Origin of the sequence: Marinobacter sp. (genome assembly GCF_044799475.1) — a bacterium.
GTDB lineage: Bacteria > Pseudomonadota > Gammaproteobacteria > Pseudomonadales > Oleiphilaceae > Marinobacter.
This window is the reverse complement of the sequence record NZ_CP085217.1, coordinates 740,364-971,049: the sequence shown is the minus strand read 5'-3', so window position 1 is coordinate 971,049 and position 230,686 is coordinate 740,364. Positions and strand designations below refer to the sequence as shown.

The 230,686-nt window shown below is 59.3% G+C and carries 209 protein-coding genes, 1 tRNA gene and 2 riboswitches (1 of these 212 running past the window's edge); of the genes, 118 read left to right on the top strand and 92 right to left on the bottom strand.

What is annotated here, in order from left to right:
* From LG327_RS04465 to LG327_RS04450, 4 genes are all read left to right on the top strand, one after another.
* On the top strand, positions 1-529 hold the 3' portion of the coding sequence (locus tag LG327_RS04465) for a DUF3034 family protein (protein WP_404369219.1). Its footprint begins 296 nt before the window's first position; 529 of the gene's 825 nt are visible here — the last part of the coding sequence; the start codon falls outside the window, past its left edge; it ends in the stop codon at positions 527-529.
* 26 nt (positions 530-555) lie between these two features.
* The gene (locus tag LG327_RS04460) at positions 556-1,008 is read left to right on the top strand and encodes a group 1 truncated hemoglobin (RefSeq protein ID WP_404369216.1); all 453 of its coding nucleotides are present in this window, start codon (positions 556-558) and stop codon (positions 1,006-1,008) included.
* 96 nt (positions 1,009-1,104) lie between these two features.
* Positions 1,105-1,491: a DoxX family protein gene (locus LG327_RS04455; RefSeq protein WP_404366337.1), complete on the top strand. Its 387-nt coding sequence runs from the start codon at positions 1,105-1,107 to the stop codon at positions 1,489-1,491.
* A gap of 131 nt (positions 1,492-1,622) precedes the next feature.
* On the top strand, positions 1,623-1,853 hold the full coding sequence (locus tag LG327_RS04450) for a DUF1653 domain-containing protein (protein WP_404366335.1): 231 nt from the start codon (positions 1,623-1,625) through the stop codon (positions 1,851-1,853).
* 11 nt (positions 1,854-1,864) lie between these two features.
* Here LG327_RS04450 and LG327_RS04445 read toward each other — a convergent pair whose 3' ends face one another.
* The gene (locus LG327_RS04445; protein WP_404366332.1) at positions 1,865-2,131 is read right to left on the bottom strand and encodes a YheV family putative zinc ribbon protein; all 267 of its coding nucleotides are present in this window, start codon (positions 2,129-2,131) and stop codon (positions 1,865-1,867) included.
* A gap of 59 nt (positions 2,132-2,190) precedes the next feature.
* A complete protein-coding gene (prlC, locus tag LG327_RS04440) occupies positions 2,191-4,236 on the bottom strand; it encodes an oligopeptidase A (protein WP_404366329.1) in 2,046 nt (681 codons plus the stop codon).
* Between the two features lie 86 nt (positions 4,237-4,322).
* On the opposite strand from prlC, the gene LG327_RS04435 reads away from it, so the two are divergent.
* Positions 4,323-4,862, top strand: a complete 540-nt coding sequence (locus tag LG327_RS04435; protein ID WP_404366326.1) for a gamma carbonic anhydrase family protein — start codon at positions 4,323-4,325, stop codon at positions 4,860-4,862.
* 190 nt (positions 4,863-5,052) lie between these two features.
* Positions 5,053-5,508, top strand: a complete 456-nt coding sequence (locus tag LG327_RS04430; protein ID WP_404366324.1) for an Hsp20/alpha crystallin family protein — start codon at positions 5,053-5,055, stop codon at positions 5,506-5,508.
* 40 nt (positions 5,509-5,548) lie between these two features.
* Here LG327_RS04430 and LG327_RS04425 read toward each other — a convergent pair whose 3' ends face one another.
* The 8 genes from LG327_RS04425 to LG327_RS04390 form a co-directional block, all read right to left on the bottom strand.
* Positions 5,549-5,869 (bottom strand): PA4642 family protein, encoded by a 321-nt coding sequence (locus tag LG327_RS04425; protein WP_404366321.1) that lies wholly within the window; start codon positions 5,867-5,869, stop codon positions 5,549-5,551.
* A 115-nt stretch (positions 5,870-5,984) separates the two neighbouring features.
* Entirely contained in the window at positions 5,985-6,815 is an 831-nt protein-coding gene (locus LG327_RS04420) for a flagellar motor protein MotB (protein WP_404366319.1), read from the bottom strand.
* A 3-nt stretch (positions 6,816-6,818) separates the two neighbouring features.
* Entirely contained in the window at positions 6,819-7,592 is a 774-nt protein-coding gene (locus tag LG327_RS04415) for a MotA/TolQ/ExbB proton channel family protein (protein WP_404366316.1), read from the bottom strand.
* Positions 7,593-7,702: 110 nt separating this feature from the next.
* On the bottom strand, positions 7,703-8,536 hold the full coding sequence (gene aroE / locus LG327_RS04410) for a shikimate dehydrogenase (RefSeq protein WP_404366313.1): 834 nt from the start codon (positions 8,534-8,536) through the stop codon (positions 7,703-7,705).
* Positions 8,529-9,452, bottom strand: coding sequence for an oxygen-dependent coproporphyrinogen oxidase (gene hemF, locus LG327_RS04405; protein WP_404366310.1), 924 nt, complete (start codon positions 9,450-9,452; stop codon positions 8,529-8,531). The genes aroE and hemF overlap by 8 nt, the downstream gene beginning before the upstream one ends.
* A 22-nt stretch (positions 9,453-9,474) precedes the next feature.
* A complete protein-coding gene (locus LG327_RS04400) occupies positions 9,475-10,050 on the bottom strand; it encodes an L-threonylcarbamoyladenylate synthase (protein ID WP_404366307.1) in 576 nt (191 codons plus the stop codon).
* Positions 10,051-10,078: 28 nt separating this feature from the next.
* Positions 10,079-11,314, bottom strand: coding sequence for a DNA-processing protein DprA (dprA, locus tag LG327_RS04395; protein WP_404366304.1), 1,236 nt, complete (start codon positions 11,312-11,314; stop codon positions 10,079-10,081).
* A 91-nt stretch (positions 11,315-11,405) separates the two neighbouring features.
* Positions 11,406-12,425 (bottom strand): LysM peptidoglycan-binding domain-containing protein, encoded by a 1,020-nt coding sequence (locus tag LG327_RS04390; protein ID WP_404366301.1) that lies wholly within the window; start codon positions 12,423-12,425, stop codon positions 11,406-11,408.
* 312 nt (positions 12,426-12,737) lie between these two features.
* Here LG327_RS04390 and def point away from each other — a divergent pair, with 312 nt between their 5' ends.
* The 8 genes from def to LG327_RS04350 all read left to right on the top strand — a co-directional run bounded on the left by def (position 12,738) and on the right by LG327_RS04350 (position 20,998).
* A complete protein-coding gene (def, locus tag LG327_RS04385; RefSeq protein ID WP_404366298.1) occupies positions 12,738-13,241 on the top strand; it encodes a peptide deformylase in 504 nt (167 codons plus the stop codon).
* Between the two features lie 126 nt (positions 13,242-13,367).
* Positions 13,368-14,303 carry a methionyl-tRNA formyltransferase gene (fmt, locus tag LG327_RS04380; protein ID WP_404366295.1) on the top strand — a complete coding sequence of 312 codons (936 nt, stop codon included), beginning with the start codon at positions 13,368-13,370 and terminating at the stop codon, positions 14,301-14,303.
* Complete coding sequence (rsmB, locus tag LG327_RS04375) at positions 14,304-15,659, top strand: 16S rRNA (cytosine(967)-C(5))-methyltransferase RsmB (protein ID WP_404366292.1); 1,356 nt, start codon at positions 14,304-14,306, stop codon at positions 15,657-15,659.
* 15 nt (positions 15,660-15,674) lie between these two features.
* Positions 15,675-17,048, top strand: a complete 1,374-nt coding sequence (gene trkA, locus LG327_RS04370; protein ID WP_404366289.1) for a Trk system potassium transporter TrkA — start codon at positions 15,675-15,677, stop codon at positions 17,046-17,048.
* Positions 17,049-17,240: 192 nt separating this feature from the next.
* Complete coding sequence (gene glyQ, locus LG327_RS04365; RefSeq protein WP_404366286.1) at positions 17,241-18,206, top strand: glycine--tRNA ligase subunit alpha; 966 nt, start codon at positions 17,241-17,243, stop codon at positions 18,204-18,206.
* Between the two features lie 2 nt (positions 18,207-18,208).
* Positions 18,209-20,296: a glycine--tRNA ligase subunit beta gene (glyS, locus tag LG327_RS04360; RefSeq protein WP_404366283.1), complete on the top strand. Its 2,088-nt coding sequence runs from the start codon at positions 18,209-18,211 to the stop codon at positions 20,294-20,296.
* 3 nt (positions 20,297-20,299) lie between these two features.
* Positions 20,300-20,854: a D-glycero-beta-D-manno-heptose 1,7-bisphosphate 7-phosphatase gene (gmhB, locus tag LG327_RS04355; RefSeq protein WP_404366280.1), complete on the top strand. Its 555-nt coding sequence runs from the start codon at positions 20,300-20,302 to the stop codon at positions 20,852-20,854.
* A gap of 67 nt (positions 20,855-20,921) precedes the next feature.
* Positions 20,922-20,998, top strand: a tRNA-Pro gene (locus LG327_RS04350).
* Between the two features lie 97 nt (positions 20,999-21,095).
* On the opposite strand, the gene ggt is transcribed toward LG327_RS04350, so the two are convergent.
* Entirely contained in the window at positions 21,096-22,874 is a 1,779-nt protein-coding gene (gene ggt, locus LG327_RS04345; RefSeq protein WP_404366277.1) for a gamma-glutamyltransferase, read from the bottom strand.
* A 631-nt stretch (positions 22,875-23,505) separates the two neighbouring features.
* On the opposite strand from ggt, the gene ndhC reads away from it, so the two are divergent.
* From ndhC to LG327_RS04275, 14 genes are all read left to right on the top strand, one after another.
* Positions 23,506-23,937, top strand: a complete 432-nt coding sequence (gene ndhC / locus LG327_RS04340; RefSeq protein WP_404366274.1) for an NADH-quinone oxidoreductase subunit A — start codon at positions 23,506-23,508, stop codon at positions 23,935-23,937.
* A gap of 68 nt (positions 23,938-24,005) precedes the next feature.
* Positions 24,006-24,686, top strand: a complete 681-nt coding sequence (locus LG327_RS04335) for a NuoB/complex I 20 kDa subunit family protein (protein WP_404366271.1) — start codon at positions 24,006-24,008, stop codon at positions 24,684-24,686.
* Between the two features lie 58 nt (positions 24,687-24,744).
* Positions 24,745-26,517 carry an NADH-quinone oxidoreductase subunit C/D gene (gene nuoC / locus LG327_RS04330; RefSeq protein ID WP_404366267.1) on the top strand — a complete coding sequence of 591 codons (1,773 nt, stop codon included), beginning with the start codon at positions 24,745-24,747 and terminating at the stop codon, positions 26,515-26,517.
* On the top strand, positions 26,514-27,035 hold the full coding sequence (nuoE, locus tag LG327_RS04325; protein WP_404366264.1) for an NADH-quinone oxidoreductase subunit NuoE: 522 nt from the start codon (positions 26,514-26,516) through the stop codon (positions 27,033-27,035). Before nuoC ends, nuoE begins: the two co-directional genes overlap by 4 nt.
* Positions 27,032-28,402 carry an NADH-quinone oxidoreductase subunit NuoF gene (nuoF, locus tag LG327_RS04320; protein ID WP_404366261.1) on the top strand — a complete coding sequence of 457 codons (1,371 nt, stop codon included), beginning with the start codon at positions 27,032-27,034 and terminating at the stop codon, positions 28,400-28,402. Before nuoE ends, nuoF begins: the two co-directional genes overlap by 4 nt.
* A gap of 61 nt (positions 28,403-28,463) precedes the next feature.
* On the top strand, positions 28,464-31,223 hold the full coding sequence (nuoG, locus tag LG327_RS04315; protein ID WP_404366258.1) for an NADH-quinone oxidoreductase subunit NuoG: 2,760 nt from the start codon (positions 28,464-28,466) through the stop codon (positions 31,221-31,223).
* Positions 31,220-32,197: an NADH-quinone oxidoreductase subunit NuoH gene (gene nuoH / locus LG327_RS04310; protein ID WP_404366255.1), complete on the top strand. Its 978-nt coding sequence runs from the start codon at positions 31,220-31,222 to the stop codon at positions 32,195-32,197. Before nuoG ends, nuoH begins: the two co-directional genes overlap by 4 nt.
* Before the next feature lie 82 nt (positions 32,198-32,279).
* Positions 32,280-32,774, top strand: a complete 495-nt coding sequence (gene nuoI, locus LG327_RS04305; protein ID WP_404369213.1) for an NADH-quinone oxidoreductase subunit NuoI — start codon at positions 32,280-32,282, stop codon at positions 32,772-32,774.
* 41 nt (positions 32,775-32,815) lie between these two features.
* Entirely contained in the window at positions 32,816-33,361 is a 546-nt protein-coding gene (gene nuoJ / locus LG327_RS04300) for an NADH-quinone oxidoreductase subunit J (protein WP_404366253.1), read from the top strand.
* On the top strand, positions 33,358-33,666 hold the full coding sequence (nuoK, locus tag LG327_RS04295; RefSeq protein ID WP_404366250.1) for an NADH-quinone oxidoreductase subunit NuoK: 309 nt from the start codon (positions 33,358-33,360) through the stop codon (positions 33,664-33,666). The genes nuoJ and nuoK overlap by 4 nt, the downstream gene beginning before the upstream one ends.
* Before the next feature lie 7 nt (positions 33,667-33,673).
* Positions 33,674-35,545, top strand: coding sequence for an NADH-quinone oxidoreductase subunit L (gene nuoL, locus LG327_RS04290; RefSeq protein WP_404366248.1), 1,872 nt, complete (start codon positions 33,674-33,676; stop codon positions 35,543-35,545).
* A gap of 103 nt (positions 35,546-35,648) precedes the next feature.
* Entirely contained in the window at positions 35,649-37,196 is a 1,548-nt protein-coding gene (gene nuoM, locus LG327_RS04285; protein ID WP_404366245.1) for an NADH-quinone oxidoreductase subunit M, read from the top strand.
* Positions 37,193-38,638, top strand: coding sequence for an NADH-quinone oxidoreductase subunit NuoN (gene nuoN, locus LG327_RS04280; RefSeq protein WP_404366242.1), 1,446 nt, complete (start codon positions 37,193-37,195; stop codon positions 38,636-38,638). The genes nuoM and nuoN overlap by 4 nt, the downstream gene beginning before the upstream one ends.
* 122 nt (positions 38,639-38,760) lie before the next feature.
* The gene (locus LG327_RS04275) at positions 38,761-39,507 is read left to right on the top strand and encodes a VC0807 family protein (RefSeq protein WP_404366239.1); all 747 of its coding nucleotides are present in this window, start codon (positions 38,761-38,763) and stop codon (positions 39,505-39,507) included.
* 84 nt (positions 39,508-39,591) lie between these two features.
* Here the strand turns inward: LG327_RS04275 and gyrB are convergent, their stop codons facing one another.
* From gyrB to dnaA, 5 genes are all read right to left on the bottom strand, one after another.
* Positions 39,592-42,006 (bottom strand): DNA topoisomerase (ATP-hydrolyzing) subunit B, encoded by a 2,415-nt coding sequence (gene gyrB, locus LG327_RS04270; protein WP_404366236.1) that lies wholly within the window; start codon positions 42,004-42,006, stop codon positions 39,592-39,594.
* Between the two features lie 23 nt (positions 42,007-42,029).
* On the bottom strand, positions 42,030-43,160 hold the full coding sequence (gene recF / locus LG327_RS04265; RefSeq protein ID WP_404366233.1) for a DNA replication/repair protein RecF: 1,131 nt from the start codon (positions 43,158-43,160) through the stop codon (positions 42,030-42,032).
* 196 nt (positions 43,161-43,356) lie between these two features.
* Positions 43,357-44,628: an ABC1 kinase family protein gene (locus LG327_RS04260; RefSeq protein ID WP_404369209.1), complete on the bottom strand. Its 1,272-nt coding sequence runs from the start codon at positions 44,626-44,628 to the stop codon at positions 43,357-43,359.
* Positions 44,629-44,722: 94 nt separating this feature from the next.
* A complete protein-coding gene (gene dnaN / locus LG327_RS04255; protein ID WP_404366230.1) occupies positions 44,723-45,826 on the bottom strand; it encodes a DNA polymerase III subunit beta in 1,104 nt (367 codons plus the stop codon).
* A gap of 53 nt (positions 45,827-45,879) precedes the next feature.
* Positions 45,880-47,316 (bottom strand): chromosomal replication initiator protein DnaA, encoded by a 1,437-nt coding sequence (gene dnaA, locus LG327_RS04250; protein WP_404366227.1) that lies wholly within the window; start codon positions 47,314-47,316, stop codon positions 45,880-45,882.
* A gap of 645 nt (positions 47,317-47,961) precedes the next feature.
* Between dnaA and rpmH the strand changes: the two genes are divergently transcribed.
* The 9 genes from rpmH (at position 47,962) to LG327_RS04205 (ending at position 57,828) form a co-directional block, all read left to right on the top strand.
* The gene (rpmH, locus tag LG327_RS04245; RefSeq protein WP_404366224.1) at positions 47,962-48,096 is read left to right on the top strand and encodes a 50S ribosomal protein L34; all 135 of its coding nucleotides are present in this window, start codon (positions 47,962-47,964) and stop codon (positions 48,094-48,096) included.
* A 14-nt stretch (positions 48,097-48,110) separates the two neighbouring features.
* A complete protein-coding gene (rnpA, locus tag LG327_RS04240; protein WP_404366221.1) occupies positions 48,111-48,479 on the top strand; it encodes a ribonuclease P protein component in 369 nt (122 codons plus the stop codon).
* 34 nt (positions 48,480-48,513) lie between these two features.
* A complete protein-coding gene (gene yidD / locus LG327_RS04235; RefSeq protein ID WP_404366218.1) occupies positions 48,514-48,816 on the top strand; it encodes a membrane protein insertion efficiency factor YidD in 303 nt (100 codons plus the stop codon).
* A 4-nt stretch (positions 48,817-48,820) separates the two neighbouring features.
* Positions 48,821-50,539, top strand: a complete 1,719-nt coding sequence (yidC, locus tag LG327_RS04230; RefSeq protein WP_404366215.1) for a membrane protein insertase YidC — start codon at positions 48,821-48,823, stop codon at positions 50,537-50,539.
* 83 nt (positions 50,540-50,622) lie between these two features.
* On the top strand, positions 50,623-51,990 hold the full coding sequence (mnmE, locus tag LG327_RS04225; RefSeq protein WP_404366213.1) for a tRNA uridine-5-carboxymethylaminomethyl(34) synthesis GTPase MnmE: 1,368 nt from the start codon (positions 50,623-50,625) through the stop codon (positions 51,988-51,990).
* 218 nt (positions 51,991-52,208) lie between these two features.
* Positions 52,209-52,847, top strand: coding sequence for a TetR/AcrR family transcriptional regulator (locus tag LG327_RS04220; RefSeq protein ID WP_404366209.1), 639 nt, complete (start codon positions 52,209-52,211; stop codon positions 52,845-52,847).
* Positions 52,831-54,204: an efflux RND transporter periplasmic adaptor subunit gene (locus tag LG327_RS04215; RefSeq protein WP_404366206.1), complete on the top strand. Its 1,374-nt coding sequence runs from the start codon at positions 52,831-52,833 to the stop codon at positions 54,202-54,204. The genes LG327_RS04220 and LG327_RS04215 overlap by 17 nt, the downstream gene beginning before the upstream one ends.
* Positions 54,201-57,308, top strand: a complete 3,108-nt coding sequence (locus tag LG327_RS04210; RefSeq protein WP_404366203.1) for an efflux RND transporter permease subunit — start codon at positions 54,201-54,203, stop codon at positions 57,306-57,308. The genes LG327_RS04215 and LG327_RS04210 overlap by 4 nt, the downstream gene beginning before the upstream one ends.
* Before the next feature lie 49 nt (positions 57,309-57,357).
* The gene (locus tag LG327_RS04205) at positions 57,358-57,828 is read left to right on the top strand and encodes a hypothetical protein (RefSeq protein WP_404366200.1); all 471 of its coding nucleotides are present in this window, start codon (positions 57,358-57,360) and stop codon (positions 57,826-57,828) included.
* 107 nt (positions 57,829-57,935) lie between these two features.
* On the opposite strand, the gene thpD is transcribed toward LG327_RS04205, so the two are convergent.
* The gene (gene thpD / locus LG327_RS04200; RefSeq protein ID WP_404366198.1) at positions 57,936-58,871 is read right to left on the bottom strand and encodes an ectoine hydroxylase; all 936 of its coding nucleotides are present in this window, start codon (positions 58,869-58,871) and stop codon (positions 57,936-57,938) included.
* Positions 58,872-59,012: 141 nt separating this feature from the next.
* Positions 59,013-60,830 carry an acyl-CoA dehydrogenase C-terminal domain-containing protein gene (locus LG327_RS04195; protein ID WP_404366195.1) on the bottom strand — a complete coding sequence of 606 codons (1,818 nt, stop codon included), beginning with the start codon at positions 60,828-60,830 and terminating at the stop codon, positions 59,013-59,015.
* Between the two features lie 250 nt (positions 60,831-61,080).
* Here LG327_RS04195 and LG327_RS04190 point away from each other — a divergent pair, with 250 nt between their 5' ends.
* The 21 genes from LG327_RS04190 (at position 61,081) to nhaB (ending at position 86,514) form a co-directional block, all read left to right on the top strand.
* The gene (locus LG327_RS04190; protein ID WP_404366192.1) at positions 61,081-61,644 is read left to right on the top strand and encodes a DUF3833 domain-containing protein; all 564 of its coding nucleotides are present in this window, start codon (positions 61,081-61,083) and stop codon (positions 61,642-61,644) included.
* A 54-nt stretch (positions 61,645-61,698) separates the two neighbouring features.
* A complete protein-coding gene (locus tag LG327_RS04185) occupies positions 61,699-62,802 on the top strand; it encodes an efflux RND transporter periplasmic adaptor subunit (protein WP_404366189.1) in 1,104 nt (367 codons plus the stop codon).
* On the top strand, positions 62,799-65,909 hold the full coding sequence (locus LG327_RS04180) for an efflux RND transporter permease subunit (protein ID WP_404366187.1): 3,111 nt from the start codon (positions 62,799-62,801) through the stop codon (positions 65,907-65,909). Before LG327_RS04185 ends, LG327_RS04180 begins: the two co-directional genes overlap by 4 nt.
* A gap of 202 nt (positions 65,910-66,111) precedes the next feature.
* Positions 66,112-67,989 (top strand): MFS transporter, encoded by a 1,878-nt coding sequence (locus LG327_RS04175; protein ID WP_404366184.1) that lies wholly within the window; start codon positions 66,112-66,114, stop codon positions 67,987-67,989.
* 344 nt (positions 67,990-68,333) lie between these two features.
* Positions 68,334-70,220 carry a tRNA uridine-5-carboxymethylaminomethyl(34) synthesis enzyme MnmG gene (mnmG, locus tag LG327_RS04170; protein WP_404366181.1) on the top strand — a complete coding sequence of 629 codons (1,887 nt, stop codon included), beginning with the start codon at positions 68,334-68,336 and terminating at the stop codon, positions 70,218-70,220.
* 7 nt (positions 70,221-70,227) lie between these two features.
* Positions 70,228-70,875: a 16S rRNA (guanine(527)-N(7))-methyltransferase RsmG gene (rsmG, locus tag LG327_RS04165; RefSeq protein ID WP_404366178.1), complete on the top strand. Its 648-nt coding sequence runs from the start codon at positions 70,228-70,230 to the stop codon at positions 70,873-70,875.
* 2 nt (positions 70,876-70,877) lie between these two features.
* Positions 70,878-71,672 (top strand): ParA family protein, encoded by a 795-nt coding sequence (locus tag LG327_RS04160; RefSeq protein ID WP_404366176.1) that lies wholly within the window; start codon positions 70,878-70,880, stop codon positions 71,670-71,672.
* Between the two features lie 53 nt (positions 71,673-71,725).
* Positions 71,726-72,601 carry a ParB/RepB/Spo0J family partition protein gene (locus LG327_RS04155; RefSeq protein ID WP_404366173.1) on the top strand — a complete coding sequence of 292 codons (876 nt, stop codon included), beginning with the start codon at positions 71,726-71,728 and terminating at the stop codon, positions 72,599-72,601.
* Positions 72,602-72,709: 108 nt separating this feature from the next.
* On the top strand, positions 72,710-73,102 hold the full coding sequence (locus LG327_RS04150) for an ATP synthase subunit I (RefSeq protein WP_404366171.1): 393 nt from the start codon (positions 72,710-72,712) through the stop codon (positions 73,100-73,102).
* Between the two features lie 16 nt (positions 73,103-73,118).
* Entirely contained in the window at positions 73,119-73,982 is an 864-nt protein-coding gene (gene atpB, locus LG327_RS04145; RefSeq protein ID WP_404366168.1) for a F0F1 ATP synthase subunit A, read from the top strand.
* A gap of 42 nt (positions 73,983-74,024) precedes the next feature.
* Entirely contained in the window at positions 74,025-74,252 is a 228-nt protein-coding gene (atpE, locus tag LG327_RS04140) for a F0F1 ATP synthase subunit C (protein WP_166252863.1), read from the top strand.
* Between the two features lie 80 nt (positions 74,253-74,332).
* Positions 74,333-74,803 (top strand): F0F1 ATP synthase subunit B, encoded by a 471-nt coding sequence (locus LG327_RS04135; RefSeq protein WP_404366164.1) that lies wholly within the window; start codon positions 74,333-74,335, stop codon positions 74,801-74,803.
* A 12-nt stretch (positions 74,804-74,815) separates the two neighbouring features.
* Entirely contained in the window at positions 74,816-75,352 is a 537-nt protein-coding gene (locus tag LG327_RS04130) for a F0F1 ATP synthase subunit delta (protein ID WP_404366161.1), read from the top strand.
* A gap of 28 nt (positions 75,353-75,380) precedes the next feature.
* On the top strand, positions 75,381-76,925 hold the full coding sequence (gene atpA / locus LG327_RS04125) for a F0F1 ATP synthase subunit alpha (protein ID WP_404366158.1): 1,545 nt from the start codon (positions 75,381-75,383) through the stop codon (positions 76,923-76,925).
* 69 nt (positions 76,926-76,994) lie between these two features.
* Positions 76,995-77,855 (top strand): F0F1 ATP synthase subunit gamma, encoded by an 861-nt coding sequence (gene atpG / locus LG327_RS04120; protein ID WP_404366155.1) that lies wholly within the window; start codon positions 76,995-76,997, stop codon positions 77,853-77,855.
* A 56-nt stretch (positions 77,856-77,911) separates the two neighbouring features.
* On the top strand, positions 77,912-79,303 hold the full coding sequence (gene atpD / locus LG327_RS04115; protein WP_404366152.1) for a F0F1 ATP synthase subunit beta: 1,392 nt from the start codon (positions 77,912-77,914) through the stop codon (positions 79,301-79,303).
* 38 nt (positions 79,304-79,341) lie between these two features.
* Positions 79,342-79,764, top strand: coding sequence for a F0F1 ATP synthase subunit epsilon (locus LG327_RS04110; RefSeq protein WP_404366149.1), 423 nt, complete (start codon positions 79,342-79,344; stop codon positions 79,762-79,764).
* A 163-nt stretch (positions 79,765-79,927) separates the two neighbouring features.
* On the top strand, positions 79,928-81,295 hold the full coding sequence (gene glmU / locus LG327_RS04105) for a bifunctional UDP-N-acetylglucosamine diphosphorylase/glucosamine-1-phosphate N-acetyltransferase GlmU (protein WP_404366146.1): 1,368 nt from the start codon (positions 79,928-79,930) through the stop codon (positions 81,293-81,295).
* Positions 81,296-81,336: 41 nt separating this feature from the next.
* On the top strand, positions 81,337-83,169 hold the full coding sequence (gene glmS, locus LG327_RS04100; RefSeq protein ID WP_404366143.1) for a glutamine--fructose-6-phosphate transaminase (isomerizing): 1,833 nt from the start codon (positions 81,337-81,339) through the stop codon (positions 83,167-83,169).
* Positions 83,170-83,335: 166 nt separating this feature from the next.
* Positions 83,336-83,434: riboswitch (glycine riboswitch) on the top strand.
* Between the two features lie 174 nt (positions 83,435-83,608).
* Positions 83,609-84,853: a D-amino acid dehydrogenase gene (locus LG327_RS04095; protein ID WP_404369206.1), complete on the top strand. Its 1,245-nt coding sequence runs from the start codon at positions 83,609-83,611 to the stop codon at positions 84,851-84,853.
* 155 nt (positions 84,854-85,008) lie between these two features.
* Positions 85,009-86,514: a sodium/proton antiporter NhaB gene (gene nhaB, locus LG327_RS04090; RefSeq protein ID WP_404366140.1), complete on the top strand. Its 1,506-nt coding sequence runs from the start codon at positions 85,009-85,011 to the stop codon at positions 86,512-86,514.
* On the opposite strand, the gene LG327_RS04085 is transcribed toward nhaB, so the two are convergent.
* On the bottom strand, positions 86,460-86,780 hold the full coding sequence (locus tag LG327_RS04085; RefSeq protein ID WP_404366136.1) for a hypothetical protein: 321 nt from the start codon (positions 86,778-86,780) through the stop codon (positions 86,460-86,462). The genes nhaB and LG327_RS04085 overlap by 55 nt on opposite strands.
* Positions 86,777-87,688, bottom strand: a complete 912-nt coding sequence (locus LG327_RS04080) for an esterase/lipase family protein (RefSeq protein ID WP_404366133.1) — start codon at positions 87,686-87,688, stop codon at positions 86,777-86,779. Before LG327_RS04080 ends, LG327_RS04085 begins: the two co-directional genes overlap by 4 nt.
* 199 nt (positions 87,689-87,887) lie before the next feature.
* On the opposite strand from LG327_RS04080, the gene LG327_RS04075 reads away from it, so the two are divergent.
* Complete coding sequence (locus LG327_RS04075) at positions 87,888-88,742, top strand: substrate-binding periplasmic protein (protein ID WP_404366130.1); 855 nt, start codon at positions 87,888-87,890, stop codon at positions 88,740-88,742.
* 31 nt (positions 88,743-88,773) lie between these two features.
* Here LG327_RS04075 and LG327_RS04070 read toward each other — a convergent pair whose 3' ends face one another.
* Complete coding sequence (locus LG327_RS04070; RefSeq protein ID WP_404366127.1) at positions 88,774-89,487, bottom strand: DUF3047 domain-containing protein; 714 nt, start codon at positions 89,485-89,487, stop codon at positions 88,774-88,776.
* 118 nt (positions 89,488-89,605) lie between these two features.
* Positions 89,606-89,801: riboswitch (cobalamin riboswitch) on the top strand.
* Between the two features lie 290 nt (positions 89,802-90,091).
* On the opposite strand from LG327_RS04070, the gene LG327_RS04065 reads away from it, so the two are divergent.
* Together LG327_RS04065 and LG327_RS04060 are read left to right on the top strand one after the other, a co-directional pair.
* Positions 90,092-92,845 (top strand): ribonucleoside-diphosphate reductase subunit alpha, encoded by a 2,754-nt coding sequence (locus LG327_RS04065; RefSeq protein WP_404366124.1) that lies wholly within the window; start codon positions 90,092-90,094, stop codon positions 92,843-92,845.
* A gap of 187 nt (positions 92,846-93,032) precedes the next feature.
* Positions 93,033-94,085, top strand: coding sequence for a ribonucleotide-diphosphate reductase subunit beta (locus LG327_RS04060; RefSeq protein WP_404366121.1), 1,053 nt, complete (start codon positions 93,033-93,035; stop codon positions 94,083-94,085).
* Positions 94,086-94,156: 71 nt separating this feature from the next.
* Here LG327_RS04060 and LG327_RS04055 read toward each other — a convergent pair whose 3' ends face one another.
* Complete coding sequence (locus tag LG327_RS04055) at positions 94,157-95,092, bottom strand: mechanosensitive ion channel family protein (RefSeq protein ID WP_404366118.1); 936 nt, start codon at positions 95,090-95,092, stop codon at positions 94,157-94,159.
* Positions 95,093-95,651: 559 nt separating this feature from the next.
* Positions 95,652-96,530 (bottom strand): glutathione-dependent disulfide-bond oxidoreductase, encoded by an 879-nt coding sequence (yghU, locus tag LG327_RS04050; RefSeq protein WP_404366116.1) that lies wholly within the window; start codon positions 96,528-96,530, stop codon positions 95,652-95,654.
* Positions 96,531-96,724: 194 nt separating this feature from the next.
* Between yghU and LG327_RS04045 the strand changes: the two genes are divergently transcribed.
* The 3 genes from LG327_RS04045 to LG327_RS04035 all read left to right on the top strand — a co-directional run bounded on the left by LG327_RS04045 (position 96,725) and on the right by LG327_RS04035 (position 100,013).
* A complete protein-coding gene (locus LG327_RS04045; RefSeq protein ID WP_404366113.1) occupies positions 96,725-97,621 on the top strand; it encodes a DMT family transporter in 897 nt (298 codons plus the stop codon).
* A 110-nt stretch (positions 97,622-97,731) separates the two neighbouring features.
* Entirely contained in the window at positions 97,732-97,935 is a 204-nt protein-coding gene (locus LG327_RS04040) for a hypothetical protein (RefSeq protein ID WP_404366110.1), read from the top strand.
* A 110-nt stretch (positions 97,936-98,045) separates the two neighbouring features.
* Complete coding sequence (locus tag LG327_RS04035; protein WP_404366107.1) at positions 98,046-100,013, top strand: hypothetical protein; 1,968 nt, start codon at positions 98,046-98,048, stop codon at positions 100,011-100,013.
* A 9-nt stretch (positions 100,014-100,022) separates the two neighbouring features.
* On the opposite strand, the gene LG327_RS04030 is transcribed toward LG327_RS04035, so the two are convergent.
* The 3 genes from LG327_RS04030 to LG327_RS04020 form a co-directional block, all read right to left on the bottom strand.
* Positions 100,023-100,427 carry an Rrf2 family transcriptional regulator gene (locus tag LG327_RS04030; protein ID WP_404366104.1) on the bottom strand — a complete coding sequence of 135 codons (405 nt, stop codon included), beginning with the start codon at positions 100,425-100,427 and terminating at the stop codon, positions 100,023-100,025.
* A gap of 193 nt (positions 100,428-100,620) precedes the next feature.
* Positions 100,621-101,352 (bottom strand): MBL fold metallo-hydrolase, encoded by a 732-nt coding sequence (locus LG327_RS04025; protein WP_404366101.1) that lies wholly within the window; start codon positions 101,350-101,352, stop codon positions 100,621-100,623.
* Between the two features lie 105 nt (positions 101,353-101,457).
* Complete coding sequence (locus LG327_RS04020; RefSeq protein WP_404366098.1) at positions 101,458-102,111, bottom strand: sterol desaturase family protein; 654 nt, start codon at positions 102,109-102,111, stop codon at positions 101,458-101,460.
* 178 nt (positions 102,112-102,289) lie between these two features.
* Here LG327_RS04020 and LG327_RS04015 point away from each other — a divergent pair, with 178 nt between their 5' ends.
* From LG327_RS04015 to LG327_RS03995, 5 genes are all read left to right on the top strand, one after another.
* Positions 102,290-104,293 (top strand): hypothetical protein, encoded by a 2,004-nt coding sequence (locus LG327_RS04015; RefSeq protein WP_404366095.1) that lies wholly within the window; start codon positions 102,290-102,292, stop codon positions 104,291-104,293.
* A 39-nt stretch (positions 104,294-104,332) separates the two neighbouring features.
* Complete coding sequence (locus LG327_RS04010; protein WP_404366092.1) at positions 104,333-105,388, top strand: mechanosensitive ion channel family protein; 1,056 nt, start codon at positions 104,333-104,335, stop codon at positions 105,386-105,388.
* Positions 105,389-105,468: 80 nt separating this feature from the next.
* Positions 105,469-106,164 carry a VWA domain-containing protein gene (locus tag LG327_RS04005; RefSeq protein WP_404366090.1) on the top strand — a complete coding sequence of 232 codons (696 nt, stop codon included), beginning with the start codon at positions 105,469-105,471 and terminating at the stop codon, positions 106,162-106,164.
* Positions 106,165-106,219: 55 nt separating this feature from the next.
* A complete protein-coding gene (locus LG327_RS04000; protein ID WP_404366088.1) occupies positions 106,220-106,939 on the top strand; it encodes a DnaJ domain-containing protein in 720 nt (239 codons plus the stop codon).
* A 44-nt stretch (positions 106,940-106,983) separates the two neighbouring features.
* A complete protein-coding gene (locus LG327_RS03995) occupies positions 106,984-107,571 on the top strand; it encodes a lysostaphin resistance A-like protein (protein ID WP_404366085.1) in 588 nt (195 codons plus the stop codon).
* 4 nt (positions 107,572-107,575) lie between these two features.
* On the opposite strand, the gene LG327_RS03990 is transcribed toward LG327_RS03995, so the two are convergent.
* Positions 107,576-107,980 (bottom strand): putative toxin-antitoxin system toxin component, PIN family, encoded by a 405-nt coding sequence (locus LG327_RS03990; RefSeq protein ID WP_404366082.1) that lies wholly within the window; start codon positions 107,978-107,980, stop codon positions 107,576-107,578.
* 152 nt (positions 107,981-108,132) lie between these two features.
* On the opposite strand from LG327_RS03990, the gene LG327_RS03985 reads away from it, so the two are divergent.
* From LG327_RS03985 to LG327_RS03975, 3 genes are all read left to right on the top strand, one after another.
* A complete protein-coding gene (locus LG327_RS03985) occupies positions 108,133-109,485 on the top strand; it encodes a TrpB-like pyridoxal phosphate-dependent enzyme (RefSeq protein ID WP_404366079.1) in 1,353 nt (450 codons plus the stop codon).
* Between the two features lie 120 nt (positions 109,486-109,605).
* Positions 109,606-109,830 carry an acetyltransferase gene (locus LG327_RS03980; protein ID WP_404366077.1) on the top strand — a complete coding sequence of 75 codons (225 nt, stop codon included), beginning with the start codon at positions 109,606-109,608 and terminating at the stop codon, positions 109,828-109,830.
* Positions 109,827-110,117, top strand: coding sequence for a YkgJ family cysteine cluster protein (locus LG327_RS03975; protein ID WP_404366074.1), 291 nt, complete (start codon positions 109,827-109,829; stop codon positions 110,115-110,117). Before LG327_RS03980 ends, LG327_RS03975 begins: the two co-directional genes overlap by 4 nt.
* A 25-nt stretch (positions 110,118-110,142) precedes the next feature.
* Here the strand turns inward: LG327_RS03975 and LG327_RS03970 are convergent, their stop codons facing one another.
* Complete coding sequence (locus LG327_RS03970; RefSeq protein WP_404366071.1) at positions 110,143-111,822, bottom strand: AMP-binding protein; 1,680 nt, start codon at positions 111,820-111,822, stop codon at positions 110,143-110,145.
* Between the two features lie 195 nt (positions 111,823-112,017).
* On the opposite strand from LG327_RS03970, the gene LG327_RS03965 reads away from it, so the two are divergent.
* Both LG327_RS03965 and LG327_RS03960 read left to right on the top strand, forming a co-directional pair.
* Positions 112,018-112,524 (top strand): hypothetical protein, encoded by a 507-nt coding sequence (locus LG327_RS03965; protein WP_404366068.1) that lies wholly within the window; start codon positions 112,018-112,020, stop codon positions 112,522-112,524.
* 32 nt (positions 112,525-112,556) lie between these two features.
* Complete coding sequence (locus LG327_RS03960; protein ID WP_404366064.1) at positions 112,557-113,774, top strand: serine hydrolase domain-containing protein; 1,218 nt, start codon at positions 112,557-112,559, stop codon at positions 113,772-113,774.
* Positions 113,775-113,794: 20 nt separating this feature from the next.
* Here the strand turns inward: LG327_RS03960 and LG327_RS03955 are convergent, their stop codons facing one another.
* The gene (locus LG327_RS03955) at positions 113,795-114,424 is read right to left on the bottom strand and encodes a LysE family translocator (RefSeq protein WP_404366061.1); all 630 of its coding nucleotides are present in this window, start codon (positions 114,422-114,424) and stop codon (positions 113,795-113,797) included.
* Positions 114,425-114,534: 110 nt separating this feature from the next.
* On the opposite strand from LG327_RS03955, the gene mgtE reads away from it, so the two are divergent.
* On the top strand, positions 114,535-115,806 hold the full coding sequence (mgtE, locus tag LG327_RS03950) for a magnesium transporter (RefSeq protein WP_404366058.1): 1,272 nt from the start codon (positions 114,535-114,537) through the stop codon (positions 115,804-115,806).
* Between the two features lie 51 nt (positions 115,807-115,857).
* On the opposite strand, the gene LG327_RS03945 is transcribed toward mgtE, so the two are convergent.
* Together LG327_RS03945 and LG327_RS03940 are read right to left on the bottom strand one after the other, a co-directional pair.
* A complete protein-coding gene (locus LG327_RS03945; RefSeq protein ID WP_404366055.1) occupies positions 115,858-116,697 on the bottom strand; it encodes a DHH family phosphoesterase in 840 nt (279 codons plus the stop codon).
* Positions 116,694-117,089: a glutaredoxin family protein gene (locus tag LG327_RS03940; protein WP_404366052.1), complete on the bottom strand. Its 396-nt coding sequence runs from the start codon at positions 117,087-117,089 to the stop codon at positions 116,694-116,696. Before LG327_RS03940 ends, LG327_RS03945 begins: the two co-directional genes overlap by 4 nt.
* Before the next feature lie 255 nt (positions 117,090-117,344).
* Here LG327_RS03940 and LG327_RS03935 point away from each other — a divergent pair, with 255 nt between their 5' ends.
* The 5 genes from LG327_RS03935 to LG327_RS03915 all read left to right on the top strand — a co-directional run bounded on the left by LG327_RS03935 (position 117,345) and on the right by LG327_RS03915 (position 122,372).
* Positions 117,345-118,019, top strand: a complete 675-nt coding sequence (locus LG327_RS03935; RefSeq protein WP_404366049.1) for a spermidine synthase — start codon at positions 117,345-117,347, stop codon at positions 118,017-118,019.
* A 38-nt stretch (positions 118,020-118,057) separates the two neighbouring features.
* Positions 118,058-119,701, top strand: coding sequence for a murein L,D-transpeptidase (locus tag LG327_RS03930; protein ID WP_404366046.1), 1,644 nt, complete (start codon positions 118,058-118,060; stop codon positions 119,699-119,701).
* Positions 119,702-119,767: 66 nt separating this feature from the next.
* The gene (locus LG327_RS03925; protein WP_404366043.1) at positions 119,768-120,238 is read left to right on the top strand and encodes an ATPase, T2SS/T4P/T4SS family; all 471 of its coding nucleotides are present in this window, start codon (positions 119,768-119,770) and stop codon (positions 120,236-120,238) included.
* A complete protein-coding gene (locus LG327_RS03920) occupies positions 120,211-120,720 on the top strand; it encodes an ATPase, T2SS/T4P/T4SS family (RefSeq protein ID WP_404366040.1) in 510 nt (169 codons plus the stop codon). The genes LG327_RS03925 and LG327_RS03920 overlap by 28 nt, the downstream gene beginning before the upstream one ends.
* A gap of 350 nt (positions 120,721-121,070) precedes the next feature.
* On the top strand, positions 121,071-122,372 hold the full coding sequence (locus LG327_RS03915) for a DEAD/DEAH box helicase (RefSeq protein WP_404366037.1): 1,302 nt from the start codon (positions 121,071-121,073) through the stop codon (positions 122,370-122,372).
* 202 nt (positions 122,373-122,574) lie between these two features.
* Here LG327_RS03915 and LG327_RS03910 read toward each other — a convergent pair whose 3' ends face one another.
* Complete coding sequence (locus LG327_RS03910; RefSeq protein ID WP_404366034.1) at positions 122,575-122,907, bottom strand: DMT family transporter; 333 nt, start codon at positions 122,905-122,907, stop codon at positions 122,575-122,577.
* A 347-nt stretch (positions 122,908-123,254) separates the two neighbouring features.
* On the opposite strand from LG327_RS03910, the gene LG327_RS03905 reads away from it, so the two are divergent.
* A complete protein-coding gene (locus LG327_RS03905; protein ID WP_404366031.1) occupies positions 123,255-123,524 on the top strand; it encodes a hypothetical protein in 270 nt (89 codons plus the stop codon).
* 99 nt (positions 123,525-123,623) lie between these two features.
* Here the strand turns inward: LG327_RS03905 and LG327_RS03900 are convergent, their stop codons facing one another.
* Complete coding sequence (locus LG327_RS03900; RefSeq protein WP_404366028.1) at positions 123,624-124,103, bottom strand: winged helix-turn-helix transcriptional regulator; 480 nt, start codon at positions 124,101-124,103, stop codon at positions 123,624-123,626.
* A gap of 132 nt (positions 124,104-124,235) precedes the next feature.
* On the opposite strand from LG327_RS03900, the gene LG327_RS03895 reads away from it, so the two are divergent.
* Together LG327_RS03895 and LG327_RS03890 are read left to right on the top strand one after the other, a co-directional pair.
* Complete coding sequence (locus LG327_RS03895; RefSeq protein WP_404366025.1) at positions 124,236-125,348, top strand: NADH:flavin oxidoreductase; 1,113 nt, start codon at positions 124,236-124,238, stop codon at positions 125,346-125,348.
* A gap of 149 nt (positions 125,349-125,497) precedes the next feature.
* Positions 125,498-126,763: an MFS transporter gene (locus tag LG327_RS03890; protein ID WP_404366022.1), complete on the top strand. Its 1,266-nt coding sequence runs from the start codon at positions 125,498-125,500 to the stop codon at positions 126,761-126,763.
* Between the two features lie 27 nt (positions 126,764-126,790).
* Here the strand turns inward: LG327_RS03890 and rlmF are convergent, their stop codons facing one another.
* Entirely contained in the window at positions 126,791-127,819 is a 1,029-nt protein-coding gene (rlmF, locus tag LG327_RS03885; protein WP_404366019.1) for a 23S rRNA (adenine(1618)-N(6))-methyltransferase RlmF, read from the bottom strand.
* 151 nt (positions 127,820-127,970) lie between these two features.
* On the opposite strand from rlmF, the gene bamE reads away from it, so the two are divergent.
* Positions 127,971-128,282, top strand: a complete 312-nt coding sequence (gene bamE, locus LG327_RS03880) for an outer membrane protein assembly factor BamE (protein ID WP_404366015.1) — start codon at positions 127,971-127,973, stop codon at positions 128,280-128,282.
* Positions 128,283-128,385: 103 nt separating this feature from the next.
* Here bamE and LG327_RS03875 read toward each other — a convergent pair whose 3' ends face one another.
* The 5 genes from LG327_RS03875 to LG327_RS03855 form a co-directional block, all read right to left on the bottom strand.
* The gene (locus LG327_RS03875; protein WP_404366012.1) at positions 128,386-129,159 is read right to left on the bottom strand and encodes an SDR family oxidoreductase; all 774 of its coding nucleotides are present in this window, start codon (positions 129,157-129,159) and stop codon (positions 128,386-128,388) included.
* Between the two features lie 13 nt (positions 129,160-129,172).
* Positions 129,173-130,321: an acyl-CoA dehydrogenase family protein gene (locus LG327_RS03870; protein WP_404366009.1), complete on the bottom strand. Its 1,149-nt coding sequence runs from the start codon at positions 130,319-130,321 to the stop codon at positions 129,173-129,175.
* A 19-nt stretch (positions 130,322-130,340) separates the two neighbouring features.
* The gene (locus LG327_RS03865; RefSeq protein WP_404366006.1) at positions 130,341-131,528 is read right to left on the bottom strand and encodes an acyl-CoA dehydrogenase family protein; all 1,188 of its coding nucleotides are present in this window, start codon (positions 131,526-131,528) and stop codon (positions 130,341-130,343) included.
* 173 nt (positions 131,529-131,701) lie between these two features.
* Positions 131,702-132,886 carry an acetyl-CoA C-acyltransferase gene (locus LG327_RS03860; RefSeq protein ID WP_404366003.1) on the bottom strand — a complete coding sequence of 395 codons (1,185 nt, stop codon included), beginning with the start codon at positions 132,884-132,886 and terminating at the stop codon, positions 131,702-131,704.
* 58 nt (positions 132,887-132,944) lie between these two features.
* A complete protein-coding gene (locus LG327_RS03855) occupies positions 132,945-135,047 on the bottom strand; it encodes a 3-hydroxyacyl-CoA dehydrogenase NAD-binding domain-containing protein (protein ID WP_404366000.1) in 2,103 nt (700 codons plus the stop codon).
* Between the two features lie 226 nt (positions 135,048-135,273).
* Between LG327_RS03855 and LG327_RS03850 the strand changes: the two genes are divergently transcribed.
* The 3 genes from LG327_RS03850 (at position 135,274) to LG327_RS03840 (ending at position 137,474) form a co-directional block, all read left to right on the top strand.
* Positions 135,274-135,888 (top strand): TetR/AcrR family transcriptional regulator, encoded by a 615-nt coding sequence (locus LG327_RS03850; RefSeq protein ID WP_404365998.1) that lies wholly within the window; start codon positions 135,274-135,276, stop codon positions 135,886-135,888.
* A gap of 78 nt (positions 135,889-135,966) precedes the next feature.
* Positions 135,967-136,557: an exopolysaccharide biosynthesis protein gene (locus tag LG327_RS03845; RefSeq protein ID WP_404365995.1), complete on the top strand. Its 591-nt coding sequence runs from the start codon at positions 135,967-135,969 to the stop codon at positions 136,555-136,557.
* Between the two features lie 68 nt (positions 136,558-136,625).
* Positions 136,626-137,474: a hypothetical protein gene (locus tag LG327_RS03840; protein WP_404365993.1), complete on the top strand. Its 849-nt coding sequence runs from the start codon at positions 136,626-136,628 to the stop codon at positions 137,472-137,474.
* Between the two features lie 45 nt (positions 137,475-137,519).
* Here the strand turns inward: LG327_RS03840 and LG327_RS03835 are convergent, their stop codons facing one another.
* Positions 137,520-138,401, bottom strand: a complete 882-nt coding sequence (locus LG327_RS03835) for an alpha/beta fold hydrolase (RefSeq protein WP_404365990.1) — start codon at positions 138,399-138,401, stop codon at positions 137,520-137,522.
* 119 nt (positions 138,402-138,520) lie between these two features.
* On the opposite strand from LG327_RS03835, the gene LG327_RS03830 reads away from it, so the two are divergent.
* Together LG327_RS03830 and LG327_RS03825 are read left to right on the top strand one after the other, a co-directional pair.
* On the top strand, positions 138,521-139,150 hold the full coding sequence (locus LG327_RS03830; protein ID WP_404365987.1) for a MarC family protein: 630 nt from the start codon (positions 138,521-138,523) through the stop codon (positions 139,148-139,150).
* A 12-nt stretch (positions 139,151-139,162) separates the two neighbouring features.
* Positions 139,163-139,756, top strand: a complete 594-nt coding sequence (locus LG327_RS03825) for an exopolysaccharide biosynthesis protein (RefSeq protein WP_404365985.1) — start codon at positions 139,163-139,165, stop codon at positions 139,754-139,756.
* 19 nt (positions 139,757-139,775) lie between these two features.
* Here LG327_RS03825 and LG327_RS03820 read toward each other — a convergent pair whose 3' ends face one another.
* On the bottom strand, positions 139,776-142,289 hold the full coding sequence (locus tag LG327_RS03820) for an acyl-CoA dehydrogenase (RefSeq protein WP_404365982.1): 2,514 nt from the start codon (positions 142,287-142,289) through the stop codon (positions 139,776-139,778).
* Between the two features lie 167 nt (positions 142,290-142,456).
* A complete protein-coding gene (locus LG327_RS03815) occupies positions 142,457-143,341 on the bottom strand; it encodes an alpha/beta fold hydrolase (RefSeq protein ID WP_404365980.1) in 885 nt (294 codons plus the stop codon).
* Between the two features lie 129 nt (positions 143,342-143,470).
* Here LG327_RS03815 and LG327_RS03810 point away from each other — a divergent pair, with 129 nt between their 5' ends.
* The 5 genes from LG327_RS03810 to LG327_RS03790 all read left to right on the top strand — a co-directional run bounded on the left by LG327_RS03810 (position 143,471) and on the right by LG327_RS03790 (position 149,277).
* Positions 143,471-144,082, top strand: a complete 612-nt coding sequence (locus LG327_RS03810) for a TetR/AcrR family transcriptional regulator (RefSeq protein ID WP_404365978.1) — start codon at positions 143,471-143,473, stop codon at positions 144,080-144,082.
* Between the two features lie 9 nt (positions 144,083-144,091).
* Complete coding sequence (locus LG327_RS03805; protein WP_404365975.1) at positions 144,092-145,966, top strand: amidohydrolase family protein; 1,875 nt, start codon at positions 144,092-144,094, stop codon at positions 145,964-145,966.
* 178 nt (positions 145,967-146,144) lie between these two features.
* Positions 146,145-147,731 carry an ABC-F family ATPase gene (locus tag LG327_RS03800; RefSeq protein WP_404365973.1) on the top strand — a complete coding sequence of 529 codons (1,587 nt, stop codon included), beginning with the start codon at positions 146,145-146,147 and terminating at the stop codon, positions 147,729-147,731.
* A gap of 179 nt (positions 147,732-147,910) precedes the next feature.
* Positions 147,911-148,555 carry a superoxide dismutase family protein gene (locus LG327_RS03795; protein WP_404365970.1) on the top strand — a complete coding sequence of 215 codons (645 nt, stop codon included), beginning with the start codon at positions 147,911-147,913 and terminating at the stop codon, positions 148,553-148,555.
* A 47-nt stretch (positions 148,556-148,602) separates the two neighbouring features.
* Positions 148,603-149,277, top strand: coding sequence for a dienelactone hydrolase family protein (locus tag LG327_RS03790; RefSeq protein ID WP_404365967.1), 675 nt, complete (start codon positions 148,603-148,605; stop codon positions 149,275-149,277).
* 12 nt (positions 149,278-149,289) lie between these two features.
* Here LG327_RS03790 and LG327_RS03785 read toward each other — a convergent pair whose 3' ends face one another.
* The 11 genes from LG327_RS03785 to LG327_RS03735 form a co-directional block, all read right to left on the bottom strand.
* Positions 149,290-151,062, bottom strand: a complete 1,773-nt coding sequence (locus LG327_RS03785; protein ID WP_404365964.1) for an ABC transporter transmembrane domain-containing protein — start codon at positions 151,060-151,062, stop codon at positions 149,290-149,292.
* 10 nt (positions 151,063-151,072) lie between these two features.
* Entirely contained in the window at positions 151,073-151,987 is a 915-nt protein-coding gene (locus LG327_RS03780; RefSeq protein ID WP_404365961.1) for a branched-chain amino acid ABC transporter permease, read from the bottom strand.
* Positions 151,988-151,993: 6 nt separating this feature from the next.
* The gene (locus LG327_RS03775) at positions 151,994-152,890 is read right to left on the bottom strand and encodes a branched-chain amino acid ABC transporter permease (protein WP_404365958.1); all 897 of its coding nucleotides are present in this window, start codon (positions 152,888-152,890) and stop codon (positions 151,994-151,996) included.
* A gap of 72 nt (positions 152,891-152,962) precedes the next feature.
* Positions 152,963-154,186 (bottom strand): ABC transporter substrate-binding protein, encoded by a 1,224-nt coding sequence (locus tag LG327_RS03770; protein ID WP_404365955.1) that lies wholly within the window; start codon positions 154,184-154,186, stop codon positions 152,963-152,965.
* Positions 154,187-154,245: 59 nt separating this feature from the next.
* Positions 154,246-154,965, bottom strand: a complete 720-nt coding sequence (locus LG327_RS03765) for an ABC transporter ATP-binding protein (RefSeq protein WP_404365952.1) — start codon at positions 154,963-154,965, stop codon at positions 154,246-154,248.
* On the bottom strand, positions 154,955-155,728 hold the full coding sequence (locus LG327_RS03760) for an ABC transporter ATP-binding protein (protein ID WP_404365950.1): 774 nt from the start codon (positions 155,726-155,728) through the stop codon (positions 154,955-154,957). Before LG327_RS03760 ends, LG327_RS03765 begins: the two co-directional genes overlap by 11 nt.
* 251 nt (positions 155,729-155,979) lie before the next feature.
* Positions 155,980-156,477 (bottom strand): thiol peroxidase, encoded by a 498-nt coding sequence (gene tpx, locus LG327_RS03755; protein WP_404365947.1) that lies wholly within the window; start codon positions 156,475-156,477, stop codon positions 155,980-155,982.
* A 76-nt stretch (positions 156,478-156,553) separates the two neighbouring features.
* On the bottom strand, positions 156,554-157,474 hold the full coding sequence (locus LG327_RS03750) for a DMT family transporter (RefSeq protein WP_404365945.1): 921 nt from the start codon (positions 157,472-157,474) through the stop codon (positions 156,554-156,556).
* Between the two features lie 41 nt (positions 157,475-157,515).
* Complete coding sequence (locus LG327_RS03745; protein WP_404365942.1) at positions 157,516-158,868, bottom strand: succinylglutamate desuccinylase/aspartoacylase family protein; 1,353 nt, start codon at positions 158,866-158,868, stop codon at positions 157,516-157,518.
* Between the two features lie 108 nt (positions 158,869-158,976).
* The gene (locus LG327_RS03740) at positions 158,977-159,345 is read right to left on the bottom strand and encodes a DUF2784 domain-containing protein (RefSeq protein WP_404365939.1); all 369 of its coding nucleotides are present in this window, start codon (positions 159,343-159,345) and stop codon (positions 158,977-158,979) included.
* Positions 159,346-159,347: 2 nt separating this feature from the next.
* A complete protein-coding gene (locus LG327_RS03735) occupies positions 159,348-161,000 on the bottom strand; it encodes an MBL fold metallo-hydrolase (protein ID WP_404365936.1) in 1,653 nt (550 codons plus the stop codon).
* A 152-nt stretch (positions 161,001-161,152) separates the two neighbouring features.
* On the opposite strand from LG327_RS03735, the gene LG327_RS03730 reads away from it, so the two are divergent.
* Positions 161,153-161,578 (top strand): thioesterase family protein, encoded by a 426-nt coding sequence (locus LG327_RS03730; RefSeq protein ID WP_404365933.1) that lies wholly within the window; start codon positions 161,153-161,155, stop codon positions 161,576-161,578.
* On the opposite strand, the gene LG327_RS03725 is transcribed toward LG327_RS03730, so the two are convergent.
* The 3 genes from LG327_RS03725 to LG327_RS03715 all read right to left on the bottom strand — a co-directional run bounded on the left by LG327_RS03725 (position 161,564) and on the right by LG327_RS03715 (position 165,261).
* A complete protein-coding gene (locus tag LG327_RS03725) occupies positions 161,564-162,844 on the bottom strand; it encodes an MATE family efflux transporter (protein WP_404369203.1) in 1,281 nt (426 codons plus the stop codon). The genes LG327_RS03730 and LG327_RS03725 overlap by 15 nt on opposite strands.
* A 172-nt stretch (positions 162,845-163,016) precedes the next feature.
* Positions 163,017-164,237 (bottom strand): multidrug effflux MFS transporter, encoded by a 1,221-nt coding sequence (locus tag LG327_RS03720; RefSeq protein WP_404365931.1) that lies wholly within the window; start codon positions 164,235-164,237, stop codon positions 163,017-163,019.
* A gap of 121 nt (positions 164,238-164,358) precedes the next feature.
* On the bottom strand, positions 164,359-165,261 hold the full coding sequence (locus tag LG327_RS03715; protein ID WP_404365928.1) for a LysR family transcriptional regulator: 903 nt from the start codon (positions 165,259-165,261) through the stop codon (positions 164,359-164,361).
* Positions 165,262-165,517: 256 nt separating this feature from the next.
* Here LG327_RS03715 and LG327_RS03710 point away from each other — a divergent pair, with 256 nt between their 5' ends.
* Positions 165,518-166,201 (top strand): haloacid dehalogenase type II, encoded by a 684-nt coding sequence (locus LG327_RS03710; RefSeq protein ID WP_404365925.1) that lies wholly within the window; start codon positions 165,518-165,520, stop codon positions 166,199-166,201.
* A 123-nt stretch (positions 166,202-166,324) separates the two neighbouring features.
* Complete coding sequence (locus LG327_RS03705) at positions 166,325-167,218, top strand: acyltransferase (protein WP_404365923.1); 894 nt, start codon at positions 166,325-166,327, stop codon at positions 167,216-167,218.
* A gap of 14 nt (positions 167,219-167,232) precedes the next feature.
* Here the strand turns inward: LG327_RS03705 and LG327_RS03700 are convergent, their stop codons facing one another.
* The 9 genes from LG327_RS03700 to folE all read right to left on the bottom strand — a co-directional run bounded on the left by LG327_RS03700 (position 167,233) and on the right by folE (position 178,425).
* On the bottom strand, positions 167,233-167,430 hold the full coding sequence (locus LG327_RS03700) for a hypothetical protein (RefSeq protein ID WP_404365920.1): 198 nt from the start codon (positions 167,428-167,430) through the stop codon (positions 167,233-167,235).
* A gap of 79 nt (positions 167,431-167,509) precedes the next feature.
* Positions 167,510-169,468, bottom strand: coding sequence for a ribonuclease R family protein (locus LG327_RS03695; RefSeq protein ID WP_404365917.1), 1,959 nt, complete (start codon positions 169,466-169,468; stop codon positions 167,510-167,512).
* A gap of 135 nt (positions 169,469-169,603) precedes the next feature.
* Complete coding sequence (locus LG327_RS03690) at positions 169,604-170,059, bottom strand: DUF411 domain-containing protein (protein WP_404365915.1); 456 nt, start codon at positions 170,057-170,059, stop codon at positions 169,604-169,606.
* Between the two features lie 120 nt (positions 170,060-170,179).
* A complete protein-coding gene (locus tag LG327_RS03685) occupies positions 170,180-172,771 on the bottom strand; it encodes a heavy metal translocating P-type ATPase (protein ID WP_404365912.1) in 2,592 nt (863 codons plus the stop codon).
* Between the two features lie 49 nt (positions 172,772-172,820).
* Complete coding sequence (locus LG327_RS03680) at positions 172,821-173,138, bottom strand: hypothetical protein (protein WP_404365909.1); 318 nt, start codon at positions 173,136-173,138, stop codon at positions 172,821-172,823.
* 125 nt (positions 173,139-173,263) lie between these two features.
* Entirely contained in the window at positions 173,264-175,525 is a 2,262-nt protein-coding gene (locus LG327_RS03675; RefSeq protein WP_404365906.1) for a putative bifunctional diguanylate cyclase/phosphodiesterase, read from the bottom strand.
* A 60-nt stretch (positions 175,526-175,585) separates the two neighbouring features.
* Complete coding sequence (locus LG327_RS03670) at positions 175,586-176,881, bottom strand: HD-GYP domain-containing protein (RefSeq protein WP_404365903.1); 1,296 nt, start codon at positions 176,879-176,881, stop codon at positions 175,586-175,588.
* Positions 176,882-177,333: 452 nt separating this feature from the next.
* On the bottom strand, positions 177,334-177,774 hold the full coding sequence (locus LG327_RS03665) for a CoA-binding protein (RefSeq protein ID WP_404365900.1): 441 nt from the start codon (positions 177,772-177,774) through the stop codon (positions 177,334-177,336).
* Positions 177,775-177,858: 84 nt separating this feature from the next.
* Positions 177,859-178,425 carry a GTP cyclohydrolase I FolE gene (gene folE / locus LG327_RS03660; RefSeq protein WP_404365897.1) on the bottom strand — a complete coding sequence of 189 codons (567 nt, stop codon included), beginning with the start codon at positions 178,423-178,425 and terminating at the stop codon, positions 177,859-177,861.
* A gap of 217 nt (positions 178,426-178,642) precedes the next feature.
* On the opposite strand from folE, the gene LG327_RS03655 reads away from it, so the two are divergent.
* Complete coding sequence (locus tag LG327_RS03655; protein WP_404365894.1) at positions 178,643-179,563, top strand: alpha/beta fold hydrolase; 921 nt, start codon at positions 178,643-178,645, stop codon at positions 179,561-179,563.
* Here the strand turns inward: LG327_RS03655 and LG327_RS03650 are convergent, their stop codons facing one another.
* From LG327_RS03650 to pilG, 17 genes are all read right to left on the bottom strand, one after another.
* Positions 179,564-180,631 carry a GGDEF domain-containing protein gene (locus LG327_RS03650; RefSeq protein ID WP_404365890.1) on the bottom strand — a complete coding sequence of 356 codons (1,068 nt, stop codon included), beginning with the start codon at positions 180,629-180,631 and terminating at the stop codon, positions 179,564-179,566.
* 92 nt (positions 180,632-180,723) lie between these two features.
* A complete protein-coding gene (gene arsJ, locus LG327_RS03645; RefSeq protein WP_404365887.1) occupies positions 180,724-181,929 on the bottom strand; it encodes an organoarsenical effux MFS transporter ArsJ in 1,206 nt (401 codons plus the stop codon).
* Between the two features lie 43 nt (positions 181,930-181,972).
* On the bottom strand, positions 181,973-182,980 hold the full coding sequence (locus LG327_RS03640; RefSeq protein ID WP_404365884.1) for an ArsJ-associated glyceraldehyde-3-phosphate dehydrogenase: 1,008 nt from the start codon (positions 182,978-182,980) through the stop codon (positions 181,973-181,975).
* Positions 182,981-183,032: 52 nt separating this feature from the next.
* Entirely contained in the window at positions 183,033-184,061 is a 1,029-nt protein-coding gene (gene arsB, locus LG327_RS03635) for an ACR3 family arsenite efflux transporter (protein ID WP_404365882.1), read from the bottom strand.
* Positions 184,061-184,831 (bottom strand): metalloregulator ArsR/SmtB family transcription factor, encoded by a 771-nt coding sequence (locus tag LG327_RS03630; RefSeq protein WP_404365880.1) that lies wholly within the window; start codon positions 184,829-184,831, stop codon positions 184,061-184,063. The genes arsB and LG327_RS03630 overlap by 1 nt, the downstream gene beginning before the upstream one ends.
* A 64-nt stretch (positions 184,832-184,895) precedes the next feature.
* Positions 184,896-186,320: a PAS domain-containing protein gene (locus LG327_RS03625; RefSeq protein ID WP_404365877.1), complete on the bottom strand. Its 1,425-nt coding sequence runs from the start codon at positions 186,318-186,320 to the stop codon at positions 184,896-184,898.
* Positions 186,321-186,431: 111 nt separating this feature from the next.
* A complete protein-coding gene (gene znuB, locus LG327_RS03620; RefSeq protein ID WP_404365875.1) occupies positions 186,432-187,244 on the bottom strand; it encodes a zinc ABC transporter permease subunit ZnuB in 813 nt (270 codons plus the stop codon).
* Positions 187,231-188,013: a zinc ABC transporter ATP-binding protein ZnuC gene (gene znuC, locus LG327_RS03615; protein ID WP_404365872.1), complete on the bottom strand. Its 783-nt coding sequence runs from the start codon at positions 188,011-188,013 to the stop codon at positions 187,231-187,233. Before znuC ends, znuB begins: the two co-directional genes overlap by 14 nt.
* Entirely contained in the window at positions 188,006-188,497 is a 492-nt protein-coding gene (locus LG327_RS03610; RefSeq protein ID WP_404369200.1) for a Fur family transcriptional regulator, read from the bottom strand. The genes znuC and LG327_RS03610 overlap by 8 nt, the downstream gene beginning before the upstream one ends.
* Before the next feature lie 64 nt (positions 188,498-188,561).
* Positions 188,562-189,026 (bottom strand): chemotaxis protein CheW, encoded by a 465-nt coding sequence (locus tag LG327_RS03605; RefSeq protein WP_404365869.1) that lies wholly within the window; start codon positions 189,024-189,026, stop codon positions 188,562-188,564.
* A complete protein-coding gene (locus tag LG327_RS03600; protein WP_404365866.1) occupies positions 189,016-190,089 on the bottom strand; it encodes a chemotaxis protein CheB in 1,074 nt (357 codons plus the stop codon). The genes LG327_RS03605 and LG327_RS03600 overlap by 11 nt, the downstream gene beginning before the upstream one ends.
* Positions 190,089-197,996 carry an Hpt domain-containing protein gene (locus LG327_RS03595; protein WP_404365863.1) on the bottom strand — a complete coding sequence of 2,636 codons (7,908 nt, stop codon included), beginning with the start codon at positions 197,994-197,996 and terminating at the stop codon, positions 190,089-190,091. The genes LG327_RS03600 and LG327_RS03595 overlap by 1 nt, the downstream gene beginning before the upstream one ends.
* Before the next feature lie 11 nt (positions 197,997-198,007).
* A complete protein-coding gene (locus LG327_RS03590; protein WP_404365860.1) occupies positions 198,008-198,907 on the bottom strand; it encodes a CheR family methyltransferase in 900 nt (299 codons plus the stop codon).
* A 27-nt stretch (positions 198,908-198,934) separates the two neighbouring features.
* Positions 198,935-201,010 (bottom strand): methyl-accepting chemotaxis protein, encoded by a 2,076-nt coding sequence (locus LG327_RS03585; protein WP_404365857.1) that lies wholly within the window; start codon positions 201,008-201,010, stop codon positions 198,935-198,937.
* Between the two features lie 81 nt (positions 201,011-201,091).
* Complete coding sequence (locus tag LG327_RS03580) at positions 201,092-201,637, bottom strand: chemotaxis protein CheW (RefSeq protein ID WP_404365855.1); 546 nt, start codon at positions 201,635-201,637, stop codon at positions 201,092-201,094.
* A 19-nt stretch (positions 201,638-201,656) separates the two neighbouring features.
* Positions 201,657-202,019, bottom strand: a complete 363-nt coding sequence (pilH, locus tag LG327_RS03575) for a twitching motility response regulator PilH (protein ID WP_166256775.1) — start codon at positions 202,017-202,019, stop codon at positions 201,657-201,659.
* A gap of 33 nt (positions 202,020-202,052) precedes the next feature.
* Complete coding sequence (gene pilG / locus LG327_RS03570) at positions 202,053-202,445, bottom strand: twitching motility response regulator PilG (RefSeq protein WP_404365851.1); 393 nt, start codon at positions 202,443-202,445, stop codon at positions 202,053-202,055.
* A gap of 301 nt (positions 202,446-202,746) precedes the next feature.
* Between pilG and gshB the strand changes: the two genes are divergently transcribed.
* The 7 genes from gshB (at position 202,747) to LG327_RS03535 (ending at position 209,177) form a co-directional block, all read left to right on the top strand.
* On the top strand, positions 202,747-203,712 hold the full coding sequence (gene gshB / locus LG327_RS03565) for a glutathione synthase (protein ID WP_404365848.1): 966 nt from the start codon (positions 202,747-202,749) through the stop codon (positions 203,710-203,712).
* A 57-nt stretch (positions 203,713-203,769) separates the two neighbouring features.
* Positions 203,770-204,627 (top strand): TonB family protein, encoded by an 858-nt coding sequence (locus tag LG327_RS03560; protein WP_404365845.1) that lies wholly within the window; start codon positions 203,770-203,772, stop codon positions 204,625-204,627.
* A 14-nt stretch (positions 204,628-204,641) separates the two neighbouring features.
* Positions 204,642-205,073 carry a Holliday junction resolvase RuvX gene (gene ruvX / locus LG327_RS03555; protein WP_404365842.1) on the top strand — a complete coding sequence of 144 codons (432 nt, stop codon included), beginning with the start codon at positions 204,642-204,644 and terminating at the stop codon, positions 205,071-205,073.
* A gap of 24 nt (positions 205,074-205,097) precedes the next feature.
* Positions 205,098-205,616: a bifunctional pyr operon transcriptional regulator/uracil phosphoribosyltransferase PyrR gene (pyrR, locus tag LG327_RS03550; RefSeq protein WP_404365838.1), complete on the top strand. Its 519-nt coding sequence runs from the start codon at positions 205,098-205,100 to the stop codon at positions 205,614-205,616.
* A 53-nt stretch (positions 205,617-205,669) separates the two neighbouring features.
* Positions 205,670-206,683, top strand: a complete 1,014-nt coding sequence (locus LG327_RS03545; RefSeq protein WP_404365835.1) for an aspartate carbamoyltransferase catalytic subunit — start codon at positions 205,670-205,672, stop codon at positions 206,681-206,683.
* Positions 206,680-207,987, top strand: a complete 1,308-nt coding sequence (locus LG327_RS03540; protein WP_404365832.1) for a dihydroorotase family protein — start codon at positions 206,680-206,682, stop codon at positions 207,985-207,987. Before LG327_RS03545 ends, LG327_RS03540 begins: the two co-directional genes overlap by 4 nt.
* Before the next feature lie 200 nt (positions 207,988-208,187).
* Complete coding sequence (locus LG327_RS03535) at positions 208,188-209,177, top strand: putative solute-binding protein (RefSeq protein WP_404369197.1); 990 nt, start codon at positions 208,188-208,190, stop codon at positions 209,175-209,177.
* Between the two features lie 61 nt (positions 209,178-209,238).
* On the opposite strand, the gene LG327_RS03530 is transcribed toward LG327_RS03535, so the two are convergent.
* Complete coding sequence (locus LG327_RS03530; RefSeq protein ID WP_404365829.1) at positions 209,239-209,511, bottom strand: HU family DNA-binding protein; 273 nt, start codon at positions 209,509-209,511, stop codon at positions 209,239-209,241.
* A gap of 261 nt (positions 209,512-209,772) precedes the next feature.
* Between LG327_RS03530 and LG327_RS03525 the strand changes: the two genes are divergently transcribed.
* Positions 209,773-210,837, top strand: a complete 1,065-nt coding sequence (locus tag LG327_RS03525) for a hypothetical protein (protein WP_404365826.1) — start codon at positions 209,773-209,775, stop codon at positions 210,835-210,837.
* A 30-nt stretch (positions 210,838-210,867) separates the two neighbouring features.
* Positions 210,868-212,949 (top strand): TRAP transporter large permease subunit, encoded by a 2,082-nt coding sequence (locus LG327_RS03520; RefSeq protein ID WP_404365823.1) that lies wholly within the window; start codon positions 210,868-210,870, stop codon positions 212,947-212,949.
* Between the two features lie 68 nt (positions 212,950-213,017).
* Here LG327_RS03520 and LG327_RS03515 read toward each other — a convergent pair whose 3' ends face one another.
* The 6 genes from LG327_RS03515 to mutM all read right to left on the bottom strand — a co-directional run bounded on the left by LG327_RS03515 (position 213,018) and on the right by mutM (position 218,259).
* Positions 213,018-214,550: a phosphoenolpyruvate carboxykinase gene (locus tag LG327_RS03515; protein ID WP_404365820.1), complete on the bottom strand. Its 1,533-nt coding sequence runs from the start codon at positions 214,548-214,550 to the stop codon at positions 213,018-213,020.
* A gap of 246 nt (positions 214,551-214,796) precedes the next feature.
* Positions 214,797-215,651: an Hsp33 family molecular chaperone HslO gene (hslO, locus tag LG327_RS03510; protein WP_404365817.1), complete on the bottom strand. Its 855-nt coding sequence runs from the start codon at positions 215,649-215,651 to the stop codon at positions 214,797-214,799.
* A gap of 62 nt (positions 215,652-215,713) precedes the next feature.
* Positions 215,714-216,133, bottom strand: coding sequence for a ribosome-associated heat shock protein Hsp15 (gene hslR, locus LG327_RS03505; RefSeq protein ID WP_404365814.1), 420 nt, complete (start codon positions 216,131-216,133; stop codon positions 215,714-215,716).
* Between the two features lie 41 nt (positions 216,134-216,174).
* Entirely contained in the window at positions 216,175-216,864 is a 690-nt protein-coding gene (gene yrfG / locus LG327_RS03500; RefSeq protein ID WP_404365811.1) for a GMP/IMP nucleotidase, read from the bottom strand.
* 67 nt (positions 216,865-216,931) lie between these two features.
* The gene (locus LG327_RS03495) at positions 216,932-217,270 is read right to left on the bottom strand and encodes a hypothetical protein (RefSeq protein WP_404365809.1); all 339 of its coding nucleotides are present in this window, start codon (positions 217,268-217,270) and stop codon (positions 216,932-216,934) included.
* A gap of 176 nt (positions 217,271-217,446) precedes the next feature.
* Positions 217,447-218,259: a bifunctional DNA-formamidopyrimidine glycosylase/DNA-(apurinic or apyrimidinic site) lyase gene (gene mutM, locus LG327_RS03490; RefSeq protein ID WP_404365806.1), complete on the bottom strand. Its 813-nt coding sequence runs from the start codon at positions 218,257-218,259 to the stop codon at positions 217,447-217,449.
* A 275-nt stretch (positions 218,260-218,534) separates the two neighbouring features.
* Between mutM and LG327_RS03485 the strand changes: the two genes are divergently transcribed.
* Positions 218,535-219,710, top strand: coding sequence for a fatty acid desaturase (locus LG327_RS03485; RefSeq protein WP_404365803.1), 1,176 nt, complete (start codon positions 218,535-218,537; stop codon positions 219,708-219,710).
* Between the two features lie 45 nt (positions 219,711-219,755).
* Here the strand turns inward: LG327_RS03485 and rsmD are convergent, their stop codons facing one another.
* Complete coding sequence (gene rsmD, locus LG327_RS03480) at positions 219,756-220,403, bottom strand: 16S rRNA (guanine(966)-N(2))-methyltransferase RsmD (protein WP_404369194.1); 648 nt, start codon at positions 220,401-220,403, stop codon at positions 219,756-219,758.
* A 190-nt stretch (positions 220,404-220,593) separates the two neighbouring features.
* On the opposite strand from rsmD, the gene ftsY reads away from it, so the two are divergent.
* The 8 genes from ftsY to LG327_RS03440 all read left to right on the top strand — a co-directional run bounded on the left by ftsY (position 220,594) and on the right by LG327_RS03440 (position 228,596).
* Positions 220,594-221,739, top strand: a complete 1,146-nt coding sequence (gene ftsY / locus LG327_RS03475; RefSeq protein ID WP_404369190.1) for a signal recognition particle-docking protein FtsY — start codon at positions 220,594-220,596, stop codon at positions 221,737-221,739.
* A gap of 9 nt (positions 221,740-221,748) precedes the next feature.
* Positions 221,749-222,444 (top strand): cell division ATP-binding protein FtsE, encoded by a 696-nt coding sequence (gene ftsE, locus LG327_RS03470; RefSeq protein ID WP_404365800.1) that lies wholly within the window; start codon positions 221,749-221,751, stop codon positions 222,442-222,444.
* Complete coding sequence (ftsX, locus tag LG327_RS03465; protein WP_404365797.1) at positions 222,437-223,447, top strand: permease-like cell division protein FtsX; 1,011 nt, start codon at positions 222,437-222,439, stop codon at positions 223,445-223,447. Before ftsE ends, ftsX begins: the two co-directional genes overlap by 8 nt.
* A 215-nt stretch (positions 223,448-223,662) precedes the next feature.
* Entirely contained in the window at positions 223,663-224,523 is an 861-nt protein-coding gene (rpoH, locus tag LG327_RS03460) for an RNA polymerase sigma factor RpoH (RefSeq protein ID WP_404365794.1), read from the top strand.
* A gap of 82 nt (positions 224,524-224,605) precedes the next feature.
* Positions 224,606-225,535: an NAD(P)-dependent oxidoreductase gene (locus LG327_RS03455; RefSeq protein WP_404365791.1), complete on the top strand. Its 930-nt coding sequence runs from the start codon at positions 224,606-224,608 to the stop codon at positions 225,533-225,535.
* Positions 225,536-225,538: 3 nt separating this feature from the next.
* Entirely contained in the window at positions 225,539-226,336 is a 798-nt protein-coding gene (gene hyi, locus LG327_RS03450; RefSeq protein ID WP_404365788.1) for a hydroxypyruvate isomerase, read from the top strand.
* A 99-nt stretch (positions 226,337-226,435) separates the two neighbouring features.
* On the top strand, positions 226,436-227,116 hold the full coding sequence (locus LG327_RS03445; protein WP_404365785.1) for a winged helix-turn-helix domain-containing protein: 681 nt from the start codon (positions 226,436-226,438) through the stop codon (positions 227,114-227,116).
* Positions 227,103-228,596 carry an ATP-binding protein gene (locus tag LG327_RS03440; RefSeq protein WP_404365783.1) on the top strand — a complete coding sequence of 498 codons (1,494 nt, stop codon included), beginning with the start codon at positions 227,103-227,105 and terminating at the stop codon, positions 228,594-228,596. Before LG327_RS03445 ends, LG327_RS03440 begins: the two co-directional genes overlap by 14 nt.
* Here the strand turns inward: LG327_RS03440 and LG327_RS03435 are convergent, their stop codons facing one another.
* Positions 228,597-228,869 carry a hypothetical protein gene (locus LG327_RS03435; protein WP_404365780.1) on the bottom strand — a complete coding sequence of 91 codons (273 nt, stop codon included), beginning with the start codon at positions 228,867-228,869 and terminating at the stop codon, positions 228,597-228,599. It abuts the gene before it with no gap.
* 336 nt (positions 228,870-229,205) lie between these two features.
* Between LG327_RS03435 and greB the strand changes: the two genes are divergently transcribed.
* Positions 229,206-229,709: a transcription elongation factor GreB gene (gene greB, locus LG327_RS03430; protein ID WP_404365778.1), complete on the top strand. Its 504-nt coding sequence runs from the start codon at positions 229,206-229,208 to the stop codon at positions 229,707-229,709.
* A 122-nt stretch (positions 229,710-229,831) separates the two neighbouring features.
* Complete coding sequence (locus tag LG327_RS03425) at positions 229,832-230,299, top strand: hypothetical protein (RefSeq protein ID WP_404365775.1); 468 nt, start codon at positions 229,832-229,834, stop codon at positions 230,297-230,299.
* 20 nt (positions 230,300-230,319) lie between these two features.
* Here the strand turns inward: LG327_RS03425 and LG327_RS03420 are convergent, their stop codons facing one another.
* Positions 230,320-230,637 carry a site-specific integrase gene (locus LG327_RS03420; RefSeq protein ID WP_404365773.1) on the bottom strand — a complete coding sequence of 106 codons (318 nt, stop codon included), beginning with the start codon at positions 230,635-230,637 and terminating at the stop codon, positions 230,320-230,322.
* Between the last annotated feature and the right edge of the window lie 49 nt (positions 230,638-230,686).

The following is a 230,686-nucleotide window of genomic DNA, read 5'->3' as shown; positions in this document are numbered from 1 at the left end:
ACTGGTGCAGGATATCTTCGGCCTCAAGATCAGGCTCCAGGGCGATGCCGTTTACGCCCCCCTTGGCCAGTGGTCCCTGGGCCTCCAGCACAAGCGCACCCGTGAATTCGAGGTCCCGGACGCAGCAGGGGCCGGGTCCGACTCGGGCACCGACGTGCTGCTGGCAGGAAGCAGGCTCTTCTTTGCCGCTGTCATGGACCGCAACCTGCTGGTCAATGCCACTCTGCGCAGCACACGGGCCAACCAGGGCGGCCTTCTGGGGTTTGGCGGCGACCGTGGGGACAGCCATGAACTCATGCTCGAGAGCAGCCTTGGTGTTTTTCTCAGCCGACGCTGGCTGGTGGGTGCTGAATATCGCCAGAAGCCCGACAACCTCGGCTTCGCCGGGGAAGATGACTGGCATGACCTGTTTCTCGTCTGGATACCCGACCGGCATCTGACAGTAACTGCCGCCTGGCTCAGCCTTGGCGACATCGCTGGTCTGGAAGACCAGCAGGGCGCCTACCTTTCGCTGCAGGGCAGCTTCTAGCAACCCGGAGACACCTCGTGAACCCGATGAAATCTGTTCTGCCTCTGATGCTGAGCCTCCTGGTCGCCTCCTGTCAGTCTGTCCCGGCACCAGGGGAGACACGGCCAGATTCCCCGGCCGGGAACAGCAGCCTTTACACAGCCCTTGGAAGAAGGAGCGGAATAGAGCAGGTCGTGGAAGACCTTCTTTACATCATAGTGGACGATGAACGCATTGCTTTTCAGTTTCGCGGCCTGAATGTGGAGCGGTTCCACAGCAACCTCAGTGACCAGCTCTGCGAGCTTTCCGGCGGCCCCTGCAGCTACACCGGCATGAGCATGGAAGAATCCCATGAAGCCATGGACATCAGCCAGACCCAGTTCAATGCCCTGGTGGAAGGCCTCATACTGGCGATGGAGAAAAACCATATACCCCCGGCTATACAGAACCGGCTCCTCGCCAGGCTGATCCCCCTGCATCCGGAAATTGTCGGCTCCTGAGGTGGCCTGAGTGCAGGATTCAGGCTACCCTTGCCCGGATTTCTGCTACCTGTCCCTGCCCGGGATGACTGACAAAACTCACCGAAGGACGCCGCCTTGCTGGAAAACGCTGATCTGGGAAAACTGATCATTCGCCTGACCCTGGGCGGCCTGCTGCTGTTTCACGGCGTTGCCAAGCTGTTTCACGGGGTTGGTGGCATCGAGAACATGCTGGGGGGACACGGCATACCCACCATCTTCGCCTACGGGGTTTTTGTCGGGGAACTGATCGCGCCACTGATGGTAATACTTGGCTATCACACCCGCATTGGCGCTCTGCTCATTGTCTTCAACATGCTGGTGGCCATCGCTCTCGCCCATGGCAGCCAGCTTTCAAGCCTCAGTGGTACCGGGGGCTGGGCGCTGGAACTCCAGGGCTTTTTCCTGTTTATTGCATTTGCCCTGATTTTCCTGGGGCCCGGCCGATACAGACTCAAAAACTGAGGCTCCCGTTATTCAGGCACTCTGAATATTAAACGGAATGGCTGCAGAATGACCGGCACGGATGACTTTCGGCATGTTAGCCTGTGGCATAGTGCGGCAGGTCAAACATTTTCATGTCCAGGGTTCTTTTTATGACATCTATCGTCAAAACCGGTCTTTACCGACACTACAAGGGCAGGGATTACGAGGTCATAGGTACCGCCCGCCACAGCGAGACGGAAGAACTTCTCGTGGTTTACCGGTGCCTCTACGGGGACCAGGGCCTGTGGGTCCGCCCTCTCACCATGTTCCGGGAAACCGTGGAAGTGGCAGGAGAGCAGGTTCCGAGGTTTACCTGGGTCGGTGAATCACGACAGGGGTGACCCCTGTCCGGTCAGCTCTCCTCACTGCTGTCGTCATCCGCATCAGCTGCCCTGAAAAAAACCACCTGCTTCACGGTGTGATCGTCAGTGTTGATGCGGCTGTTAACCCGGGTCTGAAGCTCTGCCACGGCAGGCTCTCGTTCCCCCTCCCGGTCAGCGAAGCCACAGGCAACACATTCCCGGAACTGGCCCTTCTCGTTGCTGTACATGACAATCCTGTCCATCTCCGCGCAGCGGGGACAGACTGCGCCTGCGATGAACCGTCTGGGTGTTGCCATGAAAAGGTCTCCATCATTAAATACTGGCCGGCAGCAGGGGCTGACCGGCCGGGTTCGGCTCAGGCTGCCCGGGAGCTGATGCCTGTCTGCTCAAGCAGTGCATCCACCCTGGGCTCGCGTCCCCGGAAGGCCTTGAACAGCTCCATAGGTTCTCTGGACCCGCCCTTCTCGAGGATATTCTCGAGGAACGAGCGGCCGGTATCCGGATCGAAGATGCCTTTCTCCTCAAACAGCGAGAAGGCATCTGCCGCCAGAACTTCTGCCCACTTGTAGCTGTAATAGCCCGCAGCATAACCACCGGCAAAAATGTGGGAGAAGCTGTTGGGGAAGCGGTTGAATTCAGGCGCCTTGATCACCGCAATTTCGTCGCGGACCTTGCGATGCATGTCCAGCGGATTGGTCGGCGCCGTCGGGCTAAATTCCGCATGGAGCCGGAAATCAAACAGGGAAAATTCCAGTTGCCGCACCATCTGCATGCCGGCCTGGAAGTTCTTCGCCGCCAGCAGCTTGTCCACCATCTCCCGTGGGAGGGGCTCGCCGGTTTCGTGATGCGAGGCAATCAGCTCCAGTGACTCAGGGTGCCAGCACCAGTTCTCCAGAAACTGGCTGGGCAGCTCGACCGCGTCCCAGGCAACGCCATTTATGCCGGACACATCAGCCACATCAACCCGGGTCAGCATATGGTGCAGGCCGTGCCCGAACTCATGAAACAGGGTCGTCACCTCGTCATGGGTCAGCAGGGAGGGTTTGCCGTCCACCGGGGGAGTAAAGTTGCAGGTCATGAAGGCCACCGGAAGATGCAACTGCCCGCGCAGATCCCGCCACCTTACCCGGCAGTCGGCCATCCAGGCACCCCCCCGCTTGCCCTGACGGGCAAAGGGGTCAAAATAGAAATACGCAGCCGGCTCGCCATCCCGGATGATCCGGTAGGTAGTGACATCCTCATGCCAGGTTTCAGCATCTGGCTGCTCCTCGATCTGCACGCCGAAAAGTTTCTCGGTGACTTTGAACAGGCCGGAGATAACTTTGTCTGCGGGGAACCAGGGGCGCAGGGTTTCGGCGGAAATGTCGTAGCGCTGCTGGCGAAGTTTTTCGCTGTAATAGCCTATATCCCAGGCCTCCAGGTCCTCGACGCCATGCTCATCACGGGCAAAGGCGCGCAGCTCCTCCATATCCTTCTCGGCCACCGGCTTTGATTTTTTCGCCAGCTCGTTCAGGAAATCCAGCACCTCGTCCGTACTGCGGGCCATCTTGGTTTCCAGCGACCGCTCGGCGTAGTTGCTGAAGCCGAGCAGTTTGGCCAGGGCATGGCGACACTTGAGAATTTCCGCCATGACCGGCGTGTTGTCCCAGGTGCCGGCATCCGGCCCCAGGTCGGAAGCCCGGGTGACAAAGGCTTCATAGACTTCCCGGCGCAGATCCCTGTTGTCGCAATAGGTCATCACTGGATGGAAGCTCGGGAAATCCAGGGTGATCACGTAACCATCGAGGTCGCGCTGCTTTGCTGCCTGGCGCGCTCCGTTCAGGGCTGTCTCCGGAAGTCCTTTGAGCTCCTCCGGATCGGTGATGTGGCGGGTCCAGTGTTCGGTGGCGTCCAGCACATTGTCGCTGAACCGGTTGGAGAGGTCCGCCAGTTCCATCTTGAGTTCTGCGTACCGGGTCTTGTCTTCTTCTGGCAGATCCACACCGCCAAGGTGGAAGTCCCGGAGGGTATTTTCCACTGACTTCCGCTGAGCCTCATCCAGATCTTTGAAGTCATCCCGGGCTGCCAGCTTTTTGTAGGCTTCGCAGAGCTGTTCGTTCTGGCTCAGCTCGGTGCTGTATTCCGTCAGCCGGTCAAGACAGGTCTTGTAGACCTTGCGCAGCTCCTCGGTGTTGGCGACGCTGTTGAGGTGGGAGATCACCGACCAGGCATTGTTGAGATGATCCTCCAGCCCCTGCATTGGCAGGGCGAGGGTATGCCAGCTCGGGTCTTCCTGGGTCGCCAGGCTCTGGATCTTGACCCGGTTTTCACTGAGGATCTGATCAATGGCCGGTTCCATGTGCTCGGTTCGAATGTGGTCAAAGCGCGGCAAAAGGTCATCGGTCAACAGCGGATTGTTCATAAGGGCCTTCTCTGTCCATTGTTTGTCGAGTACTTTGGTTTGTCAGGTACTTTGCTCTCAAAATATTAGCCATAGGAGTATATGTAATGGCAAATGTCCGTTCTCACAAGGGTAACACGCCTGAATTCGGCGCGCGTACCTGGGTAGACCCCAGCGCGCTGGTCATTGGCGACGTGGTGCTGGGGGAGGATTCCTCTGTCTGGCCGATGACAGTGATTCGGGGTGACATGCACAGAATCCGTATCGGCGCCCGCTGCAGCATCCAGGACGGCTCGGTGGTGCACATCACCCATGCCAGCGACTACAACCCCGGCGGCTGGCCCACCACTCTTGGTGATGACGTCACCGTTGGCCACAAGGCGCTGCTGCACGGCTGTAGCATTGGCAGCCGGGTTCTGGTGGGCATGGGTTCCATCATTATGGATGGCGCAGTGGTGGAAAACGAGGTGATCATTGCGGCTGGATGCCTTGTACCGCCTGGAAAAACCCTGGAATCAGGCTACCTGTATGTGGGTTCGCCCTGCCGTCAGGCCCGGGCGCTGACCGACCAGGAACGGAGCTTTTTTGCCTATACCGCAGGCAACTATGTCCGTCTGAAGGACGAGCATATCCGGGAAAATGGTTGAACAAAATTTAACCTGCCTGATTGGTCCCCCGGGCACCTGCCGGCACTTGAAATTCTCTCCGCCGTTCACACATTTACCGTAGCTGGAGTTCACGGAGCAGCCATCCGGCGGATCCGCCGGGATGAAGCCGTCCCGCGAGCAAAGCTGATGTCAAACCCATTGATTTCAGTTTCACAGGAGGTGTTTCAAAATGGCAAATCTCACACGCTGGAATCCAATTTCAGAATTTGCCGATCTGTTCGATCGCTACAACCGCAGTCTCGGGCTGCCAACTTCTCCCGGTGATGTGGAAAACCGGGATCTGTTCGGTCGCACTGACTGGGTTCCTGCAGTCGATGTCAGGGAAACGTCGGAGACCTATCAGATCGACGCCGAATTGCCCGGAATGGAAAAGGACGATATCAGGGTTACCGTTGAGAACCGTGTCCTGAATATTGAGGGTGAACGGAAAAAAGCCGACGAAAAAACGGAAGGCCGGCAGCACCGTGTCGAGCGCGTCTATGGCAAGTTCGTACGTCGTTTCACGTTGCCGGACAATGTGGATGAGGAAAGCGCGAAAGCCGAATTCAAGAACGGCATTCTGACGCTGACCCTCAACAAAACCGAGCCGGCGCGTCCGAAAGCCATTGAGGTTGACGTGCACTGACCGCTCAGGCGCCGCAGGGGCCAGCGGAAAAACCGGAAGGTTACTCCTGCTTCAGCTCTGCGGCTTTTTTTGCACCAGCAGCCCTGAGAGCTCTGGCGTACTCAGTGCTGCGCCGGTGCTCGGACACGTGATCCAGAATTGTCTCGCCTGATTCGCTGAGGGCATTGATGTCCCGGCCAGCCTCGGTAAAAAATCCGACAAACCGCTCGAAATCGAATGCACGCATGGCCTGATAGGCTTTCAGCAATGCATTGAAATCCGGGTTGATGCGGGCATCATAAGGGCTGATGAAAAGAAAGCTCTTGACCCGCTCATCGCTCCATTCCTCACCGATGACCTTGGGTTTTTCCGGTCCACTCATGATCCTTCTCTCATCTCGCCTGCCTGTCAGAGGGGCGACAGTATAACTATCTGACGGCCATTTGGTTATATGAATTCCATCTGAGGTAGTCGCTGTGGAGCATAAGGGTATGGAATTATGACAGTATTTCAAGGGGTAGTGCGCCGGAGCTGGCGGCTTCCTCGCACTCGGGACTCCGGATCACAATCTCAACACGGCGATTGCGGGCGCGGTTTTCGGGGCTGTTGTTGGGCGCGAGAGGATTGGTCTCGGCGCGGCCGGCTGCTGTAACCCGCTCGGCGGAGACCTGGCGATTGAGCACCAGTTCATGAACCACCGAAACCGCGCGGGCGGCGGACAGATCCCAGTTCGACCGGTAGCGCCCACTGACAACCGGGCGGTCATCGGTGTAACCGGCTACCAGCACCTCACCACTGCACCGGGAGAGCACGCCTACCACCCGCTCGATGATGGGGATCATGTCAGGCTTGATGGTGGCCTCCCCGGAACGGAAAGTGGCATCTTCAGAGAAACGGATGATAACCTTTTCGGTGTCATAACTGACGGTCAGATCGCCCGAGGCCACCTCCGGTTCCAGCTCTTCGATTAGCCGGGAAGACAGCTCGACAACTCCCTCGGGAACCCGGGTGACCGTTCCGGCGCCTCCCCGCTCATCAATAAATTCCGGCTCATCACGGGTTGCGTCTTCGGGATCAGGAAGCGAAACAGTATCACTCTCGATGAGGGTAAGAGGCGAGCCGCCAATGTCTTCATCCAGTACCCTGCTACTACCCAGTGCTGAGGACATGGAATTTGCCATGGCCCGGTATTTTTCCACGTCCATTTCGGCGAACGACAGCAGCAGGATAAAGAAAGTCAGGAGCAGAGTGGCCAGGTCGGCAAAGGTGACGATCCAGGACGGGGCTCCACGGGCACGCCTTTGACTTTTTGCGGGCAGAATCGCCATGCCTCAGGCCTCCCGCTCCTGGGCCAGGGCGGCGCGCTGCTCGGGAGTAATGAAGGCGGAAAGCAGCTCTGTCATGACCCGCGGATTCTGACCCCGCATGATGTTCTGGATGCTCGTGGCGATCAGCAACCGGTTGCGCTGCTCATCTTCGGCCTTGAGCTGGAGTTTGTCCGCCAGAGGCAGGGCGATCAGCTGGGCGATAAAGGCGCCGTAGAGGGTGGTAAGCAGGGCAATGGCCATGGCCGGACCAATGGAGGAAGGGTCGTCCAGGCTGTTCAGCATCTGCACCAGTCCCACCAGGGTTCCCAGCATCCCGATGGCCGGCGCTGACTCTCCGATGCCCCGGAATACCCTTTCGGCAACCTCGTAGCGCTCCATGGTCTGCTGGATGTCCTGGGCCAGGGCTTCGTCGATCAGCTCCGGCGGGTGGCCATCAACACAGAGGTTAATGGCCTTTCTGAGGAATTCGTTGCTGGTCTCATGGCTCTCCAGACCCAGAATTCCCTCCTTGCGTACGAGGCGGGCAAGGGTGCTGACTTCCTGTATCAGGTTGACGGGTTTCTCCAGCCGGTCCCTGAAAACGGTGGCAAAAGCCAGACGAAAGGCACTCATTACCGTCGTCAGGCGGAACTTGATAAGGGTGACGGCAAAGGTCCCGCCGAGAACCAGTGCCAGACCAGGCAGATTGAGAAAGGTCAGCATACTGGCATTGGAGAGCATCGCCAGCACGACAATCAGGACCGCGGCAAACAGCCCGACCAGGGTCAGGACATCCATACTGCAACCTCGCCCTGCAAACTGCTTACGTCCATCTTCACGTCCCCATCAACAGCATGGAAATGGCAGAAAAACCTGTCCAGGCCCAAGAATAGCCCATGATGATCAGATCAGCCTGCTCCAGATCTCAGGGCTGCGATAACCGGCGCAGTCTCCGGGTGAACTCCCCGCCAGATGGCAAAGGATTCAGCGGCCTGCTCCACCAGCATGCCAACGCCGTCCGTGCCCAGGCGGCCGCCCTGGTCCAGCACCCAGCGGTTAAAAGGGGTGACCTCATGGGAGTACATCATGTCGTATCCGCGGGTTTCCGGCCCAACCAGGGAAGGGGAGATTGGCGGCAGATCACCCTGCAGGCTGGCGCTGGTGCCGTTGATGATCAGGTCGAATTCTCCCTCAATCCCGTCGAACCCGCAGCCGCTGAGTTCGGTCGCACCGGCCTCGGACGCAAACAGTTCTGCCAGGCTCCGGGCCTTGTCCGGTGTCCGGTTGGCAATGACCAGGGCTCGGGGATGCTCCGCCAGTAGCGGCCCCAGCACCCCCCGGACCGCACCACCTGCGCCCAGTATCAGCACCCGCCTGTCAGTGAGGGCAAAGCCGCTGTTTATGGTCAGGTCCACCACCAAGCCCTTGCCATCGGTGTTGTCGGCAGTGAGAAGGCCTTCACTGTCCAGGAAAAGCGTATTGGCGGCCCCGGCCTTTTCGGCCCGGGGGGTTCGCCTGCGGGCCATCTTCCAGGCCTGCTCCTTGAAGGGCACCGTAACATTGAGGCCCTTGCCGCCACGGTCGAAGAACCCGGTCACCGTGTCCTCAAAGCCGGCGAGGGGCGCCTGGATTGCCGTGTACTCCATGGCCTGGTCTGTCTGCCGGGCGAAATGGCTGTGAATCCAGGGGGATTTGCTGTGGCTGATGGGATTACCCACCACTGCGTAGAGGTCATCAGTCATCGGTTGTCTCCAGCCAGTTCCGGGCGGTCAGGAAATGTTCAGTCAGCCGTGCCTCGGCACTGCCGGGCTCGGGTACCCGGTTGTAATCCCAGCGCACCAGAGGAGGCAGTGACATCAGAATGGACTCGGTGCGGCCGCCAGACTGCAGCCCGAACAGGGTGCCCCTGTCATATACCAGGTTGAACTCCACGTAGCGGCCACGGCGGTAAAGCTGAAAATCCCTTTCCCGTTCGCCATAAGGATGATCTTTGCGTCTGGCCAGAATGGGGCCGTAGGCATCCATGTAGCTATCGCCCACTGCCTGCATAAGGGCGAAATCCCGGTCGAAGTCCCCGGTATTGTGATCGTCAAAGAAGAGCCCGCCAATACCCCTGGGCTCGTTCCTGTGGCGCAGATAGAAATACTCATCGCACCAGTGCCTGTAGTCCGCATAGAGCTTTTCTCCGAAGGGCAGGCAGGCATCCCTGGCCGTTCGATGCCAGTGGACGCAGTCGTCCTCGAAGCCGTAATAGGGCGTCAGGTCATAGCCCCCACCAAACCACCAGACAGGCTCGCCGTTCGGCGGCGTGGCGCTGAAAAATCGTACATTGGCATGCGAGGTAGGCGCGTAGGGATTGTGAGGGTGGATCACCAGAGACATCCCCATGGCCTGCCAGGGAGCGCCGGCCAGGTGGGGCCGATGGGCCGTGGCGGATGGCGGCATGGTCTCGCCCATGACGTGGGAGAAATTCACTCCGCCTTTCTCAATGACCGCGCCGTCAGCGATCACCCGGCTGATTCCACCGCCACCTTCGGGTCGGGTCCAGCTTTCAGTGACAAACTCACCGCCTCCGTCCAGCTCCGTAAGCCGGTCACAGATGGACGCCTGAAGCGCCAGCAGATAGTGGCGGACGGCCTCAGTATCAGTTATGGACATTGGATTTCTCCTGATGGAAAAGCTAACGGAGCCACTGGCCGGTCACGATATCAAGAATCCGGCTGGGTTTGCGGTTTCCTCCCAGAGCTCCGGGAACAATATGGACCTGGCCTTGACCGAAATAGCGCCGTACCTGCCAGCCGTGGCGGGCCGGGGGGCGGCCGGCGGGGTTGCAGGAGGTAGACACCAGAGGTTGACCTGCGGCCTCGCAAAGCGCCTTTACCACCGGATGATCACTGACCCTCACGGCAATGGCACTGTGGTCGCCCTTCACCAGAAAGGGAACACGGTCCTCCGGGTCAGGGAGAAGACAGGTGACGGGGCCGGGCCAGTGCCGGGTTGCCCTTTCCCTCATTTCCGGGTCCAGCGGAGCGAGAAGAAATTCAATCTGGTCGGTCGAAGCGGCTACCAGAATAAGGCCTTTGTGAGCCGGGCGCTGCTTGAGTTCCAGAATCTCTTCAACCGCGTCCGGGTTCCAGGGGTCGCAGCCGAGACCCCAGACACCTTCCGTCGGATAGGCGATAACACCACCCCGATGGACGGTGCGACGGGCGCGATCAAGCTGCCACTGGGACAGCGGAGAAAAGTCATTGGTCATATCGGATCATTATCCAGACAGGCACCGCTCAGGCAAGTCGCTGATAGCCTCCGGGAGCAGAGTCTACCAGGCCCTCCATTTCGAGCAGGAGCAGGGACTGCATGAGCTCGTCAGCGGGCAACCCGGTTGCGGTACACAGAACGTCAGTGGAGGCCGGATCATACCCTAAAGCCTCAAGCACGGCGATTTCCCGCGCCTCCAGGCCGGCAGGCACCAGCCCCGCCAGGGGAGGTTCCACAGCCGCAGCCACCTCCTTCGCCGGCGTGGGTTTTCGCCTCACTGCCGGCTTCACCGCGGGGCGGGTTGTTGACCAGGCACTGAGTTCTTCTTCAATGTCCGCGACCGTTTCCACCAGGGTTGCGCCCTGGCGGATGAGCTGGTGACACCCCCTGGCCTGGGGGTTGTGGATCGAGCCTGGTATGGCAAACACTTCCCGGCCCTGTTCGAGTGCCAGCCTTGCCGTAATCAGGGAGCCGCTACGGGGGCTGGCCTCAACCACCAGCACCCCCCGGCTCAGGCCGCTGATGATCCGGTTACGCTGGGGAAAATGGGCCGCCCGGGCTGGCGTGCCGGGCGGCAGTTCCGAAACCATCAGGCCCTCGTCCGCAATCCGCTCCGTTAAAGCCTGATGCTGTCGCGGATAAACCACATCAACGCCTGTCCCAATTACCGCAATGGTGGGAAAGCCGGCGTCCAGGGCGCCGGCATGGGCGGCGCCGTCAACGCCGAGAGCAAGGCCACTGGTCACCAGGTAGCCTCTTTCGCTGAGCGCAGCGGCGAATTGTGCAGCATGTTCCAGCCCTGTCCGGCTGGCGCTGCGGCTGCCCACAATGCCTATCTGGGAACGCTGCAGGAGGGTGGCGTCGCCGCGGGTGTAGAGCACCAGTGGCGCATCATGGATGGCGCTCAGGGCCTCCGGGTAGAGAGGGCTGTCCCAGGGCAGAATCCCGATACCGGCAGCGGCACATCGCGCCCTGATCGTCACAACCTCCGCCACCTCAGGATGACCTGCGTCCCGGCCCTGCCATGCAGCAATAACCTCACAGGTCCGGGCTTCCAGACCCATGGCCCGGAGAGTGGCAGAATTCATTTCCAGCAGTTCAAGGGGAGAGGCAAGGTGTTCCCTGACCGCATGCCAGCGCCGGACGCCCATGCGGGGCAAATGGCTAAGCATAAGCCAGGCAGCTTCAGTGCTGTCAAAGACGGCGTTATCCGGGGTCGCAGCTTTGAGGAGCTGGGTCATGATCCATCCTTTGATCTTCATGGCTGCCATCCGGGCAACCGCTATCATGAAAAACGGGAGCTGCTTTCAGGCAGACTCCCGTCGGTTTGTTACTGTCTGTTCCGCCCGCCAATCAGGGGTTACGCACCTCGTCGCCAATGGAGAGGCTCCGGGTAGCTTTCAGAATAAGACCGTAACTGACTTTTTCGTAGGTCTGGAAAACCATCAGCAGACCGGCCCGCTCCGCAGGCAGTTCCACCTGCTCACCGGTATAGGGGTCTTTAACGGTGTTGCCGTTGCGGAAAACTGCAAGCACGTTACCAGCTTCCAGGCCTTCACGGCTGCCACGGTTGATGGTGACCACATCGTACTGGCCGATCTGGCTGACACCGCCTTCCACGGAAATCATCTCACCCACAATATCACTCTCAGGAGCACTGGGATTGAACCGGGCGGTGATGGCGCGGTCTTCGCTGACCAGCAGGCGGTCGCCAATCCGGACTTCCTCATTGGAGCGCTTGAGCTTCACCGTCAGAACGTCACTGTTTTCGGCAACCACCTCGCCGTGGGCGATAGCTCTGGCCTCCAGGCCCAGGAATTCCCCCGTGTCCGGATCAACATAGGTGTTGCTGCGACGGAAAATGCCAACATTCTGGGACGGCTTTTCACCGCGGGCATAGAGCCGGTCTCCGGCGCCAGTGATGATGCGACCCTCTTCGCCCTCAAGCACGTAGGGCGCGTCTTCCAGCTCTTCTGCGGCAATTATCCGGGTGTCGCTAAGGAAGCTGCTGATGGCATCCAGCGGAATGGCCGGAATCGGCATTTCGATCGGCGTGGAGCGAACCCGGGGAGACAGCTTCACTACTCCGCTGGCTCCCACCTTGGTCACCCTTGCCTTGCCATCTATATATACCAGCGCCAGCTCATCGCCCGGGTAGATAAGATGGGGGTTTTCCACCTGGGGATTCACGTGCCAGATTTCCGGCCATTTCCAGGGGCTGTTCAGGAACCGGCCTGAGATGTCCCAGAGGGTGTCACCCTTTTTAACGGTGTAACGCTCGGGGTGGTCCGGCCTGAGCTCGGGCTCGGCCGCCTGCACCCAGGCGGTTACCAGCAGCATTGTTGCCGCCAGAGCGTACAGCAGTTTCCTCATTGTTAAGTCCTTGATCGCGTGCCTTTATCGATGGGTTCTGTGTCCGGGCCGGGACATCAGACCTGACTCTATTGCTTTACTATAGAAGAAGTGCGGCAAATTGTGATGTTATCTTTTGTTCTTCCAGTGAATTCTGTGCACCACTGATCAGTTTGTAATCAACGGGGAAGATGGGAGATAATAACGCATCCGGAAAAGAACTTACTTGAAACCAGACGGGTTGTCCCGACCATAATAGCTGTGACAGGGGAATTTGCTCAGTACACCGTCGCATTTCCCGATATCCGTCGAACCCAAACAGACCAGGGCGCCATGATACTAGAGATCCTCGAATTCCCGGACCCGCGGCTGCGTACCATAGCCAGGCCGGTGGACAGCGTGACAGACGAGACCCGCAGGCTCATCGATGACATGTTCGAAACCATGTACGATGCGCCTGGGATCGGTCTCGCCGCCACCCAGGTGAATGTGCACAGGCAGATCGTTGTGATCGATCTGTCCGATGACCGCAGCGAACCACTGGTACTGATCAATCCGGAAGTGGAAGTGCTGGAGGGGGACTATCAGGAGATGCAGGAAGGCTGCCTGTCCGTGCCTGGCTTCTATGAAGAGGTCAACCGCATCGATCACGTCCGGGTAAAGGCCATTGGCCGGGACGGCGAACCCTTCGAGATGGAAGTGACCGGACTTCTGGCTGTCTGCATCCAGCACGAGATGGACCACCTGAATGGCAAGCTGTTTGTGGATTACCTCAGCCCCCTGAAGCGGACCCGTATTCGCAAGAAACTGGAAAAGCAGCACAAGATTCGCGCCTGACCGGCTATTGGTCGTTGGCGATCAAGTGCGGATAAAAAAAGACCGGGTCGAAGCCCGGTCTTTTTTTATCCGCCAGGTTCTTTACTCACTCGGGCCTGTCCCGGAACAGACGGAGATCATCACCCCGTGCGCATCGTTTTTGCCGGAACCCCGGATTTTGCAGCCACAGCGCTTCGGTCGCTGATTGCTTCCGGCCATACCATTGCCGGAGTCTATTCCCAGCCCGACCGGCCAGCCGGCCGTGGCCGCAAGCTTGCCCCCAGCCCGGTCAAGCAGGTAGCGCTGGATGCCGGCCTGCCGGTATACCAGCCAGAGAGCCTGAAAACAGCCGAAGCCCAGGCAGAACTGGCCGGCCTCAAGCCAGAGGTGATGGTAGTGGCAGCCTACGGCCTGATTCTCCCCCGGGCCACGCTCGACATCCCTGACCATGGCTGCCTCAACATACACGCCTCCCTTTTGCCGCGCTGGCGGGGTGCTGCCCCCATCCAGCGGGCCATTGCCGCCGGCGACCGGGAGACAGGCATTACCATCATGCAGATGGCCGAAGGCCTGGACACCGGTGACATGCTGCTGAAGCTCGCCACCCCCATCAGGCCAGATGACACCGGTGGCAGCCTCCACGACCGGCTCGCCGGCCTTGGTGGGGAAGCCATAGTGGAGGCTCTGCACCTGCTCGCCCGGGGTGAGCTGAAAGGCGAACCCCAGAACGACAGCGAAGCCTGCTATGCCCGCAAACTTTCCAAGGAGGAAGGCCAGATTGACTGGTCCAGAGCCGCTGCCGATATCGAGCGGCAGATCCGTGCCTTCAATCCATGGCCCGGAAGCTACACGGACCTGGGAGAGCAGCGCATCCGGATTCACCAGGCAGAGGTCCTGCCGGATTCCATACCGGGAAAGCCGGGAACCGTGGTTATCCGGGACAGATCCGGCATCGACGTGGTCTGCGGCGAGGGTCTGCTGCGCATCACCCAGCTGCAGATTCCGGGTGCCCGCCCCCAATCCGCCAGTGATCTGATCAATGGTGGCAAACAGCTGCTGATGCCTGGTCAGGAGCTTCGCTGAATGACGGCTTTTTCCCATCCGGATGATTTCGCTGGCCAGACCCAGCCACTCAGAGCTGCTGCTGCCCGGGTTCTGCAGGCCGTGGAAGACGGCCAGTCGCTGGCCCAGTGCCTGCCCCTCGGCCATGCCAGCATTACACCGCAGGAGAAACCTGAACTTCAGGCGCTGTGCTACGGCACCTGCCGCTGGTACCACCGCCTTGATGCCGAACTCGCTCAACGGCTGAAAAAGCCGCTGAAAAAATCCGACCGGGTCATACACCAGTTGATGCTGGTAGCCCTGTTTCAACTCAGGTTCAGCCAGCAGGCCAGCTACGCAGTGCTCAATGAAACCGTGGAAGCCTGTCGCGCGCTGGGGAAGCCCCATCTCACCGGCCTGGTAAACGGGATTCTGCGGGCTGCCGAGCGGGAAGGCGAGCCAGAGCCCACCGAGCCGGCAGTGATATACAGCCACCCCGCGTGGATAGTGGCCAAACTGCGCCACAACTGGCCGGATCACTGGCAGGAGATTCTTGCGGCCAACAACACCCAGGCACCCATGACCTTGCGGGTGAACGCCGACCAGGGCAGCCGGGAGCAGTACCTGCAGTGGCTGACGGATACCGGCATTGAGGCGAAACCCACAGAACTCGCACCCTGGGGCATACAGCTTGCCAAGCCGGTGCCGGTGGAACGCCTGCCAGGCTTTGGTGACGGCGCAGTCAGCGTGCAGGATGAAGCCGCCCAGCTCTGTACGACCCTGCTGGATCTGGCGCCCGGACAGCGTGTGCTTGACGCCTGCGCCGCGCCCGGAGGCAAAACCTGCGCGATCCTGGAACACTGCCCGGAACTGACGGAGGTGGTAGCCATTGACCAGTCCGCCGCCCGCCTGCCCAGAATCCGCGAAAATCTTGACCGGCTGTGCCTGTCCGCCACCCTGAAAGAGGCCGATGCGGCTGATACCGGGCAATGGTGGGACGGCGAGCCTTTCGACCGGATTCTGCTGGATGTACCCTGTAGTGCCAGTGGCGTGATCCGCCGTCACCCGGATATCAAACTGCTGCGCCGCGAGGCAGATATCACACCGCTGGCCGGCATCCAGCTGGGGCTGCTGGAGAGCCTCTGGCTGACGCTGAAACCGGGCGGCCGGCTGGTGTACGCCACCTGCTCTGTATTCCCCCAGGAGAATCACCGTATAATCCAGCGGTTTCTCCGCCAGCAGTTTGACGCGAGGCTGATCGGGCCAGAGGTTTCCTGGGGTATGGATACCGGGTTCGGTCGGCAGCTGCTGCCGGACAGCCAGGCTCACGACGGCTTTTTCTACTCGGTTCTGGAACGCAGCACCCAGGCGCCGGGGCCCCCCATAAAGAATGTCTGACCAGGATAGCGGCTTATGAAAATCATCATTCTCGGCGCCGGCCAGGTCGGTGGCACGCTGGCGGAAAACCTCGCCAACGAAGCCAATGACATCACGGTGATCGACAGCGATGGCCAGCGCCTCCGGGAACTTCAGGACCGGCTCGATATCCGCACGGTCCAGGGACGCGGGTCCTATCCCACGATCCTCAGACAGGCCGGGGCGGAAGACGCCGACATGCTGATTGCCGTCACCAACAGCGACGAGGTCAACATGGTGGCCTGCCAGGTGGCCTACTCCCTGTTCAAGACCCCCACCAAGATCAGCCGTGTCCGGGCCAACGCCTATCTCGCCCGCAAGGAGCTGTTCAGCGAATCCGGCTTTCCGGTGGATGTGCTGATCAGTCCGGAGCAGGTGGTCACCGAGCACATTACCCGGCTGATTGAATACCCCGGCGCCCTTCAGGTGCTGGAGTTTTCCAAGGGGCTGGTGCGTCTGGTGGCCATACGGGCCACCAAAGGCGGCCCCCTGGTAGGCCACGAGCTTGCCTTCCTGCGCTCCCACATGCCCAAGACCGACACCCGGGTGGCCGCCATTTTCCGGAAGGACCGGCCCATCATCCCCCAGGGCGATACCGTCATCGAAGACGGTGACGAGGTCTTCTTCATCGCCGGCACTGATCACATTCGCAAGGTCATGAGTGAGTTGCAGCCGCTGGAAAAACCCTACAAGAAGATTTTCATCTGCGGCGGCGGCAACATTGGCCAGCGCCTTGCCCGCACTCTGGAGGGACGCTTCCAGGTGAAACTGCTGGAGCGGGACAGGGAGCGCTGCGTGATGCTGTCGGAGAGCCTGCGCAAGACCATCGTTCTGGAAGGCAACGCCGCCAACAAGGACATACTCCTGGAAGAGAATATCGAGAAGACCGACGTTTTCTGCGCAGTAACCAATGACGATGAGGCCAACATCATGGCCTCGCTTCTGGCCAAACGCCTGGGGGCCCGCAAGGTTCTGACCCTGATCAACAACCCGGATTATGTGGACCTTATCCAGGGGGGCGAAATAGATGTCGCCATCTCGCCCCAGCAGACCACCATCGGCAGCCTACTGACCCATGTGCGCAAGGGTGACGTAGTCAATGTCCATGCCCTGCGCCGCGGTGCGGCCGAAGCCATCGAGGCCATTGCCCACGGTGATCATCGGTCTTCCCGGGTGGTGGGCAAGCGCCTTGACGAGATACAGCTGCCGGAGGGCACCACCATAGGCGCCATCGTCCGGCACAACGAAGTGCTTATCGCCCATGACCACATCCGGGTGCAGCCGGACGACCATGTCATCCTGTTCCTGGTGGACAAATCCCGGATCCGGGACGTGGAGCGGCTATTCCAGGTCGGGCTGACCTTCTTCTGACAGGGCACGACCCGCATAGTCGCTGTCAGGCGCCTCTGGAAGCCCCTCGCACGTTGGTCATTCACCTCAGCAGGGTCTTTTTCAGAGACTCCTTAGAATTAGCCACGCCAGCAGCGTATAATTCCGGTCCTTCGATGTGCAGGCCGGGGCAGAAGCCTGCACAACACACAGACAGCTCAGCAGGCAATCGTCGTGACAGACAAGGCAAATACGGACATTAAAACCTTTCAGGGCCTGATTCTGGCCCTGCAGAAGTTCTGGGCGCAGCATGGCTGCGTGGTACTCCAGCCACTGGACATGGAAGTGGGGGCGGGCACCTTTCATCCCGCCACCTTCCTTCGCGCCATAGGCCCGGAGACCTGGAATGCCGCCTACGTCCAGCCCAGCCGGCGTCCCACAGACGGCCGCTATGGTGAAAACCCCAACCGCCTGCAGCATTACTACCAGTTTCAGGTGGTACTCAAGCCGTCCCCGGACGACATCCAGGAACTCTACCTGGACTCACTTCGGGCCCTGGGCCTGGACCCGCTGGTCCACGACATCCGCTTCGTGGAAGACAACTGGGAATCGCCAACTCTTGGCGCCTGGGGCCTGGGCTGGGAAATCTGGCTCAACGGCATGGAAGTTACCCAGTTCACCTACTTCCAGCAGGTCGGCGGTCTTGAATGCTACCCGGTGACCGGGGAACTCACTTACGGTCTGGAGCGCATCGCCATGTACCTGCAGGGCGTGGACAGTGTCTACGACCTGGTCTGGACCACCGGTCCCAACGGCGACGTCACCTACGGCGACGTGTTCCACCAGAACGAGGTGGAGATGTCCACCTACAACTTCGAGCAGGCAGACACCACTTTTCTGTTCCACAGTTTTGATGTCCATGAACGCGAAAGCCAGCGCCTGATCGAAGCCGGGCTGGCGCTGCCCGCCTATGAGCAGGTCCTCAAGGCCTCTCACACATTCAACATGCTGGACGCCCGTCACGCCATTTCGGTCACCGAGCGCCAGCGTTTCATTCTGCGTGTCCGGACCCTTGCCCGGGCAGTGGCCCAGGCGTATTTTGACAGCCGCAAGGCGCTGGGCTTCCCTATGGCCACGGCCGCTCTCCGCGACGAAATGCTGGCGGATACTGAAACCGGATCCGGGAAGGGGAAGGCTTAATCATGGCAATACAGGATTTTCTGGTCGAAATCGGCACCGAAGAACTGCCACCCAGGGCTCTCAAGACCCTGTCCCGAGCTTTTACTAATGGCCTCACCAAAGGGCTTGAAGACGCTGGTATTGAATTTGCCAGGGCGGAATCCTTTGCTGCTCCGAGGCGCCTCGCCATCCGGGTAAGAGAGCTTGCTGCTGCCCAGCCAGACAAGGCAGTGGAGCGCCGCGGCCCTGCCGTCAAGGCAGCGTTTGATGCCGCCGGCAACCCCACCCGCGCCCTCACCGGCTTCGCCACCTCCCAGGGCGTAACTCCGGACCAGCTGGACACCCTGGAGACCGACAAGGGCGCCTGGGTTGTCTACCGGACCGTGGAGCAGGGCAGAGCCACCACCGAGCTGCTGCCGGGTCTTATCGAGCAGGCCCTGGCCGGCCTGCCGATTCCCAAGCGCATGCGCTGGGGTGCCCACAGGACCGAATTTGTCCGTCCGGTTCACTGGATTGTGCTGCTGATGGGCAACAAGGTGATCGACAGCCCGATCATGGGACTCAAACCCGGCAACAAGACACGGGGTCACCGCTTCCACTGCCCGGAATCCCTGATTATTCCCACGCCGGCTGACTATGAAATCGTCCTCCGCAAGGAAGGCTGGGTGATTGCCGACTTTGCCGAGCGCAGGGCAAAAATACGCGCCGGCGTCGAGGCCATCGCACGTGAACAGGCCGGCGGAACCGCCGTGATCGATGACGAGCTGCTGGACGAAGTCACCTCACTGAACGAGTGGCCTGTACCGCTGATGGGCCGGTTCGAGGAGCGTTTCCTTGAAGTACCGCCGGAGGCTCTGATTTCCTCCATGAAGGAACATCAGAAGTACTTCCACGTGGTGGATTCCGACAACCGCATGCTGCCGCTGTTTATCACCGTAGCCAACCTTGAGAGCAAGGACCCGGGACAGGTGATTTCCGGCAATGAAAAGGTTATCCGCCCCCGTCTGTCCGATGCCGCCTTCTTCTATGAGACGGACCGCAAGACCCCTCTGGAAGACCGCATTGAGCGGCTCAAGCCCATTGTCTTCCAGGAAAAACTGGGCAGCATTCACGACAAGTCCGTGCGCGTTGCTGCCCTTGCAGCCCGCATTGCCGGGGTCATTGGCAGTGACCCGGCTCTGGCCGAACGGGCAGCCATGCTGGCCAAGACCGACCTTGTCACCGAGATGGTGCTGGAATTTACCGATCTCCAGGGGATCATGGGTCAGTACTACGCAGTCCACGACGGCGAACATGCCGATGTGGCCAGGGCTCTGAACGAGCAGTACATGCCCCGCTTTGCCGGGGACGATCTGCCGGCAACCCTCACCGGCTGCGCCCTGGCCATTGCCGACCGGCTGGACTCACTGGTCGGCCTGTTTGGCATCAACCAGCCGCCCTCCGGTACACGGGATCCTTTCGGACTGCGCCGGGCTTCCCTTGGCGTACTGCGCATCATCATTGACCGTCAGTTGCCGCTGGATCTCCAGACCTGCTGCGAGTGGGCCGCGGAGAACTTCAGCAGCCTTGCGGCTGATGATCCAGCCACTGCCGTGGTGGATTACATGCTGGAGCGGTTCCGGGCGCATTACGACGAGCAGGGCATTGGCGCCGAGGTCTACCTCGCGGTGCACGCCCGCCGGCCCACCCGCCCGCTGGACTTCGACCAGCGGGTAAGAGCCGTGGAAGCCTTCCGTCAGATGCCGGAAGCAGAAGCACTGGCCGCAGCCAACAAGCGGGTATCCAACATCCTGACCAAGCAGGGCGCCGACCAGGTTACTGAAACCGTCGACGGCCACCTGCTGCAGGAAGACGCAGAAAAGGCCCTGGCCGAGCAGGTCAACCTGCAGGCAGACAGAGTGCTGCCCCTGTTCGAAAAAGGCGATTACACCGCCGCCCTGAGTTCTCTGGCCAGTCTGCGGGCGCCAGTGGACCGGTTTTTCGATGAAGTCATGGTGATGACCGACGACGAAGCCGTCCGGAACAACCGCCTGGCCCTGCTGAACCGCCTGCGCAACCTCTTTCTGAGGGTCGCGGATATCTCACTGCTACCAACCTCAGGCCAGGGCTAGGAAATGCTGATCATCCTGGACAGGGATGGCGTGATCAATCATTACGACGGCCATTACATCTGTTCAGTGGAGGAGTGGCGACCCCTGCCCGGCAGCATCGAGGCCATCGGCAGACTATGCCGGGCGGGGTACAGGGTGGCGATAGCCACCAACCAGTCCGGGATTGGCCGTGGCCTCTATGACCGGGATGCCCTGGATGCCATGCATCAGCGCCTGCGGGAGCTGGTGGCAGGTGTCGGTGGCCGCATTGAGCATATCGCCTACTGCCCGCACCATCCGGATGCAGGCTGCAGCTGCCGCAAGCCAGAGCCCGGCCTGCTGCACGAAATCCGGAATGCCCTGGGCTTGGAAACCCTGACCGGCAGCCTGATGGCAGGAGACAGCCGCAAGGATCTTGAGGCTGGCATTTCCGCTGGCTGCAGGCCCTGGCTGGTTCGCACTGGCAACGGACGCGACACGGAACATCATCTCCGGAGCCAACCCCTGGTCGGGGTGGAAGTATTCGACGATCTGGCCGCCCTCACAGACCACCTCCTGGCGGTGCATGGGGAGGCCTGAAATTCCCAGGGACCGCGCCGCCACAGGCTGGCATTCGGCGCCATGTTGAGTATAATACCGGCCTTATCGGCGTGTGGCGCAGCTTGGTAGCGCACTTCGTTCGGGACGAAGGGGTCGCAGGTTCGAATCCTGCCACGCCGACCAGAATTGCACAGCACACAGAATGGCATATCACACAAAAAAGGCCGGCCAGGTTATGGGCCGGCCTTTTTTGTTCAAGGCAAGGCTTGCTTATTGCGGCCTAGCGTCCTCCGATTGCGCCATCACGACGCATGTCGGCTCCGCCAACAAGACCGCTCGGTGTTACCTGTATCAAGGACAATCCACTGGTCAGGGTCGCGACACCAACCGCATGTCCTCTGTCTTCTTCCAGATCGGACTTAAGTGCAGCGACATCATAGTCCAGCGTCACGCCCGGGATAGGTTCCTCCAGGACCGTGGCTGAGGTTGGACTGCTGCTGTTCGTGTTCTGGTAATGCGGCACATTGATGGCTTCCTGTGGGTCAAGTCCAAAATCAAACACGTTCATGATGGTCTTGGCGGTGTAGCCAATAATCCGAAAGCCGCCCGGCGAACCCGTGACCAGCGAAACCCGACCATCCAGATCAAGGACAATGGTCGGAGCCATGGAACTGCGGGGCCGCTTTCCTGGCTGTACGCGGTTGGCAATCAGTTCCCCGGTGCTGGAGGTGGGCTGGAAGCTGAAATCGGTCAACTGATTGTTGAGCAGAAATCCGCGGCCAGCCACCATCACTCCATTCCCGAACGAGCTTTCGATGGTGGTGGTCATCGACAGCGCATTGCCAAACCGGTCGACAATGGAGACGTGGCTGGTGCCCGCGCCTGGCTCATCGATGCCCGGAGCAGAGGGGTCAAACACACCTGGGGGATTGCCAGGGGCAACTACGCCAAGGTCATTCTCACCAATCAGGTCAGCGCGGGTTTCAAGATATTGCTTGTCCAGCATGCCCTCAACCGGAACGGTGATGAAATCGCTGTCGGCGACATACTGGTTCCGGTCGGCGAACGCGATCCGCATGGCCTGGGTGAAGAGATGAACCACCTCCTCGTCCAGCGGATTTCTGCCCGCCAGGTCAAAGTTCTCCAGCACGCCCATGATCTGACCGACGGCCAGTCCACCGGAAGACGGCGGGCCCATCCCACAGACGTTATTGCCGCGGTAAAGGATGCACACCGGCGGCCGTTCAATTACCTGATAGCCGGCCAGGTCTGCCAGGCTCATTGAGCCGGGGATATTGGGATCCGTCTGGACGGCGTTAACCACATCCTGTGCGATGGGCCCGGTGTAAAAGGCATCTGCACCATCACGGGCCAGCAGCTTCAGCGTTTGGGCATAATCCCGGTTTTTGATAAGTGTACCGGCGGGTTTGGCCTCACATGTCTCGCTGTCAGCGAAGTAATTGAGGGCGGTGGGGTCACGGAAGAACAGTCGATCCTGACAGGACGGGTTGCGCGCCAGAAGCCCGGCGACCTGGTCACTGGTACGCTCCGTTAGAGAAAAGCCTTTCTGAGCCTGGGTGATGGCCGGTACGAACAAACGCTGCCAGGGCAGCCGGCCGTACTGCTCATGCATGTACTCCATCATGCGGGGCACACCCGGCACCCCCACGGAGAGGCCACTCTGCCAGGCGTTCAGAAAACCGATTGAATCGCCTTCTTCATTCAGGAAAAGTGCTTCGTCCACCGACGCCGGTGCCGTTTCACGGGCATCGATGGTGGTTGTGGTGCCAGTCTCAGCATCGTAATAAACGATGAACGCGCCGCCGCCAATCCCGCTCGACTGGGGCTCGACCAGACTGAGCATGGTCTGCACTGCAATCATGGCATCTGCCGCGGTACCACCGTTTTTGAGAATTTTCGCGCCGGCTGCCGTGGCCAGCGGGTTTGCGGTGACGACCATTTCACGCTCAGTGGTCTGGGCCTGAGGAAGGTCCGTTGCCCAGGCGCCGGGCAGACCCAGCGCCAGAGAAAAAGCGACACTTAAAAATCGTTTTTTCATTATTATTCTCCTGTGACCAGGCTCTGCCTGGCCGCACTTGTGATTGAATCATGCCAGTCGAGAAGTGGTTGGCTTCAGGACGATGATTTGAACGCAATTACCGGGCCACGGAAAGACAAAGCATTAGGGTTCAGAGCCTAGCCGCGATGGATGGCATGTCTCGAATTTCTGCATTGTGAAATACTGTAAAATACTTCGACAAAACGGCTGGCTGTGGCAGTCAGCCATCAGCTGTTTTCAGCCTGCTCCCGCAGGAAACGATGCTGGCTCAGTGCCTGATCAGGCCAGGTCGTCGGCATCGACATCGTTTCTGCCTATGTCGATTTTTTAGTATTTTTTCGACATGGATTATTGCCATGTTTGTAGCATCGACATGGATGTCCGCAAAGTGCCCGGCACCCTCATCGGCAACGAAAAGCTTTTTCTGGATCCGCGCCTGCTGCGTCTGATGACCAGCGACAGCAACGAACTTCAGCCCTCCCACTGAATTCAGCAACCCAGGCAAGCTGGTAATGACCCGGCCCCCTGATTCCGCAGCGCCGCCTTGTTCTCCATTTGCGCTTTCCCCGTTCCCCTGTTAGCTTTTAAAACAGTTTCTTACGAAGGTAACCAGAGTCCATCGGAGGGGCGAATGACCGAACAGATCTCACAGGGCATCGCCCAGAACTGGGCTATCGGGCTGTTTGTTGTGGCCGTGCTTGGCCTGTGTGTGTTCATGATCGGCGCTTCCAGCCTGCTGGGAGGACGCAGCCGCGGTGTGAGCAGGAACCTGCCTTTTGAGTCAGGCATTATCGGTACCGGCAGCGCCCGTCAGCGCTTTTCCGTAAAGTTCTATCTCGTCGCCATGCTGTTCGTCATCTTCGATATCGAGGCGGTGTTTCTGTTTGCCTGGGCCGTTGCGGTGGAGGAAACGGGCTGGCCCGGTTTCTGGGGTGCTGCCGTATTCATCTTTATCCTGCTCGCGGGTCTGCTTTACGACAGCCGGGTAGGCGCCCTGGACTGGGCACCCAGGCGCCGGCACAAGCCAGCAGTTCCGGCCTCCGGCAGCAAGCCTGTTCAGTAACTGATAGCAACCGTCAGGTCCGGAATTCGGTCCGGGCCTGGCCACCGTGTGTTCACTGGAGCTTTTGCATGTCATACACACTGACGCCAGCCGACGCCCCGCAACCGGGAAGGGACGACCGATACCCGGTGGACCGGGGCCGAAAGGTGGAAGACCCGGTACAACAGCAGCTGGAGCGCAATGTCTTCACCGGCAAGCTCAGTGAAGTGCTGAATAACGCCGTCAACTGGGGCCGTAAAAATTCGCTCTGGCCCTACAACTTCGGCCTGTCATGCTGTTATGTTGAAATGACCACGGCATTCACTTCTCCCCATGACATTGCCCGTTTTGGCTCGGAAGTGATCAGGGCGTCACCGCGACAGTCGGATTTCATCGTGATCGCCGGCACCTGTTTCATCAAGATGGCGCCTGTCATACAGCAGCTTTACGACCAGATGCTGGAACCCAAGTGGGTGATTTCCATGGGTTCCTGTGCCAATTCCGGCGGAATGTACGATATCTACTCGGTGGTGCAGGGAGTGGACAAATTCCTGCCGGTGGACGTGTACATCCCGGGCTGTCCGCCCCGCCCGGAAGCCTTTCTGCAGGGCCTGCAGCTGCTGCAGGATTCCATTCAGGAGGAACGTCGACCACTGTCCTGGGTGGTCGGAGACCAGGGCGTTTACCGGGCAGACATGCCTTCGCAGCGGGAAAAGCACCGGGAAAGGCGAATCCGGACCACAGAACTGAGGACACCGGACAAACTCTGAGGGGATCACGCAGTACCCGTCGGTTAACGACTGAATTTTCAGGAGTAAAACCACGAGCATGGACCCAGCAAATCGGCCATCAACGCCAACAGCCGACGATGATCTTCCTGGAACCCTGAGCAGGCGGTTTGGTGAAGAGGCGTTCATCCGTCAGGAAACCCGTACCGGCATGCCGGTACTCTGGGTGGATCAGCGCTGTCTGATTGACGTCCTCGGCTTTTTGCGGGATCTGCCTTCCCCTTTCAGCATGCTCTACGACCTGTCGGCCATCGACGAGCGCCTCAGAACCCACCGCAAAGACCTGCCCGAATCGGATTTCACGGTTTTCTACCACCTGCTTTCCATCGACCGGAACGCCGACCTTCTCCTGAAAGTCGCCCTGAGCGCGAACAGCCTTGTCCTGCCCAGCTGCATTTCTGTTTTCCCCAATGCCAACTGGTACGAGCGGGAAGTCTGGGACATGTTTGGCATTGAATTCAGTGGCCATCCCCACCTGGCGCGGATACTCATGCCGCCCACCTGGACCGGCCACCCTCTGCGCCGGGACTATCCTGCCAGGGCTACCGAATTCGATCCCTATTCCCTGACCGTGGCCGGCCAGGACAAAGAACAGGAGGCCATGAAATTCGACCCCGAAGCCTGGGGCATGAAGCGGGAGAGCAATGGCACCGAGTTCATGTTTCTCAACCTTGGGCCCAATCATCCCTCTGCCCACGGCGCCTTTCGCATTGTGCTCCAGCTGGACGGGGAGGAAATCATCGACTGCGTGCCGGACATAGGCTATCACCACCGGGGCGTGGAAAAGATGGCGGAGCGTCAGTCCTGGCACAGCTTCATTCCCTATACCGACCGGGTGGATTACACCGGCGGCGTCATGAACAACCTGCCCTATGTGCTGGCGGTGGAAAAGCTGGCCGGCATCCAGGTGCCGGAGCGGGTGGAGGTGGTCCGGGTGATGATGGCGGAGATATTCCGCATCAGCAGCCATTTGCTGTTTCTCGGCACCTATCTGCAGGATCTTGGGGCCATGTCCCCGGTCTTCTTTACTTTCACTGATCGCCAGAAAGCCTATGAGGTGATCGAGGGCATCACCGGCTTCCGAATGCATCCGGCCTGGTACCGCATTGGCGGCCTGATGCAGGACCTGCCCAGCGGCTGGGAGCAACTGGTTCAGCGTTTTCTGGACTGGATGCCCAAACGCCTGCGGGAATATGAAAAGGTAATGATGGAGAACGCCATTTTCCGGGAGCGGACGGTGGATATTGCGGGCTTCAATACCAGGGAGGCCCTGGAGTGGGGCGTTACCGGACCCAATCTCCGGGCGACAGGCTGCGATTTTGACCTGCGCAAAAAGCGGCCCTATTCCGGCTACGACCGGTTCGACTTTGAAGTTCCACTGGCAGCCAACGGCGACGTGTTTGACCGGGGGCAGATCCGCATCGAGGAAATGCGCCAGAGCCTGAGGATCATCCAGCAGTGCGTAAACAACATGCCGGCAGGACGCTACAAGGCCGATCATCCCCTGACCACGCCGCCGCCCCGGGAACAGATGCTGCAGCACATAGAGACCCTGATTACCCATTTCCTGCAGGTGTCCTGGGGGCCGGTGCTGGAGCCCAATGAATCCATGCAGATGATCGAGGCCACCAAGGGCATCAACAGCTATTACCTGACCAGCGACGGCAGCACCATGAGCTATCGGACCCGTATTCGCACACCGAGTTTCCCCCACCTCCAGCAGATTCCCTCACTGATGCGAGGTGGTTTTGTGCCGGATCTCATAGCCCATCTGGGCAGCATTGATTTTGTCATGGCGGACGTGGACCGATGAGCAACCAGCACAACACCACGACAGAAACAATCGCCAGTGACGGCGACGGGTTCGCACTGCATCCGGATGACCGGAAGGCCATCGAGCAGGAACTTGAACACTTCGAGCAGCCCCAGGCAGCCTGTATCGAGGCTCTGAAGATCGTCCAGCGTCGGGAAGGCTGGGTGCCGGATGGCGCCATTCCGGTCATTGGCGACGTGCTGGGTGTGGGGCCGGCCAGTGTAGAGGGGGTGGCCACCTTTTACAGCCTGATCTTCCGCCAGCCGGTTGGCCGGCATGTGATCCTGGTCTGTGACAGCAGCTCCTGCTTTCTCACCGGCTTCGAGCCACTGAGGGATGCTCTTGTTGAACACCTGGGCATAGGGTTTGGTCAGACCACACCGGACGACCGTTTCACCCTGCTCCCCGTGTGCTGTCTGGGCGCCTGCGACGGCGGACCGGCCATGATGATTGATGAAGATACCTACGGTCCCGTACTACCAGACGATATCGCCGGCCTGCTGGAGGACTATTCATGACCAGCCGTCGCGAAGCCCTGCGCTATCAGAGCCGCCTGCTGCAGAAATCCTCTGAGCGCAGTCAGGACACCCATCCGCTGACCTGGCGGCTGAATGACGATGGCCGGATTGTGGACCTGAAGGACTACCTGGCAAAGGACGGCTACCAGTCTGTCCGCAAAGTGCTCAATGAAAAAAGTCCACAGGAAGTCATTAGCGCCATGAAAGAGGCCAACGTCCGCGGCCGTGGCGGCGCGGGCTTTTCCGCCGGTCTCAAGTGGAGCCTGACCATGCAGGGGGATGGCATACCCCGCGGCTACCTCGTGTGCAATGCCGACGAGATGGAGCCGGGAACCTTCAAGGACCGCCTGCTCATGGAGCAGCAGCCGCACCTGCTGATTGAAGGCATGATTCTCGGAGCCTGGGCCAACAACTCGAAACTCGGTTACATCTTCCTGCGGGCCGAATATGTGGAGTCGGCAAGAGTGCTGAACCAGGCACTGAAAGAAGCCCGCGAGGCTGGCTGGCTTGGGAACAGCATCGCCGGCAGCGGCTTCGATTTCGACATCATCCTCCACACCGGCGCCGGCCGTTACATCTGCGGTGAAGAAACCGCTCTGCTCAATTCTCTCGAAGGCAAGCGCGCCAACCCCCGGGCCAAGCCGCCTTTCCCCGGCCAGTCCGGCGCCTGGGGCAAGCCCACGGTGGTGAACAACGTCGAAACCCTGTGCAATGCCCCGGCGGTGCTTCTGAACGGATCCGACTGGTACCAGGAACTTTCCGGGGACCGCACAGAGGACGGTGGCACCAAGCTCTATGGCGCCTCCGGTCTGGTCAACCGGCCCGGGCTCTGGGAACTGCCCATGGGAACCACCGGCCAGGAAATAATGGATCTCGCCGGCGGCATCCGCGGTGACCGCGGCCTCAAGGCCTGGCTGCCGGGTGGCGCCAGCACCGGCTTCCTGCTGCCGGAACACCTGGAGCTGCCGCTGGATTTTGACACTGTGGGAAAGGAGGGCAGCCGTCTCGGGACCGGCCTGATCACCGTGGTCACCGAAGACCAGAGCATGATCTCTGTGCTGCGCAATCTGGAGCAGTTCTTTGCCCGGGAGTCCTGCGGCTGGTGCACCCCCTGCCGGGATGGCCTGTCCTGGGCGGCGAAAATCCTGATGGCAATGGAGCAGGGCGAAGGACAGGAAGGGGATGTGGAGATGCTGGAGAAGCTCGCCGTCGACAACGGCCCCGGCCTGACCTTCTGCGCCCACGCCCCCGGCGCTGCCATGCCCATGGAAACGGCACTGAAACATTTTCGTAAGGAATTCGAGGACGGGGTGAATAAGCCCCGGGGCGTTGCCCATGCGGATCCGATTCCAGTGGGGGATATCTAAGAGGATCAAAGCAAGGGGCCAATACCCGGCATCAGCAACCAGGAGGGAGTAAGCCAACGTCATGGGGACGATTCATGTGGACGGCCAGACCTACGAGGTCAACGGCGCTGACAACCTGCTTCAGGCCTGCCTGTCACTGGGGCTGAATGTGCCCTATTTCTGCTGGCACCCGGCCATGGGCAGCGTCGGTGCCTGCCGCCAGTGCGCCGTGCGCCAGTACAAGGATGAGGACGACGACAGGGGCATGCTGGTCATGTCGTGCATGACCCCGGCCAAAGACGGCACCCGCATTGCCATCGAGGATGACGAAGCCCGGAAATTCCGCGCCAGCGTCATCGAATGGCTGATGATGCATCACCCCCACGACTGCCCGGTATGCGAGGAGGGCGGCCACTGCCACCTCCAGGACATGACCGTGATGACCGGCCATGACAGCCGCCGTTACCGTTTCCGCAAGCGCACCCACCGCAACCAGTATCTGGGCCCCTTTATCGCCCACGAGATGAACCGCTGCATCACCTGTTATCGGTGCACGCGCTTTTACAATGACTATGCCGGAGGCAAGGACCTGGGCGCATTCGGCGCCAACGACAACATCTATTTTGGCCGGCACCGGGAAGGGGTGCTGGAAAGCGAATTCGCCGGCAACCTCACCGAGGTCTGCCCCACAGGGGTGTTTACCGACCAGACCCATTCTGACCATTACACCCGCAAATGGGACCTGCAGTTTGCTCCCGGTATCTGCCATCAGTGCGGCGTCGGCTGTAATACAAGCCCCGGGGAGCGCTACGGCGAAATCCGCCGCATCGAGAACCGGTACAACGGTGAAGTGAATGGTTACTTCCTCTGTGACCGCGGCCGTTTCGGCTACGGCTACACCAACCGGGAAGACCGTCCACGTCAGCCCCTGTGGCGCTGCCGGCCAGGCGAAGAGGCGATTCCGCTCGGTGTGGATGCCGCCCTGGACCATGGGGGTGATGCCCTGCGCAGCGCCCGGAGGATCATTGGCATAGGCTCGCCCCGGGCCAGTCTGGAAAGCAATCACCAGCTCCGGCAACTGGTTGGTGAGGACAATTTCTCCACCGGGCTCACCGCCGTGAGCCAGGACTGCCTGCATCGCATGACCCGGCTCAATCGCACCTGTGGCCTGCCCACACCGACACTTCGGGATGTGGAATCCCACGATGCCATCCTGGTGCTGGGGGAAGACCTTATCCAGAGCGCAGCCAGGCTCGGACTTGCCGTTCGCCAGGCAGCACTGACAAGGCAAAGGGAACTGGCGGCCGGTATCGGCGTTCCTGGCTGGAATGCCGAGGCGGTCAAGACCATGGGCCAGGACCGCTACCACCCTGTGTTCATTGCCTGGCCGGGCTCAACCGGACTGGATGAAGTTACCGCAGCACGCCAGTTCCTGGCGTCGGCGGATATTGCCCGGCTTGGACATGCCATTGCCCACCGAATCGACCCGGCCGCGCCCGGCGTCGAGGGACTTGATAACGATATTGCGGAACAGGCACATGCGATCGCCGGAGCCCTGCTGGCTGCCAGCAGGCCACTGGTGATCAGTGGCAGCTCGCTGGACTCGCCAGACATTATCGAGGCCGCCGGAAATATCGCCCGGGCCCTCGCCCGTCGTGCCAGAGACGGCGGGCTACTGCTGGTTCGACCTGAGGCCAACAGCACCGGCATTGAAATGCTGGGCGGCCAACCCCTTGAATGGGCGCTGGAAGAGCTGGAAGGCCAGCACGCCGATGCGGTGATCGTGCTGGAAAACGACCTTTACCAACGCCTTGACCGGAAACGGGTGGATCATGCCCTGGACCAGGCAGAAACCCTGCTGGTTGTTGATCACCAGCATACGCCAACACTGGACCGGGCCACCCTGGCCCTGCCGGCAGCCAGTTTTGCCGAGGGCGACGGAACTCTGGTCAGCCTGGAAGGCAGAGCCCAGCGCTTCTTTCAGGTCTATGATCCCCGCTACATGCGACCGGAAACCCGGATCCACGAAAGCTGGCACTGGTTCCATGCCCTGACAGCCAGCCTGCACCGCGAGCCAGTGGCCAGCATCGCATTCGATGAGATCTCCCAGGACTGCGCCAGCAAAAATGCGGCCCTGACAGCCATGACCGGCGCGTCGCTGCCGGCGGACTTCCGGGTTGACGGACTCAGACTGGCCAGGGAGCCCCACAGGTACAGTGGCCGGACTTCCATGCGAGCCAATCAGGCTGTGGCAGAACCGCGGGTGCCCCAGGATCCGGACAGTCCCTTTGCTTTTTCCATGGAAGGCTACAGCGGCTACGACCGGCCCCGGCAACAGGTGCCCTTTGCGTGGGCACCTGGCTGGAATTCACCACAGGCGTGGAACAGGTTTACCGACGAAGTGGGTGGTCACTTACGTGGTGGCGACCCGGGCGCAAGGCTTCTTCACCCCGAACCGGGACATCATGACTATCACCGGGAGGTGCCGCCCAGGTTCGAGCCTGCCGCTGACAGGTGGCAGCTGGTGGTACTGCCACGGCTGTTCGGGGGTGAGGAAACCTCCAGCCGGGCCACCCCTATCCGGGAGCGGACCACCCCTGCCCAATTGACCCTCTCTCCCGGCGATGCCGACAGGCTCGGAGTGACCCGCGGCGAATACATGAGGGTTGCTGCCGAAAATACCCAGCTGACTCTGCCAGTGGTGATTCAGCAGAGCTGGCCGACCGGTCTGGTCGGTATTCCGGCGGGCATCGATCCTGCGCTGACCAATGGTCTTGAGATCATCCTGTCTGCCGCCCGGAATCAGCCGCCATTATCCGATCGAGAGGAGGTTCGCCCATGAGCTGGATTTCCGCCCAGTGGACCGCCAATCTGATCGCCATGGGCCAGGCCCTGGTCATTTTGCTTGGCGCCGTGCTGCTTGGGGCAGTGCTGACTGTGGTGGAACGACGACTGCTGGGTCTCTGGCAGGACCGCTACGGTCCCAACCGGGTAGGTCCCTTTGGCTCACTTCAACTGATCGCCGACATGATCAAGATCTTCTTCAAGGAAGACTGGATACCGCCCTTTGCCGACCGCGCCCTGTTCGTGCTGGCGCCCGGCATTGCCATGGCCTCCCTGCTGCTGGCTTTCCTGATCATTCCCATTACCCCCGGCTGGGGGGTGGCCGACCTTCACGTTGGTCTGCTGTTCTTCTTCGCCATGGCCGGCATCAATGTCTATGCGGTGCTGTTCGGCGGCTGGGCCAGCGCCAACAAATATGCCCTGATCGGCGCCCTGCGGGCCTCCGCCCAGACCCTGTCCTATGAGGTGTTCATGGGCCTGGCGGTGATGGGGGTGGTGGCCATCACCGGTTCCTTCAACATGCGGGACATAGTCGCCGCCCAGGAAGGCCTCTGGTTCGTGGTGCCCCAGTTTTTCGGCTTCTGCACCTTTCTGATTGCCGGCATCGCGGTGACGCACCGGCATCCGTTCGACCAGCCGGAAGCCGAACAGGAGCTGGCAGATGGCTACCACATCGAATACTCCAGCATGAAGTTCGGCATGTACTTCATAGGGGAATATGTGGGCATGGTGCTGGTCTCGGCGCTGATCGTCACGCTTTTCTTCGGTGGCTGGCACGGCCCCTGGCTGCCCCCCGTGCTCTGGTTTGCCATCAAGACCGGCGCCTTCCTGATGCTGTTCATCCTGCTCCGGGCGTCACTGCCGCGGCCGCGCTATGACCGGGTCATGAGTTTCGGCTGGAAGGTGTGCCTGCCGCTCACCCTGGTCAATCTGCTGGTTACCGGCGCCGTTGTCCTGATGGTGCCGGGATGAGGTATCCCAGTGCTTTTGATTCAGAAGGAGGTCTCACGTGCTGAAATGGGTAATAACCGGCACCTGGTCGCAGCTCCGGACCATGGGCATGATGCTGATGCACAGCTTCCGCAAGCGGGTCACGGTGAACTATCCGGAGGAAGAGGTTTACCTGCCACCCCGTTACCGGGGCCGCATCGTGCTGACCCGTGATCCGGACGGAGAGGAGCGCTGCGTGGCCTGCAACCTGTGCGCGGTAGCCTGCCCGGTGGACTGCATCTCCCTGCAGAAAGGCGAGCAGGAGGATGGCCGCTGGTATCCGGAGTTTTTCCGCATAAACTTTTCCCGCTGCATTTTCTGCGGGATGTGCGAAGAAGCCTGTCCCACCTCCGCCATCCAGCTCACGCCGGATTTCGAGATGGGCGAGTACAAACGCCAGGAACTGGTTTACGAAAAGGAAGACCTGCTGATCGACGGCCCCGGCAAAGATCACGACTACCACTTTTACAAAGTGGCGGGCATGGCCATTGGAGGCAAGGGCAAGGGCGAGGCCGCGAATGAGCAGAAGCCCATTGACATCAAGACCCTGCTGCCCTGATCCCTGGCAGCAGATGCGCATAAGGCAAGGAGACTGATCTGATGGAAATCGCCTTTTACCTCAGCGGACTGGTGTCCGTGGCGGCCACTCTGGGGGTGATCACCGGCACCAGCCCGGTCCACGCCGTGCTTTACCTGATCATCTCCCTGCTGGCAGTGGCGATGGTGTTTTTCTCCCTGGGAGCCCCTTTCGCCGGGATGCTGGAAATCATTGTGTATGCGGGCGCCATCATGGTCCTGTTTGTGTTCGTGGTGATGATGCTGAACCTTGGGGAAGAAACGAGAGCACAGGAGCGACAGTGGCTTCAGCCGGGTGTCTGGATCGGCCCGTCCATACTGTCGGCTATCCTTCTGGGGCTGCTGCTTGTCACCATGCTTGCTGGCGAAGCCGGACCGGTCATCCGGGGTGACCTTCTTACAGCCAAGTCAGTGGCAACCACCCTGTTCGGCCCCTGGCTGCTGGTGGTGGAACTGGCCGCCATGCTGCTGCTGGCCGCTCTGGTTACCGCTTCCCATGTGGGCCGGCTCGGCAGGCAAGGAGAATCCTCCGGCAACGGCCGTCATGTCAGCAAGGGAGGCGGCCGATGAACGGAATCCCCATGGAACACGGCCTGATACTTGCCGGCGTGCTCTTCGTTCTGGGTCTGGCCGGGCTGATGATTCGCCGCAACATGCTGTTCGTGCTGATGAGCCTGGAGGTCATGCTCAATTCCGCAGGGCTCGCTTTCATCGTAGCCGGCACAGCATGGGGTCAGCCGGAAGGCCAGGCCATGTTTGTGCTGGTCATCACCCTGGCAGCGGCCGAGGCCAGTGTTGGTCTGGCGCTGCTGATTCAGCTGTACCAGCGGTTCAGGACGCTGGACATAGACGCTGCCAGCCGGATGAGGGGATGACAGAGCCATGACCCAACTGCTGCCCCTGACTTTTCTGCTGCCACTGGCCGGAACCCTGATCCTGGCGCTCTCCCGGGGCGCTCTTGGCGTCCGCGCCAGCACCTGGGTGGGCGTCACCAGCGTCGGCCTGTCCGCCCTGGTCACGGCTCTGGTGATGGTGGAATTTCTGTCTGGAGACGGTAAGCCGGAGGCTGTAACCCTGTGGACCTGGATCTCGGTGGAGAATTTTCAGCCCTCCATCGGGCTTGCCCTGGACGGCCTGGCCCTGGTAATGATGGCAGTGATTACCGGCGTGGGCTTCCTGATTCATCTGTTCGCTGCCTGGTACATGGAGGGGGACGAAGGCTCTACCCGTTTCTACGCCTATATGAACCTCTTCGTGTTCAGCATGCTGTTACTGGTGCTGGGGGACAACCTGCTGCTGCTCTATCTGGGCTGGGAAGGTGTCGGCCTTTGCAGTTACCTCCTTATTGGCTATTACTACAAAAACTCCGCCAATGGTGCGGCGGCCTTCAAGGCCTTCCTGGTGACCCGTATCGGAGACGTGCTTCTGGCCATCGGCCTGTTTCTGATATTCCGGGAGCTGGGCACTCTCAACATCCGGGAAATTCTGACGCTGGCACCGGAGGCCTGGCAGCAGGGCAGCGCGACCGTTGAACTGGCTGCACTGTTGATTCTGGGGGGCGCCCTCGGCAAGTCCGCCCAGGTACCCCTGCATACCTGGCTGCCGGACGCCATGGCCGGCCCAACGCCCGTATCGGCGCTGATTCATGCCGCTACGATGGTCACTGCGGGTGTCTACCTGATTGCCAGGATGCACGGCATCTTTCTGCTGGCGCCGGACGTGCTCTATCTGGTCGGGGTGATTGGTGCCCTGACCCTGCTTATGGCAGCCTTCGCCGCACTGGCCCAGACCGACATCAAGCGGGTGCTGGCCTATTCCACCATGAGCCAGATCGGCTACATGTTTCTGGCCCTGGGTGTCGGCGCCTTTGATGCAGCAATTTTTCACCTGGTGACCCATGCCTTTTTCAAGGCACTGCTCTTTCTTTCCGCCGGCGCTGTGATCGTGAGTTGCCACCATGAACAGGACATGACCCGGCTGGGAGGACTCTGGCGCCGCCTGCCTCTGGCCTACGCCGGTTTCCTGGTCGGGGGTGCAGCTCTGGTGGCCCTGCCACTGGTGAGTGCCGGTTTTTACAGCAAGGACGAAATCCTCTGGCAGGCGCTTGCGGCAGATCAGACAGGATTGCTGGCCGCAGGCATGCTGGGCGCCTTCCTGACCGCCCTCTATACCCTGCGTCTGATTATCCGCACCTTCCACGGCAAGCCCGGTAGTGACAATGCCAGCAATGCCCGCGCTGGATCCGGAGTTGCCCACAATCTGCCGCTTCTGGTCCTGGCGGTGCTATCCACCTTCCTGGGAGCATGGATCTACCCGGGACTGAATGGCCTCTTTCCTCCGGGCCCGGGTGAGGCCACAGCGGCCGGTCACACCGCCCTTGAACTGGTTGCCAGCGCGGTGGTTCTGCTGGGCACAGGTCTTGGTGCCTGGCTCTTTCTCTATCGCCGGGCCTGGCTGGAAGCCCTCGTCCGGGACGGCTCCGGGGCGGCTCTCTGGTTTCTCTGGCACGATGCCTGGCGGTTTGACGCCCTGTTCGACCGGCTACTGGTCCGGCCATGGCTCACCACTGTGCGATGGCTGAGGAGTGATCTGGTTGACCGGCTGCTCCTGCTGTCCGGTTCCATCGCCATGCTTCTGAATGCCGGCCTGGTGCGAACCCAGACCGGCAGGCTGCGCAATTACACCGCTGCCATGGTGCTGGGTGCAGTGCTGATGCTGGCCGGTCTTGCCATCAGGGCAGGGGGTGGATCATGAACCCGGGGCCGGACAATATGCGACTCATTAGCAGGGAAATACACATGACTGATGTCCGACCAGGATCGGCAGGGAGTTTACCGGGAGCGGGAGGAGCTCGCCCATGATACTACTCTGGCTGATACTGATTCCCTTCCTCGGCGGCCTGCTGTGCTGGCTGGCCGAGCGCTGGGGCCAGCAGGCACCACGGTGGATTGCTCTTGCTACCATGCTGTTCGTGCTGGTGATAAGCGGGGGGCTGTGGCTGGCTGGCGATTTCACCCTGGCTGTTCCCGGCCCAGGCAGCGCCAGCAACTGGGAGGTAGAATGGCGGGTCCCCTGGATACCCAGGTTTGGTATCGAGCTCCATCTTGCGCTGGACGGCCTGTCCCTGGTACTTATTGCACTCACCGGCTTTCTCGGTGCGCTGGCGGTGCTCTGCTCCTGGCAGGAAATTGTTCACCGGGTGGGCTTTTTCCACCTGAACCTGCTGTGGATTCTCGGTGGTGTGGTAGGCGTGTTTCTCGCCATGGATCTGTTCCTGTTCTTCCTGTTCTGGGAAATGATGCTGGTACCCATGTATTTCCTGATTGCCCTCTGGGGACACAGCGGCTCAGAAGGCAGGACTCGCATCCGGGCAGCCACCAAGTTTTTTATCTACACCCAGGCCAGCGGTCTGCTGATGCTGGCGGCCATTCTGTCGCTCGTGTTCATGCACTACGGCAGCAGCGGCGAATTCTCCTTCAGCTACTATGCCCTGCGGGAAACCGAGCTGTCGGACACTGCGGCCATGTGGCTGATGCTGGGTTTTTTCGTCGCTTTCGCCGTCAAGCTGCCGGTGGTGCCCTTTCATGGCTGGCTTCCGGACGCCCATGCCCAGGCCCCGACCGCCGGCAGTGTGGATCTGGCGGGCATCCTGCTTAAAACCGCGGCCTATGGCATGCTGCGTTTTCTGCTGCCCTTGTTCCCGGAGGCCGCAGCGGACTTTGCCCCGATTGCCATGATCCTGGGTGTTGTTGGTATTTTCTACGGAGCGATCCTCGCCTGTGGCCAGAGGGACATCAAGCGGCTCATCGCCTATACCAGCATTTCCCACATGGGCTTTGTGCTGATTGCCATCTTCTCGGGCTCTGAACTGGCGCTTCAGGGGGCGGTGATCCTCATGCTGGCTCACGCCTTTTCGTCCGCTGGACTGTTCATCATCAGCGGGCAGATCTTTGAACGTCTGCATACCCGGGATATGAAGAATATGGGGGGCCTCTGGGGAAGACTGGAAAGCCTGCCGGGATTCACCCTGTGTTTTGTGGCCGCCTCGCTGGGCATGCCGGGAACCGCCAATTTCGTCGGCGAATTCATGATTCTGTTCGGAACCTTCCCCGGGGCACCGGTAATTGCCATCGTCGCCTCCGGTGGTCTTGTGCTGGCGGCCATCTATTCCCTGCTCTTGATGCAGCGGGTTCATTTTGGCCCCTCCCAGAGTGACAGGGCCCTTGTGGGGCTGGATCTTCGGGAATACGGCATGATGCTCAGCATTCTGGCTCTCGTGCTGCTGGTGGGGCTTTACCCCCAGCCAGTGCTGGATACCACGGGGAGTGTCATGGGGAGCATCGGCGAGCTGTTTGCCGAATCTGCCCCAACAGCAACGGCTGTGCAGGCGGGGGAGGTGAAATGACCCTGACTCCGACCCATCTTCTTGCCCTTACGCCAGTCATTATTGTCAGCATCACGGCGATAGTGGTGATGCTTGGCATAGCGTGGCGCCGGCACCATCTGGCCAGTGCCACTGTAACCGCGCTGGGCCTGAATCTGGCGCTGGTTTCCCTGCTGATCCCGGTGGGGATGGGCAATCTGGACACACCACTGCTCTCCATCGATGGCATCAGTGTGTTTGCCTCGGTCCTGATCCTGATCTCGGCCCTGGCCTGCAGCACCATGGCCCATGCCTACCTTGGCGGCTACTCTGGCCCGAAGGAGGAGTTTTATCTGCTGCTGCTGATCGGCACTGCCGGCGCCATGGTACTGGTGTCCAGCCGTCACCTGGCTTCCCTGTTCTTTGGCCTGGAAATGCTCTCCATGCCGCTTTACGGCATGCTGGCCTACAGCTTCCAGGAGCGACGGTCGCTGGAGTCGGGTATCAAATACCTGGTGCTGTCTGCTGCCGGGACCGCCTTCCTGCTGTTCGGCATGGCGCTTCTGTATGCCCAGACCGGGCATCTGGATTTCCCGGGGTTGACCTCCGGAGCAGGACAGGTCAGCGGTGTCCCGGGGCTGGTCGGCGTCGTGATGATGCTGGTAGGGCTGGGGTTCAAACTCTCCATCGTGCCTTTTCATCTCTGGACACCGGATGTCTATGAAGGCGGACCGGGGCCTGCCAACATCTTTCTGGCTTCAGTCAGCAAGCTTGCGGTCTTTGTGGTCCTGCTCCGGCTGATTCAGCAGGCGCCGGCATTCCGGGAAGAATGGGTCAGGGACCTGTTGCTGGTGCTGGCACTGGCCACCATGCTGGCGGGCAACCTGCTCGCCCTGCAGCAGCCAAACCTCAAGCGCCTGCTGGGTTATTCCTCCATTGCGCATTTTGGCTACCTGATGGTGGTGCTGGTGGTGGGCAATCAGCTGGCAATGGAAACCTCCGGCGTATATCTGGTCACCTATCTGGTGGCCACCCTGGCCGCATTCGGCGTGGTGACGCTGGTGTCCAGCCCCTGGGGCGGAGAGGACGCGGCCGGCCTGCACCACTATCGTGGCCTGTTCTGGCGACGCCCCTGGCTGGCTGCGGTGCTGACCGTCAGCATGCTGTCGCTGGCCGGAATACCCTTCACCGCCGGCTTTATCGGCAAGTTTTATATCCTCGCCCTGGCCGTGGACTCAGCCCAGTGGTGGCTGATGGGAGGTATTATCCTGGGGAGCGCCATCGGCCTATTCTACTACCTGAGGGTGATGGTAACCCTCTATCTGGTCGAGCCAGGCATGCGGCGGCGGGACGCAACCAATGACTGGGCCGTGCAGGCTGGCGGACTGGTGGTCACTGGACTGGCGATCCTGGTCATTGTGCTGGGACTGTATCCGGCGCCCATGATCGAGTGGACGGTTCAGCTCATGACAATCCCGCGCTGAACTTCACTGGTTTCGATCGGGTTGCGATCGGGTTGCGATCAGAGTCCGGATTCGTCGTATACTGGGGCCACGTTCATCTGCCGGGACAGCCATCAATGACCCGGCGTCACTGCGGGTTGCCTATGTCGAACACGAATACCGAAACACACACCCACAAGCCCAGGCCCTGGGTGGATCTGCTGATCAGCATTATCATTCCCTCTGCGATCCTCATGAAGCTGAGTGGCCCGGAATATCTGGGCCCGGCTGCAGCCCTGATTGTGGGGCTGGCCTTTCCCCTGAGCTGGGGCCTGTTTGAACTGGTGAGATACCGCAAATACAATTTCATTGCTGTACTGGGGATTATCAGTGTCGGACTTACCGGGGGGATTGGCCTGCTCTCGCTTGACGCCCAGTGGCTTGCGATCAAGGAAGCGGCCATACCCGCGATCATTGGTCTGGCGGTGCTGATCTCGACCCGAACCAGGTACCCGCTGGTAAAAACCCTGCTTTACAATCCGGCTGTGCTGAATGTGGACAAGATCCAGAAGAAGCTGGAAGAGGAGGGCACTGAAGATGTTTTTCAGGAGCGGCTGCTGAAAGCGACCTATTTTTTCGCCGGTACTTTCCTGTTTTCATCAATCATGAACTACATACTGGCAAAGTGGATCGTCACCAGCCCATCCGGCACCACTGCCTTCAATGAAGAGCTCGGCCGCATGACCCTGGTGAGCTATCCGATGATTGCCATTCCATCCATGATTATGATGATCGCCATCTTTTACTACCTCTGGCGCTCCATCCGGCGGCTGACCGGGTACAGCCTGGAGGAGGTACTTTCTTCCCAGGTGGAGCCCCAGCCCGGGCATTCCGACGAAACATCGCGCTAGCGCGGCACGTTATTAAGTTCAAGCCATTGAAAGATAAATAAAAAAAAGCGGCCGAAGCCGCTTTTTTTTATTGCCTGTCAGCTGTCACACATCCAGGTTGGCAACCCGCAGGGCATTGGCCTGGATAAAGTCACGCCTTGGCTCCACGTCGTCCCCCATCAGGGTGGTGAAGATCTGGTCGGCGCCAAAGGCGTCTTCGATCGTGACCTTCATCATGCGGCGGGTTTCCGGATCCATGGTGGTTTCCCAGAGCTGCTCCGGGTTCATTTCCCCCAGGCCCTTGTAACGCTGGATGTTGAGGCCTCTTGAAGCCTCCTTCATCAGCCACTCCAGGGCGCCAGCAAAGCTTAGAACCATCTGCTTGCGTTCGCCCCGCTGCACGTAGGCGCCTTCCTCGATCAGACCATCCAGAGTCTCCCCCATCCGGGCAATGGCAGCATAGGAAGACGACTCAAAGAAGTCGTGACTGAAAATGTGGGTGTGGGGAATGCCATGAACATAAATGACCACTTTGGGCAGATAAAGATTCCGTTCCGTGTCCTTTTCCACCGAGAAGGTGTACTTGGTGCCGGTGCGGGTATCTATGTTCAGCCCCTCGCCAAGACGCTCGACCCAGGCTGCAACCGCCTGCTCACTGGCCAGGTCTTCGGGCTTCAGGGTGACATTGCTCAGCATCTGCTCCAGCACCTTGGCCGGATAGGCCCGGGACAGACGATCGATCATTGCCATCACGGCCTGATAGTCCTTGACCATGGTCTCCAGCGCGGAGTCCTTGAGGGCCGGAGCATCAGCATTGACATAAAGCTGCGCGCCTTCGAGTGCTGTCTGGGTAAGGTAAGCTTCTTTCGCTTTCTCGTCCTTCAGATACTGCTCCTGCTTGCCACGCTTGACCTTGTAAAGGGGCGGCATGGCAATGAACACGTGTCCGCGCTCTATGATCTCGCGCATCTGGCGGAACAGAAAAGTAAGCAGAAGAGTCCGGATGTGGGAGCCGTCAACGTCCGCGTCCGTCATGATGATCAGGGAATGGTAGCGCAGCTTGTCCGCGTTGAACTCTTCCCGGCCAATGCCACAACCCAGGGCGGTAATCAGCGTGCCTACCTCCACTGAGGAAAGCATCTTGTCGAAGCGTGCCTTTTCGACGTTCAGGATCTTGCCCTTGAGGGGCAGTATGGCCTGGGTCTTGCGGTCCCGGCCCTGCTTGGCACTGCCACCGGCCGAGTCACCCTCCACTATGAATAGCTCTGAAAGGGCAGGATCCTTTTCCTGGCAATCCGCCAGTTTGCCGGGCAGGCCGGCGATGTCCAGCGCGCCCTTGCGGCGGGTCATGTCCCTTGCCTTGCGGGCAGCTTCACGGGCTCTCGCCGCTTCGATCATCTTGTTGACGATGAGGCGGGCTTCGTTGGGCTGTTCCTGCAGAAAATCCGCAAAAGCCTGATACAGTTCCTGTTCAACCGCCGTCTTCACTTCGGAAGACACCAGCTTGTCCTTGGTCTGCGAGGAGAATTTTGGGTCGGGTACCTTCACGCTGACAATGGCGGTCAGGCCTTCCCTTGCGTCGTCCCCGGAAGTGCTGACCTTGGCCTTCTTGCCGATGCCTTCGTGCTCGATGTAGTTGTTCAGGGAGCGGGTAAGGGCGGCACGGAAGCCGGCAAGGTGGGTGCCACCATCACGCTGGGGAATGTTGTTGGTGAAACAGTAGAGATTTTCCTGGAAGGCATCGTTCCACTGCATGGCGATCTCGACCGTAATGCCGTCATCGCGCTCTTTGATGAAATGGAAAACCCGATTGATGGGCGTCTTGTTGGCATTGAGATGCTCGACGAATGCTCGCAGGCCGCCCTCGTACTCAAAGATGTCTTCCTTGCCGCTGCGCTCATCCTGCAGGCGTATGCGCACACCGCTGTTCAGAAAGGCCAGTTCCCGCAGGCGCTTGGCGAGGATGTCGTAATGAAACTCAATGTGGGTGAAGGTTTCCGGCGAGGGGATAAAGTGAACATCGGTGCCGCTACGGTCTGTGTCTCCCACCTCGGAAAGAGGCGTATTGGGTACCCCGTGAGTGTAGCTCTGCTCGTAAACCTTGTTCTCGCGACGGATGGTGAGCTTCAGTTTTGCCGAGAGGGCATTGACCACGGAAACCCCGACGCCGTGGAGACCACCGGACACCTTGTAGCTGTTCTCGTCAAATTTCCCGCCGGCGTGCAGGATTGTCATGATGACCTGCGCCGCAGACACACCTTCCTCTTCGTGGATATCGACGGGAATCCCGCGCCCGTTGTCCCGGACGGTGACCGACTCGTCGGCGTGAATAACCACCCCGATCTCGGAGCAGTGGCCAGCCAGGGCTTCGTCAATGGAGTTATCCACCAGCTCAAATACCATGTGGTGGAGGCCGGTGCCGTCGTCGGTGTCACCGATATACATGCCGGGCCGTTTGCGAACCGCATCCAGGCCTTTCAGCACTTTGATGTTGGAGGAGGTATAAGTCGATGTTGTCATTCAGACGCTCCTGAAGCGCTAAGTCATTCTTCCGTCAGTCCGCCATGTTCCACGTGGAACACCTTGAACTCGGGCATTGTCTTCCGCCACAGCGACTCGGGCTGCGGCCGTTCAATCGACGTCATGAACACCTGACATCGGAGTTCATGAAGTTTCTGGGCCAGCATGGAGCGGTGTTCGCTATCCAGCTCGGCGTTTATATCGTCCAGCAGAAAGGTTACCTGTTTCCCCAGCCTGCCCAGGACTATCCCCTGGGCAATCTTCATGAGGATCACAAGGGTCTTCTGCTGACCCCTTGAAAAGGTCTCGGCCACAGGCCGCCCCTGATAGCGAAGACGTAGGTCCGCCCGGTTGGGGCCGTAGAGAGTGTGGCCCATCCGCTGTTCCTGTTCCCTGTGGGCCTGGAGAATTTCCACCAGAGGCTGGCTGGAATCCCAGCCCGGATAGAAATCAATCGCCATGCCACTCAGCCAGGGTGCGTTGACCTCCTCTACAAGCGCACTGAATGCGTCCCGGAAGAGTTCAAAGGCAGCCTTGCGTGCTTCGGTCACCTGACCGGAAAGCGCTGCATACTGCAGGTCCCACACCCGTATAAGCGAGTCGTCCATTCTACCATTTCTGAGGGTCTTATTGCGCTGTGATGTGACTCTTTGACACTGTTGCCAGATGGATCCGAAGGAAGGTTCCACGTGGAACACTGCCCAGTCCAGGAATTGCCGGCGCTTGCCCGGCCCCCCGGCAACAATATCAAATACGCCGGGGTCAATGACCGAGACCGGGAGTTGCCGCGCCAGAGAAGAAAGACTCCTGACCGATTCTCCGTCCACCCTCAGGTGGGTCTCCTTCGCGGCGATGTCCCGGGAAATACCAACTCTGTGAACAACCTGGCCTTCATCGCTGCCTGGCCTCGCGCCATCAACCAGCCCGGCATCCAGGCCGCCGAAAACCACGAAGCGGTCCGAGCCGTGCGCACATACCGCCTGATGCCGGCTCACTCTGAAAGAACGCCCAAGGCCGAGATATCCTATCGCCTCAAGGAAGCTGCTCTTGCCGCTGCCGTTTTCGCCGTACAGAAGGTTCATGATAGGGGAGAAGGAAACAGGCGCGTCATCAAGATTGCGGAAGTTTTCCGTTTTCAGTTTTACCAGCGCCATAAAAGGAGAGTTCTCAAACCAGTCCGGTCACGTCTGTGGAATCGGAAAAAGCCAGCCCCGGGAGCGGGTTGGTCAGGATACCAGTGTACAGGAGAGCAGTGCGGATTGGGCAGTGCGGGGCCTGGGTGGACAGGGCGCCGCGGTTCTTCTGCCGGGCCGCGCGCGTAGAGACGGCAGCCCGGCAAGCAAGTAAGCCTCAGTGCAGCATATTCAGCCGTTCATCCATGAACACGTCCATTTCCGGCGCCAGAATATGAACGTATCGGTCAAAGTAAAGGAACTGCTTGAGCAGAAGGGCAAATTCCCGGGGGAAATGCAGGCCGTGACCTTCACCGATTTTCACCATGTCCATGAGAATGTTGTTAACGTCATCCTCTGCCTGATCCGCCTGATAGGGAATTTCGTCCGGCACCATCCGGTCCATCCGCCGGTAAAGATTGCGCAGATCTTCGGCCAGAGCGTCAACAGAGACAGACTCGCGGGTTATGCCTATACGGATCATTGCATCGGCCATCCCTTCAAAGTTGCCCACCATCACCGCAGAAATGAAATCGGAAACTGCCGCCCAGGTATCCGGACGTATTCTCCCGACAATTCCAAAATCAATAAAACCCACCCGACCATCCCTGAGCACCATCAGGTTGCCGGCATGCACATCTGCATGGAAAAACTCGCACTGGGTCAGACTGGCAAACCAGGTGTTCATGGCGGTGATCAGTGTGCGCTCCGGGTCTTTCGCGTAACCCCGAATGCTCTCCAGGTCTGTCAGGGGCACACCGTGAAACCGCTCCATGGTCAGGATCCGCCTGGTGCTGCAGTTTTCATAGACCAGAGGAGCCGTCGCGTCATCATTGTGGGTTTCATTGAGAAAATTTCGGAATACCTTGAGATTGTTGGCTTCCTTTATAAAGTCACACTCTTCCATCATGGTGCGCTGGATTTCTTCCACGATACCGGAGAGGGAAGTCCATGAAAGCTTTGGGGCCAGGGTCTCAAGTATCCGGGCGGACAGATACAGAAAATTGAGGTCAGTCAGCAGAATGTTTTCCACCCCTGGCTTTTGTACCTTGATTACCACATCTTCACCGGTAAGCAGCCTGGCCGCATGAACCTGGGCAATGGACGCAGAGGCGAGGGGAATCGGATCTATTTCGGCGTACACCTCTTCGATCGGCCGACCCAGCTCCTGGCGGATGATCCGCTTCATCACCCCAAACGGAAGGCTGGGCGTCCGGTCCAGACAACCCTGGAACTCCTCAACGTATTCCTTGGGGAAAAACGTCGGGGAGCTCGCGATGAACTGGCCCAGCTTTATGTAGGTTGCACCCAGGGATTCAAAGGTCTCCCTCAGCAGCCTCGGGACCGGAGGTCGGTCGCCGAATGCCCAGTTGACACCGGCACGCCCCAGGACAGAGGCCGTCTGGCCAATCCTGAATGCGCCCTTCAAACCGTTGCTCACCGACCCCATAACCATACTCACGCTCCTTTGTCCTTTCATTAAAACCTCACGGTCATTCCAGCTCTGGCATCCATGCCCACCCGGCATAGCCAAATGCGAAGCTTTACAGTCGCATCGGCATGACCACATAGAGGCAACTGCTGTCAGTCTGCGACTCAATCAGTGCGCTGCTATTGGGATTGGCAAGAGTCAGCTTCACCTGGTCATCATCAAGTGCATTCAGGACATCCACCAGATAGCCTACATTAAAACCAATCTGCAGGGATTCGCCCTGGTACTCCACCGGCAGCGCATCTTCGGCCTGTTCCTGATCCGGATTATTGGCAAACACCTGAAGCTCGTTGGGTGCCAGGTTAAGCCGGACACCACGGATGTTTTCGTGGGAAAGAATACCGGCCCTCTGAAGGGTGTTCTTCAGCGTTGTCCTGTCGGCAAGCACGACCTTGTCGCCGCCCCGGGGAATAACCCGGTTGTAATCTGGAAATTTGCCTTCAATCAGCTTTGAGGTAAAGGTATAGGCACCCACCGTTGCCCGCAGATGGTTGTCGCCGATCACCAGGGTTACGGGCGTCTGCACGTCTCCCAGCAGCCTGGCAAGCTCCAGCACACCCTTGCGGGGCACAATCACCTGCCGGGGATCGGGGCAGCCGGTCTGCAGATCAAGATGGGACATCGCCAGACGGTGACCGTCGGTTGCCACGGTTCTAACGTGATCCTTGTCCACTTCCAGCAGCAGCCCATTCAGGTAATAGCGGACATCCTGCTGAGCCATGGCAAAGGCCGTGGCGTCCAGCATTCTCGCCAGTTCTCCCTGGGGCAGTTCCAGCCGGAAGCTCTCGGGCTCGTCTTCCACATTGGGAAAATGCTCAGCGGGCAGGGTGGACAGCGTAAAATGACTGGCACCACAACGCAGGTGCAGGCGATCCCCCTCCAGCGCAAGCTCAATTGGCGACTCTTCCCCCAGCGCCCGACAGATGTCCGACAGTTTCCGGGCTGGCACGGTAATCCGCCCCGGCTGGTCCACGTGAACCGGAGTCACCCGGCCCACAAGTTCCACTTCCATGTTGGTACCGGTCAGCGTAAGGGTATTATCCTCGGCTACCAGCAGCACATTGGACAGCACCGGCATGGTCTGTTTCCGTTCCACCACTCCTGCAATGGACTGCAGAGGCGTTAACAGGGATTCTCGGCTGATCGTCAGTTTCATGGCACTCAGCATTCTTATTGAGTTGATATTGACCGGCTGCGACTGGGCTCCATTCAGGATGTCAGCAACCGCATGAAATTCTGGTAGTCCTCCCGGATACTGGGATCCGTTTCCTGCAGCTCCACGATCTTCCTGCAGGCATGGAGAACCGTAGTGTGATCGCGTCCGCCGAACGCATCACCTATCTCGGGGAGGCTGTGATTGGTCAGAGCCTTGGACAGTGACATGGCTACCTGCCGTGGGCGGGTAACCACCCGGGTGCGACGCTTCGACAGCAGGTCCGCCACCTTGATCTTGTAATACTCAGCCACCGTACGCTGGATGTTGTCGATACTTACCTGCTTTTCGTGCAGCGCCAACAGGTCCTTGAGGCTTTCCCTGATGAAGGGAGGGGTGATCTCGGAGCCGGTGAAGTGAGCATTCGCTATCACCAGGCGCAGCGCCCCTTCGAGCTCGCGTACGTTAGAGCGAATTTTCTGGGCAATGAAAAAAGCCGCCTCGCTACTGAGCCTTACGTTTACCTGCTCCGCCTTCTTCATCAGGATTGCCACCCTGGTTTCCAGTTCCGGCGGCTCAACCATGACTGTCAGCCCCCACCCAAAACGGGACTTGAGACGCTCTTCCATATCCACAATCTCTTTGGGGAAACGGTCACAGGTTACGATAACCTGCTGACCACCCTCGAGCAGGGCGTTGAAGGTATGGAAGAATTCCTCCTGGGAGCGCTCCTTGCGGGCGAAAAACTGGATATCATCGATCAGAAGGGCATCCACTGACCGGTAATAGCGCTTGAACTCACTGATTGCGTTCAGCTGCAGAGCCTTGACCATGTCCGCCACAAACCGCTCGGACCGCAGATAAGCCACCTTGGCCCCGGGCTTCCGCCGCACGATTTCATTGCCTATGGCATGCATCAGGTGGGTCTTGCCCAGGCCAACCCCACCATAAAGAAAAAGCGGATTATAGGAACCGCCGGGGTTTTCAGCCACCTGCATGGAAGCCGCCCGGGCCAGCTGGTTGGATTTGCCTTCCACAAACGTATCAAAAGTGAACCCCTCATTGAGAAAGCTCTGATGCTTGATGCCACCTTCCACCTGAACGGCCCGCCGATTGCTCTGGCCCCCCACCTGAAAAGAACGGTCAGCCGAACTTGCGGCTATTCCCTGTTCCTCGGCGTTCACATCCCCGCCTTCCTCCGGAGCCGAGGTCACAGGCGTTCTGGACACTGCAACCAGCCCCTCTTTCGGTGCCGAACCCACCTTCATGCTCACCCTTGGTGCCCGCCCACCCTCAAGATCCTTGAGTACCTCTTCGATACGACGAAGGTACTTTTCATTCACCCAGTCCATGACAAACCGGTTGGGAGCGAACAGCATCAGCTGCCCGTCCCTGATATCGGACTGAAGCGGTCTTAACCAGGTATTGAACTGCTGGGCGGGAAACTCATCCCTGAGCACTTCAAGACATTGATGCCAGATTTTCTGCGGCACGACAGCCTGCCTCCAATGCTGTAGGGAAATATCCTCTGGGTCCGGCGATTACGGAATCCTGATACTTGAGGTGAGGGTGAATTCTACTCCTGGACACCCCCAAGTAAAAGCCCCGAAGCAATTTAATAAACAGCCTGTGGAAAGTATTTACTTTTTGTTTCAATCTATTACCGACTTACCTACAGGGTTGTGTACAGAAATTAGCTGATTTCAGATTATCCACAGGGCCCTGTGGAGGGTCGGCTCCCAACCCGGTGCATAACCACTGTACAACATCTGGATAACTCACTCGATCTGACCCGGACCAGGTTATCCACAAACCGTCAGCCGGTTGTCCACAGCTCCCAGACCGGGTAGCACACCGGGTTGTCATTCTCCCAACCCCGTTGAATTAATGCAGAATTTCAGGGTTAACCACAGAAAATCGCCTGTGTAATAACAGTAGTAGTAGAAAAGACTTAAAAGAACTAAAAAACCTAAAGATGTTATTACCAGACGCAAACCGCCGCACCTGAGCACCCATTTCCCGCACCCTCACATACCCATTGAATTACCCGTCCACATTGACTAGAATGCCGCTCCTGTTTCGCTGTTCAATTCGCAGCCAATATCCGAACATAAATTCCGTTACGTGAGAGCATCATCATGAAAAGAACGTTTCAACCCAGCGTCCTGAAGCGTAAGCGTGTTCACGGCTTCCGTGCCCGCATGGCAACAGCCAACGGTCGCAAGGTACTTGCCCGCCGTCGTGCCAAAGGACGTGTACGCCTGTCAGCCTGATTGCGATCGGATCCGTGAAGACGTTAGCCTTTCCCAAGTCTGTCCGTCTGCTCAAACCACGGGACTACAGCGGCGTCTTCGATAACGTTCAGATACGGGTGCCGCACAGGAATTTCCTGATTCTGGCAGCTCCAAACACTTTTGGTCACGCCCGTGTCGGACTGGTTTTTTCAAAGAAAAACCTGAAGCTCTCAGTCCAGCGCAACCGGATCAAACGACAGGTACGGGAAACCTTCCGCCACCAGACGGATTTGCCGGCCGTGGACATTGTTGTCCTTAGTCGCCAGGGTCTGGCCGAAATGACCAATGACCAGGTAGCGCCGGTACTCAACGACATCTGGCGGCGACTGAAAAACAAGTCAGGTTCATTATCCCAGGCCTGACCGACAGCGGCCAAAGCCAGTAGGGAACCGGTTCATGCGTAAGCTTCTGCTCCTGCCCATCCGGGCCTATCGGTACGCCATCAGCCCCCTCATGGCCAGTCATTGCCGCCATTATCCAACCTGCTCCGCCTACGCTCTTGAAGCCATCGAAGTGCATGGCAGCCTGCAAGGCCTTTATCTCGCTCTGAAGCGCCTGTTACGATGCCATCCCTGGGCAGCCGGGGGCTATGATCCTGTTCCGGACCCCGCTTCGAAAAATCCGGATAACCACGCCTGTCATCGCCACCATGTACCGGCGAGCAAATCGCAAACCGCTACCAACCAGACGACGCACTGACTTTATGGACATTCAAAGAATCCTACTGTTTGTCGGCCTCGCCATTGTAAGTTACATGATGGTGCTGGCCTGGAACGAAGACTACAATCAGCCCAGTCCATCACAGGCCATGGAAGAGCGAACAGAAGCGTTCGACGGAAATGATTATGTTGCGGAACCCGGTGCTTCCGAAACCTCTTCCCCGCCGGCAGGTGATGAGGAATTTTCAACCCCGGAAGCAACCACCAGCACTGGTGTTTCGGACACAGTCTCTGCCTCCGACGACCGGGGCATTGAGAACCGGTACATAACAGTTATCACCGATGTCCTGAAACTCAAGGTCGACCGGATCGGCGGTCATATTGTCGAAGCAGCAATGCTGAAGCACGACCGGACTCTGGACAGCGAAGAACCATTGAGGCTGCTTCAGAACACCCGGAACCGCACTTACCTGATGGAAAGCGGGCTTATTGGCCGCGATGGATTTGACAGCCGGCGGGTTGGGCCAACACCTGTTTACACTGCTGACCAGGACAGTTTCCGTCTGGACGACAACCAGGACACAGTGACTCTTGACCTCTCCTTTACCAGCGATACAGGGGTGAATGTCACCAAACAGTACGTTCTGGGCCGGGATAGCTATGAAATAGATGTGCGGTATCGGATAGATAACCGCTCGAATAGCACATGGCAGGGTAACTTCAGCGGCAAGATCGTGCGGGACCAGAGTCCTGACCAGACCGCCCAGACATCCATGGGAATCCAGTCCTTCCTTGGACTGGTTGTAAGCACTCCTGAAGATCCCTACGAAAAGTACGATTTCGAGGATCTCCGGGAACAGCCACTCAAAATGAACGTCACCGGCGGCTGGCTGGCATTCCTCCAGCATTATTTTCTGACAGCCTGGATTCCCCAGCAGGACCAGACCCATCAGTTCCAGACCAACCGGCGCGACAGCCTTTACGTGATGGGATTCGTCAGCCCGGCGACCGTTGTTGAACCAGGCCAGACCGGCGAAATCAATGCCCGGGCCTACATTGGACCCAAGATCATAGAGCGGCTGGAAGACATAGCTCCAAACCTCGACAGAACGGTCGATTTTGGTTTCCTTTTCTTCATTGCCTATCCACTTTTTGTGGTCCTGGACTGGCTCCATGGTCTGGTGGGCAACTGGGGCGTGGCCATCATCCTGCTGACTGTTGTGGTCAAAGCGCTTTTCTTCAAGCTCTCTGCCACCAGCTACCGTTCCATGGCCCGCATGCGGGCAGTTGCGCCACAACTGACCCGGCTGAAAGAGCTGTACGGCGACGACCGCCAGCGCATGTCCCAGGAAATGATGGCTCTGTACAAAAAGGAGAAGATCAATCCCCTTGGGGGATGTCTGCCCATCCTTGTGCAGATGCCGGTCTTCATATCCCTGTACTGGGTGCTGTTTGAAAGCGTACAGCTCCGGCACGCACCTTTCATGTTGTGGATCCAGGATCTGTCAGTGATGGACCCCTACTTCATCCTGCCGATCCTGATGGGCGCCAGCATGTTCATCCAGATGAGTCTCAACCCCACTCCCCCGGATCCGATGCAGGCCAAGGTGATGAAGATGATGCCTGTTATCTTCACTGTCTTCTTCCTCTGGTTCCCGGCAGGCCTGGTACTCTACTGGCTGACCAACAACATTCTGTCCATTGCCCAGCAGTGGTACATTACCCGCAAGATTGAAGCGGACATGGCTGCCCGGAAGCACTGACCAGCTGGCCAGTCAGCGAAGCGAATCAAAGGGCTCCCTGGTGGAGCCCTTTTTCATGACAGCTTTTCATACAGGCGAGTGGAATGATCCATACCACCGACACAATAGCCGCAATTGCCACTGCCCCCGGCCAGGCCGGTGTCGGCATAGTCCGGGTTTCCGGACCGGGCGCCGGGGAAATTGCACGGCAGATCCTGGGCTTTCAGCCCAGGCCCCGCTACGCCCACTTCGGGCCTTTTCTTGATGCTGACAGTACCGTTATCGATGAGGGTATCGGACTCTTTTTTCCGAATCCCCATTCTTTTACCGGTGAAGACGTATTCGAGCTCCAGGGCCATGGCGGTACCGTCATTCTGGATATGCTCCTGCGAGCCGTCTGCGCCCTGGGAGCCAGGCTTGCCCGGCCCGGAGAATTCTCAGAACGTGCATTTCTCAACGACAAGCTCGATCTTGCCCAGGCTGAAGCCATTGCTGACCTGATCGAGAGCAGTTCCGAACAGGCCGCCCGTTGTGCGGTCCGCTCGCTGCAGGGGGCCTTTTCCCGGCGCATCGACGCCCTGGTGGAAGCGGTGACCCACCTGCGTATCTATGTGGAAGCTGCCATCGATTTTCCGGAAGAAGAAATCGATTTTCTCGCCGATGGCCGGGTGGCGGGCGATCTCGACGTCATTCGGGCTGATCTGGAAGAGATACTTGCGGAAGCCCAGCAGGGCACCATCCTGCGGGACGGTATGAGGGTGGTGATTGCAGGCCGGCCAAATGCCGGAAAATCCAGCCTTCTCAACGTTCTCGCAGGCAGGGAAGCCGCCATTGTGACCGCCATCGAAGGCACCACCCGGGATGTGCTCCGGGAACACATTCAGATCGATGGCATGCCCCTGCACATCATCGATACTGCAGGCCTGAGGGACAGCCCGGATGAGGTTGAAAGAATAGGCATAGCCAGGGCGTGGGATGAGATCCGCCAGGCTGACCGGATTCTTCTGATGGTGGATGCCACCACAACCAGTGAAACAGAACCCGGGCTTATCTGGCCTGATTTCATCGACCAGCTCCCGCCCTCCTCTCCGGTTACCGTTATCAGAAACAAGGTGGATCTGTCCGGGGAAACGCCCGGCCTGACGCCAGTCAGTGAAGGAGCCCCGGTCATCCGCCTGGCAGCCCGCTCGGCCGATGGCCTGGAAGTACTTCGGGAGCACCTCAAAGAGTGCATGGGCTACGCCAGTTCCACCGAAGGTGGGTTTCTTGCCCGCCGTCGCCATCTGGATGCCCTGGAGCGTGCCCGGGAATTCCTCGAACAGGGACAACATCAGCTGAGCGGTTTCGGCGCCGGGGAACTGCTCGCGGAAGACCTCCGGGCAGCCCAGGACGCCCTTGGAGAGATCACTGGAGCCATGACCCCAGACGATCTTCTGGGGCGTATTTTCAGCAGTTTCTGTATCGGCAAATGAACTCATCCACCGTCTTTTAAAGTCACGAAAAAATCAGGAAAACAGTCTGGTTTTGAGGGGAATGTAAAACATTCCGCCGAATGGCTTCGCAACGGCCGGTCTGACTGGATCAGGCCATTCAGCTTTTCCTGATACAAAGCCTGGATATCAGGTCTTGCTTGATTCGAGCTGTTCTTCCAGTATAAAGTAATCAATTACTTTCTTTGTATGGATCCAGCATGCCTGACATCGAGCAACCATCGAAACGGGCTTATCAGAGCACCGAGCATCGCCAGTCGGCTACCGTTGCGGCTGTGGTGCATTTATGTGCCGATCAAGACCCCTCCAGCCTCACCACTGCTCGCATTGCCGAAGAGGTAGGGCTGTCTCAGGGCGCCCTTTTCAAACACTTCCCCAGCAAGAGCAGCCTGTGGGAGTCAGTGGCAGGCTGGGTGTCGGAGCAGCTTGTCCAGCAGGTGTTCGCCGCTGCCGACCAGCAGGAGCAGGCCGATAAAGCCCTGGAAGCCATGTTTCTGGCCCATATCGGTTTTATTTCCCGCCATCCGGGCATTCCCCGCCTGATGCTGGGGGAGCTTCAGAAGCCTGGTAATGACCCGGCGAAACGCATCATCCGCCAGATCCTGGCAAACTACCGTCGGAAAGTCACTGCTCTGCTGGACCTCGGAATTAAACAACAGCGCATCAGTCCGGCCATCGACACCGAGGCTGCTGCAGTGCTGTATCTGGGCGCCATTCAGGGGCTGGTGGTCCAGGGGATGGTGAGTGGCGATGTTCGCGCCCTTGAACAGATAGCGCCACGTATATTCAGACTATTCAGCGCGAGCTTCCGGGAGACTTCCGATGACCCGAAAAAATAAACTCATTCTCGCCCTGACGCTGATTGTCGGCATCGTTTTTGTGGTGGTTATGGTAAAGCTCAAACAGCCACCAGCGCGCACCACTGAGCAGGTAGCAGCGGTACCTGCGAGATTTCTTGAAACCACTCCCCTCACGGTTCGCATCGAAGCCCTTGGTTATGGTCAGGTATTACCGGCGCGGAGCTGGAAGGCAGTGGCCAATGTAGGAGGGCGCATCACCTGGAAACATCCGGATCTGGAAAGTGGCAATCTGATACCAGAAGGTTCCCGGCTGCTACAGATAGACCCGACCCGCTACGAGCTGGCGGAAGCCTCGGCCAAGGCCGACATTGCCGGCGTTGAGGCAGAACTGCGGCAACTGGATCAGGAAGAACAGAATACCCGTGAGTTGCTGAAACTGGAAAACAGCAGGCTTGCTCTGGCTCAGCGGGAACTGCAACGGGCAAAAACCCTGGCCGACCGGGGCGCCCTGGCTGAAACCCGCCTGGATGAGCAAAAACGGGCCACTCTGCAGCAGCGGCAGGCGGTGCAGTCCCTGAAAAATCAGCTTAATCTGATTCCGGTGAAGCGGGAAACCCTGAATGCACGTCTGGCCCGCAGTGAATCTGCCCTGGCCAACGCACGGGAAGACCTGGAAGATACCCGTTTTGAAGCCCCCTGGGACATGCGGGTTCACCAGGCCGGGATTGAAACCGGGGAACAGGTGAGCCCCGGCCAGACACTGTTTATTGCTGACGACATTGCCGCGGCCGAAGCTACTGTACAGCTGGAAATGTCTGAACTTCGCAATGTGCTGTCCCAGATTCCGGGCGCTTCCGACCTGTCGGAAAAACAGAAATCGCCCGGGGGCTTTGCCGACTTCCACAAGCAACTACCCCTGGATTCCCTGACCGTATGGGTACACCCGACCGGCGCCCCCGACAGTCGCTGGCCCGGCAGGCTGACCCGGGTAACCAGCAGCCTTGAGCCCGCCACCCGCACTGTTCAGGCGGTAATCACCGTGGATGAACCTTACCGCAACGCCAATCCTCCAGCCCGGCCACCCTTGATGCGCAACATGTTTGTGCAGACAACGATCGCAGCACCAACATCAGACCCGGTCCTGGTGATTCCGGCCAGTGCCATTCACGAGGGACGGGTGTATCTGGCTGATGGTGATAATCGTCTGAAACGCCAGCGAGTCAAGCTGGCCTGGAAGCAGGGTGAGCTTGCGATCATCAGTGAGGGGTTGGAGGCTGGCGATCGGGTGATCCTCGATGATCTGCTTCCCGCTATTGAAGGTATGCCCCTTGCGCTTCGACACGACAGGGAAACCGCTCAGTGGGTGCAGCAGATGGTCACAGGGGAACAGCAGTGATCCGCTGGTTTGCTGGCCACCCCACCGCTGGCAACCTGCTGCTGCTCCTGATTCTTGCTGCTGGCCTGTATGCGGCGCCGAACCTGACCCGCGAAACCTTTCCGGATTATCTGCCGCCTGAAGTGAGCATCACCATGGAGTACCGGGGTGCCACCGCTGCCGATGTGGAGGAAGCCATCTGCCAGCGCCTGGGTGAAGCCCTGCAGCGAGTGGACTATATGGAGGAAATCTCCTGCACCGCCCGGGATAGCCAAGCCAGGATTATTGCCAGCATGGCGCCAGAAGGTGACATGGGCCGGTTTCTGGATGATATCCGCACCGAAATTGAAGCACTGACCGACCTGCCGGAAGAAGCAGAAGACCCTGTTATCCGGGAGCTGTACCGCACTGATCTGGTGGCGGCTATCGCGGTTTACGGTCCTATGAGTTTTTCCCATCTGGAAGTTTACATCAACCAGCTGGAGGATCAGCTCTTTGCCATGGATGGCGTGGCCGACGTCATTCCGGTTGGTCTGTCCCAGCGCCAGTGGCATGTCGAAGTATCCCGTGACCGGCTTCGCCAGTATGGCCTGGGTGTACGGGATATTGGCCGCGCCATCACCAGCCAGAACCTGGACATGCCCCTGGGCACTATTGAAACTGACAGCCAGGATATACAGCTACGGTTTGTGGATGAACGGCGCTCACTGCAGGCACTGGCGGAGCTCCCGGTTGTGGGCGGGAAAGCCGGTGCCGTGCTGACCCTGGGCGACCTCGCAAGCATTAGCGAAGCCCACGAACGGGAAGAGGAACAGGTGGAGTTCAATGGCCAGCGCGCCATTATTCTGGAAATTCACAAGACGGGTCATGACGATGCCCTGCGGGTGATGGACTCGCTGCAAGCGTTCGTTGCCCGGGAAAAGGCCCGCCGCGCAGGCAGCGTAGAGCTGGAAATTACCCAGGACATGACTTCCATCGTCAAGGACCGCCTGCAGATGCTGGTGGGCAACGGTATTACCGGCTTGCTGCTGGTGGGGCTGGTGATGGCTCTGTTTTTCCGTCCACGCCTGGCGTTCTGGGCCCTGTTCGGACTGCCCGCCGCCTTTGCCGGGGCTTTTGTCATGATGGCCGTGACCGGGCTGTCCCTGAATATGATCACCCTGGTGGCTCTGCTGATGGCCATAGGTATTGTCATGGACGACTCGGTGGTCATTACCGAGAATATCGCCCGTCACGCATCCGAAGGCAGCAGTCCCCTGCAGGCTGCCGCAGGGGGCACGCTGGAAATTCTGCCCGGGGTGCTGTCGTCGTTTCTGACCACAGCCTCGGTATTCGTGCCGCTGGCGTTTCTGGCGGGGGAATTGGGGTCCGTGCTGGAAGTGTTGCCGGTGGTACTGATCGCTGCTCTGGCCGCCTCCCTGATCGAAGCTTTCTGGATACTGCCGCACCACCTCAAAAACGGTCTGGGGGAAAAACGCGAAGAAGCGCCGTCCCGATTCCGGACCTCGTTCGACAAGGGTTTTGAACAGGCCCGTGAAAAAGTGGGGCAACTGGCCGATAACGCCATCCGTTTCCGTTACGGCGTACTGGCGGTCATGCTGCTGGCTATCCTGGGCTCAGCAGGGCTGATGGCCGGGGGCTATGTGCGCATGGAGGCCATGCCGGAGATTGAAGGCGACGTGCTGGAAGCCAGAGTACTCATGCCCCAGGGCACGCCCCTGCATCAGACAAAGGCCATTACCAACCGTATTATCGACGCCATGCAAAGGCTCAACGAAGAATACAGTCCGGAGCAGCCAGACGGTCAACCTCTGGTGAGAAACATCCAGACCCGCTTTAACCAGCACGCCGGGGCCGGCGAGAAAGGTCCGCATGTGGCCACAGTGATGACTGACCTGCTGACCGCTGAAACCCGGACCCTGGGACTGACGACTCTCACTGATCGCTGGTACCGGGAAATCGGCGAGATTCCGGGACTGATTGCTCTGAATATTCAGGAGCCAGGTTTCGGACCCGCAGGTATCCCCATCGAAGTACGCCTGCAGGGCCCGGATCTGGAAGACCTGAAGGCTGCCTCACGCTATCTCGCCAGTGAAGTTGCCAGCTATAACGGCACCTTCAATGTGCTCGACGATCTGCGTCCCGGCAAACCCCAGCGGATTCTGGAGCTGAAAGACAGCGCCCTGTCTCTGGGCCTGAATGCCGCCGAGGTGGCCAACCAGATCCGCACCGGTCTGCTCGGGGAGATCGTGGATACAGTGCAGATCGGTGATCAGCATATAGAAATCCTGGTGCGCCAGACCAGCGCCGAGCGCAACACCCGCCAGTTTCTGGAAGACACCGTGATCGCCACCCCAGAGGGCCGGATGGTTACCCTGCGGGAAGTGACCACTGTTACGCCGGACCGGCAGTGGTCACAAGTCACCCGCATTGACGGTCTCCGCACGGTGACGGTCTCGGCAGATGTAAACAGCCAGCAAGCCAATGCCAATGCCAATGCCATCATGACAGACGTGGAAAACCGGGTATTCCCGAAGCTGCGCGGACAGTGGCCCGATATCAGGCTTCAGGTGGAAGGCCAGACCGCGCGCTCCCGGGAAACCGGTCAGTCCATTGCCCGGGGCCTGCTGATCGGCCTGCTGGGGATATTCCTGATTCTGTCGTTCCAGTTCCGCAGCTATCTTGAGCCGATTATTGTCATGCTGTCGATTCCAGTGGCCTTTATGGGGGCCGTCTGGGGTCATTTACTGATGGGCTACAACCTGTCCATGCCGTCGCTGATCGGCGCCGCCTCCCTCGCGGGCATTGTGGTAAACAATGCCATTCTGCTGGTGCAGTTCATCAAGGGCTACCGGGAACAGGGCATGAGTGCACACAAAGCGGCCGGCGCCGCCAGCCGCGCCCGCTTCCGGGCCATTCTGATCACCACCACCACCACCGTGGCCGGCCTGCTGCCCCTGCTGGCCGAAACCAGCACCCAGGCCATGGCCGTTATTCCGCTGGTGATATCCGTGGTATTCGGTCTGCTCGTGTCCACCGTTCTGATCCTGCTGGCGTTGCCGGCGCTCTATACGATTCTTGAAGACCTTGGCTGGGCGACAGTACCCACCGCTGACAAACAGTAACCGCACTGCTATCGTGCTTTAAAAGATGCAAATAAAAGGAATCAATCAAATGACAGCTAAAGCCGGAAAATTCATTGCAGCCTTATTGCTGGGCCTGACACTGTCGACCAGCTCTCTGGCGGCGGAACCTGTCACCCCCGGACTCACTGACAAGCTGAGCCAGCTACTTCAGAAAGAGATGAGGGCGGTGCAGGCGGCGATGAACGCCATTCATCCCGCCATGGTAACGGGGCAACATGAGACTGTTGCCGAGAATGCGCAGCAGATTCATGACAGCTTCATCCTGCAGCAGGAACTGACCGAACAGGATCGCAAGGATCTGATGTCGGCTGTGCCGAAGGGTTTTATAGAGCTGGACAAGGAGTTCCACAAACTCGCGGCTTCACTGGCCGAAGCCGGCAGGAAAGAAAACACCATGGAGCAGCGCCAGATCTATAGCGAGATGACCCGCAACTGCATTGAGTGCCATGGAAAATATGTTTCCGACCGCTTCCCCGGCGTTAACCTCGACAAGAACTGATCAGTTTTGAACCGGCCAGCACCACTGACCACTTTCTGGTGCTCAAATTAGCTGACCGTATTTCCCGCTAACACCGGAGGAACGGTTTAAATAACTGCTTTCTCCATTCAGGCGGTTCGGGTAATACGCTGGTTGCGATCAGGCTTCAGAGCCTCTGTCCGGGTCCGGTTGCCCAGGAAATCCGGCCTCGGCCTGTTGCCGCAGAAGGGTTTCTCCAGCTGATTTTCCACGCTGTTATACACGAAGAACAGGTTGCTCCTGGGCCAGGGCGACATATTGGCGTTGGAGCCGTGCAGAGTGTTGCACTCAAAGATGATCAGAGAGCCGGCAGGGCCGGTGGGGGCGGTGATACCGTGCTGATCAATCATCCGGTCCAGTTCGGTATCGCTGGGTACACCCAGGTCCTGTTTCTTCAGGGATGAGCGGTAATTGTCCTCCGGGGTGCGTCCCACACAGGGGATGAAGGTTTTGTGAGAACCTGGGACGAGCATCAGGGGCCCGTTGAAAGGTGTGTTATCCGTCAGGGTTATGGAGAAGCTCACTGACCGCATTCTGGGCATGCCGTCTTCTGCGTGCCAGGTTTCGAAATCCGAATGCCAGTCAAAACCCTTGCCGTGGAAGCCGGGTTTGTAATTGATCCGGGACTGGTGGATGTAAACGTCGCTACCCAGCAACTGCTGGACCATATCAACAATCTCTGGATCCCGGATCAGCCGGTCAAACCGGTCAGATACTTCGTGGATGCCGAAAATCGACCGGATTTCCTGTTTGGCAGGCTCGGTAATAGTGCCTTCCGAATTCAGGACTGACGTGTCCTGCTCATAACTCCGGAGATCCTCACGGAACCGCTGCACAGTAGTTTCATCGATGAAACGGTCAAAGACCAGAAAGCCATCGCGCTCATATTGAGCCAGTTCAACGGCACTCAGGGGGCCATCGGTTCGCTGTCTGCCGGTACTGTGAACAACGGGATCCAGCCGGTCAAAACTTTCCACGGGGCGTTCCAGGCGGGTGGGGTACAGGTCGTTAGTGTGAGAGTCCATTTTCGATCCTCCTCTTTGCAATCTCTGTGTTCATGTCCTCATTTTGAAGGTGTATGTAAACTGAGTCTTTTACTGTCTGTTTTCAAGCCGAAAAATTGACCCCGATCAAACCGGGGCCAGACTGTTCAGTTTTCGACGAGGTCAGCTGAAAGCCAGATGGTCGGGATCAAGCCCAAGGAGGTTGCTGCTGGGGCTGAGCATGGTGGCGGCATGGGTCCATGCCCTCGGCAGCAGCCGCGCGTAATAGAACTCGGCCGTGGCCAGCTTGGCGCCATAAAAATCCTCCGACTCTGCGCCGCCGTTCTCCAGCTTTTCTGTGGCAATGGCTGCCATGCGGGCCCACATGAATGCCATGGTGACGTAGCCGCTGAACATCAGGAAATCGTTGGCTGCGGAACTTACTATATCCCGGTCCTTCCGGGCCGCCAGCATCAACCGCATGGTAAGCAGGTTCCACTGGCCTGACAGTTTGAGCAACTGCCAGCAAAAGGGTCGCAGGCGGCTAGTTCCCATATGCCGGCGGGCAAAGTTGCTGATGATCAGGGTGAACTCCCGCACCGCCCCGCCCCGGGTCATCAAAAGCACTTTGCGTCCCAGCAGATCCAGGGCCTGGATACCGGTGGTGCCCTCATACAGGGTGGCTATACGGGTATCCCTTACAATCTGCTCCATGCCGTGTTCCCGGATGTAGCCGTGGCCGCCGAATACCTGCATGCCGAGATTGGCAGCCTCATTGCCCAGCTCAGTCAGAAAACCCTTGAGGATGGGAGTGAGGAATCCCAGCTTGTCATCGTAGGTTTCGACCTTTTTTTCGTCTCCGCAGAGGTGACCTTCCAGCATGTGATCCGCCAGCCGGGCAGCGTAGTAGAGCATGGCCCGTCCGCCCTCGGCGATGGCCTTCTGGGTCATCAGCATGCGCCGCACATCGGCGTGGTGAAGAAGACTGTCAGCGTCCTGGTCAGGATCCTTTTTGCCGGACAGGGCCCGCATGGAGCGGCGGGCTCTGGCGTAGGCCAGAGCCCACTGGTACGAAAGTTCCGCCGGCCCTACGCCCTGGATGGCGGTGCCTATCCGTGCGGTATTCATGAAGGTGAACATGCAGCTCAGGCCGTCATTTTCGGGGCCCAGGAGGAAGCCTCTGGCACCGTCGAAGTTCATCACACAGGTGGCCGACGCCTTGATGCCCATTTTCTTTTCGAGGCTGCCACAGACTACCCCGTTACGCTCGCCCAAGCCCCCCGAGGCATCCCGCAGGAACTTGGGCACAATGAAGAGTGAGATTCCCCGGGTGCCTTTTGGGGCATCCGGCAACCGGGCAAGAACAATATGGATGATGTTCTCAGTAAGGTCGTGTTCACCGGAGGATATGAAGATCTTGGTGCCGGTCAGCCGATAGGAGCCATCGGCCCCGGGTTCGGCCCGGGTGCGAATCTGCCCCAGATCTGTACCACACTGGGGTTCCGTAAGGCACATGGTGCCACCCCACCGGCCTTCAGTAAGGGGCCTCAGGAACTCTTTCCTCTGCTCTTCGGTGCCGTGCAGCTGGATGGTATTCATGGCCCCGAGAGAGAGACCGGGATACATGCTGAAAGACCAGTTGGCGGTGCCCATCATTTCCTGTTTCATCAGCCCCATGGAGGCTGGCAGGCTCTGGCCACCCACTTCTTCAGGGGCAGAAAGTCCCTGCCAGCCTCCTTCGACGTATTGTCTGTAGGCTTCCCGATAGCCTGTCGGGGTGGTCACTTCACCATTCTCCAGTCGACAGCCTTCTTCATCACCGGACTGGTAGAGAGGGCTCAGAACCTCCTCGCAGAAACGAGCGCATTCCGCCAGGATGGCATCCACTATATCCGGGGTGGCATTCTCGCCGGAGGCCAGCGAAGCGTAGTGGCCGGGATAGTCGAATACCTCGTTGATAAGGAATTTCATGTCCCGCAGGGGAGCCTTGTATAGCGGCATAACGTCACCTCTGTCATTCCTGATCGCAGCCGGAAAGTTCCGGGCCGTCAGTTGTACGACAGTTGTACGACAGTTGCACAGGGGTTCCATTGACGAAAACCGCCCTGGCCCCTGTCAGAAAAGACAATTGGCCGAAATGACGGAGCTCCGGGGAGGCGTCTGCATGGTCCAGGAACGGATTTCAGGCGTAAATCCCTCCCCGAAGTGAGTAGGAAATTACAGGGGGCGTAAAATTATGCGGAGACGTAATATGGGCTTTTCGCCATCATGGCTTGGGCGAATCATCGGCGCGACTCTTGCCCTCGTTATTCTGTCAGGGTGCGCCGGACCTGCCCTTGAGGATTACCAGGGCAGGACGCCGGAACTGGTGCCTTCCCGCTTTTTTGAGGGGGAACTGGTCGCCCGCGGGGTTGTCAAGGACTGGTCGGGAGAAGTCATCCGTAGCTTTGACGCCGACATCACCGCAACATGGGATGAAAACGGCGTCGGCACCCTGGATGAAGTGTTCCGTTTCAATGACGGAGAACGCCAGACGCGAACCTGGACTCTGACTCCAGAGGATGGCGGTTATCACGCCACCGCTGGCGATGTGGTGGAGCCGGGCCATATGCGCTGGGCAGGCAACGCCATCAATCTGGAATACGTGCTCAGGCTTGACTATGGCGATGACACCCTTGATGTCCGCATGGATGACTGGATGTACCTGGTGACACCAGACACGCTGATCAACCAGACCACGATGAGCAAGTGGGGTGTGGAAGTCGGCGAACTGGTGCTGGTGATACAGAAAAAAGACGGCCCGGGAAACCGGTAACGCGTGGGGCCGGAGGTTCCGGACAGAATCCCACGCACATCATCGGGAATGAACATGATTAGACAGTGGCTGATCGCCGCAATGATCTCCGGGGTTGCAGTTATAGCTGCCGGGGCATTTTTTTACCTGGATCCCGGTCCGGCCACGGAGCAGGGCAGGCAGAAGCGGGCCAGCCCGGTCAATGTCGTCAGCCCCGAGATGGTAACCGTGAAGGACGGGGTTGTTGCCGTGGGCACCCTGAAGTCACGGCAACAGGTGGAGCTGACCAGTGAGGTCAATGGCCGCATAGTCAGACTGAACTTTGAGCCAGGGGAGCGGGTGGACAGGGGGCAACTGCTGGTCCAGCTGGATGACAGCCAGGAGCGGGTCAATCTGCGGGTGTTTGAGGCCCAGTACGCCGACGCCCGCCGCCAGTTTGAGCGGGCCCGCAGCCTGCGTTCGAGAAACTCGATTTCCCAGGCTCAGCTGGATGATCTGAACACTACCCTTGATGTGACCAGGGCCCAGCTCGAAGCCGCCCGCTCAAGAGTGGAGGACCACCGCATCGAAGCACCTTTTGCCGGCATCACCGGGCTGGTGGATGTCAGTGAAGGGGCCTACCTGACCATCGGCGATTCCATTGCCACCCTGGATGCCATGGATCGCATGGAACTGACATTTTCAGTGCCGGAGCGCTATCTCGGCCAGATCAGCAGGGGCCAGAAGCTTACTGCCCGAACTGCGGCTTTCCCCGACGAAATCTTCGAAGGCACCCTGGCTGAACTGGGCTCCCGTATCAGTGAACTGAGCAGGGCCCTGCCGGTGAAGGCGGTCATAGAGAACCCGGACCTCAAACTCCGGCCGGGCCAGTTCATGTCGGTTGATCTCACCCTCAGACAACGTCAGGCCCTGGTGGTGCCTGAGCAGTCGATTCTGGTGCAGGGCAGCCGGGCCTTCGTGTTCCTGGCGGAGGGTGAGGAGGCCCGTCGCCAGGAAGTCATCCTCGGCTCCAGGGAGCCGGGCATTGTTGAAGTTTCCAGCGGGCTTTCTGATGGAGATCTGGTGATAGTCACCGGTCAGGACCGGCTCAGCAGTGGTGACCGGATCACTCTGGTAAAGGATGATAGCGCACTGCTCAGCAGTGAAATGGCCGGGGAAAGCTGGAGCGGGATCCGTTGATCCTCTCTGACATTTCCATCAAAAGGCCGGTATTTGCCACGGTCATCAGCCTGTTGATCGTGGTCTTCGGCCTTGCCGCGCTCTTTGGCCTGCCGGTGCGGGAATACCCCGATATCGACCCGCCCCAGGTGTCCATTTCCACCGATTACACCGGTGCCGCGGCGGAAGTGGTGGATACCCAGATTACCCAGCTGGTGGAAGGCGCTATCAGCGGCATTGAGGGTATCCGTTCCATTGAATCCAGCACCGAGCAGGGTGAATCCCGCACGTCCATTGAATTCAGCACTTCCCGGGACGTCGATATTGCCGCCAACGATGTACGTGACGCGGTTGCCCGGGTAGCTGACCAGCTCCCGGAGGCGGCAGATTCTCCGCGAATACAGAAGGCGGATTCCGACGCCCGGCCGATGATGTGGGTAACCCTGCGCAGCGATGTATGGGACAGCGCCGAACTCAGTGATTTTGCCGAGCGGGTGTTGTCGGACAGACTGTCCGTGCTTGACGGCGTTGCCAGTGTCCGTATTGGCGGGGAACGCCGCTACGCCATACGGGTATGGCTGGACCAGGATAGGCTGGCCTCCCGCAACATAACCGTGGCCGAGGTGGAGCAGGCCCTGAGGGCGAACAATGTGGAACTGCCGGCCGGGACCATAGAGTCCCGCTCCCGGGATTTCACCGTGAGGGCCGAGGGTCGGCTGTCAACGGTAGAAGAGTTCCGCGATCTGGTGGTCCGGCGCGACGGCAATGAACTGCTGCGTCTGGGTGAAGTGGCCAGCGTCCAGATGGGAGTGGAGTCGGACACCAGCAGGCTGAGAGCCAATGGCGTCACTGCCATAGGGATGGGTATTATCCGCCAGTCCAAGTCCAATACGGTTGCCGTCTCGGATGCGGTTCAGGCTGAATTGGTCAGGATCCGGCAGAACCTGCCACCAGAAGTGACCATAGCGGAAAGCTACGATGAGTCCATCTTCATTCGGGCTTCAATCAGGGAAGTGATGATCACCCTGGGGATTTCCGTATCCCTGGTTATTCTGGTGATCTTCATGTTCCTGCGCTCCTGGCGGGCAACCCTGATTCCTGCAGTCACCATCCCGGTGGCTATCATCGGGGCGTTTATCGGCCTTGGGGCGCTGGGCTTTTCCATCAACGTGCTGACCCTGCTGGCCATCATCCTGGCCATCGGTCTGGTGGTAGACGACGCCATCGTGATGCTGGAAAACATCCAGCGCCGGATAGATGACGGGGAACCACCGCTTCTGGCTTCTTTCCGTGGTGCGAAGCAGGTGGCCTTCGCCGTCATTGCGACGACTCTGACTCTGGTGGCTGTGTTCGTGCCAATTTCCTTCATGGGCGGCAATGTTGGTCGACTGTTCGGGGAATTTGGTTTTACCCTGGCAACGGCCGTGGTGGTGTCCAGCCTGGTTGCCCTGACTCTGGCGCCCATGCTGTGTTCAAAATGGCTGCGCCACAGCCCGGAATCCGCCGAGGGTCATCGCCTCTGGGCTGCCAGCGAACGCGTGCTCAATGGCCTGAACCGGGGCTATGAGCGGATGCTCAGGTTTTCACTCCGCCAGCCGGGCCTGCTGCTCGGCCTGGGTGTTGCCGGTATGGTGATCGCGGTGGTGATTTTCCCACGCCTGCCCCAGGAGCTGGCCCCCACCGAAGACCGGGGCGTCATCATTATGCCTGCCAGTGCACCCCGGGGATCAACTGCTGAGTACACGGATTACCATGTACGCAAGATTGAGGAGCGTCTTCTGCCCTACATTGACGCCGGAGTGGCTGACCGGCTGATCTCCATCGTGGGCTTCCGGGAGGAGGCCGACCGGGGTTTTCTGATCATGGGTCTGGTGCCCTGGCAGGACCGGGACGTCAGGCAGCAGGCCATTGCCGACGAGCTTTATCCAAAGCTGGCGGAGGTGCCGGGTGTGCGTTCAGTAGCGGTGAATCCTGCCGGCCTTGGCCAGCGGGGTTTCAGTCAGCCCATCGAATTCGTCATCGGCGGTCCTGATTACGGGACGGTGCAGCGCTGGAGCCAGGAAATCCTCGAACAGGCGAAGTCCAATCCCAACCTGAGAAACCTGGAGACCGACTTTGAGCTCACCCGGCCCGAGCTGCGAGTGAGCATCGACCGCCAGCGGGCAGCGGATCTTGATGTCACCGTGCAGGATGTTGGGCTGACGCTCCAGACCATGCTGGCTTCCCGCCAGGTCACCACCTTCCTGGACCGGGGTCGGGAATACGATGTGATTGTCCAGGCCCGCGACGCGGACAGAGCCTCCCCCGGGGATCTGGGCCAGATATTCCTGCGGCCCAGGGTTGGTGGTGAACTGGTACCCCTTCAGGCTCTGGTGGACGTGGCGGAAATCGGTGCCAACCCCGACCTGAGGCGTATTGACCGACTCCCTGCCGTGGTCATCAGCGGCTCACTTGCACCAGGCTATGATCTGGGGGCCGCGCTGGAGTACCTGAATGGCCTGACAGTGGACTATCTGCCCGCTGAGGCCAGGGTGAGCTACAAGGGCCTGAGCCGGGAATTTGAGGAATCCTCCTCCGCCATCTACGTTACCTTTGGTCTGGCGTTTCTTATTGTGTTCCTGGTGCTGGCGGCCCAGTTCGAAAGCTGGATTCATCCCATGATCATCATGCTCTCGGTGCCCCTGGCCGTCACCGGCGCGTTGATTGCCCTGCTGCTGACCGGGATCAGCCTGAACATTTACAGCCAGATCGGCATCATCATGCTGCTGGGGCTGATGGCAAAGAATGGCATCCTGATCGTCGAGTTCGCCAACCAGCTGCGGGACAGGGGCCACAGTGTCCATGACGCCATTCTGGAAGGTGCCATCCTGCGGTTCAGACCGGTCCTGATGACCACCATTTCAACGATTTTCGGAGCCATTCCTCTTGTTATTGCTACAGGTGCCGGGGCTGAAAGTCGTGCTTCCATAGGGGTGGTGGTGCTGGGCGGCCTGATTTTCGCCACCACGCTCACCCTGTTTATCATTCCGGTGCTTTACAACCTGCTCGCCAGGTTTGCAAAGTCCACCAACTCGGTGCAGCAGGCACTGGACCAGCAGGTTCGCGCCGAGGGCACCGGGATTCACTGATCGTTCCCTCAGAGAGGTAACCGGAGGTTGCAGTAGGGCTGCATGGAACAAGCCCCGCGGGCGGACGGAAAAAAGCGGTTGCCAGTTTTCCGGCTTTGCCGCATGGTTGCGCTCACGGGCCCTGCCCCCGCCCGGCAATCGGCGGCTTTCGTAGCAGGACGCCGGTTCCAGGCACGCATTACTGAGACAGGGAGTTCCAGAGATGGCCGACCAGAGCCAGTTCCGACTGTTTACCCAGCGGCGTTTTCTGCCGTTTTTCCTGACCCAGTTCGCTGGCGCTTTCAACGATAACCTCTTCAAGAATGCCCTTCTGCTGCTTGTTACCTACACCACAGGTGGTCTGCTCGGCCTCTCTAGCACCCTGGTGGTGAATCTGGCCGCCTTCCTGTTCATTCTGCCGTTCTTCCTGTTTTCCGGCATCGCCGGCCAGGTGGCGGACAAGTATGAAAAATCCCTCGTCATCCGCCGTGTCAAACAGGTGGAGATCGCGATCATGCTGGCGGCCGCCACCGGACTCTGGTTTGGCTGGTATGAACTGCTGCTGCTTCTGCTGTTCCTGATGGGCACTCAGTCCACCTTTTTCGGACCTGTGAAATACGCCATTCTTCCCCAGGTGCTGGAAGACGACGAACTGGTAGGTGGCAATGCCCTGGTGAGCATGGGCACCTTTGTTTCAATTCTGCTTGGCACCATTGCCGCCGGCCTCATCATGGGCTTTGCGGCAGCTGCGAAGATTGCCGCCATCGGGGTGGTGGCGATGGCGGTGCTGGGCTATCTGACCGCCCGCCAGGTTCCGCCCACTGCGGCGGGTTCGGCGGCGCTGGATATCCGCCTGCAGCCGTTCCGGGAAACCTGGCGCCTGATTGCCCTGGCCCGGGAGCGTCACAACGTCCTGCTGGCTATCCTCGCCATCTCCTGGTTCTGGTTCCTGGGGGCGGCCTATCTCACCCAGTTTCCCAATTTTGCCAAGGGCGACCTGCTGGGGGATGAGACAGTGGTGACTCTGCTGCTTGCAGTCTTCACCATCGGTATTGCCATTGGCTCCATGCTCTGTGAGCGCCTTTCCGGACACCGGGTGGAACTGGGGATCGTCCCCATAGGCTCCCTGGGGCTGAGCCTGCTGGGGCTCGACCTGTATCTGAACATGCCGGCCGATCCGGTCCCCAGCGACTGGTGGCTGGTTATCACCAATGCCGAATACCGCCGTATCCTGCTGGACCTGCTGGGCATCGGCATTTCCGGCGGCCTGTTCATTGTGCCCCTCTACGCCTATGTGCAGCATGAAACCCCCCGGGACAAGCGGGCCCGTATCATTGCCGCCCTCAATGTGATCAACGCCCTGTTCATGGTGGTCAGTGCCCTGACCGGCATAGTGATGCTGGGGCTGCTCGGGCTCAGCATCCCCGAATTCTTCCTGGTGCTGGCTGTGATGAATCTGATCGTGGCCGCGTTTGTCTACCAGCAGGTGCCGGAGTTTGCCCTGCGCTTTGTAATCTGGCTGCTTTCCCGCACCATCTACCGCGTGCGTGACGAAGGTCTGGAAAACATCCCCGAAGAAGGGCCTGTGCTGCTGGTGTGCAATCATGTTACCTGGATGGATGCCCTGATTCTGGGGGGTGCGGTACGGCGGCCAACCCGCTTCGTCATGGACTACCGGATTTTCAGCACCCCGGTGCTGGGTGGCTTTTTCCGCCTGGCCAAAACCATTCCCATAGCCCCAAAATCCAAAGCGTCCGATATCCATGATCAGGCTTTCGATCTTATTGAACAGGAACTCCGCGATGGTCAGGTGGTCTGCATTTTCCCGGAGGGCCGGCTGACAGGCGACGGTGAAATAGCCAGCTTTCGCAGCGGTGTTGAAATCATCCTTGAGCGCTATCCCGTTGCCGTGGTGCCCATGGCCCTGCGGGGCCTCTGGGGCAGTTTTTTCAGCCACTGTGGCGGCCCGGCCATGAAACACTGGCCGCGCCGGTTCTGGTCACGGATTGAATTGCGTGTGGGAGAACCCCTTCCGCCGGAACAGGCCAGCGCTGAAAGCCTTGAAGCCAGGGTGCGTGAGCTTCGGGGAAATCTGCCCTGATGCCTGTGGATAAACACATGAATAACCCAAGTATAAATTCTGCGTAACCCTGTAAATAACCTGTAAAAACAATGTCATGCAATTGTTCCTGAGAGGCTATAAGGGGTCCGGAAATGTGGATAACTTTCCTGAAAAAACTCCTTAACTGACCCGTCCAAGCGCATGATTTGGTGGAATTGTTTCAGGATACGGGATGGAGTTTTCTGGAAACTGGACTCCCTGGTCGGAGAGTTTCCCGCTCAGGCACCCGAATGTGGTTAAAATTTGCACATTCCCACTGCAATTGCGGGGCCGACGCGTTATACTCCTCCGCCCGTTTTTGAAGTCTTTTTCCGAGGTGCCCTGTGGATTTTCCGAGCCGATTCGATGTGATTGTCATAGGTGGTGGCCATGCCGGTACGGAAGCTGCCCTGGCGGCGGCCCGTATGGGTTCGTCCACTCTTTTGCTGACTCACAATATCGAGACTCTTGGCCAGATGTCCTGTAACCCCGCCATCGGTGGTATTGGCAAAAGCCACCTGGTCAAGGAAATCGACGCCATGGGCGGCGCCATGGCAAAGGCCACCGACCTGGCGGGCATTCAGTTCCGCACACTCAACAGCCGCAAGGGTCCTGCGGTTCGCGCCACCCGCGCCCAGGCTGACCGGGTTCTGTACAAGGCCGCTATCCGCCATATCCTGGAAAACCAGCCCAATCTGACCCTGTTTCAGCAGGCGGCTGATGACCTGGTTGTTGAAGGCGACCGGGTGACCGGTGTGGTGAGCCAGACCGGCATACGTTTCATGGCCCGCACCGTGGTACTCACCACCGGTACTTTCCTTGGTGGCGTTATCCACATCGGCATGCAGCATCATTCCGGCGGCCGGGCCGGCGATGCACCTGCCAATGCCCTGGCTCAGCGCCTGCGGGAGCTGCCCTTCAACGTGGGCCGGCTGAAAACCGGCACCCCGCCGCGCATTGATGCCCGGAGCGTGGATTTCTCGCAAATGCAGGAACAGTGGGGGGACGACCCGACCCCGGTGATGTCCTTCCTCGGTTCCCGTGAGGATCACCCCGAGCAGGTATGCTGCTACGTGACCCGTACCACGGAGCAGACCCACGACATCATCCGCAGCGGCTTCGACCGCTCGCCGATGTTCGCTGGCAATATCGAAGGCATAGGTCCGCGCTACTGTCCGTCCATAGAGGACAAGGTCAGCCGTTTCGCAGACAAGGACTCACACCAGATTTTCGTGGAGCCCGAAGGCCTCACCACCAATGAGCTCTATCCCAACGGCATCTCCACCAGCCTGCCGTTCGATATCCAGCTGGCTGCGGTGCGCACCATTCCCGGCTTTGAAAGTGCCCACATTACCCGGCCAGGCTACGCCATCGAGTATGATTTCCTGAATCCCCAGGACCTGCGCCACACCCTGGAGACAAAGTTCATCGGGGGCCTTTATTTCGCCGGTCAGATCAACGGCACTACCGGTTACGAAGAAGCTGGCGCCCAGGGCCTGCTCGCGGGTATCAATGCCGCCCTTCAGGCCCAGGAGAAAGACGCCTGGTATCCGCGCCGTGACGAGGCTTACCTGGGTGTACTGGTGGACGACCTGATCACCATGGGCACCTCCGAGCCCTACCGGATGTTCACAAGCCGTGCCGAATACCGGCTGATCCTCCGGGAAGACAACGCCGACCTGCGCCTCACCGAGACCGGTCGCCAGCTGGGGCTGGTGGACGACGACCGCTGGAGCCGTTTCAACGAAAAGCGTGACGCCATCGGCCTTGAACGCCAGCGCCTGAACACCAGCTTCGTGCATCCCGGCACCGAGGGCGCGGCGATTGCCGACAGCCATCTGCAGCGCCCGATGGCGAAGGAGCATTCGCTGGCAGAACTGCTGCGCCGGCCGGAAATCGTCTACAGCCATATTGCACAAATCAGCGGCCAGCAGACCGAGGACCCGGCCGTGGCGGACCAGGTTGAGATAGAGATCAAGTACGAAGGCTACATTGCGCGGCAGACCGACGAAATCGAGCGCCTGCGCCGCAATGAGCACACCCGGTTGCCGGTGGACATGGATTTCGATGCCATTGGCGGCCTTTCCAACGAGATCCGTCAGAAACTCAAGGCCGTTCGGCCGGAGACCATCGCTCAGGCGTCCCGTATCCAGGGCGTTACTCCGGCGGCGGTATCCCAGCTGCTGGTGCATCTGAAAAAGCGCGACCTGCTGCGCAAGCAGTCAGCCTGAGGCGCCCATGAACCACCCACGCTGGCACGACCAGCTGAGTTCCGGGCTGACCGCCCTGGGGCTGACTCTCTCCGCGCAGCAACAGGAACGGCTGGTAAGCTTTCTCGGCCTGCTCACCAAGTGGAATCTGGCCTATAATCTGACGGCGGTGCGTGAGCCCTCCGAGATGGTTTCCCGGCAGCTGCTGGACAGCCTCAGCCTGCTGCCCTGGGTCACCACCGGCCACCTGCTGGATGTGGGCGCTGGCGGGGGTCTTCCGGGCATTCCCCTGGCCATTGCCCTGCCGGACAGGCGGTTCACCCTGCTGGACAGCAACAGCAAGAAGACCAGATTTCTGACCCAGTGTGTGCTTGAACTGAAGCTGAGCAATGTGGACGTGATCCATGGCCGGGCCGAAGCCTGTGATCCCGGGGCGAGGTATGACCAGATCAGCAGCCGGGCCTTCTCGGCGCTGGCGAATCTGGTGGCCTGGTGTGGCCATCTGCTGGCGGATGATGGCCAGTTCCTTGCCATGAAAGGCCAGTTTCCGGATGATGAAGTGGCAGCGCTGCCTGCGGGCTGGCGTCTGGCTGCCCACCATCCCCTGCAGGTGCCCGGATGTACCGGTGAACGTCACCTGCTTATCATTGATCGTGATTCCGAGACAGGAGGTTAGTCATGGCGCGGGTCATAGCAGTCACCAACCAGAAAGGCGGCGTCGGCAAGACCACCACCTGTGTCAATCTGGCCGCCTCCCTGGCCGCTACCAAACGCCGGGTGCTGCTGGTGGACATGGATCCCCAGGGCAATGCCACCATGGGTAGCGGGGTCGACAAGAACGCTCTTTCCCTGTCTGGCTACGATCTGCTCACCAAACGGGCAACCGCCGCTGAGGTCATCGTCCGGGTTGAGCAGTCCGGTTTTGATGTCATGCCGGCCAACGGCGATCTCACTGCCGCGGAAGTAGCCCTGATGAATGAAATCGGCCGGGAGCACCGGTTGCGGCTGGCGGTCAACAGCATCCGCGACCAGTACGATTACATCCTGATTGACTGCCCTCCTTCGCTGAACCTGCTGACGGTCAACGCCCTGTCTGCCGCGGACACGGTGCTGATTCCGATGCAGTGTGAATATTACGCACTTGAAGGACTGGCAGCCCTGATGAATACCGTGGAGCAGATCCAGGAGACGGTGAATCCGGAGCTCAAGGTGGAGGGTATACTGCGTACCATGTATGACCCCCGCAACAGCCTGACGCTGGATGTTTCCTCCCAGCTCAACGAATATTTCGGCGACAAGGTCTACCGGGCAGTGATTCCCCGCAATGTCCGGCTGGCAGAGGCCCCGAGTTATGGTATTCCTGCGCTGCAGTATGACCGGGCTTCCAAGGGAGCCGTGGCCTACCTGGCCCTGGCCGGGGAAATGGTCCGGCGACATGGTTCGGAAAAGACAGCGGCTGCGGTTGCCGTGTAAGATAGTCCCCCTTTCATCAGCGACAGAATTCCACCGGACAAATGACGAATACCATGGCGGCGAAAAAACGAGGACTGGGTGAGCGTGGGCTGGGCGCACTGCTGGCTGGCTCCAGAGTGAACCTTGATCGCGATCTGAGCGAGCACGACGGCGAACTGCGCGAGGTGCCCGTGGACCTGATCCAGCGCGGCCGCTATCAGCCTCGCCGGGACATGGATCCGGCTGCCCTCCAGGAACTGGCCGACTCCATCCGTCAGCAGGGCGTGATGCAGCCAGTTGTGCTGCGCCCTCTGAGCGAAGGCCGCTACGAACTGATAGCCGGGGAGCGTCGCTGGCGGGCCACCCAGATGGCCGAAATTGACCGGATTCCGGCCATCATCCGTGATGTTTCCGATGAAGCGGCGATCGCCATGTCGCTGATCGAGAACATACAGCGGGAAAATCTCAACCCCATTGAAGAGGCTTTCGCTCTGCATCGCCTGCAGGAAGAATTCGGCCTGACCCAGGCCCAGGTGGCGGAAGCTGTCGGCAAGTCCCGTACCACCATCACCAATCTGCTGCGCCTGATCAGCCTGACTGAAGACGTCCGGGTGATGCTGGAGCACGGCGATCTGGAAATGGGCCATGGCCGTGCCATGCTCACCCTGCCCCCTGAACAACAGATGCAGGTGGCCCGCCAGGTCGTGGCCAAATCCCTGTCGGTGCGGCAGACCGAAGCTCTTGTCCGGCGGTTCCAGCAGGAAGCCCCCGGCAAGTCGCCGGATGCCGGGCGCGTGGTGGACCCCAACATTCGTGCCCTTCAGGACAGCCTCGCGGAACGTCTGGGTGCCCGGGTTTCCATTGACCATGGCCAGCGTGGCAAGGGAAAGCTGGTCATCGAATACAGTTCCCTGGATGAACTCGACGGCATTCTCGAGCACATCAAATGAGTTGCCCTGGCAGGTTTTCATTTGCGGCCGGTTGAACAGAGGGGCTTTAACACATATAATTCTGCGCGCTTGCAGTCTTGGCAGGCAGTGATGAAAGGTTTGCTCCCAATGACAAGGGCGAGAACTCACATTACCCGATTACCTCTTGCCCGCTGGCTGGTGATTGAGGGTTCCGTAATACTGATTCTCAGCCTGCTGTGGAGCCTGGAAAGTCGTTTGGCCGGTTATTCCGCTTTGGTCGGCGGTCTTATTTTTGTCATCCCAAACGCGTATTTTGCTCACCGGGTATTTCGTTTTCAGGGCGCTCGTAACATGCGCTTCATGGTCGGTGACCTGTTCAGGGCAGAAAGTACAAAACTTGCCCTTACCGCTGTTTTTTTCGCGGCCGTTTTCATCTTGATGGAGCCAGTACACGCACCGGCTCTGTTATTCACTTTTGCTGTGATGGTTGTGATGAGTGCCGCCCTGCGCTGGCTCATTCAGCCCCAAACACAGCGATGACTGGACGAGAGCAGTTATGGCAGCTGATACCCCAGTAGAGTATATAAAGCATCACCTTCAGAACCTGACCTACGGCAAGTTGCCCGAGGGCTATGAACGGGCTGACGGAAGCCTCGTGGAAGAGGCTTCCTGGACCTTTGCCCGCACCGCAGGCGAAGCGTCAGACATGGGTTTCATGGCCTTTCACGTGGACACCCTCGGATGGTCCATTTTCATGGGTATTCTGTTTCTGGGGCTTTTCCGCTTCGTAGCAACCCGCGCCACCGACGACACCCCGGGCGGTCTGCAGAATTTTGTGGAAATGGTGTTTGAATTTGTTGAAGGCATCGTCAGGGATGGCTTCAATGGTCGTAATCCCCTGATTGCTCCCCTGGCCCTGACCATGTTCGTCTGGATTTTCCTGATGAACAGCCTGAAGCTGATTCCGGTGGACTATATTCCTTCCATCGCCCACGCCATGGGGCTGGAATACTTCAAGATTGTTCCAACCACGGATCCCAACGGTACTTTCGGTATTTCCATTGGCGTTTTCCTGCTGATCATCTTCTACAGCATCAAGGTTAAAGGACCGGGCGGTTTCCTTCATGAACTGTCATTCACGCCGTTCAATCACTGGTCCCTGATACCTTTTAACCTGTTCCTCGAATTGCTGGTGCTGATAGTCAAGCCCATAAGTCTCGCCCTGCGTCTGTTTGGTAACATGTATGCGGGCGAGGTGGTGTTCATACTGATCGCCATACTGCCATTGTGGGTTCAGTGGACACTGAGCGTACCCTGGGCCATTTTCCACATACTCGTGGTAACCTTGCAGGCCTTTATCTTTACGACGCTCGCGGTGGTCTATCTCAGCGCAGCACACGAACACCACGGACAACTTTAAATTCATAAACCCTTAACTACCTGAAAAACTGAGGAGTCTTCAATGGAAATGGTAATGATTGCAGCATCGATCATTCTTGGTCTCGGCGCTCTGGCGACCGGCATTGGCTTCGGCCTTCTGGGCGGCAAGCTGCTGGAATCCACAGCCCGTCAGCCGGAAATGGCCAACCAGCTGCAAACCAAAACCTTCATCATGGCCGGTCTGCTTGACGCGGTTCCGATGATCGGCGTTGGTATCGCCATGTACCTGATTTTCGTTGTTGCTGGTTAATCAGCCGTTAGAGCGGGCGCCCCTGTGGCGCCCGGAATTCCGGTTACCGGGACGCAACGAATAGCAAGAGGTATATTGCCGTGAATATCAACCTTACGTTAATAGGGCAGTCGATCTCCTTCGCTCTTTTCGTCTGGTTCTGCGTCAAGTATGTATGGCCGCCGATCACCCAGGCCATGAGCGCACGCCAGAAGAAAATTGCCGACGGTTTGTCCGCCGCAGATCGGGCTTCGCTCGACCTTGAGCTGGCTCAGGAAAAAGCCTCCAGCGAAATGCGGAAGGCAAAAGAAGAAGGTGCAGCACTGATCGACCAAGCCAACAAGCGCGCCGCCCAGATCGTCGAGGCCTCCAAGGCCGACGCCCGTGCGGAAGGCGAGAAGCTGATTGAGCAGGCCAGAGCTGAAATTCAACAGGAGCGTGTTCAGGCTCGTGACGCACTGAGGGCAGAAGTGGCAGCCATTGCCATTGCCGGTGCTGAGAAGATCCTGGAGACCTCTGTAGACGCCAAAGCTCACAGCGAGATGCTGGACAAGCTGGCTGCAGAACTCTAAAAGAGGGTCATCATGGCAGAACTGACGACGTTAGCCCGACCCTACGCAAAGGCCGTTTTTGATGCTGCGCAGGCCGAAAGTGCGATTGATCAGTGGGATCAGGCGCTGGCCCTTGTTGCTCAGGTTGCGGCTGACAAAGAGATAAAGAAGATCCTGGGCAGCCCGGGTCTCTCAGAACAGCGCAAGGCGGAGCTCTTCATTGGCTGTTTCGAAGGCGAAGTACCCGAAGCACTCAGAAATTTCCTGTCGATTCTTGCTGAAAACAAGCGTCTGATCCTGCTGCCGGAAATATCGGCACTGTTCACTCTGTACCGGGCCAATAAGGAACGCACAGTAAAGCTGCAGGTAAACACGGCGTTCGAACTTACAGAAGAGCAGCAGCGCAAGCTGGTCGACGCATTGTCCAGAAAGCTGGAGCGCAAGATAGATCTCGAAACCTCGGTCGATCAGTCCCTGATTGGCGGCGTGATGATACGCACGGGTGACATGGTGATCGACGCTTCTGTTCGCGGCAAGCTGGCCAAGATGGCCAAGGCCCTGGGCTCCTGATTTCAGCATAAGGTTTGAGGATAATGGCATGCAGCAACTGAATCCATCCGAGATCAGTGACATCATCAAGAAGAGAATCGAGCAGCTCGATATTTCTTCCGAAGCTAAAAACGAAGGCACAATCCTTTCTGTTTCTGACGGTATCGTGCTGATTCACGGTCTTGCCGATGTTATGTACGGCGAGATGATTGAATTCGAAAACGGCACGTTTGGCATGGCGCTCAACCTTGAGCGTGATTCTGTCGGTTCCGTGGTACTGGGCGATTACGAAGACCTTCAGGAAGGCCAGAAAGTCCGCTGTACCGGTCGCATCCTGGAAGTGCCGGTAGGTCCGGAACTGCTGGGCCGGGTAGTAGACGGCCTGGGCAACGCAATCGATGGCAAGGGCGACCTGGGTACTTCCCTGACCTCCCCCATTGAGAAGGTTGCGCCCGGCGTTATCGCCCGCCAGTCCGTTGACGAGCCGGTCCAGACAGGCCTCAAGGCCATCGACACCATGGTGCCGATTGGTCGCGGCCAGCGTGAGCTGATCATCGGTGACCGTCAGATCGGTAAGACGGCCGTCGCCATCGACGCGATCATCAATCAGAAAAACAGTGGCATCAAATGTATCTACGTTGCCATCGGCCAGAAGCAGTCCTCCATTGCGGCAATTGTCCGCAAGCTGGAAGAGCATGGCGCCATGGACCACACGATCGTGGTTGCCGCCGGTGCTGCTGATCCCGCGGCCATGCAGTTTCTGGCGCCCTACGCCGGTACCTCCATGGGCGAGTACTTCCGTGACCGGGGTGAAAATGCCCTGATCGTCTATGACGACCTCAGCAAACAGGCGGTGGCCTATCGCCAGATCTCCCTGCTGCTGCGTCGTCCGCCGGGCCGTGAAGCCTACCCAGGCGACGTGTTCTATCTCCACTCCCGCCTGCTGGAGCGCGCCTCCCGTGTAAACGCGGACTATGTGGAACAGCTGACCAACGGCGAAGTGAAGGGCAAGACCGGTTCCCTGACGGCCCTGCCGATCATTGAAACCCAGGCCGGTGACGTCTCGGCATTCGTACCGACCAACGTTATCTCCATTACCGATGGCCAGATCTTCCTCGAAACCAACCTGTTCAACTCGGGCATCCGCCCGGCGATGAACGCCGGCGTGTCGGTTTCCCGGGTTGGTGGTGCGGCCCAGACCAAGATCATGAAGAAGCTCGGCGGCAACATCCGTCTCGCCCTGGCTCAGTATCGTGAACTGGCAGCTTTCGCCCAGTTTGCATCTGACCTGGACGAAGCGACCCGCAAGCAGCTGGAGCACGGTCAGCGGGTTACCGAGCTGATGAAACAGAACCAGTACAGCCCGCTGTCAGTGGCTGAGATGGGCACCGTACTGTTCGCAGCCAACGAAGGCTTCCTGGACGATGTCGACGTCGACAAAGTGGTCAAGTTCGAAGCGCAGCTTCTGGACTGGATGCGTTCAGAGCAGAAAGAGCTGCTGGACAAAATTGGCCCGAATGGCAAGTACGACGACGACATTATCGCTGGCCTGAAAGCTGCGCTGGAGAAATTCAAGACCACTCAGAGCTGGTAATTCAACGGCCCTGCCCCCGGGCGGGCCGCTTGGTCCCAATGAGTGTCTAACTTGAAAAGGCAGTGAACTATGGCCGCAGGAAAAGAAATACGGAACCAGATCGGCAGCATCAAGAGCACGCAGAAGATCACCAGCGCCATGGAAATGGTTGCGGCGAGCAAGATGCGCAAGGCTCAGGAGCGTATGCAGGCGACCCGCCCTTACGCTGAAAAGATGCGGCAGGTAATCGGGCATATTGCCAGAGCAAACCAGGATTACCGCCATCCGTTCATGCAGGAGCGGGACGTCAAGCGTGTCGGCTACATCGTGGTGTCCTCTGACCGGGGCCTCTGTGGCGGCCTGAACGCGAACGTGTTCAAGCTGCTTGTGCGTGAGATGCGAGGCTGGAAAGACAAAGGTGTCGAGGCGGATATCTGTGCCATCGGCCAGAAAGGCGCGGGCTTTTTCCGCAGCTATGGTGGCAACGTAGTTGCCGCGTTGACGCATCTTGGGGATAACCCCAGTGCCGAGACGCTGATTGGTAACGTCAAGGTCATGCTGGATGCATTCGAGAGCGGGAAGATCGACCGCCTGTATCTCGTAAGCAACGAATTCGTGAACACCATGACCCAGAGTCCGAAGGCTGAGCAGCTTCTGCCTTTGCCGGAAAGCGACGAAGACGAGATCGGTCACAAGTGGGATTACATCTATGAGCCGGACCCGCGTCCGATTCTGGACGGGTTACTGCCCCGCTATATCGAGTCTCAGGTGTATCAGGGTGTGGTGGAAAACCTGGCCTGTGAACAGGCTGCGCGGATGATCGCCATGAAGAGCGCGACTGATAACGCTGGCAGCATCATCGATGAGCTTCAGCTGGCCTACAACAAGGCCCGCCAGGCAGCCATCACCCAAGAGATATCCGAGATTGTGAGCGGCGCAACAGCCGTCTGATACGGCTCTCACGATCCTACTGGTTTGTTGACTATCGAGATTACGAGGAACCGAGCATGAGTAGCGGACACATCGTTCAGATCATTGGCGCGGTTATTGACGTGGAATTTCCACGCGACTCCGTTCCCAAAGTTTATGACGCACTGCTGCTTGAAGGTGGTGAAACAACTCTGGAAGTCCAGCAGCAGCTGGGCGACGGCGTTGTACGTACCATCGCCATGGGCAGCACCGAAGGCCTCAAGCGGGGCCTGAAGGCAGAAAACACCAACGCACCGATTTCCGTGCCGGTCGGGACCAAGACCCTGGGCCGTATCATGGACGTTCTGGGCCGTCCCATCGACGAAGCAGGCGATATCGGTGAAGAAGAGCGCTGGGCCATCCACCGCAAGGCACCAGGCTACGCCGATCAGGCAGCGTCTGCCGACCTGCTGGAAACCGGCATCAAGGTTATCGACCTGATCTGCCCGTTCGCGAAAGGTGGCAAGGTTGGTCTTTTCGGTGGTGCGGGTGTTGGCAAGACCGTCAACATGATGGAATTGATTAACAACATCGCCAAGGAACACTCCGGCCTGTCGGTATTCGCCGGTGTTGGTGAGCGCACCCGGGAAGGTAACGACTTCTACTACGAAATGAAGGAATCCAACGTTCTGGACAAGGTGGCCATGGTTTATGGCCAGATGAACGAGCCTCCTGGAAACCGTCTTCGTGTAGCGCTGACCGGCCTGACGATTGCGGAAAAATTCCGGGATGAAGGCCGCGACGTTCTTCTGTTTATCGACAACATCTACCGTTACACCCTGGCGGGCACCGAAGTGTCAGCACTTCTGGGCCGTATGCCTTCAGCGGTAGGCTACCAGCCCACCCTGGCGGAAGAAATGGGCCAGTTGCAGGAGCGGATCACCTCCACCAAGTCCGGCTCCATCACGTCCATCCAGGCGGTATACGTACCGGCGGACGACCTGACCGACCCGTCACCGGCCACCACCTTCTCGCACCTTGATGCGACCGTGGTACTGAGCCGTGATATCGCCTCCAAGGGTATCTACCCGGCGATCGACCCACTGGACTCCACCTCCCGTCAGCTGGATCCGCTGGTTATCGGTCAGGAACATTACGAAGTTGCTCGCGGGGTGCAGACCAACCTGCAGCGCTACAAGGAGCTGAAAGACATCATTGCGATTCTGGGTATGGATGAGCTGTCAGAAGAAGACCGCCTGACCGTGTTCCGGGCCCGTAAGATCGAGCGTTTCCTGTCGCAGCCTTTCCACGTGGCCGAGGTATTCACCGGTTCACCGGGCAAGTATGTGTCCCTGAAGGAAACCATCAGCAGCTTCAAGGGCATCCTGAATGGCGATTATGATGATATGCCAGAGCAGGCGTTCTACATGGTTGGTACCATTGAAGAGGCAGTTGAGAAGTCGAAGGAAATGAAAGCCAAGGCCAAGTAAGGGCATTTGTTTCCTGACCGATCAAAGGGGCTAACAGAATGGGTATAACCGTGCATTGTGACGTGGTAAGTGCCGAACAGAAGATTTTCTCCGGGCTGGTTGAGATGCTTGTTGCAACCGGCACCGAAGGTGAACTGGGTGTCCAGTATGGCCATGCTCCTCTGCTCACCGCGCTCAAACCAGGTGCTGTAAGGATCGTGAAGCAGGGTGGGGAAGAGGAAATACTCTATGTATCCGGTGGGTACCTGGAAGTACAGCCCAACCTTGTCACCCTGATGGCTGATACTGCGGTTCGGGCGAAGGATGTGGACGAAGCGGCCGCACTGGAAGCACAGCGCGAGGCCGAGAAGGCACTGGAAAACAAAACAGGTGAGTTCGAGTATTCACGGGCTGCGGCCGAGCTGGCAGAAGCTGCTGCTCAGCTGCGCACCCTGCAGAAGCTCCGCCGGAACGCTCGCTAGGATCATATCCTGCGAGTTCCGGGGCACCTGAACGAAAGCCGCATCCTCTTGTGATGACGAACCCTTGTATAGTGAATCATCAAGGCCGTTGTCCCCGAGGGTAGCGGCTTTTTTATTATGAAATTTTTTGTTTAAGGTGATTGCCACCAGGAGCAGCGAGTCAATGAGCCCTCTTCACGTCGTGATTCTGGCCGCAGGCCAGGGTTCGAGAATGAAATCCGCCCTGCCCAAGGTGCTGCATAGTGTGGCAGGCAGGCCCATGCTGCACCATGTAATAGACACCGCGCGGCAGATCGGGGCGGCCGGCATCCACACCGTTATTGGCCACGGCGCCGATCACGTCCGTGCTGCCACCCCTGCCAATGATCTCGACTGGGTTCTCCAGGAGCAGCAGCTCGGAACCGGCCATGCGGTGGCCCAGGCGCTGCCCCAGCTGCCGGACAATGCAGCAGTGCTGGTCCTTTACGGCGACGTGCCTCTTACCACTGCTGATACACTCCGGGATCTCGCCGGGGTGGTTGATCAGGATACCCTGGGCCTGCTTACGGTCACCCTGGATAATCCTGACGGCTATGGACGGATTCTCCGCGATGCGGCAGGGAAGGTCACGGCGATTGTCGAGCAGAAGGACGCAAGCGAAGCCCAGAAACAGATTCATGAGGTGAACACAGGGATCCTCGCGGTGTCCGCAGGCCATCTGAAAGAGTGGCTGCCGGCACTGTCCAACAGTAACGCCCAGGGGGAATACTACCTCACCGACATCATTGCCATGGCCGTCAGCCATGGCCTTGACATATCCGTGGCCCAGCCCGGCGATGCTTTCGAGGTGCAGGGCGTGAATAACCGCATCCAGCTGGCCCAGCTTGAACGCTGGTTCCAGCGCCGGGAAGCGGACCGCCTGATGACCGAAGGTGCGACCCTTGCGGATCCGGCGCGGATTGATGTCCGTGGTGAGCTGACCATTGGTTCGGACATCCTCATCGACGTCAATGTGGTGTTTGAAGGCCGTGTCGAGCTCGGCAGCCGGGTATCCATCGGCCCCAACTGTGTTATCCGGGATACCCGCATAGCCGAGGGCGCTGTCATTCATGCAAACTCGGTAATTGACGGCGCAGAGGTGGGCAGCGATGCGCAGATTGGGCCTTTCGCCCGCCTGCGCCCGGGTACCCGTCTTGCCGCCAATACCAAAGTGGGTAACTTCGTCGAAACCAAGAAAGCCGTGGTAGGCGAGGGCAGCAAGATCAACCACCTCAGTTATGTGGGGGACGCCACCCTCGGGCGCGATGTAAATGTGGGTGCAGGCACCATTACGTGCAATTATGATGGCGTGAACAAGTTCCAGACAGTTCTGGAGGACGGAGTTTTCGTGGGCTCCAATACCTCTCTGGTGGCGCCTGTCACCGTGGCAGCGGGCGCGACCATTGGCGCCGGCTCAACCATCACCCGGGACGTAGCCGCTGAAGAACTGGCCGTTGCACGAGGCCGACAGCGCAATATTCCGGACTGGCCCCGTCCGCCGAAAGCAGAATGACGGGTCACTGAGACTCAACTGAAGAACAGGAAGACAGGTTCATGTGCGGGATAGTAGGTGCAGTATCGGAAAGGGAAGTCCAGGGTATTCTTCTGGAAGGCCTTCGCAGGCTGGAGTATCGCGGTTATGACTCCGCGGGCATGGCGGTTATGGGCCCGGATGGCTCCATCACCCGGGCCCGGGAGCTGGGCAAGGTTGCGGCCCTGGGCGCGATGATCGAAAATGCGCCCCCAAAAGGTACCGTGGGCATTGCCCATACCCGGTGGGCCACTCACGGTGAGCCGTCACAACTCAACGCCCATCCCCACATGTCCGGCGATCGCCTGGCCCTGGTCCACAATGGCATTATCGAGAACTACCAGGAGCTGCGGGAGGAACTGCGGGCTGAAGGCTTCGACTTCACCTCCCAGACCGACACCGAAGTGGTGGCCCATCTTGTCGCGCAGATCTATCGCGGCACGGGCGATCTGACCTCCGCCGTAAAGCAGGCCACGGGCCGTCTTCGGGGCGCCTACGCTCTGGCGGTGATGCATGCTGATGAGCCGGATCACCTGGTAGTCTGTCGCGAAGGCAGCCCCCTGGTAATCGGCGTTGGTATTGGTGAGAATTTCATTGCATCGGATCAGTTGGCCCTGTTGCCGGTCACCGACCGCTTCATGTTCCTGGATGAAGGGGATATCGCAGAAATCCGCAGGGACAGGGTCACTATCTGGGACCGGGACGACACACCTGTGGAGCGTCAGGTCAGCCGTTTTGAACATGCTGCCGACGCTGCAGACAAAGGCGCTTACCGGCATTTCATGCTCAAGGAAATCTACGAGCAGCCCAAGGTGATCCGGGCCACCATGGACGGCCGCATTACCGCCACCCGCGTCCTGGAAGCGGCCCTGGGAACCCAGGCAGGCAAGCTTCTGGAAAACGTCGGCCATGTTCAGATTATTGCCTGTGGCACCAGTTATCATGCCGGCATGGTAGCCCGTTACTGGATTGAAGAGCTCGCAGGGGTGCCCTGTTCAGTGGAGGTTGCCTCCGAATTCCGGTACCGCAAGCATGTGATCCAGCCAGATACCCTGTTTCTGTGTATCTCCCAGTCGGGCGAAACCGCCGATACCCTGGCTGCCCTGCGTCAGGCGAAAAAAGCTGGCTTCCGTGCGGCCATGGCCATCTGCAACGTTGCCGGCAGTTCCCTGGTGCGGGAATCCGACCTGGTGATCATGACCCAGGCCGGCCCGGAAATTGGCGTCGCCTCCACCAAGGCGTTCACCACCCAGCTTACTGCCCTGCTGATGTTCACCATTGCACTGGCCCGGCAGAATGGCCTGACCTCTGACCGGGAAGCCGAGCTGGTAGCCGCCCTGCGGGCCCTGCCCGAACAGGTGGAAGCTGCGCTGGCACTGGATTCTGCCATTGCCGAGCTCAGCCAGGCATTCGTGGACAAGAACCACACCCTGTTCCTTGGCCGGGGTTCACTTTATCCGGTGGCAATGGAGGGGGCACTCAAGCTCAAGGAAATCTCCTACATCCACGCCGAGGCCTACCCGGCCGGTGAGCTCAAGCATGGGCCTCTGGCCCTGGTGGACAGCGAGATGCCGGTGGTCACTGTTGCTCCCAACAACGAACTGCTGGAAAAGCTGAAGTCCAACCTTGAAGAGGTCCGGGCCAGAGGCGGTGAACTGTTCGTGTTTGCCGATGGCGAGTCAGCCCTGAAATCCGAGACGGGCATCCATGTGATGCAGATCCCGGAGGTTCATCCCATCACGGCACCCATTGTCTACACCATCCCCCTGCAACTGCTGTCCTACCATGTGGCGGTGCTCAAGGGTACAGACGTGGACCAGCCGAGGAATCTGGCCAAGAGCGTGACGGTGGAATAGGGCTGTGCTGGAGGACACGAATCCCGGTGATGGATCCTGAACCCTGAACCCTGAACCCTGAACCCTGCATTCCGGCGTTCAGTCGTTCACATCAGTGAAAATGCCGGTTTTGATGGAGCAGGTTATTTGCTATTGTGCTAAGCAGACTGGTCTTAACTCCAAACCAGACGTGTCAGCGGGAGAGACTGTATCGCACGGAAGTGTGATCGGCGCCGAAGGAGCAACTGCCCCGGAAACTCTCAGGCAAAAGGACCGCTGACACGAAGACTTTCCGAAGAGCTGCCGACGACCGCGTCAGTTGGCACACCGAAGGAGCAAGCGGCCGTTTTCACTGAAACGGCGCGTGAATCTCTCAGGTCCAGATACGGAAGGGGTGCTTTCTGCCATTTTGGGCAGCAGGTTACCCTGAGCGCATCTGGAGACTGTCATGACAACTGCTATGAAACGAGTCGCCGTTATAGGCGGCGGTATCACCGGTATCACCACAGCCTACACCCTGGCCAAACGCGGCCTGGATGTCACCGTTTACGAAAAACACCGCTATGCGGCGATGGAAACTTCCTTTGCCAACGGTGGTCAGTTGTCGGCTTCCAATGCCGAGGTCTGGAACAACTGGCAGACCATCATCAAGGGCATGAAGTGGATGTTCCGCAGTGATGCGCCGCTACTGGTCAACCCGAAGCCGTCCTGGCACAAGCTGAGCTGGTTTGCCGAATTCATCGCCGCCATCCCCCAGTACGAGAAAAACACCACCGAAACGGCCCGCCTGGCGATTGCTGCCCGGGATCACCTGTTTGCCTGGGCAAAAGAGGAAGGGATTGATTTCGACCTGAAAGAGCAGGGCATCCTGCATATCTATCGGGACAAGGCCGGTTTTGACCACGCCGCCAACGTCTCGAAACTGCTGGCCGCCGGAGGCCTCGATCGTCGGCCCGTTACCCCTGATGAAATGCGGGCAATCGAACCCACACTGGCAGGCAGCTATTACGGTGGCTTTTTCACCGAGAGCGACTCAACCGGTGATATCCACAAGTTCACCAGTGGTCTGGCGGACGCGATCCAGCGCCTCGGCGTCAAAACCTGCTACGGGCACTCAGTCACTGATCTCAGCGCCGACCGGTCCAGTGCCTCGGTAACGTCCTACGACGGTGAACAGCAGATCCGTGAAACCTATGATGGCGTGGTGATCTGTGCCGGTGTTGGTAGTCGCGCGCTGGCTGCGAAGCTGGGTGACCGGGTCAATATTTACCCGGTCAAGGGCTATTCCATTACGGTTGAGCTGGACGATGCGGCCTCCCGGGAAGCGGCGCCGACCGTCAGCCTGCTGGACGATGCCACCAAGATCGTAACCAGCCGGCTGGGGGATGACCGTTTCCGTGTCGCGGGTACGGCTGAATTCAGTGGTTATAATCGCGACATCCGGGATGACCGGATTCAGCCACTCACACGGTGGGTAGAGCAGTGTTTTCCGGGGATCTGTACCCGACGGGTCGTGCCCTGGGCGGGATTGCGTCCCATGCTGCCCAACATGATGCCTCGGGTCGGTCCGGGTCGGCTGCCTACGGTGTTCTATAACACCGGTCATGGTCATCTGGGCTGGACGCTTTCGCCGATTACCGCTGAGTTGCTGGCTGATGCCGTGGAGACAGCGTCGTCCGGGCAAACCGTGAGCGCACTCGGCTAGTTTCGGACTGTGGTGCGCCCCCTCTGGCCCGAAAGGTGTAACTCTTCCGGGTAATATACCGCCCCAGCCCTGACAGGTAACATCAGCAGCTGAAAATCCGCCGCGCGGTATAGTGACGCGGCCGATCAACTCTTCAGCTTCTGAGCCACCTTTTCATGCCTGTTACTGTCATGGGCGGCTTTGCCGCCAATTTTCTGGGTAACGCCCCCGTCTGGTACAAACAGACAATCCTGCTATTTCTCCTGGTTAATCCGATACTTCTCTGGGCCATCGGGCCGGTCTTTACCGGCTGGCTACTGGTTGGCGAGTTCATTTTTACCCTCGCCATGGCTCTCAAATGCTACCCCCTGCAGCCGGGCGGACTGATTGCAGTGGAAGCGTTGCTGATCGGCATGACCACCCCCGAGGCGCTTTACCACGAAGTGCTGACGAATCTTCCGGTGATCCTGCTGTTGATGTTCATGGTGGCCGGTATTTACTTCATGAAAGAGCTGCTGCTGGTGACCTTTACCCGGATTCTGGTGGGAGTGCGGTCAAAATCGGCGCTGTCGCTGCTTTTCTGCTCCGTGGCTGCCCTGCTATCGGCTTTTCTGGATGCGCTGACGGTCACAGCAGTCATTATCAGCGTGGCGGTGGGCTTCTACTCGGTCTATCACCGGGTTGCCTCCGGCAAGGGCTATCATCAGGCTGACCACAATACGGCCAGTGATGACTCGGTGATCGAGCTGCACCGCAGCGACCTCCAGAACTTCCGCGCCTTTTTGCGCAGTCTCCTGATGCATGGGGCAGTAGGCACTGCGCTGGGCGGGGTGGCGACCATGGTGGGCGAGCCCCAGAATCTGCTGATCGCGAAAGTGGTGGGATGGGATTTCGCCGGCTTCTTCACCCATATGCTGCCAGTGAGCCTGCCGGTCCTCGTGGCCGGTCTGGTCACCTGCTGGCTGCTGGAAAAGCTTCGCTGGTTCGGTTACGGCGCCAGGCTGCCAAAACCGGTGCGACGGGTGCTGGAGGAGTTCGCTGATGGGGAGCGTAGCAAACGCACAGCCTCCGACCGGGCGGCGCTCTGGATTCAGGCCCTGGCCGCCGTCGTGCTGGTCACCGGCCTGGCCATGCATCTGGCGGAGGTTGGTCTGATCGGCCTGCTGGTCATTATCCTGATCACCTCTTTTACCGGAATCACCGATGAACACCAGATCGGCAAGGCCTTTCAGGAAGCCCTGCCTTTTACTTCACTGCTGGTGGTGTTTTTCGCCATTGTGGCAGTCATCCACGAACAGCACCTGTTCACTCCCATTATCGACTTTGTTCTTGCCCAGCCCATCCATCAGCAGCCGGGGATGTTCTTCCTCGCCAATGGTGTGCTGTCGATGATCAGCGACAATGTGTTCGTGGCGACGGTTTACATCAGCGAGATAAAGCAGGCGCTGGAGGCGGGAACCATTGATCAGGCTCATTTTGAACGGCTGGCAGTGGCGATCAATACCGGCACCAATCTGCCAAGTGTCGCCACTCCGAACGGCCAGGCCGCCTTTCTGTTTCTGCTCACCTCCACCATTGCGCCGCTTGTCCGGCTGTCTTACGGAAGGATGGTGGTCATGGCGGTGCCCTACACTCTGGTACTGGGCTCGGTCGGGCTCTTCTGTGTGATCAATTTCATCTGAGCGGGTGCCCTGCGTGGCTCTGCGGCCCGCTGGAACACCTGTGCGGCAGTCGCAACCGACCCGTAACAGACCCGGCAGATGCCGTGATGAATTGTCCGCACTGGCTCACTGACCGGACGGGTCAGAGGTATGCGTGCCAGGATATTGAAACTTTCATCAGCAATGGCAAGATGAACCCGGCCAATACGGGTGGTCCCTTCCATTATGCCAGCTGCCGCCAGGTCGGCGGCGCCCAGCCACCAGTCAGAACTGTTATGCATTTTCATTCCAGCCACTCCCGCAGTTGCTGATATACCCTGGGATGCCGGGTCAGCCCGATATGGTTAATGCCTGGAAAACAGGCATAACCGGCCAGCTCCCATCCTTTCTGTTCCCCGCCCCTGGCGCTGTTTTCCTGGACGAGGGCATCCCCGAACATGAGATTAACCGGATTCTCCTTCTGCCGTGCCAGCAGGCCGGAGATAGCGAAATGTCTGGCATTCGCCAGCAGGGGAGGCTGTTCGCCCTCCTGTTGAAGTATGTCGCCCCGGCTGAGGTTGCGAATACCGGCGCTACGAAGATCGAGGACCTCGCCAATGACTTTGAGATAGTCACGGGTCTGCTTCCGCATGCGCCCTGCGGTTCCGTGCGCCAGCGTGGCCAGCCAGGAACCGTCGTGGGGACAGCCAAGATAAACGCAGCTGTCTACCCGCTCAGTCCACTCATGGCCTGCCGCTTCAGCAAAATGACAGGCACTTCGGATCAGCAACCCGCCCATGCTATGACCAATCAATACCACTTTTTCCACTGGCACCGGCCAGTGCTCTATCAGTGTTTCCAGGGTCCTGGCCAGGTCCTCGCCATTGCGGTGGATCGGGCGCCCCGAGTTGTACCTCAGGCTGAGAGGCGTGGCTCCCAGAAACTCCGAGAGCAAAGTGCCGTAATGCACACCCGGCAGGCCAGGAAAATCCCAGATGGACTCGAGTTCTGTGAGTCCGTGCACCATAATAACGATCGTTTGCCTGGCCTGGTCTGGCCCGGGCTGAGCTGGATTTACCGGAGTGCCCTCATGCAGCACCTGCATTTCAATGGCCAGTGGGTTGGCTCTGTGTTCGAGCCAGTCTCCAAGAAACCCGTTGAGAATGGCCGAGGTATAATCCTGCCAGCCGACCGGATTCCGCTGTTGCATGCTCATGGTATAAGTCCTTTCGAATGTGCGCCCAGTCTAAGCCTGTGACCTTTGCTGCCATTGGCCCGGAATGGAGCCCGGACGGTCGATGGAACCAATTCCATTCAACGGCCGTCTTAGGGGTATGGATGAAGTTGCCCCGTAAGGGAGCATTCCCACCCAGGGGCCAGGCCCGGAATCAGGACAAAACAAGGATCTCCCTGCCATGTCGTCGGCAACGAAAGCATCAACTGTCACCACTGCCAGCAGAGTACACCTTCTGTGGTGCGGCTCTCTACTGGTTCTGACTGTGCTCTTCTGCAGCGCAGCTCTGGGATCGGAAAATACCGCCAAAGCGCTTGAGATTGGCTACGTTGAGTTTCCGCCTTTCCAGTACCAGGATGACAGCGGCAGGCCAGCCGGTTCGGTGGTGGAGCTTACGCGACAGGTGGCGCAAGAGGCAGGTTACAGCGTTGATTTCGTTTCGATACCCGTCGGGAGGGTCTACCTTTACCTCAAAAACGGTGGAATCGACGCCTGGCTTGGCGTGACCGATGTCCCCAGCCTGGCGGGGTCAGTCATTGAAAGCGATGCCAGCCCCATGGCGGTTGAGCTCAGTGCCTGGTTTTTTGATGGAATCCCGGCTTTCAGATCCCTGGATGATCTCCGGGGACGGACAGTAATACTTCTTGGTGGCTATACCTACGGTGGTCTGCTGGAGCAGCTTGAGAAAGATGGCCAGGTCCGCATCTACGAAGCTCCGAATCATCAGGCCGCCCTTCAGATGCTGGCAAAGGGTCGGGGCGACTATCTGCTGGATTACCGCCAGCCCATTGAAGAGATTCTTGCAGACTCGCCCATTGAGGGTCTGCGCAGCGCCGCTGTCAGAAAGCGCAATACCGCCTGGGTGTTCTCCCTGAAGGCGCCAAACCCCATGGAAGCCAGGGCAGCGTTCGATTCCGCCTACCTGCGTCTTGCCCTGCGCAACGAATTGCCGGAATTTGCGAGGCATCCGGGTGCTCTTATTCGCCCTCGGTTGGTAGATTCGGCCAACGGCAGTCAGCCGGCTTCGGCCAATTAAATTCCACCCTGTCAGACTTTGATGTGCTTGCTCACGGCGCTGGCAAAAGCTGGATGTCCCCATACCAGGCCGTCGCGGATTCCCCGGTATTGTCGGAGTCCGACATGATGCCGATGCCGACAATGGTGGGTGGCTCCTCACCGAAGGCCTCCCGGTAATCTTCCAGAACATTTCGCTCGACAGTCACCCATTCCCCCGTCTGATCGGAACCGGAATCTACTGCCACCATCATTGTTTTGTCGCTAAAAGGATTGACCGCCATGGTGCCGGCTTCCAGCCTGCTGGCCCAGATGTAATTCAGGGCATTACCGGGCAGCTGTGCATCGAACAGAGCTTCCACCGCCTTGCGCTTCATACGCTCAAAAAATCCCGCCTTCTCCGGCTCGAATTCGAAGGCCACATAGATTCTGGCAGGGTAGTCATCGCCGTTTTTTCGCCTGGCATTGCCCTTTTCATATACGTTGCTGACCTTCCAGCGCCACCGCAGAATCGGCCGCTCGGCCGGATCCACGCGGATCATGGTGATCATCCCCGAGGCACTGTCAGCGGTTTCTGCCTTTACCACCTGCTTCCCGTCCAGGGTCATCAGCTCGTAGCGGGTGTGGCTTTCAATGTCGGGGAAATTCAGCGGCTCCCACCCTTCTTCAAGAGAGTCGATCTTCGAGAACTCCGGCACTGGTTCGGCCATCAGCAGTGGTGAGACCAGCAACAGAATCATGAGGGCAAAGCGGGCAATCAGTGTCATTACAGCCTCCCTGGTGCGTGCAGAATATCCCCTGGCGGGCTGGCCAGACCAGCCTTGCTCCTTGAAGAATTCGCGTATATAGTGCCTTTGTCCCTGGTTAGATACCAGATGTAGTTAAAGTTCTGAGGCGGGCCTTCGTCCGCATCAGGCACAGGTATCGGGAATCCGGTGAGAATCCGGAACTGACGCGCAGCGGTATTGGAGAACGAGCGTAGCACAAAGACACTGGCCAAAAGCCGGGAAGTCGTTACGCAAGGCCGGGCATCTGCCCATGCTCCTGAGTCCGAAGACCTGCCAGGGACCAGTAACTGCACCTTCGCGGCACAGGTGAGCAGAGTGGGTTTCGTTTTTTTGCCACGGAATCCACGGAAGAACACGGAAAAAGAAAATTTCAGACACGGACGACACGGACAGACACGGACGAAAAGCCGACAAAAGTTCTTTAGCTTTTTATTTTTTGTCCGTGTTAGTCCGTGAGTGTCTGTGGCCAATGTTTGTCCTGTCTTTTCTTTTTCCGTGTTCTTCCGTGGATTCCGTGGCCAAAACAACCCATCTCCTGCCAGCGCGAAGGTCAGTCCGATCAACGCGTTTAAAGGAGAACACCATGTCGACAGCCCTCGCCGAGGCCCGCCGGACAGACACCTCATCCCTTCAGGTCATCAAACGCAACGGTACTCTGGTGGATTTTGATCCTGCCAGGATCAGTACTGCGGTCACCCGGGCATTTCTCGCCGTCGAAGGAGACCGCGCTGCCGGCTCCGCCCGGATCCACGACAGCGTCCGCAGGGTCACCGACCAGGTGGTGCAGGCGGTCAGCCGGCGCCTCAACGCCGGCGGTAAGGTCCATATCGAAGACCTGCAGGACCAGGCGGAGCTGGCCCTGATGCGGGCGGAGGAGCACAAGGTTGCCCGGGCCTATGTGCTCTACCGTGAGGCCCACGCCGAGGAGCGGGCGCGCCTCGCACCGGTGGAATCCCATCCCACCCTGAGAGTGACCGAAACCGGCGGTCAGGTCGCACCCCTGGATCTGGGCCTGATGAAATACCAGGTGGAGCAGGCCTGTGCGGACCTGGAAGGCGTCGATGCCGGCAGCCTGGTGGAAGACACTCTGCGCAACCTCTATGACGGGATCCCGGAAAAGGACGTGCTTTCCGCTCTGATCATGACGGCCCGCGGGCGCATCGAGATGGAGCCGGATTACAGTGCCGTCACCGCCCGGCTGCTGCTGGAACAGCTGAAGCTGGAAACCAGCCAGGCGCTTGAGCTGCCCCTGCATGAGCCACTGGCAGAGCTCTATCCCCGGGCCCTGGCCAGCTACATCGAAGCTGGCATCCGCCATGAGCTGCTCGACCCGGCGCTGGCGGAATTTGATCTGACCAGGCTGGGTAATGCCCTCAAACCCGCGCGGGACATGCAGTTTGGCTTTCTCGGCCTGCAGACCCTCTACGACCGCTATTTCATTCACTGGAACGACCAGCGCCTGGAACTGCCCCAGGTGTTCTTCATGCGGGTTGCCATGGGCCTGGCGCTGAAAGAAGACGACCCCGACAACCGCGCCATCGAGTTCTACAACCTGCTGTCGTCCTTTGACTACATGGCTTCAACACCCACCCTGTTCAACAGTGGTACCCGGCATTCCCAGCTTTCGTCCTGCTACCTCACCACGGTGAGCGACGATCTGGGCAGCATCTACGAGTCGGTGCGAGACAACGCCCTGCTCTCCAAGTGGGCCGGCGGTCTGGGCAACGACTGGACACCGGTCAGAGCCATGGGCGCCCACATCAAGGGCACCAATGGCAGGAGCCAGGGCGTGGTGCCCTTCCTCAAGGTGGTCAATGACACAGCGGTTGCGGTGAACCAGGGCGGCAAACGCAAGGGCGCCGTCTGTGCCTACCTGGAAACCTGGCACCTGGATATCGAGGAATTTCTGGAGCTCCGCAAGAACACCGGCGACGAGCGCCGCCGCACCCATGACATGAACACGGCCAACTGGGTGCCGGACCTTCTCATGGAGCGCATGCGGAATGGCCGGGAGTGGACCCTGTTCTCCCCCAACGACACGCCGGACCTGCACGACCTCTACGGCAATGAATTCCGTACCCGCTACGAAGAGTACGAAGCGATGGCGGCCAGGGGCGAAATCACCCTGTTCAAAACCATCTCCGCCAAGCAGCTCTGGCGCAAGATGCTCACGGTGCTGTTCGAAACCGGCCATCCCTGGATCACTTTCAAGGACCCCTGCAACCTGCGTTCGCCCCAGCAGCATCAGGGTGTGGTGCACTCTTCCAACCTGTGTACTGAAATCACCCTCAATACCAGCGAGGAAGAGATCGCTGTCTGCAATCTGGGCTCCATCAACCTGGCCGCCCATGTCCACAACGGCGAGCTGGATGTCGGGCAGCTGGAAGCCACCATCAACACCGCCGTGCGCATGCTCGACAACGTCATCGACATCAATTATTACGCGGTGCCCCAGGCCCGGGAATCCAACCTCAGGCACCGGCCTGTGGGTCTTGGCCTGATGGGTTTCCAGGATGCCCTGTACAAGCTGCAGCTGCCCTATGCCTGTGCCGAGGCGGTGGAATTCGCCGACGTCACCATGGAGCAGATCAGCTATCTGGCCATCCGGGCATCCGCCAGGCTGGCGGCAGAACGGGGAGCCTATCCCACCTGGGAGGGGTCTCTCTGGAGCCAGGGCATTCTGCCGATCGACTCCATCGCCAATCTGCAGGCGGCACGGAAAGAAGGCGACCTGAGCCTGAATACCGAAAGCCGCCTGGACTGGAGTCAGGTGAGGGAACTGGTGCGCCAGCACGGCATGCGCAACTCGAATCTCATGGCCATCGCTCCCACTGCCACCATCTCCAACATTGTGGGGGTCTCCCAGTCCATCGAGCCGGCCTATCAGAACCTCTTCGTCAAATCCAATCTCTCCGGCGAGTTCACTGTGGTCAATCCGTCCCTGGTCCGTGACCTCAAAGCGGAAGGGCTCTGGGACAACGTGATGGTCAGCGACCTCAAATACTTCGACGGTTCCGTCCAGCAGATAGGCCGGGTCTCCGACCACATCAAGGCCCGCTATGCCACAGCCTTTGAGATCGACTCCCGCTGGCTGGTTGAAGCGGCCGCCCGGCGCCAGAAGTGGCTGGATCAGGCCCAGAGCCTGAACCTCTACATGGCCGAAGCCAGCGGTAAAAAGCTTGATGCGCTGTATCAGCTGGCCTGGGAGCGGGGACTCAAAACGACCTATTACCTTCGCTCTCTGGGGGCGACAGGGGCGGAAAAATCCGTGCCGGTGGCGGCTCCGGCGCCTCAGGTGTGTTCGATTGACGAGCCCGACTGTGAGGCCTGTCAGTAGAAATCGTTTAGGCCGCGGAATCCGCGGAAGGAAAAGACAAAAACCTGAATTAGCCACGGAAACCACGGAAGGACACGGAAAAAATGATTTGAGAGAGACAAAACGCTGAATAGCTCATCTTTTTTTTCTCTTTTCTTCCGTGGTTTCCGTGGATTCCGTGGCAAACAAATCCTTGAGGAGAACCCCCATGCTTGACTGGGAAGACGAACCAGAGCTTCAGACCACCCCCCCCGCCGGTCCGGCGCCGATAAACATAGACGACAAACGGGTCGTTAATGGCACCACGGACATCAATCAGCTGGCGCCCTTCAAGTATCCCTGGGCCTGGGAATACTTCATGAACGCCAACAAAAACCACTGGACGCCCCTGGACGTCAACATGTCCCAGGACATCCACGACTACCATCACCGGCTGTCCGCTCCGGAAAAACATGTTTACGAAAACGTTCTGGCCTACCTCACCACCTCCGACATCCTTGCCATGCGCAACATTGGCCTGGCGGTGATGGAGAAAATGAGCGCTCCGGAGCTGCAAATCTACCAGGCCAGACAGGTCTACGAAGAAGCCATGCACACCTGGGCATACCAGCACTGCATAGAAACCCTCAACCTCGACCAGAGTGAGATCTACAACCGCTACCGGGTAGTGCCCGAGATAAACGGCAAGATCCAGCTCGCCAACCGCCGCCTCGATGCCGCCATGCGCCCCGGCATGAACCTGCGGAACCATGACGACCTGCAGGAATTTGTCATGTCCTACCTGTTCTTCGCAGCGGTGTTCGAGGGAACCTGGTTCTACAACGGCTTCAGTCCCATCTTTGCCCTGCAGCGCCGTGGCCTGATGCGTGGCACCGGCGAACAGCTGCAGTACATCCTCCGGGACGAAGCCATGCATTTCTCTTTTGGCCTGAAAGTGGTCAACCAGATCCTTGAGGAGGAAAACATCATCCTCGACCCCAGAGCCGTGAAGGACATGTGGCTGGAATCCGAGGCCGCCGAAAAAGCCTACGCTGGCTTCATCCTCCGGGATCCGATTCTGGGGTATTCCGCGGAATACCACACCGAGCAGTTCCGCTTCGTCGGCAATCGCAGGGCCCGGACGGTGGGAATGGAAGAGCCATTTCCGGGAGCGAAGAATGTCTCTCCCTGGCTTGATGAACAGGCGACCATGAGGAAGGAGAAGAACTTCTTTGAGACCAGGGTTATCGAATACCAGACCGGGGCGCAGCTGGAATGGTGAGCCACCGGCCGGGACCGTCGTCCCGGGCCTGTGGAAATCTGGGGAGGGCCCAGATCAGGTCAGTCCCTGGTTCATTCACGCCCGTTGTCCGGCAGGCTTTTTCCATCGCGGACACTGTGCAGCTGGATATCAAAAGGCCGGCTGACATCCCCCGCATAGAGGGTGCGGTGGGGAAAGGGAATCTCTATGCCCTGGGCGTCAAAAGCTTTCTTGATTCTCCGCAGGAACTCCCTTCCGATTTCCCATTGTTTGATGGGTACCGTTTTTAACCGGCCCTTGATGATGACCGAGGAGTCCCCGAACTTGTCCACTCCGAACAGTTCTGGCTGTTCATCCAGCATGAAACGGCCGAAGGCCGGATCGCCTTTCATTTCCCGCCCCACCTGGTTGATTATCTCCACCACCCGGTCGGTGTCTTCCTTGTAGGCCACGCCCAGATCAAAAACATAGGCAGACCATTCGCGGGTCATGTTGGACAGGGTGGTAACGGTGCCATTGGGAAACACATGGACTGTCCCTGACAGGTCCCGTAGGACAATGGTTCTGAAGTTTATCGCTTCAACCAGGCCGCCCGTGCCATTGACCACTGCTACATCGCCAACGCGCACCTGGTTTTCCAGGATGAAGAAAAATCCGGAGATCAGATCCCTCACCAGGTTCTGGGCGCCAAAACCAATGGCAAGACCTATCACCCCGGCTCCCGCCAGTACCGGGGCTATATCCACGCCTATCTGTCTCAGAACGACCAGCGCAACGGTGACCCACAGGAAAAGGTAAGTGCCCTGACGCAGGAGTCTGACCAGTGTGTCGACCCGTTTAGCGGTTTCGGAGGCGGGTTCCCCCTCTATTCGGGTGTGGGCCTCGAGGCGTTTCTGAAGACGATTCAGCCCCCTTTTGATGAGGTGCATTGCGACCCAGGCCGCTATCAGAACCAGCAGAACGCGAAGGCCGGTTCCAATCACGGCGTTCCAGCTGATTGCGGAAAAGAAACTGATTATGGCGTCCATTTCATGCTCCTGAGAATCGGTCCTGATTCTGTCACTGAATCCGGGTGTTCCGGCGACTGCAGACATTCATGGGCTCGGCATCCAGATAAAACAATTTATCAGGGGCGTGTCAATGCAGGGACACCACCCCTCGATTCCGGATGCAGATTTTTCTGTTTCGTCGCGTTAACCTCAGTTGGCGGGTTACAGCCTCGACATGGGGGGAAGGATGCCGACCAGACTGGTGCCGGAGTTTAAGGCATATCTCCGACGCAACCTGACAGCAGGTTTTCTGACGTCGCCGTTTCAGGCACCCCTTCGGGTCTGGCGTTTCTGGCCATCGTCATGCTGCTCGGTATCAACTGCGGACACAACTACGTTGTTTCAAAATCCCTCTGGGGGCCGATCCTGATTCACTGGCTTACTGTGGTGGTATGGGTTTTTCTTTTTGGGGGCCACAGTCTGGTACTCGATTTTCTCGAATTCCCCGGTAACCGGTGAGCCGGCCCCCACAGAACAGAATCCGCTCATCGGAATCTGTCATAAGCACTGGTTATTGGTGTTCCACGTGCCAGTGGCATTACCCCTGGTCTTCGGCAATCCTGTCCTGAGTCCTGGTTTCGAAGTCACCCGCGTCATGCCGCTCCCGGAGCTGTTTCGCGGGATTTCCCCAGGTGCGATTGACCATCTGACCACGCTTGACGGCGGGCCGCTCCAGCAGGCTGTCGGCCCAGCGAATGACGTTGGTGTATTCGTGTACCGACAGGAATTCGCCAGCCTCGTAAAGCCGGCCTTTCACCAGTGCCCCATACCAGGGGAAAATCGCCACATCGGCGATGGAGTATTCATCCCCGGCCATGTATTCGTTTTCGGAAAGATGCCGGTTGAGTACATCCAGCTGTCGTTTGGTTTCCATGGCGAAGCGGTCGATGGGGTACTGCATCTTGTCCGGAGCGTAGGCGTAGAAATGGCCAAAGCCGCCGCCCAGGAAAGGCGCGCTGCCCATCTGCCAGAACAACCAGTTCATGGTTTCGGTACGTTTGTGATGATCTGTCGGCAAGAGGGCGCCGAATTTTTCAGCGAGGTAGAGAAGAATGGAGCCGGATTCAAACACCCGGCTTGGCGTCTGGGTGCTGTGGTCCACCATGGCCGGAATTTTTGAGTTTGGATTGATCGCCACGAAGCCGCTGGAGAACTGCTGGCCCTCGGAGATGTCGATCAGCCAGGCATCATACTCAGCGCCCTCGTGTCCCAGGGCCAGAAGTTCTTCCAGCATGATGGTCGCCTTTACGCCGTTGGGCGTTGCCAGGGAATAGAGCTGAAGAGGATGTTTGCCGACCGGCAGCTCCTTTTCATGGGTCGGCCCCGCGACTGGCCGGTTGATTTTGGCGAACCGCCCGCCGCTTTCCTGGTCCCAGGTCCAGACTCTGGGTGGGGTATAGCCTTCTGCTTCACTCATTCGCGTTGATCCTTATCTGCCGGTCGGCATGGGTATGTCGGCTAGGCACGGCTGGTTCAGCCTGCCCTTCTGGCTGCCCCCTTTTTACCAGATCCCCCGCCATGCTGGCCACTGTGTTTCGGAGGCTGCCTTGCCGGAAGGCGGTTTTCGACTATGCTCTCAGTCCCTGTAAAGTCCTGACCGGAGTGAGAGACATGCCAGTAAGTGTTCACTACGCACTCACCGTCCTGATATGGGGCCTGACCTGGACCGCGATCCGGCTGCAGGTTGAGGTGGCACCGGTGGACATCTCGGTGTTCTACCGATTTGTGCTGGCCTCCCTGGTGGCGCTGGGCGGCCTGGCTCTGGTGCGGAGGCTGCCCCGCTTCGGTTTTACCCAGCACCGCTGGCTGATAGTGCAGGGGCTGACTCTCTACAGCGTTAATTTCCTGCTGATCTATCGGGCTGCAGAACACATGACCAGCGGCCTGCTGGCGGTGGTATTTTCGCTGGCGGCCCTGTTCAATGCGTTCAATGGCCGCCTGTTCATGGGTATTCGCCCCAGCCCCCGGATCTACCCTGCGGTGGTGCTGGGGCTGAGCGGGGTAACCCTGCTGTTCTGGCACGACCTCCAGATTGGCAATGCCACCGCCAGCGGTATGGCATTCGCCGCGGCCGGCACCTTCTGGTTCTCGCTGGGTAACCTGGTCAGCCTCAAAGTGCGCACCGCAGAGATCCCGCTGCTGGCGGGCAACGCCTGGGCCATGTTCTATGGCGCGATGTTTCTGGGTCTGTGGTGCCTGGTGAGCGGGGTGGAGTGGGTGGTGCCGCAGAGCGGCGTGTTCTGGGGGGCAGCCCTGTTCCTGGCAGTTCCCGGCTCAATCATTGCATTTTTCAGCTACATAACCGTCATCCGCACCCTGGGAGCGGACAAGGCGGGCTATGCCACGGTGCTGTTTCCGGTGGTCGCATTGAGCGTGTCCACCTGGCTTGAAGGTTTTGTCTGGAGCGGCACTGCCATGGCGGGGGCCGCTCTGGCTCTGCTGGGTAATTATGTGCTGTTCCGCAGGTCTCCGGTAATCACTCCGGCAGCCCCCGGCGGGGCCCGATGATTTCATCACCCATCCTGTGAAATCCGTTGCAGGCTGGCTATTATCACTGAAAAGCGGTTGCGAAAAACCGGCCTTCCGCTGATCGTTCAACAGACCGAGGACCTCACATCATGGCAGAAACAACGCCGCTGCTCCTGGCCCTGGTTTTCGGCTCCGTCGGTATTGGTTATCTGGTTTATGGCCGCCGGCCGGGGAAGAGAGCCTGGTTCTATACAGGCCTTGCGCTGCTGGTCTTGCCCTATCTCACGACCGCAACACTTCCGTTGCTTTCGCTTGGCGTCATCCTGCTGTTTGTGCCCCGTTTTATCCGATGATCCCAGGGCACTGATTCCCTCCGGACCGCCGGAGACACCTGGAATATTTTGTGTCACCTGGGCCCGGGAGTTACCCTGGAGTGATGGCAGTAACAGGAGCCCCCAATCTGATGAGTCCGCAGTTTTCCACCCAGGATACCAGCCAGCTGGCCGCACGGTTCGATGCCACACTCGAGCGGTTCGCCAGGGCTCGCAGAGCCGACCCCAAAGCGTCCAGCCTGGATGTGCTGGAACTGGCGAGAGCCCTCATGGCTGCGCCCTGTGGTTTTGATGTGCTTTTCAGGCGGGTCGCAGCGCTGGAGGCAGCGGACATATTCGGCAAGAGTGACTGGTCCCAGCCGGCCATTCTCCAGCCTGCCCTGGCAAAACGTTCCCTGCGGGAAGGCAAGGCAGTCACCACGGTGGTAGAGGCCATCAGCGAGATCCGTCTGCTGGCGGTGGCCAAGGGGGAATACTTCCACCCGGGCATTTCCGCAGAGCAGGCCCGGTATTTTCTCACCCAGGTCATGGCCCTGAATCTGGACCTGCTGTCCGGGCAGATGACGGAGGCAGACCGTGAGAGGCCCCAGGCCCTGGGGCGAATAGTGCAGTCTCTTTATCAGTTCCTGTTGTCTCGGCTGGGCTACGACAGCATCCTCGGCAGCCTGGCGGACGAGGTCTGGCGCCTGCTGGCCCAGGGTCCGGTGCAGGTGGACAGCATCCGGGAAATGATTGTCCAGATCGCGAACTGTCTGTTCGATCCCAGGCTGAACACCATGGGGATGGAACATGCGGCCAGGTTGGTGGAGGCCGTGTTCGGCCCGACCGAAGGCAGCAGAGACGACCCGGGGCTGGACGCCTACACCGGCCGCCTGCGGAAAATGGATGAGGCAATCCTTGCCAGAGAGGCCTCGGACTTTGCCCGTGCGATGCACGATACGGGCCTGGTATCCGTGTATCACGCCGCTTTCCTGCGTCATCTCAGAGGCGAGCATGATCATCTCATACCCCGGGCGCTGGACCTCAGCCCCACCGGCATAGATGCCCTGCAGTGTTATGAAGAGCTGATCACGGCATTGATCGATGAAGCTGTTTTTCCGGAAACCTGCCAGGCAGTGTATGGACTGACCATGATGCTTGAACAGCGCACCCTCTTCACCCAGCCGGTTGCCCAGGCGCTCTGGCGTCAGGTTCACCTCAAACTTTCGCCGGAAACCTCGGAAACCCTGAGGAATATGTTTGGTGACGCCCGGCCACCAGGGGTCTTTCTTCTCGCTGGCGTACTCAATCTGCTGGGTCAGCCCCTGGGCGTGGGCCAAGGGAACAACCCCACCTGCCAGTCCGCCATCGGGCTGTCCATGTGGGCCGCCAATGAGGCCGACTATCTGCTTCAGGTGCTGGCCTGGGCGGCGCGGGACAATGAAGTGATCATGCGTTTCGAAGGGGAGCTGGTGTCTTCCCGTGGCCTTGCTCCGGGTTTGGCGAAGGAGTCTCCAGTAGATGTGGATGCGGTATCACTCATTGTCATCCCACATCTTGACCGTATTTATGCCGAAATGTGGCGTCTCTGTGAGGATCGTGAGGACGATGCCCATCGCTGGATCAATCCGGAATTCTATGGCTGGTGGGTAAGCCACGGATTCCGCGTCGTGGTGAGTGTGAAAACCGGCAAGCTGGATGATTACGAGGACTTTGTCCGCAATTTTTACGCCTCCTATCACCCCTATTACAACGGCCACATGCCAGTGATACATCCCCAGCCGGCAGGAATCGCCATCACTGACAGCGCCGCCCGCTTTGTTGGCCGGCATGCGATCACCATTCAGAGAGTGGCCCTGTCACCGGACGATGAGATGCGGGTCTATTTCTTCAACCCCAATAACGACCGCGGCCAGAACTGGGGGCAGGGCATCACCTGCTCGATCCAGGGTAATGGTGAAATCCGCGGTGAGGCATCCCTGCCGATGGCGGAATTTGCGTCCCGGCTCTATGTCTTCCATTACGACACCCTGGAGCTGGGCGACAAGGCAGCGGTTCCGGCGGAAGAAGTGGAGGGGGTGCTGAAGCTCGGGCTCACCAGCTGGGCAGTTGATGTGTAAAAAGCCGGCTCAACCGGCATGGCCGGTATCCGGCACCAGATCCTCCAGTGTGTAATTATCCAGCGATGAAAGATAGGCACTTACGGCGCCGGCAAAAAGACCATGAAAAGCCTGGCTCGGCGGGGCTTTGTGGAGGTTATCCGGAGTGAGGGGTAGTTCGCGCCCGAGCTCGGGGCTGAGGTCCCTGACCAGTCTGCCTATATTGATCTCGCGGGGTTTGTGTATGAGATGCAATCCGCTGGCGGTCTCCCCCACATATCCCGTGCGCTTGAGGTTTTCAATCTCCCCCGTCAGGTACTCGGCGGTGAAGTTCGCACCCTTTCCCACCTCCTGCTGAGGGACCGGATGGGGGCTTTTCGAAGCGAGATCGGCCAGTATCCTGACGGCGTATTCGGTGGAGCGGCTGATATACATCAGGGCCTCCTTGATACGGTTCAAGCCTTTGCAATGCGGCTTAAAGTACAGAAGACCCTTAAAAAGCATTCATCAACAAAAACAGCATGTGTGTTGAATGTTATGTGCCATTACTACTCTTTTAGTGCTTTTAAAGCAAATTAATAACGGTATGTCGTGGACATTTTTATTTCTTGAGCCGCGTCACAATGGTTCAGCGCAGCACAACCTCCATTCCATCCGTGGCAACTTCTGCGTCAACACCCCGTTCTTCCGCGTATGCCCGCAGTTTTGCCCCCACCTTCCGCTCATCACCGGCAACAATCTGGCTGCCGCAGTGGGTTACGATCATCCGTGGGACGCCTTCTTTCTGGCACCAGGTCAGCTGGGTGCGCACAGGGGTATGCCCAACGAGATTGCCATGTTTGTCCCGCCGGACGAGGTTCTCGTCGATGGAAGCTCCGTCGCCGACGTAGCAGCTAATGTCAGCGAAGGCTTCGTTCCGGTCCTCGATCCAGACCACGTCGGGTACGTAGAAAATCTTCACCCTGCCTGCGGTGATGCGATAGCCCACGGCCGGCGCCCTGGTGGAATGGATGACGGGAAAGGCCTCCACCTGCATGCCTTCAATGTCCGTTTTCTGTCGCTTATCAAGCACATGGCGCTGTTCTTTTTCGATTGGCCAGTCATCCATGGCCTGCCAGGACTCAGCGGTTGCCCAGACCGGGCAGGGTGAGCCCTCCTGGAGGCCGAAAGCATGATCCGGGTGGGCATGGGTGATCAGTATGGCGTGGGGCCGGATATCATGGACCTTTTGCCGCCAGTCCTCTCCGCAATCGATCATCAGGCGCCGGCGGCGATAGCTGACCAGCGTCGAAGTATGCCGCCGGTGTCGCGAAGTGGTTGGGTCGATGTAACCGCGGGTGCCCAGAAAAGTCAGTTTCATGGTCGATCCAGTCAGCAGGGGTTACTGTCTGTCTTCGGGGTGATGGGAGTGTATTCAAGAGCAGTTGCGCCCGGCGCACCACCACCAGGCTGCGCGACAAAAAATTCAGCTCTTTACCCCCAGGTCTCTGCAGTCCGGCGACCTGGGTGTGCTGTCCGGGTCCGGCCCTGTGCCCAAAAGTCGGTCGACACTGGTGACGGTGAAGCCGTACCAGTATTTTTCATTTCGGAAGTGGTGCAGGCGGTGGTTACGGAACAAACCGCGGTAGTAGGCATTTTTCGGCCGGATGTGGGTGTGCACCAGGAAGTGGGTCCACTCATAGTTCAGCGCGGCAAGACCGAAACCGGCAAGGGCAGATAGCGCCAGGGCGGGGCTCGGCGCCAGCCACCAGGCCCCGGCGATGAGGAGCGGACCCAGGGTGAGGTGAATATAAGGCGGCAAAACAATCAGCTCCGGACGCCAGGGTTCGGCATGATGGGCGCGATGGCTGCGGGAGAACTCCGGGTCTACTGTCACGCCGAGAAATCTGAATGGCCTGATATGCAGCAGGTAGCGATGCAGGCCCCATTCCAGAAAAGGCCAGATGATCACGCCTGCCATCACGGCCAGGAGGTCACCCGGATGAGGAGCCCCGAGGGCTGTCCTCAGCAGTGCCACGACAACCACAAACACCACAATCAGCCGCGGGCTCCTGAAACCCATCCATTTGCGCAGAGCCTGGCGGTAGGCTGTTATTGTTCTGGTACTCTCATGTTTCATTGCCAGCCTCCCGTGCATTGCTGTATGAGTGGGGCTTTCAATACACAAAGCACGCACGGAGTTAGTGCAGATCGTCCCCCATTTGTTTAACTTTAGTAGCTCAAACCTTTATTGTCTGTTTTTCGCAGGACAGCTGGTTAATTAATATACTGACGAACCCCAAGGAATTTCGAACGTGATGAGCTCACAGCAGGCTTCCCAGAACCTGAACCGTTTGACCAGTCACTTTGACGAGATCCTGGCCCGTTTTGCCAAAACCGGCTATGGCGACCCGGACATGCTTCCTCCGCTGCTTTCTCCGGCAGTGCCCCAGGCGACAAAAGGGGAGGTGCTGGCGGCAGCAAAGGCACTGATGGCCACTCCGGGCGGTCTGGATTGCCTTTACAGACGGGTACCGGCGATCGAGGCGGCCGGGCTTTTTGCGCACAGTGACTGGGCGCAACCTGCAATCCTCCAGCCGGACCTGGCCCAGCGGTCGCTCCGCGAGGGCGAGCCTTCCTTCACGGTAATCGAGGCCCTCAGTGAGCTACGTCTGCTTGCAGTGGCAACCGGAGACTATTTCCATCCCGGCATCTCGGCGGAGCAGGCCGGAAACTTCCTTACCCAGGTCATGGCCCTGAACCTCGACCTGCTGTCAGGCCAGATGACTGAAGCGGACCGGGAACGGCCGCAGGGTCTGGGAGAAATCGTCCAGGCTCATTACAACTATCTCCTTGAACGGCTGGGCTACGAGAGCATTCTCGACAGCCTGGTAGGGGAGGTGGAGCGCCAGTTGGCGCAGCGTCCGGTGCAGACGGACAGCATCAAACAGATGATTGTCCAGATAGCCAAGTGCCTTCTGGATCCCGAGATTGAAACCTCGGGCATGCACCGGGCGGAGCGGCTGGTGAGTGCAACCTTTGGCCCGACGGAAACCTGCCGTGAGGATCCGGGTATTGAGGTGTATGCCGAGCGGCTGGCGACCATGGATGAAAACCAGCTGCGAGAGGAAGCCCACCACTTCTCCGGCTCCATGCATGAGACCGGCCTGGTCTCCCCCTACCATGCTGTGTTTCTGCGTTTCCTGCGGGGCAAACAGGATGACCTGATACCGGCTGCTCTGGGCCTGAGCATTACGGGCAATGATGTACTCCAGTGTTATACCCAGCTGATTCATACCCTGATTGACGAGGCGGTCTTCCCCGATACTCCGCGAGCAGTTTACGGTCTGGCAATGTTTCTGGAACGGGGCACTCTTTTTATTCCTGGTGTCGCTGCCGGCCTGTGGCGGCAGGTTGCACTGAAACTCTCCGCTGAAACATCGGAGCGGCTGGTCGCTGTATTCGGTGATGCCCACCCACCCAGAGTCTTTCTGCTGGCAGGGGTTGTGACCCTGCTGGGATTGCCGCTGGGCGTGGGCCAGGGTAATAACCCCACCTGTCAGTCGGTAATCGGTATGTCCATGTGGGCCTTCAATGACGCGGACTATCTTCTGCAACTGGTGGCCTGGGCCGCCCGTGATAACGAGATCCTCATGCGTTTCGAAGGCGAGCCGGTTTCCTCCCGGGGGCTGGAGGCAGGTCTGGCCAAGACCCCGCCGATTGATGTGGACCCGGTATCTCTGATTCTGGTACCACATCTGGACCGGATCTACATCGAGATGGGGCGGCTGTGCGGCAGCCGGGACGACGACCTGCACAGGTGGATCAATCCTGAATTCTATGGCTGGTGGGTGAGCCACGGCTTCCGGGTGGTGGCGGATATTCACACCGGCATGCTGACCGACTACGACGGTTTCATCCGTAACTTCTATGCGAGTTATCATCCTTTCTACAATGGCGGCATGCCCCTGATTCACCCCCAGCCCGCCGGCATTGCGGTCACTGACAGCGCGGCGCGGCTGGTTGGACGGCATGCCATTTCCATCCGGCGGGTGGCCCTGGATCCGGAAGGCGAAATGCGGGTCTATTTCTACAACCCCAATAACGACAGCGGCCAGAACTGGGGCCAGGGCATCAACTGCGCGATCCAGGGCACTGGCGAGCGATTTGGCGAGGCTTCACTGCCGTTCGCCGAATTTGCCTCCAGGCTCTTCGTTTTCCATTACGACACTCTGGAGGTCGGTGACATGGAAGCAGTCCCGGCCGCGGACGTAGAGCGGGTGATGGAACTTGGCCGGGGCAGCTGGGCGAAGGATAAGTGAGAATTCAGGTGTCCTGGACTGATCTGAAGGCAGTGCCGGATGCTTGAGTCCGTAAGAAACGGCCTTGAAGCCTGGGTGATGCCCGGCCTGTCGGCCCTGATTGCGGTAGCAGCAACCTGGATTGTCTATCGGCTCGCCCTGGCGGCAGTCCGCAGGTTCTCCGAGTCCACCTCCGTGGCACGGCTGTTTCTGGATGCAGCAGCCCGGGCGTTGGGTCTCTCTGTCTCTCTCCTGGTGCTGAACGGGGTCCTGGAAACTGCCCCGGAAGATCTGCCTCTGCTGCCCCAGCTGCAGCACCTGGCCACGCTGCTGCTCATACTGGCGCTGACCTGGGCCGTGGTGCGCTGTACCTCTGCTATTGGTGATGCGATCGTAAAGCTCAACCCGGTGCTGGAGGGGGAGTGGAAGCGTGCCCGCAAGGTGGAAACCCAGACCCGCTTTCTGGTTCGTACCCTGAATATCATCGTGGTGATCGTGGGTTTTGGCGCTGCTCTGATGACCTTCGAACCCGTCCAGCAGCTGGGTGCCAGCCTGCTGGCCTCTGCCGGCATTGGCGGGATCATCCTTGGCTTTGCCGCCCGTCCGGTACTGAGCAATCTCCTCGCGGGCATGCAGATCGCCCTTACCCAGCCCTTCCGTATTGACGATGTTCTCAATGTCCAGGGGGAATGGTGCTGGGTTGAGGAAGTTACTGCCACCTATGTGGTGCTCCGGGTGTGGGACCTGCGCCGACTTGTGGTGCCCCTGCAATGGTTCATCGAGAATCCCTTCCAGAACTGGTCCCGGCACACCACCGATCTGGTGGGTGCCGTTACCCTCTGGATGGATTATGGCATGCCCCTGGAGCCTCTGCGTGAGGAGTTTTCCCGACTCCTGAAAGCGTCGTCCCAGTGGGATGGCAAGACCGAAAGCGTTCAGGTCATAGAAGCCGGGGAGCGCGGCATGCAGGTGCGTTTTCTGATGAGCGCCGGCGATTCCAGCAAGAACTGGGATCTGCGCTGCGCTGTCCGGGAGGGGCTGGTGACCTTCGTTCAGGAGAAGTACCCCGAGTACCTGCTGCGGATGCGGGCCGAGCTGGTGGAGCCTGGTGAGTAGTAGATTCCGTTGCTTTCCTCTAGTCTTGTCTGACAGGTAAGGATCCATCAGCACAATCAGCCAGACGGGACACCAGACCCATGTCCGAGAAATCCCTGCGCCCCAAATCCGACAGCAGTGCCATCGATGCCTTCATCGACCAGGCCCGCAACCTGCCCGCCACAACGGAGGGGCGGGGCAGGCTGATTTTTGCCCTGGATGCCACTGCCAGCCGGGAAGCCACCTGGGATCAGGCCTGCCATCTGCAGAGTGAACTCTTTCTGGCCACCCGGGATCTGGGCGGCCTCGCCATCCAGCTCTGCTATTACCGGGGTTATGGAGAGTTCAAATCCACGGCATTCGTCAATCAGACCGGCCGCCTCCTGGAGCTGATGAACGGTGTTTCCTGCCTCGGTGGCCGGACCCAGATCAGCCGGGTGCTCGGCCACGCCCTGAAAGAAACCCGGAGCGAACCGGTCAGCGCCGTGGTGTTTATCGGAGACTGCTGCGAGGAGCCAGTGGATGAGCTCTGCCATACCGCCGGCGAGCTGGGCATGCTGCGTACGCCGGTATTCATGTTCCATGAGGGTAACGATGCCCACGCCAGGGCCGTGTTCCAGCAGGTCAGCAAGCTGTCGGGAGGCGCCTGGGCACCGTTTGACCGCAGCAGTCCCCAGGTGCTGAAAGAACTCCTGGGCGCGGTTGCTGTCTATGCTTCGGGGGGCGCCAAAGCGCTGCAGGATTACACCAGCCGGAGCTCGGCGGAGGTGAAGCGCCTGACAAAGCAGCTTCGGTAGTCGATCGCTCCGCCATTTTTATACATTCTTTCGATTATTGGAGTCAGGGACACGCGTGGCATTGATACTTCTGGCAACAGGGCTGGCAATTGTGGCGGGGGTATGGCTGCGTAGCCAGCCCCCTGGCCGCAGAAAGCCGGCCGCCATCAAACTGGCTGCTCTGGCCGTGGCTGTAGCTTTAATGTTCATGGCCCTTACCGGGCGTCTGTACATTGTGGCGGGCCTGCTGGCGGTGCTGTTTCCCCTGCTGCGCCGGCTGCTGCCCGGCCTGCTTATGGGCCACCTGGGTAGCAAGCTGCGGGGTGGCCAGGCCAGGCCCAGCGCCGGCAATCAGTCCCATGTCACGACCGACATTCTGGACATGACTCTGGATCATGACTCGGGGGAGATGACCGGGAAAATACTGGAAGGCCCCATGGCAGGGCGTGAGCTGGCCGACCTCGGAGAAACCGAATTCATCGACCTGCTTCAGTACTGTCGTCGGAAGGACGCGGATTCCGCCCGCCTGCTGGAAACCTACCTGGACCGCCGGTTTGGGGACTCCTGGCGGACAGATGATCCTGGCACAGAGGAGCACGGGGAGTCAGCAGAGGCCGGGAATGGCAGCCTCACGGAAAACGAGGCGAGAGACATCCTCGGAGTGGAACCTGACGCCAGCCGGGACGAAATCATTCAGGCCCACCGGCGGATGATGCAGAAAATGCATCCCGACCGAGGCGGAAGCAACTATCTGGCAGCCAGAATCAACGAAGCCAAGGAGCTTCTGTTGAGCTGACCCTTGCTGTTCAATAGCGCTATAAAGCAGGAGACTCCAGACCCATGGCCAACGCCGGAGCCCGTATTTCATCATCCGCCGCCCTGCTGTTTCAGGGGGGCATTGTCGTGGTGGCGCTTCTGGGCATTGTCATTTTCGGTGTGGAAGTTCATCGGGGGTCGCTGCCGGCTGCTGTGGCCTTCGTGCTGGGCTCGGCGGGCGGGATGGCGACCTTTGCTCTGCTATGGGGGTTGTCCAGGCTGGGAGGGTTTTTCCCGTCGAAGCTCAAAAGTCACGTACGCGAGCTTCACCAATTCGCACGGGGTTTTTCCTGGCCGGTTATTATCTGCCTGTCCGCCCTCGCCGGAGTGGGAGAAGAGCTTTTATTCCGGGGCCTGATCCAGGGTTGGCTGGCAGAAGCAGGAAATGAGGCGTTTGGGGTTGCGGTCGCCGCCCTGCTGTTCGGTCTGCTGCACTTTCTTTCCCTGGCTTATTTCATGGCAGCTACGCTGATGGGCGTGCTTCTGGGAGCAGCCTATGTCGTGTCGGAGAGCATTTTTCTGGTGATTGTGTGGCACGGTGTCTATGACCTGGTGGCTCTGGTGTTCCTGAGAGACTTTCCCCATCTGCTGGGAATGAACGAGGAAGGCTGACCCCTCATCTGCTCAGCTCCTTTTCGCAGAATTCCACCGGGGTCAGTATCCGCACTTTCGCCTTGCTCCGGCTTCCGAGAAGATCGTCATCACTGCTGATGAGTGTCGCGCCGCTGGCATCTGCCAGGGCAGCAAACTTGCGATCTGTGTGATCCGGCACATGGCCGAAACGTTCCGGGTGGGTCTTGCCGCTGAAATGGGCTTCCTTCCTGAACAGCCTGTCGGCGTTCGCCTTTGACAGGCCGGGAATCTTACCCAGGATGTGCTCGATTTCGCCCCTGGTTCCGTTGTCCCAGATCATCCGCAGATTGCCCGATTCCACTTCTTTCAGTATGCGCGCCGAGGCGCTCCGGGAATTGAAGCCGGCAGCAACAAACACATTGGTATCAACAACGACATCCTGGGACATGGATCTGTGGAACCTCCTGTTTCCGGTGTGTAGTCTGGCCAGTTATACCAGAAAAGACAGCTAACCCGAAAAAGCGACAGAAATCCTTTTTCCCCGTGCTCCGTCTGGTTATTCTGGGCCTCAACACAAACCTGACCGGGGACTTTGCCATCATGCAAACCAAGTTTCTTCTGGACGAAACCCAGATGCCGAAAAGGTGGTACAACCTCCAGGCGGATCTGCCGGAGCCCTTGCCTCCGGTACTGCATCCGGGAACTCGAAAGCCGATTACTCCCGACGACCTTGAGCCGCTGTTTCCGAAAGCTCTGATCCAGCAGGAAGTGACTACTGAGCGGGAGGTCGAGATTCCTGAACCTGTGCAGGACATCTACCGCCTGTGGCGGCCAGCGCCCCTGTATCGTGCGCATCGGCTGGAGAAGGCCCTGGGCACGCCGGCAAAGATCTTCTACAAATACGAAGGCGGCAGCCCGGCGGGCAGCCACAAGCCCAACACAGCCATTCCCCAGGCCTTTTACAACCGCGAGGAAGGCATCCGCCGGCTGACCACCGAAACAGGGGCGGGCCAGTGGGGTACGTCCCTGTCTTTCGCCGGTTCCCTGTTCGACATAGACGTGACCGTCTTCCAGGTCAGTGTATCCTACAACCAGAAGCCCTACCGCCGCGCCGTCATGGAAACCTATGGCGCCCGCTGCGTGGCCTCGCCCTCGGAAATGACCCAGTTCGGCCGCCAGGTGCTGGCACAGAATCCCAACCATACCGGCAGTCTGGGCATTGCGATTTCGGAGGCGGTGGAACTGGCGGTACAGGACCCGTCCACCAAATATGCCCTGGGTTCGGTTCTGAACCATGTGCTGCTGCACCAGACGGTCATTGGCCTGGAATCCATGAAACAGATGGAAATGGCGGACTGCTGGCCGGATGTGATTGTTGGCTGCACTGGCGGCGGCTCCAACTTCGCAGGAATCGCTTTCCCGTTTATTGGCCACGCCCTGCGGGGCGGTGAGCAGCCCCGCATTGTTGCGGTGGAACCCTCTGCCTGCCCGACCCTGACCAGGGGGAAATATGCCTATGATTATGGCGACACCGGGCACATGACCCCGCTGACCAAAATGCACACCCTGGGGTCGGATTTCACACCCCCGGGCTTCCATGCCGGTGGCCTGCGTTATCACGGCATGGCGCCCCTGGTCTCCCATGCCAAAGAGTTGGGTCTGTTCGAGGCCAGGTCCTATACCCAGAAGCAGTGTTTTGAAGCAGGTATTCTCTTCGCCCGCAACGAAGGCATAGTGCCGGCGCCAGAGGCCAACCATGCGGTAAAGGGAGCCATAGATGAGGCCCTGCGCTGCAGGGAAGAGGGCAAATCCGAGGTGATCCTGTTCAATTTATGCGGGCACGGCCACTTTGACATGGCGGCCTACACGTCCTATTTCGCCGGCGAGCTTTCTGATCACGAGTACGATGATCAGGAACTGGCCATGGCGCTGTCCGGCCTGCCGCCGGTGTGAAAATCCGGCACGGACAAACCTTCCTGTTCCGGCAGGGCCCACGGCTGATAAGCTATCCCAATCGCACCGGTCCCTTTGCCTGGGGTTGCTGGAGAGTCTCTGCAGGAAATGGAGGACAAGATGCTGCTTGCTGAAAAAACAACCGGACACCTGATCGAGATACTGGACAACCACGCCCTGATGGATCCCATGGAGGCTACGGTCAGAGGCAGTCTCCACTACGGTGAGGAGGCGCAGGACCCAGAGCAGTTTGCCAAGGCAGAGCTGGGTTTCCCGTCCGGCGAGGCGTTGCCTCTGTGCTGGACAGATCCAGATTACCGCCGCAGGGAAAACCGGAACCAGTGACCATTGATGCCATCAATCTTCCAGACCCTCAGATAAGCTGTTTCAGCTGCCAGGCCTGCTGCTGCCGTCTTGAAGTGATGCTGATATCAGATACCGGCGTGCCGGAACGGTTCATTGAGGAATCCGCTGCTGGCGGACTTGTGATGGAGAGGCTGGATGATGGCTGGTGCGCAGCCCTGGACAGGGACACGATGCTCTGTTCAATCTATGAAAAACGGCCCTGGGTGTGCCGGGAATTCGAGATGGGATCGTACGAATGCCAGGTGGAGCGTGCGGAGAACCTGTAGGTTCCCCGCCCTCCGGGTCAACTTTTTATTCCCAGACTACCTTGCTCTTCTGTTCAAACCATTTGTCCATTTTGGGAGCGTAGTGGTTTTCGATCACGTTTCTCTTGATCTTCATGGTGGGGGTCAGCATGCCATCCTCCACCGTCCAGGGCTCCTTGACCACTACGGCGAAGGCCAGTTTTTCATGGGCCTCGCAGGCGGCGTTCACTGAGTCCAGTTCTTCAGCCAGTTCCTGCTCCAGTGCCTTGTGGTCGCCGCCCCTGGCCAGTTCTTCCCGGGCCTCCTCCGACAGCAAAACCAGCAGGCAGGGTTGGGGCTGGTTGGCGCCGGCGACGCAGATTGCCTCTGCTCTGGGATGATTGAACCGGTTCTCAATGGGGACCGGCACCACATACTTCCCTTTGGAGGTCTTGAAAAGGTCCTTCACCCGACCGGTGATCCGCAGGAAGCCATCTTTGTCGATCTCTCCCATGTCCCCGGTCCTGAGGAAGCCGTCAGAGGTGACATCCTCCTTCGTTTTCTCTTCATTTTTGTAGTAGCCGAGCATCTGGCCGGGACTCTTGACCTCGATTTCGCTGCCTTCTCCCACACGGTGCTCGACGCCCGGATTGGCCACCCCTACGGTGCCCACTCTGGCCTGACCCGGCCGGTTGCAGTGCGAGTAACCGAAGTTTTCGGACATGCCGTAAACCTCCAGCAATTCGAGGCCCAGGTTGCGATACCAGGCAATGATGTCCGGCGCCAGCGGGGCGGCCCCCGTGAGTGCTGCCCGGGCATGGTCGAGACCCAGTTGCTTGAGCACCTTCTTTTTGACAACGCGGTTAAGGAGGGGAATATTGAACAGAATTTTCTGTTTTTTCGGCGGCAGCTTGGTGTTGATGGCCAGGTAAAACTTCATCCACAGCCGGGGAACCGAGAAGAACAGGGTTGGCCTTGCCCGCTGCAGGTCTTCCTGGAAGGTGTCCAGAGAGTTGGCGAAGTAGAGGTGGAATCCGTAATAGAGTGACTGGGTCTCAACCGCAGCGCGCTCGGCCACGTGGGCCAGCGGCAGATAGGACAACATGCGCTCATCCGGCCCCACCGGGAACAGCTGCTGGAGCCCGTCCGCCACCGAGATCATGGTGCGGAAACTGTGCATCACACCTTTTGGCCGGCCGGTACTGCCGGAGGTGTAGACAATGGTGGCCAGATCATCCGGGTCGGGTAGCCGAGGTTCTCCGGGCTGGGTTTTCGCGATGATGTCGATCCATTTGTCGGTGTCATCCCGGGGGGACATGGGCAGGGAAATGATCGGAAGGTCGTCCGGGATGTGGCCCTTGATGTCATTCCAGCCGTCGGCTTTGCCATCCATCTTGCCCAGGAACATCAGCCTGGCTTCGCTGTGCTCCAGCACGTAGCCGGCTGTCTCTCCGTTGAGAGTGGGGTAAAGTGGCACGGAAACATGGCCGGCGGACCAGATGGCCAGGTCAGACAGAATCCAGTGGGCGCTGTTCTTGCCCAGAATGGCAATGTTGCTGCGCTCGGGAAGATCCAGGGTGGTGAGATGCGCTACCATGCACGATACCTGGTCGGCAGCCTGTTTCCAGGTGATGTCTTCGACGCGACCGTCGGGAAAAGGCTGGGTGAGGTACACTTTGTCCGGCGTCTTTTCGGCCCAGTGGTAGAGGCAGTGCACGGAGGTTTTTTTGTCAGTGGCAATCGACATGGATCTGTTCCTTTGTTGTTATAGCCCCTGGCGGTGGACATTCAGGGAGCGCCCAAAAGCACACCAGGGCCAGAAATCAGCAGCCTTCGTAAACAGTAAAGGCAAACACCGGGATCATTCACTAAACGTTTTCGCTACGTCAAGTAGGCAGGCTATTCTTTCCTGCCAGAACACAGAGCAACCAGGAGAAAATGAATGCGAGCATCCTCGATAACGAAGTATCCGACATCCGGAATTACCGCTCTGGTCCTGGCGGCCCTGCTCCTTGCTGCGCCCTTTGCCGTTGCAGAGGGGAGTGACACTGCCAGAGAAACCGTGGCGCCGCAGAAGCTGAAGGAGCAGGCGCAACAGCTCGAAGAGAAGCTGGCGGAATACGATCAGGACCAGCGGGATGAAGCCATGAGCCACATTCGGGAAACCCTGGATGCGCTGGACAGCCGGATCGAAAAGCTTGATCAGACAATGACATCCCGGCGGGAAGACATGGACAGAAGAATCCGCGCCCAGGCCAAAACCAGCCTTGCACATCTGAACAGGGAGCGGTTGAGAGCAGCTGAATGGTACCAGCGGATGGAGGACAGCGCTTCGTTTACCTGGGAGTCCATGAAGGATGGGTTTGACGACGCCTATTCAAAGCTCGTCGAGGCATGGCTGGACGCTGAAGAAGTGGTTAGCGCCAGCGAGGCCACCGCAGAAGAATAAAACACGAGCTACATCCAGGAGGAATCAGCCACATGCCCGAGAACAGGCAGATCGCCGGCCTTGATCTGGACCGTCTGGACCGGATCGGTACCCACCTCGACCAGCGCTACATCCAGCCGGGAAGACTGCCCGGCGCCCTGACGCTGGTGGCAAGGCGGGGTGAACTCGCGTGGGTCAAAGCCCAGGGACTGATGGATGTGGAGCGAAACCTGCCAGTATCACGGGACACGGTTTTCCGCATCTATTCGATGACCAAGCCGGTTACCTCTGTCGCCATGATGCAGCTCTACGAGAAGGGCTGTTTCCTGCTCAATGACCCGGTACATAAATACATTCCCGGCTGGAAGAACATGCGGGTATTCAAGAGCGGTATTTACCCGGACTTTCTCACTGAGCCCGCCACCACCACCATGACCATCCGGGACCTGTTCACCCACATGTCGGGTCTCACCTACGGCTTCATGAACCGCACCAATGTAGACGCGGCCTACCGGGAGCTGAAGCTGGACGGCAGCCGGAGCCTCACCCTGGGCGACCTGGTGAATCGTCTCGCCGAGCTTCCCCTGGAGTTTTCTCCCGGCACCGCCTGGAACTACTCGGTGGGCACCGACGTGCTGGGTTATCTGGTACAGCTGCTGGCGGACCAGCCCTTTGATGACTACCTGCGGGAGAATATTTTCGAGCCGCTGGACATGCCTGATACCGGATTTCACGTGAATAACCTTCAGGCTGAACGTTTTGCCGCCTGCTATCTGTACGAGCAGGGCGACAGGATGAAGCTGTACGACGACCCGGAGTCGTCGCCCTTCCGGAAAGAGGGAAGCTATCTGTCCGGTGGCGGTGGCCTGGTATCCACCATTGACGACTATTTTCATTTTGCCCAGGCGCTCTGTCAGGGTGGCGAATACCAGGGCCGGCGCATCATCGGCCGCAAAACCCTGGAGTTCATGCGCCTGAATCACCTGCCGGACAATCAGGACCTGCCGGGGCTTTCGGTGGGGGCTTTCAGCGAGGCCCCATACGCCGGTAACGGCTTCGGCCTCGGTTTCTCGGTCAAGACCGATGTTGCCAGGTCCCAGACTAACGGCTCGGTGGGTGAGTATGGCTGGGGCGGACTGGCAAGCACCCACTTTTTCATCGACCCGGTCGAGGAACTGGTGGTGATCTTCATGACCCAGCTGATCCCCTCTTCCTCCTACGCCATCCGGCAGGAGCTGCGGGGGATAGTCAGCGGGGCACTGGTGGACTGAGACGCGTCAGGCCCGGGTGTTCAGCCAAACGCCAGCCAGACGCCCACCAGCATCATCAGCGACCCGGCTACACGGTTGACTACCCGCACACCGGTTCCCTTGCGCATGGCCTGACTCAGTTTGCGGCCACCATGGGCGTAAAGCTGAAGGGAAAGGAATTCCAGCAGCAGAATGATCAGTATCAGCGCGGTGAGCTGGGGTGCCATGGGCAGTCCGCTGTCGATGAAGGGCGGCAGCAGTGCAATGAAGAAGGCCCAGCCCTTGGGGTTCGCGATGGCGGTCACGAAGCCCTGGACAGCCAGCGCCAGTCGGGAGGTATTCGCCGGCATCACCCCTTCCTCCGGCATGGCCATCTTGCCCCTGGAGAGCCACATCTGTATCCCCAGCCATGCCAGATACACGCCGCCAGCGTACTTGAAGAGGGTAAAGGCCGTGGGGTAGTTCAGCATGAAAGTGGCAACGCCCACTGCCGCCGCTGTGGCTACCACAGCCACCCCCAGAAGCTCCCCGGCCATCATCCACATGGCCCTTCGGACACCGATGGTGATTCCCAGGGACAACGCCAGAGTCATGCACATGCCGGGAGTGATCGACACCATGAAAAAGGTGGGGATAAAAGCCGTGAGAAGTTGCAGATTGAGTGATAACAATATGGGGTACCCGGAGTCGGAATTGACTGGTGCAGCGGAGCCCGGCCTGCAGTTTCAGATCGGACAGTTTACTCTTGTGTGAATCATTTTTCCCGTAGAAGCGATCAGCCATGGACGAGAAAATTCTCAGCGCTGTCAGTGAACTCCGGCAGCTTGAACCAGACCGCCGTGCGGAGGTCCTGCGAACCTATCCCTCGCAGGAGGCATCGGCCATTTTCGAGCAGCTGGAGGCTGGCCTTCAGGAGGAAGTACTTGAACATCTTCCGGAAAAGCATGTGCGGAAACTGCTCATGGATCTGGACCCGGATGACCGGGTTCAGCTTCTCGATGCTGTGGCGGCTACAGTCGCCGACGAATTTCTTGCCCACCTGAGCCCCCGTGAACGCCGGCTGACCCAGAAGCTCCTTGCCCATCCGGAGGAAAGTGCGGGTCACATCATGACTCCGGAGTATTTACCCCTCTCTCCATCCCTTACGGCGGAGCAGGCTCTGGGACGGGTGCGGGAAAAAGGCAGCCGGGCGGGCACTGTCAACGTGCTGCCGGTGGTGGACGAGGAAGGCTTTCTTAAGGGACTGGTCATGCTTGGCGCCCTCGTGATGGCGGAACCGGCAACGATCATGGCCGACCTGATGCTGGAGTCGGTGCCGACGGTTTCCCCGGAAACGGATCAGGAGGAGGTGGCCCGGCTGGTCCAGGCGGCGGATCTTCTGGCGCTGCCGGTGGTGGACGCAGAGGGCCGGCTGCTGGGTCTGGTGACGGTCGACGACGCTCTGGACATCCTGCACATGGAGCAGGAAGAGGATTTCGCCAGGGCCGGGGCCAGTGCTCCGATGATGAGGCCCTATTTCTCCACGACCGTGCGGGAGCTGACCCGCGCGAGGCTTGTCTGGCTGCTGCTGCTGGGGGTGGCCGGTACCCTGACCGTCCAGGTGCTGAACACCTTTGAAAACCTGCTTGAGCAGGCCATCGCTCTCTCCCTCTTCATACCACTGCTGATCGGCGTGGGTGGCAATAGCGGCGCCCAGTCCGCGACTACTGTCACACGGGCCATTGCCGTGGGGGACATCCTGCGGGGACCGCGCGCCGCGTTCCGGGTGGTGGCAAGGGAAACCCGGGTGGGCTTTCTGCTCGGTGCTGCCCTTGGGGTCCTGGCCTACCCGGCGGTCATAGTTCTCTTCGAGGCCCGGCTCGCCCTGACCGTGGCCATTACTCTGGTGGCCATCTGCACCCTGGCGACCCTGGTAGGGTCCGGCATGCCGCTACTGGCCCGCCGCCTCGGAATTGACCCGGCTCTGGTGAGTGCCCCGCTGGTCACCACCATTGTGGATGCCAGCGGGCTGGTGGGATATTTCATGGTCGCAAAAGCGGTCATGGGCCTCTGAGCTTCTCAGGCGTCGTCGTGAGGGATCGGGTCGGGGCTGCTGTCCAGGTTTTCAGGCTTCCCCTTCCCAGCCGATCGGCATGACAAAGCCCGCCGCCCGGGGATGGCCACCGCCGCCGTAGGCCACGGCGATTTCACTTACGTCGCGGCCCGTTTCCCTGGAGCGCAGGCTGAATTTCCGGCCTCGCGGGGTATCGAAATAACTGGCGGCGAAGGGCTGCCCCTCGGACATCAGATGGCCGGCATCGGAAGCATACATGTAGGGCAGATTGGCCACCGGCACGAGTTCCCCACCTATGACCATGGTGCGGGCAGTCGCACGGACCAGTTCTTTTACATCCTTGGCATGTTTGCGCTCAAGGGTGTCGCCAATGGCGAAGAGTGCCTGCCAGGAGTCATCATCCTCCAGGGCCTTTGCAAGGCCATCCCAGACCACGAAGTCCTGGTCGTGAGTAAACAGCATGGCGCCAATCTCACGGGTTCCGGGAATCTCGAACTGCCACAGGTCCCGGTCCTGGATGTGTTTTATCAGCCTGGGCCGGGGTTCGCCGGGAAAACACCAGTCCCATGCCATGGCGGCGCCGGAACGGGTCAGATCAAACTCCCCCTGCAGCACACCTTCGTCCAGCAGCGGCTGAATATCTGTTTCGGCGGTCTTGTGGTGGTCAAGGATGGTCACAGACCTGGCCTGCTCAATGACCTGCTGAAGCTCTGGCAACTTGTAGGAAAAGTCCACCAGAAGTACATCATGCCCGGTGCAGTCCGGGGGCGCCTTGCCGTGACTGCCCGGGAAAAATGCCACGGTTTCGCCAAAGCGTTTGCGCACTGCCCAGGCGGCACCAAAACCATCGGCGCAGTTGCCATGATAGATGCAGAGAGTAGGGGCGATCATGTCGCAGGCTCGAAACGGTCCTGCAGCCAGGATTTGATGGCATCGGATTCATAGAGCCATTCCTGTCGGCCATCCTCATGGCTGATCAGCAGACAGGGTACCTTGATCCGGCCGCCCCCTTTTTCCAGCTCGGTCCGGTGCTGCTGATCGTGCTGGGCGTCACGGGTTTCGACGCTAAGGCCGAGCCGGGCGATTTCCTTGCGCACCTTTATACAGAAGGGGCAGGCATTGAACTGATACAGGGCCAGCTTTGAGGACTCCTGGTCAGCCCGGCCCTGGTCTGACGGGGAGCGTACGATGGCTTTCGGTGTGCTGAGCTTTTCGCTGATCAGCACGATCGGCGTAAGTATCAGTCGCAGTGTGCGGAAGAAATAGCGGATTAATATTCTCATGGGTGTTTCCTGGTGTTCAGAGAGTGGTTGGCGGGCAATAGCAGTATTCCAGCGCTCAACGGAGCGCACTGGCCGGGAATACGAATGGCTGGCGGACAACGGATTGCCGGGTTCGCGTCAAGCCGGGTTTGTATCAGAAAAACCGCCAGTGAAAAAGCACATGGCGCATAAATGCGCCGACAGGCTAAGATCCCTTCCCCAGACGGCTGACGAATCAGCCGGATGGCAACATGTCCCTATACTAACAGAGGCACCATGGCCCGTTTTAATCTGATTGGTACTGCATCCATTCCCGGCAAGGGTTCTGAGCTGCGTCTGCTTCAGCGCAACGATGAATTCTCCATCAAAATTGCCGGCAGCACCGGGGAACTCATGAACAGCCGGCTGCACGGTTCCGAGGACGCCCTGGCGACTCTTGCCTGTGAAAGAATCGCGGGGATAGCTGCACCCAGGGTCCTCATTGGCGGACTGGGCATGGGTTTCACCCTGGCGGCTGCGCTGAAGTCCCTGGGCGAAGATGCCGAAGTCACTGTGGCGGAGCTGGTGCCGGAGGTCGAGGAGTGGAATCACGGTCCTCTGGGTGCGGCTTCCGGCTACCCTCTGAAGGATCCCCGTGCGCGGGTTCATATAGGCGACGTGGGGGAGCTTCTCAGGCAGCAGCCGGGTGCCTGGGATGCAATCCTGCTGGATGTGGACAATGGGCCGGAGGGTCTGACCCGCAGGGAAAATGACTGGATTTACTCCACTGCAGGTGTGCTGGCCGCCCAGGCCGCCCTGCGCCCCGACGGGGTCCTGGCCTATTGGTCGGCGAGTCTTGACCCGTCCTTTACCGAGCGGCTGCGGAAAACGGGCCTGACGGTTGATCCGGTTACCGTGCGCGCCCATCGTCCGGGAAAAGGTGCCCGTCATGTAATCTGGCTGGCCTGGTAGTAACTGTTATCCGAAGGCGTGACCGAGAGGATTTTTCCATGTTGAAACCCGTTACCTGTGGCCTGATTCTGGTTCTTTTCGCAGCCTCGGCCCTTGCGAACGACCAGGTTCGCCAGAGAATCGAGGCACTCCATGCAGGTTATCCAGTGTCTGCCCTGGGGGAACGGCTCCTCGCACGCCAGGCGCTGTCGAACTTCTATGAAGACCGCGGCTATGCTCTTGCATGGGAGCGGGTTGAAGACCGCAATGCCCTTGTAGCAGCTATCGAGAACGTTTCGGCTGATGGCCTGATACCCACGGATTATCATTTCGCGGCCCTGAAGGAGCTGATGAGCCAGCCGCTCGAGGACCTTCAGCTGGAAGAGCTGATTGACCTGGAGCTGCTGTTATCCGACGGATTCCTGATGCTTGGCTCCCATCTTCTCGAAGGCAAGGTAAATCCGGAAACCATCGATGTCGAGTGGGTGGCCAACCGTCGTCAGCGGCTCCTCGCTCCGGTTCTCACCAGCGCGCTGCAAGCAGGTGATGTGGCGGCTGCAATTGACGGCCTGCGACCTGCACACGCGGGCTATCATGCGCTGGTGCAAGCCCGGAAGGAGCTGGCTGCCGAACTCTCTGGACAGGAGTGGCATCTGATTGCCAGCGGCCCTGCCATCAAGGCAGGAACGCGGGATGAGCGGATGCCAGCCATCCGGTCCCGTCTTGATCTGACTGTAGAGGGACAAGAGGGTGACACCGCAGCTCAGCCTGACGAGATGGTTTACGATCCAGCGCTGGTTTTTGCAGTAAAGCAGTTTCAGGCCCGTCACGGCCTCGAAGCTGATGGTGTGGTGGGCAGGGCCACCCTGGCCGCGCTGAACATCAGCCCTGAGATGCGCCTTCACCAGATTGACCTGAATCTGGAGCGCTGGCGCTGGCTGCCCGATGACCTGGGTGAAACCCACGTGATGGTCAACATCGCAGCCTTTGAGCTGAAGCTGGTTGATCGGGGACAGGAGATCCTGCGCCAGCGGGTGATTGTTGGTCGTCCGTTTCGCCAGACGCCGGTGTTCAGCGACCGGATCCGTTATCTGGTGATCAATCCGACCTGGACTGTGCCCAGAAAGCTGATGGTCCAGGACCAGCTGCCGGAAGTCATCCGGGATGCCTCCTACCTGGAACGGCTGGGCTTTCACGTTTACCAAGGCTGGGGCGCCAATCGTCAGCTCATTGATCCGGCCACAGTTGACTGGTCGTCGCTGTCTGCCCGGAACTTCCCTTACCAGCTGGTGCAGCAACCGGGCCCGTTGAATGCCCTTGGCCAGATCAAGTTCATGTTCCCCAACAAATTTGATGTTTACCTCCATGACACCCCCGCCCGGGGCCTCTTCGGTAAAACCGAGCGGTCATTCAGCTCCGGATGCATAAGGGTGGAAGATCCCCTGGAGCTGGCCCGGCTGCTGCTGGCCAGCCAGGCGGACTGGTCCGGGGAACGTATCCAGCAAACGGTCGCCTCTGGCCAGTTACAGACAGTCCTTCTCAAAAAACCGGTGCCAGTGCACCTTGAGTACTGGACGGCCTGGGCAGACGAGGCCGGCCAGGTCCAGTTCCGGAACGATATCTACAGCCGGGACCAGCGCCTGCTGGCAGCGCTCCGGACACCGTCCAGCGCCGCCGTGATTGCGGTGGCAAGCCGCCAGTAGCCTGCCCGCGATGTCATATTCCCTTTGCTATACTGACCTGACAAACGCACCTGAAAGGAGCCTTTCATGAGTGGAAAAAATCAGGCCCAGCGGCGGTTCGAACGTCATCTCCGGGAAAATCTGCTGGAGGAATACCGGCAACTCATTGACGAGGATTCCGGCGATGAAGCTCCGGATACCCTGGAATCCCATGCCCTTCTCAAAGATGCCGTCGGCGCACGGGCCACGGACCTTCACCTGGACCCCTTTCCCGATCATCACCGCATTCGCCTGAGAATTGATGGCATCATGGTGGATGCAATGGAAGTTTCCCCGGATCAGGGCCGTCGACTCGGTAACCAGTTCAAGGCCCTGGCAAACCTGGACCCTGTGCCTTCGGTGCGCTGCGACGAGGGCAGCTTTTCATTTACCCTGGACGACCTCGACCTGGACCTGAGGGTCACCGCAGTGCCCTGTATGTCCGGCAGCTGGGCATTTCCGGCCAGGGCATTGAATGGATCCGCCGCTGGATGGATGCCACCAGCGGCCGGGCCCTGATGGGAACCCTGCACAGCCGGGACTCTGTGGGCACCATCACTGCCCTGCGCAATCTTGGCCTCGACGATTATGAGATTTCCGCTAACCTGGGCCTGGTGGCAGCCCAGCGGCTGGTCCGAAAGCTCTGCCCCGAATGCAGGACAAAGCGCATGCCCGATGAGGTAGAAAAGCAATGGCTCAGGGAGTGTGGACGCGAAGTCCCGGAAGAGACCTGGTCCGCCCAGGGTTGCCCGAGCTGTGACAACCTTGGCTTCCGGGGCCGCACGGGGATTTTCGAGGTGTGGCAGCCGACCGAGGAAGATTACGCCATGATCCTCCGCCACGAAGACGAGCACGCTCTCCGTCACGCGCTCATCGAGCGGGGCCACCCGCTGATGCTGGACGACGGCCTGGCCAAGGTGGAGGAGGGACAGACTACGCTGAGGGAGCTGTTGCGGTCCGGTACCATGCTGCCTGGTTACAAATCAGACCAGAACAGCTGAAGACCCCCCTGAGGCTCCGGGAGCGGTCCGAATGCCGCTCTCAGCCTTCGTCCTTCACCCGTGGCTCCGGACGGTTTTGGAAAGGCCTGTCCGCTTACTCTGCTCTTCGCCTCCGGATGGTTGCATTTATCAGCAAATGTACTAACAAAGATCGTTATTATTCGATCAGTCTGTTATTGTCACTCCCGTTCCTACCTCGAAGGATTTCGTGCAAAGAGCACGACCCCATCCGATACGACCTTTCAGAGGGCGGCGCCAGCAATATCGCGCGACCGCAGTCGTTTTTACAAGTCGATGACTTTTTCATGGTTCTCCCCTTTCGTGGGCAGGAACCACAAGAGATTTAATTTATGGATTTTTCCTCACTCGGTTTGTCCGAGAAGCTGGTACGTGCAACCGCGGACCAGGGCTACGATACTCCGTCACCCATTCAGGCCCAGGCCATTCCTGCCGTGTTATCCGGCAAGGACGTCATGGCAGCTGCCCAGACAGGTACCGGCAAGACCGCAGGCTTTACCCTGCCGCTGCTTCAGCGGCTGGCGGAAACCCCGCGCAAGGGCAGTGGCATCCGTGTTCTGATTCTGACCCCGACACGGGAACTGGCCGCCCAGGTGGCTGCCAGTGTTGAGCTGTACAGCAGGTACATGCCCACTACGTCTGCCGTGGTATTCGGTGGCGTCAAGATCAACCCCCAGATTGCCAAGCTGCGCCGCGGTGTAGATGTGCTGGTGGCAACACCTGGCCGTCTGATGGACCTGCACCAGCAGGGTGCCGTGCGTTTCGATTCCGTGGAGACCCTGGTGCTGGACGAAGCTGACCGCATGCTGGACATGGGCTTCATCCGGGACATCCGCAAGATCCTGGCCCTGCTGCCAAAGCAGCGCCAGAATCTGATGTTCTCCGCGACCTTCTCAGGTGACATCCGCAAGCTCGCGGAAGGCATGCTGAACAACCCGGTGCAGATTGAAGTTGCCGTGCGCAACGCCACTGCCGAAAGTGTCGAGCAGTCGGTTTATCCGGTGGAGCAGAGCCAGAAATCCGCCCTGCTGAGCCAGCTGGTGCGGAAACACGAGTGGCAGCAGGTGCTGGTGTTTACCCGCACCAAGCACGGTGCCAACCGTCTGACCCAGAAGCTGGAGAAGGACGGCATCACCGCCGCCGCCATCCATGGCAACAAGTCCCAGGGTGCCCGTACCCGCGCTCTTGATGACTTCAAGAAAGGCGGCGTGCGCGTACTGGTAGCTACCGATATCGCCGCCCGTGGCCTGGATATCAAACAGTTGCCCCAGGTGGTCAATTTCGAGCTGCCCAACGTGCCGGAAGATTACGTGCACCGTATCGGCCGTACCGGCCGTGCCGGCGAAGTCGGTCACGCTCTGTCACTGGTGAGCGCCGACGAAAACCGTATGCTGGCGGGTATCGAGCGGCTGATCAAAAAGCAGCTGCCCCGCAAAACCATGGAAGGCTTCGAGCCGGATCCGACCGCCTCAAACCGTCCCGCCCCGAGGCCAGCCAGTAATGGCGGTGGTCGTGGTGCCGGCAATGGTCAGAACCGTGGCCGCAGCGGTAACGGTGGCGGAAATGTCAGAAGCGCTGGCACTGGCAACAATCCCCAGTCCCGCCGGCCTTCTGCGAGACGTGAAACCGCCTGAACCCGGGTAACACGGAAAAGCCCCGCTATAGCCCATGCTGTAGCGGGGCTTTTTTCGTTTAATCGGCGTGCTGTCAATTACCTGAGATATGAGTCGCGGGGAAAATGGTCGTGGGGACTCATATACAAATGTTATGCCGGCAGTCCGCAATCTTCAGGCGATTCAATGGATTATCGCCCGAGGATGTGATCAGCCGTGTTGATTAGTGCACAGTTGCCTTCGAGAACAGATTAATCACCGCAACGCCGGTGATGATCAGCGCCATACCAATCACGCTTGCAGCATCCAGAGTCTGTCCGTATACCAGCCAGCCGATAAACGCCACCAGAACAATACCCAGCCCCGCCCAGATGGCATAAGCCAGACCTACCGGAATTTCTTTCAGTGTGATCGAGAGGAAGTAAAACGCAACGGCATAGCCCGCTATCACCAGCAGGCTGGGTCCGAGCCTTGTGAACCCTTCACTGGCTTTCAGTCCACTGGTTGCCACGACTTCCGCGACAATGGCAATACCGAGAAATAACCAACTTTTCACAGTGAATCTCCAGTGCCGCCCGAGAGTGGAAAGCAGACGATACCAGCCCGCAACGCCGTCTGACAGGGAGACTGCAGAAAAGGCGATGGGCGCCGGGCTGCGGTTGTATCCCAAATATATACGCAGACGTTCGCAAAACGCCAGAACACCGAGTGAGAAATGCAGGTAGCTATCTGATAGGGTTGAAAACGCCCTGCTGCAAGCGTTAAATCAGTCGTGATGCCGAAGCTGGGCGATAAGCAAAGCGTCATCCGTGACCTGGTAAACCATTCGGTTTTCTGCCGTTACAGATAATCTTCCCAGGTCGTCTCAGAGAAGATGGGCTTCAGGCGTTAGAGGGTTCAACTTTGTCAGCTATAAGTGTTGAAAAAACCTGGGTTGCTGGTGTCGCCAGTGCGCCCCTGTATGTGGTGATAGCGGTCCTGATCAGCGGTCTGAGTCTGATGGCGTGGTTTATCACGTTTATCGGAGCAGTGCTTGCCATTGCCGTGCTTTATCGGCAGTTCGTTGTCCAGATGGTGGCGCGTGGCTACAGACCTGGCATCGCGCTGGCGTGGTGGGGCGCTGCTCAGGTGTTGTTTATCGCTGCTTCCGTCTGGATCATTCAGACTGTCTAGTCTGGAGTTCAATTGTCGGGTCCCCCACAAACAGAAACCATCCGGCGAGAGAATGCGGCTTTAATGAGGCGGCAGGTTTTGCAAACGGGCGTGAATCCTTCAGAACCGGGAGGATGATTCTGGGGTGGCAGTCTCGGCGGGGTCCTCGGGCACGTAAACATCTCTCACGCTGAGTGTATTACCGTCAGCATCCTGCACCGTCATGGTGCGAATCGGCCGGCCGGTTCTGCGATCTCTCAGGTCGAGGGGTGCGCCGTCAGGGGAGGGATTCCACTTGTCACCCCATTGCCGGAGGGCGATCACCACTGGAAGCAGGTCCCGCCCCTTGTCGGTGAGGCGGTATTCCTGGCGGGAGCCATGCTCTCCGACCTCCACCTTGCGCAGCACGTCATTGTCCACAAGGCGCGCCAGCCGGTCACCCAGAATGTTGCGGGCGATGCCCAGCTCCTGCTGGAAGTCCACAAAGCGTCGGGTGCCATACATGGCCTGCAATACGATCAGCAGCGACCACCAGTCCCCCACTTCATTGAGGGCCCGGGCAACGGAGCAGCTGGAATCATCAAAACGTTTTCTGGCCATGGTTTTGAGTGTACCGAATGGGGTTGCATTTTGAAACCAGATTCAATAGGGTTGCATAACGAAACCAGATTAGTGAGTTTACTACTCAGTCACCGCTTTCGCGGATGCCGCGATGATTCAGGAGTCCACGCTATGTCCATGAACCTCGGTCCACTGTTCGAGCCCTTCGAAACCGGTTCCCTCAAGCTGCGCAACCGGGTTGCCATGGCGCCCATGACCCGCAATTTCTCTCCGGGTAGTGTGCCTGGTGAGAACGTGGTCGAGTACTATCGCCGTCGCGCGGAAGGTGGCGTGGGCCTGCTGATTACCGAAGGCACGACAGTGAATCACGCGGCCGCCAACGGCTACCCGGATGTGCCAGCCTTCCACGGTCTGAAGTCGCTGGAAGGCTGGAAAAAGGTTGTGGATGCAGTCCACGGAGCAGGCGGGGCGATTTTCCCCCAGCTCTGGCACGTGGGTTCCGTCCGCAAGGAAGGCACGGGGCCTGACGCCAGCGTTCCCGGCTACAGCCCCTCCGGCCTCTTTGCTCCCGGCAAGGCCAATGGCAAGGTCATGTCCAGAGAGGACATTGCCGATGTGGTCAAGGCTTTCGCCGATGCCGCCCAGGATGCCCAGGCCCTGGGTTTTGACGGTGTCGAGATCCATGGCGCCCACGGTTACCTGATCGACCAGTTTTTCTGGGAAGGCACCAACCAGCGGGACGACGAGTACGGCGGCACAATGGCAAACCGCCAACGCTTCGCCATTGAAATCATAGAGGCCATCCGTCAGCGGGTGGGCCCTGACTTCCCCATCATGCTGCGTTTTTCCCAGTGGAAGCAGCAGGACTACGAAGCAAGACTGGTGCAGAGCCCGGAGGAGCTGGAAGCCTTTCTGCTGCCTCTGGTCGAAGCCGGCGTGGACATTTTCCATGCCTCCACCAGGCGCTTCTGGGAACCGGAATTTGAAGGCTCCAGCCTGAACCTTGCGGGCTGGACCCAGAAGCTCTCCGGCAAGCCCACCATGTCCGTGGGCAGTGTCGGCCTGACCGAGGACTTCATCAGTGGTACCTTTGCCAGCAAGAAGGAAGCGGTTGAGCAGGCTGGTATCGACGAGCTGGTTGAGCGCATGAACCACGGTGAATTTGATCTGATTGCCGTAGGCCGCGCCCTGCTGCAGGACCCGGAGTGGCTGGTCAAGGTGAAGGAAGGGCGGATTGCCGAGGTGGAAGCTTTCGCGAAGAAGTCACTGATGAAGCTCTATTGAGTCCGGCGGACCCCGCCATCCAGTGAGTCGTTAATGCCCGGGCCGCAGGGCCATGCCCTGCGGCTTTTCGCTACAAGGTTGGCTGACGGTTCTGCTGGCGTGTACGCTGACACAGGTGAAGAGCGTAAATGCCTGTCTGAGGAGGTGGCATGAAAATTCCCTCGAGCACGACGTTTTCGCTTTTTGGTGCGGCCCTGGTTGCAATCAGCTACGGGCTCGCGCGCTTTGCCTTCGGCCTTTTCGTTCCCCCCATCCGGGCCGAACTGGGACTGACGCCGTATGTGATCGGCATAATCGGGGCGCTGCCACTCATCAGTTTCCTGCTGGCAACACTGGTGGCGCCGTTCGCCGCTGACCGTCTCGGTGCTCGTTACGCGGCGGTGTTGTCTGGTGGGTTCGGCGTTGCCGGGCTGGCGCTGATAAGCCAGTCTACTGGCGCTTTATCACTCGGCGTGGGTGTGTTTGCCTGTGGCATCTGCACCGGCCTGATGATGCCAGCGCTCACGGCCGCCATGCAGGCGCTGGTCAAGCGTTCGCTGCACGGCCGCGTGAGCGCAGTCATGAACGCCGGGACCAGCGTTGGCGTGGCCGTTGCCGTACCGGCGGTTCTGTTCCTCGCCGGCGCATGGCGTTTTGCGTACCTGTCCTTTGCGATTCTCGCAGCCATCGGAGTGTGTGCAGCCTGGTACTTTCTGCCTTCGGTGTCGCGAATCACGCCCTCAAATGCCTCGCCGCCGCCTCCCATCAGCGCCCTGCAGTGGGTGCGTCTTTTCAGGCTCTCGCTGTTTGCCTTCATGATGGGCTTCGTTTCTTCTGCCTACTGGATCTTCGCGCCCGACCTGGTCGTCACCCTCGGCGGTCTGCCGCCCAGCATGACCGGATGGCTATGGCTGGCGATGGGTATCGCCGGCCTTGGAGGTGCGGTGGTGGCTGATGTCGCTGATCGCAACAACCCGGCCATTACCCAGGCGCTGATGCTGATGATGCTGTCGGCGAGCCTGGCCCTGCTTGCCGCCAGCCCCGGTCAGCTGATGATTGCGGTGTTTTCCGCGCTGGTCTTCGGGCTGGCTTACATGAGCCTGACAGGGCTCTATCTGATGACCGGCATCCGCCTGTTGCCGGGCCGGCTTTCGATGGGGCCGGTGTTTCCCTTTATGGCGGTTTCGCTGGGGCAGGCGACCGGCTCGCCCCTTGTTGGCATGCTGGTGAGTGAATTCGGCTACGCCGATGGCTTTGCCATGTTTTCGGCGGTTGGTATCACTGTCGCAATGCTGTCGCCACTGTACCCGCCTTACCTTGAACAGGAACCTGAGCAGCCCGAGGAAGAAACCGGCCTCCAGGCGGCGTACGACTACCAGCTTCATGACGAAGAAGATGAGCCAGTCAGGTCAGTGCCGATTGAAGGTAAAAAATAGCGGGCTTACAAAAACAAACCCGGCTTTTTACTGCCATCGCGTCTGGCACCAGTCAGCCTGCTGTTCAGGCGCCAGAAACGTCCAGGCTACGGCCCGGGTGATTTTCTGTCCCTGGTGCATCTCCATCGTCCGGACATCCCTTGCCCCCGCCTTTTTCAGGTGCCGGTAAATCCCGGGGAGGTTATCACTCCGGGAAACCAGGCTGCTGAACCATAGGCACTGCTCTCCGAATTCGGCGCTCTCGGCAATCATGCGGCCAATGAAGGCTGCTTCACCGCCCGGACACCAGAGTTCGGCCCCCTGTCCTCCGAAATTCAGGCTGAGCCCTCCAGCGGCTTGCGGCTTTCCTTCAGATGACACCCGGGTTCCTTTCTTCTTCGCGCTGGCGGCCAGGTTCCTGACCTTCTGCCGGGTTCCGGCGGTGGCTTCGGCGAGGGAAGCATGAAAGGGCGGATTGCAAAGCATGAGATCAAAAGCCTCCCGGTCTCCGATGACCCCGCGAAATATGTTCTGCTCCGAAGGTTGAAGGCGGCACTCGATCCGACCCTTCAGAACCGGATTGCTGTCAGCAATGGTCTTCGCTGATCGTACCGCCACAGGATCTATGTCCGTCCCTACAAACTGCCAGCCGTACAGCCGCGAGCCCACAATGGGGTAAATGCAGTTGGCGCCCATGCCCACGTCCAGAACTCTGATTCTCCGGCCCCTGGGGATGGTGTTACCGGGGTTGCCCGGGGTTTCTGCCAGCAGGTCGGCGGCATAGTGGAGGTAATCGGAGCGTCCGGGGATGGGCGGGCACAGGTAGCCAGGGGGAATATCCCATGAATCCACCTGGTAAAAATGTCTGAGCAGGGCCTGGTTCAACAGTTTGACTGATTCCGGATCGGCAAAATCCACCGACAGATCGCCATGGGGGTTCTTCCGCAGGGCAGTGGCAAGGGCCGGACTGGTTTTCATCAGGGCGTCAAAGTCATAGCGCCCCCGATGGAGATTTCGCGGGTGCAGGCTGCCCGCCTCTCCGGGAGGCTTGGGGCGGTGTTTTCTGTCGTGTTTCATCCGGATGCTGACTTTTGAAATGAGAGGTGAGTATAACAGCCGCCCCGAGTCCCATCGCTACCGTGAGCCGACGGGGTTTGCTGATCGTTAATTCATCCGGCGTCCAAAATCCGTATGATGAAGACTTTTCACCCGGAGAAGAGGGACACCGATGAAAACGTTCAGATCTGCTGTTGCTGTTTTTGCACTGGCCACCACCCTGCTGTTTGCGGGTTGTGCCACTGTCGGTCAGGATTTCGCCACTGACAGGGTGACCGACATAGAAGTAAACGAAACCACCCGGGCGGAAATCAGGGAGATGTTTGGGGAGCCTTGGCGCAAGGGCATCGAGGACGGCAAGGTTACCTGGACCTACGGCAAGTATCGCTGGTCCGCCTTCGGTACTGCTGAAACCACCGATCTCGTGGTGCGGTTCAACAAGGACGGCACTGTGTCTTCCTACGCCTACAACACCACGGAATAAAGACCCAAGGGGGCTTGCGGGCTGCATCCATTCATGTGGCCCGCAATTCCGCTAACCGGGACAGTGCGACCAGGCACGGCTGACCGCACTTGACTGACCGGGCTTAACTGACAAGCGTTCCACCATCCACCGCCAGGCACTGGCCGGTGATATGGCGCCCGGCTTCTGAAGCCAGCAGCACGGCGGCGCCCTTGAGGTCCTCGTCACCGCCAAAGCGGTTCAGGGGAATACGCTCCAGCATGGCGTCGCCCTGATCTTTCAGCAGTCCCTCGGACATCTTTGAGGGGAAAAAGCCCGGGCAGAGGGCATTCACGTTGATGTTGTGATGGCCCCACTCCGAAGCCAGCGCCCGGGTGAAATTGACCACCGCGCCTTTGCTGGTGTTGTAGGCGATGGTCTTCATGGCCTCGGGGTTTCCGGAGAGCCCGGCGATGGAGGCAATGTTGATCACTTTGCCGCTTTTGCGGGGGATCATGCAGCGTTTTGCCACCGACTGGGTGAGAAAGAAGGTGGCATTGACGTTCAGATTCATTACCTTCATCCAGCCTTCTGCCGGGTAGTCTTCGGCGGGCGCCCCCCAGGTGGCGCCGGCATTGTTGATGAGGATGTCGATGTCTCCCATGCCGCCGACAATCCTGTCCACCACGGCGGGGATACCCTCCAGGTTCGACAGGTCCGCCGACAGGGTCATCACCTCAATACCCAGGCCTTTGAGGTGAGTTTCAGCTTCATCCAGCTCGTGCTGTTTGCGGGCAGTGATCGCAACCTTTGCCCCCATTTCCCCCAGGGCTTCAGCCATCTGCAGGCCGAGGCCTCGGGAACCACCGGTGATCAGGGCAACTTTGCCGGTCAGGTCGAACAGTTTTTTCAGACTCATGGTTATCTCCGGGTCAGGCGGTGCCGGTCAGCAGCTGGTCGCTGACCTGTTCCAGGTGGTAGTCGGCATCGCCGAACAGAAGGTTGATCAGTGTCAGGCGCTTGAACAGGTGGGCAGCGAACATCTCATCCGTCACGCCCATGCCGCCGTGAAGCTGCACGGCGTCCTGGCCCAGTTTGCGGGCCGACTGGCCGACCAGGCTCTTGGCCATGGACAGGGCCCGGCGTCTGGTTTCCCGGTCATCGGAATCCGCTTCGCTGGCGGCCAGGATGGACATGGTTTTGGCCTCCTCGGCGGCAATGAACATGTCCGCCATGCGGTGCTGAAGCACCTGGAACTTGCCAATGGGCACCCCGAACTGCTTGCGGGTCTTGAGATAATCCAGCGTGGCTTCGTTCAGCGCCTCCATGGCGCCCACCGCTTCAGCACAGAGGGCCGCGATGGCCAGATCCGTTGCCTTTTCAATCAGCGGCAGGCCGTTTCCCGGTTCTCCCACCACCGCATCGTCACTCACCCGGACATTGTCCAGCAGCAGCTCAGCGGTGCGCTGGCCATCGTGGGTGGCAAAATCGGTGACATGGAGACCCTCGGCATTGCGGTCAACAAGGAACAGGGAAACGCCTTCGGGATCGGTAATGTCGCCGCTGCTGCGGGCAGAGACAATCAGCTGGCCGGCCTGGCCGCCATGGATAACCGCGGTTTTCTGACCATTCAGCACAAAGCCATCATCGGTCTTTTCTGCGGTGGTCATGACCTGGGTCAGGTTGTATCTGGCACCGGGCTCGCTGTGGGCGAAAGCCATCAGGTGCTCCCCGGCTGCAATCTTCGGCAGGATGGTGGCTTTCTGCTCCTCGCTGCCCGCATCCCGGATAAGCCCACCGGCCAGAACCACGGTGGCCAGGTAGGGCTCCACCACCAGGGCCCGGCCAAAGCTGTCCATCACCAGCATGGTGTCCATGGCATTGCCACCCAGACCTTCATGCTCCTCGGGGAAGGTGAACCCCAGTAGCCCCATGTCGGCGAAGGCGCTCCAGGTTTTCTCATCCAGGCCTTTGCCGGAATCAATGATCTGGCGGCGTTTTTCAAAGCTGTATTCGTTTTTCAGGAAGCGCCGCAGGGAATCCTGCAGCATCTGTTGCTCTTCTGTCAGATCGAAATTCATGTTTCGCTGCTCCTCAGGCTTACAGGCCAAGAACCATCTGGGCGATGATATTGCGCTGGATTTCGTTGGACCCGCCAAAAATCGACAGTTTGCGCATGTTGAAGTAGTCCCCGGCGGCAGGCGCGGCGTCGGTAGCGCCTACGTGGGGGCCTTCATAGCCCAGGTCCAGAGCTTCGGGAATATGCGCAATGGCATCCGGACCCATGGCTTCCATCAGCAGTTCAAACAGTTTCTGACCCACTTCTGTGCCACGAATCTTGAGAATGGAGGCCTGGGGGCCGGGTCCTGATTCGTTGGTCAGTACCCGCAGAACGGTGAGTTCCAGCGCCCGGAGTTCAATGTCCAGCTGGGCAACACGGTCCCGGAAGCGGGTGTTTTCGATCAGTGCCCGCTGGCCGTCTTTGGATTCCCTGGCCACTTCCTTGAGTCGTGTCATCAGGGCTTTCCACTGACCCACATTGGCCAGGCCGGTGCGCTCGTGGCCAAGAAGGAACTTGGCGTAGGTCCAGCCCTTGTTCTCTTCGCCCACCAGGTTGTCCACCGGCACTTTGACGTTGTCGAAGTAGACTTCGTTAATCTCGTGCTCGCCGTCCAGCATGATGATAGGACGAACGGTAACACCCGGGCTTTTCATGTCGATCAGCAGGAAGGAAATGCCCTGCTGAGGCTTGCCTTCGGTGCTGGTGCGCACCAGACAGAAAATCCAGTCTGCGTGCTGGCCCAGGGTGGTCCAGGTTTTCTGGCCGTTGACTATGTAATGGTCGCCTTCCCGTTTTGCACTGGTGCGAAGGGAGGCCAGGTCGGAACCGGCACCGGGTTCGGAATAGCCCTGACACCACCATTCCTCGCCGGACAGGATGCCCGCCAGAAAGCGCTGTTTCTGTTCTTCAGTGCCAAAGGTCATGATCACCGGCGCCACCATGCGCAGGCCGAAATCCAGCTGGCGGGGCGCGCCGGCGGCGGCACACTCTTCCTCGAAGATCAGCTGCTGGATGGGATCCCAGCCTGGTCCGCCGTGCTTTTGCGGCCAGGCAGAGGCGCCCCAGCCCTGATCGAACAGGATCTTCTGCCAGCGTTCGGTCATTTCCTTGTCCGGTCGCAGGCGGCGTTTCACGCGCTGGCGGATGTCGTCCGGGAGATTGTCCTGGAGGAATTTGCGGACTTCCTTTCGGAATTCGTCCTGTTCGGGGGTGTAATTCAAATCCATGGAGCACCTCTCTGTTGGCTGAGGTTAATGGCTCTGCTTTTGAGCCGCATGAAAGTTCTGATTATTTGTGCCGAATTGGGAGGCGGCGCCGGAGGGGAGCCATCTTTCAAAACACGCTCCTTCGGCACATCCATGTGACGCTTGGGCTCCGCCGGCCACTGGCACCAATACGATCAGGCCACTTCAAACAGACCAGCAGCACCCATGCCAGTGCCCACACACATGGTCACCACGACATACTTTACGCCCCGGCGCTTGCCCTCGATCAGGGCATGGCCGACCAGACGGGAGCCCGTGGTGCCGTACGGGTGACCGATGGCAATAGCACCGCCGTTGACGTTCAGACGCTCCATGGGGATGCCCAGTTTGCGCTGGCAGTAGAGCAGTTGAACGGCAAAGGCTTCGTTGAGCTCCCACAGCCCGATGTCATCAACGGTCAGACCGGCGCGTTTGAGCAGCTTGGGCACTGCGAAAACCGGGCCGATACCCATTTCGTCGGGCTCACAACCAGCCACCGCGAAGCCCCGGAAAATGCCCAGCGGTTCAATGTTGCGCTTCTGGGCCAGCTCGCCGTCCATCAGAACACAGGCGGAGGCACCATCGGAGAACTGGCTGGCGTTGCCCGCTGTGACCACGCCGCCTTCCTTCGCGGCGCGGATTTTGCTGACGCCTTCCAGATTGGTGTCCGGGCGGATACCCTCGTCCTGGCTGACAGTCACTTCCCGGCTGCTGAGCTGGCCGGTGGCCTTGTCGGCAACACCCATGATGGTGGTGATGGGTACGATTTCATCGTCGAATTTGCCGGCGTCACGGGCTTTTGCAGCCAGTTGCTGACTGCGGACCCCGTATTCGTCCATATCTTCTTTCTTGATGTCGTAACGCCTGGCGACTGTTTCGGCGGTGTCCAGCATGGACCAGTAAAGCTCCGGCTTATGCTTGGCCAGCCAGGGCTCCATCATGTAGGTCTGGTTGACGTTGGCCTGAACCGTTGAGATGGATTCAACACCGCCGGCAACCATCACCGGCACCCGATCGACGGCAATGTGCTGGGCCGCCATGGCAATGGCCTGGAGACCGGAGGAGCAGAAGCGGTTGATGGTAGCACCGGCAACCGACACCGGCAGGCCGGCGCGGATGGCACCCATGCGCGCCACATCGTTGCCGGTGGAACCTTCGGGCAGAGCGCAGCCCATCAGCACGTCTTCAATTTCATTGGGGTCGACTTTCGAGCGCTCGACCGCGTGCTGGATGGCATGGCCGGCCAGGGTGGCGCCGTGGGTCATGTTCAGGCCGCCGCGCCAGGATTTGGCCAGCGGGGTACGGGCAGTGGATACAATGACAACATCTTTACTGGACATAATGATTCTCCTGATGGCGAAAGCGCCAGGGCGCTCCCGCTAAAAAACTTTGGCCGGTTTACGCGGTCTTTTCGTCGAAACGCCTGCCTTCTGCGGCGCATTTCACGAGCAGGTCAGCAGGCTCCCAGAAGCCGGGTTGGGTGTGGGGGTTCTCCGCAAAGGGCTCCATGGCGCGAACCACGTTGGGCAGACCCACTTCCTCCGCGTAGTGCATGGGGCCCCCCCGGAAGACCGGGAAGCCGTAGCCGGTCAGGTACACCATGTCGATGTCGGAGGCGCGCTGGGCGATGCCTTCCTCGAGAATGCGGGCGCCTTCGTTCACCAGGGCGTAGACGCAGCGCTCAACAATTTCCCTGTTGCTGATCTTGCGGGGGGTGATGCCCAGTTCGCCACGCACTTCATCGATCACCCTGTCCACTTCAGGATCGGGCAGGGCGTTGCGGTTACCTGGCTCATAACGGTAGAAGCCGGCGCCGGTTTTCTGGCCGTGGCGACCCATTTCGCTCAGGCGGTCGGCAACCACCATTTTCTTCATGTCGGGGTTTTCCGCGTACTGGCGCTTGCGGATCGCCCAGCCAATGTCACCACCGGCCATGTCTGCCATCCGCAGCGGGCCCATGGCAAAGCCGAATTTCTCGATGGCCTTGTCGATCTGCTGGACGCTGGCACCTTCCTCCAGCATCAGCAGGGCTTCCCGCTGGTACTGGTTGATCATCCGGTTGCCAATGAAGCCGTCACAAACTCCGGAAACCACCGCGGTCTTTTTGATGGCCTTGGCCAGCTTCATGGCGGTGGCCAGCACATCCTTGGCAGTCTTTTCACCACGGACCACTTCCAGCAGCTTCATGATGTTGGCGGGGCTGAAGAAGTGCAGGCCAATGACGTCCTGGGGGCGGCTGGTGAAGCTGGCGATCTTGTCCACATCCAGAGTGGAGGTGTTGGAGGCCAGAATGGCGCCTGGCTTGCAGACCTCATCCAGCTTCTTGAATACGGATTCCTTGACGCCCATTTCCTCGAATACGGCTTCAATCACCAGCTCCGCGTCTTTCAGGTCGTCATAGCTCAGGGACGGAGTGACCAGATCCAGGCAGGCTTTTGCCTTGTCTTCGGTCATCTTGCCCTTTTTCACCCGGCCTTCGTAAACCTTGCGGATCGCGTCCATGCCGCGGTCCAGGCCTTCCTGCTTCATTTCCACAAGGGTGACCGGAATGCCGGCATTGAGGAAGTTGATGCTGATGCCTGTACCCATGGTGCCGGCACCGATGACACCGACGGACCTGATGTCCCGGGTCGGCGTGTCGGAAGGCACGTCCTTGATTTTGGTGGTCAGGCGCTCAGCAAAGAAGGCGTGGCGAAGCGCACGGGACTCGGGAGTCTGGAGCAGGTTAACGAAGGCTTCACGTTCCACTTCCATGCCTCTGTCGAAGGGCCTGGTGACGGCTGCTTCCACCGCATCCACACACTTCAGGGGTGCCGGATAGTTTTTGGCGATTGCGCCCACGGTGTTGCGGGCAAACATGAAAAAGCCTTCCGGATTCGGATGTTCCGCTTTCAGGTCGCGAACGCGCTTGAGTGGCAGGTTGTCACTGATCACCTTGCGGGCAAAGGCCAGTGCGCCTTCAAGCAGATCACCCTCTACCAGTTCGTCGAACAGGGCGCTGCCCTTGAACTGTTTTGCCGGCAGGATGGCGCCGGAAACAATCATGTTCAGAGCATGCTCCGCGCCAATGAGTCTTGGCAGGCGCTGGGTGCCGCCGGCGCCCGGCAGAATGCCCAGCTTCACCTCCGGCAGGGAGATCTGGGCATCAGGAGTGGCTACCCGATAGTGGCATCCCAGGGCCACTTCGAGGCCACCGCCCATGCAGGCACCACTGATGGCCGCAATGACAGGCTTGGAACTGGTCTCGAGATAGTTGACGACCGTGGTCAGGACAGGCTCTATCATTGTTTTTGGCGTGCCGAATTCGGCAATGTCGGCACCGCCGGAAAATGCCCGCTGGGAGCCTGTCACCACCACGGCCCTGATATTGCTGTCGCTTTCAGCCTGTTTGAGACCTTCAACAATTCCGCGGCGCAGGGCCAGGCCCAGGCCATTGACCGGCGGATTGTCGAGCCGGATAACGGCAATCTCGCCGTTGGTTTCGTAGTGCGCGGTATTCATGTGGAGCTCCTCATTGGCACGGGCAGGGAGACCCGGGGTCCCGAAATGCTTCCGGAAATCACCTGGTAAAGGCCCCGTTTGTCGTCTGACGGTGTGCTGGAAACCGGGATGCAAGTTTCCATACACTGGTGTATTGTGCTTCCATACACTAATGTATGTTATGGGCATGGTCAACGCCCTGAGACACAATTCCACTCCACCGTTAATGACAGGACACGACGCCAGGATGACAGAGCCCAAAGCCCAGACCGGACGCGGCCGCAAGCCTTCCGGCACGCCTCAGCTCACCCGGGACAACTGGCTGGACGCAGCAGCAGGAGAGGTGGCCGCTGGTGGTTTCGGACACCTGCGGGTGCTGACCCTTGCCAAAAAGCTGGGAGTTACCCGGGGCAGTTTTTACTGGCATTTCAGGGATCATGGAGACCTGGTTACCAGCTTTCTCGATCGCTGGCGGGACCGCCGACTGCATGAGTTGCAGTACTGGAAGCCCCAGGGCGGAGATGTGGAGGCCGAGCTGCGCAAGATTCTGGACTTGCTCCTTTCAGATGCACGGGGCAATATCCGGCGTCTTCAGGTAGAGCTGGCCGTGCGGGATTTTGCCCGTCGCGACGATTATGCAGCGGAGCTGGTGACCCAGGTGGACGCTGCCCGCATCAGCCAGAACTGTACCCTGTTTCAGCGTCTGAGCAGCGACCCGGAGCGGGTGCGGGATATGTCACTGCTGCTCTATGTCGCCACCATCGGCTCCCAGGTAGTCCTCACGGGCAAAAAAGGAGACGAAGATGCCATCCGCCGCGTGGAGGACCTGCTGGCCCGGGTGGTTCTGGCACAGGAGGAATAAAAAGGCCTGATCTGTAATTTATCAGGGCTTGAGTTTGTGGTTGACTGGAAACACCCATTCAATACAGGAATCGGAAATATGGGTTATCCGGAGGAACCGGACACCATTGAAGAGGTACTGGACCGCATTGAGCTCGCGCGGGCGGACGATGGGCACGTCTCTGTTGACCACATACTGGATTCGGTGGGCCGTCGTTCTTTCGGACCGGTAGTGATGTTTGTCGGCATCATCCTCGTCACTCCGCTCAGCGGCGTACCAGGAATGCCTACCTTAATGGGCATGCTTACCCTGCTCACCCTGGGGCAGCTGATTGTAGGGCGGGAGCACATCTGGCTTCCGCGCTGGCTGGTGGGGCGCCAGATCCCACGGGACCGGCTGGTTCGCGCGATGGAGTTCCTGCGGCCGGTGGCGAAGGTTCTTGATGGTCTGAGCCGCCAGCGGCTTGTTCCCCTGGTGAAAGGCATGGGACTTGATGTCATGGCCGGCGCCTGTGTGGTTATTGCCTTTATCATGCCGCTTACCGAGATTGTCCCTTTCAGCTCCAGCCTGTTCGGCGTTGCTCTGGTGGCCTTTGGTTTCTCGATGCTTGCCAGGGATGGCGCAATAGCCCTGTTTGCCTGGACGGTCACCCTGAGCGTACCCCTTGCGGTTGTCGCCGGCCTGAGCTGAGAGAGCCTTTTGGGCTTTACCATGCAGCACGCGTAATAAACCCGGGTTTCGGGAAAGGAGACTGACTGGTGGCCAGTTACTGGAAGATAATTATGGCGGTTGCTTTCGCCTGTACCTCGGTGCAGGTTGCAGCTGCTGACGACTCCTGCCTTGCGACCGCAAAAACGGAGCTGGAACGGGTCTATTGTCAGGTGGTCAGCGAAGGAGAGGGGGATGCCCTGCCTTCAGCGACGGATTTCAGGCGCAACGATCCCCGGGTGCAAGCGCTGCTGCTGAAACGTCCGGCCCAGCGTCTGGGTATATCGCTTCCCGGGGCAAGCACCGAAGTCCGGAAGCAGGAACGAACCCCCGGCAGGCCTGAGCCGTCTGAGCCCCCTGTATCCGAGCGTCAGGAGGTTCCTGACAGGCTTTCGGATGTCACGGCAGATTCATCCCTCCGGCAGTGCCGGCTCGCCGGAGAGGGCAGGACCATTGCCTGCCCCGGCCGTCGCTTTGAACTGGCAACCAATCGGCCGGCGAGCGCCCTTGCCAGTGCCGCACTGTCCGGCGAAAACAGGCTGGCATTGGCCTCTTTTGAGGGTTCCCGCGATGATGAGGAGGCTGTACGGAGCTACCTGTCGGATGCCTACGACCTCTATATCAGGAAGATGCTGGACATAGGCCTCGCGGGCGCCACCATGAGTTTCACCGCCTTCCACAACGCCTTTCACACAACAGAAGCGGGTGGCGTCGACTTCGCAGCGCGTCTTCAGCAGACCTACGAGCTTCTCAAAGAGGACAGGAAAACCCTTGCGGTGAGCACCGGGTATCCGGACGAATTGCCGGAGAGCATTGAGTTCTGCGCAGCGATCGACCGGGACATAGTGGCCTGTGACAACGTTGGAACCAACTGGGTCTACGTCAGTGCAGGCCGGTGACCGGGAAAATGCCTGAGTTCCAGAGTCCGGGCCGCGCTCCATCTCTCAGGCATTGCTTGCCGCTTCGAGAAACCCGTTCAGCCGCTCCGCGACCTTGTCCGGCTCCTCCTCCTGAAGGAAATGTCCGGCTTCTATCTGCTCCACCTGGATGCTATCGAAACAGTCCTCTATGTGGTTCAGATATTCCGGAATAATGATCCTGTCCCTTTTGCCATAGATATACATGGACGGCATTGGCCATACATGGCCCTCCATGGTCGCCCAGCGCTGGGCATCGTCCCGGAAGGTGCGGTAGTAATTGGCACTGGTGCCCGCAGTGCCGGGAATCCGGAAGGTGCGTATGTATTCTTCCAGGGCATCCTCGGGGAAAGGCTGGCGGTTAGAGGTTTTCAGGAAGTGGCCAAGCCAGATTGCTTCGTTGCCTGGAATCATCGCTTCCGGCAGATCCGGAGTCTGCAGAAAATGCTGATACCAGTAGGTGCCCGCGCCTTCTGAACGGACCTTCTCGATCACCTCCCGGTTCCCCCTGAGGTTGTTGATGACGGCTATGTTCATGATCACCATGCGCCGCACCCGTTCCGGCACGGCAAGAGCAATTTCCTGGGCTACAATGCCGCCCCAGTCGTGGCCCACCAGCTGGAAATCCTGGATCTCAAGCTGGTCCAGCACCTCAATCACGTCCCGGGCGAGCTCCTGTTTCAGGTAGTGCTCCACTCCTGCGGTGCGTTCACTGTCCCCCAGCCCTCTGAGGTCTACGGCAAGGATCCGCAGGCCTGTCTTCAGCCGTGGAGCGACCGGCTCCCAGCAGTAAGAGCTCTCCGGCCAGCCGTGAATCATGACCACCGTTTCTCCCCACAGATCACCACTTTCCCGGTAGCTGAACCGGCCACGACTGGTCTCGATGGGCAGGGGATTGCTAAGGTACATGAGATTCTCCATGGGAATTGTCATCATGGACGATAACGCAGATTGGCCTGCAGTGACCATCCAGTGGCTTCAGCGGGCCGCCTGAATCATCAAACCCTGTACTACTGTTGGATATATTCATGCTGGCTGCCTTTTTTAGCACTTACCTCAGCAGTTCCATACGTTTTCTGTTCCTTCTGGCTCCGTTTTTCGTGGTGACCATGTTTCTGGCACTTACCCGGGGCCAGTCCGCTACCGAAAAAGTCGTGGTTATCAGGAGATCCTGCACCGCGGCCCTGATCCTGGGCGTGGTTCTTTTCTTCATCGGCCCGTTGCTGTTCTCCGTCATTGGCATCACCCTCAATTCTTTCCGTATTGGCGCCGGAAGCCTGCTTTTTCTGACCGCCGTCAGCCTGGTCACCAGCGGTACCCGGAACCACGCCACCGGCCTGCCGGTGGAGGACAGAGAGGATGTAGCCGTGGTGCCACTGGCGATTCCCATGATGATCGGCCCAGCCACCATCGGTGCCATCATGGTATACGGGGCGGAGCTCAACAGCTTTTCCGAGGTGAGCGGGGGGCTGCTCGGGCTTCTCACCGCGCTTCTGGGAATGGCCGCGCTTCTGTATCTTTCCGGTTATCTTGAACGGGTCATGGGAAAGAACGGACTGAATATCATGTCAAAGATCAGCGGCCTGGTGCTCTCTGCCATGGCGGCCGAGATTGTTCTGACAGGGATTTCGGGCTTTATCGCAACCACTTACGGATGAGGAGGCCGGGGAATGGCCGGGGACGACGATCCTGCCAGCGTTGAGGAGCTGCTGGACCAGATTCTTGAGCAGACACACGGGAGCCCGGTTGTGTCGGTTCGCGGAATTCTCGACGCGGTCGGCCCGCGTTCTTTTGGCCCTGTAGTGCTGGTGGCGGGGCTCATTATCGGGGCGCCGTTGATCGGCGATATCCCCGGCGTTCCAACCCTGCTGGCGATGCTGGTTCTGCTGACCGTCGGACAGCTTCTGTTCGGCCGCACGCACATATGGCTGCCCGATTGGCTGGCTGACCGGACAATTTCCCGCCAGAAGCTGGTTCGGGGGCTCCAGTGGATGCGAAAACCGGCAGCATTTGTTGACCGGTTCACCGGGCCCAGGCTGACCGGCCTGGTGCGGCGCCCAGGGCTTTATGTGATGGCCGGCTGTTGCATGGTGGTTGCAGCCATCATGCCGGCTCTTGAGCTTATTCCCTTCAGCGCCAACCTTGCTGCCATTGCGCTTGTGGCTTTTGGCCTGGCCATGATTGCCCGGGATGGCCTGCTGGCACTGATTGCCCTTTCCGCGACCGCCGGCGCCCTGGCCATCATTATCGCCGCCATGTTCTGAACATGGCGCCTTCGGCCAGTCAGCCGCCGTCCTGCAGATCCACTGGCCGCTCGACCACCTTGCGCTTGCCTTTGGCGCACTTCGCCAGCTCCTTGATACCGTCCTCGTCAAACGCATCCACCCGGATCACGTCATAGAGCGCGGTCAGTGCCTCAAGCAGGGGTTCAGCCTCTTTTTCAGTGACGATTTTTTCTTCCACGGCCCAGTCCACCAGATGCTTGCGCTCGTGGCCCATCAGCATGTCGATGGCCCCCAGCTCATCCGGGTCCCGCTTGCGCAGGGCGTCGTGAAGCCGCTCGCGCAGATCATGGGTTTCGTTGGCCAGACGGTAAGCGGTCAGCACACGGCCCACGGCGTCATCCGGGTTGTCATTGTAGTAGGCGCCCCGCGCCAGCCGCTGGCGGATGGGCGCATCCTTGACGATGGTGCTGGCAACCTCGGTGCCCAGCCGGTCATCCGGAACCTTAAGGCCACTGGCGCCCAGCGGGAATACGATAAATCTCAGGGGCCAGCGCAGGGCCTTCATGGGAAAGTTGTCGATTGCACGCTTCATCTGTGTCTGGAAGCCATGCAGGGAGGTTTCCAGACTCCACTCCACCAGCGGACGCTGGTCATCCGGATAGCCCTCGTCATGCCACATCTTGATGACTGCCGAGGCGTAGTACAGATGCACCAGGCAATCCGCCATCCGGCCCGAGAGTCGCTGGCGCGCTTTGAGGCCGCCGCCAACGGTAAGCAGGGTCACGTCTGTCATCAGGGCAAAGGCCGAGGCGAAACGGCTGAGCTGGCGGTAGTAGCGGCCTATGTCCCCCCGGCTGGGGGCAGACTCGGTCATCCCCCGGGTCAGGCCGCCCAGGAAGCTGCGGAGACCGTTGCGGGTGGTGTGGGCGATGTGCCGGTAAAAAATGCCATCGAACTTCGCCACGGCTTTTTTCTGGTCATCCATGCCCGCCGCTTCTATCTCATCCACGATAAAGGGGTGGCAGCGGATTGCTCCCTGGCCAAAGACCATCAGGGTACGGGTAAGGATGTTGGCGCCTTCCACCGTAATTGCGATGGGCACTGCCTGGTAGGCCCGTGCCATGAAATTCCGGGGGCCGGTAATCACACCCCGTCCTGCCACCACATCCATGGCATGGTTGATAACGTCACGCATCAAGTCCGTATTGCGGTACTTGAGCAGCGCAGACGGAACCGAGGGCCGGACCCCGCGGTCCAGCATGCCTGACGTCAGCAGGCGGGCGGCGTCCATCATGTAGGTATAACCTGCGATGGGTTCCAGAGCCTCCTGGACACCTTCGAAATTGCTGATCGAACGGCCAAACTGTTCCCGGGTCAGGGCATAGGAGCCGGTGGTGAGGCAGGCCAGCTTGCCTGCCCCGGTGCCCAGAGCGGGCAGGGAGATGGAGCGGCCAATGGAGAGGCACTCCAGCAGCATCTTCCAGCCTTTGCCTACCATTTCCTGGCCGCCGATTACCTGATCCATGGGAATGAACACCTCATCCCCCCAGGTGGGCCCGTTCATGAAAACGGTATTCATGGGCAGATGGCGGGAGCCGCTGTTCACCCCTTCCAGATCGTGGGGCACCAGTACGCAGGTGACACCTACGTTATCGTTCTCGCCAATCAGGTGGTCGGGATCATAGACCTTGATCGCCAGACCGATCACCGTGGCCACCGGGGCCAGGGTGATATAGCGTTTGTTCCAGGTGACCTTCATGCCCAGCACTTTCTCGCCGTTCCATTCGCCCTCGCAGACAATGCCTCGGTCTGGAATGGCACCGGCATCCGAGCCGGCGACCGGGGAAGTCAGGGCAAAGCAGGGAATTTCCTCGCCTTTGCTCAGCCGTGGCAGGTAGTGTTCTTTCTGGCTGTCCGTGCCGTAATGCATGAGCAGTTCGCCCGGGCCCAGGGAGTTGGGCACCATCACGGTGACCGCCGCGGACACGCTGCGGGTGGAGATCTTCATCACGATTTCAGAGTGCGCCGTCGCAGAAAAGCCCTTGCCGCCATCCTCTTTGGGAATCACCAGGCCAAAGAAGCCTTCCTTCTTGATGTAGTCCCAGACTTCTTCCGGCAGGTCGTAATGCTCATGGGTGATCGCCCAGTCGTCGAGCATGCCGCAGAGAGTTTCCACAGGCCCGTCGACAAACGCCTGTTCCTCTTTCGTCAGGCGTGCCGGGGTGTAGCTGAGCAGTTTTGACCAGTTGGGCTGGCCGGAAAAAAGTTCGCCGTCCCAGTCCACACTGCCGGAACTCAGGGCTTCCTGCTCAGTGCTGGAGAGAGTGGGGAGCTGGCCGCGGACCCAGCCCAGAAGGGGCTTGCTGAGTCGGTCCCGTCGGAAGTTTCCGGGCATCACCAGGACGAGGCTGAGAGCCAGCAGAGCGCCGCCAAACAGGAAGCTGGCAAGATGCCAGCCATCCAGCCAGAGGCCGATCAGGGTGGCGACCGTGAGTACTGCAGCAGCGATGGTGCCGCCGGTTCCAAAATAGATCAGCACCAGGGCGCTGAGAATGAGAAAAAGAACACTCATCGAATGACCTCCTTATCGGGTGAATGCAGAAACCAGTCATTTACCTTGGGTCAAAGCCGGCCGGGTTGCAAGCCCGTGACGACGCTCCCGGCGGGGGCTGGGGTGGTGAAAAGACTCAAACAGACGGGAAAAGATCTGCTCCGGGCGGAAAAAGGAAAGATGACGGACTATGCCGCTGAGTCCCTCCGCCCTCCCAGAAAATCCAGATAATGCATGGCGACTGAAGAAGGTGCTTCCATCTGGGGGTAATGGCCTGTGTCTGGCAGTTCCGCAAGAAAGGCGAGGGGCAGCTCCAGTTCCCGATAACGGGCCACCATGTGGGCGCCGGAGACCGGATCGGCAGAGCCATTGATCAGGGCCAGTGGGACATTGGCGTCCCTCAGTGCATCCACCCAGCGTTGCCGGTGCTTTTTGCGGTCGTTCATATAGGTGATCAGGTTGTGGAAGATGTGCTTGCCGCCCTTGTGGTTCACCAGAGACCAGTAATCCGCCAGTTCCTGTTCGTCCGGTTTGGTGGCGGGGCCGAAGACCCGGCTCATGGCTCTGTCGAACCGGCTTTTGTTGGAAAGACGATTGAACAGGGGGCCCAGCGGACTGAGGAGCAGCTTCTGGGTCAGCAGGGCGCGGTGGGTTTCGGGAAACAGGCCACCGTTGAGAAAACAGCCGGACAGCCACTTGCCGGCTCCTGTCCCTTCATTCTGCCGGGCAAGCAGTTCCTGGGCGACTGTGTCGCCGTAATCATGGGCAAGCACATGGAATTCCCCGAGACCCAGCTGGGAAACCACTTCTTCCACGATATCCGCCTGGCCATGAATGGAGTACTCATGGGGGTTGGGCTTGTCGGAAAAACCGAAGCCCAGCATGTCCATTGCCACCACTCGGTATGACTTCCTGAGCTCCGGCCAGACCCGGTGCCAGTCCCAGCTCGCGGTTGGGAACCCGTGGATCAGCAGCAGGGTCTCCTGGCCGGGCCCTCCCTCATCGACCACAAAAATACTGAAGCCCTGGATGTTCAGGATCCTGCCTTTTCTGTGCCAGTCGTGGGGTCGCATGCTGTTCTCCGGGATGGGCTTTCATCGCCAAATTGAAGTTATTGTTGATCCGGAGCATGGTCAAACCTGAACTTGACGTCAAGTTTCGTTTTTGATATTTCTCAACCACCAAAACCCGGCGAATAAAGCATGAAAACAGCACCCACCCAGCAAAGGGCCATCCTCAAGTGCAACGCACTACTGCAGGCAGCCTTTGAAGAGTTCTCCCGGCAGGGCTTCGAGGCTACCACCGCAAAGTCCATTGCGGACCGTGCTGGCGTTGCAACGGGAACCTTTTACCAGTACTTCCACAACAAGGACGATGTGCTGCTGGAAGTCACCCGGCAGCGCTTCGCCGAACTTCAGGAGCACCTCCAGGTTCCCGCTGCCAGACTCGGCATCACGCGGGGTGGGAATACCGACATACAGGACGTATTCCGCCAGGCGCTGGGCTTCGTTTATGACTTCCACGAGAAGGAGTCCGGACTGCACGAGGTGCTGGAATATCGCCGCCGGATGGATCCCGAGCTGGCTGCGGTGATGGACGAGGGCGAGTCCATTCTGATGGACCGTGTTCGTGCGTTCGTCGCCCGGTATGTCAGCGACGATGTGGAAACCACTGCTTTCTGTCTGTTTTCCATGGCGGAAGGCCTGGTGCACCGCCATGTATTCCAGGGCCATCAGGACATTCAGCGGGATGAGCTGATTGAAAAAGGCGTGCAGTTACTGGCGGCCTATTTTGAAAACAGAACAACAATCTGAGAGGCAGTGATGAGCGATAAATCCTGGGATTATCTGATAAAGGGCGCCAAGGTCTTTGACGGAAGCGGTAACCCTCCGGCGCCGAGTCAGGATATCGCCATCGCAGGTGGGCGCATCGCCGCCCGGGGGTCAGACCTCGATCCGGAGCACGCAGCCAGGGTTATTGACGGCACCGGCTACTGGGCCATGCCAGGGCTGTTCGATATTCATACCCACTACGACCTGGAGCTGGAGGTCGCCCCGGGGCTGCCGGAATCCGTCCGCCATGGCACCACCACTGTGGTGATCGCCAACTGCAGTCTCGGCCTGGCGTTCGGCGCCCAGCGCAAGGGTGAATCGGACCCCATCGTGGACTGCTACGCGCGGGTGGAGAATATCCCCAAGTCCGTGCTGCGGGCCACGGCGGACCGGGTGGACTGGAACAACCCAAAGGAATATATCGAGCATCTCCACCGCCTCAAGCTGGGGCCCAACCTGGTGACCATGGTGCCTCACTCCATGCTTCGCATCGAGGCCATGGGTTTTGAGGCCAGCATCTCCCGGGACCCGACCGAGGACGAACTCCAGACCATGGAACAGCTTCTGGAACAGGCGCTGGACGACGGTTACGCCGGTTTTTCCACAGATGCCCTGCCGTTCCACTACCTTGCCAATCAGCCCAACACCCAGAAAACGATTCCCACCCAGTTCGCCAGTTACCGCGAGATCAAACGGTTGACCAGCGTGGTCCGACGCAAGGGCGCTGTGTGGCAGGCCACGCCCCCCAAGGACTCCACCCTGGGCACCATCAAAACCTTTCTGCTCACCTCGGGCCGGCTCCACGGCAAGCCCCTCAAAACCACCGTGGTCGCTGCGCTGGATGTCCACAGCAATCGCAAGATCGTGCGACTGGCACGGCTGCTTGCCCGGGTTCTGAATTCCCGTTTCCTGCGAGGCGATTTCCACCTGCAGGCATTGGCAGCGCCGTTCAAGGTCTGGTCCGACGGCGCGGTGACACCCCTGTCTGAGGAGATTACCGAGCTGCGCGCGCTGAATGAACTGGAGCTGGAAGACCGCGAAGGCCGCAGAAAACTGCTGGATGATCCGGCCTACATCAAACTGTTCCGGGCCATGTGGATGGATGGCAAAACCGGCTTCGGACCGGCCCGGCTGAAAAGGTGGCTCAGGCTCGACGATTACGCCTTCAACCGCGCTCTGGAAGACATGACCATCGACGTGTGCCCGCTGAAGCAGTGGGAGGGCATGACGTTTGAGCAGGTTTTCGACCGGGTGAAAGCGGCCAGTGCCGACAAGGCCCCGGACCTGAGCGACGCAGAAAAAGCAGTAATCGCGGAACATTTCAGCGAAGTGCGGGATGAGGGCGACTTCATGCTCGCCATGCTGCGGGCCTTTGACCGGGACATCAGCTGGTACACAGTGTCCGCCAACCGGGACGAAGCCATGGTTCGCAGCCTGCTGATGGACCCGCAGCTGCTTCCCGGCTTCAATGACAGTGGTGCCCATCTCACCAATATGGCTTTTTATGATGGCAACCTTCGGGCCCTGAAAATGGCGTCGGACGGCGGCGACCAGGATGTGGCCTACATGGTGAAACGCCTGACCCGTGATCCCGCCCGGGTATTTGGTGTCAGGGGTGGCAGCATGGAGGTGGGGGATCAGGCTGACATAGTCCTGATTGATCCCTTTGCCCTGCGCCGGTTTGACCACAATAAAAGCGTGCGCCGCCAGTACAGGGAGGAGTTCCAGCACGAGCAACTGGTCAACCGGACGGACGGCGTAGTGCCCCTGGTGATGATTGCCGGGCACCCGGCCTGGAGCAGCGACAGGTTTGAATCGGCACTGGGCAGGGAGAAAATGGGTACTGTGCTGGCCACGACTTTCTGATAGTGAAGCCTGCGGGCCGGGGTCAGGCGATGACGCTCCTGATCCGGCCCCGGTATTTCCTTACCTCATTTTGACTGGTGGCCGGTACGCCAGCCGCTCAAAACATGTACAATTGCCGCTTTTCCGCGCTGGTCCCCTGCCGCGCCTTTCCGTTGCTTACTGCTTATAGGTTCCTTCGTTGATTTCTACTGCCAATATCACCATGCAATTCGGGGCAAAGCCCCTGTTCGAAAATGTTTCCGTCAAGTTCGGCAACGGCAACCGCTACGGGTTGATCGGTGCCAATGGCAGCGGCAAGTCCACCTTCATGAAGATTCTCGGTGGAGACCTTGAGCCTTCCGGCGGCCAGGTGATGCTGGATCAGAATACCCGGCTGGGTAAACTGCGTCAGGACCAGTTTGCTTTTGAGAACTGCAGTGTCATTGACACGGTGATCATGGGTCATGAAGAACTCTCGAAGATAAAAGCCGAGCGGGACCGTATCTACTCGCTGGAGGAAATGTCGGAAGAAGACGGCATGGCGGTAGCGGATCTGGAAGTCCAGTTCGCCGAGATGGACGGCTACACGGCCGATTCCCGCGCGGGCGAGCTGTTGCTTGGCCTGGAAATCCCGCTGGAACAGCATAATGGCCCCATGAGTGCCCTGGCGCCTGGCTGGAAGCTGCGTGTTCTGCTGGCCCAGGCGCTGTTCTCGGATCCGGAGGTGCTACTGCTGGACGAGCCCACCAACCACCTGGACATCAATACCATCCGCTGGCTGGAATCCATTCTGGTGGCCCGTAACAGCACCATGGTGATCATCTCCCACGACCGCCACTTTCTGAACAGCGTCTGCACGCACATGGCGGACCTGGATTATAGGGAGCTGCGCCTGTTCCCGGGCAACTATGACGAATACATGACCGCCGCAACCCAGGCACGGGAGCGCATGCTGTCGGACAATGCCAAAAAGAAGGCACAGATCGCCGAGCTGCAGCAGTTCGTCAGCCGCTTCTCTGCCAACGCCTCCAAGGCCAAGCAGGCGACTTCCCGGGCCCGTCAGATCGACAAGATCCAGCTGGAAGAGGTCAAACCCTCCAGCCGGATCAGTCCCTTTATCCGCTTTGAGCAGACCAAAAAGCTGCATCGCCAGGCGGTCACCCTGAAAGACCTGTACAAGGGGTTCGGGGAAGAGTGCGTGCTGTCGAAACTGAATCTGCAGATCGAGGCCGGTGAACGGGTAGCGATTATCGGTCCCAACGGTATTGGCAAGACCACACTGCTGCAGTGCATGGCTGGCGAAATGACGCCGGACTCCGGTGAGGTCAAGTGGACAGACAGCGCCGAGGTAGGCTACTTCGCCCAGGATCACACCCGGGATTTCGCTGAAGACATGGATCTCAGTGAATGGATGGCCCAGTGGACCCAGGGCGGCGAGCAGCTTGTTCGTGGCACCCTTGGCCGCATGCTGTTCTCCGGCGATGACATCGCCAAGTCCGTGCAGGTGATCTCCGGTGGTGAGCAGGGGCGCATGCTGTTTGGCAAGCTGATTCTGCAGAAGCCCAACGTGCTCTTGATGGACGAACCCACCAACCACCTGGACATGGAGTCCATCGAAGCCCTCAACCTGGCGCTGGAAAACTACCCTGGCACCCTGATCTTTGTCAGTCATGACCGGGAGTTTGTCTCCTCCCTGGCGACCCGCATCGTGGAGATCAGTGCCAACGGGATCACCGATTTCAGCGGCAGCTACGATGATTATCTGCGTAGCCAGGGCCACATCTAGCAGCCTTTGAACCGCTTTCCGCACGCATCCGGATAAACAGCAGGCCACATGTTTCAGGTCTCGATCGGGTGCGGCGATCGGTGGCGGATTTGAAGCCGGTTGAGTCGGTGTGTTAGGTATAGAGTATGTCTCTTTTGCTGTGGGACAGGAGTTCACTCTTACTGTCAGGAGGACATCTGATGCACAGATCAACAGGACTACTGGCTGCAGTGATTGCGGCCGGCCTCATTCCCGCGCTTGTACTTGCCGATCGCCATGCCGAATCCCTCCCCCTCGATGATGTCCGGCAGGACGCCATGGAAATCGGGGAAAAAGCCGAGGCGATGACCGCGAAAGCGGCGAATGAGAGAGACAGCAAAAACAGGAGCATGGAAATCACCATGCGGGCCGTTACAGAGAAGGGCCCGGCTGATTCGATGGGCACCATCAAGGTGGAAGCAAGCCCCCATGGCGTTCTTTTCAGGCCCGATCTTGCCGGCCTTAAACCCGGCGTGCATGGTTTTCATCTCCATGAGAACCCGGACTGCGGCCCCCTCAAAAAAGATGGCAAAACCGTTCCCGGCGGGGCAGCCGGCGGCCACTACAATCCGAAGGGCGGCAGTCATAACGGACCCTATGAGAAGGGTCACATGGGGGACCTGCCTGCACTCTATGCCACCAGCGATGGCAGTGTGACGGTTCCGGTACTGGCACCGCGTCTGAAAATCAAGGACCTGTACGGTCGCGCTCTCATCATCCACGAGGGCGGCGACAACTATTCCGACAGTCCCGAAGCCCTTGGCGGTGGTGGGGCCCGGGTAGCCTGCGGTGTTATTGAGAAGTGATCGGCAGGCACTGACCCTTCAACTCATGGACGAAAATGAGGTGTGTTATGGCCAACGAAAGCGCAAATACCGGTGATTCCCGTGAAGTAACTATCGGGGAAGGCAGCAAAAAGCTCCATGCCGACCTCACCATGCCGGAGGGCGACCCTCACGGGATGATCCTCTTCGCTCATGGCAGCGGCAGTAGCCGCTTCAGCCGCCGTAACCGCGAAGTGGCCGGTTTTCTGGTCAGCCGCGGCATGGGAACCCTGTTGCTGGATCTGCTCACTGAAGACGAAGAGCGGGAAGACGTGGTTACCCGTGAGCACCGTTTCAACATTCCGATGCTGGCGGGCCGCCTTGTGGGCGCCATGGACTGGATGTCGGAACAGGATGAACTGGCTTCTTTCGCCGTCGGCCTCTTCGGTTCCAGCACCGGTGCTGGCGCAGCACTTATTGCCGCGGCGGAACGACCTGCCCGGGCGGCGGCCGTGGTGTCCCGGGGCGGTCGCCCCGATCTGGCCGGAGAAGCCCTGGCCCGCGTCAAGGCACCAACCCTGCTCATTGTGGGCGGTGAGGATACGCCGGTGATAGGCATGAACCGGGACGCGGCCTCCCAGATGGACTGCGAAGTCAGAACCGAGATCGTGCCCGGGGCCACCCACCTGTTCGAAGAGCCAGGCAAGCTTGAAAAGGTATCCGAGCTTGCGGCTGACTGGTTCCGGGAGCATTTCCAGAAGTAGCGTCGCGGGAGCTCAGGCTTTTTCCGGCGCCCGGAACTGCAGCTCCGCCAGGCGGGAATAGAGGGCGTCGGTCTTCACCAGTTCATTGTGAGGGCCGAGGCCCTGCAGTCGCCCCTGGTCAATGACTGCAATGCGGTCTGCATGTTTGACGGTTGCCAGGCGGTGGGCAATTACCAGAGTGGTTCGACCGGCCATCAGTCGGGGCATGGCCTGCTGGATCAGGTGTTCGCTCTGGGCATCCAGGGCACTGGTGGCCTCGTCCAGCAGCAGAATCGGTGCATCCACCAGAAGAGCCCGGGCAATGGCCAGACGCTGTTTCTGGCCACCGGAAAGCCCCTGGCCGGCATCGCCCAGGCGGGTCTGATACCCGTCAGGCAGCTGGCGGATAAATTCATCGGCATGGGCCACCCTGGCGGCGTCCTCAATTTCTGCCTGGCTGGCGTCCGGCTTTCCGTAGCGGATATTGTCTGCAATGGTGCCGTAAAACAGCGCAGGCTCCTGGGACACGAACGCAAAGCAGCGCCGCAGTTCAGCGGGATCAAGCTGCCGTATATTGACGCCATCCACCGTGATGGTCCCGCCTTCCGGATCAAAAAACCTCAGCAGAAGATCAAACAGGGTGGATTTGCCCGCTCCGGAGGGGCCTACCAGGGCAAGACTTTCCCCCGCCGCAACCTCAAGACTGAAGTCGTGAATCACGGTCACATCCGGGCGCCCGGGATAGGCAAAGCTCACGCCGTCAAAGCGGATCTCGCCCTTGACTTGCTCCGGAAGATGCTCGAGGTTTTCCTCCGGTGTCCTGATTTCACTCCCGGTGCGGAGCAGTTCGACGATCCGGGCAGCGGCCCCGGCGGCCCGCTGCAGCTCGCCAATGACTTCACTCAGGGAGCCCACGGAAGAACCCACGATCAGGCTGTAGAATACGAAAGCGGCCAGTTCGCCACCGGTAATCCGGCCGGCGATCACATCCAGCCCTCCAACCCAGAGCATTACCCCCACCGCTCCCAGAATCAGCAGGATCACCACCGCAATCAGCCAGGCCCGCTGGCGGATCCGCTGCCGGGCCACGCCGAAGGCCTGCTCTACCACTCCTGAGAATCGCAACTCATCCTCGGGCTGGTGATTGTAGGCCTGAACAGTCTTGATCTGGCCAAGGATCTCGCCGACGTAGCTGCCCACATCGGCAATCCGGTCCTGGCTGAGACGGGACAGGCGCCGCACCCTGCGACCGAAAATCAGGATGGGAGCCACCACCATCGGTACCGCCAGCAGTACGATCATCGTGAGTTTGACGTTGGTGATGAACAGCAGAATGATACCGCCAATCAGCATCACCACATTGCGCAGGGCCACGGAGACAGTGGAGCCGATGACCGACTGCAGTACCGTGGTGTCAGTGGTCAGCCGCGACTGGATCTCGATTCCCCGGTTGGTTTCAAAAAACCCGGGATGCAGATGGATCAGATGATTGAAAACCTGCTTGCGGATATCCGCCACCACCCGTTCGCCGATCCAGGACACCAGATAGAAGCGCACAAAGGTCCCTGCTGCCAGGCCGAGCACCAGAATGAAAAACAGCAGCACTGACTGGTTCAGCAGGCTCGGAGATCCGGTTACAAATCCCTGATCGACCAGCAGGCGTATGCCCTGGCCAAGGGACAGGGTAATGCCTGCGGTAAAAATCAGCGCCAGCAGGGCCCCTGCCACTTGCCGGCGGTAGGGCATGATGAAGCGCAAAATTATGGCAACTGTCTGGTTGCGCCTGGCAGCAGGGGCGATGGTCATAGGGTACCTGTCAGGGTTTCTTCAGCACCCGCCCGAGCTCTCCGATGATGCCCCGGCGGAAAACCAGTACACAGAGCACGAAAATGGTTCCCAGGATGACCTGCACCCAGGAGCCGAAGGAGCTGAGCTCATGGCTCAGAGCACCGACGGTCAGGGCGCCGACAACCGGTCCGAAGACGGTGCCAAGCCCACCCACGAGGGTCATCAGTATGACTTCTCCGGATGTCTGCCAGTGGGCGTTGGTGAGAGCCGCGAACTGGAAAACCACCGCCTTTGTTGCGCCAGCCAGACCGGCAAGGGTGGCGGAAATCACGAACGCCAGAAGCTTGAAGCGGTCCACGTCATAGCCGAGGGACAGGGCACGGGCTTCATTCTCACGAATGGCCTGGAGTACTTCGCCAAAAGGCGAGTGGATGGTCCTGTAGATAATGCAGAAGCCCACCAGAAATATGGCGAACACGAAGTAATACATGTTGAGAGGGCTGTTGAGGTCGATAAAACCCAGGAGGTTGCCTCGCGGAATGCCCTGGAGGCCGTTTTCACCACCGGTGAATGGCAGCTGCAGTGCCATGAAATAGATGATCTGCGCCAGCGCCAGGGTGACCATGGCAAAATAGATGCCCTGGCGGCGGATGGCCAGGTAACCAAAGGCGAACCCCAGGATCAGGGCAAAGCCGGTGCCCGTGAGAATGCCGATCAGCGGCGAAAACCCCCAGTCCTTGATGGCATAGCCCGCGATATAGGCGGCACCGCCGAAGAAGGCGGCGTGCCCGAAGGACAGCAGCCCGACATAGCCCAGCAGCAGATTGAAGGCACAGGCGAACAGGGCGAAGCACAGGAGATCCATCACAAATACCGGATAGGCAAAGAACGGAGCAGTCAGGCCTGCGATGAGCATCAAGGCAAACAGTATGCGGTTCATCATCACGGCTTACTTCTCCTTGCCAAACAGGCCGGCGGGGCGGAACAGCAGCACCAGTACCATCAGAAAGAATATGACAGTGCTGGCTGCCGGCGGGTAAATGACCTTGGTCAGTCCCTCAACCAGGCCCAGGGCGAGGCCGGAGAGTATGGCTCCCATGATTGAGCCCATACCGCCGATGACCACTACGGCAAACACCACGATAATCAGGTCGGCACCCATGAGGGGACTGACGGAATAGATCGGCGCCGCCAGCACCCCGGCCAGACCCGCCAGGGCGGCCCCGAAGCCAAAGGTCAGTGTTACCATCAGAGGCACATTGAGACCGAAAGTCTGGGTCAGCTGGGGATTCTCAACGCCGGCCCGCAACCTGGACCCCAGTTTGGTGTGTTCGATCACGTACCAGGTTCCGAAACACACCACCAGCGAGCACACAATGGCAAACAGGCGATAGGTGGGGAAGTACATGAAACCCAGGTTGACCACGCCGCTGAGGGACTCCGGCTGGCCCGGGTAGGGAGTGCCGGAGACATTGAAGTAATTGGAGAAAAGGCCCTGCAGGATCAGGGTAATGCCAAAGGTCAGCAGCAGACCATAGATATGATCCAGTTCGTAAAGCCGCTTGAGCATGGTGCGCTCAATCAGTATGCCGAGACCGCCCACCAGTAATGGAACCACGATAAGGGAGGCCCAGAAGCCGATCTGCACGCTGATGCCAAACCACTGCTCCAGGTAGGAGTAACCGATAAGGGCAAGGAATGCGCCCAGCATGTACATCGCCCCGTGGGCGAAGTTGATAATGTTCAGCAGGCCGAAAATCACCGCCAGACCAAGACTCAGCATGGCGTAGAAAACCCCCACGTTGAGGCCGAGCAATGCTTGCGCCAAGATGACCTGGATTGACACGTCATATCCTCCCGGGAGGCTTTGGAAACACTGGTTCCCGGAAGTCCGGGAACCAGTGGACAGGGGCTGGAATCAGGATTTCTTGACCAGCGGGCACACGCTCTCGGAAAGTGGGATGTAGGCTGCCTCTGCAGGGATCCTGGAAAGCACCTTCAGCAGGTCCCATTCGCCTTCAGACTCGCCGGGCTTCTTCACTTCCACCAGGTACATGTCGTGGAACATGGAGCCGTTGGCCGCAATGTAGCCATCCTTGACGAAGAAGTCGTTGAGTTTCATCTCCCCGAGTTTTTTGCGCACGGCATCGGAGTTGTCACTGCCAACGGCTTTAACCGCTTCCAGATAATGGCTTACCGCGGAATAGACACCAGCATGAACCATGGTTGGCATGGCGCCATGACGCTCGTAGAAGCGGTTCGACCACTGCAGCGCCTCGTCATCCTGATTCCATACGAATGCGGTAGTGAATTGCAGGCCCTGGGCGATGTCCAGCCCCATGCTGTGCACGTCGGTAATGAATACCAGCATGCCGGCGAGCTTCTGGCCACTCTGGACGATGCGGAACTGGTGGGCCTGTTTGATGGCGTTTACCGTATCCTGGCCAGCATTGGCCAGGCCGATGACATCGGCGCCGGACGACTGGGCCTGCAACAGGTAGGAGGAGAAGTCATTGGTGCTGAGGGGCGCGTTAACGTTGCCCACCACTTCACCACCCAGGCTTTCCACCACCGCGCCGGTATTATCCCGCAGCGAATGACCGAAGGCGTAGTCAGCTGTAATGAAGAACCACTTCTCGCCGCCGTTCTTGACCATGGCTGTGGCAGTACCGACCGGCAGGGCATGGGTGTCGTAGACGTAGTGGATGCCGTAAGGACTGCACTGTTCTTCGGTTAGCGCCGTGGTGCCGGCGCCGGTATTCATGGTGATGATTTTCTTGTCCTTCGCCAGGCCCTGAACGGCCAGCGCCACGGAAGAGTTGTCCAGGGCGGTGATCATGTCGACCTGATTGTCATCGATCCACTCCCTCGCCGTGCTGGCGCCGATGTCCGGCTTGTTCTGGTGGTCGGCGGAGATGATTTCGATTGGCCGGTCCAGAACCTTGCCGCCGAAGTCCTCAATCGCCATCTCTGCCGCAATCACGGCCCCCGGGCCTTCCAGTGATTTGTAGACTCCGGACATGTCGCTGAGTACACCGATTTTGACCGTATTGTCGGAAAGCTCGGCTGTTGCCGTGAGTGGCAATGCAATGCTTGCCAGACCTACTGCCCCCACAATTCCCTTGATCACTTGATTGAGCATCGTTATTCCCCTTTTGTTATTCGAACCGGGACAAGTCGGAGTTCGGCTGGTCCCCACAGTCAGACACTCAGGTGTCTGTTCAACTGTTCCTGCTTTGCGGCGAGATCAGCCGCTTCAATCTGCTGAACCACGCGGCCATGTTCGATCACGTAATGGCGATCGGCCAGAGGCGCGGCGAAATGAAAATTCTGTTCCACGAGCACGATGGTGTAGCCCTTTTCCCGCAGTTTCCGGATCACGCTGTCCAGTGACTTGAGAATCACTGGCGCAAGGCCTTCGGTGATTTCGTCGAGCAGGAGGAGAGTGGCGCCGGTACGGAGAATGCGGGCGATGGCGAGCATCTGTTGCTCGCCTCCCGATAGCTTGGAGCCCTGGCTGTGGCGCCGCTCCATGAGATTTGGGAACATCTGGTAGATTTCCGCCACTGACATGCCCCCATCGGCCAGAGTGGGCGGCAACTCAAGGTTCTCCTCCACGTTGAGCGACGCAAAGATACCCCGCTCTTCCGGGCAATAGCCCAGCTTGCCGACGTGGGCAATGCGGTGAGTGGCCATGTTGATCACTTCCACCCCCCGTACCCTGATGGACCCCGTGCGGCGTCCAACCACCCCGAGAATGGCTTTCAGCGTGGTGGTCCGGCCTGATCCGTTGCGTCCGAGCAGGGTTATGACTTCACCCTCCCTGACGGAAAGCTCCATCCCGTGAAGAATATGGGATTCGCCGTACCAGGCGTGGAGATTTTCGATTTTCAGCAGTTCATTGCCTGAATTATTCGACATGGGTAGTCCCCATGTAGGCTTCCATCACGGCGGGATTCTTCGACACGGACTCATAGTCGCCCTCGGCGAGAACCTCCCCACGGTTTAACACGGTAATAGTGTCGGCCAGGCTGGATACCACGTTCAGGTTGTGTTCCACCATGACAATGGTGCGGCCGTCCAGCACGGTCCTTATCAGATCCGTCACTGTACCCACATCCTCCGCACTCATGCCCTGGGTGGGTTCGTCCAGCAGCATCAGCCTCGGCTCCAGGGCGATGGTGGTGGCAATTTCCAGCGCCCTTTTCTGACCATAGGGTAGTTCAACTGCCCGGGCGTCCCCGAACCGCCCCAGGCCGACCTGCTCAAGCAGAGCCTGGGCCCGTTCGTTGAGCTGATCGAGAATGCGCGTGGGACGCCAGAAGTGGTAGGAAACCCCCAGTTTGCGCTGTAGCGCGATGCGGACGTTTTCCCGGGCTCCGAGATGGGGGAAGACCGATGAGATCTGGAACGATCGGATGATGCCACTCTGGGCAATGTCCGCCGGCCTGCGCCTGGTGATGTCAGTCTTGTCGAACAGTATGGCGCCCGATGTGGGGGTCAGAAATTTGGTCAGCAGGTTGAAAAAGGTTGTTTTGCCAGCTCCGTTAGGGCCAATCAGGGCGTGAATCGTACCTTCCCTGACTTTGAGATTGACGTCCCTGATGGCAGTGAAGCCCTTGAAGTCCTTGGTAAGGCCGCGGGTTTCAAGAATAACAGGCGTGTCCTGACGATCGTCACTCACACAGCGGCTCCCTGGACTGTTACGCCGGGAACGCAGGACTGCGGGCCAGGCTTTTATTTTTATTCACGGAAAAGTTTTATTTGTTTTTAACCGCTTAGCGGCGGATAAAGCGCCAGTCGCAGCAGGAAGTAAAGACGGTCGGCGCTCATCCTGTCAAGGAGTCCCTCCTGGACCTTAGGATGATCAGGGAATCCGGACACTGGCGCGAGAAACTGTCCGGCCTGCCGCACAGGAACCATTCCGGCCTGCCCTCAGAGGGATTCCAGGGCTGACCCGTAGTCGGGCTCCTGGCCGATTTCCGGTACCAGTTCGGTGTAGGTGACCACGCCCTGCGCATCAATAATAACGATGGCCCGGGCGAGCAGTCCCCGCAGCGGCCCATCAGTGATCTCAACGCCGTAGGTGGTGCCGAATTCAGGGTTGCGGAACGTTGATACCGTCTGCACCTGGTCCAGCCCCTCCGCGCCGCAGAAGCGGGACTGGGCGAACGGGAGGTCAGCAGAGACGCAGACAATCCGGGTGTTGTCCAGTCGCGCCGCGGCCTCATTAAACCGGCGGACTGATTTGGCGCAGGTAGGCGTGTCGATACTGGGAAATATGTTGAGGATCACGTTACTGCCCTTGAGGTCAGACAGCGTCAGTTCGCTCAGGTCGGTCTGGGTGAAGTTCGCTTCGGGAGCCGCCTGGCCCACAGGGGGCAGGGAGCCGGCGGTACTGACTTCAACGCCACGTCGGGTAACAGTTGCCATGATAATTGCCTCTTTTTTATTGGCTGGTGCGAATGAATCCAGTGAATGGCTGCTGCTTCACGGAATCGGACTAGCTCTACTTTCTGCTGCGGAGTCCAGCCGGCCGGGTCGTCAGGACCAGCCCGATCAGGATCAGCAGACCCCCGGTCAGATGGAAAAGGCTGAGACGTTCGCCCAGGAAAACGCCTGCCAGAAGAGCGCCATACACAGGTGTAAGGTACATGAATACGGCCGCCTTCGGCGGGCCGACACGGTGAACACCATTGTTCCAGAAAGCATAGGCCAGAATGCCAGGAAATACTGCCACATACAGCAATGGCGGAATCACTTTCGACGTTAACTGGAAGCCCCCGGAAAACAGCAGCAGATCTACCAGATAAAAGGGCAGAATGACCAGAATTCCAAGGCCAACCTGTACCGCCAGAAAAGTCAGGGGTTCCAGCGGCACCGACTGACGACGGAGCAAAACGGAAAACAGGCCCCAGCTGAAGACCGCAGCCACCATGATCAGGTCCCCTGGCTGAAATGCCAGCCGGGCAAAGGTCTCCAGCGATCCCTGGCCCACGATTACCAGCATTCCGACCAGTGCCAGGGCGATCCCCGCGGCCTGCAGAGGACGGGTCCGGTCGCCCAGTATCAGCCAGGACAGTAACGCCACCATGATGGGAATTGTAGAGTTCACCAGTGTTATGTTGAGGGCGGTGGTGGTTACCGCCGAAAGATACAGCAGGGTATTGAATGCGCCCACACTGAAGGCGGCCAGAGCAAGCATGGAGCCCCGGTGTTGCACAATGACCGGCCATTGCCGCCGGATTCCGGGGAGTGCAAAAGGAAGCAGAATTGCAAAGGCGACGCACCAGCGCCAGAACGCCAGGGACACGGGCGGGATGGTATCAACCACGCTCCGTGCGACTACAGCATTGCCAGCCCAGAACAGGGGAGTAAGTACCAGGCCTGCATAGGCGGGCCACAGTTTTCCGGGCGTTCTTTCGGGCACACGCCCTCCTGGGTTAACGGTAACCTCCGTACCGGGAACAGCTATTCTGCGGCGGGTGTTTCAGCTTCCGAGCCAATATGGAAGGCGGCAAACCCCGCCATCACCACCTGATCCACCGCCATGCCGATTACCCGGCCCCCGGACGTGGCCCGGATGGGATACTGGGCATTGGTGATGGGGTCCGCCACCGTGCCCAGTAACTGGCCCTGGGAAATCCGCTCTCCAAGGCTCACGTCGCTGAACAGAATGCCGCCATGCCCGGCCCGGATCCATTCCGAATTGTAGTACACAGGTTCCGGCTTGCCCCAGACAAAGAGCCGGGAAATCATCCCCTGACGCTCCATCAGGCTGGTCAGACTGTGAACCCCCGCCTTGATCTGCTCCTCCTGGATCCGCAGGGATTCCCCCGCCTCCATGGTGACCGCAACAATGCCTGCCTCAACGGCGGCCGTGCGAAGCATACCTTGTGAGCCGCTGCTGTGGACCACCGCCATGGCATCGAAGCCCAGGGTGAATTCCGCCACTCCGGGGTGGTTCATGTCAGCCCGCAGCTGGGGCAGGTTGGTGCGTTTCAGCGAGCCGGTATGGATATCCACCAGCAGGTCGCAGTGCCGGATCACATCACTGAACAGAGAGTGGGCTACCCGGTCGGCCAGGCTGCCATTCGGGCTACCCGGGAAATGGCGGTTGAGGTCCCGGCGATCCGGCAGGTACCGGGAGCCCTGCTGGAATCCCTGGACATTCACGATTGGTACCCCTATCACCCGCCCTGACAGCTTGGCCGGATCCAGGTCATAGACAACGCGGCGCACGATCTCAATACCGTTGAGCTCATCACCATGGATGGCAGCGGTCAGGCAGAGTGTGGGTCCTGTCTGTTCTCCGTTGACCACAAGGACCGGGGTTGGCAATGACAGCCCGGCGATCGCGGTATTGGGGGACCAGGCCAGCCTCTCAGATTCGCCGGGGAGCACTTCGCTTCCCAGCAGCCGGACAGGCCCGGCCGTCGGGGGTTCCAGCAGGCTGCCAACGATGGGAATGTCCTCTGCCGCTTCAGACGTCTGCTGCTCTGTATCTTCCGTTTCCGGCGAAGGTATTCCCTCCTCCGGCGCTACCGGAGGCAAAGTACCTGGTGTTTCCGTTGGATCGGCGGGGCTGAGGGCCCGCGACTCCGGTTTCACCGGTGGCGGCACAATGACTTCCTCGGCCATGGGGGCTTTGCGCCGGGGCAGGGAACTTTCAATGTCATCGACACCTTCATCGTCGCCCACCTGGGCGGCGACCTGGTTCTGTGGTTCCGATTCATCGGCCTGAACCGTGACGGTTGCCAGCAGGGGAAATGCTGCCAGTAACAGTGAGAGGGCGTGGTGGGTCAGCAGGTGGTGGATATACATCTGGTCCTGTTTGCACTTCCGGTTTCTGAATTCAGGTAACCAGCTTAAAGGACTCGCTCTGCCGGTGAAATGGGCTGGGGAAAGTTTAATTTCCGGGACACGTGGCCATCATCGCTGTTTTCGGGACTTCTGAAACAGCAGGCCGTAGACCAGGATGTTGGTGCCCAGCACTCCCAGACCCAGGGCGATCTGCACCGGGCGGGTCAGCCCCGGCGGGTAGATCAGGGAAATCAGATAGTGTTCGATGAAGCTGCCAGAATACCCCGCGTCTCCAGCCATATGACGGAGGTATATTTCCAGCGGCGTCAGGGGACAGGGCCAGCCCATGAGGACAACGGCTGCTGCCCAGACCGCAGCCGGCAGGTGAATCCAGATCAGCCAGCGCCGCCAGAATGCCAGCAGACCGCCGAAGACGCCGTGGATTATGAACAGCAGGTGGACAATAAGAACGAGATCAGCGGCGATGCCCCAGAGCATGGTCAGGCGCCTTCGGTATCCGCCAATTGCCAGTGGTCGTCATCCAGCGTGGCCCGCCCGTCCTGCTCCAGTTTGATCAGATGAGCCAGCAGAGAGCGGCTGGCCACGCCGTGTATCCCTGCTGGCACATCGTCGTAGACATGCGCGGTCAGGTCCGCCAGCCGAGCCGCGCCCTGGGTCCGGAGCGCTTCCACGACCTTGTGTTCCCGCACCAGCCGATGGGTGGACAGGTAGTCAATCACGGCGTGAGCGTGATCCATGAGGAAGCCGTGGCCAGGCGCAATATGCCGGATATCCTCGTGCAGGAGGCGGTCCAGCGACTCGAGATAGGCTTTCATGTCGCCGTCGGGGGGATTAATCACCACCGTCGACCCCTGCATGATGTGGTCTCCAGAAAACAGCATCTGCTCTTTTTCCAGCAGGTAGCACAGGTGATTGGAGGCATGGCCAGGGGTATGAAGGGCCCGGAGGGTGCCGGCGCCTGTTTCGATGCGCTCGTCCCCGGCCAGTTCCCGGTCTGGCTGGAAGGACTGGTCCTGGGCCGGCTCATGGGGCGGTGCAATGCCCAGCAGCCGTGCGCCGGTCTGCTCCCTTAGCGCATGGGCAGCAGGTGAGTGGTCCTGGTGGGTGTGAGTTACCAGTATCTGGTCGATCAGGCCACCGGTCAGTTCCAGGATCCGCTGGATGTGGGCTTCATTGCGTGGACCGGGATCAATTACCGTGAAACCGTCTTTTTCTCCCAGCAGATAGGTGTTGGTGCCGGAGCCGGTCATCATGCCGGCGTTGGGAGCAGTCAGGCGCCGGACGCCGGGTGCGAGAAGGACTGGCTCGCCGGGGGTGATGGTGGGCATAGCCTTGCCCATGCGGTTGGGGTCCAGTTTGCGGATTTCGTCATAGGCTGGCGCCCCCGGTTCCAGCAGCCGGGTTTTCCCGTTGCTCGTCAAGGCCGGCCAGGGTTCGCTGGGAAAGGGTTCGGGGGGCTGGGCATGGGTATGGGTGAGCAGGGCATCCGTGCTGCTGAATTCGGCAAGAATCCTCAGGGTGCGCAGGGTGGGTGAGCCAAACAGCCGCCGGCCCGCGCGGTGATCTGCCAGCGCCTGCTGCGGCGAAAGCCAGATGTGGTCAATGGTTTCCACTCCGTCGTGGGCGCCCTGCTGACCCGGTGGTGCCGCTGCCACAAAGAACCGGGTGTCGAACCGGCGGGGCGCTCCGGGAGGCGTTATCCAGTGGCTCATGTAGGCGAGCCTGTCCAGTGGCAGCATGAGCTGGTGCTCACGGCAGATGTCCGCAAGGGTCATGTCGCCGCAGTTGAGGAGTTCCCGTGCTCTCTGGCCGTTTCGCAGGCTTCCCGACACCGGCCGGCCATTCCGGTCCAGCGCCAGCAGGATGCCCGCCTCTTCGAAACATTCCCGGATGGCAGCCACCAGGTAGCTCGCGCCACCGGATCCGATATGCAGCATTCTGCTGGCAGACTCGTCGTCGTGGCCCTCAAGCCAGGGGTCGCACTTCCTGTCGCCGGGATCCACGGCCCCACCGGGAAATACGTAAAAGCCGGGCAGAAAAACCGCGTCCCAGGTGCGCTGAAGAAGCAGGACTTCGATCCCCTGGGAGGTGTCTCTGGTAAGTGCCAGGGTGGCGGCTGGACGAATTTCCATGGGTGTGATCCGGGTGGTTGGAAGTATTTGCATCAACATAGCGGAAAATCCCGCCCGCTGTCTCCCCCGGGTGAATCGGTGGCCGGCTTCGCGGTATCATGACGCGCATTCTTCTTTCATGTCCCGTTTCCGGGCCCTCAGGGTGTCTTTATATGGCCAGAATCAAGCTGTCATTTCCCGATGATGTCTTCAGTTTTGTAACGGAAATGCCGGTTCGCATCACGGACATCAATGGTGCCAATCATCTGGGCAATGATGCCCTGATTTCCATGCTGTCGGAGGCGCGCGCCCAGTTTCTGGTCACCCACGGCATCATGGAAGCGGATCGGGAGGGCACAGGTATCATCGTGACGGATCTGGCCACCATGTATCAGTCGGAGTCCTTCTTTCCGGAGGTGCTGCGGTTTGAGGTGGGGCTGATGGATTTCAACCGCTATGGCGGCGATTTCGTGTTCCGGGTAAGCAAGCAGGAAAGCGGCCAGCCGGTAGCACTGGCGAAATACGGCTTTGTTTTCTTCAGTTATGTGCGCAAGCAGGTAGTCCCGATGCCTGAGGGTTTCCGCTCAAGGTTTGCGTGACTGGCGCAGCCGCGCCATGCCCGCCCGGTAGAATCCATAGGCCATCACGCCTGCCAGCAGGTTGCCGATAAGGGCACCGGTCATGAGACCATTGATTCCCGCCAGCTGGGCTCCAAACCACAGGAAAGGCAGGAAGCACAGGAACAGCCGTAGCACGGATACCAGCAGCGCCCGCAGGGAAAGCCCCAGGGCGTTGCAGATGGATACCATCAGCATGCACACCCCAAGCCCGCTGTAACTCAGGGGCACCCTCACCAGGTAGGCCCCCAGTACATCCCGGACGCTTTCATCAGTGGTGAATAGCTGGGCCACCACTCCTGAAGCCGCCAGCCAGACAAGTCCCAGCACAAGCTGCCAGACCACCACGAATCGTACCGCCAGGCGGACCAGGCGGCGGATGGTGGCAAGATCTCCTGCGCCCAGCAATTGTCCGATCATGGGGGGCATGGACATGGTGAGGGCCAGCACCACGACGATGGAGAAGAATTCGAGCCGGGTGCCCAGGCCCCAGGCGGCGACGGCGGCCGAGCCAAAACCTGCCACAAGGGCGGTGGCCAGCATGGCTGCGAGGGGCGGCATGAGCTGGCTGACCATGGCTGGCGCCATGATGGCGCCTAGTTGGCGCAGGGCTTTACGGAGGCCGAGCTGGAGCAGGTCGAAGCGGATCCAGGTGGCCCGGGCCAGACGTGGAAAGACTACAAGTGCACCCAGGCCGAAGGAGGTGACGGTCGCCCAGGCGGCACCTGGCAGACCCCAGTCGAAGACGAATATGTACAGGGGGTCGAGGGCAATGTTGAGCAGGCTGGTGGCGACCATCAGGTAGCCGGGGGTGCGGGTGTCTCCGTGGGAGCGGCAGACGCTGTAGCCGAAGTAGAGCATGGCGCCGGTCCAGGCGGCGAGCAGCCATGGGATCCAGTAGCTCCGGATGAGTGGAAGGAGGGCAGGCTCCGCCCCGAGCAGGGTCATCACCTGGTCCCTCAGGAACCAGAGGCTTATGGCCAGTATAAGAACGAGGATGCCGCCTACCCAGACTACAAGGCCACCCAGGCGCTCGGCCCGGAGTTGGTCACCGGCGCCCAGGGTGCGGGAGACGATGGCGGTGGTGGCTATGCCAAGGCCGACCTGGAGGCCAATGACCAGCTGTTGCATGGGCAGGGTAAAGCCCAGGGCGGCCAGCGGGTCTTTGCCGAGCTGGCCGATGAAGATGCTGTCCACCAGCTGGAAGCTCATCAGGGCGAGGACGCCGAAGAGCATGGGCCAGGTCATGGCGGCCAGTTGGGGGCCCAGGGGGGCGCGTGGGTCTACTGCTTTGCTCACTGGGTTTTCCGGGTCTCGGGAACGGGATAGCGGCCAACTTTATCAGATTTGCGAGGTGGGCTTTGGCGACGGTGGTCGCCTGAGAAAGAAAAACCGACTCAGCCTGGTCATCGGAGGCTTCTCAGTTCTGGACAGCGACTTCAGGCTCGAAGCCGGGGGCGGGATAACGCTGGACCAGGGTGTGATAGGTGACAAGAGCGGCAATGGCACAGGCGGCAATGACGACGGCCATCACCAGGGAGCTGCCGGTGTGGAGGTGGCCTACGGCCATTCCGACGAGGGCGGCCAGGGTCATCTGGACACTGCCGAAAAGGGCGGAGGCGGAGCCGGCCATGGTAGGGAAGTTGGCCAGTGCTCCGGCCATGGTCTGGGGCAGCACCATGCCGACGCCGACCATGAACAGGGCCTGGGGTACCATCACTGCGCTCACATAAAAGACTTCACCCAGGGCAAGGGCGGCCATGGTGCTGCCGCCAAGCACGCAGATGCCGAGGCCGCGGTGCAGGATCTGGTCCGGTAGCAGGTGACGCCCCAGTCTGACGGCGGTCAGGTTGCCGCCGATGTAGCCGGCCACCATGCTGGCGAAATAGAAGCCGAAGTATTCAGCTCTTACCCCCAGAAAATCGATCAGCACGAAGGATGATCCGGAGAGAAAAGCAAACAGGCCGGAGAATACCAAGGCGTTGGTGAGGGTGTAGCCGAGGAAACTCCGGTCCACAGCGATGGCCCGGTAGTTTTTCCAGAGACGCCCGGGGCGAAGGGACTGGCGGTTGGCCGGTGCCATGGGTTCGGGGATGCCGAAGGCAACCACCACGGCCATAACCAGGGCATAGGCGCCGAGCAGGAGGAAGATGGCTTCCCACCCGAAGCCGGTCAGAAGCAGGCCGCCAATGCCCGGAGCTACCGCTGGCGCAAGCGCCATGATACTTGCCAGGATGGCCATGATGCGGGCGGCTTCCCTCGGGGTGTAGATGTCGCGGATGGCGGCGCGACCAAGTACCGGGCCGGCGGAGCCCCCCAGCGCCTGCAGGAAGCGGCAGAGGATCAGGGTTTCAACGTTGGTGGCCAGGGCGCAGCCGACGCTGGCGATGGCAAAAAGCACAAAGCCACCAATCATGATGGGCTTGCGGCCGAATCTGTCCGCCAGCGGACCGCATACAAGCTGGGCCAGAGCCAGGCCGGCCATGTAGATACTCAGGGTGAGCTGGACCTCGCCGGTACCAGCACTGAGGCTGGCACCCATGGACGGCAGGGCCGGCAGGTACATGTCTGTGGCAAGAGGGCCGAGGGCGACGGCGGCAGCCAGCAGAATGGTGGTCCAGATACTGGTGAGCGCGAGCATGATTATCCGGTTTATCGGGTGAGCCGGGTCAGACCCGGTGAATATGGGCTCCAGTCTACGCCGGTGCAGGCACAAGATAACGGCCGTGGCGTTCATACTACCCATGAACAGATGTGATTAATCAGTTTTCCAGACTCCTCGCTATCTCTGTCAGTTCCGTGCGCAACCACCGATGGGCCGGGTCATCCTGATGGCGTTTGTGCCAGAGCATCAGGAGGGAGAAGGGACGGTATTCAAAGGGCAGGGGGGCGCGGGCGAAACCCTTCAGCAGGTGTTCGCTCATCCGCGACGGAGCTGTAGCCAGCAGGTCGCTGCCCCTGAGAAAGCCGGGCAGGCCGGAAAAGTTGGATACGGTGATGGCAATATCCCGGGTCAGGCCCTGGGCTGCCAGTGAGCCTTCCAGCGCCATGCGCTCGCCGGCGCTGAACAGGATGCCCAGATGGCGGCTTCGCAGGTAGTCTGCCAGGGTTTCCGGCGCGCTACGCTGGTCAGGGTCGAAGAATACCGCCATGTGGTCCTCCAGCAGCCGGCGCTGGAGGATGTCGCTGGCATCCGGCGGATGGGGTGAAATGATCAGATCGCAGATGTCCTTGCGGAGCATGTCGGCAGAGGGAATGCCGGAGGGCATGACATGCAGCCGGATACCCGGTGCCGTCCTGCGCAGGGAGGCCATCAGGGGCGGTAGCAGGAGGTCCCGCTGGTAATCGTTGGCGGCGATGGTGAAGGTGAAGTCTGCCTGGGCTGGTATGAACGGCGGGCCGGCCGAGAGGGCGCGCAGCTCATCCAGCACCTGGCGGACATGGGGGCCGGTCTGGATGGCATACCGGGTGGGCGTAATGCCGCGGCCGGATTTCACAAACAGGGGGTCTCCCAGGGCCAGCCGGAGGCGGTCCAGGGTATGACTGACCGCAGACTGGCTGACCCCGAGTTTTGCTGCCGCGGCCGAGACACTGTTCTCGTCCAGCACGGTGATGAACACCGTCAGGGACCGGATGTCGAGATTGAATGTATCAACTGTATTCATGCATGCGAGTTTAGGGCGCCAGCCCTCCCGGCGCCACCGTCGAGGGTGTTTCTTCCGTCAAAGAAGGTGAGTGTGCTTCAGAAAACTGCTGAAACGGGGCTGGCGGCATTGTGCCAGAGTCGTGGATTCTGACCGCTACATTCACGGTGTTTGGTAAATGCCCCCGCAGAGATGATAAAACAGTCGTCTGGAGAAATATCAGGGCCGCAGCCACCAGGGCCCCGACCGACGCATGCCAACCCGGGAGAAGGCACACATGGCAATCACACTGGCGTTTGACGTATACGGTACTCTGGTTGATCCCCATGGCATGGCGGATCTGTTGCGGGAGGACGTTGGCGATGACGCCTTCCCCGTCAGCCGACTGTGGCGGCAGAAGCAACTGGAGTTTTCCTTCCGGCGGGGCCTCATGCGCATGTATGAGGATTTTGGAGTGGTCACCCGGCAGGCCCTGCGCAACGCCATGGCCACCCATGGTCATTCTCTGGCGCCAGAGCGGGAGGATGCCCTGATGGAAGCCTATCTGACACTGCCTGCATTCCCGGATGCGGAACCGGTGCTGGAGGAAATGGGCCGGCACCATCCCCAGTTTGCTTTCTCCAACGGCAGTTACGGGGCGCTGGAAAAGGTGCTGGGCCACAACCGTCTGAGGGTTCATCTGGATGGTCTCGTCTCGGTGGATGATATCCGCAGCTTCAAGCCGGATCCCGCCGTTTATACCCACGCCCGGCGGGCGACTGGCGCTCTGGACCGGCCCCTGTGTCTGATATCCAGTAACGGGTGGGACGTCATTGGCGCCCGGGCTGCGGGGCTTATGGCGATCTGGGTGCAGCGTGACCCGGCCACGGTGTTTGAGGACTGGGGGCTCCAGCCCACGGCGGTGATTCCCGATCTGTACCGCCTGAGTGAGGTTCTGTGGAATCTTCCGGAGGGGGGCTGAAACAGGGCTCCGGCTCGTGTCGGAAGGCGCACAGCAAATTGATCAGTTTTGTGACTGCCCAGCGGCCGCTGGCATTGCTATTATTCGGCCCACGGACCAATCAATAACAACTGGATACCTGTCATGCTCAGTTTTCTGCCTGCCCCTCTTATTGGCGTGATTGCCGCCATCCTGCTGGCCCTCAACACGGTTTTCTGGTGCCTGCTGCTGTACATCCCGGCGATCTTCAAGCTGGTCGTGCCTCATAAGGGCTTTCGCGTGCTTTGCACCCGGGCCATTATCTGGATATCGGAGTCCTGGGTGGCATGTAACACGGGCTGGATGAAGCTGACCCAGAGCACCCAGTGGCAGGTAGAAGGCGCTGAACAGCTGAAACGGAAAAGCTGGTATCTTGTGCTGAGCAATCACCAGAGCTGGGTGGACATCTTTGCCATGCAGCGGGTGTTCAACCGCCGTGCGCCATTTCTCAAGTTTTTCCTCAAGCGCGAACTCATCTGGGTGCCGGTAATCGGGCTGGCCTGGTGGGGTCTGGATTTCCCATTCATGAAGCGTTATTCCAGGGAATACCTGATCAAGCACCCGGAAAAGCGCGGGGAAGATCTTCGGTCAACCCGCAAGGCCTGTGAAAAATTCCGCTACACACCCGTCAGCGTGATGAATTTCATCGAGGGCACCCGTTTTACCCCGGCCAAGCATGACCGGGAAAAGTCGCCTTACCAGTACCTGCTCAAGCCCAAGGCTGGCGGCGTGGCGTTTGTTCTGGATGCCATGGGAGACGCCATTGAGACCCTGGTGGATGTCACCATTGCCTATCCTGCTGGCCCGCCCACGTTCTGGGAGTTTCTCTGCGGGAGGGTACCGGAAGTGAAAATGCATATAGATACGAAAGAGATTCCCGAGCATCTTAAGGGGCGGGACTATGCCAGCGATTCAGAGCATCGGCGCAATGTGAAAAACTGGCTGGGTGAACTCTGGTCAGAAAAGGACAGAAAGCTCGCTGACATGATGAAAGACTGAATACCGGCTGCAAGTCAGTTGCGGTCGTCTTCTTCCACCTCGTCCGGATGTTCCCTGCGGTAGCGTTCCCATTCTTCCCAGTCGTGGGGGGTGCCGGCATGGGGGCGTTTCAGGTGTCTGGTGTGCTCCAGGGCATTTTCACGAAGGCTGTGTTCTTTCTCGTCGTCTTCCCGGTCAAAACCGTATTTTTTCATGAACTCGTCGGGGCGCATGGGCGTCTCCTTCAGCCGGCCCGTGGAAGTCACGGACCGGAATGGTGTGGCCCAACCATGGTCTCCCGGCCGCTGGCTTTCAAGTGCCGGAAGGGGTTTCTTCTACCAGCCGGAAATTGATCTGCCTCCGTTCCTCATCAACACTGTCAAAAGTGACGGTGACCGGCTGCTCGATCTGGAAAGTCCTCTTTTTACCGATCAGCCGCAGGGTGACTGGGTCGAAGCTGAACTTACCTTCCAGGGGCTTGCAACTGACAAAGCCTTCCAGGCCGTTGCTGTCGAGCCTGACGAAGAATCCTGCCGGCGTCGTGCGACTGATCACTCCGGTCATGGGCCCGCCACCAAGCTGCTTCGCATAGTCACTCTTGAGCCAGTTCTCGAGACTGCCGGCTGCCTGGCGGGCCCTTATCTGGGCTGCCTGCAGACGGTCGAGCTCGGCATCGGAGAGCCTGGTGACCGGTTCGCCCCAGAGCAGATGTTTGAGCAGTCGGTGAACGTGAAAGTCGCTGAATTTCCTCAGGGGAGACGTGAAGGTAGTGTAAGCCTCCAGTCCCATGCCCTGGTGGGCAGAGGCAGTGAAACTCAGTTCCGCTCGGGCCAGCTGCCGTGAAATGATGGCTTTTACCGGAACGTCCGCTTCCAGCCCTTCGGTTTCCCGCATCAGCCTGCTGAAGCCCTCGGGTGTGGTGGGGTCCACCTCCTGCAGGCCGGCTGCATAGCTGGCCAGCAGGCTGCGAATGTTTTCCACCCTGTCATCCCTCACACCTTTGTGACGGATGAAGAGCCCCTGTCCCTTCTGAGCGAGGCAGTCTGCAGCGCAGCGGTTGGCGGCCACCATGCATTCTTCCACCAGCCGGTGGGCTTCATTCTGCACCGCCGGATCAATCTGGCGAATGCGGCGGTTTTCATCCAGCCGGAGCCGGAACTCGGGCCGGTCCCCGGCAAGCAGCGCGTTCTCGGCACGCCATTTTCGGAGCACCGCGGCCGCCTGGTGTAGCTGGTCGAGGCTGGTGAGAACCGGCTGGGGGAGTGCCCGGGTGTCATCGTCTTCCCGCCCCTCGATGACATTGGCCACCAGTTCGTAGCTGAGTTTGCCATGGGAGCGGATCACCGCCTGGTGAAACTCATAATCGCCCAGGCTGCCGTCGTTGTTCACCTGCATGTCGCATACCAGTGCCAGCCGGTCGACTCCCGGCATCAGAGAGCAGAGCCGGGTGCTGAGGGCGTCCGGAAGCATGGGTCTGGGTTCACCCGGAAAGTAGATGGAGGTAGCGCGGTCCCGGGCCAGGGCTTCGGCAGGACTGCCAGGTTCAATCAGAGCGGTGGGGTCGGCAATGGCCACGGACAGCCGCCAGCCGGTGGCGTTGGGCTCTGCCAGCAGGGCATCGTCCATGTCCTGGGTGTTGGGGCTGTCGATTGTGACATAGGGCTGATCACGAAGGTCTTTCCGACCCTCGGCACGATGGCTGATGACAGCTTCGTCCAGGGACTGGACCTGAGCTTCCACCGCCGCAGGCCATCGGTCGTCCAGGTCAAAGGAGGCCAGGGTGAAAGCCCGTTCAATACCCGGCTCGCCGGCCTTGCCCAGAACCCGGAGAACACCCGCCTGGGCTTTACCGTCTGTAATGGGATGCCGGAGGACCTGACAGTAGACAAAATCCCCCGGTTCCGCTTTGAGTCGCTCTCTGGGGGGAATAAAAATCCAGCGATTGATGCCCGGGGTCTCCGGGACCACGAAATGACCCTTGCCCTTGACCTGGTATTTGCCAACGAAGGTGGTAAGGCGGCTTTCAATCAGCTCATCAATCGCGGCCTGGGTCTTGCCCTTGTCGCCTTCCTCTTCTGCTACCCGCACCCGGTCACCCGGCAGGACTTTCTGCATTTCTTCGGGGGGCAGAAAAAGATCTCCGCCTTTGTCCAGCGCGACAAAACCAAAACGGCCGTTGGTGGCCTTTATGGTGCCGGTGTGTACGACTCTGGAGGATTCAATATCGGTTTTAAGCTGGCGCAGTTGCTGGAGAGCGTCGGCATTTAACATGCAAGGAACCTGGCTGGGAGAACATGGGGATTCGGGCGAGTATACCGGTTATGGACAGGTGAGTCAGACCTTCATGGAAGACAGGGTTACAGAATCCAGGGAGAGGTGGAATGTTCGCTCCCCCGGAACTCATGACTACTCCGGGTAGGTGGCGAACACCTGGCTCTGCCCCTGGTCGTTGAACAGCAGCACCTGATAATCGTCCTGCCGGCCGCCCATCTCCATGCCCGGTGAGCCAAGGGGCATTCCCGGAACGGCCAGTCCGCGGGCTTTGGGCGCTTCCTCCAGAAGACGGCGGACATCCGTGGCCGGAACATGGCCCTCAATCACATAACCACCGACAAAAGCGGTATGACAGCTGGCAAGGGCCGGGGTCAGGCCGGCTGCTTCCTTGATGGGGTTGAGATTTGCGGTGTCGTGAACTTCTACGTCGAAATCGTTCTCCTCAAGATGACGCACCCAGTCGGTGCAGCAACCACAGGTAGGCGATTTGTAGACTTTCACTATGTGCTGTGTTCCTTCAGCAAGCAGGGGCGCGCTGAAAGCCAGGGCCGCCGTGAGGGCGATCAGTCTATTGCGGAAAGCTGTCATGGATGCTGCCTCAGTGGGGTCGGGAATTTCTGCTTTTGTCTGGCTGGCCACCGCTCAGCCAGAACCAGCCGATAATCGCAGCCATCAGAACAAGGCCTGCAATATTGACAAGTATGTCGGTCATTCGGTTCCCTCATCTCGGTGACTGGTCCTGAAAAAGCGCAGCCGGTTGGCATTGGTTACCACAGTAACCGAGGACATGGACATGGCCGCACCGGCGATAATCGGACTGAGCAGAACCCCCCAGACCGGATAGAGCACGCCGGCGGCGATCGGGATGCCCAGGGTATTGTAGGCAAAGGCGCCAAACAGGTTCTGGTAGATATTGCGCACCGTGGCACGGGAAATCTCGATGGCATCCGCCACCCCGTGCAGTGAGCCCCGCATCAGCGTGATGGACGCGCTCTCAATGGCGACATCGGTCCCTGTGCCTATGGCAAAGCCCACATCGGCGGCGGCAAGAGCCGGTGCATCATTGATGCCATCACCGACCATGCCGACCCTGTAACCCTGCTCGCGGAACTCCTCCACAATCCGGGCCTTGTCCTCCGGGAGCACCTCAGACCGGATTTCGTCAATTCCGGCCTCCCGGGCGATGGCGTTTGCTGTTGCCTCCACATCACCAGTGACCATGACCGTTCGAATTCCGGCATCATGCAGTCTGCGGGTAGCCGCTTTTGAGTCTTCCTTCAGGGCATCGGCGACGCCGATCACCCCGACAGGCCGGCGATTGATTGCCAGAAAAAGGGGCGTTCCGGCGTCCGAGGTTATGGCCTCGGCGGCTTCGTCGAGCTCGCCAAGATCGACTCCTTCGTCCTCAAGCCAGCGCCGGTTGCCCAGGCGCACGGTGGCGCCTTCAAAGCTGCCCCGCACTCCCTTGCCGTTGAGGGCCTCGAATCCCCGCACGCGATCCGGCTTGGTGTCGTCCTCTTTCGCCCGGGCGATAATGGCATCCGCCAGCGGGTGTTCGGAATGCTGCTCCAGGCCGGCGGCCAGCGCCAGAAGCCGCTCCTTATCATTGTCACCGGCAGGATGCAGCCGGGTAACGGCGGGTTTGCCCTGGGTAATGGTGCCTGTTTTGTCGAGGATGATCAGGTCCAGCTTGCCTGCCAGTTGCAGGGCATCGCCCTGGCGTATCAGGGCGCCATATTCTGCGGCCTTGCCCACGCCCACCATCACCGACATGGGTGTTGCCAGTCCCAGGGCGCAGGGGCAGGCGATGATCAGCACGGTGGTCGCGGCCACCAGCATATGCACAATCCTGGGGTCGGGACCGAAGTTGAACCAGGCCAGGGCGGTGACCACTGCAATCAGCATGACCGTGGGGACAAAAATGGCGGAGATGTCGTCCGCCAGCCGGCCAATAGCTGGCTTGGAGCCCTGGGCTTTTTTCACCAGCTGGATGATCTGGGCGAGGGCGGTTTCACTGCCCACCCGGGTGGCTTCGTAGATGATGGAGCCCTGCTTGTTGATGGTGCCCGCAGAGACCTCGTCGCCCTCGCGTTTGCTGACGGGCATGGGTTCACCGGTGAGCATGCTTTCGTCAATCCGGGTTTCACCTTCGACGATCTCGCCGTCCACCGGCAGCTTTTCTCCCGGCCGTACCCGGATCTGATCCCCGACCTGAACCTCCTCCACGGGCACGTCCTGCTCTTCGCCATCACGGATAACGCGGGCGGTTTTTGCCCGCAGATCCAGCAGCCGCCGGATGGCTTCCGATGTCTTGCCCTTGGCCCGCATTTCCAGGGCCTGGCCCAGATTGATCAGGCCAATAATCATCGCTGAAGCTTCAAAATACACGTGCCTTGCGGATTCCGGCAGAAGGTCGGGTGCCGTGACCACCACCGTGGAATAGAGCCAGGCGGTGCCTGTGCCAAGGGCGATCAGCGTATCCATGTTGGCGTTGTGGTGGCGGAAGGCCTTCCAGGCGCCGGTATAGTAATGGCCCCCGGTAAAGAACAGGATCAGCAGCGTAAGGCCCCCGAATACCTGCCAGATCAACCGGTTTTCCGGAGTAACCATCATGCTGCCAAAGCCCATGCCCCAGACCATCATGACGGCACCCAGTCCCAGCGCAACGGCCATTTTGACCATCAGGGTCCGGTACTGCTTCCGGCTTTCCTCCTTCCGCTCCTCGTCCGCGTGATCCGGGTCTTCAATTTTCTTTGCGCCATAGCCTGCGCTGGAGATGGCATCAATCAGGGCCTGAGTATCCGGATTGCCCCGTGCTGTTGCAGTGAGTTGCGCCAGATTCATGTGGGCGGACTCCACCCCGTCCACCGAAAGCATGGCGTTTTCTATGGTACGGACACAGGAAGAGCAGGTGGCGCCGGTGATGGCAAGCTCGACTACCTCTTCCGAATCGTCTTCTGAGCCGATGCCCCTGGTCTCATCCTGCCTGTTCACAGCTTTTCCGTTTTTTTCGGTCTGGTCATCCGGTTCGTGGGGCTCTGCGGCTTCATCCGGCCGGTCCTCTTCATGTTCCCTTGCCCCGGAGCTTGCCGGATAACCCGCTGCGGTGACCTTTTCCGCGGCTGCCTCCGGGTCAACTCCGGCGGGCAGTGTGACCAGTTGGCGATCAAGGTCGACACCAACCGAGGCCGGGTCATCCACAAGATCTTCCAGGGCGCTGCGAATCTTCCGGACACAGCCCTGACAGGATGCCCCGGAAATCCTGAGCTGCTGGTTCTGCTCATCCTCTGTTTTGTTCAATCAGGTACTCCTGTGTCGGATCAGTGGAGAAACACGTGAACGGAATCGGTCACTGCTCCCCTTTCGATCGCAGAAAAACACCGCACCGCTGGCACTGGTCCGGCGCCATCAATTTGGCCCGCCAGCCCAGCCGGTACCCACAGGCAGGGCAGGACAGCATGGCCTGAAGCGCCACTATTGGAGCAATAAGCAAGGCAATGATGACCCCCAGAGGACCCCAGCTCTCGTCACTGGACAGACCAAGCTGGCTGCTGAAAACCAGCACCAGGGTCAGGGTGAAAAAGGCAAAGATGAAATAGTTGCGATTCCAGACTTCCCAGCGCCGCAGGCGGCGGTTCTGTTCCGGAGTAAGGTAATTGGACGCCATAAGTTCCCGTTATCCAGTCGATCTTATAAGAGAGTGGGTCGTTCGGCTCGGGTTTTCAATGTCCCGGCTTCAGGTTACTTACGATGAGCGTGGCGCAGCAGCTTAACGAACCGGCCGGACGGGAATTAACGAAGGCCGGCCAGTTCTTCGAACCGAATTCCCTTTGCCAGCAATTCCTCGAGCTGATCCGCGGGAATGGGTCGGCTGATCAGATAACCCTGGGCCAGATCGCAGCGATGGCTTGTCAGAAAGCTGAGCTGGGACTCGGTTTCAACGCCTTCGCCTGCCACCTGGATACCCAGGTTGTGGGCCAGGTTGATAATCGCCCGGGTGATGACTGCGTCGTCGTGACGCTCGGTTACCCGGGTGATGAACGAGCGGTCTATTTTCAGCAGGTCCACCGGGAAGTCACGCAGATAGGCGAGGGAGGAATAGCCGACGCCAAAATCGTCTATCGACAGCTGAACTCCGAGCTTGTGAAGCCGCAGGAGCTGGTCCAGGTTGCGCTCCAGGTTTTCCACGAAAATCTCTTCGGTAAGTTCTACCTCGAGGCGACTGGGGGACACTCCATGTGTCTTCAGCGTCTGCTGTATGTGGTCCACAAGGCCCTCATCATCCAGCTCCCGCCCGGAAATGTTGACGGCAATCCGGATGTTGGCAAGAGGCCCCGAATTCCACGCCGCCAACTGACGGCAGGCGGCGCGCACAACCCAGCGTCCGATGTCCGTAATCCGCCCGCTTTCCTCGGCCAGCGGGATGAACTCAACAGGGGGTACAAGGCCCCGTGTTGGGTGCTGCCAGCGAATCAGGGCTTCGACGCTGCCAATTTTCATGGTCGTCAGGTCCAGCTGGGGCTGGAAGAAAAGGACGAATTCGTCCTGGGCAAGAGCGGTGCTGATGTCCCTGTCCAGCTCCAGCCGCATGACTTCCCGGTCCTGCATGCCTTCGGTATAGAACTGATAGGTATTGCGTCCGCTCTCCTTTGCCCGATACAGGGCAACGTCGGCGTTACGCAGCAGGATATCAGCATCCAGGCCGCTCTGGGGATAGACCGCCACGCCCATGGTAGCAGTGATGCTGTGCTGCTCGCCCTGCACCTCGAAGGGCTGCTGGAACGACTGTTTCAGCTGGCCCAGCAGGTGCACAACATCGTCAATTTCTTCCACATGTTGCTGGCAGACCATGAACTCGTCGCCACCTGCATAGCCAACGAGGACTCTCTCGTCGCCCAGCCTGCTGAGCCTTTCGGAAACCCTGGTTAGAAGTTCATCACCGAACTGGTGGCCGAGGGTGTCGTTAAGTATCTGGAACCTGTCCAGATCAATCATCACCAGTGCTACCTGGCGGAGCTGACGGTCTGCCAGGGTCAGGGTATGGGCCAGGTCTTCCATGAAGAACCGTCGGTTGGCCAGACCAGTGAGGGGGTCGGTGGACTCCAGGCGCTCGAGGGATTTCTGCGCGCTCTTGCGCTGATCGATTTCGGACTGAAGCTGGTTTCGGGTCCGGAGAAGAGCCTGATTGCGCTTGAGGATGCCCTGTGCCAGCAGTATTGATGCGCTGATCAGGAGACCCATGATGATGAGTGTGTAGAAGGTGAACGACGGCCAGAGGCTGCGATGCCGCTCCACCCAGGCATCCGTCGGTGCCAGCTCCAGCGACCACTGAATGGCGGGCAGTGTCAGCGGCACACTCTGGGCGAGGTCTTCGTGGACCGGATTCGCACTTTCGATCTCATGGGCAATGCGTCCTTCCTCTCGGATCAGAACGCGGAAATTCTGCCTCACCCGCGGGGTATCAAGGGTGCCAAGGAGATTTTCGAGCTGGAATACCCCCGCAACGAAGCCCATGTTTTCCTCGCCTTTACCGATGGGCTCATAGATCATCATCCCGGTGCCGCCCTGCGCCAGCTCGACCACGCCGGACATGTCCGGAAGACCGGTGCGGGCAGCTTCTGACAGCGCCTGGCGCCGGCTGCTGGGAAAAGCTACGTTGAAGCCGATTACCTGGCTGTTGCCCTCCGGCCGTTCGACCCAGCGAACGATATAGTTGCTGTCTATCCACACGATGGCCTGATAGGTACCGAAATGGTCAAGGTAGTGGCGGGCATCCTGGCGCCACAGCTTCTCCGGGAGGTCCGGCTGAACCCGACGGCGTTCAGCCATCCGGCGCAGGGCAAGCAGGTGGGCATTGAAATCCCGTTCAAGCTCCCGGGCCAGATTCTCCGCTTCTGTGGTGAGGCCAAGCCGGATCTGTGAATCTTCCTCCTGATCAATGCCGTAACTGAGAGCGATGGCAATAACCAGAAAGGTCACGAAAATGACAACAGGAAGGCCGGTGCTGAGCAGGCTGCGTCTGACAATGTCCGGTACGGGTTTCACATCTTTCACACAGCACTCCGGGTCGGGAGTATAGAGTTACGATTCATCCGGGAAACTTCAGAAGTCGTTCTATCCGACACGACTTTCATTAATGACGCCGTTTATCCTGCCTTCCAGCGAGACCCCATAAGCGCCATCCGGCAGGGGCTGCCGGATGCTGTAAGGGATTCCCCCGGCATCCAGGGGGGTGTCTGCGAGATCAACAATATACGGCGTCCTGGCGCGCTTGTCTGCGTCCAGAAGAAGCTCGACTCTGGGTTTGAGCTTCTTCCCCGGGTGGCTGGCTATGACCAGCGCCACCTCGCCTGTGTTCAGTTCCACCAGTGTGCCGGCGGGATAGACACCCACCATGCGAATGAAGGCTTCGATCATCTCGGCGTCAAACTGTACTCCCCGGCCCCGGTACAGGATTCGCAGGGCTTCGGAAGTAGGTACACCTTCGCGATAGCAGCGGTCGCTGGTGAGGGCGTCAAATGCGTCGACAATGGCGATGAGGCGGGCAAAGCGGCTGATCTGCCATTCCTGCAGCTGATAGGGATACCCCCGGCCATCCATGCGTTCATGGTGGTGCCGGGTCACGTCGCCGACGATGGGCTCGAGGGTGTGCTGTGACTGCAGCAGCTGATAGCCAAACTCGGCATGGCGACGCATCTTGCACATTTCCTCATCCGTGAGGGCGCCGGGCTTGTGCAGGATGGCCGGATCGATTTTCAGTTTGCCAATGTCGTGCAGAAGGCCACAGAGACCGATGACAGTCAGGTCTTCTTCCGGCATGCCCAAAAAACGGCCAAAGGCGATCGCATAGACCGCCACTCGCAGGCAATGTTCTGCCGTGTAGGCGTCCTGCGACTTTATCCGTGCCAGCCAGAACATGGCGTTGGCATTGGCCTGGATGCTCTTCACACAGCCCTGGATGAGCGGGCGTGCCTCCCGCAGGTCGAGCTCCCTGCTATGCTCAATGTCGTAAAGTATCCTGTCGACGAATGCCTGGCTGCCGAGATAGGCCGTCCGGGCTCTCGGCAGTTCCTTTACCAGGGAGCGGAATTCGGGGAGGGGCTCACTGAGCCTGCGATGCAGGTCAGATACCCGCGCCTGCAGGACGGCAATGGTTTTTTCATCACCCTCAACCATGACCCAGTGGCAGTAGTGGCGGAGGGTCTGGATCTGGGCTGGCGTATCGATGATAAAACCCTGAAAGAGCACAGGGACCTGGGTCCAGGGCCGATCCAGCTTGACCACCCGCATGCCAGTTTCCAGCATGTCCACGGGCAGCCGGGTCCTCGGGATTATCCGTCCGGTCTCCGGCTTTCCATCACTGGATTTGCGTCTGGAGGCCCCATCTTTCGGTTTTCGTCGAAAAAACATCGCGGTCTCACTGATCTCGTTGCAACGCCACGAGTATGCCAGAGAAATCGATGTCCGTATCTGCCACAAGTCCGGTTTGCGGTGGATAACCTGTTTTCCGTCCGGTTCAGAGCGGCAGGCTGCCCGCCCAGGAGGATGCAACACAGAATACCGTGATAACCAGAAACATTTTGGCGAACGACAGGGTCTGTTCAGTCATGGTACCTCTCCTTTTGGTGTTCGAATTCCGTCTCCTGACAGAAACTGAGCCGCAAGTTTGGTTCCGGAAAGCAGAAACCTGCGCCATGAACAGAGGTTGGGATTGAGTGTTCGCCCTCTGTCTCATCCACTCAAATCGGAAAGTGTAAAAAATCGTGACACTTTTCCCGGTTTTCACCGACTGCCGGTCAGGGTGTCACCTCCGGTCATGGCCGGTCACCTCCGGTAATGCAGGGGCCCTGGGTGGCGAGACATCAGGAAGCCGGGTGGGGCACAAGGGGTATGCCGAGCCGGGGAATTTCCCGTTTTGGACAGCGGTCCATCACCACCGACAGACCTGCGGCTTCAGCCCTGGCTGCGGCCTCTTCATCGATGACGCCCTCCTGAAGCCAGACCACAGGGATACCCTTTTCTATCGCCTTATCAACCACGGCACCCACTCTCTCTGAATTGACAAAGAGATCCGCCATATCCACCGGTTCAGACAGCGAGTCAAGGTCCGCCACGACGGTTTCTCCCAGCAGTGTCTGGCCGGCGAGGCGCGGATTCACGGGTATAACCCGGTACCCCCGGCCCTGAAGGTAGGCCATCACTCCATGGCTCGGGCGATGCGTCTTCTCGCTGGCGCCAACCAGGGCAATGGTCCGGATGGACTGGAGGATCTGTCTCAGCTGTTCAGGATTATTGAGGGGCATGGGTCATCCGCTCCGCAAATTAGTGATAATTGTTCGCGTGCACCAGCCTCGAGCCAGGTCTGGCACAGTCGGAATCAGGGCGGACTAACGCCTCTGAATCAGGTTGAGAAACTCATTCCGGGTGGCCTGTGACTTGCGGAAAGAGCCCAGCATCATGGAGGTTTTCATCAGTGAGTTCTGTTTTTCCACACCCCGCATCATCATGCACATATGCTGGGCTTCTATTACCACGGCCACGCCTTTGGCATGGGTGACTGTCTCAATGGCACCGGCAATTTCCCGCGTGAGGTTTTCCTGGATCTGCAGGCGGCGCGCATACATATCGACAATACGGGCAAACTTGGACAGCCCCAGCACGCGGCCCTGGGGAATATAGGCAATATGGCACTTGCCGATGAATGGCAGCAGGTGATGTTCGCACAGGCTGTACAGCTCTATGTCCTGAACCACCACCATCTCATCCATCTGGGATTCAAAAACGGCGTCGTTGACCAGCCCCTCAAGGGTTTCCTGATAGCCCCTCGTAAGAAACTGCATGGCCTTGGCGGCCCTTTCAGGGGTGTTGCGGAGGCCTTCCCGCTCCGGGTCCTCACCCAGTTTGTCAATGATCTCCCGATAATGCCCGGCGAGTTCGGTGAGTTTGTCAGTCATGATGGTTTCCAGTCGTCGTAGTGTCGCATTCAGGGCCCATTGTAAGCGCTGGAGCCTGTGGCACCAGTGACTTTTTTGCAGATGGCTACCAGCGCCCGTGGCATCCGCCAGCGCCAGTCTGAGAGCGCTGGACGTTCGTTTCTGGTCTCGTAGCGCAGTTTGATTTAAAGTCTTGGTGCAGATCCTATCAGACCCCGGGAGCAGGCAGGCAAAATTCATGGAGCAGGTCATCGCCCACTACGGTGGCAAAACCGGTGCCGACAGTGCACTCACGCCGGAAGAGTGGCAGGAAGGCGGTAAATGGTTCAGCTATGGTGAATATGCCATATTCAGCCGGATGTCGGGGGAGGGGGAGCCACTGGTTCTGCTTCATGGTTTCCCCACTGCAAGCTGGGACTGGAGCCGGCTCTGGCCTTTGCTTGCCCAGCAGCCCTATCAGCTGCTCGCGCTGGACATGATGGGGTTTGGCTTTTCGGACAAGCCCGTCAATTACGCCTACAGCATTGAAGACCAGGCCGATCTTTACGAGGGCTGGATTGAAGGCCTTCATCTCAAACGGGTCCATTTGATGGCCCATGATTACGGCTGCAGTGTGACCCAGGAGCTCCTTGCCCGAGAGCAGGAGGGACTGCTGAGATTCCGGATAGCCAGTGTCTGCTTTCTGAACGGTGCGCTATTTCCCGAGGTGCATCGCCCATTGATGATCCAGCGTCTGCTGTCGAGCCCGCTGGGAGGGCTTGTAAGCCGAGGCCTGAGCCGCAAGGTGTTCGACCGGAACTTCTGCCAGCTTTTTTCCGCGCAGCGATGTCCCGGGCCGGACGAGCTCGACCATTTCTGGCAGCTCCTGACCTACAACAACGGCCGGGGTATCCAGCATCGCCTGATTCACTACATGGAAGAGCGCCGGTGTCACCGCAATCGCTGGGTCAATGCCCTGCAGAGAGCGGAGCAGCCCATTCGGCTGATCTCGGGTACAGCGGATCCGGTTTCGGGGGTGGCCATGGCGCTGCGCTACAGGGAACTGGTGCCATCGCCGGATGTCGTCACCCTGCGTGGAGTTGGCCACTATCCTCATTATGAAAGCCCGGCGGAGGTATTCCGGGCATTCCGCGAGTTCCAGAAAAAAATCCGGGACTGATCAGGGGAGGCTGGTCATTTCACCGGTTTTAGACGCGTCCCCGCTGATGGTGGCGGCTCCCCGCATGCTTACCAGCCGGTTACGTCCCTGCGACTTGGCGGCATACAGCGCCTGATCCGCACGATTGAGCCATGTTGACCAGGTCTCTCCCTTGACGACTTCCGTCACCCCTGCGCTGGCTGTTATGGGGATATTTTCCCGGAACGGACCGGCACTGAAAGAGGTCAGCAACTGCTGGGTAAGGGTTTCCGCATCTTTTTGACGGGTTTCAGGCAGCACGATCATGAATTCCTCGCCACCAATACGGAACAGCTGATCGCTGTCCCTGAGCCTGCGCTTGATACGGATGACAACCTCCTGCAGTACCTCGTCGCCCGCTACGTGGCCCCAGCGGTCATTGATGCCCTTGAAGTGATCCAGATCCATGAGCACCAGACTTGAAACCCGCTCATAGCGTTCCCGCATCTGGATCTGGCTGTTGAGTATGTCGGCAAGCTGGGAGCGGTTGAGGCAGCCGGTCAGCGGATCCGTGGTGGCAATCCGTGTCAACTCTGTCTGCTGCCGGCCCACCAGCCAGGCAAACACCAGCACGAATATGCTGGTCAGGGCGAGGGAAAACAGAATGCGCCAGAAGTCGGCTTCCGGAAAAATGTTAAAGGCCACAACGGCCATCACGGCAATGAAAACAATCGCTGTAATACAGGCTTCCCGCAGGGAGAGCAGGAAAAATACTGCTGCGATGGCCGGATAGGCCCAGTAGAGCCCGGCGTGGCCATTGATAACAGTGGAGTAGGCAGAACAGATTACAGCCAGAGCCACGAAACCCCAGCCGCGGCCGAAGTACAGATTTCTCCAGTGCAGAAGGGCCATGACGAGGACTGCATTGAGGGAGAAAACCAGCAGCAGAAGCGCGAGCAGGCCGTTGCCCTGGTTCCACTGGACCATGACAAGGGGCGCTACCGCTATCAGTGCCCAGAAATGCAGATGGTAGACAATCTGCCTCCGGAAACCCAGGACGACAAGCGTCGGATTACTGGCTTGCACCGGTGGAGTTGACCATTCGTTCAACACTTTCCCCCAGGAGCTTCGAGTTGTTATTCTGCCCGGCTGTTATTGATTCGAGTCTAGCACGGCAATCGCTGGTGCCGCCCCCGGAATATTCAGGCAGTGGCAGGACGCACCACCGGCAAAGCCAGGGTCATCACTGCCGCCAGTGCCACCAGCCCGGCGGAAATCCAAAGGCAGGCTTCAAGGCCATAAACCTGATAGACCCATCCCGAAAGCAGCGTCCCCAGAAGCCGTCCCGCCGCATTGGACATGTAATAAAAGCCCACATCCAGCGAAACCCCGTCATCCCGGGCAAAGCTCACAATCAGATAGCTGTGCAGTGAGGAATTGACGGCGAACAGCACACCAAACAGAAGAAGCCCGCCAACCACCACGGTTTGCGCCGGAGCGCCCAGCAACAGCCCGATGGCAATACCCGCGGGCACCGTTGCCAGAACAAATGCCCAGGCCGCGACCAGTCCCCGCCCTGGCACGACGTTGCGATCACGACCGGTCAGGGCCGGAGCCACCGTCTGAATAAAGCCATAACCGATGATCCACAGGGCCATGAATGCCCCGACTTCGCCGAAGGCCCAGCCCAGCACCGTGTGCAGGTACACCGGCAGAGCCACCACAAACCAGACATCCCGGGCGCCGAACAGAAACAGCCGGGCGGCGGAAAGCACATTGATGGCCCGGCTCTTGGAGAGGATGTCACGGAATTTCGGTTTGGCACTGCTTCTGCCAAGCTCCTGCCTCAGCAGAAACAGGCTGGCCAGCCAGACCAGGACCAGAGCCGCCGCCATGATGACAACAGCACCCCGGAAGCCGGCGGCCATCAGCAATACACCCCCCAGGAAAAAGCCCACCCCTTTCAGGGTGTTCTTGGAGCCGGTCAGGATGGCGACCCACTTGTACAGCCTGCCCTGCTGGTTGCCCGGCACAAGCAGCTTGATGCCACTTTTGGCGGACATCTTGTTCAGGTCCTTCGCAATGCCAGACATGGCCTGGGCGGCCATTACCCAGGGTACGGTCAGCATGGCCGCAGGCACGGCCAGCATTGCCAGTGCGGCAATCTGCAGTGCCAGGCCCACATTCATCGTCCTGTTAAGGCCCAGGCGGGCACCAAAGTAGCCGCCCACCAGGTTGGTCACTATGCCGAAGAACTCATAGAACAGGAACAGCATGGCTATCTCGAGAGGTGAGTAGCCAAGCTGGTGGAAATGCAGCACCACCAGCATCCGCAGGGCGCCATCGGTCAGGGTGAAAGACCAGTAATTGCCCGTTATGACCAGGTACTGACGGATGGCCGGTGTCACAGCTTCCCTCTCCTGTAAATATACAACCGGCCCGCAAGCCCCATTAACCGGCTGCGGCGACTTTGCGTGCCAGCTCGACGGTCCGGTTGGCGTAACCCCATTCGTTATCGTACCAGGCGTAGATCTTCACCTGGGTGCCGTTAACCACCATGGTGGACAGGGCGTCAATGATGGATGATCGGGGGTCGGTTCTGTAATCAATGGACACGAGGGGACGCTCCTCGTAACCAAGAATGCCTTTGAGGTCTCCTTCCGCAGCTTCCCTCAGAAACCTGTTGACGCTATCCCTGTCAGTGGCGGTTTCCACTTCGAAAACGCAGTCCGTCAGTGACGCGTTGGTCAGGGGAACCCGCACCGCATGGCCATCAATGCGCCCTTTCAGCTCGGGGAAGATCTCGATAATGGCGGTGGCGGACCCAGTGGTGGTGGGTATCAGCGAACTGCCACAGGCACGGGCCCGGCGCAGATCCTTGTGAGGTGCGTCCAGAATGGTCTGGGTGTTGGTCAGGCTGTGAATAGTGGTTATTGAGCCATGCCGGATGCCCAGCTTTTCGTGAATTACTTTTACCACGGGTGCCAGACAGTTGGTGGTGCAGGACGCGGCGGTTACTATGCGGTCGGTGGCCGGATCAAACAACTGGTCGTTGACGCCCATTACGAGATTTCTGGCACCCTTTTCCTTGACCGGGGCAGTCACCACAACCCGCTTGACCCCCTGATCCAGGTAGCCCTGCAGAACATCCACCGTTTTCATCCTGCCGCTGGCTTCGATCACCAGACCACAGCCAGACCAGTCGGTGTCAGCAATTGTTTTGTTGCCAGTGACCCGGATACGGCGGCCATCTATTACGATGCTGTCGCCGTCGGCGACTGCTTCATGGTCCCACCTGCCATGCACACTGTCGAAGTTCAGCAAATGGGCCAGGGTCTTTGCATCTGCTCCGGGATCATTGATGGCCGAAAACTCGAATTCCGGCCATTCCCAGGCGGCCCTCAGGGCCAGCCGCCCGATTCTGCCAAAACCGTTGATACCTGCTTTTGTCCTGCTCATGATGTCTCTCCCTGAGGTTGTGGGCTGAGTGTCTGGGTAAGTGGTGGACGCGTCAGGCGGGCGGCGGCGCGGGGAACCAGTGCCTCGTGCGGTTGGCAAACGCCACCAGGGAGAGCATCACCGGCACTTCCACCAGCACACCAACCACTGTGGCCAGAGCGGCCCCCGAGGTCAGGCCGAAGAGGCTGATGGCAACAGCCACGGCCAGCTCAAAAAAGTTGGACGTCCCGATCAGCCCGGCCGGGGCCGCAATGTTATGGGGCAGGGCCATCTTCCGGGCTGCGAAATAGGCGATAAAAAAGATGCCATAGCTCTGGATCAGCAGGGGCACGGCGATCAGTCCGATGGCGTAGGGATTGTCCAGAATCCGGTCAGCCTGCAGGCCAAACAGCAGGACCACCGTGGCAAGGAGTCCCAGTACTGTGGTGGGCTTGCTGTGGTGCAGCCAGTCTTCCAGCCTTTTTTCGCCGGAACGCAACAGCCACCGGCGGGTGAATATTCCCGCAATCAGCGGGGCGACCACATACAGTAGCACCGACAGCAGCAGCGTTTCCCATGGCACGGTGATATCCGTAAGGCCCAGCAGGAAAGCCGCCAGTGGAGCAAAGGCAAAAATCATGATGATGTCGTTGATGGACACCTGAACCAGGGTATAGCCGGAATCCCCGCGGGTGAGGTGACTCCAGATAAAGACCATGGCGGTACAGGGCGCAACCCCCAGCAGGATCATTCCCGCAATGTATTCGTTGGCGGTGGCCGGGTCCACGAGGTCGGCAAACAGCACCCTGAAGAACAGCCAGCCGAGGGCGGCCATGGTGAAGGGCTTGATCAGCCAGTTCACCACCAGGGTAAGCATGAGGCCTTTGGGTCTTTTCCCCACGTTCCGGAGCAGGCTGAAATCCACCTGCACCATCATCGGATAGATCATGGCCCAGATCAGGAACGCTACCACCAGGTTTACGTGCGCGTAGCTCAGGCTGGCCACCAGCTCGAAGGCGCCGGGCAACAGATGGCCCCCGGCAATACCCAGCAGGATCGCGAGGGCAACCCACAGACTCAGAAACCGCTCGAAAAGTCCCATCAGGCGCAGTCCGCCTTTTTAGGCCGATCCGGCATGGCCGCCAGGCGCTCCATCAGTGGGCTGAGAAAGCGCGCACTGGCTTTTGCGGTCTCACCCAGCAGGGAGTGGATCCACCCAGGTAGCATGGGGTGAAGCCGGTAGTAGACCCACTGTCCCCGGCGCTCATCCGCAAGCAGACCCTGTTCCCGCAACTGGGACAACTGCCGGCTGATGCTGGGCTGGGAAGCTTCAAGCACCCGGGTAAGCTCACAGACGCAGAGCTCTTCTTCCTGCTGGATCATCAGCATGATGCCGAGACGGCTTTCATCCCCCAGTGCCTTGAACACACTGGCGGGCGGGTAATGACTGGCCCGGCCGCTGGATTTCTGGTGAACCATTACAAACAGGCTTATCCGTTCTTTCAGCTCTTTCATCACCAGAGCGAAAACTGAGTGACGGTTGGCAATGGCCGGATCGGGGAAATCCCAGGCAATGCGCTGCGCCGGGTCACACAGCGACAGGCACTCAAAGGCGGCCTTGTCACAGAGCGTGATGACGTAATCCCACTGCTCATCGGCGAGGGAGCTCATTGACTTGCTGTGCAGCTCCCTGCTGTCCAGCCCTGCCTCTTCAATGCACTGGATTGCCAGAGGGTGGGGAGCTTCAGGGTGGGTGCCAGCGCTGGCCACCTCAAACTGGTCCCCTGCCATCTTCCGAAGCAGGGCTTCGGCCATGAGTGACCGGGCGCTGTTGGCGGTACAGACAAACAGGACCTTACGACGGCTGCTCATTATTCAGTCCACATATAACAAAAATGGAATATAAGAATAATAGAATATCCTGTGTGAAACAAGCTCAGGCCTCCCTCAGCTGTCCCGTCATTCGGAAACCCGTGCAGCCACTCAGCGGGTCCGTAACGGCGGCCACCCGGAGAGTGAAGGGAAGCGGTTCGTTTTCCGCCCCGATCAGATGAAGATCGATCCGTGTCATCCGTCGTTCCCTGCGGGCGTCTGCCAGGGCCGCAAAAAAATTGTCCCTGTTGGTTTCACACACAAGAGCGTGAAAGGGCATCTCGGCATAATCAGCGGCAGGACAGCCAAGAAGGTCGATTATCTGGGGGGACATGTAAACAATACGGTGCCGGTCATCCAGCTCACAGACAAAGCCGCCCGTCAGGGCAACCAGGTCCCGACTGCGCTGCTCGCTGTTATTGAGCGCCTGTTTGAGGATGGATTTCTCCACCTGGTTGTTGTCCAGTTGCCGGCTCAGCCGCTGCTGTTCTTCCTCGAACGTGCGATTGAGGTGCCATTCGCGGCGGAGGCTGCGGGAGAGAAAGCCGGTAGCGCCGCCAGCTATGCCGGTCAGCAGCAGGCCTCCAAGCCAGACAATCTGTTTGGCCTGCCCGGCAGGTTCCACCAGAAAGCCGGAGCCCGGAGTTGTGGTCATCATCCACTGGCGGGTGCCAAACAGCAGTTCCGAACGCAGGGCATGCTGGTGTTCCAGGCCTGCTTCCGTGTCGAAATGGACCAGCGGCGCGCTGTTATGCTGGCTGAGGTCGTGAACCTTCAGGTCGACAGCGGCACTTCTGGCTGGCTGGAGGACTTCAGCCAGCCATTGCGCCGGCGCCAGGGCGAGGCCGAGCAGGTCGCCATCCACTCCCGGAATGAAAAGCTGCACCGAGCTGGAGTGGCCATTGTTTCGAGTGATATCGATGCGGGCAGTTGCTGTGACGACCCGCTGGTTGAGAGCGCTCAGCAGGGCGCTCTGCCAGTGGGGCACCGTATCGGCCACCAGGCCGGGCCGGGCCGGGCCATCGGGCCGTGCCTCCGTCCAGCGTACAATAAGGTATTGCTCGGCTTCCTCTACGGGGCCGCTTCCACCTCCGGACTGCCACCGGCTGAAAGGTACAGGCCGCCCCAGGTCCCCGGAAAGCTCCCGTTCCCGGAGCAGGCGCAGGGAATGGGGAACGGTTTCCAGGTACTCAACAGCAAGCAGGCCGGGATGGCCGGTCAGCAGTGTACGGGACTGTTCCCGGAAAGCTTCCTCGTCTGGAGGAGCGGGACGGGCAATCAGCTTGCCGGCAAGGACCAGGTTGTCCTTCTCCTGCCTGAGCAGGGCGAGTGCACTCTGGTGCTGCTCTGCAACCGTGTGGCTTCTGAGCTTCTCGCTGTGCTGCTGAACCTGCACTGCCATTAGCCAGGTAAGGATTAAGCCGGCGGCCAGAACGGGAACTGGCAGCCAGAGCAGCAGTCGATGTCTTGCGGGCTTCGGGTTGTCCATATCCATCTCCGGGCCGCGGCGGGTAAAGTGGTCGGCCCTGTTCCCTGGCTCTGACTGTAGCCTGGTGCCGGCCCCCGGCCAAGTGTCGGATTCTGCTGGAGGAATCGCCGTTCAGCTGCGCTGCTGTCTGAGCAGGGTATAAACCAGCACAAACAGGGCAAAGGCAGCGACCACGATGGAAGGACCGGCCGGGCTATTGAGGTGCCAGGAGGCGGTGAGCCCGGCAGTTACTGCCACCATGCCAATTATCATGGCGAACAGGACCATCTGTTCGGGACTGCCGGCGAGGCGGCGGGCCGTAGCGGCCGGAATGATCAGAAGGGCCGTGATCAGAAGGACGCCAACAATCTTCATGGCCACCGCAATCACCAGGGAGAACATGAGCATGAGCACCAGGCGCAGCCGCTCGACGGGCACCCCCTCCACCTTGGCCAGTTCCTCGTGGATGGTGCTCATGAGCAGCCCGCGCCAGAGCCAGAAGAGCATGGCAAGAACCAGACCCGCCCCGCCATAGATCCAGATCAGGTCACTCCGCCGCATGGCCAGCAGGTCGCCGAACAGGTAGGCCGTGAGGTCCACCCGGACCTCCGGCATGAAGCTCAGCGCCACAAGGCCGACGGCCAGTGAGCTGTGGGCCAGAATGCCAAGCAGCGTATCGGTAGCCAGAGTCTGGCTGCGGGCCAGCAGTACCAATAGCACTGCAATGCTGGTGCAGGTGAGCGCAATGGTGAGATTGAAAGGCAACTGCAGCAGGAAGCCCAGGGCAACACCCAGCAGGGCAGAGTGGGCGAGCGTGTCGCCGAAATACGCCATGCGACGCCACACCACGAAACAGCCCAGCGGTCCCGCCACCAGGGCAACCCCCAGTCCGCCAATCAGGGCCCGCCAGAAGAAGTCCCCAAGAATCTGATCAATGATCGCCATGCGCGCAGTGTCCATTCTGTTGTGGGCTGCCGGGCTCACTGGTGATTTCGCCGTGCAGGTCGTGGCGATGATTGTGGTGGTGGTGGTATATGGCCAGGCTGTCCGCCACCGAGCGTCCGAAAACCTTGACGAATTCCGGGTCCTGGGAAATGTCCGCAGGGTAGCCACTGCAGCAGATGTGCTGGTTGAGACAGATGACACGGTCCGTGGCGGCCATTACCAGATGCAGGTCGTGGGAGATCATGATCACACCACAGTGCAGGCGGTCCCTCAGGCCTCGGATGAGTTCGTACAGGGATGCCTGGCCATTGATATCCACGCCCTGAGCGGGCTCGTCCAGGACCAGCAGGCTGGGCTTCCGGGCCAGGGCCCGAGCAATCAGCAGCCGCTGCATCTCGCCGCCGGACAGACGATGGACGGAGGCGTCTGCAAGATGTGAAACGCCTGTGTCTTCCAGTGCTTCGCTGCACGCAGCCGCGGATTTCCCGGTCATGGCCATGAAGCGCCGTACGGTCAAAGGCAGGGTCTGCTGCAGGTGAATGCTCTGGGGTACATAGCCGATGGTTAGCCCTGGCTGGCGCCAGAGTCTGCCTTCGGTAAGGCGCTGTACGCCAATGATGGCCTTGATCAGGGTGGTCTTGCCAGCGCCGTTGGGGCCGATAATGGTCAGGATGTCGCCCCTGTTTACGGCCAGGTCAACGTCCCTGATCACCTGCTTTCCGTCAAAGGCAATGCTTGCGCCGGTGATTCTGACGAGGGTTTCACTCATTGCCGGGGGCCTTTTTGCAGGCAGGGCAGAGCCCGGTGATTTCAACACCCGTTTCTTCTGCCACGAAACCTTCGGCTTTGCTGACCTCTTCGATGGTACGGGACACTTCCGGGGCAGTCAGCTCCAGCACATTGCGGCAGCTCCTGCAGATCAGAAACAGGCTGTTGTGGTTTTTACCCGCACGGTTGCAGCCGACAAAGGCATTGAGCGAGGCGATCCGGTGAACCAGGCCATTCTGCTGCAGGAAGTCCAGTGCCCGGTAAACGGTGGGAGGCGCGGCGTTATAGCCTTCATCCCCGAGAAGGGCCAGCAGGTCGTAGGCTCCCAGCGGCTTGTGGGATTGCCAGATCAGTTCCAGCACCCGTTCCCGGGTCGGTGTAAGGCGAACGTTTCTGGCCTGGCAGATGTCCCGGGCACCGGTAAGTGCTTCCTGTACGCAGGCAGCATGGTTATGCGGACGATAGGGTAATGCGCTGACTGTCATGGGAACACCGGAACGGAAATAATGAAACATTATAACATTGTCCGGGCGATCCCTGCATCCCGCCTCAGGCGTTTGTGCTCTCCACCACCAGGGATTCGAGATATTCCAGATTGGGGATATAGGCCGTGTGGCCCTCCACGTCGACTACCATGAGGTCAGCCGGACCGGAATCTCCTTCCGTGGGAACAATCTGATCTTCGGTCAGCCGCGCCTGGCTGGGAATGCCCTGGGTTATGAGTGCCAGAAACGGCAGGGCATCGTGGTGTCTGCCAATGGTGTTCAGCACGGCAATCCGTCCGCGGGTAGTGTCCGGCAGGGCGGTGACGCCTCCGTTGATCGCATCATAGGAAATGACGGGCAGGTCCTGGCCGCGCCAGCTGAGTCTGCCGACAAGCCAGGCTGGCCCGTCAGCCTGCGCCCGGGCATCGACGTAATCCACGACCTCGGCAATGGATACGTTGGGCAGCAAAAGCTGTCGATCGGTCATTGGAATCATGACGCAGGGCAGAATGGGGCTACTATCGCTCATGTTTGATGTCCTCGGGAGGAACCCGGTAGTCCCTGCGGGCAAGCAGGCAGGATTCCTCGATCGTTTTTACAAGTTCCCGCGCCAGTTGCAACGGATTACCGGTGAAATTGGTACAGCCGGTTTCTGCCACCGAGTCCGGCATGGAGCTGTTGCCGCAGCTGTCGCTGTTCTGAACCCATATCCGGCTGCCCCGGCCCCGGAGCACTGGTGCTGCAATGGCGCCGTCGTTGCCCATGCCGGAAAACAGTATGGCATGGCAGCGGCCCTGGTAATGATCACTCACATTCAGCAGGACCTGATCGATGGATGGACCATAGGGGCCAGGCCAGGGAGTGCTTTTTTCAACCAGGGTTCCATCCGGTTCCAGGGTCCACTCATGGTCCACCGGCAGCAGAACGACTTCGCCATGGCATATGCGCATACCGGCCCTGGCCCGGACCAGCCGGTAGTGGGCGTGCCGTCCAAGCACCCGGGTCAGGACATCGGTAAAGTTTCCATCTATGTGCTGGGCATAGACAAAGCCTGTCGGCAACCCGGCAGGCAGATGATCGAGAAATGCCTTTACCGCGGCCGGGCCTCCAAGGGAGGCTCCCAGGACCCACACCCGGTCTGCCGGCTCTCCGGCAACCGCCGGTGTAATCCACTGGGGCAGGGTGACGCTTTCCGGTGCGTCAATCGGTGCGTCAGCCAGTTCAACCAGAGTAGCCTCGGAATCGAACTCTTCAAGGGCACCCAGTTGCTGCTCAAGCTTGAAGTGGAGCCGCCGCTCCCAGCGGAAGTAATCAATTCCGCCAGGTTTGGGCGCCGTGTCGATTCCGAACAGGATCGGCGCCTCGGTGTTCTCCAGCAGAAAATCAAAGAGCACCGGGTGATCTGCTTCATCTTCCAGCGTGACCAGCCAGAGTTCGACTTCCGGCAATTCCGGGTAACCCAGCAGGCGTTCCGGTGCTCCTGAAAACCCGGTCCTCAGTCCGACCCTGGACACAGCTTCCTGCAAACGGTGACGCTGCAGAACGTTATCCGAGACAATTCCGACCCGGGGCCGGCCAGAAGGGCCGGACATCAGGTGTTCCCGGTCAGCCGCTGGATGGTTTCCAGAAGCTCTGTTTCCTGGAAGGGCTTGCCGAGGTATTCATTGACCCCGATCGCCAGCGCCCGCTCACGGTGTTTCTGACCGGTTCGCGAGGTGATCATGCAGATCGGCGTATGCTTCAGGGTTTCATCATGACGCACGAAGCTCGCAACCTCGAAACCATCCATCCTTGGCATCTCGATATCCAGCAGGATGATATCCGGCTGGTGGTCCTGAAGCTGGGCCACGGCATCCAGACCATCCTTTGCGGTGATCACTTCCATCCCGTTGCGTTCCAGCAGGCGTGAAGTAACCTTGCGCACGGTGACCGAATCGTCCACCACCATGACTACCGTCTGGCGGGCTTCCCTTCGCTGGGTTTCCTCGCTGCCCTGCATCTGGGCAAGCCGCTGGCGCTCGGACAGGATGTCAGAGCGGATCATCGCCGGCAGGTCAAGAATCACCACCACGTTGCCGTCACCCAGGATGGTTGCCCCGGAAACGCCCCGGACCGAGCCAAACTGTGGGCCCAGTGATTTTACAACGATTTCGCGGCTACCCATCAGGCTGTCCACCTGGAGTGCCATGGGCTGTTCTGCGCCCCGCACCAGAATGACCGGCAGGGGTAGTGCCTGGCCCTGCAGTTTTGGATGGTGCTCGCTGTGGAGCAGGCCGCCCAGATACTGCAGGCGGTACTGCTGGCCCGCGTATTCGTACATGGGCGCGTCCGGCTGATAGTACTCTTCCAGCTCGTAGGTGCTGACCCGGACAATGCCCTCGATGGTGTTCAGCGGTATGGCGTAGAAGTCCTCGCCGGTGGATACCATCAGTGCGCGGTTGACTGACACGGTGAATGGCAGACGCACCGTGAACGTCGTCCCTTTACCCAGCATGGAATCTATATCGAGACTGCCGCCAAGCTGCTTGATCTCACTGGCAACCACGTCCATGCCGACCCCACGGCCGGAAATCTGGGTCACCTTCTGGGCCGTGGAGAAACCTGGCTGGAGGATGAACTGGAGAATCTCCCGATCACTCAGTTCCTCGTCTTCCCGGAGCATGCCCTGGCGGATGGCCTTGTCGCGGATGACTTTCGTGGGAATGCCCGCCCCATCGTCGATCATCCGCAGCACCACATCGCCGCCTTCACGGGTCAGGGACAGCGTGACTTCCCCGGTTTCCGGCTTGCCTGATTTTTTCCGGTCCGCCGGTGCCTCGATGCCATGGTCAAGGGCATTCCTCAGCATGTGCTCAAGGGGCGCAATCATGCGCTCGAGAATGTTTCGGTCCATTTCACCTTCGGCGTTACGGACATCAAACTCGACCTTTTTGCCAAGCTCGCCACTGATCTGACGGACAATCCGGCGAAGGCGCGGCACCATGGAAGCAAAGGGAATCATCCGGGTCTTCATCAGACCTTCCTGCAGCTCCGTGTTAATACGGGACTGCTGGACCAGCAGGGTTTCGGTATCCCTTACCCTGTCTGCCAGAGTTTCGCGAAGATCCGCAAGGTCTGAAGAGGACTCACTCAGGGCGCGGGAGAGCTGCTGGATGGAGGAGTAGCGATCCATTTCCAGCGGGTCAAAGTCGTCGCCGTAATCCGGGCCGTGCTCCTGTTCTGCGCGGAACAGTATCTGCGCTTCTGTTTCTATGTCCATGCGCCGCAGCTGTTCCCGCAGACGTTCAATGGTCGCTGCCATTTCATCCAGGGTGTGGCCAAAGTCGCTGGTCTGGGTCTCCAGGCGGCCACGGGTGATACTGGTCTCCCCTGCAAGGTTGACCAGCTCATCCAGCAGCGGCGCTGAAACCCGGATGGTTTCCTGGGCGCTGCGGGCAGCCTCCGCCTGGCGGCTGGAGGCTTTCTGCTTCGCTGTCTGCTTCGGCGCCTGGGGCGCCGGTGCCGATTTTGCAGCCGGGGCTTCCGGCATCTTTGTCACCGGCGTTGCTGGAGCTTCGGAAGCAGGTGCCGGGCTCACAGTGCCGGCTGCTTCGTACTGCCGTCTGATCTCGGCCACCTGGGCGGTGAGGGTTTCAAAGTCGGATTTGATGGCCTGCCAGGCGGTCTGGTCCGGCTCATTGCCTCCGAGGTCCATCAGCCTGGTCTCCAGGGCATGCGCCTGGTTACCCAGCTGTACCAGCTGGGACAGGCGTGCGCCGCCCTTGAGAGTATGGAGCGCGCGCTGGGCTTCCTGGTTGAACCGGCTGTTCGCCGGTTCCTTCTGCCAGCTGGCAATGATGGTCTCGAGCTGGTCCAGGATTTCTCCGGCTTCCTCGAGGAAAATTTCCAGCACTTCGGTGTCGACGCTTTCCGGAGCCCCCGACGAAGTTTCCGGGGTTTCTTCAGCCGCTTCTGCCCGTCCTGCTTCGGTTACGGCGTTCAGAGCAGCAATCAGCTCCGGTGCCGGCTCCGGCTTTCTGCCTTCCTCCAGCGCGACCAGCATGTTTTTCAGGCCGGCAACAGCCTGATCACTCAGCCCCAGCATCGCATGCTGATTGCCAGAACCTTCGATCAGCGGTTCGAGATTGTCATGCCAGGCTTCCGACAGATCCGCCACGGCATCAAGATCAGACAGTCGCGCTCCCCCGGTCAGGGTGTGCAGCTCCTGCTGCAGACGGGTGACCCCGGTGAGCTCTTCCGGATTCTCGCGCCACTGGGCAAGGCATTCCTCGATGGCGGCATGAATCTCCAGGCCTTCGTCCAGGAAGATCCCGGTAAGGTCTTCGTCCCGGGCCCCGGCCAGCTGGGCCTCGAGCTCCGTTGGTGACTCCACTCTCCCTGCTGATTCCGGCTCGGTGGTCGCCGCCGCTGGGCCGCGGCCGTGCAGGATGGCTTCAACTTCCGCAACCAGCTCTTCCGCCGGCGGACAGGGTTTCCCCGTGGCCACCTGCTCAACCATCTGCGCCAGCCGGTCATGACAGGCGAACAGCAGCTCATGCATGGCAGGAGAGGCGGCAATTTCGCCCTCGGCGACCTTTTCGAAAAGATCTTCCAGCACATGGGTGAGATCGCCAATGGCGGCAACACCGGCCATGCGGGCCCCGCCCTTGAGGGTGTGAACATCCCGCTGCAGCTGTCTAGCCAGTTCCCGGTTACCCGGGTCCTCGCTCCAGGCGTGGAGTGCGCTGCCGGTGGAATTGATCAGATCATAGGCTTCCTCAAGGAAGATACCGATCAGCTCCGGATCCAGATGGGACAGGTCCGCTACCGTATCTGCCGGTTCGGCCTCCTCCGGCCGTTCTGCAGGTACATCGGGAAGCACCTGATCCGGATCCGGCTGGGACTCAAGTCTCGGTTCTTCGACCTTTTCAGCCGTTTCTGCTGGCGTATCTGTCACCGCCTCCTGCAGTTCTTTCACCAGATCCGGCGCGGCCGGACACTGGCCCTGGTCGGCTATGGCCTCTACCAGTGCTGCGAGCTGGTCATGCGCACGCAGAGCCAGTTCGGTCCGGGCCGCCGTGGCCGAGATGCGGCCTTCCGCGATACGCTCAAACAGGGTTTCCATTTCATGGGCGATGTCGGCAATGGGCGAAATGTCGGCCATGCGGGCACCACCCTTGAGGGTGTGGAGCTCGCGCTGAAGTTCCTTGACCAGCTCCGGCTGGTCGGGATTTGCCTGCCACTGATGCAGCTGTTCCGCAGTGGTGTTGATGATTTCACCGGCTTCCTCAAGAAAGATTTCCGCCAGTTCCGGGTCGAGTTCGACTGTTTCGGGGTCTGCTTCTTCCGACCCTTCTGCCGGCTCAGGAGGCTCGCCAGTCTCTGCCAGGAGCAGTTCTTCAGAGCCGGTTTCTCCGGTTTCTTCGACACGGGTGACCGGCCGGCTGCCGCTGGCGCGGCCCATGTAACTATGAATCTCACCAATCAGATCCGGTGCAGGCCTTGGCGCCTCCCCCGCCTGAAGGGCGTCGACCATGCTGGCAAGTCGGTCGTGGCAACGGAAAAGCAGGTCGGAAAGCTCATCGGTCACCGACAGGCGGTGCTCGGTGAGCCCTTCGAACAGAGTTTCCAGCTCATGGGCAAGGTCGCCAATGGGGGTGATGTCCGCAAGCCGTGCGCCGCCCTTGAGAGTGTGAAGGTCTCTTTGCAGCAGGCGCAGCAATTCGACGCTTTCCGGTTTTTCGCTCCATTGCTGGAGCGTATCGGCGGTGCTCTCGATCAGATCTCCGGCTTCTTCGAGGAAGATCTCGGCAAGTTCCGCGTCCATGGCGGCGTCGCTGGCGGCATCCGGGTTTTCCTCGGGCTGTTCAGCCTCGCCGGGCTGGGAAATTCCCAGATCGGTCTCGAAGCTCTGGTCAATCTCCTCGAGCTCTCCGGAAAACTCCTCCTCGTAAAGTTCCATGGCGGCATTGGACGCCTGGTCTTTCAGGGATACCAGCTCGTCAATGAGGGACTGATCGGGACGGGTCGCCAGTCCGGCTGCAACCTGGTCCATCATGTTGATGAGGTTTTCCTGTGCTTCTTTAACCGTCAGCAGGAAGCTCTCATCCGGCATTCCGCCTGCGTCCCGGGCCCTTGTATGAACCTGGTGCAGCAGGCCGGCCAGTTCAGCCACATCGGTAATCCCGGACTGATCGGCACTGACACTGAGTTTCCCGAGTTCATGCACCAGCAGGTCGAACTGATCTGTCTGTTCAGGGGTGGCAGCCCAGTCGTCGATGATGGCATCGGCATCGAGCAGGACATCCAGGCCCTCATTGAGAAACAGGCTGATCAGCTGTGGATCCTGCTGGTCAAGAGCTTCAGTCTCGGCGGGTCTGCGGTCACCCAGGGTCCGGCTGGCAATTTCATCCAGTCGGGCCAGGAAGTCTCCGGTGCCGGGAAGTTCGGTCTGCGGGCTGGTCCGGATCTGCGCAAGGCCGTGGGTGATGAACTCACAGACGTCCGCAATCAGGCCGAGGACCTCACGATCAGCCCGGCGATTTTCGGCGCGGGCGTCCTTGATGAATTTCTCAAGGGGCGTCACCACCCTGGCAATAGGCTCGATACCTGCGGTATGGGCGCTGCCTTTCAGGGTATGCAGGGCTCTCGACAGGTCGTCGGTAAAGGCAACTGACGTTTTGTCTCCCGCATCCCGGAGAAAATCCTGCAGTGTCTGCAGGTGGGTTTCGGTTTCGCTTTCGAAAATCTCGATCAGGACGGGATCAACCGTCGTCTCGCTGGCATTGGTTTCTTCTGGGTCCTGGGCCAAGGCACCCGGAACGTCGACGGGCATTGACCGGGTGTCTGAAATCTCTCCATTGGCGAGGGCCTTTGCTCTGGCTTCAAGAACGGTTACATCCCGGGAAACGGGCCGTCGGTTCTCGAAATCGGCGACCATCTCCGGCAGCACATCGGTTACGTCCTGCAGAAGCTGGGCAATGTCGTCGTTCATGAAGACACTGCCATCTATGATCCGGTTGAGCATATTCTCAACCGACCAGGAAAGCTCCGCAGATACGGTGGCGCCCACCATCCGCCCGCTGCCCTTGAGGGTGTGAAAGGCACGGCGGACTTCGGCGAGTGCCGAGCGGTCATCGTACTGGCGAACCAGAACCGGCAGGTTTTCCCGGATGGTGTCCAGAACTTCCCCGGCTTCCTCGATGAAAATCTCAAGGATTTCATCATCAATGAGATCGTCCTCTTCCGCCACTTCTTCTGGAGTAGCGGGCGCTCCCAGCTCGATGCTTTCAGGTTCCGGCGCGCCAGCGGCCGCCGGGGCTTCCTCGCCTGCGTCGGAGCCGGTTTTGCGGGTGGTGGCCAGTGCCTCGGCGCGCTCGGCGAGCTGCTCTACATCGCCGCTGTATTCGCCTGCGCGGAATTCCTGAATCAGCGAGGGAACCCGTTCGACCACATCATCGATCAGGGCAAATATTTCGTCACTGGGCCGGATGCTCTGGTCTATGATCCGGTTCAGCAGATTCTCCACACCCCAGGCCAGTTCACCAAGGCTGGTGGCCCCGACCATGCGACCACTGCCCTTGAGGGTATGGAATGCACGCCGGACTTCAGTGAGCGCTTCACGGTCGTCGTACTGCTGACGCAGTCGCGGATAATAGATGTGGATGGTGGCCAGTACTTCCTCGGCTTCCTCAACGAATATCTCCAGGATTTCGTCATCCACCAGATCCGTGTCCGCAGTTTCGGCAAGATCGCTGGCAGTTTCCGGCTCCGGAATCTCCCCGACGTCGGCTGTGTCTTCCTTCGCTGCGTCCCAGGTGGGCTCGGCACCGACAGGAAAGCCAAGAGTGCTGAGGCTGTCTTCGGCAATTCTCAGAATGGCTTCGTTGTCTTCGATGCCCTCCGCCTTTCGTTCCAGGTAATACTCGATGCTGGTAACAGTATCGGCGAGCGTGTCGAGCTGCCTCCAGTCAGGTATGCGTTTGCCTTCGAGAAGGACATCTGTCACATAGCGCTCAGCAGATTCCAGCATGTCTGCAACACGGTTGAGAGGTATCAGGCGAAGGCCGCCGCGGATGCTGTGCAACAGGCCGGGTACGTGCTCGATTTCGCGCTCATTCCACTGGGAGGCGATGAAATTGACCACCGCGGTCTTCACCTGCTCCAGAGAATTTCTTGACTCCCGCAGCAGGGCGCTGCTGGCCTCGCCCAGCTCCCTGGAACCTGGCTCCATGGCTTGTTCGCTACGTCCCCGTTCGGAGGTGCCTTCTTTTTCCAGCCCAGCCAGGGTGGCTTCGATGTAAAGAAGCGCACCGGCGATATCCATCAGAGTGCCGTCGTCCACCGGATCTGATTGCTGGATCAGGGCTTCAACTGTTTCAATCTGTTCGGTGGTGACCCGCCGTGGAATGCCAAGCCCCAGTACCGCCAGGGTGTTGGCGACCTGCTGGAGGCCGGGCAGGAGTTCTTCGAGTTCGCTGTTCTGACGGAATTCTGCCCGCACGAACAGGTCGAGCTGATCTTTCAGCTTGGCCAGCTCTTCGTTGAGGGCGCTGACAACCGAATGAATGGCTTCGCGACCCGGACCGGAAACCCGGTCCCTTGCTTCATCCATGGCTGCCTCCGAGGGCAGAGCCTCGTCAAGGCCATACCGGACGGTCAGATCCCTGATGTAGGGCGTATCCAGGTCTCTGGCCCTTGCCACGTAATAGAGCAGATGCTTGAACAGCGCTTCAGGGACAGGTTGCTGGAGAATATCAACGTGTTCATCGATGAGTCTGCGGAGCTCGCTGTCCAGTTCCCGCAGGATCGATTTTACCGCTGCGTTGACCGGGTTATGGCCGCTTCGTATGGAATCGACAAACCCTCCGGCTGCACGCCAGAGCTCAGCCCTGGGCGTCTGGTGACAGAGCTTGATCAGCCGCAGAATGACTTTGTGGAGGTAGTCAAAATGAGCCGCCAGGTCAGTTTCCCGGACCACGCCTGCGAGAGCGAACTGGTACATCTGCCGGAGCTTGCGGATATGCCCAAGGACATTGGGGTCCTGAAGACGCTGGGATGCCTGGGCTGACGGTTTGAATCGGGCTGGCGTCAGGTCCGGCTTGAACAGAGAGGTGTCAGACAGCAGAGCTTCGCCCCTTGCGGCGCGAAGATCGTTCAGAAGCGGCAGCAGAACCAGCGGAAAATCGTCCCGGCTGCTGGCCAGATGCTCCAGGTACTGTGGCAGTTGCAGAATGGCCTGCATGAGTATTTCAACGGCTTCCTCCACATTGAGCACGGTTTCATCGAGGACTGCCTGGGTCAGCTTTTCCATTTCCTCGGTGAGCAGTGCCGCCCCATAGAGCTCAACCATCTGCAGGGTGCCATGCACCTGATGGAGATAATTCAGGCAAAACCGCAGGCGCGCTGTATCGTCGCGATTGTTGACGTATGCCTCAAGCGCGCGCTGACCCTGGGTCAGCGTGTCCTGTATTTCGCCCCGAACCCAGTCCAGGGCGATGCTGTCATGGTGATTGCCCATAACCACTCCGGTTACTCTTCGTCAGACTGGCGGCGGATCCACGCCAGTACATTTTCCGAGGGCACCCGTTGCAGGCAGGGAGGCTGCCAGTCGGTCAGCTCTCCCTGGCCCAGAACAAGAAGGCCTCCCGGTGCCAGTCTCTCTGCAAGCCGTTTTACGATTTCGCGCCGTCGCCAGCGACGAAAGTAAATCAGCAGGTTCTGGCAGAAAATTATGTTCATGCCGTGCATTGGCGCATGGTTCAGTTCCAGCACATTAAGCCGGGTGAAACACACTCGCTGCCGAATGCTCTCGACAATTTCCACGGTATTCCGTTCTGCTGGCCGGAAATACCGGTTTTTAAGCTCCTCGTCCATGGTGATCAGCTTGCGGGCACTGAACAGACCCCGCTGGGCCTTTTCTATTGCCGGCTTGCTGATATCGGAGCCGGTAACACCAAAAAGTGGTGGCAGCTCCAGCTTGGTCATACTTTCGTTCAACAGCATGGCCAGGGTATAGGCCTCTTCACCGGTTGAACAGCCCACGCTCCAGGCCTCCAGGGGGCGTTTTTTAAGGGCTTCCCGGGGCCTTGTCAGAATGTAATCCGATACCAGGCGGAAGGCATCCGGATCTCTCAGGAAGCGGGTTTCCTGAACTGTCAGGCGATCCACCAGAATGGACCATTCCGCAATCGCCTCCGGCCCCGATACCACTTTTTCGTAGTAGGCCTGATAGCTGTTACAGCCTATTTCGCGCATCCGGATCCCGAGGTTGGTCTCAAGGAAGGATTTGCGCTCGACTGTCAGCGTCATGCCGGTTCGGTGCTCCAGCAGAGTCCGCCACTGACTGAACTGCGCCTCATCCATTTCCGGGAGTCGGCGCAGGGACCAGATGCCGGAACCTGCTGACGGGTCTGTCCGGGTTTCAACCATAAACCGTCAGCAACTCTGGCGGGGCATTCAGCTTACCACCGGCACGTCACTGTCTTCTTCCTGCTCGCTTTCCGACGCATCTTCCTCAGGCAGCGTGAAGTCGGATACCGAGGAGCGCAGCTGGGAAGCCATCTCGGCCAGGTTGCCGATCGACTTGGCGGTGGCGTTGGTGCCTGAGGACGTCTGGGAGGTAATTTCCTGGATAACGTTCATCGTGTTGGAAATGTGGGCCGCCGATGAAGCCTGCTGACGGGCCGCGTTGGAGATGTTCTGGATCAGTTCCGCGAGGTTCATGGAAACGTTTTCGATTTCTTCCAGAGCGACACCGGCGTCCTGAGCCAGACGAGCACCTCGGACCACCTCGGCAGTGGTATGCTCCATCGAGATAACCGCTTCGTTGGTGTCAGACTGGATCGTCTTGACCAGTGCCTCGATCTGCTTGGTTGCCGCTGACGAACGTTCCGCCAGACGCTGAACTTCGTCCGCAACCACCGCGAAGCCCCGGCCTGCATCACCGGCCATGGAGGCCTGGATGGCAGCGTTCAGGGACAGGATGTTGGTCTGGTCCGCAATGTCGTTGATCAGGGATACGATGTCGCCGATTTCCTGTGAGGACTCACCCAGACGCTTGATCCGCTTGGATGTTTCCTGGATCTGCTCACGGATGTTGTCCATGCCGCGGATGGTGTTCTGCACCACTTCCGCGCCTTTCTTGGCGATGGCAACGGAACGCTCCGCAACTGCCGAGGACTCGGCCGCGTTGGAAGATACCTGGTCGATGGACACCGCCATCTCGTTGACCGCCGCGGACGCGCCGGCAATTTCCTGGGCCTGGTGCTCGGAAGCATCCGCCAGGTGCATGGCCGTGGCCTGGGTTTCCTGGGCCGCCGAGGCAACCCGAACGGCGGTGCCACGAATCGCCTGTACCAGCCCGCGCATCTGGTCGATTGCGTAGTTGATGGAGTCGGCGATGGCGCCCGTGAAATCCTCGGTTACCGTCGCCTCGGTTGTCAGGTCACCATCCGCCAGGTCAGCCAGTTCGTCCAGCAGTCGCAGGATCGCATTCTGGTTCTGTTCGTTCTGCTCCTGGGTGGTTGCCAGCCGCTCCTGGGCTGCCCGGTACAGGGAAAGACCGATCAGTACAAGGATGCCCGCCATGGCGGCCAGCAGTACATAGGCAAGGGCGGGGCTGATGAAGCGTGAGTTGGCCTGGATGGCGAACTGATCAGACAGGTTGGAGGTCTCGTTCAGCAGGATCTGGGAGTTCTGGAAGATCTCGCTGGCGGCGCGACGAACCTTGAAGAGGTCGGGAGAGGCCTCAAGGATGGCGTCAACGTTCTGGGAGACAAACTCGAATAGCTCGGCGACCGCCTCCAGACCGTAGATGGCATCTTCATCTTCAACACGTGAGATGCCCATGGCCGGATTGCCCTGAACCTGGCCTTCCAGGACCCGCCCGAAAAGGGCGGCGTCGCGGCCAAAACGGTCGGCTGCAATAACTGCGTCTTCATCGCCCGATAGCACGTTGTTGACCGAACGTACAATGCGTTCTGCCAGCAGGGACTGGCGCTGTGCCAGGGCAACCTGTTCGGCCGGGGCGTCATTTTCCAGCAGGATCTGCACGATGTCGTCGTATTCAACCTGCAGCTGGGGGATGGTTTCGTTCAGGGTCTGGGCCACGGAGTGGAGGCCAAGAACAGCTTCCCGGGAGCTGAGGATGCTTTCTGCGTTGTCCCGGACCTGATCCCAGGTCTGCTGTACAGGACTCCGGGCGGCCAGTTCGCTGGGCGGAAGGCCGGTATCCGGGTTGCCGGTGATGAGGTAGCCCCACAACTGTGAGAACTCGTCCCGCGACCGCCGCAGTTGGTCAAAGGCCTCAGCAGTGCCGCCGGCAGCCTCGGACGCATTTTTCGCGATCTCCTGGGAAAGTACCCGGAGTTCGTTTGAATGGGCGATGTATTCCTGGTCGTTCTGGCTGTCCCTGTTGATGATAAACAGCACCACAACGAGCAGGATGGTCAGTGCGATCAGTGCGACAATCAGGCCGCCAACAAACTTGTTGGCTCCCTGGGCCGCGCTCAATCTTCCGGCTCTATTCTTCATTTTCTGGCTCCCGGCCTCTTCATTGGCAAGTTAAAGTCCTGCGGGTTTCTGGAATGCATGGTGATGGTCCTGCCATCGCCATCACCACTGGGCAACGTCCAGAAAGCGCTCGTCGTCCATCAGTTCGAAGGTCGAAAACACTTTCCAGGTTTCTTCATTGCGCTCATAACCGCCCTGAACGAAGGGCTGAACGCCTGCGGGGACATCCGGGGGGGCTGGCACAAAGTTGTCCACCGCGAAATACTGCATGCCTGATACGCTGTCCACCACCAGGCCACTGAAGACATCTCCCTGCTCGATAACGAGAACCCTGCGCTCCCGCTGGCTCCTCGCCGCACGGGGCAGATCGAAAAAATGAGCAAGGTCAATCAGCGGAAGGAGGCGCCCCCGAACATTGGCGGCACCCAGCATAAAGGCACGAACCCCCGGTACATGGGTGTAGCGGGGGACATGGAGAATTTCTACAACTTCGCCCATCGGAGCGACGTAGCGCTGGCCGGCGAGGACGAAGCCTATGCCATTCCAGAGTTCTACTGCTTCCTGCTGCTCCGGCAGACCGGAGGCAAGTGTCCGACTGCGATGGGCGATATCCGTCAGCACGGCATAAGGGGCGGCCTGGTCGGACATGCTTACTCCGTACTGTAGATCAGGCAATCAGACTGTTGATCGTTTTGATCAGGTCGTCTTCATTGACAGGCTTGACCAGGTAACCCTTGGCGCCCTGGCGTGTTCCCCAGACGCGATCGGTTTCCTGATCCTTGGTGGTAACAATGACGACCGGGATGGAAGCGGTTTCAGGGGCGCGGGTTAGCTGGCGGGTTGCCTGAAAGCCATTGAGGCCGGGCATGACGACATCCATGAGCACCAGATCCGGAGTTTCTGCGCGGGCCTTGGCTACGCCATCAGCGCCGTTGTCGGCGGTCAGCACTTCGTGCTTGTGCTTTTCCAGGATACTTGAGATTTTCTTAACCTCGGTGGGTGAGTCGTCAACAATCAGAATGCGGGCCATGGTTTCCTCAATAGGTCTTTACGTCAGCGTGCGTTAGCGTTCCGTCTGGGGAACGTACTGGCGAATCGTGTTAAGTAGCTCATCCTTGCTGAACGGCTTGGTCAGGTACTGGTCTGATCCGACAATTCGACCCTTGGCCTTGTCGAAGAGTCCGTCTTTGCTGGAAAGCATGATGACCGGCGTCTTTTTGAAGGCTGAGTTGTTCTTGATCAGGGCGCAGGTCTGATAGCCGTCGAGCCGGGGCATCATTATATCGACAAAAATGATGTTTGGCTGCGTGTCTGCAATCTTGGCAAGAGCGTCAAAGCCGTCAGTGGCGGTAATTACATCACAACCAACCTTTTTGAGAAGGGTTTCTGCGGTGCGACGAATGGTCTTGCTGTCGTCAATCACCATAATCTTCAGGTTTTCGAAGTTGTCATCCATCGTGCAACAGCCTTGAGCTCAACGAGTGTCGTTTTTTAACCGGGCATTTTTAACACACTATTTAAAGGTGTTCTATGAGACCGGCTTATTTATAGATTATTGGCGGCAAGAGCAAAAGCATAACTTTGTGACCAAATGTATTGATGTGCGCCAGTTGCCGCCCGTCTCCGCCCGATTCAGGTGCATTCAGCGCCCGGGTGCAATACCATCAACTGCAGCATAGCACTTTAAAACCAGCATGCTCTGTTGAATGGGTTCAATTTTTACCTGTAATTTCCGGATACTGAGGGGCAGGGGTGAAATGACAGTTCGAGTCGGCGTGGTGATGGATCCCATCGAGGCCATTCACTATAAAAAAGACAGTACACTGGCCATGCTCTGGGCTGCACAGCAGCGGGGCTGGAAAATTGAATACATGGAGTTGCCCGATCTCTACCTGAAAGGTGGTGAGGCCCGTGCCAGAACCCAGGATCTGACTGTGGACTTGAATCCCGATGGCTGGTTCCGGTACGGCCAGTCACGGGACAGGGCTCTGGCAGACCTGGATGTGATTCTGATGCGCCAGGACCCTCCGGTGGACAGGGAGTTTCTCATTGCCACCTGGATACTGGAGGCTGCGGAACTCCGGGGCACATTAATGGTCAATCCAATGGCGGCTTTGAGGGACTGCAACGAAAAACTGTTTGCTACCCGGTTCGAGGACTGCACACCTCCGGTTATTGTTACGCGATCCCCCGAGCGCCTGAGGGCGTTTTATGCGGAACACGGCGATGTCGTCATGAAGCCCGTTGACGGCATGGGCGGCAAGTCCATATTCAGGGTCAAACCGGGGGACAATAACCTGGGTGTGATTATTGAGACTCTGACCAATGATGGCCAGCATCAGATCATGGCGCAGAAGTTCATCCGCGAGATCAACGAAGGGGACAAGCGTATTCTCCTTATCGAGGGGGAGCCGGTGCCTTACGCACTGGCACGGATTCCCTCAAAAGGGGAAAACCGGGGCAACCTGGCAGCCGGCGGTCGTGGCGAAGGCCGGGAGCTGACTGCAAGGGATCGGGAAATCTGTGACAGGGTGGGACCGGTGCTCAGGGAGAAAGGGCTGATCTTTGTGGGCATAGATGTGATAGGGGACTATCTGACGGAGATCAATGTCACCAGTCCAACCTGCATCCGTGAGCTGGACCTGGCCTTTGACATCGACATTTCCGGTCAGCTGATGGATGCCATCGCCCGTCGCCTTGATAGTCGGCCGGCGAGGGGCTGAAATTGAAGCCGAACCCTTCGCAGGTTCAATAACAGACGTATTGGGTAAGCAGGACAGATGGCAGTTCAGGTCAGTGATTTCGATCGATTCTCTTTTACGCTTTTCATGGCGCTGGCGCTTCATGCCGTGCTGGTGCTTGGCGTTACCTTTGCGCCCGACCTGCCCTCCCGGTCCTCGGAGACCATGGAGATCACGCTCTCCCAGTTCGATGATGAGCAGGCGCCGGACGAGGCCGACTTTCTTGCCCAGACCAGCCAGCAGGGCAGTGGCAGCGAGGAAGAGCGACGGCAGATAACCAGTCCGGAGCCGGTGGAAATGCCAGCAGAGGCTGAGGAGCAGGTGCTGCCGCAGGAGCCAGCGCAGACCCGGCCTGCAGTGCAGCCGGAGCGCCAGGTGGTCGAGACCCGCAGCAACAGCGAGCCGGCCGCGCGCCAAAAACCGGAAGATCAGCAGGTGCCCGACGACGCTCCGGTCCGGGACCACAGGAGCCTCATGGAACGCAGCCTTGAGATTGCAAGGCTTGAGGCCCGCTACGATGAACAGATGCAGGCCTACGCCAAGAAGCCCCGGGTGCTGCGGGTAACCGCTGCTTCCACCCTGGGATCCACCCATGCCTGGTACGTCCAGAACTGGATCGACAGGGTTGTCCGCGTCGGCAATCTCAATTTCCCAACGGATGCCCGTGGAAAGAGTATTCATGGTGCTGTCCGGCTACTGGTGGTGGTCAAATCCGACGGTACTCTCAAGGAAGTCAATATTCTGGAGTCTTCCGGCAGTTCGGTTCTGGATGATTCTGCCATAAGGATCATGCGTATGGCGGCCCCCTTCGCCTCGTTTTCAGAGAGCATGGAAATTGACCGGATCGAAATCATCCGGACCTTTTCGTTCCAGCGAAAAGGGCTGAGCTCGCAATGAAGGAAGCTTCCGCCATGGCTGAACCAGGCCGGCGCCAGGTGCTCGCCTTCGATTTTGGCACCCGCCGGATTGGAGTGGCCTTCGGCCAGGAGATGCTTGGCCGGGCTCGCCCCTTAACCCTTCTTGCAGCCCGGGATGGAATTCCGGACTGGCTAACCATAGAATCCCTGATCCGGGAGTGGCAGCCTGATCAGCTGGTAGTGGGGCTTCCTCTGAACATGGATGACACGGAAAACGAAATGTGCGCCCGGGCACGGAAGTTTGGCAACCGCCTTCACGGCCGTTTTCATCTTCCGGTTGCCATGGTGGACGAACGGCTCACCAGCTTTGAGGCAAAGGGTGATGTCCTGGCAGCAGGAGGCAGCCGTGATTTCGGCCGTCATGGTGTGGATGACAGGGCGGCGGTACTGATCCTGGAAACCTGGTTCAGCCAGGTGGCCGGCTAACGGATAGGACAGGCGAGGGCATCAATGACCAGTTTGCTGAGTATGGATGAATTGCTGGATGGGCTGGAAAGCGGGCTAAGGCGGCAGCTTACAGACCGCAATATCGAAAACCCTGCAATTGTAGGCATCCGCACCGGGGGAGTCTGGCTCGCGGACGTCATGACCCGACGTCTGGGCCTTGGTACCGCGTACGGCGAACTGGATATCTCATTTTACCGGGATGATTTCAGCCGGATTGGTCTCAACCCCCGTGTCCAGCCATCCCACCTGCCCTTCCAGACCGAGGGCAGGGACGTGATCCTGATCGACGATGTGATCATGAGTGGCCGGACCATCCGTGCTGCAATGAACGAAATTTTCGACTATGGGCGTCCCGCCAGTATCATGCTTGCCACGCTGATCGACCTGGGGGCCCGGGAGCTGCCAATTCACCCGGATGCTGTGGGCCAGAAGCTGACACTGGACCCCCACAAGCGGGTCAAGCTGACCGGACCGGAGCCGCTTCAGGTGGAAATCAGGGAGACCGGGCAGTCGCTGCCATGACCGGCGGGCACCTTATTTGAAAGGCATGTAACAGACAAGGCAGGCGGGCAACCATGACGGTAAACGATCCTTTTTCATCTTCCCTCCAGCTTACGGATGAAGGCCGGCTCAAACATTTTCTGACCCTGGATGGCCTGGACCGGGATCTGCTCACCGACATCCTGGATACCGCTGATTCCTTCATCGAAGTGGGTGCGCGCTCGATCAAGAAGGTGCCCCTGCTTCGTGGCCGCACCGTCGTAAACCTGTTTTTCGAAGCCAGTACGCGAACCCGCAGTACCTTTGAGCTGGCCGCCAAGCGGCTGTCGGCGGATGTTCTGAACCTTGATATCAGCACGTCAGCCACGTCAAAGGGTGAAACCCTCTCCGACACCCTGCTCAATCTGGAAGCCATGGCCAGCGACATGTTCGTTGTGCGCCACTCCCAGAGCGGTGCGCCCCACTTCATCGCGGAAACCGTGACCCCGGGCGTCGCCATCATCAATGCCGGCGACGGCCGCCATGCCCACCCCACCCAGGCCATGCTCGACATGCTCACCATCCGCCAGCACAAAGGATCATTCAGTGGCCTGCGGGTGGCGGTGGTGGGCGACATTCTTCACTCCCGGGTTGCCCGTTCCCAGATCCGTGCCCTGAACACCCTCGGCGTGGAAGAGATACGGGTGATCGCTCCTGCAACGCTGCTCCCGAATGATGTGGAAAGTCTGGGCTGTAAAGTGGAATACGACATGGCGCGAGGCCTCAGGGACATCGATGTAATCATCATGCTGCGGCTGCAGCGGGAGCGCATGGAGGGTGCGCTTCTGCCGAGCGAACGGGAATTTTACCGACTCTATGGTCTGAATCAGGACAAGCTGGCGCTGGCAAATCCCGGCTGCATAGTCATGCATCCCGGGCCCATCAATCGGGGTGTCGAAATCGAATCAGCGGTCGCCGATGGTCCGCAGTCGGTCATTCTCAGCCAGGTCACCAATGGCATCGCTGTCCGGATGGCCGTCATGTCCATGGCGATGAGCGGCCAGGTATCGGAGCGAAGCCGAATGGCTGCCGAAGGAGCAGGAGTATGATCAGTAAACCGGTTCACTCGGTCAGGATTTCCGGGGTCACCCTGCTGACCGGTGCCGCAACCGGCCAGGAGCCCACCAGTGTACTGTTACGTGACGGTTTTATTTCAGCCTTTGGCGATAGCGCCCGTCATGAACCGGTCGATGAGGAATTTACGGCTGACGGCTGTTACCTGAGTCCCGGGTTTGTTGACCTGTACTGCAATCTCCGGGAACCGGGAGACAGCCAGAAGGGGAGTATTGCTTCTGAAACCCTGGCTGCCGCCCATGGTGGTTTTACCACAGTCTGTGCAGCTCCGGATTCTTCTCCGGTAAATGACTCAGGGGCAGTTACCCGTCTGATCCGGGAAGTGGCATCGGAGCGCTCTCCAATACGCATCCGGCCCATTGGTGCGGCCACCCGGGGCCTCCAGGGTGAGCTTCTGAGCGACATGTCAGGGCTGGTGGCTGCCGGCTGTATTGCGTTCAGCAACGCCGGCCAGACTTTCCGCGACGCCCGTGTTCTGCGCCGCTGCATGGCTTATGCGCGGACTTTCGATTACACCCTGATGTTACAGCCCAGCAACCGTGCCCTGGCTGCGGACGGCTTTGCCCATGACGGCCTGGTTACCGCCCGGCTTGGGCTGCTTGGCATACCGGAAGTCGCTGAGACCACGGCCGTCATGGAGTTGCTCCTGCTGGCAGAGGAAACCGGCGTGCGTCTGCATCTCAGCCAGCTGTCCACGGCACGGGCCGTGGAAATGATTGCCGATGCGCAGGCCCGGGGGGTGAGCGTATCTGCGGATGTTGCCATGCATCAGCTGGTGTTTACCGAACAGGCGCTGGCGGGTTTCGACAGCCGCTTTCATGTCATGCCTCCACTGCGCTCGGAAAATGACCGGCAGGGGTTGCTGGCGGGCGTGCGGGAGGGGGTGGTAGGTGCAATTGTCAGTCAGCATCAGCCCCACGATCCCGCCGCCAAGCGGGCTCCTCTGGGTGAAACTGCGCCGGGGCTTTCGGCGATCGAAAGCGTGCTATCTCTGGGGCTGGTGCTGGTGAACGCCGGTGAGCTGAGGCTTTCCGAGCTGATCCGGGCCCTGACGTCAGGCCCATCTGCCATTCTGGGCGAGACCGCCGGTGAGCTCAGGACTGGTGAGCAGGCCGATCTCTGTGTTTTTGATCCCGCCGCCACCTGGGTAGCCAGCGCGAACAATCTCTGTTCCCTGGGTAAACACGCCCCCCTGGTGGACCATCCTCTGCCCGGCGTCGTCAGGCACACCTTCTGCGAGGGCCGCCAGGTCTGGCCGGTTTCCGGACCCACGGAATGAAGTAAACGCCGCCCGGCTTTTACCTTCTCTGTGTGCTGCATCACAGTTCCCCCATTTTTGCTGAAACGCCCTTGGATTGGGGCGCCTGTGCCAGCGTATGCTTCCTGCTGGCGACCTAAGCTCGTCACCTGATAACCCCTGACCTCAGCTGAAAGGAAGCTTCCGTGAAAATAAAATCCCCAGTGCGCCAGCTGGTCTCGATGGTAGCGCTTGTTGCTACCCTTGGTGCACCTGCCATCGCCGAGAGCCAGAATCCGGACGACATTATCGAGCGCAGTTTCTGTGTCTTCGATCCAGTGGGTGCCAGTGGCCCCCTTTTTGCCATCACCAAAACCTTCCAGCCGGTGGCACTGAAAGAAGGCATCAAGCTGAACCTCCGTGCCTATACGGATGAGAAGGTTGCTGCCGAGGATTTCAAGGCAGGCCAGTGTGACGCCGTGCTTCTGACCGGCACACGGGCGCGGGAATTCAACAGGTTCACTGGCAGCCTTGAGGCCATGGGGGCCATACCGGGCGAAGAGGAAATGCGCCTGCTGTTCAATACCCTGAGCCAGGAAAAAGCCCGGCCGTTTCTGGTCAATGAAAATTACGAAGTGGCCGGGGTGTTCCCCGGTGGCGCTATCTATCTGCACATGCGGGACAGAAGCATCGATACGGTCCCCGAGCTGCAGGGTAAAAAAGTGGCCACCCTTGATTACGACGAGGCATCCGTTCGCATGGTGCGGCATGTGGGTGCATCCGTGGTGGGGTCCAATTCCGCGAATTTCGCCGGCAAATTCAACAACGGCAGTGTTGATCTTGCCTATGCCCCGGCCGTGGCTTACACCCCGCTGGAGCTGTACAAGGGGGTGCAGCCCAACGGTGGTGTCTTCAAGTATGCGGTTGCCTACATGAATTTCCAGGTCATTCTGCGTCGAGACCGTTTCCCGGACAGTGCGGGCCAGATGGTGAGAAACGAGTCGATCAAGCGTATTGATGAGGCTTACGAGATCATTGCCCAGGCAGAAGCTGAAATTCCGGCAAACGTATGGATTGTCCCACCGGCCGAAGATACCCGCGCCTACGACAGTATGCTTCAGACTGTGCGGCTGTCCCTGCTGGACGACGGAGTGTATGACGAGCGTGCCATCAAACTGATGCGGGCCATACGGTGCCGCGTGGATGGAACCCGTTCTGAGTGCTCATCCTGATCGGATGAGCGGGACAGGAAGTGGCCAGGAAATCTCCCGGGCCGCTTCCTGTGGCAGGGGGTTACCTGATGGCATCTTTCAGGGATTTACCTGCTTTGAAGCCCACGGAGCGACTGGCTGGAATCTGAATGGCCGCACCGGTCTGGGGGTTGCGGCCGCTTCGGGCCTCGCGGCTGCGAACACCAAAGGTGCCGAAACCAATCAGGCTGACGTCCTCGCCGCGGGCAGCTGCAGCTGAAATCTGATCGGTAAAGGCCGTTATCACTTCACTTGCCTTCTCGCGGGTCAATTCTGTCTGTTCTGCAATGGCACTGGCCAGTTCTGGTTTGCGCATCAAAAACTCCTTGGCTTCGGTTTTGGACAGGTCCCCTGGGACCTGTTCCTGGTCAGGTATAGCCTGCTGGGAAATTCTGTCAATGCCCAGCAGGAATACATGTACTCCCGCAATCCAGCTTTGAGGCGCGGGTCTCACAAAACGCGCTGGTTCTCGGGGATAATGCCAGCCTGGTTACAGTTTGTAACACAGCGTTCAAGGCTGGCCGAAGAACCCGAAGCAGTGGCTTCAAAAATAAGAATGCAGAAGGTGGAACCTATTATGACGAAATCCCGGAATCCAGTCCGGCGTTCGGGCGCAGCACTCGGTGGCGTTCGAGGTGCTATTGCCGGACTTCTGTCAGCCGCGATTCTCAGTGGCTGCGGTGCGATCAATCACATGATGTACAAGACCACCGGGGATGTCATGCAGGGTTTCTCAAAGGATCACACCGTGCCCTACCTCATGCAGCGGGACGATCTGGCCATGAGCTGTGCCATGAGTGAGGCTACCTCGCCACTTCTGATGTCATTTGGTCGGGTCACCAATGAACCGGACCAGCTGGCGGTGATGCTTTATCTTGCGGCCGGCGGCTGTGCTGAAGAAAGGGCAAGGGAAGCGGGTCTGGAAGGTCTGGCTGCCATGCATGCGCTGCGTGCGGAGGAGGCCCAGGACGCAGCAATCCGGCAGAAGCGGCACTACGCGCTGGCCGCCAGGCGTTATCACAAAGCCTGGGAGCATCATAATGCCTTTTACGGTGCGCCGGACAAAAACGGATGTCCGGATTTCGACGAAGACATAGACGGTTTCATTTACATGGCCGGCCTGCTCTCCGGACTTCAGGCGCTCAACGCTGAAATCCAGTCAACCTCCTCCATTGGGGTTCCCAAAAATATTGGGTCGACCGTGGCCCGGGCCACCAGCTGTCTGGACAATGAAACATGGTGGGGTGCCCCCATGGCCCTGCGTGCGACTGTATGGGCGATGATTCCCGGAGCTCTGCCAAACGGCGAGGACCCCTTCCAGCGTCTGGAAACGGCAGATCGCCAGGGTGAGGAAGCCGGTGTTCGGCTGAGTCATGTCTTCCATGCGATTGCAGCCGAGAACAAGGGTGACCAGGAACGCCTGCGTAATATCATTCGCCGCCATGCAGAGGCTATTGAGGCCATGCCGCCAGCGGAAGACTGGGTGATGGTGGATGCCATCGCAACCCAGGTGATCGTGTCCATTTCCGATCGCCTCTGGGTCGAGAACGTCGGCCATCGTACCCCCATGGGGCAACTGGGCACCTTCTGGGATGACCAGGCGGAAGCCACGGAAACCATGGATCTGGACGACCTCCTCTAACCCAACTTCACAAGCATTAAGGCCTGACCGATGTCTCGGAGTTCCATCAAACGTACCGGCCGGGAGTGGTTTTCGTCACTGCCTGCCTGTGTGCTGTTACTGGCGGTGGTCATTTTTTCCACCAGCAGTGATATTCACAATCAGATGCTTCGCGGTGGTGAAGCACTCTGGGGAGGTTATTACAAACTCCGGGCAGACCCGGTTGCGCCTAGCTGCGACCCGAACCGGGATCTTGAACAGGCTGTCAATGCCGAAATGGCCAAAGACAGTGACCCGGCTGATGATGACATGCTGGGTCTGCTGGGAGCCGAGGACAAGGATCCGCTGGAAATCCGGCAATCCATTGAACAGTCAATCCAGGAGTGTCGTGAGCGCCATGAACTTTATGAAGAGAGCCGGGAGCGCCTGACTCCCGCCGTCAGAGCCTATCGGGCGGTAGAACTGTTCATTGCCGATCTGATCGCCTTCGGGCTTGAATCCCAGCGCTTCATTCTGGTGATTCTGGTCATGCTGTGTGCTGCCACAGCCACGCTGACGCGCCACCATATCGCCATGCGTGCCATGGAAACCCGTCTTGATTACACCGTTTCCCATGCACTCCAGACCATCGCCAATGCCATGCTTCTGGGCTCCAGCGCCATGTTCCGGCACTCGACACTGGAGGCTGGCGGCGCGGACGTTTCCGCAGAGCGTATGCTGCTGCACAATCTCTGGATCATCGGGTTTGCATTCCTGACACTCTCCAGCCTGTATCGTCTTGTCCGGGTTCCGGATGATCTGAAACCCGGAGGAAATCTCAACAAGGCCTTACTGGCAGTGCCTCTCTACACTGTTATGTGTCTGATCTCCGGTACCTATTTTGGCCTTATCGGCCATGGAGCGGGCATCGGCATTTACCTTGGAACCATGATGGAACTGGCAGACATGTTCCTGAACGTGGCGCTTTATGTCTGGGTGGGCATGATGCTCAAGCAGACCCGCATGGCGACCCTCGTGTTCAATGTGTTTCGTCCCTGGCGTATGCCACCGGAAATGCTGGCAGTGGTCGCGGTGCTGGTAGCGGCCATCCCTACCGCCTACACAGGCGCCTCCGGTATTTTTGTTATTGCCGCTGGTGCGGTCATATACAGTGAGCTGCGGGCAGCTGGCGCCAGACGGCAGCTGGCCCTGGCGGCAACTGCCATGTCCGGCTCCATGGGTGTGGTGCTTCGTCCCTGTCTGCTTGTGGTAGTGATTGCCTACCTGAACCGTGAAGTGACCACCGATGAGCTTTTCAGCTGGGGCATCTGGGTCTTCGTGCTGACGGCGGTGCTTTTCATGATGGTGGCACTCACCGTTAATCGTCAGAGCCGGTTTGATTTCGCGCCTCTGTCCGAAGCCCTGCCAGGTACATTGAGTGCACTAAAGCCCCTGATTCCCTATGCCCTGGTCATGGCAGGCGTGATCCTGTTCTACCTGTGGGCTCTTGATGTAAAAATGGACGAGTTTTCCGCGCCACGGCTTCTGCCGGTGATCATGCTGGGCATACTGGTGTATGAGCATGTGAGTGGCAGGCGCAGGGCGCAGCGTGATAGCAACATGCCGGCAGAGCACCGTCACCAGGGCCTGGAGCGGAGCATTCGGGAGGCTACCAACGATACCACCTCGGAAATCGGCGCATTGCTGCTGCTGCTGGGGCTTTCAGTGAGTATTGGTGGTGTCATTGAGCGCTCTCACCTCATGGGAATATTCCCCCAGGCCTTTGACAGCGCATGGGCTGCCATGGTTCTGATGGTGGTGGTGCTGGTCATCCTGGGCATGATCATGGATGCCTTTGGCGCCATAATCCTGGTTTCAGCTACAGTAGCCAGCATAGCCTATGCCAGCGGCATTCATCCGATTCACTTCTGGATGGTAACCCTGGTTGCCTTTGAAATGGGCTATCTGAGCCCGCCGGTGGCGCTGAACCACCTGCTTACCCGTCAGGTGGTGGGCGAAGCGGAAATCGCTGCCGCCCAGGCCGAATCCGGTACCTTCTATCAGCGCCATGAACGGATCATCATGCCGCTGATTACCATGGGCATCGCTCTGGTTCTGGTGGCGTTCGTGCCCCTGCTGTTCTACGCAGGCTGAACCAGTAGCAGAAACCAGAAAGGCGCCGTAGAGGCGCCTTTCTGGTCTGTTCGGAAAGTGTGTCTGCGTCAGGCTTTCGGACCGGCCTCGACAATGGTCTCGGAAACGTCGAATTTCCTGAAGTTCTCCACAAACTGGCCAATCAGTTCCCGTGCCTTGTCGTCGTACTCTTCAGGGCTTGACCAGGTATTCCGGGGGTTTAGCAGTCTGCTGTCAACGCCCGTGACACTCACAGGCACCTCCAGATTGAGCAGGGGTAGATGTTCGGTCTCCACATCATCCAGCTTGCCGTCCTGGATCGCCTTGATAACCGCCCGGGTTACAGGAATGCTGAATCGCTCACCGGTGCCAAAAGGACCACCGGTCCAGCCGGTGTTGACCAGGAAGACTTTGCTGCCGAATTCATCCATCCGCTTCATGAGAAGTTCGGCATAAACGCCTGCCGGACGGGGGAAGAAGGGCGCACCAAAGCAGGTGGAGAAAGTCGCCTTCAGCTTTGACGAGGAGCCCATCTCGGTGGAGCCAACCAGGGCGGTGTAGCCACTCAGGAAATGATAGGCAGCCGCTTCCTTGCTGAGGATGGAGACCGGTGGCAGGACGCCCGTCATGTCGCAGGTCAGGAAGACGACGTGGGACGGCTCACCAGCCCTGTTCTCGGGCACACGCTTTTCAACATGCTCAAGGGGGTAGGCGCAGCGCGAGTTTTCAGTCAGGGACACATCAGTGTAGTCCGGTTCACGGGTTTCCGGATCGATGGTCACGTTCTCAACGATGGCGCCGAAGCGGATGGCGTTCCAGATAATCGGTTCGTTTTTCTGGCTCAGATCAATGCACTTCGCATAGCAGCCGCCCTCAATATTGAAAACCGTGCCGGGGCCCCAGCCGTGCTCATCGTCGCCAATCAGGTAGCGGTCCGGATCGGCGGAAAGAGTAGTCTTGCCGGTACCGGAAAGGCCGAAGAACAGGCAGGTTTCGCCGTCGTCACCCACGTTGGCCGAGCAATGCATCGGCAGAACGTCTTTTTCAGGCAGCAGGAAATTCTGTACCGAGAACATCGCCTTTTTCATTTCCCCGGCATAATGCATACCCGCCAGGAGTACCTTGCGCTTGGCAAAATTGATGATGACCGCGCCATCACTGTTGGTACCATCCCGCTCCGGGATACATTCAAAGTTGGCAACATTCAGAACCTGCCATTCCTGCTTGTCTGCCGGATTGAAGTTTCTCGGCCGGATAAAGAGGTTTTGGCCGAACAGGTTCTGCCAGGCAGTCTCGGTGGTCATCCGGACCGGCAGGTAATGCTCCGGATCAGAGCCCACATGCACCTGGGACAAAAAGCTGGTCTTTTCGGCCAGATAGGCCTCGACACGGTCCCACAGGTCATCAAAGCGCTGTGCATCGAAGGGGCGGTTGATGGGGCCCCATTCGATATCGTCGGACGTGCTGGGCTCCTCGACGATATAGCGATCCTTCGGGGAGCGGCCAGTGCGCTTGCCGGTCTGCACCACCAGTGAACCGTTGGAGGCCAGCTGGCCTTCACGTTTTTCCAGTGCCAGCTCGACCAGTCGTGCTGTGCTCAGATCATTATAAGTCTTGCTCACTTAGACCTCGCCCCAGGTTGTCTTCTAGATTGTACTGTTTATCACATGTCACGGATCAGCCGGCTTCCTGCCCGGACCCTGCTGACGAAGGGTTCTGCGGACCTGTTCTCGGAAGTTTCACAAACTGGCGGATAAATAGACAGTCGGATCAGCTCAGGCGCGCTATTATGCCAGAGACGTCCTTAAAAAACGACAGCTCTCCAGGCCCCGTGGTTGAGCGGTTTTCGCGGGATCTGGGCGCTCTCCTCAGTGCAGGACGTGGCCCAGAAAAAGCCGGTCGATATCAGTGCGGTCAAACCGGTACTGGGCGTGGCAGAACTGACAGTCCATTTCGATGGCACCCTGCTCTTGGAGAATGTCGTAACATTCCTGCTGGCCGATGGCTTTCAGTGCTGCCAGGGTCCGTTCGCGGGAACAGCTGCAGCGGAAGGCCACCGGCTCCGGCTCGAAAAGCACCACGGTTTCTTCGTGGAAAAGCCGGTGCAGGACAGTTTCACTGTCCAGCTCCAGCAGTTCTTCCGGCTTCAGGGTGCTGGCCAGGTGTTGCACCCGGCGCCACAGATCTTCATCTGGTTCGGTGCTGCCGGGAAGGCGCTGGAGCAGCAGACCGGCACACCGGGAGTCGTCCGCGAAGAGTGTCAGGGAGGTGGCAATCTGTTCGGATCGGTCGAAATAGTCTTCGAGGCACCGGGCGAGGGAGGCATGTTCGCGGGGCACCACACCCTGGTATCTCTGGCCCTGCTCCGGCGTAATGGTGATTGCCATTTTGCCCTCTCCCAGCAGGTCATCAAGGGTGTCCCTGTTGATCCCATCCTCATCATAACGTGCCAGCCCCCGCACGAAACGGTCATGACTGCACTCCGCCATCAGTGTCCGCAGGGCCCCCTGACCGCTGGCCTGCAGCGACAGGGTGCCTTCGAATTTGAGGGTGCCACTCATAAGCACACTGGCCGCGAGGGACTCGCCAAGCAGTTGCCGGATTGTTTCGGGGTAGGGAGCCTGACTGACGATGTCCGTATAGCTGCTGGCGAGCTGGACCCAGGCGCCGCGTACCTGGCTATTTTCAAAAATAAAACGCTGAAACTGATCCTGGGACGCCACGATGGACTCTCCTGCCTGCAATACTGGGTGTCGGGTCTGACGGGTTGTCGGCAAAGCCGGATTCAAAGGTTGTTCTGGTCCTTGAAGCGCTGGATGTTGCGCCGGTCTTTCTTCGATGGCCGCCGGGCGGGCGGCAGTTGGGCTGCCTGCATGGTCTTTCGCTGCCAGGCCAGGTCCTCGCGCTCCCGCACACTGTCCTCGGTTTCGTGGTAGAGCATCTGGGCTTCCGGTGCACCGCGCCGCCGGTCGCTGATCTGGTCGATAATGACCGTTCGTTCCTGGAATCCCTGGCGCAGCCGGAGTCGTCCGCCTGTTTCCACCAGCTTGCCAGGCTTGCAGCGCTGATCGTTGTAGTGAACCTTGCCACCCTCGATGGCCGCTTTCGCCAGGGTGCGGGTCTTGAAGAAGCGCGCCGCCCAGAGCCATTTGTCGAGTCTGACCTTCTGTTCGGTATCTGTGTTTCTGCTATCTGCTACGGTCATGTCTCCCCGCCTGAACTTTTCCTGGTGACAGTGTAACGTCTTCAGGAGCGGGATGGGAGGTTCTGGCGCATTCCCGGAAGCGGCATGATTTCACTGAAATGGGCAATCGAGGGAATGGTGGGGTGAGGATCACCGGGAGCCTGCTGGCTGTCGGGTGCCAGGATGGCGAGGCACTGGGCAATGCCCGCTGAAAGGGCGCTTTCCAGCACGGGAATGCTGTCGTCGATCATCAGCGTGGTGGCCGGATTGTAGGGAGTCCAGTGCTGGAGGTCAGCCCAGAAGTCGATGGCTTCCTTGGGCTTGCCCAGCTGGTGGCTTGATACGATTCCGTCCACGTGACGGTCCAGGCCGGTCACCTCGAGTTTCAGGGCGAGAGGATCCGGATGGCAGTTGGTGACAATAATGCAGTTCAGCCCTGCGGTCCTCGCCTGTTGCAGAAATTCTGTCACATGGGGGCGGTAGCCAATGCGGTCGCGAACCTCGGCCTTCAGGGCGGCAACGCTGACCGACAGCCGGTCGCTCCAGTAATCGGTGCAGTACCAGTTGAGCGAGCCCCGCTCCGCCTGAATCATGGGTATTATTTTCTGCCGCGCCTGCTCCGGGGTGAGCTGGAACTGCTGGGCGTAGCGGTTGGGCAGGTGTTCCAGCCAGAAATGGCTGTCGTAATGAAGGTCCAGAAGAGTGCCGTCCATGTCGAGGAACAGCGTGTCGAGGTTTGACCAGTTAATCATCGATCCGGCAGCCTGAGGGGATTACCCCGTAAGGCTGCCGCAGTTGGCAGCGGTTGGCAAGGGCCGGTTACCGGTTCATTTCCGGCTGTTCTACCGGCTTCTGTGTATAACCATTGGTCGTGCAGCCCAGGCACCTGACGAAGGTCGCCCTGGCCGGACCAACCACCAGGACTTCCCCGGCTTCCGCCGCATTGCCTCCCAGCAGGGAAAAGGGCAGGGATACCAGGTACACAGCACCGCCAACAAGGGTTGTTGCCAGCAATGCCGGCCTGGCGAAAAGGGCATCGCCGGTCATGGCCAGAGCTGAAGGTGTTTCATCTACGGTGCGGGCATGACCGACGGAAGCGAAGGCCAACAGGCACACCGCCAGAATTGTGGTGAAAACGCGTGAAAACCTTGCGGACATAACTCTTTTCTCCTGGGGACATTGGCCGCTGAGCCACCATCTGCAATGGCATCAGTCGGGTGCCTTAAAATCGGGCCATGTTATCGGGTACTTTGTGTTAACTATGAATCATATTTGCGTATTTTCAAACGCATTTCTGTCGCCTGCTGCGAGCAGTTGTGGCCCGCATCCGTGGATCAGCGCTGGCAGCCGGCGCAATAGACAGTGGTGCGCTGGCTCATGCGGATTTCTTTCAGCCCCCGTCCGCACTGGCGGCAGGGCTCACCTCCGCGGCCGTAAACCTGCAGGGACTGGGTGAAATAACCCGGCTTGCCCTCGCTGTTGACGAAGTCCCTCAGTGTGGTGCCACCCATCAGGATAGCCGCGCTGAGAATCTCCCTGATGGCTTCCGCCAGAAGAATGTAGCGGTCGCGGCTGATCCGGCAAGCACTTCGCCTCGGGTGAATGCCGGCCCGGAACAGGGCCTCGTTGGCGTAAATGTTGCCCACGCCAACCACTACGTGGCTGTCCATGATGAAGTGTTTTACCGGGGTTTTTTTTGTCCGTGCAAGGCGGTGTAGCCAGGGGCCGCTGAAAGCCGGGTCCAGAGGCTCGGGGCCAAGGCTGGCAAGCAGCGGATGATGCTCGCTGTCTTCTGTCCAGAGCCAGCAGCCGAAACGGCGGGGGTCGTTATAGCGAAGCCTGACGCCGGTTGTCATGATCAGCTCCACATGGTCGTGGCGCGCTGGTGGACTTTGATCGGTAATCACCCGGATGCTTCCCGACATGCCAAGGTGGACGATCATCGTGCCCCGCCTGAACCGGACCAGCAGATATTTTGCCCTCCGCTCGACCGCAAGCACTTCCTGACCGGCCAGGGTTCGGGGCAGGTGTTCCGGGACCGGCCAGCGCAGCCGGGATTCACGTACCATCAGTTTTTCAACCCGGACACCCTCAATGAAAGGTGCTATGCCGCTGCGGGTAGTTTCAACTTCGGGTAATTCGGGCAATGTAAGGCTCCCAGGGCCACAGGCCATATCAGTCAGTGAAACACATCATACAGCTCACGGAAGATTATCCCCGGCGGGGTTTCCCGGTTTTGCTGTGGGGCGGGCGCAGTTGGGCTGGCCCGTAATCTGGCTGACCCCGGACCAATATGCCATGGGTGTAATCCGTAACGAAATTATATGCAAACCGGCTTGTTCTGGCGTACATCTGTACGCTAGAGTCGGAGGTGACGTAATCGGGTCTTTGGGGCCTGACGCCTGGATTTGAGGATTGAAGTATGTGGTATACCGGTCTCCTGGACCTTTCCGTGTTGCAGCTTGTGCTGGTCGCCCTGGGCATGACCCACGTGACGATCGTGAGTGTGACTCTCTACCTGCATCGGCATTCAGCGCACAATTCGCTGGATCTGCACCCGGTGCTCTCTCATTTTTTCCGCTTCTGGCTTTGGCTTACCACCGCCATAAACACCAAAGAGTGGACAGCAATCCATCGCAAGCATCATGCGACATGTGAAACCGAGAACGACCCCCACAGCCCGGTGGTCAAAGGCCTGAAAAAGGTAGTTCTGGAGGGCGCGGAGCTCTATGCCGAAGCGGCCACCCCCGAAACCCTGGAGCGGTACGGGCAGCGCACGCCACAGGACTGGATCGAGCGCAATCTGTACAGCCGCCATCGGAACCTTGGTATTGCCCTGATGGCGGTGATCAATCTCTCCCTGTTTGGTGTTCATGGCATCTGGATCTGGGCGTTGCAGATGATGTGGATCCCGGTCTGGGCAGCAGGCGTGGTAAATGGCGTGGGTCACTATTTTGGTTATCGCAACTATGAGTGTGCGGACAATGCCCGCAACATCGTGCCCTGGGCCTTTTTCATCGGTGGCGAAGAGCTTCACAACAACCACCACACCTATCCCAATTCATCCAAGCTGTCACGGCGCTGGTTCGAAGTTGATGTGGGCTGGGGTTATATCCGCATGTTCCAGTTATTCCACCTGGCAAAGCCCAAGGGCTACCGGCCGATTGCGCACTCGGTTCCAGGCAAGATGGACATGGATGTGGAAACCGTCCAGGCCATCGCCAACAACCGTTTCGATATCATGCGGCAGTATCGCAAGCTGGTGATGGAGCCGGTGCTCCAGCAGCAGAAAACCCTGATGGAAGATGAAATCAAGCCAAGGTACCGGAAGTTCAAAAAGCTGCTTTCCCGGGAAGTGACTCTGATCCAGCCCGGGGAAAAGGAACAGCTTGAATCCCTGCTTGAAACCAATCCGGTGCTGCGCCAGATCTACGACAAGAGTCATGAGCTGCAGGCTCTCTGGCGTCGCCGTGGCGTGAAGCCCCACGAAAAGCTGCAGGCGCTGAAGGAGTGGTGTCGGGAAGCCGAGGCCAGCGGAATCCGCTACCTTGAGGACTTCTCCGCCCACCTCAGGTCGTATTCTCTTCGCCCGGCCTGACAGCCGGCGGCTGCAAAAACCCCGTTCCAGTTGAGCGGGGTTTTTTTATGCCTGAGCAGCACTCTCGTCCGGCCCTTCCGTGACACGGAAAAGGCTGTAGGTAACCTGTCCGGCCGTCTTCTGTCGGTGCAGTTTCCAGCCGGCAGGGGGCGGCGGCGGTGCCAGTTCGCTCTCCTGTTCGACGTAGACCCAGCCCCCGGGCCGGATCCATGGGTGCCGGCTCAGCAAAGGGAACAGGCGCTCCAGCCAGTTCTGGCGAAACGGCGGGTCCATGAAGACTATGTCGAAGGCAGAGGCGGGTGGCTCGGCAAGAAAATCCTCGACGGCCATGCAGGCCACCTGTCCGCGATCGCAGGAAAGAGCTTTCAGATTGTCCCGGAGGGCATCCGCCAGGGCTGGCGTATGGTCTACCAGGGTTGCGTGAGCGGCGCCCCGGGACAGGGCTTCCAGGCCAAGGGCGCCGCTGCCGGCGAACAGATCGAGGCAGCGGCTGCCAGCGAGGTGATAGTTCAGCCAGTTAAAAAGGGTCTCCCGGATTCTTGCCGGTGTCGGCCTGACTCCTCCGGCATCGGGAAACCGCACCCGGCGGCTGCGCCATTCTCCGCCAATGATGCGCAATTCACTGGTGGCTATGGAATTTACCGATGTTCTGCCGGGAGTCGGACGGCCGGACCCGGGTTTGCGCCTGACCATAGTGGCCTCGTTGCTGTGGGGTGACTGTGTGGTCTGGTTGCGGGGGCTGGAATAGCCGGCCGGAGGCTGCATATTAGCGAAAAATCCTCGCTTCCATAACCACAGACTTGGACGCTCCCGGGTCCGACGGCTAGAATGTGCGCTTCACCTCTTCACTACCCAATGCAACTCCCGGGAATAGAACACAATGATAACGGCAGAATGGATTTCGATTGGCTTTCTGGCCTTTCTCGTGCTCGTCTTTGTGGCGGAACTGGTCGGCGCTCGCCGGCGTATGCCCCGGCCGAAGCCTGTACCGCAGCGCAAACCGGCTGCCGAAAAAGGCCCCGAGCCGGTCGAGGGCCGTCCCGAGGCTGAGCCCGCCGTTGCCGAGCCTGTTGCTCCGGAAACCCTTCCGGAAGCAGCGGTGGAAGAGCCACCTGTCAGCGTTTTTCAGCGTATCCGCCAGGGGCTGGACAAAACCCGGAATAACCTGTCCTCCGGCCTGTCGGATCTGTTTTCCGCTGGCAAGGCCGTGGACGAAGATCTGCTGGAGGAGATTGAAACAACTCTCCTGATGGCAGATGTCGGAGTGACAGCCACCTCGGAAATCATTGAGTCGCTTACGGGAAAACTGGAGCGCAAACAGCTCAAAGACGGCGAGGCTCTCAGGGCTGCGCTAAAAAGCGAGCTTCACGGGATTCTTGCCGATACCGCCCGGCCCCTCGAGATAAGCCCGAAGAAGCCGTTTGTGATCCTGATGGTCGGGGTCAACGGTGTGGGCAAAACCACCACCATTGGCAAGCTGGCCCATCAGTTCAAGCGGGATGGAAAATCGGTGATGCTGGCAGCGGGAGACACCTTCCGGGCCGCTGCCGTGGAGCAGCTTCAGGCCTGGGGCGAACGTAATGGTGTTCCCGTTATTGCCCAGCATACCGGCGCTGACAGTGCGTCCGTCCTCTTCGACAGCCTGCAGGCGGCAACTGCACGGGATGTGGATGTGTTGATCGCCGATACCGCCGGCCGCCTCCAGAACAAGGATAACCTGATGGGCGAACTGGAAAAGGTGGTCCGGGTGATGAAAAAGCTGGACCCCGAAGCGCCCCATGAAGTCATGCTCGTACTGGACGCCGGTACGGGACAGAATGCCCTGAGTCAGGCCCAGGTTTTCCAGCAGGCAGTCGGAGTAACAGGGATCACCCTGACCAAGCTTGATGGCACCGCAAAGGGTGGTATTGTGTTTGCCATCGCGCGCCAGTTGAAGCTGCCCATCCGTTATATCGGGGTGGGGGAACAGGTCGATGACCTTCGCGCCTTTGATGCCGAAACCTTTGTAAATGCCCTGTTTGATGAGTAACTGCAGTCAATGATCGAATTTGAGCAGGTCAGCAAGCGTTATGACAGCGACCATACGGCCCTGAAACAGGTGAATTTTCACCTGGGACGGGGTGAGATGGCATTTCTGACCGGCCACTCAGGTGCCGGCAAGAGCACCCTGCTCAAACTGATCATGCTTATGGAGCGTCCCACGGCCGGGAAGGTGGTAATTGGCGGCCAGTTGCTCAACAGCATGCCCCGTCGCCAGGTGCCCTACATACGCAGGCATATCGGGGTGGTGTTCCAGAACCACCAGTTGCTGTTTGACCGCTCCGTTTTTGACAACGTGGCCATGCCGCTGGAGGTCGTGGGAGTGCCTGCCAGGGATATCGGTCGCCGGGTTCGGGCGGCGCTGGACAAGGTGGGGCTGCTAAGCAAGGAAAAAATGAACCCCGTCCAGCTATCGGGAGGCGAGCAGCAGCGAGTGGGAATCGCCCGGGCGGTGGTCAACAAGCCTCCGGTTCTGCTGGCGGATGAGCCCACCGGTAACCTGGATCCAAAGCTTTCTGCGGACATCATGCATCTGTTTGAACAGTTCAGTCAGGTTGGCGTGACCGTGCTCATTGCCAGCCACGACACTGCCCTGATCAGTGACATGGGGCGCCGCACCCTGACTCTGGATCAGGGACGGCTGATAACCGGCAGCGGCCGCGCGAATATTCCCGAGGAAGCTGCCCTTGTCTAACCGACGTCAATCTTCCGACAGGTCTGGATCCTCCCGCTCAGCCGTCCGGCGCGGCGCGAATCGCTCAGGGGCTCCCATTCGCCAGGCCGTTGAGAGCTATCTTTCCCATCATCGCAAAGTAGCCCGGGACAGTGGCCGCCGTCTGCTCCAGGTTCCGGTTGCGAGCCTGATGACCTGGACTGTCATGGGCGTGGCGCTGGCGCTGCCGGTTGGCCTGATGCTGTTGCTTGCGAGCCTGCAGGGTGTGAGTGCCGGCTGGGAAAGCGCTGCCCGCGTCACTCTCTATCTCGCAGATGAGGTCTCGCTGGAAGATGCCCGTGGCCTGCGCCTGGAGGTGGCCGGCAGGGAACAGGTGGCGGAAGTGGAGCTGATCGACAAAAATGCCGCTCTTGAGGAATTTCGGGCAAGCTCGGGCCTGAGTGAAGCTCTCGATTATCTGGAAGGCAATCCGCTGCCCCATACCCTTCTCGTAACCCCCGTGGAGACGTCCCGGAGTGGCGCTGCCATGCAGAAAATGTTGACAGCACTGGAAGAAACGCGGGGCGTAGCCAGAGTTCAGGTAGATCTCGGGTGGCTGCAGCGGCTCAGCGCCATTACGGATCTTCTGGGAAGGGGGGTCTGGGCACTGGCGATACTGCTGGCGGTGGCGGTCATTCTTGTCATCGGCAATACCATTCGCCTTGCAATAGAAAGCCGGCGTGATGAAATCCTGGTTGCACGACTGGTGGGCGGAACAGACGCTTTTGTCCGCCGGCCGTTCCTCTATACGGGTGTCTGGTTCGGGCTGGGAGGGGGGATTGTGGCCTTTGTCCTTCTGCAACTGACACTCTGGTGGCTGAGCGGGCCGGTGGAACGCCTGGCGGGCCTGTACCGCAGCAATTTTTCTCTTGATGGGCTGTCGCTGGAAGGCAGTTTTCTGCTGCTGCTTTCCGCCGTTGTATTTGGCTGGCTGGGCGCCTGGCTGGCCGTAAAGCGGCACCTGGATGCGATCGAGCCAGGCTGATGAATGCGGAGAATTTGCCGTGTGTGATCGCTTCCTGCGGAAACACCGTATTGTAAAACGCCGCGCACAGGGTGTAAGTTAAAAAGTAATCGACATACTTGATTAATTTATGGTGTCAGTTTTCAGAATTTAAAGTATGTCATGACATTCTGATTGATAGCGGTCTGAAACCGACCCTGTTACATTGGCAGGCCGCATTGCATGGAGGAAGACGCATGGGTACAAGCTTACAGCTAGCCGATAGACTGGTTCCTGGTGCAAACCTCGAAGCCTACATTCAGGCAGCAAGCCGCATTCCTGTGCTGACCGCTGACGAAGAGCGTGAGCTCGCCGAAAAGCTGCATTACGATGGCGATCTGGAGTCTGCACGTCAGCTGGTGTTGTCGCACCTGCGATTTGTCATTCACATTGCCCGCAGTTATTCCGGCTATGGCCTGGCCCAGGCGGACCTGATCCAGGAGGGTAATGTCGGCCTTATGAAAGCAGTCAAGCGATTCAACCCGGAATACGGCGTACGGCTCGTTTCTTTCGCGGTGCACTGGATCAAAGCAGAAATTCACGAATTCATTCTGCGCAACTGGCGTATTGTCAAAGTTGCCACCACCAAAGCCCAGCGCAAACTTTTCTTCAATCTTCGCAGTCAGAAGAAGCGTCTGGCCTGGCTCAGTCATGATGAACTGCAGGCAGTCGCCGCGGATCTGGGTGTGGACGCCAAGGTGGTGCGCCAGATGGAAGGCCGTATGGCGAGCCATGACACGGCATTTGATGGGCCGATGGATGATGACGAGGACAACGCCTACCAGGCGCCGGCCTACTATCTCCAGGACCACAACAGTGACCCTGCCCATCAGCTTGAAAGTTCTGACTGGACCGAGGATTCCAATGGCCGCCTGATGGAAGCCATGGCATGCCTTGATGAGCGGAGCCAGGACATCCTTCGTGAGCGCTGGCTGACCGACAGCAAGTCCACTCTGCATGAGCTGGCAGACAAGTACGGTGTGTCTGCAGAGCGCATCAGACAGCTTGAAAAGAATGCAATGAAGAAGATCCGTGTGCAGATGCTGGAAGCAGCCTGAGGCTGCACCAGCCAGATTCACAGGATAAACTGAACGCCACTGTCCCACCGGTCAGTGGCGTTTTTGTTTGTACGAGGCCGCAATGACACAAAAGCTCCCCCATATAGCATTCCTGGGCATTGGGCTCATGGGTGCACCCATGACACACAACCTGCTCGAAGCAGGGTTTCCCATGACTCTGTGGAACCGGACTTCTGCCAGGTGCCAGCCCTTTGCCGACCGGGCCCGCATTGCGGATACACCGGCAGAGGCCGTAGTCGACGCTGATGTAATCATTGTGATGCTGGAAAACGGCCCCGCAGTCCATCAGGTTCTGGTTAAACAGGGGGTTATTGACGCTTTTCCCACAGGTGCAGTGGTAATCGACATGAGTTCGGTCCAGCCATCTCTGGCCCGGGAGCATGCGCAGCTGGTACGGGCACGGGGTGCTGACTACCTGGATGCGCCTGTATCTGGCGGAACCACCGGCGCCGAGCAGGGCCGACTGAGCATCATGGTGGGCGGCGAGTCAGAGGTCATGGAGCGGCTGTCACCGGTCTTCCGGGCACTGGGAAAGCCAACTTATATTGGCCCGGTCGGTGCTGGCCAACTGGCCAAGCTCGCCAATCAGGCGATAGTGGGCATCACTATAGGGGCGGTGTCCGAGGCTCTGTTACTTGCGGCGCAGGGAGGTGCCGATCCGGCGGCGGTCCGGGAGGCCCTGCTGGGCGGTTTTGCCGGCAGCCGGATCCTCGAGTTGCATGGTCAGCGCATGATCGACCGGAATTTCGCTCCGGGGGCGCCAGCAAGAATACAGCTCAAGGATATGCGGATGATTCTCGACGAGGGCCGGTCAGAAAATCTGACACTCCCTCTCAGTCAACAGGTGCACAACAGCTACCTGTCCCTGCTGGCCAATGGCCACAGCGAGGTTGATCACAGCGGTCTGCTGCTGGAACTGGAGCACCTGAATGGCGTTCGGATGGGAGACGGCAAAGACCGGCCGGGCGTGAAATCTGCAGCAGGAGCCTGATTCATGCCGAGATTCGCTGCCAACCTGAGCCTGCTGTTCACGGAACTGCCGTTCGAGGAACGATTTGCCGCGGCCAGCCGTGCGGGCTTTCGCGGAGTGGAATATCTGTTCCCCTATGCCTGGCCTGCAGAATCTCTCAGAAGCCTGCTCCAGGAAAACCGTCTGACCCAGGTGCTGTTCAACCTGCCTGCTGGAGACTGGTCTGCGGGAGAGCGGGGGATCGCCTGCCTGCCAGAGCGTACCGGAGAATTCCGTGATGGCGTGACCCAGGCCATCCAGTATGCCGAAGCTCTCGGCTGTGCCAGGGTCAACTGCCTGGCGGGCCTTCGTCCTCCCACGCTGTCTTTCGACAGGGCCTGGGAGACGCTGGTGGATAATGTGAGCTGGGCCGCGGAACAGTGCCGCGGGGCGGGGGTTGATCTTCTCGTGGAGGCAATAAATTCCCGGGTGGACATGCCGGGGTTTCTGCTTGACCGCTCGGACCGGGTCATTGAGTTGATTGAGGCCGTGGATGCTTCCAACCTGGGGTTTCAGTACGATATCTACCACATGCAGATCATGGAGGGGGATCTGATAAGGACCATGGAGCGACTTCTGCCCCATATCGGCCATATCCAGTTTGCTGACAATCCCGGCCGCCATGAGCCGGGCACCGGCGAGATCAATTTTCCCCGGGTATTCCATGCCCTGGATGCCATGGGCTATGAAGGCTGGGCGAGTGCGGAGTACCATCCACTGAACAGCACCCGGTCCGGACTCAGCTGGCTCAAGCCCCAGACATCACAGGCCGACCGTCGCTGATTGCGACACCCTCTTACAGGATGGTAACTGGCCGGCGCCGCTTGTTCCCCTTACTCTGGGCTGCACGCAAGGACAATCCGTCAATCGGGAGGCAGGCCGGTGAAAGCACTGGTAATTGAAGACGATCACGAGGTGGCAACCTACCTTGTCAAAGGGCTCAGGGAGTCGGATTTTGTGGTGGATCACGCCGCCGACGGCAAGGATGGTCTGATGCTTGCTGCGAGTGAGGACTACGACATCATGATTGTCGACCGGATGCTGCCGGGAATGGATGGCCTGTCCATCATCAAGACGGTCCGTGCCACCGGTAATCAGGTGCCAGTGCTGATTCTCAGTGCCCTGGGTGATGTGGACGACCGGGTGGCAGGACTTCGCGGCGGCGGGGATGATTACCTGACCAAGCCCTTCTCCTTTACCGAGCTGCTGGCACGCATAGAGTCGTTGCTGCGACGCAATCGTCAGGCGTCAGAGACGGAAACAGTGCTCAGGGTTGCGGATCTTGAGATGGATCTTCTTGCCCGCACCGTAAAGCGTTCCGGCAAAAATATTGACGTGCAGCCCCGGGAATTCCGGCTGCTGGAGTTCCTGATGCGAAACGCCGGCCAGGTGGTCACCCGGACCATGCTGCTGGAGAAGGTGTGGGACTATCATTTTGATCCCCAGACCAACGTCATTGATGTGCACATAAGCCGCCTGCGAGCGAAAATCGACAAGGAATTCGAAACACCGCTTCTGCAGACGGTTCGTGGTGCCGGGTATATGCTGCGTGAAAATCCTTAGTCAGCTCAAGACATCGACTTTCCAGCTGGCCCTGCTCTACATGGTGGTGTTTGCCACGTCGGTGTTCCTGTTACTGGCTTTCATATACTGGCGCACAGCCGGCTTCATGACGGCCCAGACCGATGAAACCATTGAAGCAGAGATTGCCGGCCTGGCGGAGCAGTACCGGGGGCGGGGCGTTAACGGTCTGATTACCATCATCCGGGAGCGGGTAGCCCGTGATCCGAACGCAAAATCCATCTACCTGTTTACCACTGACGACTACCTGAAACTTGCCGGTAACCTGGCGAACTGGCCGGAAGAGGCTCAGTCCCAGGATGGCTGGATCAACTTTACGCTCGATGAGAGCGTGGGCTGGACAGGACCCCGGCGTCAGGCCCGGGCGAGAATTTTCGAAGTCCAGGGCGGGCTGCGCCTGCTGGTGGGTCGTGACGTGGAAGATCTGACGACACTCAAGCGCCTGATTGAAACCGCCATCAACTGGGGCATGGGTATCACCCTTGCACTGGCGCTGCTGGGAGGGTTCATGATGAGCAGAAGCACCACCCGGCGCATAGAAATCATCAATAATACCTCCCGAAAGATCATGAACGGCCACCTGTCACTGCGTATTCCCACCCGCGGCACCCAGGATGACTTCGACCAATTGGCCGAAAACCTGAACCAGATGCTCGACCGGATCGTGTACCTCATGGAGGGCATCCGCCATGTCTCGGACAGCATTGCCCATGACCTGAGAACGCCTCTCACCCGACTCCGCAACCAGCTCGAAAACACCCTGATGTCGGTCGACAATGAGGAGGCGAGGGAGCAGGCAGGTCGTGCTGTAACAGAGGCGGATCAGCTGCTTGCCACCTTCAATGCGCTGCTTCGGATCGCCCGGCTTGAAACCCGCGGCAGCACGGCCGACATGAAGCCGGTATCCCTCGGACTGCTGGTGAGCGATGCCTGCGAGCTATACGAAGCTGTGGCAGAGGACAAGAACCAGTCTTTTCAGCAGGACCTCGACGAACAGGTGCTGATTGAAGGAGACCGGGATCTTCTGTTCCAGATGGTGAGCAACCTGATCGACAATGCCATCAAGTACACACCGGAGCACGGGGATATTGGAGTGACTGTGCGCATGGAAGGGGAAGACGAAGCCGTGCTGGAAGTCAGTGACAGCGGAATTGGCATTCCCGCGGACGAAAAAGACCAGGTATTCCAGCGTTTCTACCGTGTGGGAAAGAGCCGATCTCTGCCTGGCAATGGCCTGGGGCTCAGCCTGGTCAGTGCGGTGGCTGAAATCCACAAAGGTGAGATTGTCCTGAGTGATCGCTATCCTGACAGGGAAGAGCCGGGGCTCACTGTTTCCATCAGAATGCCGGCTTACCGCCCGGAAAGACGGAGAATCCGCGCGGTGAGCGCCCCGGCACCGGCGGAGGGTGATGACCGCCGAAGCGGGTCACCCACCGCCGGAGAGGTGGCTTCCCGATCGTAATCAGAGGGCCGGGCTTCTCAGCTTTCGGATTGGAGAAACCAGGCGATCCACCCGCCCTTCAACCGAGCTCACCAGGCTGTCCAGCTGGGCTCTGCGCCGGTCAAAGCGTGCCTGAATGCTGTCCCATTCGCCTTCCAGATGGTGCTGTTCTGCCATCACGAGGGCTGCCAGGTTATGCCGGTTGACCTTGCTGGTGATCCCAAGCTGGTCGAGCTGGAAGCCCAGATGGTCCAGACCCGTCAGCGCCGTATCAAGCAGTGTTTTGGTGTTCATCCTGGATACCTTTGCAAGTCATTGGTTGTTTGAGTGAAATCTTCACTGATGCATGAAAATGATACACTGGTAGATAGTCTGGCCAAAATCATGGACTCTATATCTAGAGTGGACAACCTAATCCGATGCGGATCTCAGGGCGTGGGCAGTTCTGAATAAAACGTAACTCCGGAGCCACGCCCCGGTAACTCAAGGGCGTGGAGAATAGTCACTGAAGACAGGTAGCAGGGCCTGAAAGGGCCTTGCTTCTTTCTCCAGCACAGCGCTAGCCTTAACCCCGTTCTACGGGGTTTTTTTATGGCCGCATCTCCAGAATTCAGTGACGGGAGCAACAGCATGGCGGAATCTTCTTCCCGTCCCGGAGGGCGGGCTCATTACATTACACCTGAGGGTGAAAGCCAGCTTCGGGAGGAACTGAACTGGCTCTGGAAAACAAAACGTCCGGAAGTCACCCAATCGGTCCGGGAAGCGGCCGCGCAGGGTGATCGCTCCGAAAATGCCGAATATATCTATGGCAAGAAACAGCTTCGCGAAATTGACCGGCGGGTACGCTTTCTCACCAAACGGCTGGAGCAGCTCACCGTGGTGGACCGCCACCCGGATGACCAGAGCAGGGTCTATTTTGGCGCATGGGTCACCGTGGAGGACGAGGCCGGCGGATCAAACTGCTGGCGGCTGGTGGGGCCGGACGAATTTGACTTGGGTCGGGGTCTTCTCAGCATTGATTCGCCAATGGCCCGGGCGCTGCTTGGCAAGCGTCTTGATGATGAGGTGGAGGTTCGAACGCCGGAGGGCCGGACTTCGGTCGTCATCACCGCTATCCGTTATGGCCCCTTGTGACCAGTGCATCGCGTCACAAATCTGGCGAACAGTTCAAACTTCAGCTTGAATTGAATATAAACTGTCCGGAATTTGACGTGACACCGAAGGCGGGTGGTTTTCGGTACTAACAGGTGGCGGTTATGGATATTTCAGGGAAGAGCGCAGGATACGGAATGCTGGCAGCCATGGTCGTGCTGTTTTGCCCGGGTGTGGTCATTGCTCAGGAAGCATCAGGGGCGGAAGAAGGCGAGGATCAATTTGCCTACGAGGACCGCTCTACGGTGGACAGCATCCCTTTTCTCAGAATGGAAGAGGATTCGCTTTCCCGGACGGCCATCGAAGGAGGCCTGGAGGCTCCCGCGGCTGGCGTTCCGGTGCGGGCAGCCACCGCCACGGTGAGAAGGGAGAAGGAAGAATTTTTTCTGGATCCGCTGACTATTCAACCGAGGGACGGCCGGACCGATCTCGGGCGCAATGAAATTCCGTTCCAGATACAGTTCAGCAATCCGAAATCGGTCCCCGGTTCGACTTTCGGAACTGACTACCGCATCCAGTTGCCCTCAAACCGGACTTACGAAACCTTCAATGCCAATGTCCAGGAGCGCTGACAGGCGTTCCCGACAGTCCCTCAGGCAGTGTGGGTAAGAAGAGCGGGATCCCGGTCCTTGCCAAGCACATCCTGGTAGAAGAACTGCAGTGCCTGGCGAGCCTGGTTGAGCCTTGCGCGGGATACCCGGATGCGGTCGCTGAGATAGGCCAGGAACATCAGCTGATCACTGTTTTCGAGGGCGTCCGGGCTCTTGAGGCCATGAAAAAGAACAAACCGGGTAATCCAGTGCAGGTAGGTCTGTTCGGTACGCTGGTTGAGCTGTTGCTTCTGTATGGCCAGGGTTACACGGTCAACAAGGCCGGCCTGACTCTGCTCAAGTGCTTCGGTGATGCTCATAATATGGGTGCCGCTCTGGTCGTGCGAATGCGTCTGTTGTTCTTATAAT

Excerpts from the sequence above, each read along its gene's own strand:
- LG327_RS03630 (WP_404365880.1), bottom strand. The coding sequence starts at position 184,831 with ATGAGCAGCCGTCGTAAGGTCCTGTTTGTCTGTACCGCCAACAGCGCC.
- LG327_RS03795 (WP_404365970.1), top strand. The coding sequence starts at position 147,911 with ATGCACAGATCAACAGGACTACTGGCTGCAGTGATTGCGGCCGGCCTC.
- LG327_RS03770 (WP_404365955.1), bottom strand. The coding sequence starts at position 154,186 with ATGCTCAATCAAGTGATCAAGGGAATTGTGGGGGCAGTAGGTCTGGCA.
- nuoE (WP_404366264.1), top strand. The coding sequence starts at position 26,514 with ATGAGCAACCAGCACAACACCACGACAGAAACAATCGCCAGTGACGGC.
- LG327_RS03835 (WP_404365990.1), bottom strand. The coding sequence starts at position 138,401 with ATGTACCTTAGCAATCCCCTGCCCATCGAGACCAGTCGTGGCCGGTTC.
- gshB (WP_404365848.1), top strand. The coding sequence starts at position 202,747 with ATGACAGTTCGAGTCGGCGTGGTGATGGATCCCATCGAGGCCATTCAC.
- pilG (WP_404365851.1), bottom strand. The coding sequence starts at position 202,445 with ATGGATGACAACTTCGAAAACCTGAAGATTATGGTGATTGACGACAGC.
- LG327_RS04065 (WP_404366124.1), top strand. The coding sequence starts at position 90,092 with ATGTCGACAGCCCTCGCCGAGGCCCGCCGGACAGACACCTCATCCCTT.
- LG327_RS03665 (WP_404365900.1), bottom strand. The coding sequence starts at position 177,774 with ATGCCCCTCAATAATCCTGAACAGCTGAGACAGATCCTCCAGTCCATC.
- LG327_RS04435 (WP_404366326.1), top strand. The coding sequence starts at position 4,323 with ATGGCAAATGTCCGTTCTCACAAGGGTAACACGCCTGAATTCGGCGCG.
- rsmB (WP_404366292.1), top strand. The coding sequence starts at position 14,304 with ATGACGGCTTTTTCCCATCCGGATGATTTCGCTGGCCAGACCCAGCCA.
- znuC (WP_404365872.1), bottom strand. The coding sequence starts at position 188,013 with ATGAGTGAAACCCTCGTCAGAATCACCGGCGCAAGCATTGCCTTTGAC.
- pyrR (WP_404365838.1), top strand. The coding sequence starts at position 205,098 with ATGACCAGTTTGCTGAGTATGGATGAATTGCTGGATGGGCTGGAAAGC.
- atpA (WP_404366158.1), top strand. The coding sequence starts at position 75,381 with ATGCAGCAACTGAATCCATCCGAGATCAGTGACATCATCAAGAAGAGA.
- LG327_RS03990 (WP_404366082.1), bottom strand. The coding sequence starts at position 107,980 with ATGTCCCAGGATGTCGTTGTTGATACCAATGTGTTTGTTGCTGCCGGC.
- LG327_RS03690 (WP_404365915.1), bottom strand. The coding sequence starts at position 170,059 with ATGACAGCTTTCCGCAATAGACTGATCGCCCTCACGGCGGCCCTGGCT.
- LG327_RS03845 (WP_404365995.1), top strand. The coding sequence starts at position 135,967 with ATGGGTTATCCGGAGGAACCGGACACCATTGAAGAGGTACTGGACCGC.
- LG327_RS03745 (WP_404365942.1), bottom strand. The coding sequence starts at position 158,868 with ATGTATATCCACCACCTGCTGACCCACCACGCCCTCTCACTGTTACTG.
- LG327_RS04420 (WP_404366319.1), bottom strand. The coding sequence starts at position 6,815 with ATGGCGATTCTGCCCGCAAAAAGTCAAAGGCGTGCCCGTGGAGCCCCG.
- LG327_RS04070 (WP_404366127.1), bottom strand. The coding sequence starts at position 89,487 with ATGACACTGATTGCCCGCTTTGCCCTCATGATTCTGTTGCTGGTCTCA.
- LG327_RS03850 (WP_404365998.1), top strand. The coding sequence starts at position 135,274 with ATGACAGAGCCCAAAGCCCAGACCGGACGCGGCCGCAAGCCTTCCGGC.
- LG327_RS03935 (WP_404366049.1), top strand. The coding sequence starts at position 117,345 with ATGGCCCGTTTTAATCTGATTGGTACTGCATCCATTCCCGGCAAGGGT.
- gyrB (WP_404366236.1), bottom strand. The coding sequence starts at position 42,006 with ATGACAACATCGACTTATACCTCCTCCAACATCAAAGTGCTGAAAGGC.
- trkA (WP_404366289.1), top strand. The coding sequence starts at position 15,675 with ATGAAAATCATCATTCTCGGCGCCGGCCAGGTCGGTGGCACGCTGGCG.
- hyi (WP_404365788.1), top strand. The coding sequence starts at position 225,539 with ATGCCGAGATTCGCTGCCAACCTGAGCCTGCTGTTCACGGAACTGCCG.
- LG327_RS04260 (WP_404369209.1), bottom strand. The coding sequence starts at position 44,628 with ATGGGGTCGGTGAGCAACGGTTTGAAGGGCGCATTCAGGATTGGCCAG.
- def (WP_404366298.1), top strand. The coding sequence starts at position 12,738 with ATGATACTAGAGATCCTCGAATTCCCGGACCCGCGGCTGCGTACCATA.
- LG327_RS03805 (WP_404365975.1), top strand. The coding sequence starts at position 144,092 with ATGAGCGATAAATCCTGGGATTATCTGATAAAGGGCGCCAAGGTCTTT.
- LG327_RS04425 (WP_404366321.1), bottom strand. The coding sequence starts at position 5,869 with ATGAGTGGACCGGAAAAACCCAAGGTCATCGGTGAGGAATGGAGCGAT.
- LG327_RS03640 (WP_404365884.1), bottom strand. The coding sequence starts at position 182,980 with ATGAGCAGGACAAAAGCAGGTATCAACGGTTTTGGCAGAATCGGGCGG.
- aroE (WP_404366313.1), bottom strand. The coding sequence starts at position 8,536 with ATGACTGATGACCTCTACGCAGTGGTGGGTAATCCCATCAGCCACAGC.
- hslR (WP_404365814.1), bottom strand. The coding sequence starts at position 216,133 with ATGACCGTAGCAGATAGCAGAAACACAGATACCGAACAGAAGGTCAGA.
- dprA (WP_404366304.1), bottom strand. The coding sequence starts at position 11,314 with ATGAAGATCAAAGGATGGATCATGACCCAGCTCCTCAAAGCTGCGACC.
- yidC (WP_404366215.1), top strand. The coding sequence starts at position 48,821 with ATGGACATTCAAAGAATCCTACTGTTTGTCGGCCTCGCCATTGTAAGT.
- LG327_RS03825 (WP_404365985.1), top strand. The coding sequence starts at position 139,163 with ATGGCCGGGGACGACGATCCTGCCAGCGTTGAGGAGCTGCTGGACCAG.
- LG327_RS03715 (WP_404365928.1), bottom strand. The coding sequence starts at position 165,261 with ATGAATACAGTTGATACATTCAATCTCGACATCCGGTCCCTGACGGTG.
- nuoC (WP_404366267.1), top strand. The coding sequence starts at position 24,745 with ATGGACCCAGCAAATCGGCCATCAACGCCAACAGCCGACGATGATCTT.
- yghU (WP_404366116.1), bottom strand. The coding sequence starts at position 96,530 with ATGAGTGAAGCAGAAGGCTATACCCCACCCAGAGTCTGGACCTGGGAC.
- LG327_RS04075 (WP_404366130.1), top strand. The coding sequence starts at position 87,888 with ATGTCGTCGGCAACGAAAGCATCAACTGTCACCACTGCCAGCAGAGTA.
- LG327_RS04275 (WP_404366239.1), top strand. The coding sequence starts at position 38,761 with ATGTCGAACACGAATACCGAAACACACACCCACAAGCCCAGGCCCTGG.
- LG327_RS03725 (WP_404369203.1), bottom strand. The coding sequence starts at position 162,844 with ATGACCTGGCCCATGCTCTTCGGCGTCCTCGCCCTGATGAGCTTCCAG.
- LG327_RS03810 (WP_404365978.1), top strand. The coding sequence starts at position 143,471 with ATGAAAACAGCACCCACCCAGCAAAGGGCCATCCTCAAGTGCAACGCA.
- folE (WP_404365897.1), bottom strand. The coding sequence starts at position 178,425 with ATGACTGACAAACTCACCGAACTCGCCGGGCATTATCGGGAGATCATT.
- LG327_RS03785 (WP_404365964.1), bottom strand. The coding sequence starts at position 151,062 with ATGACCATCGCCCCTGCTGCCAGGCGCAACCAGACAGTTGCCATAATT.
- nuoN (WP_404366242.1), top strand. The coding sequence starts at position 37,193 with ATGACCCTGACTCCGACCCATCTTCTTGCCCTTACGCCAGTCATTATT.
- LG327_RS04390 (WP_404366301.1), bottom strand. The coding sequence starts at position 12,425 with ATGAGGAAACTGCTGTACGCTCTGGCGGCAACAATGCTGCTGGTAACC.
- LG327_RS03780 (WP_404365961.1), bottom strand. The coding sequence starts at position 151,987 with ATGATGAACCGCATACTGTTTGCCTTGATGCTCATCGCAGGCCTGACT.
- LG327_RS03580 (WP_404365855.1), bottom strand. The coding sequence starts at position 201,637 with ATGTCCGACCAGGCCGCCCCTTATGCCGTGCTGACGGATATCGCCCAT.
- LG327_RS04220 (WP_404366209.1), top strand. The coding sequence starts at position 52,209 with ATGCCTGACATCGAGCAACCATCGAAACGGGCTTATCAGAGCACCGAG.
- LG327_RS03940 (WP_404366052.1), bottom strand. The coding sequence starts at position 117,089 with ATGAGAATATTAATCCGCTATTTCTTCCGCACACTGCGACTGATACTT.
- LG327_RS04040 (WP_404366110.1), top strand. The coding sequence starts at position 97,732 with ATGGCAGAAACAACGCCGCTGCTCCTGGCCCTGGTTTTCGGCTCCGTC.
- LG327_RS04130 (WP_404366161.1), top strand. The coding sequence starts at position 74,816 with ATGGCAGAACTGACGACGTTAGCCCGACCCTACGCAAAGGCCGTTTTT.
- LG327_RS04085 (WP_404366136.1), bottom strand. The coding sequence starts at position 86,780 with ATGAAAATGCATAACAGTTCTGACTGGTGGCTGGGCGCCGCCGACCTG.
- LG327_RS03915 (WP_404366037.1), top strand. The coding sequence starts at position 121,071 with ATGGATTTTTCCTCACTCGGTTTGTCCGAGAAGCTGGTACGTGCAACC.
- LG327_RS03740 (WP_404365939.1), bottom strand. The coding sequence starts at position 159,345 with ATGCTCTGGGGCATCGCCGCTGATCTCGTTCTTATTGTCCACCTGCTG.
- LG327_RS03790 (WP_404365967.1), top strand. The coding sequence starts at position 148,603 with ATGGCCAACGAAAGCGCAAATACCGGTGATTCCCGTGAAGTAACTATC.
- LG327_RS03625 (WP_404365877.1), bottom strand. The coding sequence starts at position 186,320 with ATGGACAACCCGAAGCCCGCAAGACATCGACTGCTGCTCTGGCTGCCA.
- LG327_RS03705 (WP_404365923.1), top strand. The coding sequence starts at position 166,325 with ATGCTCAGTTTTCTGCCTGCCCCTCTTATTGGCGTGATTGCCGCCATC.
- LG327_RS03605 (WP_404365869.1), bottom strand. The coding sequence starts at position 189,026 with ATGAGCGATAGTAGCCCCATTCTGCCCTGCGTCATGATTCCAATGACC.
- LG327_RS03970 (WP_404366071.1), bottom strand. The coding sequence starts at position 111,822 with ATGTCGATTGCCACTGACAAAAAAACCTCCGTGCACTGCCTCTACCAC.
- yrfG (WP_404365811.1), bottom strand. The coding sequence starts at position 216,864 with ATGATTAACTGGTCAAACCTCGACACGCTGTTCCTCGACATGGACGGC.
- prlC (WP_404366329.1), bottom strand. The coding sequence starts at position 4,236 with ATGAACAATCCGCTGTTGACCGATGACCTTTTGCCGCGCTTTGACCAC.
- LG327_RS04195 (WP_404366195.1), bottom strand. The coding sequence starts at position 60,830 with ATGCCGCTATACAAGGCTCCCCTGCGGGACATGAAATTCCTTATCAAC.
- LG327_RS03560 (WP_404365845.1), top strand. The coding sequence starts at position 203,770 with ATGGCAGTTCAGGTCAGTGATTTCGATCGATTCTCTTTTACGCTTTTC.
- LG327_RS03830 (WP_404365987.1), top strand. The coding sequence starts at position 138,521 with ATGCTGGCTGCCTTTTTTAGCACTTACCTCAGCAGTTCCATACGTTTT.
- LG327_RS03435 (WP_404365780.1), bottom strand. The coding sequence starts at position 228,869 with ATGAACACCAAAACACTGCTTGATACGGCGCTGACGGGTCTGGACCAT.
- glmS (WP_404366143.1), top strand. The coding sequence starts at position 81,337 with ATGTGCGGGATAGTAGGTGCAGTATCGGAAAGGGAAGTCCAGGGTATT.
- LG327_RS03730 (WP_404365933.1), top strand. The coding sequence starts at position 161,153 with ATGGCCAGAATCAAGCTGTCATTTCCCGATGATGTCTTCAGTTTTGTA.
- LG327_RS03875 (WP_404366012.1), bottom strand. The coding sequence starts at position 129,159 with ATGAGTCTGAAAAAACTGTTCGACCTGACCGGCAAAGTTGCCCTGATC.
- LG327_RS04215 (WP_404366206.1), top strand. The coding sequence starts at position 52,831 with ATGACCCGAAAAAATAAACTCATTCTCGCCCTGACGCTGATTGTCGGC.
- nhaB (WP_404366140.1), top strand. The coding sequence starts at position 85,009 with ATGCCTGTTACTGTCATGGGCGGCTTTGCCGCCAATTTTCTGGGTAAC.
- LG327_RS04110 (WP_404366149.1), top strand. The coding sequence starts at position 79,342 with ATGGGTATAACCGTGCATTGTGACGTGGTAAGTGCCGAACAGAAGATT.
- LG327_RS04175 (WP_404366184.1), top strand. The coding sequence starts at position 66,112 with ATGGCCGACCAGAGCCAGTTCCGACTGTTTACCCAGCGGCGTTTTCTG.
- LG327_RS03670 (WP_404365903.1), bottom strand. The coding sequence starts at position 176,881 with ATGTTTTTTCGACGAAAACCGAAAGATGGGGCCTCCAGACGCAAATCC.
- glyS (WP_404366283.1), top strand. The coding sequence starts at position 18,209 with ATGGCAATACAGGATTTTCTGGTCGAAATCGGCACCGAAGAACTGCCA.
- LG327_RS03600 (WP_404365866.1), bottom strand. The coding sequence starts at position 190,089 with ATGTCCGGCCCTTCTGGCCGGCCCCGGGTCGGAATTGTCTCGGATAAC.
- atpG (WP_404366155.1), top strand. The coding sequence starts at position 76,995 with ATGGCCGCAGGAAAAGAAATACGGAACCAGATCGGCAGCATCAAGAGC.
- ftsE (WP_404365800.1), top strand. The coding sequence starts at position 221,749 with ATGATCGAATTTGAGCAGGTCAGCAAGCGTTATGACAGCGACCATACG.
- nuoI (WP_404369213.1), top strand. The coding sequence starts at position 32,280 with ATGGGCATGATGCTGATGCACAGCTTCCGCAAGCGGGTCACGGTGAAC.
- nuoL (WP_404366248.1), top strand. The coding sequence starts at position 33,674 with ATGACCCAACTGCTGCCCCTGACTTTTCTGCTGCCACTGGCCGGAACC.
- atpE (WP_166252863.1), top strand. The coding sequence starts at position 74,025 with ATGGAAATGGTAATGATTGCAGCATCGATCATTCTTGGTCTCGGCGCT.
- atpD (WP_404366152.1), top strand. The coding sequence starts at position 77,912 with ATGAGTAGCGGACACATCGTTCAGATCATTGGCGCGGTTATTGACGTG.
- LG327_RS03720 (WP_404365931.1), bottom strand. The coding sequence starts at position 164,237 with ATGCTCGCGCTCACCAGTATCTGGACCACCATTCTGCTGGCTGCCGCC.
- LG327_RS03980 (WP_404366077.1), top strand. The coding sequence starts at position 109,606 with ATGCTGCTTGCTGAAAAAACAACCGGACACCTGATCGAGATACTGGAC.
- bamE (WP_404366015.1), top strand. The coding sequence starts at position 127,971 with ATGAAAACGTTCAGATCTGCTGTTGCTGTTTTTGCACTGGCCACCACC.
- LG327_RS04045 (WP_404366113.1), top strand. The coding sequence starts at position 96,725 with ATGCCAGTAAGTGTTCACTACGCACTCACCGTCCTGATATGGGGCCTG.
- LG327_RS03535 (WP_404369197.1), top strand. The coding sequence starts at position 208,188 with ATGGTAGCGCTTGTTGCTACCCTTGGTGCACCTGCCATCGCCGAGAGC.
- mgtE (WP_404366058.1), top strand. The coding sequence starts at position 114,535 with ATGGACGAGAAAATTCTCAGCGCTGTCAGTGAACTCCGGCAGCTTGAA.
- LG327_RS03960 (WP_404366064.1), top strand. The coding sequence starts at position 112,557 with ATGCCCGAGAACAGGCAGATCGCCGGCCTTGATCTGGACCGTCTGGAC.
- LG327_RS03995 (WP_404366085.1), top strand. The coding sequence starts at position 106,984 with ATGGCCAACGCCGGAGCCCGTATTTCATCATCCGCCGCCCTGCTGTTT.
- nuoJ (WP_404366253.1), top strand. The coding sequence starts at position 32,816 with ATGGAAATCGCCTTTTACCTCAGCGGACTGGTGTCCGTGGCGGCCACT.
- nuoM (WP_404366245.1), top strand. The coding sequence starts at position 35,649 with ATGATACTACTCTGGCTGATACTGATTCCCTTCCTCGGCGGCCTGCTG.
- rpoH (WP_404365794.1), top strand. The coding sequence starts at position 223,663 with ATGGGTACAAGCTTACAGCTAGCCGATAGACTGGTTCCTGGTGCAAAC.
- LG327_RS04080 (WP_404366133.1), bottom strand. The coding sequence starts at position 87,688 with ATGAGCATGCAACAGCGGAATCCGGTCGGCTGGCAGGATTATACCTCG.
- LG327_RS04185 (WP_404366189.1), top strand. The coding sequence starts at position 61,699 with ATGATTAGACAGTGGCTGATCGCCGCAATGATCTCCGGGGTTGCAGTT.
- rlmF (WP_404366019.1), bottom strand. The coding sequence starts at position 127,819 with ATGAAACACGACAGAAAACACCGCCCCAAGCCTCCCGGAGAGGCGGGC.
- tpx (WP_404365947.1), bottom strand. The coding sequence starts at position 156,477 with ATGGCAACTGTTACCCGACGTGGCGTTGAAGTCAGTACCGCCGGCTCC.
- dnaN (WP_404366230.1), bottom strand. The coding sequence starts at position 45,826 with ATGAAACTGACGATCAGCCGAGAATCCCTGTTAACGCCTCTGCAGTCC.
- LG327_RS03680 (WP_404365909.1), bottom strand. The coding sequence starts at position 173,138 with ATGGCGTCCAATTACCTTACTCCGGAACAGAACCGCCGCCTGCGGCGC.
- LG327_RS04030 (WP_404366104.1), bottom strand. The coding sequence starts at position 100,427 with ATGTATATCAGCCGCTCCACCGAATACGCCGTCAGGATACTGGCCGAT.
- LG327_RS04095 (WP_404369206.1), top strand. The coding sequence starts at position 83,609 with ATGAAACGAGTCGCCGTTATAGGCGGCGGTATCACCGGTATCACCACA.
- LG327_RS03695 (WP_404365917.1), bottom strand. The coding sequence starts at position 169,468 with ATGTTAAATGCCGACGCTCTCCAGCAACTGCGCCAGCTTAAAACCGAT.
- LG327_RS03900 (WP_404366028.1), bottom strand. The coding sequence starts at position 124,103 with ATGGCCAGAAAACGTTTTGATGATTCCAGCTGCTCCGTTGCCCGGGCC.
- rsmD (WP_404369194.1), bottom strand. The coding sequence starts at position 220,403 with ATGGTCAGGCGCAAACCCGGGTCCGGCCGTCCGACTCCCGGCAGAACA.
- LG327_RS03765 (WP_404365952.1), bottom strand. The coding sequence starts at position 154,965 with ATGTCGAATAATTCAGGCAATGAACTGCTGAAAATCGAAAATCTCCAC.
- LG327_RS03420 (WP_404365773.1), bottom strand. The coding sequence starts at position 230,637 with ATGAGCATCACCGAAGCACTTGAGCAGAGTCAGGCCGGCCTTGTTGAC.
- LG327_RS04415 (WP_404366316.1), bottom strand. The coding sequence starts at position 7,592 with ATGGATGTCCTGACCCTGGTCGGGCTGTTTGCCGCGGTCCTGATTGTC.
- LG327_RS03920 (WP_404366040.1), top strand. The coding sequence starts at position 120,211 with ATGGATGCCACCAGCGGCCGGGCCCTGATGGGAACCCTGCACAGCCGG.
- LG327_RS04190 (WP_404366192.1), top strand. The coding sequence starts at position 61,081 with ATGGGCTTTTCGCCATCATGGCTTGGGCGAATCATCGGCGCGACTCTT.
- LG327_RS04400 (WP_404366307.1), bottom strand. The coding sequence starts at position 10,050 with ATGACCAATGACTTTTCTCCGCTGTCCCAGTGGCAGCTTGATCGCGCC.
- greB (WP_404365778.1), top strand. The coding sequence starts at position 229,206 with ATGGCGGAATCTTCTTCCCGTCCCGGAGGGCGGGCTCATTACATTACA.
- yidD (WP_404366218.1), top strand. The coding sequence starts at position 48,514 with ATGCGTAAGCTTCTGCTCCTGCCCATCCGGGCCTATCGGTACGCCATC.
- LG327_RS03585 (WP_404365857.1), bottom strand. The coding sequence starts at position 201,010 with ATGAAGAATAGAGCCGGAAGATTGAGCGCGGCCCAGGGAGCCAACAAG.
- hemF (WP_404366310.1), bottom strand. The coding sequence starts at position 9,452 with ATGTCCATAACTGATACTGAGGCCGTCCGCCACTATCTGCTGGCGCTT.
- arsB (WP_404365882.1), bottom strand. The coding sequence starts at position 184,061 with ATGGGACTTTTCGAGCGGTTTCTGAGTCTGTGGGTTGCCCTCGCGATC.
- LG327_RS03965 (WP_404366068.1), top strand. The coding sequence starts at position 112,018 with ATGCGAGCATCCTCGATAACGAAGTATCCGACATCCGGAATTACCGCT.
- nuoF (WP_404366261.1), top strand. The coding sequence starts at position 27,032 with ATGACCAGCCGTCGCGAAGCCCTGCGCTATCAGAGCCGCCTGCTGCAG.
- glmU (WP_404366146.1), top strand. The coding sequence starts at position 79,928 with ATGAGCCCTCTTCACGTCGTGATTCTGGCCGCAGGCCAGGGTTCGAGA.
- nuoK (WP_404366250.1), top strand. The coding sequence starts at position 33,358 with ATGAACGGAATCCCCATGGAACACGGCCTGATACTTGCCGGCGTGCTC.
- LG327_RS04150 (WP_404366171.1), top strand. The coding sequence starts at position 72,710 with ATGACAAGGGCGAGAACTCACATTACCCGATTACCTCTTGCCCGCTGG.
- LG327_RS03930 (WP_404366046.1), top strand. The coding sequence starts at position 118,058 with ATGTTGAAACCCGTTACCTGTGGCCTGATTCTGGTTCTTTTCGCAGCC.
- LG327_RS03860 (WP_404366003.1), bottom strand. The coding sequence starts at position 132,886 with ATGTCCAGTAAAGATGTTGTCATTGTATCCACTGCCCGTACCCCGCTG.
- LG327_RS03985 (WP_404366079.1), top strand. The coding sequence starts at position 108,133 with ATGCAAACCAAGTTTCTTCTGGACGAAACCCAGATGCCGAAAAGGTGG.
- LG327_RS03655 (WP_404365894.1), top strand. The coding sequence starts at position 178,643 with ATGGAGCAGGTCATCGCCCACTACGGTGGCAAAACCGGTGCCGACAGT.
- LG327_RS03815 (WP_404365980.1), bottom strand. The coding sequence starts at position 143,341 with ATGCGACCCCACGACTGGCACAGAAAAGGCAGGATCCTGAACATCCAG.
- nuoG (WP_404366258.1), top strand. The coding sequence starts at position 28,464 with ATGGGGACGATTCATGTGGACGGCCAGACCTACGAGGTCAACGGCGCT.
- LG327_RS04015 (WP_404366095.1), top strand. The coding sequence starts at position 102,290 with ATGAGCTCACAGCAGGCTTCCCAGAACCTGAACCGTTTGACCAGTCAC.
- thpD (WP_404366198.1), bottom strand. The coding sequence starts at position 58,871 with ATGGACTCTCACACTAACGACCTGTACCCCACCCGCCTGGAACGCCCC.
- LG327_RS03855 (WP_404366000.1), bottom strand. The coding sequence starts at position 135,047 with ATGAATACCGCGCACTACGAAACCAACGGCGAGATTGCCGTTATCCGG.
- rpmH (WP_404366224.1), top strand. The coding sequence starts at position 47,962 with ATGAAAAGAACGTTTCAACCCAGCGTCCTGAAGCGTAAGCGTGTTCAC.
- LG327_RS04035 (WP_404366107.1), top strand. The coding sequence starts at position 98,046 with ATGAGTCCGCAGTTTTCCACCCAGGATACCAGCCAGCTGGCCGCACGG.
- LG327_RS03870 (WP_404366009.1), bottom strand. The coding sequence starts at position 130,321 with ATGAATTTCGATCTGACAGAAGAGCAACAGATGCTGCAGGATTCCCTG.
- LG327_RS04060 (WP_404366121.1), top strand. The coding sequence starts at position 93,033 with ATGCTTGACTGGGAAGACGAACCAGAGCTTCAGACCACCCCCCCCGCC.
- LG327_RS03895 (WP_404366025.1), top strand. The coding sequence starts at position 124,236 with ATGTCCATGAACCTCGGTCCACTGTTCGAGCCCTTCGAAACCGGTTCC.
- LG327_RS03425 (WP_404365775.1), top strand. The coding sequence starts at position 229,832 with ATGGATATTTCAGGGAAGAGCGCAGGATACGGAATGCTGGCAGCCATG.
- LG327_RS03890 (WP_404366022.1), top strand. The coding sequence starts at position 125,498 with ATGAAAATTCCCTCGAGCACGACGTTTTCGCTTTTTGGTGCGGCCCTG.
- LG327_RS04005 (WP_404366090.1), top strand. The coding sequence starts at position 105,469 with ATGTCCGAGAAATCCCTGCGCCCCAAATCCGACAGCAGTGCCATCGAT.
- LG327_RS03485 (WP_404365803.1), top strand. The coding sequence starts at position 218,535 with ATGTGGTATACCGGTCTCCTGGACCTTTCCGTGTTGCAGCTTGTGCTG.
- recF (WP_404366233.1), bottom strand. The coding sequence starts at position 43,160 with ATGGCGCTGGTAAAACTGAAAACGGAAAACTTCCGCAATCTTGATGAC.
- LG327_RS03700 (WP_404365920.1), bottom strand. The coding sequence starts at position 167,430 with ATGCGCCCCGACGAGTTCATGAAAAAATACGGTTTTGACCGGGAAGAC.
- rsmG (WP_404366178.1), top strand. The coding sequence starts at position 70,228 with ATGAACCACCCACGCTGGCACGACCAGCTGAGTTCCGGGCTGACCGCC.
- LG327_RS03710 (WP_404365925.1), top strand. The coding sequence starts at position 165,518 with ATGGCAATCACACTGGCGTTTGACGTATACGGTACTCTGGTTGATCCC.
- LG327_RS04010 (WP_404366092.1), top strand. The coding sequence starts at position 104,333 with ATGCTTGAGTCCGTAAGAAACGGCCTTGAAGCCTGGGTGATGCCCGGC.
- LG327_RS03525 (WP_404365826.1), top strand. The coding sequence starts at position 209,773 with ATGACGAAATCCCGGAATCCAGTCCGGCGTTCGGGCGCAGCACTCGGT.
- LG327_RS04445 (WP_404366332.1), bottom strand. The coding sequence starts at position 2,131 with ATGGCAACACCCAGACGGTTCATCGCAGGCGCAGTCTGTCCCCGCTGC.
- LG327_RS03735 (WP_404365936.1), bottom strand. The coding sequence starts at position 161,000 with ATGGAAATTCGTCCAGCCGCCACCCTGGCACTTACCAGAGACACCTCC.
- LG327_RS03945 (WP_404366055.1), bottom strand. The coding sequence starts at position 116,697 with ATGATCGCCCCTACTCTCTGCATCTATCATGGCAACTGCGCCGATGGT.
- LG327_RS04160 (WP_404366176.1), top strand. The coding sequence starts at position 70,878 with ATGGCGCGGGTCATAGCAGTCACCAACCAGAAAGGCGGCGTCGGCAAG.
- nuoH (WP_404366255.1), top strand. The coding sequence starts at position 31,220 with ATGAGCTGGATTTCCGCCCAGTGGACCGCCAATCTGATCGCCATGGGC.
- LG327_RS04450 (WP_404366335.1), top strand. The coding sequence starts at position 1,623 with ATGACATCTATCGTCAAAACCGGTCTTTACCGACACTACAAGGGCAGG.
- mnmE (WP_404366213.1), top strand. The coding sequence starts at position 50,623 with ATGATCCATACCACCGACACAATAGCCGCAATTGCCACTGCCCCCGGC.
- LG327_RS04335 (WP_404366271.1), top strand. The coding sequence starts at position 24,006 with ATGTCATACACACTGACGCCAGCCGACGCCCCGCAACCGGGAAGGGAC.
- ndhC (WP_404366274.1), top strand. The coding sequence starts at position 23,506 with ATGACCGAACAGATCTCACAGGGCATCGCCCAGAACTGGGCTATCGGG.
- LG327_RS03610 (WP_404369200.1), bottom strand. The coding sequence starts at position 188,497 with ATGACAGTCAGCGCATTACCCTATCGTCCGCATAACCATGCTGCCTGC.
- LG327_RS04025 (WP_404366101.1), bottom strand. The coding sequence starts at position 101,352 with ATGAAACTGACTTTTCTGGGCACCCGCGGTTACATCGACCCAACCACT.
- LG327_RS03820 (WP_404365982.1), bottom strand. The coding sequence starts at position 142,289 with ATGAGTGTTCTTTTTCTCATTCTCAGCGCCCTGGTGCTGATCTATTTT.
- LG327_RS03455 (WP_404365791.1), top strand. The coding sequence starts at position 224,606 with ATGACACAAAAGCTCCCCCATATAGCATTCCTGGGCATTGGGCTCATG.
- LG327_RS03925 (WP_404366043.1), top strand. The coding sequence starts at position 119,768 with ATGAGTGGAAAAAATCAGGCCCAGCGGCGGTTCGAACGTCATCTCCGG.
- LG327_RS03520 (WP_404365823.1), top strand. The coding sequence starts at position 210,868 with ATGTCTCGGAGTTCCATCAAACGTACCGGCCGGGAGTGGTTTTCGTCA.
- LG327_RS04205 (WP_404366200.1), top strand. The coding sequence starts at position 57,358 with ATGACAGCTAAAGCCGGAAAATTCATTGCAGCCTTATTGCTGGGCCTG.
- pilH (WP_166256775.1), bottom strand. The coding sequence starts at position 202,019 with ATGGCCCGCATTCTGATTGTTGACGACTCACCCACCGAGGTTAAGAAA.
- LG327_RS03540 (WP_404365832.1), top strand. The coding sequence starts at position 206,680 with ATGATCAGTAAACCGGTTCACTCGGTCAGGATTTCCGGGGTCACCCTG.
- gmhB (WP_404366280.1), top strand. The coding sequence starts at position 20,300 with ATGCTGATCATCCTGGACAGGGATGGCGTGATCAATCATTACGACGGC.
- LG327_RS03595 (WP_404365863.1), bottom strand. The coding sequence starts at position 197,996 with ATGGGCAATCACCATGACAGCATCGCCCTGGACTGGGTTCGGGGCGAA.
- LG327_RS04430 (WP_404366324.1), top strand. The coding sequence starts at position 5,053 with ATGGCAAATCTCACACGCTGGAATCCAATTTCAGAATTTGCCGATCTG.
- atpB (WP_404366168.1), top strand. The coding sequence starts at position 73,119 with ATGGCAGCTGATACCCCAGTAGAGTATATAAAGCATCACCTTCAGAAC.
- LG327_RS04055 (WP_404366118.1), bottom strand. The coding sequence starts at position 95,092 with ATGGACGCCATAATCAGTTTCTTTTCCGCAATCAGCTGGAACGCCGTG.
- LG327_RS03865 (WP_404366006.1), bottom strand. The coding sequence starts at position 131,528 with ATGGATTTGAATTACACCCCCGAACAGGACGAATTCCGAAAGGAAGTC.
- LG327_RS04460 (WP_404369216.1), top strand. The coding sequence starts at position 556 with ATGAAATCTGTTCTGCCTCTGATGCTGAGCCTCCTGGTCGCCTCCTGT.
- LG327_RS03530 (WP_404365829.1), bottom strand. The coding sequence starts at position 209,511 with ATGCGCAAACCAGAACTGGCCAGTGCCATTGCAGAACAGACAGAATTG.
- znuB (WP_404365875.1), bottom strand. The coding sequence starts at position 187,244 with ATGGCGATCATTGATCAGATTCTTGGGGACTTCTTCTGGCGGGCCCTG.
- LG327_RS03590 (WP_404365860.1), bottom strand. The coding sequence starts at position 198,907 with ATGGTTGAAACCCGGACAGACCCGTCAGCAGGTTCCGGCATCTGGTCC.
- ruvX (WP_404365842.1), top strand. The coding sequence starts at position 204,642 with ATGGCTGAACCAGGCCGGCGCCAGGTGCTCGCCTTCGATTTTGGCACC.
- ggt (WP_404366277.1), bottom strand. The coding sequence starts at position 22,874 with ATGAAAAAACGATTTTTAAGTGTCGCTTTTTCTCTGGCGCTGGGTCTG.
- LG327_RS03545 (WP_404365835.1), top strand. The coding sequence starts at position 205,670 with ATGACGGTAAACGATCCTTTTTCATCTTCCCTCCAGCTTACGGATGAA.
- LG327_RS04020 (WP_404366098.1), bottom strand. The coding sequence starts at position 102,111 with ATGAAACATGAGAGTACCAGAACAATAACAGCCTACCGCCAGGCTCTG.
- LG327_RS03495 (WP_404365809.1), bottom strand. The coding sequence starts at position 217,270 with ATGTCCGCAAGGTTTTCACGCGTTTTCACCACAATTCTGGCGGTGTGC.
- LG327_RS04155 (WP_404366173.1), top strand. The coding sequence starts at position 71,726 with ATGGCGGCGAAAAAACGAGGACTGGGTGAGCGTGGGCTGGGCGCACTG.